The sequence below is a fragment of the Adlercreutzia agrestimuris genome, assembly GCF_943193125.1.
Classification (GTDB): Bacteria; Actinomycetota; Coriobacteriia; order Coriobacteriales; family Eggerthellaceae; genus Xiamenia; species Xiamenia agrestimuris.
In genome coordinates this window covers 634,385-816,679 of record NZ_CALPCX010000001.1, presented here as the reverse complement: position 1 = coordinate 816,679, position 182,295 = coordinate 634,385, and the positions used below count along the sequence as shown (strand labels likewise).

Here is a 182,295-nt window from a genome sequence, read left to right as displayed (position 1 = left end):
CTATGATCAGGCAAAAAACCCCAGTTAGTACCGTTAAGTTACCAACTGGGGTAGTAACAAAATGCCCTAATCGGGCACTTTTCCTGCCAAAGTTTGGTGTTTTATAGAAAGTTTTATCAGCCCGGGGCTCAGGAGCCCGAGGCAGCAGACAGCGCGCAAAGCTGCTTCGCAAAATCACGAACAAAAAATCCCGCGATGCAGTTTGGCATCACGGGATTTAAGAACTTGCTGGAATAACTAATACGTTTCAGCGAAAAAGGCTACGCATCTAGCGCGTATTGCTTACGTAGGGCACCTTGTCTTTCAGCAAGACATCGTGTGCGCCTCCCTCAACAATTGATGTTGCTGATACCAGTGTCAGTTTTGCCTTGTCCTGGAAGTCGGGAATGGTAAGCGCACCGCAGTTGCACATGGTTGAGCGCAACTTCAACAACGTTACATCCATATTGTCTTTCAAGCTGCCAGCGTAGGGTACGTATGAGTCAACACCCTCTTCAAATGAGAGAGCCTTCTTTGCACCGCCAAGGTCATAACGCCCCCAGTTACGCGCACGAGCAGAACCTTCGCCCCAATACTCTTTCATATAGGTGCCGTTTACCATGACTTTGTTGGAAGGAGACTCATCGAAGCGAGCGAAATAACGACCAAGCATAACAAAGTCCGCACCCATGGCAAGTGCAAGCGAAATATGATGATCATAAACAATGCCGCCATCAGAGCAGATCGGCACATAAATGCCTGTTTCGCGGAAATACTCATCGCGCGCTTTGGCAACTTCAATAGTGGCAGTTGCCTGACCGCGGCCAATGCCCTTGGTCTCACGCGTAATGCAAATAGAGCCACCGCCAATACCAATCTTGATAAAGTCAGCACCTGCTTCTGCCAAGAAACGGAAGCCTTCAGCATCAACAACGTTGCCTGCACCAATTTTGACCGAGTCACCATAATGCTCGCGAACCCACTCAATGGTCATCTTCTGCCAGTCAGAATAACCCTCCGAGCTGTCAATGCACAAAACATCAACGCCTGCTTCAACAAGAGCCGGCACACGCTCAGCATAGTCACGCGAATTAATACCTGCGCCAACCATATAGCGCTTGTGCTCATCAAGCATCTCGTTAGGATTTGATTTATGCGAATCATAGTCCTTGCGAAATACCAGGCTGACCAGGCAATCATTTTCATCAACAACCGGAAGCGAATTGAGCTTATGATCCCAAATGATATCGTTTGCAGCCTTCAGAGTTACACCATCTTGAGCCACAATCAACTTTTCACGCGGCGTCATGAAGTCTGAGACCAACTCATCCATGCTCATACGAGATAGACGATAATCGCGCTCAGTCACAACACCAAGAAGCTTTCCATGAGGCGCTCCGCCTTCAGTAACTGGCATCGTTGAATGGCCATGACGCTCTTTCAACTCAATCACATCTGCAAGCGTCATATCAGGAGAAAGATTAGCATCAGAGGTTACAAATCCTGCCTTGTAGTCTTTGACGCGTGCCACCATGGCGGCTTCATCTTCAATAGACTGATTGCCATAAATGAACGACAAACCGCCCTCGGTTGCTAATGCTACTGCCATACGATCGTCCGAAACAGCTGCCATGATTGCCGATACCATCGGCACATTCAAGCTCATAGGACACTCTTCTTGGCCTTTACGATATTTGACCAGCGGAGTTTTCAAGCTCACCTTTGCCGGAACGCAATCTGCGGGGGTATGCCCGGGAACCAAAAGATACTCATTAAAGGTACGAGATGGTTCTTCGAAATAAAATGCCATGGGGGTTCTCCTTGATTTCAAAAGACACCTTTTGGCTATTATAGCCAGCGAATCAAGATTTCAGTATACCGCTCATACAAAAACCTACCAATACAAAAATCGCGCCGTTCATAGGCGACGCGATTGGGAGGGAAGACACGAAACGAAAGATTATTTCTCGGCCAACATCTTGCCTACCATACGCCCGAATGTCGCGCAGCGGCCAGCATTGATGCCAGCAGCAAGGTTGGGATACGTGCCCGCATAGAAGCTGCCTTGATCGTTGCCGATTACATAAACGCCTTCAATTACATTGCCGTCTTTGTCGAAAGGCTGCAGGTTCTCATTAACCTGAATGCCATCAAGCGTGCACAAGGTCAGACCACAGTTTTTCACCGAACCATAGAACGGCGGCGTTTGAATAGCGCTCAGGCGGAAAGCATCCTTGCCAAAGTCAGGATCACTGCCGTTTTCGTAATTCTCGGTTTGACGAGCACATGTCTCTAAGAACACGTCTTTGTCTTCGCCTTCAAAACCGAGTTTGTCGGCCAGCTCTTCAAGCGTGTCCGCTTTCGCAATAAGCCCAGCCTCAACAAACTCCTCCATCTCAGGCCCAATCCAGAGGTCAAGCATATCGGGGAATGCATCGTGATCAGAGCCGCCCTCGGGCTGCATATAAATGGTTGAGCAGCCAACGGTGTGGAATACTGGCACATATTCTTTCCAGTCGCTGTCCCAAATCTGGTGCCAGTAGCGCTCGTTTACCGGACGCTTTGAAGTGGCGCCGAAAACATAGTCATAAGGCGCGCTTTCGTTGTGGAAACGCGCTCCGTGCGGATCGACGCGCAAGAAAGGCTGTGATGCAAAGAAGAAGTAGCCAAAATTACTGCCAGTCTCATAGGGGTTACCCATCTCTTGCTCGGCACTTAGCAAGCATCGATTAAACGTAAGCGAAGTGTGCACCGCATCCATCTGTGCTCCTGCCCACATCAAAGCCTTAATGCCGTCGCCAGTGCATGAAGGGAATGCATCAAACGTACCCAAGCACGAATAACGAGTAGGTTGAAGCGCTTCATACATTTCCTGGTTGTAAGCATACCCGCCAGTAGCCACGATGACGCCCGCAGCTGCATTAATACGGATCATGCCATCAGAGCCTTGTGCATAAGCGCCTACCACTTTACCGTTTTCGACAATGAGCTTTTGCATGGGCGTTTTATAGCGAATTTCGCATCCATCAAATGAAGTGAAATAGGCATCCAGACACTCTGACACTTGTGGCTCGCGCTCCTCATAGCCCGCGCCATCTCGACCATTGGTGCCATGCCCTGTTGGCCAGTCGGTATAGAAAGTGTCTTTAGGCATATTCCACTCAAGCTGAACCTCAAGACCATCTTTGGCGATAACGTCTGCATACCAATCAATTGCTTCGCCAGAATTGAGCGCCCATTTACGATACAGTGCTGAGTGGATTTGTCCGTCGGCATAGCGATCCATGTCGTTCATGATGGCCATAGGGTCAATCTTTGCAACTTCGCCCATCTCTTGCTGGAAGCGAGAATTCACCGCGCCCAATGCAGACGAACGCACGCCATTGCCGCGATCACCCTTTTCAATCAGCAGCGTCTTAGCGCCATTTTCAGCAGCAGAGCAAGCAGCGAAATAGCCCGACGTTCCTGCGCCAATTACGAGCACATCGCAATCGATGGTCTCTTTGCATTCGTCATCAGAAATGGTCGGCTCTTCGCCAAGCCATGCTGCTTCTGTCGTGGCAACCGCAACGCCTTGCGGGGTCTCGGCGTCCACATCAACGGATGCATCTTTGCCGCTTTGCGGTGCGCATGCAGAGAGCGCACCCACGGCTGCAAGCGAACTAACCGCAGCAGCCCCACCTAAAAATGCACGACGTGATAATGTTGAATCTGACATTTTTCCTCCTTTTGTCCCTCCCGAAGGTGCCCGTTGCGGCACCCAGAAGATGAGGGCAGTATGACGAAGCAGATGAGGAAAAACATCGCCTAAAAGTTGGGTTTCACGCATAATCACCGCTTTTAGGTGAGGGTGATTATTCTCCGTGTAAACTATGATAGATACCATCTTTTCGCACTACAGGGTCGCACAACAGGGAGGGTTATGTCGACGCCTCGCAAAACAGCTGAAAAAACCACCCAGCAGCACACGCGATCAGCCCAAAAACATGCGGGATTCATCTCCAAGTTGGAAGGCACGCTTAAGTTACGCTATCTTGGCATTGGTTTTATTTGGGCATGGGTTTATTGCTCGTACGAAACGCCAGCTGTCTATCCGCTGCGCAGCGGCATGGGCATTAATTCCGATGATTCCTGGATTGTTTCGGCCACCGTTGTTACCATTGCGCTTTTCGCTGGCGGCATTCTGCTTGGACGGCGACGCAGGCCAGCTTCAACAGCGCTGACACTCACGGCTGCCTTCTGCGCCACGATCGGCACACTTCTTTCAACCTCAACAGCGCTTCCAGCCGAGATCACTATTTATGTAAGCGGAATTCTTACCGGTTTTGGCACGGCATTGCTTTCAATCATTTGGGGGCAAACGCTGGCGAAGCTTGACACCGAAACCTCAGAGCTTGCCATCCCAGCAGCATCCATCATTATGGTTGCCGGCGCGCTCGTGTTTCCCTATCTGCCACCTGCCGTCGGAGCCGCTGCAGCTGCGTCGCTGCCGCTTATATCGGGGCTGATGCTTTTTGCCACCCAGCACGAATTGGGCGAAACACCGCCGGCCTCTTCGCTAACACCCGAGAAAGCGACCGCCGATTCATCAGCGTCCGCCTCTACTGATGCCGACACTACAGCTGCTGCTGCCACCACCACTGCTACCGACACCACCACCGCCGCTGCCGCCACTACTGCTACCGACACCACCGCCACCACTTCGCCCCGGCTGCGCATCTCGTCGAACATCATCAAGATGGCGATTCTTCTCTTTATCGCATATGTAACCAGCGGGTTCTTAGAGGCGGTATTCCCTATCAGCAATATCGCAATTTCAACCCTTGATATTGATTGGCCTATCATTATTGGCTCGAGCTTTGGCGTCATTATCATGGTGTCATTCTTATTGTTCGCGCAACGACCCACTTTCGACACCTACTTCAAGGGAGTAGCGCCTCTTATAGCAGCCACTATGGCGCTTATGATCTGGAATGATGCAGTAGCTTCGTTTTTGAAGTCAACGTTTTTGGCTATCACCAATACCATCTTAACGGTTGCAACATTTCTCTGCGTAGTCAATGCAGCGCAAAAAAGCCAAGACAACGCAGCACTGAGTATCGGCATCACGCAAGGTACTTTGCAACTTGGCGTATTAATTGGCAATATTGCAGCTCAGCAATTCATTGTGTGTTATGGCAAAGAAAGCGATGTGCTCCTTTTCGCCATAGCCGCGCTTTCTGTCTTATTCTCTCTCGCATGGTACATTTACCCCACTGAGCAGCGACACTACCACCCAAGGCCACCAGGAGTAAACGCCACAGTTTCGCACAAAACCACTTTGCTTGATACCACTATCACGCCTTCCGACAGCTCACTTGAGATCGTTTGCGATCAACTGGCAAGCGCCCATAACCTTTCGGGGCGTGAGCGCGAGATCTTGGGCTATCTCGCTCGCGGCAGAAGCCAACCCTACATTCGCGAGGAGCTCATTTTGTCGAAAAATACCGTAGCAACACACGTCAAGCATATTTACCAAAAACTTGATGTGCATTCTCGCCAAGAACTGCTTGATCTTATTGAGGCAGCAGAGGGCGAACTATGCCCCTAACCACGTTTGTACGATGGGCGCATATCCCATAACGATAACCAGCAGAATAAGCACCGGCAGCACAAAGCGAAGATACGGCAAAATCTTATGCGGGAACCGCATACCATTTCCTGTATCTGCTTCTTTGAGGAAATTCTGGAAGCCCCATCCTCGCTTTGATGTACAAAAGAGCAAAAAGACCAAAGCACCCAGTGGAAGCACGTTATTGGAAACAATGAAATCCTCAATAGCTTGAATATTACCAATGCCCGGCACATCAATCCCGGCCCAAACATTAAAGCCAAGCACGCACGGCATTGACAGCACAGCAAGCAGAACACCATTTACCAAGCAAGCACGGCTACGCGACCATCCCCACTGATCAATGGAGAAACTCATGATGTTTTCAAACACCGCAATAATGGTAGAAAGCGCGGCCGACGCCATAAAGATAAAGAACAGCGTGCACCATAGCTGCCCCATTGGCATCTGCGCAAAAACGCTTGGCAGCGTGATAAAGATAAGTCCTGGTCCACTTCCTGGTTCAACACCAAAGGCGAAGCATGCAGGGAAAATAATGAGACCAGCCATAAGCGCAACAAGTGTGTCAAGACCAGCAATACGCACAGCCTCGCCTGTCAGCGCATAGCGCTTATCCACGTAGCTTCCGAAGATAGACATAGAGCCAATACCAACCGACACCGTAAAAAATGCTTGCCCCATGGCAGCGAAAACAGCGTCAACAAAGGTAGACCAACCGCCTTCAAACAACTTCCCAAAATCAGGCATGAGATAAAACTCCAGGCCACGCTCAGCACCGGGCAGTGTGACCGCACGTATACAAAGAATTACTAGCACCACGAACAGCGCCATCATCATAACTTTCGTAATGCGCTCCACGCCGTTTTTGAGACCAGCACGCGTCACCAACACACCAATCAGCACAACCGCCAGCATGAACACCATCATCAAAACCGGATCGGCCAACAGCCCATCAAACACGCCTTCTACGGCAGATGCTTCCATACTGTCGAATCTGTTACCGGCACTAAAAAACGCATACGCCAGCATCCACCCAGCAACTGTCGTATAAAACATCATAAGCAGATAATTACCTGCCAGCGCAGCCCACTTAAAGCGATGCCATTTGCTGCCCGCCGGCTCTAGCTCATCAAAGCTTCGCGCAACACCTTTTTGACTCGCGCGTCCAACAGAGAATTCCATCACCAGAATAGGGAGTGCGAACACCGTCAAAAACAGCAGATACAGCAGTACAAACGCTGCGCCACCATACTGACCAGTAATATAAGGAAAGCGCCAAACATTTCCCAAACCAATTGCGCACCCTGCGCTAATAAGAATAAAACCGAGCCGAGAGCCGAATTGTTCACGCGACGCCACGCTAACCTCTTTCATGTCGAAATTGTGCCACCATAATAACCCGATAGTCTGTCATTACCCTACGCATTTCTCAAAAACGCGCAATATCCCTTGTAAGCTTCGTAGATGTCGGCTTTGCTGGTCACTTCCCATGGCGAATGCATAGACAAAACTGGCACACCAGAGTCAATTACATCCATCCCATACTCAGCTGGTATATAAGCAATCGTACCGCCACCACCTGCATCAACGCGGCCCAGCTCAGCAGTTTGAAATGCCACATGCGCGTCATCCATAATGTGGCGAATATGCGCAACATATTCTGCGCGCGCATCATTTGAACCGCTTTTACCACGTGCACCCGTATATTTATTAAACACCAAACCGTGACCAAGATATGCTGAGTTCTTTGGTTCAAAAACACCTGGATACGCTGGGTCAAAGCCAGCAGAAACATCAGAAGAAAGCATGCGCGAATTACGAAGCGCATGACGAAGCGCAAGCATGCCCTTTTCGTTTGCCAGTTCCATAATCTCAGCAAGCGTGTTTTCAAAGAAACGAGAGGTCATGCCAGACGCACCCACGCTGCCAATTTCTTCTTTATCAACCAATATGCACACACCAGTCGTGGTAAGTTGCTCATGAGCAACAGCCAACTGCGCCTGCAAAGAAGTATAGGCGCACACACGGTCATCTTGTCCATAACCGATCACCATGGACCGGTCAAAACCTAGATCACGCGCGCGACCAGCTGGTACTACCTCTAGCTCGGCGGAAAGAAAATCCTCTTCTTCAATGCCATATTTGTCGTTCAGCAACTTGAGCGCGAAGGCCTTCACTGGCTCTTTTTCGTTAGCAGAATCACCCTGCGCTGCATCATCCTCGGTTTCACCCTTTTGCCCATCCGCTTCAATGATGAGCGGGCGATTGCCTACCAAAAGATCAAGCGCTTCGCCTTCTACTACCTCAGAAGCGGTTTTGCTCATCTGCTTGTTTGCCAGATGAATCAACAAATCTGTCACACAGAAGACCGGATCATTCGGATCTTCACCCACGCACACCTCAATAACGCTTCCGTCTTTTTTGACAACAACACCGTGAATTGCAAGTGGCAAGGTCACCCATTGATAGTGCTTAATGCCGCCATAATAGTGCGTGTCGAGCAGTGCAAAATCATTGGCTTCATACAGAGGGTTTTGCTTGATATCTAAGCGAGGCGAATCAATATGTGCACCTAAGACATTCACACCGCGCTCCAAAGGCTCAGTGCCCAACTGCACCAACATGAGTGCCTTTCCTTGTGCAAGCGCCCAAACTTTATCGCCAGCTTTAAGGCGAACACCTTGCGAAACCGCCTCATCGAGCGAGATATATCCATGCTCTTTTGCTTGCTCAAGAGCAGTGTTTACGCATTCGCGCTCCGTCTTGTTGTCAGAGATAAAATCTTTATATGTACAAGCAAGCTTTTCCAGTTGCTCAAAATCTGTTGGAGTATAGCTTTTCCAAGCGCAGGGACGCTCCATTATTCGCCATCCTTTCTTTTTGCACAATTTCTTTATTGTGACGTATTTCATCCTTATATATTAACCTTTTATGAAGATAGGTTTAGCACCAGTTCGGCAAGGCTCCATGATCAAGTAATCTAACTTATCAAACTCATAAAACAAGCATGTACACATAAGCACATTGAAAGGTTGACGGCATGTTAGAGCTTGTCGATATTTGCAAATCCTACGTCACCCAAAGTTTCACACAAACGGCACTCAATCATGTGTCTGTTGCATTCCGTGATAACGAATTTGTTGCAATCCTTGGTCCTTCGGGCTCGGGTAAAACAACCATGCTCAATATTATCGGCGGTCTGGATCACTATGATTCAGGTGATCTTATTATTGATGGTGTCTCCACGAAGCAATACAAAGACCGAGACTGGGACACTTATCGCAACAACCGCATTGGTTTCGTTTTTCAAAGCTACAACCTTATCCCTCATCAGACGGTTCTCTCTAACGTTGAACTAGCGCTGACGCTTTCAGGCGTTTCACGCGATGAGCGTCGTGCCCGCGCCATTGATGCCCTCAAGCGCGTAGGATTAGGCGAACATATCAACAAAAAGCCCAGCCAGCTTTCTGGTGGTCAGATGCAACGTGTGGCCATTGCCCGTGCACTTATTAATGACCCTGAGATTCTTTTGGCTGACGAGCCAACCGGAGCTCTGGACTCCAAAACAAGCGTCCAGATTATGGATCTTTTGACCGAGATTGCCCATGACCGTCTGGTTATCATGGTTACGCATAATCCTGAACTGGCGGAACAATATGCAACACGCATCGTTAATCTCTCTGATGGCGTCATTCAATCCGACACCGATCCTTTTGATCCTGCCATTGAGATCCACGAGCGTTCTGCAAAGCCAGCTCGTCGCACAAAGATGTCTTTTTTGACAGCGCTTTCGCTCTCTTTTAAAAACCTTATGACCAAAAAAGGTCGCACGCTCATGACAGCATTCGCTGGATCTATAGGCATCATTGGCATTGCGGCCATCTTGTCTCTGGCAAACGGCGTAAACAATTACATTAAAACAGTGGAGGAAGAAACACTTTCAGAATATCCGCTTCAAATCCACTCACAAGGCTTTGACATGACCTCAATGCTCATGTCCACGAGCTTCGAGGACACCTCGGATGACAACGAAAATGCAGATACCGACAACTCAAATGCATCTCAAGATCCTTCGCTTAACTCGCTCGCCGAAAACGAAGAAGATGGCGAAGTTGGCATTTCCGAAATGATAACCACTATGTTTGGTTCAATTGGGTCAAATGACCTGGCAAGTCTCAAAGAGTTTTTAGATAGCGGAGAAAGCGGCATTGAGCCTTACGTTAATGCAATTGAATACACCTATAACGTAACCCCTCTCATCTATGGTGCCAATGCGCAAGACTTACACCAAGTTAATCCCGATGTTTCTCTGCGCATGCTTGGCATTGGATCAGGCAGTTCATCAAACTCGTTTGTATCATCCATGATGAGCACCGATACTTTTTATGAGATGCCCGCCGACGAGGATCTCTACAAGACGCAATATAACGTTCGTGCTGGTAGATGGCCTGAAAACTATAATGAAGTTGTGCTCGTGACCACGCAAAGTGGGCGCATCTCTGACTTCATGCTCTACTCGCTGGACTTGCGCGACACTACCGAACTGGACAACATGGTTCGCCAATTCTCAGCAGACGAAGAGGTGGATGTACCCGACGATATTGAGCCGATACCCTACGAGGACATGCTGAATATCACCTTTAAGCTGGTCAATCAGTGCGACCTCTACACATTCGACAGCACCTATGACGTCTGGGTTGATAAGTCAGACGATGAAGCATATATGCAAAATCTCGTAGAGCAAGGCGAAACTATTCGCATTGTTGGCATCGTGTCGCCCGACCCCGAGGCTACGGCCACCATGCTCAGCCCAGGCATCAATTATCCGGCTTCCCTTACCGACCACGTTATTGAGACAGCAGCACAAAGCCAGATCGTAAAAGACCAGCTAGCTGATCCCACAATTGATGTCTTTACCGGGGTGCCTTTTGCAGACGAAGCAGAGAATCAACGCGAATCATTTGACATGAGCTCGCTTTTCACCATTGACGAAGAAGCACTTCAAGCCGCATTTACCGTGGACGAGGCAACCCTCACTGAAGGACTCGGCTCACTTGAGATTGACACCTCGGCGCTCAACATTGACCCCGCATCGCTTCCTGCATTTGACCCCTCTACGCTCAATATCAATCCCCAGCTTGACCTTCAACAACTGGACCTTGACTTCAGCGATCTGTCGCTTGATCTGTCGGACATGTCTATGGCAGGCGCAGTAAACACCGAGCAACTTGGCTCTGAACTTACCGGAGCCCTCGGAAGCGCGCTTGCAGGCTTTCCTGCGTGGTATCAGCAGCATGCCACAGATTACAAAGGCGAAAATGCACTCCAAGATGCTATGACTGCCTACCTCTCAAGTAACGAGGTGCGCACGCAAATGTCACAAGCTATAGGCGAAGCGCTTGCCAACTCGCTTGATACCGAAAAGCTGCAAACTCAGATCAGCACAGCGGTAGCCAAACAGTTACAACCACAAATTGAGGCTAAGATCCAACAATCTCTTGCCCCTGCCATTGAAAGTGCGTTGAAAACTTCGCTTGAATCATCCCTCCAAACAGCTTTGTCAGGCTATATGCAAACAGCCATGGCTGCTGCCGGTCAACAGATGGCTCAAGCCCTTGAAGTCCAAATCAATGCCGCCATGCAAAATATGACTTCGCAACTGCAAACAAATATGCAAAATGCACTCAACGTGGATACCTCAGCTTTTGAAAACGCTTTTAGTATGAACATGGACGAACAAGAGCTGGCTGAACTCATGATGTCATTTATGACTGTTGAGGATGCTTCCTTTGATAATAATCTCAGCAAACTTGGCTACGCTGATAAAAACAACCCCGCAGGCATTGACATCTACCCCATTGATTTCGAATCAAAGTCAGAAGTCATCAAAATATTAGATGACTACAATGAGCGCATGAAAGCAGAAGGAGACGAAGACAAAGTCATCACCTACACCGACTTCGTAGGCACGCTGATGGCTTCCGTGACTGACATTGTCAATATGATTAGCTATGTACTGGTGGCTTTCGTGGCAATATCGCTCGTGGTGAGCTCCATCATGATTGGCGTAATCACCTATATCAGCGTTCTTGAGCGCAAAAAGGAAATTGGCATTTTGCGCTCCATTGGTGCAAGTAAAGGCGATATTAGTCGTGTCTTTAATGCGGAAACCATCATAGTAGGATTTACCGCAGGCGTTATTGGTATTGGGCTCACCGCGCTTGGATGCATTCCGGTAAATGCCATTGTTTATTCGCTTTTCGACGTACCCAACGTGGCGCTTCTCCCCTGGCAGGCAGCCATTATTCTCATCTTGATTAGCGTGGGTCTTACGTTCTTGGCTGGCCTTATTCCCTCAAGTGCAGCTGCGCGCGAAGATCCCGTTGAAGCACTAAGGAGCGAATAGCGCCTCAAACGCTTGTAGCGTCTTTAGTGTGGTGCACGTATCACGCTCAAACTCTTAAGCCGCACGCAAAAAAGTGGGTGTCAACCAAGATGGCTGACACCCACTTCGTACGTTTTCGTCAAACAAGCTTAAACAGCACGTTGAGCGTAGGAGCTTATTAGAACTCGCGGAAAGAAGCCTTCGGGCAGAAGCAGATCGGGCATTTCTCGAAGTCATCACCCTTGTGAATATAACCGCAAACAGGGCACAGATAGAACTTGTCATCATCGGGTGCATCAAGATCATTGTAAGCAGCAAGATAACGCTCTGCATGTACTGACTCAGCAAGTTTTGCACGCGTGAATACCTGAACAGCTTTTGCCTTACCTTCTTCTTGAGCCTTCTTAATGAAAGCCGGATACATCTCAGAGGTCTCAAAGATTTCGCCCTTTGCGCCAGAGATGAGGTTCAGGTCGCATTCATGCGTTTCCGGTGCGTCAGCTACAGGCTTTACGAAATCCGGATCTTCTTCGGCAACCAAGCCATATTCAAGATTGATGTGGATTTGCTCGGCAGCAGAAGTTGCTTCAAACAAACGAGCGATCTGGTCATAGCCTTGCTCTTTTGCAGCTTGGGCAAATGCTGCATATTTTGCTGAAGCACCTGTTTCGCCCATGATGGCTGCCTTAAGATTGTCAAGCGTTGAGCCAACAGACAGCATGGGGTCAGTATCGGGCATCGCATTAAAATTATGCGAGTTCTCAGCAGTTGGAATTTGATCACGTACTTTCATGGGATGAACTCCTTCTTGTCGCGAAAAACTTGTCAAAACTGTCACATATACCTTAACAAAACGTATCTGAGAGGGCTAAGTAAATACCTTTACGTCAAAAAATCTATATGTAACCAACCCTGAATACTATAGCCGACAAGACTCAAGTACAAGAGATGCAACCAAACGGTTGCTCGTTCTTAACACGACGCACATGCTGGACAAAAGCGCTTAAACATACAGAAGGTGACTCACGTTGAGTTTTACCTTATTGGGGTTCATGCGTTAAGCGCAAAATCTCTTCGCGCGAAGAAACACCAAGCTTTCGATAGATATTGTGAATATGAGTTCTTGCAGTATTTGGCGAGATAAAAAGCACGCTGGCAATATATGCACCATTATGCCCCTCTGCTAAATACATAAGTATTTCCTCTTCGCGTTTCGTGAGTTTATGACGAAGAGACAACTGCGCAACTGCATCCTCTGTTTTTGAGCCAATGCTTTGTAAGGTTATCGCCTCGTATGTCATATGCCCTCTGCCATCTGAAGTTTGCGCAAGCTCAATTTCGTCCCAAGAAGAATCCTTATGCAGGCGCACATACCTACTCAAAACCAGAATGAACGCATAGACCGTAGTTATAACCGTTACAGCCGTATTAATGTAGGCAGCATCAAAGCATGAAGCAACGTTTTGACCGAGATACGAAGCTGCACTAAACGCCAGAATTGTAGCCAGAAAAATGACCTCACTGGAAAATTCCCCCGCATGAGCAACAGCACAAAGCGCTGAAAGGGTAATGATTACCGCGCTTGTATAAAGCGCGTATGTCAAAATGGTTGTCAACTCTTCGCCAGCAGCAATGTTTTCCGTGATGGCAATGACTGCCAAAAGCAATAAAGCCATGACAGGCAAAAAAGTAAGCTGCATACCTCCTGTCAGCGAGAATCGACTCGTCTTGACAAGGCTAAAGACCACAATGCCTAAACCACACAATGCAAGCATTGCCAAATAAGGAACCTGACTCTCGCGAAATTCAGTACGCATAATTGCCATGACAAAGGCAAACGCTATCATTCCAAGGCTTGGAATGAGAATCACGTCCAACAAAGACCCTATTCTTGAGGAAAGGCGAGGTATTTGACTTTGACTTTCCGTATCCAAATCTGTCTCTGCTTCCACAGATTCTTGAGGTGCCCTGTCGTATAAAGGATGAGCAGCAAACTGTAAAAGCAGCGGAATAACGGCAGCCACAATGGAAACTAAGACAAAAAGGCCAATAAAACCTACAGTTGGCAACAGCGCATACAGACAACTGATTGCTGCAGTTAACACACTTGCCAAACCAATAATTAAAAGCGCCTGACGAATACCGAGACGCTCTGCACAAACCTTGCCCCAGAGCAAAAGCATGCCAACATCTGCCAAGGCGACAAAACAAGCAAGAACCCCATAGGCACTGTCCTGATCTATTTCAAATAGAACAAAATAGCCATATACCACCGAAGTCAAAATATACAGAATAGAAGCTAATGCACAACCAAGTTGCGGTATTGATCGCCTTGCAAGCATGCGTACCACTAAAAAGAACGCTGACATTAACGCTGTTGCCAGTAAAAGGGTTTCAGCAAGTATTTGCATTTTGCTTGCAGCAAGGGGCACTTTCAAAAACGCAATTGCTACCCCTGAATATATAAGCACGCTCGAAAACAAACAAGCAAGACCCAAAGCAAGAAGACCGCCATGCCTTGGCCAAAACTCTCTGAGTCGAGATTTCAAAATAATCCGCGTCAAAACACCCTCTTTACTCTTCCCCCTCTGGTGATGCATTATAGCAGCCTCTCTCAAGCGAATATTAGAGCAAAGGCGCATTTACCTGGCAAAACAAAGGCGTTTAGATCTAAATACGTAAAAACGTTGAGGGTTTTTATCCTCTCGTTCTCAATATCAACACTTTTTCGGATGTACGCACTCATAGGCAGTCTGGCATGCTTTCATCAATGCGCAGGGGAAGCTTCCACTTTGGAAGCAAACAGCTTAGGGAAAGCGCGCAGAGAGATCCTGATATTGAGGGAGGAAAAATGAAACTATCACGCAGAAACTTCTTGGGTATGGCCGCTGGTGCAGGCGTGCTGGGTGCACTCAGCATTACGGGTTGCGCACCGCAAAGTGCACCCGAGACCTCAGATGCTACCAATGGAGGCAAAACGCTGAGCGAGACTGGCAGCGCTACCCGTCCTGATTATTACATGTGCGATGAAGATTGGCTGGGAAGTGCTCCAGAGATTGCAGCTGATGAAATTACTTCTACCAACAGCTTTGACGTCGTTGTTGTTGGCGGCGGTCATGCAGGCACGCAGGCAGCTTTAGCAGCAGCGCAAGAAGGCGCAAAAGTTGCTGTCATTGAAAAGCATAATGATGGCGAGATTATCTACCGCGGTGACGATATCTGCTCTTATAACTCTGAGCTCTTGCAAAGCTGGGGCTTTGGTCCATATGATTTAGATGAGATCGTTAATGAATATGTTCGCCGTGCAAATGGTCGCTGCAATACTGATGTCATTCGCGCTTTCGTTTATAACTCAGGCGAAATGATGGACAACTTGGCTTCACTGGTTCCTGAAACCTCAAACGTCTTTGATTATGAAAACAACGAGTGCATTGTTCAAATTGCTTATGATAAGCCCAATGGCTCAGACTATCCTGTTGAAATCTCAGGTTACAAGATGTGGGCTTCAACCGTCCAAACCGTTGGCACCCAAAACGAACAACCGGTTGGCAAGCAAGGACTAACTGGCATTTCTCGTCTTACTGAGCTTGAAGTATACAGCCGTGAAGCAGCCGAAGATCTTGGTGCAGAGTGGTTCTGTGGGCACAGTGCAATTCGCTGCATCAATGATGAAAGTGGCGCCGTCACAGGCGTAATTGCACAAGACGCCGACGGCAACTATGTTCAGTTTGATGCAGCTAAAGGCGTCATTCTTGCAACAGGTGACTTTGGCGCAAACACCGACATGGTATGGGAGCTTTGCACAGAGTGCGCCGAAAACGCTATGCGCCATGGTGTTGAGCGTGAGTCACTTCTGAGCATGACCGACTGCGATGGTTCAGGTCACAAGATGGGTTGTTGGGCAGGTGGCGCTATTGAAAGCCATCCTCGTCCCGTTGCTGGTGATGCCCCCTCAATCTCCTTTGGCCCATGGGGTTCAACTCCTTGCTTGTGGATGAACTGCAATGGCGAACGCTTCATGAATGAATCTTTTGCTGGCTTGGTCTTAGCTCAATCCGTGCGTCAACCCATCAACCTCGAAGGTAAGATGCAAGGTAACTTCGCCATCATGGACAAGAAACACATGCAATACATCCAGGCAGGCGGACTTGATCACGGTGCTCCAAACTGGGGCTTCCCGGAGGGCATCGAAGAGTACGAAGCGCAGATGAACGCTGCCGACCCATCCGCTGGCACGGTTAACGTACGTGGTCTTGAGATTGCAAATCGCAACATGGTAATGACCAATGACGTCTTTGTCGGATCAACTATTGAAGAAGTACTCACCAACGCCGGTCTTGAAGGCGACGCACTTAAGACTGCTCTTGCTACAGTTGAGCGCTACAACGAGCTCTGCGCTGCCGGCAAAGACTCCGACTTCGGCAAGCCAGCCAACAACATGATTGCAATTGATGAAGCACCTTTCTTCATTGCCACCCAGAGCACGCCGCGCCTCTACGGACCTGGCTTAAACACACTTGCAGGTTTGTGCGTTAACGGCAATATGCAGGTCTTGACTCCTTCTAAAAATGCCGTCATTCCCGGACTGTATGCTGTTGGAAATACCATGGGTGAACGCTACGGCAATGCCTACAACTGCCCCTCAGCTGGCAACAACATGGGTAACGCGATGACCACGGGTCGTGTTGCAGGCAAACACGCTGCTCAAGCATAAGCAAAGCCGCTTGGCTGCAATGTTCTAGTTTGGCAGCCCCATCCGCTCTATGCTGGCGACACCTTCCCTCCAGTTTGTCGCCATTGCTCTTCATAGAACGAGCCTCATTCGCGAGGCTCGTTCTTGTATATAACTGTTTTGTATGTAGAAAGAAAAAATCAAGAAAAGCGTTAGCGATTATCCACCGCTTCAGGATGTAAGTCATGCTGAGAAAGCCGCTGCCATGCCACTTCTTCCCAGCGGGTGCCAGGGCGTCCGTAATTACAATACGGATCAATGGAAATACCGCCGCGCGGCAAAAACTTTCCCCACACCTCAATGTATTTGGGGTCCATAAGCTCAATGAGATCCTTCATGATCACATTTACGCAGTCCTCATGAAAGTCTCCATGATTGCGAAACGAAAAAAGATACAACTTCAAGCTCTTGCTTTCCACCATGCGCACATCAGGAACATAGGAGATATAGATGGTGGCAAAGTCAGGCTGCCCCGTAATTGGACAAAGTGAAGTAAATTCAGGACAGTTGAATTTGACGAAATAATCATTGCCCTGATGCTTATTCTCAAACGTCTCAAGCAAATCAGGATCATAGTCAAATGCATAAGCTACCTGCTGGTTTCCCAACAGCGTCAAGCCCTCATCCTCGCGCACGCCACACGCATTCTCGCTCATTTTACATCCTTTCGCATATACAGCGGATCAACGAGACCATGTGCTTCAAATGCACGCGCACGATCTATGCACGTTGCACACTGACCACATGGCTCATCACCGCCCTCGTAACATGACCACGTAAGTTCATAGGGCACACCAAGACGCATGCCCTCAGCAACAATATCAGCCTTAGACCAAGTCACAAAGGGCGCTTCAACGCGCAGTTGATCAGCAGTTCCGCGCCGTATAGCATCGTCCATTGCTTCAACAAATTCGCGCGAGCAATCAGGATACGCATTGCCAGCCCAATCGTCATGATGTGCGCCGTAATACAACACCGAGCAATCAAGCGACAGTGCCATTGAGGCCGCACATGACAAAAACAGTCCATTGCGAAATGGCACATACGTACTAACAACCGGAGCCGCTTTACTCTCTGCAAGCTGCTGGTCATAGCTTTCGTGAGGAATTGCCTCATCCGAATGGGACAGCAACGAGCAAGTGCTCTCAGCAAAAATTGCCGCTACGTCAATCATTTTGAGCTCAACACCATAATACTGAGCAACAGCCTGTGCAGACTGCAATTCACGCACATGCTTTTGACCATATTGCACCGAAAGCGCCACTACGTTGTCATTGCCATAGCGCTCTACTGCTTGAGCCAAAAGCGTTGTTGAATCAAGACCACCAGAGCACAAAACCAAAGCGCGGCTGTTGGTTGGCGCAGATGATATTTCTCGCAACTCTTGTACCTGCTTGTGTTCTGCGCCTGCGTCTTGTGGACACTGTTTGTCCTGCATTACACTCCCCTTTGAGACAAAGGCCATATGAACTTATGAAGTTGCAGCTGAAGCTTTACATCCACCAGATCAAATTCCTTCATAAACGCAACAATATCAGAGGGTTCAATCTGCCCAAACACCGGACTGAGAAGTACATTGGTCTGCTCAGCAAGATGGTATTGCTGTACCAGCGCGCGCATACACTCCAGATCTTCGCGAGATCCCACAACAAATTTCAGCGCGTCACTAGCTCCCAAATGAGTCAAATTGCCAACGAGCATTCGGTCTGTCATACCTGATGACGGACACTTCCAGTCCATCGTAAACACCAGCGATCCCGCCATCTCGTCTGCCTCGTTATCTCGGCGAAGCGCAGCTAATTCTGCAAGTGACACGGCCCCGTTAGTCTCAAGCTCAACCCGAAAACCTTGCCCCTCTGCCGTACGCGCGTGCACGAGCTTGTCTACAAGCTCCTCACATGATGGCTGCAAAAGTGGCTCTCCACCCGTAAGTGTCACGCAACGACATCCTGCGCTTACGACATAATTAACCACCTCATCAACACTCAGTATGCATCCCGCAAACGCCGGATCGCATGCCCACCGAGTGTCGCAATAGCTACACTGCAAATTGCACCCACAAAAACGCACAAAGGTAGCCAGGCGACCAGCTTCCAAGCCTTCGCCATTAATGCTTACAAAGCGCTCAGCAACCGCTAGGCTCATGAGTTATGTCTACCTTCACCATAATAGATTGCACAATTATTGGGTGTCTCATACACATCAACTTGACTGACCGGAAGACCCTGCGCTGCTAGCTGGTCATAGAAGTACTTCGCCAGATTCTCCGCCGTCGTGCGAAATGGCATGATAGAGAGTGTAAAGCCCTCTTCGCGCAAGCAATCCAGCGTCTTTTGCTGAAGGGATCCCTCTTCAACTACAAACGAATGATCAAGTGCTTCGGTCAGCTGGCGCAAAGCCTTTTTGAACTCAGCGAAATCAACCACCATATCTTTCATGGTGCCTTCGTGCTGCAATTCATCTTGTGCCAAATAAGCTACAACACGCCATCTATGTCCGTGGAGGTTTTCACATTTGCCGTGGTAATCAGTTAAAAAATGAGCGGCATCAAAGTCGCTCTCAGTTCTTAATCCGTACATGGTTTCGCCTTTCGTGTTTGTCGGCTCCATTATACAAAAAGAAGCTCCCGCAACACCGAAGCTTCACGGGAGCTCATACATGCAACGCAACAGCTACACGCTTTTATCGCAAGTGCACCGTGTGCCGCGCCTCTTCAAAGAAGGTACGTTCTCGCTCCATCAGTGCCATTAGCACCACCAACCAAAGCACCAGCCGCACCTTGACCATATTTCAGAAGAGTGACTTGATGCAAGGGTTCATTTAATGGCAGATGGAAAAGTGATCTATCCCACCAACTTTATTTATGCAGACGCTTCGCTTTCAAACGCCTGTAAAAGCTGATCATGGAGGGTATCAGGCTCATAGGTGCGCGCTTGAGCATGCCCATCAATCACCTGCCACGCGTTAATCATGTGCTCTGCAATGGTCTGGGGGTCAAAAGCATCATCAACATCATGTGGCAATGCATCCCATACATATGCCAAACGCCTATCATACTGATCGGTATATGAGGTATCTTGCTGAAGATACACCGTCTCTCCTTCAGAAACGAGTGTTTTCAGGTGTTCCGAGGATTGACGTCCTTCAGGAGTGTTGCGGCTTTCATCTTCATGCACACTCTCAGGCGCATTAATACCTACAAGCCGAACGCGAACACGCTCACCATCAATGCGGACAATGAGTGTGTCGCCGTCAACCACGCGCTCAACAACACCCTCTTCAAAACACTGCGGATCAGCATGCGCAAGCTGCTCTGCACTTGCCTGCGCGCGATCAGCTTCTGCTCCAGATTGCACACGCGTTGATATGTCAACTGCACCTGGTAAACTTCGCGTAGCTGGCACATCGTGAGATGAAGTATCAAGCACCTGCAAGCCCAACCACGCAAGCACCACAAAAACGACCACCACAACACTGACAATGCGTGTGGTGTATGACTTGTTTTGGGAATGAGAGGTTCGCGCAGACATGATCTTATCCTTATCTCATGAGGCGGCATCTCAAGACTCGGGCCACGTGCCGCATTCAAAAATCGGTAAGCCACTTAGCGTTTCCACGCGCGTTGCCACTATGCGACCATCCTTAAGAAGCATTTTTGCAAGCGATCTTGGAAACTCGCCACGCGGTCGCGCAACAGATCCTGGACAAAGCATAATATTTGCTGGTCGAGCTTCTTTGCCGAAAATGAGCTCAGGTATGTGAGTGTGCCCGTGGACGCACACCTGAGGAAGTGGATCTCCTGCTGCAAGACCCGCGCAACCATTAAAGCCAATGCGCACGTCACGCGGATAGTGCGACACTAAAAAACGAACATTCTCAATGACTGGATGAGCGAAACGTCCCACTGCGGCGCCGTATTCATCAAAATCATTGTTGCCTAATACTGCTGTTGTGGGTGCCAACCCTTCAAGAAGACGAAGAATCTCAGGATTACCAATATCACCTGCGTGAATGATATGATCAACATCTGCAAGCGAGGCGTATGCCGCATCGGGAAGAGAGCCATGAGTATCAGAAAGTATGCCAACCAGGGTGCTCATAATGCGTGCCTTTCACCAAGTGAATCTGGGATTTAGTATAGCGAAAGAGACTGGCAGCATCGTGGCTTGTTGCCGCCAAACCACGCATTTGCTAACGCTTTGATACCTGGCTCAATGTCTTGCTCTGCAATGGATGAAAACCCAACAAGCAACACGCGCGACGTCAATGGACGCTTACCCATCCAATACTTTTCAGTACCATAAACCAAGACATCCGCCGCACGTGCCACTTCAATAAGCTCCTCTTGCGTCCGATCGTCATAGACCTGAACCAGCACATGAAGCCCCGTGCCGTTTTCCAAAACGCGAACTTTATCTCCGAGGTATTCATGAAGCGAAGCAGTTAGTGTTTCATATTTGCGCTTGTTTTTCGCTTGCACGCGTCGCAACTGCCGATCCCAATGACCCTGACTCATAAAACGCGCCAAAACCGCTTGCGAAAGCCATGGAACCGAAGTGTAAGCATTAGCAAAAAGCGTGCGCCACTTCTCTAAGAGGGCTGGCGGCAATACGAGATAATTCATACGAAGTGCTGGAGAAAGCGACTTTGAGAAGGTGCCCATATAAATGACACGATTACAGTGATCCATGGATTGCAGAGGCGGCTGAGGGCGCTCTTTATAGCGAAAGTCTCTGCAATAATCGTCTTCCAAAATATAGGCATCGTTTGCATCAGCCCAGGCTATAAGCTTACTTCGCATCTTTATAGGCATTGTTTTACACGTAGGAAACTGGCTTGAAGGCGTAACATAAACCAGTTTTGCGCGTGAGCGTTCAAGGTCGGCGAAAAACTCCTCATAGCTCACGTCAACCCGACACGGCGCAACGCGAAAGCCACTGCGCTCAAATGCTTCACGTGCACCAATATAGCCAGGATTTTCCATGGCCACCACATCAGTACGAGCATCAAAAAGCGCCAACAGATTTTGAATGCTCACTTGTGTTCCGGGCTGAATGATGACCTGCCCTGGGGTGCAATCAACATCGCACTGTGTTGTGAGCCGCCACGCAATTTCGCCACGCAAGGCTTCTTCGCCCAAAGGGTCGGTATAGGTATTACATATCCCACTCTCTACACTCAACAAAATATCATCGGTGATAGTACGCCAAACAGTAGCGGGAAATGTTCCTTGCTCCAGATTGCCATACGTGAAGTTATAGCGCATTTGATGAGGCTCACCTAAAAGCACCGAACCTAAGTCTTGATCGCGTGTGTTTGCAAACGCCGCATCTTCTATCACAGAAAGCACTCGATAGCCTGATCCTGGCCTGCTTTCAATATATCCTTCTTCCATCAACTGACTATAGGCCGCATCTATCGTATTGCGCGAGCATTGTAGCTCACTCGCAAGACCGCTAATCGAAGGCAGCTTTGAACCAGATGGATAATGACCATCTTCAATTCCATGGCGAATTTTCTCATATATCTGCTGATAAAGCGGCAGTTCGCTCGTTTCGTCAAGCTGCATTATGACTCCCCCACCGTGCTTTCATATTCGCCCTTCTTTGCCTGCAAGCTCCCCGCAAGCTCCTCATTTGTGGCGGCGTTATGAAACTGTACCCTTTGCCATAGTATAACTGTCCCCTTCATTTTTTGAATATGTGACCCTGTATAAAAGGCGCACCCTCCCGATAAGCTACCTATAACGCAAAAGAAGCGTCTATCTTAAGGAGGGATTATGCTTAAGTCGAAAAAAGCCGTCATTATTACAAGCGCAGCATGCACCGTTTGTTTGGTAGCGGCACTTGCTGCTTGCTCTCCACAAGCAAGCACAACCACATCAGATACTGACACGCCTGCTTCGCCCAGCCAAACACCAACTGCAGAGCCAGTTGAAACACCAGAGGCTGATGAGTTTGGTGTAGTAGTTGCTGATGCATGGAAAGATGCGTACCCGCATCAGTACGAAACATATAAGCAAAACGAGGAAAACTCCCCTGAGTCTGGTAAAGCAAATTACTTAGAAACCTACCCAGCACTTAATACTATGTACAAAGGCTACGGCTTTGCCAAAGGTTATGAGGAAGCTGCCTCTCATAGCTATACACTTGAGTCAATCAAGGCTACTCCTCGCGTCAATGAAAAAACCTTGGCAAACTGCATCACTTGCAAGACGCCGCAATTTACCGCCAAGGTTAATGCCGAAGGCGACGACGTATATACCATCCCCTTCGCTGACATGATTGACTTATTCAATGAGCCTGTCAGCTGCTGGAATTGCCACGAGAACGAGCCTACACAGCTAGTTGTTCCTAGTAAGTTCTATCTCACTTCTTTAGGAAGCGCAACCGAAACGACGCCCCTTGAAGCGCAAGTCTGCGGACAGTGCCACAATGAGTATTACTTCAACTCCGAAAAAGTAACCTCAAACCCCTATGTGGGAACTGAAGAAATGACCGCCGAAAAAATGCTTGCCTTCTATGATGACCTGGAGTTCTCTGATTGGGAGCACCCCGATACTGGCGCTCCTCTCCTTAAGGCGCAGCACCCAGAATTTGAAACGATTTACGGTGGTAAACAATCTCATATGGCAAGCTTAGGCTATAGCTGCGCAGATTGTCACATGGGCACCGTTGTTGCTGACGATGGAACAACATTTAGCAATCACAACCTTGTGAGTCCCTTAGAAAACGATGCCGTTTTAGCAGAGTGCTCAAGCTGCCACAAAGATCTCCCGAGCCAAGTTGCCCAGTGGCAATCTGAAGTTACTGAGCGCGAACAGGAGATTTCGTTGGAAATTGAGCGCTACATCAATGAGCTTGCTGCCCAAAAAGACACGCTTTCTGCCGACGACCTTGCACGCGCCCAGCAGATCCACCGTCACGCACAATTCTATTGGGACTATGTCATGGTAGAGAATAGCGAAGGCGCACATAACCCCGACGTAGCACACGAGAACCTGGACAAGTGCGAAGAGTTGCTTGAAGAAGGCTTTGGAATCCTTGGAGCATAAAGTTTTCGTAGCAATACACTAAGAGCTTACCCAGCAAGAGCCTCCCTCACAGGGAGGCTCTTCTTTTGGACAACACACAACCAAAAGCACGTATTCCTTATTTGTCGTAAACTAGAGACTCACACACAACGAGAAACCTTGGATACCAGAGAGGCGCCAGGCAACCCTGCAGTGGGAAAGACCCTGATGTCTCCTTGCTTGTCCTGAAAGGAAGCACTATGGATACGTCAATCACGCCCACTACAGCCAGCTTGACCACCCCTCGCCTCGTTGACATTAAGCTTATTGCTGATGGCTGGATTAAAAAGTATGTGCTCACCTATGAGCTCCCCGATAAAACGCTTTACACCTACGATTGTGCATCTCGCAAAGCGCCTGATGCATTTCGTGCTGGACTTGAAGCAAATGCCGCAAGCCAAGCTGTGACAGCTGACGCAGTCTGCATTGTTGGGCTAACCGAAAACGACGAACTCTTGATGATTCGTGAATTTCGCTATCCTCTCAATAGTTGGTGCATTGCCTTTCCCGCAGGACTCATGGAGCCCGGCGAAGACCTGGCCACCTGTGTTGACCGGGAACTGCGTGAAGAAACGGGATATGCGCTGCGCGTTTCTGACGGAGCCGATCTTTCCAGCGCAATTACCCCTTTACCTCAAGCAGGATTTTCATCAACAGGACTTACGGACGAGACGGTACAAATTGTTTATGCGCAAGTAACGCGCGTTGCTGATGCAACCCCTGAACGCGGTGAGCTCATTGAGCAGTTTTTGCTTAATCGCGCTCACGTTGCAGATTTTATTGCCAGCAATACCACGCCCATCGGAACACGTGCACAACTGGTATTAGAGTCATTCCGCTCATAAACACGCTTGAAGAGTGTCCCTACTTAACTGAAACGCCTTGCTCTTTTTCCTCAACAAGCAGCAATAGCTCTGCCTGCGAATGCACGCCAAGTTTCGCATATAAATTGCGCATGTGTGTTTTGACCGTTGACTGACTTACCACCAAGCGCTCAGCTATATAAGGAGCGCGATAGTTTTGTGCAAGGAGAAGCAATATCTCTTGCTCACGCGGCGTCAGGTCAAACTGCGCTGACAGTTCTTCGCACTGATTTTCCAACCTTTTGCGAACCGCTTCAGCAGAAGCTTGCTTGCTTTTCTCGGTATCAACCAGTTGTTTTTGCAACACTTGAAAGGCAAGCCAGCAAGCAGCACCAAAGCTCACCAACACCACAACCGCTTCAATACCAGCACTTATTGCAGGATCAAATGCATCTTTCACCATGAAAAAGAGTGCGCGCGTTATGATCATAAAAGAGAAGGCTGCAAATATTGGCACGCCCGCATTCTCGCCTCGAGCCGCTCCGGGAAATAAAAACGCTGTCATTGCTATATAAAACAGCATCACTTTATACGTAGAGTCAACGATGAGCATATGCAAAACCCACAGATCATCGGGGCGCTGTCCGGTATATAAGAAGATAAATGATGCAGGGATAACAAAAGGTCAAATACCAATATAAAGCTTTGGTTCCATGCATGACGCACCACAAAAGCAATAATAATCCCACCGAGCAGGATACCCAACCCAATAGTGGCTTGGATAAGCGAGATCATGACACCATTTTGCTGCAACGCAATCCAAGAGCTTTGCGATACCGCCATAGCGCCTCTGCACAAAAGCGGCAAAAACACCAACCCAACCGCCATAATCCAGGTCTTTTTCGTGCTACAAGCAAAACGCGGCAGCGGCTTCTCAAGAGCAAGAATGGCTTCGTTGTCTTTATTTGCCTCACTTGCTTCGCCGTCTTCATGAACAACGTCATCATCGCGCAGTATCTGCGGTTTATAAAAGATAAAGCACGCAGCGCATATGAAAGGCAGCGCCATCAAAAAAAGCTGCGAGACAGAAAATGATAAAAGCGCAAGAAGTGCTGTAACTACGCCCGAAAGCATGCACGCACAGGCAAACGTCCATGCTGCACGACGAGATCCCAAACTAATAAGGCGCTCCGCCCATAAACACACCAGCAGTCCTGAGCTTGTTCTGTACAAGGCGCGCATGACAAACGCAAGCGACGCATCCGAAAAATTCGCCAACAAAACAACAAGCGTTGAAACAACAACAAGCAACGAAACCACCACACGCACGCCTTGCGAATTGCTCAAGCGGTGCGCAGGGAAGAACTTATACATAAGCGCAATTAGCGCGATGATGCATGCCTCAACGGTATACGGACCAGGCGCAAACGTCTCAAGGCTCACGATATGCGCAGCTGGCATTCGCTGTATTTCTAAGACCATAAGCGCACTAGCCAAACCAAAAATGGCGGCAATGACCTGTGGTGTTTGACGAAAGTACGCTTTAAGAAAACGCATGCACTATCCCTCCTTGCACTATTTAATCAGAAAAACAGCATGATGTCAGAGGTGGTAGGGCATTTCATACCGTTTGTGGTAGGAAGAATCTGGGGTCGCTTGTTAGCCTTGCAAGTGTTTCGGAGGGGAGAATCCGAAACAGACACGACCTTTAAGGAAAGGAGAGGGAGTCGTGGAACTAAATCGTCGAGATTTCTTAAAAGGTGCATTAACCGTTGGCGCTTTAGGCGCTGGAGCTGGCTTGGTAGGCTGCTCAACTCCTGCTGCAACCGACAATACCGAAATTGCCGAAACCGGTTCAACGGTATATCCGGCTGGCCTGCAAGAGAGCGACTTTGCAGAGTCCCCTGTTGAAATTGAGCCCATCACTGAGTTCAGCGAAGAAAAGACTTACGATGTTGTTGTCGTAGGTGCTGGTACGGGCGGAGTTCCGGCAGCACTCTCAGCACTTGAAGAAGGCGCAACTGTTGCGGTTTTACAAAAGGAATCTAAGCCCATTTCTCAGGGCGGTACCTGCTCAGGTGTTTTGCTTGACGAAAGCGACGAGCAAGGCGTTATGAACTACATCCAGGGCTTCATGGAGGATTGCGGCTGGCGTGCCGATCGCAAACTTGCTGAAACCTACGCAAAGTACTCTGGCGAAGCTATTCGCTGGACCCAAGTTCGCACCGCAGAAGCAGGCTTCCCGCCATACACAGTTCGCCCCACTGCTGTAGCAGAGTATGAAGACGGCTCAAAGTGCTCACGCCGCAGCATCGTCTTTGGACCGAAGCCCTACAACAACGGTACCATGATTGAGCATTTGGCTGATTTCGCCGCAGAAAAAGGTGCTGAATTCTTCTACTCTACACCAGGCGTTCAGCTGGTAACCGATGATTCGGGTGCGGTAACGGGCGTTATTGGCAAGAGCGGCAATGACTACATCAAGTTCAATGCCACCAAGGGCGTTATTCTTTCAACAGGCGACTATCAGAACAACCAAAGCCTCGTTGAGCGCTACTGCCCTGACGTAAAGGAATTCGACCGCAAGCAGGTCAACAAGACAGGCGACGGCATCTTGATGTCCATGGCTGTTGGCGCAGGTTTTGTACCGGTTGGCCATTCTCACATGCTGCATGACTTCGACTCTGGCCCCATGTTTGGCGAGCCCTTCATGACCGTCAATGAAAATGGCGAACGCTTCATGAACGAAGACTGCATCTTTGAGGAGATCAACTGCGTTCTTCGCAATCAGCCGAAACCCGGCTGGTACTCACAGATCTTCGACGACAACTATGTTGAGCAAGTTGAAGGCTGGGGCGGCAAGCCAACCGACAAAGAGAAGATCCAAGTATACATGCCTGACGTTGAGATGGATCGTTCCGCTGAAAGTGGCGCAAATGTTATCGAAGGTCTCATTGACACGTACTGCTGCGACACCCTTGATGAGCTAGCTGGAAAGCTTGGCATTCCTGCAGACACCCTTAAGAAATCTGTTGAGCGTTACAACGAAATGTGCGACGCCGGCTTTGACTCTGACTTTGGTAAAGCTGCTAAGTATCTGCAAAAGATCGAACAACCGCCGTACTGGGGCATCCACAAGCATGTTCGCGTATCTGCTCTGTGCGCTGGTGTTACTGTCAACGAGAACTATCAGGCAACCACTGCCGAAGGCGAAGTTATCCCGAACCTGTGGGTAACTGGCTTCTCTGCAGGTCAGCTCTGCGGCGCTCCAGACTGGTCAATGTATCAGGGCGGCATGTCAGCCGGTCACTGCATCATGACAGGTCGTATTTGTGGCATCCAGGCTGCAACTGGTGGCAAGCTTGAGGCTTCAACTCCGATTACCGAAGCTGACGTTGTAGCTATCTCTGCTTAGTCCGCATGAGCGCTTCGTGATGCGCACGACACACATCCCTTAACCAGTACGCTTACTTACGCTTCTGGTTCCCTCCCTAATCGCCCCGCCACGTGCGGGGCGATTGCATATACCAAAGCAGCTCCTGTACTACCACCCAAAAAGTCAAAGACGCAATCCATAGGATCACTGGAGCGCGATGGCACAAACAGCTGATGAATCTCGTCAGTGATGCCGTAAGCCAATGCAAGACCTGCAGCGCAAAGCGCTGCGCGCGCAAGCGACATATGACACGAAAGCGCATTGGTTAAAAGCGCTCCAAAAACGGTGTACTCCAAAAAGTGCGCTGCATTATAAATAAACTGCGAGCCTTCGCCAAACACGGAAAGCTGCCACGCTTTAAGCGCTTCGTAGATGCGAGAAATTAGTCCCATTTCGCCACTAAACTGACCTGATGTATGAGCTGACATATAAAAGATCACGGCCGCCCATAGGACCACTGCAACCCAACTTATCAGGACATATACACGTGATCGTGGGCGCGTATGCCCAGAAACTGCCGCACGTGAATCTGGTTGTGCATTCGTAGTGTTTCGCGTCTTAGAAGATCTACTCATTCTTCCCTTGTCACCTCGTTTGACTCACTCACGTTCAGCGCGTGCGGCTTGCTCAGCGCGCGTAAGCCGCCAGGTCGCCACCACCCGGCGACCTCCAGACCGCCGCGAGGTCGCCACCACCCGGCGACCTCCTCTTATGCAATGTAGCACAAACATCAGATTTCGCCACAGCTCCTGATTAAAGCAAGGTGCATATTTCTCTGCGGTTGTTACGTTGAAGCCGCAGAGACAACCCTTTCTCAAACACGAAACGACCGCCCCCAGGACGGTCGTTTCAAAACCACATTGCAGACCGGACGTACTTCGGCCGCATCATTTCTGTCGCGCAAGAGAACTACCCCCTCTCATGCGTGACGGAAAACGGTAAGAATCTCAAAAACTCTAGGCCTCTGCAGCCGCAGCCTCATAAGCCTCAACATCAATCTCGCTATCAGCTCCTTTAAAGCGCAAGCAGTGCGTAAAGCCTGCCCAAGCAAGATCGTCAGTATCGCGAACAAACGCACCAAACGTAGGTGCATGCACATATTTTGTGCCACCTTCATTCAATGCGATACCCACATGGCCATTAAACCCATCGCCATAACCAACCCAGAGCACATCGCCTGGCTGCGCTTCAGAAACAGGCAAGCGTGCATCTGCCGCATGATAGAGTGCCTCAGTCTGATGCGGAAGCGACATGCCAATTTGCAAATAGGCCCAGCGAACTAAACCTGAGCAGTCGAAAGCATCTGGACCTTCCGCGCCCCACACATACGGGCAACCAATGCGCGAAAGCGCATAGTCAACCACAGAACCATGCGACGGGATAGCACGCGTAGCCGTAGAAGAATATGCATACATTTCACGTGAACGCTCCGCATACTCAGCTGCACGTTCCACTTGTTCTTTCTCAAGCAGCTCAAGAGCCTCAGCATCTAATTGAGCACGCAGCTCTTCAAGTTGTTGAATGCTCTCTTCGGTATTGTCTTTAATGCGTTGTGCCTCTTCAATCTTATCGGCCGCAACTTGCTCTTGCTCCTCAAGCGTGACCTTAAGATCTTCAACATCTGTGCGCAGATCTTTTGTCTCTGCAATCATCTTGGAGTCTTCTTCGTTCAAGATGGAAAGCAAGCTCCAGTTAACAGCGAATTCTTCAAAAGAGGCGGACCCTAAAAGCAGGTCAAATGTTGAAGCTTGCCCATCGCGATACATCGCTCGAGCACGCTTTGCCAACGTATCCTGCAGCTCATCAATTTGCGTACTTGCTTCATCAATCTGAGTTTGAGCATCCTCTACAGCTTTTACTGCTGCATCGTGCTCATCAAGTGCTTTATAGTATTCCTCCACCGCAATAGACAATTCGTCTTGAAGCGCCAAAATGCGCTGATGCACTGCATCCGCTTCAGCAAACTTCTCTTCTGCAGTAGGGCCAGTTGGTTCTTCTTCAGCTTCTTCATCGGCGTCATCTGCCCACGCAAACGTCGGATGCATTAAAAGCGTTGCACCCATTGCAGTGGCGCCCATGAGAAACACTCGGCGATTAAGGGTGGTCTCTGTTTGAAGCATATCCCCCTCCTCGCTATTGTTGACTCGGTTAATAATACTTTAGTAATTAACCCATTGATCAGGTGGTACAGCAAAGCAACCCGCTAATCAACAGGTAGGTAACAGACTATAACACGATTGGTGACAAAGTACGACCCTTTGTTATGAAAGAGCATGCGCTCTTTCATAAAAATGAGACATCTTTTCTCACATATTATTGACAACTATTCATTCATTTTCGCACGTCAAACGCTATTTGTTATGGCTACGTTAAGCAAGAGTTGTATGCTGGGCATATATGTAGCACTTTGGTCAATTTATACACACTTCGTACATATTTTGCCAGACCACACGCCTATTTGCAGGCAAATCAGCACTAAAAGCGATCAGCCATGGGGCTACGCCGCCTCGAAAGAACAACTACTGAACAGGCGAATCATCTTCAGAGAGCACTTTAAGAGCTGCTTGGTAACCCCCTGCCCCATAACTCAAACACTTTGACACACGTGCAATTGTTGTAGCCGACGCACCTGTTATGTCTTCAATTGCGCTATATGATTTGCCCTCGGCTAGATGCTTTGCCACCGACAAACGCTGTGAGGTCTCTTTAATCTCGCGAATAGTAAACAAATCTTCCAAGAGCGCGAAGATTTCGTCCTCGTCATCAAGCGAGGCCAATACACGCAAAAGCGCATCAACTTCAGGGGTACGCAATTGTGCTGGTTGCGACATTTACCCCTCCGTCCTCATCAGGCCATACTCAATAGAATCAACCAATGCGTTCCAGGATGCTTCAATGATGTTTTCCGAAACGCCCACGGTGCCCCAGCTTCCTTGAGCATCGCGTGTTGTAATCATAACGCGCGTGATTGCATCCGTGCCGACATTTTCATCCAAAATGCGCACCTTAAAGTCAACCAGCTCCATTCCCATAACCGCAGGATATGACGGCGCAATAGCCATGCGAAGCGCATTATCCAACGCACCAACAGGGCCAACTCCCTCACCGGTGGCAACTGAGCGCTTATCACCCACGTGCACCTTAATGGTAGCCTCACTCATTGCGTCTTTCGCAAGCGCTCCCGTGTCTTCACGATCATCAACTATCACGCGAAAACTCTCCAAGGTAAAATGCGGTTCACCTTTGCCGAGGTGCCGCTCAATCAAAAGAGCAAGCGAGCCATCGGCAGTCTCATAGGAGTAGCCTTGCGCTTCTCTTTGTTTTATCTCATCAAGTATTGATTGCACCTGAATGGGATCTTCTCCCAGATCAATGCCTAAAGCGCGCGCCTTCGCCACAAGCGATGCCTTGCCGGCAAGCTCGCTCACCAACATGCGCGTTGCATTGCCCACGCGCTCAGGTGAAGTATGCTCATAGGCTTCTGGAAAGCGTGCAATTGCGCTGGCGTGCAGACCTCCCTTGTGGGCGAAAGCTGACGCGCCCGTGTACGGATGATGCGCCGAAACTGAAACATTGCAGCATTCTGCCACAAATTGCGAAACACTCGTCAGCTCGCGCAGGTTTTCCGAGCCAACACATTCGCCCCCCATCTTGAGCTCCAAGTCAGCAATCACCGTTAACAAATCAGTATTACCAACACGCTCGCCAATGCCATTGACGGTACCTTGCACCTGCGTTGCCCCTGCTCGCACGGCTGCAAGCGTATTCGCAACCGCACATCCTGAGTCATTATGACAATGGATGCCAACAGGTTGTCCGGGAAGTGCTTCTACAACAGCTGCAACCGCCTGATCAACCTCAAAGGGCAAAGCCCCGCCATTGGTCTCGCACAAGTCCAGCGAATCTGCGCCTGCTTCAGCCGCCGCTCGCAGACACGCTAAGGCGTACTCAGGGTTAGCTTTATAGCCGTCGAAAAAATGCTCCGCATCAAATACTACACGGCGACCATGGCTTTTGAGGTAAGCCACCGAATCCGCAATCATACGCAGGTTCTCTTCAAGCGTGGTACAAAGCGCGCGTGTTACCTGCTCATCCCAGGTTTTTCCCACAATGGTAGTAACCGGCGCCCCGCATGCGAGCAAGTCGGCTAGCCCTTGATCGTTCTGAGCGGCTGTACCTTTTTTGCATGTAGAACCAAATGCGGCAATTTGCGCATGCGTAAGCTGAAGTGTCTTCACGCGCTCAAAAAATGCAATATCTTTTGGGTTTGAAGCGGGAAAACCCCCTTCAATATAGTCAATGCCAAAAGCATCCAGGCGCTCAACAATGCGCAGCTTATCCTCAAGCGATAGCGTAATGCCTTCGCACTGTTCGCCGTCTCGCAATGTACAATCATAGGTATAAACTCGCATGGCATGCCCTCCAAGCGCTTCTTATAAAATAGACTCGCATGCCCAACAGGGACACACGAGCCTATCATACCCAATATGAATTACTCTCTTACTTACATGCTTGCGTGAGGGCTTTGCTTTGTCCTATTCGGCAGCACACAAATGAAAACAATGGTTGTAATTGTCTCAAGCAAAAAGGCGCATGCAAAAAAGAGACCGTAGCTATATCCGCGCTTCTTCGCCACATAAGCAATCGGCAGCGCCGCAATAAGCTTAATGAGAATAAGAATCAACAAAGGGTTTGTAAGCAAATCAGCCATTATTGCTCCCCCTTTGCCCGAGGCAGACAGGCCATCAAAATGAGTGAAGTAACCGCGCTTGCCAAAACAGCCGTAAGTACGAATACCCAAACCGTATAGCCCTTTTTCTTCGCTATAAAGGCTGTTGCAACAGCGCACGCAAGATGCACCACTACGATAAGAGCAGCAATTATGAAGAACTCTGCAGGTGACGCAATAAATGCCATACTACATCCTTAATCTGCAAGCGTATATTTGTAACGCAATATCACTATAGCACTTATGAATCTAGTGTCTCTTCCAAAAGGGATAGCAATTCTTGCTGGGTGTGAATACCAAGCTTCTTGTAGAGGTTTTTGCGATGTGTGTTGACGGTATTGCGCGAAATAAAGAGCTCTTTTTCGATATATCCCACATCGCGCCCGCGCGCCAAAAAGCCCAATATCTCCGCCTCGCGTGCGGTAAGCTTATGCTGAGTGGCAATATCTTTACAACGCTCATCAATTGATTCGTGACTGAGCTTGAAAAGTCGCGGTGAAAGCGTCATCAGCGTACGCTCGGGCAAAACAAACGCATATGCCAGCGCCAGAAGAACCGTTGCGAGCAAAGTTGCATAGGGCAGCATGGTATAGGAAACCGTGATACCCACTAACGACTGCATACCACGCGCAGCAGCAAAACCGAGCGGTAATCCCAGGTATTGCAAGCCGAATACCCATCCAATCACCGGGCGCGACTTCCCATTTCTCATAAACACAATAGACCACGCAAGCATCCACATGGTTGGCATGATGAGCGCATAAGCAATGTAGGCAAGCGCATACGAAAACAGAAGATGTGTGGCCGCCAAACCAAGGGCAGCCGAGCCCGCCATACTAAACACAAACGCTACGCGATAAAACAACTCAATCCGATAAGCGCGCCAGCGATTCATAAGTGCAAGCACAACGCCAACCGACAAAGCTGTCACCACAAAAATGAGTGCAAATACCACCCAAAACAAGCTTTGATCAAGCGGTTCTGTGGTCATTACCACATTGCAAGTCCATGTGAATTGCGCCACGAAAGAAAAGGCGAAGGAAGCAAGCGCTACACGACCAACTAGTCGCTTATCAGTTGACTGAGCAGCTTTTGACATCCGGGGCGTTTCTTCACCCGCTAAACGCTCTTCCGAAAAACCAAGCAAGCACCAGCACGAAAGCAACGGCAAAGCCCCCGCCAAAATCGCTTTAAAGATGCTTCCCATCAGCTCCACAGCAACAAAGGGAATCCACTGCAAGCAAAAAGCCACGCCTAAAGCCACAATTGCTTTGCGCATATCAAGCGCTAAAACAACCTCGCCCCACTCAAGGGTAAATGCAGCAATAAATACGCCGGCCACCACGCCCGCAAGGGCTGCTGCCACCTGCAATCCGGTCTGCCCCAAAGGTGCAACCGCACTCAAAAATACTCCAAAAACACCTGAAAGTGCACCCACGACGGCAAAAATCACCATAGCAATGCGCCAGCGATGCACGCGTGAAGTGAGCGCTTTCTGCTCGCTATGCTCTACGGAATTAAGCAACCCCGCACGCTTCTTAGTAACGAACAAAACCACCAAAAGCAAGACGGAGGCAGTTATGCATGCGCACAAAAAGACAGGATCATGCACGACGCCACCGCCATAAGCAACCACATCACGCAACAAGCCCTCAAAACAAAAGAGCAAATAAACCCATGAATAAAACGCGGCAATTCCCAGCGACAATTTCACGCTAAACCAATTAACTCTTAACGCCAGAAACGACGGCGTCGCTGCGCTTTCAGCCATCATTTCCCTCCCTACAGCACAGAAACTTTCCACTCCCTGGTTGGTTATTATACGCGCAAACGCCGATCCCCTTAAAAATTGCGCTCGTTTCTTCGCGTTGCTGACCTGCGCATATTACGAATTCACCACCTCAAGGTGAAGCAATTTGAAGCAAATTCACCATCTCGACGGCATTGGCAAGCACACTGGCAGTGGGCATAGTGACCTTACGCGAAAGCGAAATTGCTCGAAAGGGGAAATTATGAATCACACCGAGAAAGTCAAGCAAGAGCTTGCCGGAAAGCGCGGACGCATTGAGCTGAGCCGCCGCAACTTCTTCCAAGGAGCGGGCGTCATGGCACTTGGAGCTGCAAGCGCAGGGATGCTTGCCAGCTGTGCTCCGGCCGCCTCAGACGGTGAGTCCGCCATGGCTGAAACTGGCGCTCCTAATGGCGCAAGCGCTGCCGCATCGGGAGCTGCTGCTCCTACTGGCAACGAGGGCAAAACCATGGGTGAAGTGCTCGGCGCAGGCTGGTTGGGCGAAGAACCTGTCATTGAAGACGCAGATTTAGCTGGCACACAAGATGCCGACATCATCGTCTGTGGCGCTGGTCACGCAGGCACCGCATGCGCTCGCCGCGCTGCTGAGCTGGGCGCAAAGGTTATCGTGCTTGAAACCCAGCCTGAAGACACCTTTAGCGCACTGGGCAATGACATTGGACATCTCAACTCATCATGGCAGCTCGACCGCGTTGGTATTCCCGAGTATGACGTTGTTGACTTCATGAATGAGTACCAAATGTATGGTGCCGGCCGCGTGCAACCCACGCTGCTTTCACAATTCGCCAATCGCTCAGGCGAGGCGCTGGACTGGTTCATTGACGGATACACCGAGACCGAAAAAGACGAGCTCGTGCCGCTGAACTGGCCGGTTGTAGATGGCTATAACTACAAGAAGGGTCCTTTCACCTCATATGTTGGCACGTGCCAATTTGCAGGCAGCGTTGGCATGACCGACGCCGTGAAACGCAGCCAAGAAAAAGCCAAAGAAGCTGGCGCTGAGTTTGTATTCGGCACATCAGCTGTTCGTCTCGTCCACAACGAGGACGGCACCGAGGTCACCGGCGTTATTGCCCAAGACGTAAATACCGGCGAATATACCCAATACAATGGCGAAGCAGTTGTACTTGCATGCGGCGACATCGGAAGCAACTCAGCAATGTATAACGCTATCTGCCGCGAGAACTATGAGCTGGGCGAATACAAAGATTGCGCAGCAATGTCTGGTCGCGATGGCTCTGGTATTGCCATGGCAATGCGCATTGGCGCCAAAGTTGAAATTGCAACAGGCGGCGACATGGGCAGCCACGCGTTCATCCCGCTGTCTCCCATGGAAGGCGTGGAGTGCTTGTGGCTCAACAAATACGGCAAGCGCTACTGCAACGAAGCCTTTGGCGGTCCTCTGCTCTCCGGTTGCGCGGGAGCTCGTGAACCAGGCGATCGCGCTTATCTGATCTGGGGCAACGATTGGCAAGAAGTGTTCTTGAACCAGCTCGCTGGCCATCTGGCTCCCAAAGAGTGGGATGAAGAGACCATCGCTAATGTTGCTACCTACATGGAAAATGCCGTGGGCTCTGGTGCGGATGGTGACGACACCTCAGGCAAATTCCTCTACTGCGCAGATACGCTTGAAGAGCTGTGCGACTACATGGGTATGGAAGACGGCGTCAAAGCAAACGCATTAGCAGCCGTGAAGGCTTGGAATGACGCTCATGATGCTGGCAAAGACACCGAGTTTGGTCGTGATCCCGAAACCATGTGGCCGATCGTTGAAGGTCCCTTCTATGGCTACCCCTGCTCAAAGCGTATTGGTGGCGGTTCGTTGGTTGCTACTTCTGGTCTGTTGGTCACCGGGCAGCAGCAGGTACAAGGTCAGGGCTTTGAACCTATCAAGGGCCTCTTTGCTTGCGGCAACACCTCAGGCGGACGCTTCCCGATGGGCTACAACGGCATCATGAACGGCGTTTCAATTGGCATGTGCCTGTGCCTTGGTTACACGCTTGGCGAGTACTTGGCAACCGAAGATATCAATCAATATTGCACCTTAGGTGCTGGCAACGCTGACATTAAGCAATCCGACAAAGGTATGGCCGGTCCTCCTCCTTCAGCTGACGGCGAAGGTGAAGGCGAAGGTGGCGGTGCACCCGCATAAGCCACACTCTCCCTGTGTTGCTCACCGCATTACTTACTCCTCCCCTCCCTCCCTTTTGAATAAGTAGTGCGAAAGCTTGTAGCAGTCTTCTCCTTACAGCGCTGCTACACAAAAAAGCTCCCGTTTTCACGGGAGCTTTTTGGTTTTTGTCCTTTTAACCTGCTTCTACACGCTATGGCTTTTAATAAGACCCATCAGCTCTTCGACACTTTCGCAAAAATGAAACACCTCTAAATCTGCGGCATCCAAAAAGCGCTGCGCCACCATGGCTTTAAGGAGGTCTTTAAAGGGTTCATAGAACCCGCCAATGTTGAGCACATAGCAACGATCAGGACCAAGACCCAAACGCACGCGCGACATGATCTCGGAGATCTCCTCAAGGGTGCCAATGCCGCCCGGAAGTGCCACAAACACATCTCCAAGCTCAATCATGAGCGCCTTTCGTTCGCTCATTGTCTCCACGACAAACAGCGAACTCAAGTCATGTTGCGCCACACCTGCGTCAATAAAGAACTGCGGCTCAACTCCTTCGACAATGCCTCCTGCTTCAAGAGCTGCGCGCGACACGACGCCCATTAGCCCCACCGAGCTTCCTCCGTAGACCAGGGTGTAGCCAGCTTTGGCAATCTCGCGTCCTAAGGCTTGCGCCGCCTCTTCAAAGGCGGCGTTTATGCCAAACGTTGATCCGCAATAAACCGTTATTTTCATGCGCTATCGCTTGATGTTATAAAAAGCCTTCATACCAGCATATACTGCCTGGCTATCAAGCTCTTCTTCAATGCGCAGCAACTGATTGTACTTCGCCACACGGTCCGAACGGCACGGAGCGCCAGTTTTGATTTGACCGGTGTTGCAAGCAACTGACAGGTCAGCAATAGTGGTGTCTTCAGTCTCGCCAGAGCGATGGCTCATAACGCAAGCATATCCTGCCTGCTTTGCCATTTCAATAGCCTCAAGCGTCTCTGTCAAGCTACCAATTTGGTTTACCTTAATGAGGATGGCGTTTGCGCAACCCAGCTCAATACCCTTTGCAAGACGCTTGGAGTTGGTCACAAACAGGTCATCGCCCACGAGCTGCACACGATCTCCGATGCGCTCGGTAAGAGCCTTCCAGCCGTCCCAGTCCTCTTCTGCCATGCCATCTTCAATGGAGATAATCGGGTACTTGTTTACCAACGCCTCCCAGTAATCAACCATTTCATCACTGGTGAGCTCGCGACCTTCGCCAGCCAAAATGTATTTCTGCTTGTCAGCATCATAGAACTCCGTAGAGGCGGGGTCCATAGCAAACATAATGTCTGAACCAGGCTTATAACCTGCGGCTTCGCACGCCTTAACAATGTACTCAAGCGGCTCTTCGTTGGTCTTGAAGTTCGGAGCGAAACCACCTTCGTCACCAACACCTCCGCCTAAGCCGGCATCATGGAGAACCTTTTTCAGGGTGTGGTAAATCTCAGCACACCAACGTAGTGCTTCAGCGAAAGACTCAGCACCAACTGGCATGATCATGAATTCCTGGAAGTCAACGTTGTTGTCTGCATGCACGCCACCGTTGAGAATGTTCATCATGGGTGTCGGCAACAAGTGAGCATTAGCGCCACCTACATATTTATACAGCGAAAGCTCAGCTGACTCAGCAGCAGCTTTTGCCGTTGCAAGAGATGCGCCCAAAATAGCATTCGCGCCCAGTTTGCCTTTGTTCTCGGTGCCGTCGGTGGCAATCATCAGCTCGTCAATGGCGCGCTGATCCTCTGCTTCCATGCCTACGAGCACGTCTGCAATTTCCGTGTTGACGTGAGCAACCGCATCCAAAGTGCCTTTACCCAGGTAGCGAGACTTGTCGCCATCGCGAAGCTCAACCGCTTCAAACGCGCCTGTTGAAGCACCTGAAGGAACAGCAGCGCGGCCAAATGCGCCATCCTCCAAAACTACCTCAACCTCAACGGTTGGATTTCCGCGAGAGTCCAAAACTTCGCGACCATACACGTCAATAATGATGCTCATGAATGCCTCCTCATGAAGGAATGATGTTTACCATGTCGGTTATCATATCACGGCAAGACATATTCCAAGGCCGCCTCTCGGCGTTTACCATACACGCCCCATGTTTGTGGTGCGTAAGATATTTGCACAAGCACACCTTCATCAGACGCAAAAAGGGCGGCGCCCTCAGCACCGCCCGTTCGCTTGCGTTCTCTTATGCCACAATAAACCGATCCATTTTGAGGACAACGCCCTCACTCATTCAGCTTATGTGAACAAAAGCCGAGTTTTGGAACGCACAAAGCTTCAACTGGCCAATTGAAACTCGATTGATAAAACTAATCAGCTTGCCTAACAAGCAGATTACTTCTCCAAGCGAGCTTCTGACTCAGCCTCAATATCCATTGAAATGCCCTGAGCAGCCTCAAAAGTATAAGCAGCCTCTGCAGCATCGGCAGCCTTCTGCTCGTCTTTCATGGCGTCAAAATCGTCTACTGAAGCTTCTGCTTCTGCTACAACTTCTTGCTCAATACGACGAAGGTCGTCAGCAGCAATAGCGTTTAGCTCAGCCTCTTTAGCAGCATCATATTTCTCAGTCATCATGCGCTCCTTCCAGCGAGGTACTACAATTTCATACATATATCGCCCATATGCAGCTAGTTAACTGTGCCCGAGCTGCATCCGGGTGCACATTCATTGTAGTTTCGAGTGCTTTCAGACACGACCACCGCAACCTGACGGTATTTCAACACCTTATCAACCGACTCAAGGTTAACAAGATCCCTCAGCAATCAATATCAGATCATGTTTGCGTATATGACCTGATCAGAAGAAGATTCCAAGCGCGAAACAGAGCGCTAAACCCAATCCTAAAATGATGCCGTTCTGTAAGGTAAAAGCCTGTGACTCAAGCGAAGTTCGGGGTTGAGGCGAAAGCCCATAACAGCGAGCATCCATGGCAAGCGAAAGCCGATCAGCGTGACGAAACAGCCCAACAAATAAAGGAATCATAATGGTGAGCCACGCACGCATGCGAACAACAAGACCACCGCTTTCCAGTGCAGCACCACGAGATAATTGCGCTCGTTTCAATGTCTCTAATTCTTCGGAAAACACTGGAATAAAGCGCAAAGCTAAGGTAAGCGTCATTGCAATATCGTCAACAGGCACATGTAGCACACGAAGCGGTGCAAGCAATTGCGACAAGCCAAGGGTAAGTGCCGTATCAGTAGTGGTATAGGTCACTACTAAAGAAGCAACCACAAGCAGCATAATCCGAGACGCGTACAAACACCCGCGATTGAGTCCTTCCCCCGTAAAAACCATTGTGTCGCCAGCAAAGGAATACGCGTTAAAAAAGACCGTAAACAGCAAGAGCAGGTATAAAGGAACAAGACCAGAAAAGATCTTTCCAGGCGAAACCTTTGATCCCGCCACGCACACTCCTAAGATCACAGCGCACAAGCCAATTCCAAACCAGTTTGTCACTACAAACAGCGTAATGCTATACGAAAGGAGCAGCACAAGTTTTACGCGTGTATCAACGCGACCCACTCTTGTCTGGTTTACCCTGTTCACGTTCGCAAACATCCGATTGTAGTTACTCCTTAGTCAAGGCGCCGTGTACAAAGAAAGGCTCGCTGCATGCGAGCCTTTCATAATAAGTCACGATGTCAAGATAAGCTTATTCGGGCTTATCCTTTTCCTCGTTCTCAGCAGCAGCTGCCTCAGCCTCTTCAGCCTTTGCCTCTTCTGCCTTGAACTCCTCTTCGCGAACTTCTTCAGCATGCTCGGCAACAACGGCTTCGTTTTCCTTGGCCTCTTCTGCCTTCTGCTCGCCTTCAGCCTCTTTGGTCTCTTCAACCTTTTCGACCTTCTTCGGCGTGGTCTTCTTGGTAGCCTTCTTAGCAGCAGGCTTTGCAGCCTCTTTCTTAGCTACCGGCTCAGTAACAAGCTCCATGATAACCATGGAAGCGTTGTCACCTTTGCGGTTACCAAGCTTCATGATGCGGGTATAGCCACCCTGGCGTTCAGAGAACATACCCTGGCTTACCTTCTCAAAGATCTCGCGAACGAGCTCTTTGTCACCCGTTGCTGCAATAGCAAGGCGACGAGAGTGAAGGTCACCCTTCTTTGCCCAGGTGATAATCTTGTCAACGTCAGGACGAATCTCCTTGGCGCGAGACTCAACCGTCTTAATACGGTCGTTGAGGAACAGGGCGTTCACCAGGCTCTTTTTCATTGCCTTGGTGTGGGCGAAATCAGTTCCCAGCTTGCGGCCCTTGTAGTTGTGTCGCATAACGTACTCTCCTATAGTTTCAAATTGAGATCCATGGAAATGAGCTTATCCTTCACTTCCTCAATGGACTTCGCACCAAAGTTTCTGATGTTCAGCAAGTCGTTCTCAGAGAACTCAACCAGCTGGCGTACAGAATGAATGCCTGCACGCTTCAAGCAGTTGTAAGAGCGAACGGAAAGATCCAGATCCTCAATCTGCTTGTCCAGCTCTGCATTGGACTCAAGATCCTCTTCAGCAAAGATGGACTGTACTTCAACGTTCTCATCGCCAGCAGTATCTGACAGCGAAAGGAACGCACCCATGTACTGGTTGATGATATTTGCTGCACGACATACTGCTTCTTTCGGTGCAATGCTGCCGTCAGTTTCCACTTCAAGCACAAGCTTGTCGTAGTCAGTACGCTGTCCAACACGCGTGTCGGCAACGTTGAGCGTACAACGGCGAACCGGAGAGAACAGTGAGTCAACATGAATGACTCCGATAGGATCTTCGGTGCGCTTGTTGCGCTCAGCGGACACATAGCCGCGTCCTACACCAATACGAATGGTCATATCCAGTTGGCCGCCATCGGCAACCGTGGCAATCACATGCTCAGGATTGACCAGCGTAAACTCGGTAGGAATGTCAAGATCAGCGCCTGTTACGGTGCAAGGACCCTCGGCTGATACATGAGCCGTCTTCTCCTCAACCTCATCATTGAGCGCCGAGAAGACAAGTCCCTTCACGTTTAACACGATATCAGTAATGTCTTCGATAACGCCTTCAGCGGTAGTGAACTCATGTTGTACGCCTTCAATTTGGATAGCAGTTGCTTTTGCGCCATCCAAAGACGACAACAATACCCTACGCATGCAGTTACCGAGCGTAAAACCGTAGCCACGCTCAAGCGGCTCCACGATAAAACGCGCGACAGTATCGTTGACTTCTTCCGTTGTTACAGTAGGCCTCATGAACTCTGTCATGCGAGATTAGCCTCCTTACTAGGTCGCGATTACTACTTGGAGTAAAGCTCTACGATGAGCTGCTCGCGAATGTCCAGATCGATTTGATCACGCTGCGGAAGAGCAAGTACGCTGCCCTGAAGCTTTTCGATATCCACCTCAAGCCAAGCAGGAACCTGCACGCGCTCATTGCTGATAAGCGCGCTCTTGATAACCAGCATGTCCTTTGCCTTGGGAGCAACTGCTACCAAATCACCAGGACGAACACGGTAAGACGGAATGTCTACACGATGACCATTAACTGTGATGTGGCCATGGCGAACCTGCTGACGAGCCTCTGCGCGAGACTTCGCAAAGCCGAGACGATAAACCACATTGTCAAGACGGCTTTCCAGAATACGAAGCAAGTTCTCACCGGTAACGCCCTTTTGGCGGTTAGCCATGTCATAGTAATGACGGAACTGCTTCTCCAATACGCCATAGATACGCTTGGTCTTCTGCTTCTCACGTAACTGCTGGCGGTATTCACTTTCCTTAACGCGCTTCTTGCCGGCCTCACCGGGCGCGTAGCTGCGGCGCTCGAGTGCGCACTTCTCCGTGTAGCAGCGGTCGCCCTTCAAGAACAACTTCGCTCCCTCACGACGGCACAGACGGCAGTCCGCTCCTGTATAACGAGCCATAATTCATTGATCCTTTCAGTTACACGCGACGACGCTTGCGCGGACGGCAACCGTTGTGCGGAATAGGTGTGCAATCCTGAATGCTTGCAATTTCAAGACCGGTTGCTTGAAGCGAGCGAATAGCCGTCTCGCGACCGCTACCAGGTCCCTTTACGAACACAGCAACCTTGCGAAGGCCATGCTCCATTGCAGTTTTAGCAGCAGCTTCAGCAGCCATCTGAGCAGCGAACGGCGTGGACTTACGAGAGCCCTTAAAGCCAACGGTGCCAGCGGATTGCCACGAAATCACGTTACCCTGAGGATCGGTGATGCTTACGATAGTGTTGTTGAACGTAGACTTGATGTGAGCTGCGCCCACGGCGATGTTCTTACGCTCGGAGCGCTTAATGCGCGTACGTACGTTTTTCTTAGCCATGAAACTCCCTCACTACTTCTTCTTGCCGCCGATTTGCTTACGTGGACCTTTGCGGGTGCGAGCATTAGTATGCGTGCGCTGGCCGCGAACAGGTAAACCACGACGATGGCGCAGGCCACGATAGCAACCGATTTCCATGAGGCGTTTCACGTTTTGAGAAACCTCACGATGCAAGTCACCCTCAACCTTGAGGTTGTTCTGGATGTAATCGCGAAGCTTCGTCAAATCATCTTCTGAGAGGTCCTTTACGCGGATGTCCGGGTTTACACCGGTCTCAGCTAAAACCTGCTTAGAAGTAGTTAGGCCAATGCCGTAAATGTAGGTCAAGGCGATCTCAATGCGCTTGTCGCGAGGAAGATCGACACCAACAAGACGTGCCATAAATATCTAACCCTTTCCTAGCCCTGACGCTGCTTATGGCGCGGGTTCTCGCAAATAACGAGCACCTTGCCATGGCGTCGAATGATCTTGCACTTGTCGCACATTTTCTTGACCGAAGGACGTACCTTCATATCATTTTCCTTTCGGTTATGCGTTTACCTCTATCTTCACACCCAGCCGCAGGTGAGAATTTTTGCTGTTAGACGCTGATGTTCTTGGCGAATAATCTTGGTAAGTCTTACGCGACTCCACCACCCAAAAGATCACGCTTGCAAAGTAACCCGTACATAAAACCTGCACAGGTCGTTCACATTACATGCGCAATTTTTCGGTTATTTGAAGCGATATGTGATACGACCACGATTCAAGTCGTACACAGAAAGTTCAACCGTGACTTTGTCTCCTGGCAAGATTTTGATGTAGTGCATACGCATCTTTCCAGAAATATGAGCCAATATCTTGTGCCCATTTTCGAGTTCTACCCTAAACATTGCGTTCGGGAGAGCCTCAAGGACAGTTCCCTCAAGCTCAATAACGTCTTCTTTTGCCAACGGTTATCCTCCAAGCAAATCGAACATTTTGCAGCAATAGTAGATATTACCAAAGATTGGAGGAATGTTTCAAGGAGAATTTTGGGGACACGAAATCCTAACAAACCGAATGGTTTGGTTTTCGCACCTGCATGTCAGGCTTGCGGTCTTACAGCCGCGCAGTTTGCCACAACGAACACATGCTCTGGGTGTTCTAGCAACCGCCAGGTATTTGCGCGCTTGCGCTACCGCCTTGTCGGCATATCGAAACGAAGACACACCAGTAATTATCACTCGTGTTAAAGACTTCGATTACTGAATTAACTATTGTAATGGTTTCGCGTAACAGGTCAAGCAATTGAATAAGACTTATAAAGCGAATTGTTTTTCGCACGAGCACATACAAGAAAATGCAGCACCTCTGCGTGCGCTTCAAAGAATTCAATTGTTAAAAGGGAAAAGAGAATTGGCTGGGGTACCAGGATTCGAACCTAGATAGCTGGTACCAAAAACCAGAGTCCTGCCGTTGGACGATACCCCAGCAAAAGCGAATCCTGATGAAAAAGTGGTGGGCCGTGAGGGAATCGAACCCGCGACCTTGGGATTAAAAGTCCCCTGCTCTACCAACTGAGCTAACGGCCCACTTTACGCATCACCTGAACACGCGAACACTTATTGTAGCCGCGTTGTGCCTTGGGGTCAACGTAAATATTGCGTAAAACGTTGCAAATTGGCAGCAAGCGCACAAACGCTCAACAATTGGTGAGTGCAAGGATTACAATAACGGTCACAAAAGCAGGTAATAATGCGATGTTGCAACGCAGGCGATCTTACGCGCAGGCAATTATGTAGCACAGCAGCATTTCGCAAAGTGTATGGGTTTTTGTCTTTCACGAGGAAGGTTCGCTATGTGGTGTTCAAAGATTTTGGTAGCCTACGACGGTTCTTATGCCTCAAAAAAGGCGCTTAATCTTGCTTTTCAGATTGCAGAACAAGACCCAACTATCACGCTTGTACTCACGCATGTTCTCCGCATTGTCTCAGCACCGGCAGCAGGTATTGGCGCTAGCGCTATTGTCATTGAGGACGCCGAGCCGATTCGCCTTGAATTGGAAGCGTATGCTGCGCGTGCGAAGAATCTCTCTACCGTAAAGCTTCTCAAAGGAACTTTTGCCGCTGATCTCATTGTTGAATGCGCAAAAGAACAAGGATGCGACCTCATTGTTATGGGAAGCCGTGGTCGAGGCGGTGTGAAAGGCTATTTGGGTTCAGTAAGCTATGCCGTTACCAAAAACTCTCCTGTCACGGTTCTTATTGCCAAGGATGATGATTAAACCTCATGGACGACCCCCTACCAAGTGCGCCAAAACCGCTTAAGCCCCCGAAAGAAAAACTCTGGACACGCGACTTTGTTCTAGGCACACTTACCAATTTCGTCATATCAGCAAACTACTTTATGCTCATGGTGGTAATGACTGCTTACGCCATGACGGTCTACCAAGCCCCTGCATCACTTGCAGCATTTTGCGCAAGTGTCTTCATTATAGGCACCCTTGTTGCACGATTTACCAGCGCTCTTTTGCTTGAGCGCATTCCTCTTAAAACGCTTCTTGTGGTCGGAACGCTTCTGGAAACAACGCTGACTGCGCTTTATTTTCTTCACGGCGCACTCGGGCTGCTCATCGTTGTACGCTTCGCCCACGGCTTTGCCTTTGGTACCTGTTCTACGGTGGTCACTACACTTGTCACCAGCATGGTGCCTATCGAGCGCAAAGGCGAAGGCATTGGTTATTTCATGCTCTCAGTCACACTCGGTGCAGCCATAGGGCCGTTTACAGGCATCTTCATCTCAAACAACTTGGGATATCCCCTTTTGTTTGCAGCTGCAACTGTTGCGGCAGGTATCTCCTTGCCATTAGCCTTGGCCATACGCGCCCCTCGCGCTACCTCGAACACAACCCTGAAACGCGATTTCGTACAAACCGAGCAAGCTGTCGTCGACGATGTTGCAGCTGACCTTGTCCCTCACTCCGTAGAGGCCACGCGCGAACTGCGTGTAGGCGAAGCACCAGCTGTCACACGGAAGAGCCCAGGTCAACAAAGCTTAGCAAGCAAGTTCATTGAGGTTGGGGTGCTCCCTATTTCGTTTGTGGCCTGTCTTATCTTTTTTGGGTATTCAAGCCTGCTCACTTTTTTGACACCCTACGCAACCGAGCTTGGCCTTGCGCAGGCAGCAAGCGTCTTTTTTATCGTCTATGCCATCAGCATGTTCATAACGCGCCCCTTCACGGGCAAAGCATTCGACCGTAAAGGGGCTACTCCTGTTATGATGCCAGCATTCTTCGCCTTTTCTGGCGGCATACTTGTTCTTGCCTTCGCAAGCAATGACTGGATGATTCTGGGCTCCGCATTACTTCTCGGTTTTGGCGTAGGCACCATACAATCATGCGGCCTTGCCGTAGCTGTCCGCAAAACAGCAGATGAGAGGCTCAGCAAGGCAAATGCAACTTTTTATATTATGCTTGATCTTGGCGTCGGGATAGGACCGGTGCTACTCGGTGCACTGCAGCCAATCTCTGGCTATCAAGCAATGTATGTGGGCATGAGCGTCTTAGGTATGATTGCGCTGGCTTTATTCCTGGCTATCTGCGGGAACAAACGTATCGCGATCGGGCGCAAATGATTGCATCGCGCAAATAGTGCGCGCGAACAACTCATCAAGCTCCCACCCAAGCATATCGGCACCACTACGAATAACATCGCGGCTCACACCTGCTGCAAAGCGCTTATCCTTGAACTTCTTCTTGAGGGATTTCACCTCAAAGTCCATCACGCTCTTAGAGGGGCGCATCACGATGGCTGCCCCAATAAGTCCTGTCAGCTCTTCTGTGGCGAACAGAATCTTTTCCATCTGCAACTCAGGCTTCGGCAGATCGGTATTAAAGTCAGAAGTGTGCGACTGAATTGCGCGAATGAGCTCAGGAGTACCACCTGCCGCCTCAATAAGCGGCGTGGCATAAAGCGTATGCATCTCAGGTTCGTCGTCGTGTTCTTCCCAGTCGAGATCGTGCAACAGACCTACAATGCCCCAAAACTCTTCATTCTCCGGGTCATATTCGCGCGCGAAATAACGCATCGTCTGCTCAACTGTTTCGCCATGCTCAATGTGGAATGGATCCTGGTTGTGCGCTTGCAGAAGCGCGAAGGCCTCGTCGCGCGACATACCGGCTTCAAGTGCTGCCATGATTTCTCCTCTGTCTCGAACATAATGCGCGGTAAGCAGTGCATCCTTTTGACTTCGTTGCCCGTGTTACCAGGCAAAAGAGACGGCAAAGCTTTCGCGCCCAATAGTTGATTCGTATTGTACTGTATCAAGAGCGAAATTGTAGTCGGTCAAATGTTTGGAATAGATACGCTTGTAAAGCTAAAACGTTATGCCAAGAAGATTAACAAGCAGACCCCAGAACACGCCTGTTGCATAGAGAAGCACGATAACGATAACGTTTTGTACCGGGTGGCGGTTCGTGCGAATGAGCACCAACAAACCAACACCCGCAGACACCAGTAGACCTGAGAGCATAGCGCCCGCCCCAAGGACACCTTCCATATACAACTGCGCAATGACAATACTTGGAGCGCAATTCGGAATGAGGCCGATCAATGCAGCGCCAAATATCGCAAGCGTCTGATTTGAGCTGAGGAAACTGCCGAGCGCATCTTCGCCAACTACTTCTAAAACAGTATTCAAAATCACGGTAATGATGAAGATAAAAATGGTGATTTGAATCGTATGAATTAACGCGCTCTTCAGAATTGGCTTCCATCCAGCATCGTGGTCATGGTCGTGGTGATGATGCTCGTGAGTGCACGTTTGGCAGCAATCATCAGTATGTTCATAGACCAGCTCCGGATGCTCGTGGCACGTCGTGCATCCATCGGTACAGTGGCAGTTGTCCTGGGCACAAATTTCATGAATGCGAAGTTTTTGATTGTCTCGATGCGCCACTCGCAGCATTGCATCTGCCGCAAAACCCATGACCATACCAATCATGATTTTCACGCCGAGAATTTTGAGAATCGTTGCGATAGGCGCCTGTTCAGCAATGAGAATAGGCAGCATTTCGTCCGACGTTGACAGCAAAACCGCAAAAAAGGTACCAAACGTTATGACGCGTCCTGCCCATAACGTAGCTGCCACTGCCGAAAAGCCACACTGAGGAACAACGCCCACAAGAGCGCCAACGATAGGCCCAGCCGCTCCTGTGCGCTTGACGGCCTCTTGTGCTTTGTGCCCCGTTCTGTGCTCGAGCCATTCCATGACCACGTACGTGACAAAGAGAATGGGAATCAAATAAAGAGTATCGGCAACCGAGTGCTCTAATACGTGCTCTGCGATATGTAAGAATTCGTCCATGGTTTGGTATTGTAACCCTCGCCTCCTGTCAGGCTCAAAGCACACACAACTTCGTCGAGAAATGGTAATAAGGGGCGCACGGCTGCAGATCGGCGATGCGGCAGGGCGCCACCCAGCGGCAACCCAGCGGCGGGGCGGCCTGGCACGGTGCCACCCAGCGGCGGGGCGCCACCCAGCGGCGGGGCATCATCCAGCGGTGGGGCGCCCACCCAGCGGCGGGGCGGCCTGACAGTGCGGCGGGGCGACCTGACGGTGCGGCGGGGCGCCACCTCACCAACAGTGGACGAGGTAATGGGCTGGTTTTCATACATTTCCGGCACATCCCGCCAAATTTTCATAAGCTTATGACCTGGGATTATGCAGAGTTTTACCTGGTCAAAGGCTATGGCAGCTTGTGACGGAAATGTATGAAAACTATACATATCGGGCACAAGTGGCAGCACGCCGGACACACCGCGCACGCCGGGCACGCCGCGCACACCACGCACGCCGGGCACGCCGCGCACGCCGGGCACGCCGAGCAGGCCGACAGCAGCCCACACGCGAACGCCTACGCGAACGCAAGTAGCACGCCGGACAACCCGACAGCAGCAAAGAAAATGACCGGCGATTAAGCGCCGGTCATTTCTCCGAGTTTCAATTATGCGGCAATTCGATAGCCGCGTTCAGGGAGCGAGCGTGCCCTCAGGCTTACATCATACCCATTCCGCCGCCGGCACCTGCACCTGCCATTGCAGCAAGCGCTGCCGGATCGGGATCCTTGGGGATCTCGTTAATGGTTGCTTCAGTGATCAGGATCAAAGCAGCAACAGAAGCAGCAGATTGCAAAGCGGTGCGGGTAACCTTTACCGGGTCATTTACACCCATGTCAATCATGTTGCCGTATTCGCCATTAGCGCAGTTCAGACCTTCGCCAGCCTTCATGTTCTTCACATGCTCAACTACGACGCTGCCCTCAAAACCTGCGTTTTGTGCAATAGCGCGAATTGGAGCCTCAACAGCCTTGCGAATAATAGCAATGCCGACCTCTTCGTCAGAGTCAGAAGCTTTAACGCTGTCAAGCGCAGACTGTGCATCCAGAAGTGCAACGCCGCCACCAGCAACGATACCCTCTTCAACAGCAGCACGAGTTGCCTGCAATGCGTCCTCAATACGAGACTTAGTCTCTTTGAGCTCTGACTCAGTTGCAGCGCCAACCTTCAGAACAGCAACGCCGCCAGAGAGCTTAGCAAGACGCTCTTGGAGCTTCTCGCGATCAAAGTCAGAATCAGCACGCTCAAGCTCAGCCTTTACGATGTTGATGCGATCTTCGATAGCTTGCTTGTCGCCAGCGCCGTCAACGATCAAAGCAGAATCCTTGGTTACTTTAACCGTCTTTGCGTGACCGAGCATATCAACGCGAGCGTCAGCCATGGTCATGCCAAAGTCTTTGTCGATAACCTGTGCGCCAGTAACTGCAGCAATGTCTTCCAGGATGCGCTTACGACGATCGCCGAAGCCCGGGGCCTTAATAGCAACGCAGTTAAACGTGCCACGCAGCTTGTTCAGCAAGATGGTGGCAAGTGCTTCACCCTCTACGTCCTCTGCAACCATAAACAGCGGACGGCCAGACTTCATGATCTCCTCAAGCAGCGGAACCATGTCATTGATGTTGGTAACCTTTTGGTCGGTCAGCAAGATATACGGATCATTGAGCACTGCTTCCATGCGCTCCATGTCGGTAGCCATGTACGGTGAAATGTAGCCACGCTCATATTGCATACCCTCAACGATATCCATATCAATACCGAAGGTCTGGCTTTCCTCAACAGAGATTGCGCCGTCTTTACCAACAGCCTCCATTGCCTCAGCAATCTTCTCGCCGATAACAGCGTCACCTGCAGAAATGGTGCCAACGTTTGCAATTTGCTCCTTGGTGGAAACAGGGGTTGCGTCAGCCTTGATAGCCTCAACAACTGCATCCGTTGCCTTCTGGATACCACGGCGAATACCCAAAGCATCTGCACCAGCGGTTACGTTGCGAAGACCCTCAGATACGATAACGTCTGCAAGCAGGGTTGCGGTGGTCGTACCGTCACCAGCAACATCATTGGTCTTAACAGCAACTTCGCGAACAAGCTGAGCACCCATGTTCTCAACCGGATCCTCAAGCACGACTTCCTTTGCTACGGTAACACCGTCGTTGGTGATCAGCGGAGCGCCATATGACTTCTCGAGTGCAACATAGCGACCCTTCGGGCCAAGCGTCACCTTTACGGCGTCAGCCAGCTTGTTTACGCCAGCTGCAAGTGCGCTACGCGCATCTGCCTCAAATTTAATTTCCTTAGCCATGAATATGGCTCCTTTCTAAATAATGCTCACTAATGTGCTGAGCTAAGAGTTTGAGCTGATATATCTCTTAAAGGCTTATGCAAAAACGGCATACAAATCATCAGCGCGAAGAATCAAAACATCTTCGCCGTCCACTGAAATCTCAGTGCCACCAAATTTGCCATAGACAACTTTGTCGCCCACCTTGACGGGAACTGGAACCATGTTGCCATCTTTGTCCATCTTGCCGTCGCCTACTGCCAGAACAATACCGCTCTGGGGCTTTTCCTTCGCCTCACTGGCGATATACAGACCCGATGCCGTTGTCTCTTCGGCTTCGTCCTGCTTGACGATCACGCGGTCTCCCAGAGGTTTCAGGTTCATAGCGCTGCCTTCCTTTCATGTTGTGCCATACGATCAAGGCGATATGCCTTGCGTTAACCACTCAGTTGGTTTGATTGCTAGCACTCAAAGTCTAAGAGTGCTAAACAGCTTTGTTTACTATAACACCCTGCCACTCAAATGCAAGGAAATTCACGGAATCATACGCAAGAGTTTACGGGTGCACACGACATGGATACACATCTGCGCGAAAGCGGGTCGGGATGGGGTTGTGTTTGCGAAAGCGGGTCGGGGTAGGATTGTGTTTGCGAAAGCGGGTCAGGATGGGATTGTGTTTGCGAAAGCGGATCTACGCGAAAGCGGGTCCGGCAAAAGACAGCTTTCACAATTTTAGCGACCGCCGGTTTTAACCAAACCGCTTTCATAAGCGCGAATAACCAGCTGCGCCCTGTCATGCGCATCAACCTTCGCCATAATGCGGGCAAGATGCGTTTTGACTGTTGCTGGCGAGATAAATAACTCAGCACCGATCTCGTCATTTGAAAGACCTCGGGCAACCAGACGCAAGATTTCACGCTCACGATCCGTAAGAGTCTCAAGCCCCTCGCCACGTCGATAACTAAACGACGTATTAGGTCGCGTGGCCACAAAATTCTCGATTAGCCTGCGCGTAATAGACGGCTCAATGAGGGCATCGCCCGCTGCCACCACGCGCACCGCCGCTACAATTTCATCGGGGTCAGCATCCTTTAACAAAAACCCGCTTGCTCCCGCAGCAAGCGCCTCATATACATATTCATCGTGGTCAAACGTTGTCAAAATAAGCACATGCACCGCGTCCAACTCAGGATCTCGTCGAATCTCACGGGTGGCTTCAATCCCATTTTCGTGCGGCATGCGAATATCCATGAGCACCACATCAGGGCGAAGACGCTGTGCCAACGCAACCGCCTCTTTGCCATCGCGCGCTTCCCCTACAACATCAATTCCGTCATAACTCATCAGCACCAGACGAAAACCGCTGCGCACAATATCCTGGTCATCAGCAATAAGGACACGAATATCAGGGCTTGCTTCACTCATGAGTGATCTCCTTTACTGTGCGCGCTTGTTCAGGAATGGGAATAAAAACAGCAACAACAAACCCCGGTGACGCCAATCTCGTTTCGCCATGTGCAGAACCATCCTGCGCAAGTCGAAGCAGTTCATGCGAAGCATGCGCAAGCCCCTCTGGCGCACCCGCATAAAACGAGCCACCAAGCACGCCAACGCGCTCCGCCATACCCGAAATGCCGTGACCTTGACCATCGGCAGAGACCGGCAGCGCCAATCCGGCGCGATTATAGTGCGCCTGTCCTGCATATCCGCGCCCATTATCGCGAACCAAAAGGCCAGCTCCGTAAGTATCTTGCGCCAGCTTAATCAGCGCAAAATCAGCGTGCGAATGGCGAACAATATTAGTGGCGGCTTCGCGCAAAATACCAAACAGCGCCATATCCACATGCGCCGGCACGCTCGCGCGATCATAGTGCGTTGTATCAAGCTCAACGACAATTCCTGCGCTCTCCAAAAAAGACACCACATCTTGCAGACGCTCCGTTGAACCTGTTGGCATCATCTCAGGATTGTCCTCGCCCTGGCGAAGCACGCCAATCATAGATCGAATGTCTTCGAGGGCGGACTTAGAGGTAGAGCGCACCGTTGCAAGCGCCTGACGTGCGGCTTCGGGGTTTTTATCCAACAGACGCTCAGCTGCTGCGGCTTGAATACTCACTGCCGAAAGTGAGTGTGCAGTAATGTCGTGCACCTCACGCGCAATACGCACGCGCTCTTCCTCTACTCGACGTGCCGCTTCTTCCTCGCGCGTCCGCTCCGCTTCTCTTACGCGTTCTTCGGTCTCGTGAACATAGGCTTTGTGAGTTTTATAGGCATACCCCGCAATGGCAGCCGCAATCATGATTGTCGTGTTCTGGAATCGGGTAAAGAAAATAAGACTCGGAGAGCCAAACGGTGTATCAACAAACATAAGGCCCACTACCGCAACAAAAGCTGCCACGATCGTTTGAATGCGCCCCTGCTCAACAGCAATGGTAAACAGTGCTATAGCTGGTCCAATTATACTGAGCGAAAGTCCTGCGTTTTTCGTCTGAAGTACAAGGTAGGCTCCAAAGCACCACAAAAAGACAATCCAGGGTATTTTCCTGCGTACGATTAACGGAACACAGGTCAGCGCTAATGCTAAAAATGCCGCCGTCGTGGGAACGACATTAACCATGCCAAGGTACTGACGAAAAGCAAGATCGGGAACGACAATTGACGAGGCTGTCACCATAAGCTGAATGCAGCCAAACGAAAAAGCTACTGCTGCAATGGTTACATCAATTGCCCAGTCGCGAACAGTCATTTCACGTTTGTTGTAAAAAATGCTCGCGATATTCACGTCTCGCCATCTCTTTTCGTCGTCTCTTGCAGAGCTTAAGCCACGTAGGCTGAACCAAGTGCCCACACCATAGCTGCACTAGTTTCCTGAACTGCTGGCTTCAACTTGACTCTTGCGCTCATTGAGCTTATCCACCAACGCGCGCCCTGTCAGCATGCCAAATGCACCATTTGACGCCAAGCCCTGGCCTCCTTTAGCGGCCGCTGACCCACAGCAATACAATCCCACAATTGCTTGACCAGCAGCATTTTGAACTTGCCCCGTGTCATCGGTTACTACTCCACCGTGCGTCACACAGCGAACGGGAATTTGCTTAAAAGCATAATAAGGCGCCTCAAGCGAAACCCACTGCGATGTTCTGCCAAGTGAATCCTTCTTGTCATCAACCATCTTTTCGTATGCTTCAAACGTCTTCTCAAGCTGCTCAGAAGGAATATTGCACCCGCTTGCCAAAGCAGATAGATCATCATATGGCCCATAGGTTCGCGTTTTATAACTGCTGACAACCTGCGCAACACTTCGCGACTGGCTTCCCTCCGAAAGCGCGTTGGTAAAAATAGTCCACCAAAAGCCATCGTAGGCAACCACACAAGCACGTGCCGATGCCGTCATGGTGTCTTCTGGGGCAATGCGTTCTCCGAGCGGGCTTACATCAAGCGTCGGGCCAAAAAGGCCCCATGCTGCAACAGCGGGCACATCGGAAGTCAAAACGATAGCATTATCCATACCCGATAGCTGACCGCCAACTCCTTCGCACAGCAGTTGACCTTGACCGTCACTTGCCACGGTATAACATCCAACACGCACCCAATCTGGCGCGTAGGCATTCACCAAAGCCTGGCTGCTGACAAATCCGCCCGTTGCCATGACTACATAAGCTGCGCGGATATCCTTAATATCACCTTGATCTGCGGAAACAAACCGTGCTCCGCATATCTCTCCTTTATTGTTGCTAATGAGTGCACAGCAGGTATAACCCGTCTGAAACACCGCGCCAAGCGACGTTAACGTATCACGCAACGGACCAAGAACGCTTACCATATCTCCAATGCCATTTTTGGGAAGCAAGATTCCTTCATTGACGCCATCGTCGCTATAGGTTTTTGGATCGGCAAACACCGATGCACAATCATCCGCTAACACATCAGCCCATTCGCCACTGGCCTCAAAAAGCTTGCGGGCGAAATCAAGCTCGGAATAGTTCTCACGTTCAAGCTGGGCTTTGCGTTTATCCCACAGTTGAGAAGCTGTAGCTTTGATGCCGGCTTTTTCTTGCGTTTTGCTTCCAGCCACATACATGATGCCATCAGACTCATAGCTGTCTCCGCCAAGCTTATCTTGCTTCTCGCAGAGTGTCACCTGATACCCTGCCTGCAATAGCGGCAAGGCACACGACAAACCGGTGACACCTGTTCCTATGATAAGCACATCTGTTGTTGAGTTAAATGACACCTCTGGCTGATCAGCAACACCAAAAGTCTCTTGAGACGATACATCTGAATCCGTCTCTTCTTCAACAACCGTAGAAGGCGTACAGCCGCTCAAAAGCGTCGGCGTTGCGCATGCTGCCGCCGAAAGCCCAACTAACTTAAAAAATGCTCTGCGCTCCATAACGCCTCCCCTCTTATGAATAAAAACGCGCCGAAGGGTAAGGCGGTTCAAGCGCACGTTTGAATTCGCTTGCCTGCACACGACGCAATACACTGTTTACCTGCGACGCATCAAATCCAGCCTCCACCAACGCTTGCTCGTTAAACCCGCGTTCGATATGCGCTTTTAGAATCTGATCCAAAGCATCATAGTCAATACCCAAACTTGCCTCGTCGCATTGATCGGGCGCAAGCTCAGCACTTGGCGGCTTATCAATGGTATTTTGCGGAATGGGCGCACAAGCCAAACAACATGAGTAAGTTGGCACGTGTTCATTTCGCCACCGAGCCAATTGGTATACCTCTGTTTTATAGAGGCCACCCAAGACGGCGAAGGCTCCAGCTGTATCTCCGTACAGCGTTGAGTAGCCCATCATAGCCTCACTTTTATTGCCGGTATTTAAAAGCATCCAGCCATAGGTGTTTGAAAGCGCCATCAATACAATCATGCGACAGCGTGCTTGCGTATTCTGTGCAGCAAGCCCCGAAAGCTGACCACCACATGGCGTGGCAAGCGCACGGGCGAACGCCTCATACGGTTCACAGATTGATACCGTTTCAGTATGCATGCCAAGACGTTTTGCCAGTTCTTGCGCGTCATCAACCGAGTGCGTAGACGAATACGGGCCAGGCAGTAGCACACCGTGCACGCGCTGCGCGCCCACAGCATCAGCCGCCATCGTGGCCGCAAGCGCTGAATCAATACCACCTGACAAACCAACGACAACCTCAGTAAAGCCACATGAATCCATGAATGTCTTCAGTTCTGTCACACACAGTTCGTAACGCTGTTCAGCATCCATGTGGTAACTCCTTACTATTGCACCGCGCGAATCTTGTCAGCCAACCACTCTGCCCATTCGTGTACGCCTTGCTCTTTCGTGGCAGCAATGCGGAAGATGGGTGCCTGCGGGTTCAGTTGATTAACCGAGCTCGTGAAGGCTTCTTCGTCAAAGTTGAACACCGGCAACGTATCAACTTTGTTCAAAATGACCGCCTCAGCTGCTTGAAATACGCCAGGGTACTTCAGTGGCTTGTCGTCTCCTTCAGGAACCGACAAGATCATTACCTTCATATTTTCGCCCAAATCGAAGTCGGTTGGACATACCAAATTGCCAACGTTTTCAATAATGATAAGATCAAGGCGTTCCAGATCAAGCATGTCAATTGCGCGCTTGAGCATAGCGCTTTCCAAATGACACGCACCTCCTGTGTTGATCTGTACAGCAGGTGTCCCTTGCGCCTTGATGCGCTCTGCGTCTACGCTGCTGGCAATGTCGCCCTCAATAACGGCAATGTTAAACTCGTCGCGCAACGCATCAATAGTTGCCAAAATTGTTGAAGTTTTACCTGATCCGGGGCTTGCCAGAAGATCAACCACAAAGACGTGGTTATCAGCAAAACGCTGGCGAAGTTCAGCTGCTAATTGATCATTTTTATCTAAAATGGGTTGCTTTAAGTCAATATGTGCCACGATTTACTCCTTAGATACCTTGCAGAGTTTGCTTGATGTGATTATTACGCACGATCAGATGATGCGCCCAGAGAAGCACTCTCTTCGGTGTTCTCTGTACCTTTATCGGGAAGATCAACCTCAATGGAGTCAATTTGAAGCTCTCGTCCTTCTAAAAGTTGCGTAGCAAAACTGCCGCATTCTGGACAAAGCATATGAAACCGATCATGAGTATAGATTGCGCCACATTCTAAACATTTACTTTTTGGTGGAATCATATTGATGGTGAGCTTTGCACCTTTGCTCAGATCAGAGCCTTCGCTTAATACCTCAAATGCAAACTGCAAAGCATCCTCAATGGCTTCGGTCATCTCGCCTACCGAAAGTGTTACTTCAAGCACCTGAGTGGCACCGGCTTCTCGTGCTGATTTTTCGACCGCATCCATAACGCCGGTCATAATTCCTAATTCGTGCATGGCACTCCTCACGCCTCCGAGCACTTGTTATACGAAAGAGCCCGCGCAGACGCGGGCTCTCAAAAAACTTCCGAAAGCGTTCGCCTATTTCTTCTTGAGCGCTTTTTTCTTAGCCGCTGCTTTAGCCTCGGCAGCCTCATCAGCCTCTTCTTGTGCAATCTGAGCATTTTGCTTCTTAATGCGCTTCGCTAAAACCACACGCGCAATCAGCAAACTGCCCTCATACAGTGCAACCATAGCTGCAAACATGAGCAGCATGGTAACCGGCGAAGCATCAGGTGTTGCCATAGCCGAAACAACCATGAGCACAACATATACCGTACGCCAACTATTGCGTAACTTCTTATAAGGCACAACGTCAAAGATAACCAGATAAAAGATTACAAGCGGCAACTCAAAAGCAAAGCCGAAGCATATTTCAAACTTGATAATGATATCCACATACGACGACATACGTGGAGCCACATAGCCCAAACCTAGCGCCTGATCAGTAAGCCACTGGAATGCGGGGTTTAAGATGATGGCATAGCAGAATACGGTGCCGAAAATAAACAAAGCAACCGCAGCTGCAAACGTGGGGATAAACCACTTGCGCTCGTTGGGCTTTAAAGCTGGCAAGAAGAATGCAAGAATCTGCCACAAGATAACCGGTGCGCAAGCCACAATGGAGGCCCAAATGGAAATCTTGAAGCGCACTGCAAACGCCTCAAACGGATCAATAGCCTGCAAAGAGGCAAAACCGTTAGCGTCAGTAGGTAAAAATTCAGCAATAGGGAGCAGCAAAAACTGGCCAATCGTTGGCGTGGCCATATAGAAAATAACAACCGCAATGGCTAAACAAGCTACGATGCGCACCAAGCGCATGCGAAGCTCACCAAGGTGGTCAAAGAGGGGCATTCGCGCCGGTCCGATAGGCATAGCTTATTCCCCTTTCTTTTCTTGAGCGGCTTTTGCGGCAGCTTCTTCAGCTGCTTTCTTCTTGTTAGCCGCACGTGTTGCAGCAGCTTTTTTTGCTGCAGCTGAACGAGCAGCGGCTTTTTCAGCATCTGTCTTCGGGGCCGCTTTCTTTGCTGGCGCCTTAGAAGCAGACTTAGCTGCAGGCTTCGCGGTCGAAGTAGACTTAGTGGTTGATGCAGACTTAGCTGCAGGTTTTGTATCCGAAGCAGGTTTAGCAGTTGCAGACTTAGCGGCGGTGGCAGGCTTTACCGCAGTGGTTGCCGGTTTAGTGCCATAAAGCTTCGCCGGATCGGGCTTTGCGGCAGAGTCAGCTGCCGGTTTAGCAGAGCTGGTCGCAGGCTTGGCAGTTGTAGCTGCAGGCTTCGCGGCCGATGCAGGTTTGGCAGTGGTGGCTGCAGGTTTAGCAGCGGCAGCGGGCTTCGCGGCAGCACTTGCTGCTGGCTTCACAGCTGCACCCGCAGCGGCCTTTGCAGCGCGCTCTTGCTTAGCGGCCTCTTTTGCTGCCTCTTCTTCAGCAGCCTTTTTAGCAGCGCGTTCTTTTTCGTAACGAGCCTTGCGCTCACTAAAGCTTTCATTTTTGGCAGGAGAAGCTGATGAGGTGGATGTCGCTGACGACTTTTTGCTCTGGGCAGCGTCATCCTTTTTCTTATCTGACTCTTCCTTTTCGTCAGATTCGCCAATCTTTGAAAGCGCATCCAACGGATTTTTGAACGGTTCATCAGAGTTGGGGTCGTAAACCTCAGTCTTGATTACTTTATTCATCTCTTCCTGGGCGTCACGGAATTTTCCAATTGCTTTACCCAGGGTTTTTGCAAGAGCTGGCAGCTTATCGGGTCCAAAAATCAAAAACCCGAACAGCAGAATGAGAAAAAGCTCGAATCCACCGATACCAAACAAGGCAATCCCCTTTGCACGGATTTTGTCACAACAATTTCACCACGTTACAACGCGGCAACGATACATAATACCATAGGCAAAAACGCCATGATATCTAACAAGCTATTTTCATGATTTGCCAACACCGCAACTGGCAACACGTTTTATGCCGCACCGCCACCAAGAAACGCCAAAGCAACAGTTGGAATGCCTAACGCAAGCACCAATATCACGCATACAATAATGGTGAAGATTTTCTTCCCGCGCGCTTCTGCCTCACGACGCGCCTTTTCGCGCTTTTCGCGCTCCTCAGCAGCCTTGATGCGTTCAGCTCTTTGCTTTGCGGTTACTTTCTGGTTTGTACCCATGGTCTCTTTCCTCGATTAATCGCGCAATTTACCGCGAATCTCAATAACTCGAGCAATGCTGCGAGCAACTTCAACGCCCACATTCCACTTATTCGTTTCGTACAGCGGCACACCAGCAACCATAGTCATGAGCACGTCTGAACCAGTGCAGGTGTTAACCACTGCAGACACCGGATCGGTTGTGGGTGTTTGATGAGAGCCTGATAAATCAACCGCAATGATGTCAGCACATTTGCCCACTTCAAGCGAACCGATCTTGTCGTCAAGCCTGAGCGCACGCGCGCCACCCATCGTTGCCATTTCAAGCATGGTAGCAGATTCCAAAAAGGTGCTGGTGTTAACTGCACGCTGAACCAACATGCCCAGACGCATCTCCTCAAACATGTCTGTTGAATCCGTGGCGGCTGGAGAGTCAGTGCCTAATCCCAAACGCAGACCAGCGCGCAAGAATTCACTCATAGGAGCAACCCCCATGCCAAGTTGTGCATTAATGCGCGGACAAACACCAACGGCAACATCATATTTCTTGAGCTTTTGGATGTCTTTCTCATCCACATGCACACAATGGATTGCTAACACATTTTCAGCTTCAAACGCGCCCCAGTTAAGTGCATAGCGAACAGGAGTAGTTCCCGTTGGCAGCCAAGGTGGCACCTCAACATATCCGCGTTTGTCATCCATAACATGAACCGCAAATGGCGAAGAACCATACTTAATAAAGTTGAATTCTTCGCGATTTCCCGCCATATGCATTGCCACCGGAAGATGCTCTCGATTAGCCAGTTCAGTGACACGACCAAACACCGACGGATGGCAAGCATACATAGCAGCAGGTGCAATACCTATAGTCACGCGCTCAGGATCAACCTCTTCGCGCCAGTGCAAGATGTCATTTTCGGCCAGCCGCATTGCATAATCAACGCGGCGCTTATCCATAGCGCCTACCTCGCGATAAATCACGCTGCGCAAACCCAACTTTTGCGTTGCCGTTGAAGCTGCACCCGTTGCGGTAATATCAGCAACACAGGTGATACCACTTGAAAGCGCTTCAAGACCGCCAAGAATTGCCGAATCGTACCAATCGGCAACATCAAGTTTGTTGCTCGTTTCTACCAGCGACATAATCCATGTCGTATAAGGCACATCGTGCACAATGCCACGAATTACCGCATTCTCCAAATGAGTGTGCAGGTCGACCAAACCGGGCATAATTGCGGCACTGCCAAAATCTTTAACCTCTTCGTCAGGATAGCGAAGTTTAAGGCTCTCAACAGGGCCAATGTCGCGAATTAAACCATCGCGCACCAAAATTGCGCCATTCTGAAATGGTTCAGACGTGATGGGAAGAATATATTGCGCGGTGAGCAGCATATTTGTTCCGCCTATCTCATCGGGAATCGTTAAACGAACATACTAACATGCACGATACTGCTTTTTTATGAGCGCTAAGCGCTAATCGGTCATTGTCAACAATAAACGCGTTATACTAACCGCCATGGAATCACTAGATATGACATACATTCATGCGCCCGCAACTTATGATTTTCGCGAGCGCTCTATTATGTACGGCCCTGTTTCAGACATGGTGCCCTCAACGCCCATTTTTGAGATGTATCCGCTTGGACTCACTACGCTTTGCGAATATCTGGAACGTCACGGATTGCGCGCACGCATCTACAACCTTGCATCCATGATGCTGCATAAAAAGAATTTCGACGTAGAGGCTAATCTGGCAAAACTTGATTCACGCATGTTTGGAATTGACTTGCACTGGATGCCGCACTGCCATGGATCCATTGAAGTGACGAAGATTCTCAAGCGTCTTCACCCACACACCCCCATCTCGTTTGGCGGTTTATCTTCGTCAATCTTTCACGAAGACCTTATCAAATATGACTGCATTGATTATGTCTTTCGCGGAGACTCAACCGAAGAACCCATGCGCATGCTCATTGAGCGCGTTGCGCGCGCAGAGCGTACGCACACTGCCGTGGGCGACTTATCAGATATTCCAAATTTGACTTGGAAAGACGCCTCAGGTGCTATCCATATCAACCCTCTCTCATGGGTTCCCGATGACATGAATGCCATCTCTATGGACTACGCCTATCCCATGAAAGGCGTGCTTCGCCACCATGATATGACCAGCTACCTTCCTATGAAAGGTTGGCTGTCATACCCTGTTACTGCGGGGTTGTCATGTCGCGGGTGTGCGCGCAATTGCGCAACATGCGGTGGAAGTGCTTATGCGTTTCGCAATCACTTCGGACGCAGACGCGTGGCGTGGCGCGATCCGTCTCTTTTGATTCGCGATATTCAAAATGTGCAAAATCATGTCTGGGGTCCCATTTTTGTATTGAATGATTTCTTGCAAGCGGGAGAGGCATACACACACAAATTTATTACGGGACTTAAAGACAAGGTTCGCAATCCCATTGGATTTGAGTTTTTCGGACCACCCCCCGGCGGCGACGATTTTTATTCGCTTTTGGATGAAAACCTTGATAGCTGGTCAATTGAGATTTCTGCCGAAAGCCATGATGATGATGTTCGCGCGGCGTTTGGTAAAGGTCACTACACCATGGCCGAGCTGGAAGAAACTATTGTTGATGCGCTTTCGCACCCTAACTGTGAGCGGTTCGACCTCTACTTTATGACAGGCATCCCCAAGCAAACCGCTGCAAGCGTGCGTGAGACGGGCGCCTATGTGCAACATCTCTACGAACGCGTGAACTACGATCCGCGTCTTGTAGTAATGACCTCGCCCATGGCGCCATTTCTGGATGTTGGCTCCATTGCATTTGATAATCCAGAGCAATTTGGCTACAAATTGCGCGCGCGAACATTTGAAGAGCATCGCAAGCGCATGATTTTGCCGTCATGGAAACACATCATGAACTATGAGAGCGTGTACATGTCAGCAGATGAAATGGTGGATGCAACTTATGATGCGGCGCTGGACATCAACCGCATTAAAGGTGAACACGGCATTTTGGACGCGGGAATGGCCGCAGGAGTGGATGCACGCATTCGTCAAGCACGCGAGCAAATGAACCGTTTGGATGACGTGCTCTACAACGGCACAGGTCGCATTGATAAGCGGCTTGCCCAGCTCAAAGAAGAGTTTGAACGACTCTCAGAGAGCACAGTTGCTGAAAAGTCAGAATTGAACTGGGCTTTCGACGTTAAACCTACCCACGTTGCGCATTTAGCCAAACTCTGGATTACGAACGAACCCGCCAATTTTGCCTCACGCCTTGGTGGGAAATGGCGAAGCGCTGCAAGTGACTTTGACTATCCCGATCAAACTAATGGCGAACTTTCGCCCGCCTTTAACGCGGATGGCACGCCCAACACAAGTGCTCGTGGTACTAAGGCAGACGGCATGAGCGACGGTCGCGCAGTTGCCGATGAACAGGGTGTTCAAGTAGCAGCATTTGGCAGCGTGGTGGCGCCAGGTTTCTCGGCTACAAACACCAACAACGCCTTCGATGCCTCCATTGCTCACCTTGAAGCAGGTCGCGCTGGCACTGCTGTTGAGGCGGGAGTTGCAGCTATCCGTGAAGAACAGCTTCGCACCGTGGAACCTGATCCACTGCTTGCGCAAATGATTGCTGAGGAGCAAGAACGCGCCGAAGCTCAGGCAAGCGCAGAAAGTACGCACGCACACCCTCGCGTGCGTGATGCGGGCGGCCTCAAAGGTGCGGGTGGACGAGCAGGTGCACGCGACGCTCGCAAGCTGGATAAACTTCGCGATCGTAAGAATTAGCCAAAATGGCGAAAGCGCATGTTGCAGCATATCGTGATAGCATGATCTGTGCACCATGCAAGAACATGAAAGGATGACCATGACCGCGCTCTACGAGGAACTCATTGTAGACATCCCCGATTATCCAACTGAAGGCGTTGTCTTCAAAGACATTACTCCGGTTATTGCTAATCCTGAAGCATTTGCGCAGGTCATAGATGGCATTGCTACTCATTTTGCCGATCTTGGCATAACGAAAGTTATTGGCGCTGAGGCGCGCGGTTTCATCATTGGCGCCCCGGTGGCATATCAGTTGGGCGCAGGTTTTGTCCCTGCTCGCAAGCACGGCAAACTCCCGCGTGAGACGTTTCGTGCGGATTATGAGCTGGAATATGGTCATGATGCACTTGAGATTCACCAAGACGCGCTGTGTGCTGAAGATCGCGTTTTGATTGTTGACGACCTAATTGCTACGGGCGGCACGGTTCGCGCGCTGGTAAAGCTTGTAGAAGATACTGGCGCCGAACTGGCTGGACTTGGCTTCTTCCTTGAGCTTGGCTTTTTGTCACCTCGCGCAAAGCTTGCCGAGGTCACGAATGCCGAAGTGTTTTCGCTCGTTAACGTAGAGGCTTAAGCGATAAGCGTTTGAACTGCGGGTTACGAGTCTTCTCACGTCCACGCTTTCACCCAAACCCGCACTACCAAATCTTTCGCACCAACCTTCATGGAAATCTCCTGGATCACATTTGCTATTGCCTGTCCGCTCTGCTTTCTTGCTGGCATCCTGAATGCCTCCGCAGGAAGCGGCGGCTTGATCTCATTGCCTGCTTTTATGATTGCCGGACTTCCCCCTCATCTGGCCATTGGCACCAACAAGCTTCAGGCAGTCATGGGAATGGCAGCCGCCAATGTCCGTTTTATCAGAGGAGGCTACCTTAATTACAAACTAGCACTTCCTTCAATTCTTTCGGCAATTATTGGTTCGCTGATAGGCTCAAATCTTTCGCTTGTCTGCAATGAAAGCGTGCTTTCGTATCTCATATTCGCCATTTTGCCTTTCGCCGCATTTTTTGCCCTGAATAAAAAGACCTTCACCAATTCTCAGGGGCGCTCTTCACATGAAAGCGCCCAAGATGTCCAGCTCACGCACAAGACCTACCTTATTGTTTGCGTTTTTGCTGCCATTATTGGATGCTACGACGGCTTTTATGGTCCTGGTACAGGTACGTTTCTCATTATCGCGTTCACGGCTTTTGCACACTTGGAAGTACGCATGGCAAGTGCGCAGGCAAAAGCCATCAACTTCACTACCAATCTCACGGCACTTATCGTCTTTATCGCGAGCGGGAATGTACTCGTTTTAGTGGGACTTGCCGCAGGTGTCTGCAACATTGTGGGTTCTTGGATTGGTGCGGGGCTCGTTATTGATTTCGGTGCAAAAATTATGCGCCCAGCGCTGGTTATTGCGCTTGTCCTTATGCTGCTCAAAGTACTCGGGTTATATTAGCGGTCCTCTTAACAGTAGAATTTAAAGCGCCTCGGTGCGCGTGCGCTCGAAATCAGCAATGAGATCAATAACATCTTGCTTTTTATGTACATCAAGCTTTTTATAGAGCGCCTTTGAGTAACTCTGCACAGTATTCGGAGATAAATAGAGCGTACCCGCAATCTTTTTTAGGCTATGTCCCTGAGAAATCAGTGCAGCAATTTCGGTTTCGCGTTCAGTTAGACCATACTGTGGAGCCAATTCGCGCCACAGATCAAGCGGGGTTGTCTCGGAAGGTTTTGCTTCTGCAGGCATTTCGCCATTGAGGAACAAAAACGAGGCAACCATGAGCATAAAAGCTGTGATGAGCGAAAAGAGCGTCAGTTGGTTCGCCAAAGAAACATTGAGAAACTGAGCAAGCGCAGGGACCAATAAATAGCTAAATAGCGAAGAAATGGTTTCTCCAATCACATAAAACAGACTGAAAAGTACGATAGGGTCAAATCGCCGTTGAGCTGCGGTTTGCGATAGCACCACCCAAAGAAAGAGGCTAAAACACGTACGCCCTGCAATAACGAGAGTACGCGCAAAAGAATTCAGCGAAGCACTTTGCTGCCCCAAAAATGCAACAAGAAATAGACCACCGAACAAAAGAAGTGCAAGGAATCCCCAAATCTTTCGGTACATACCTAAAGTATGCGCACGTGAAAGAACCATGACCATAACGATTGTTGCCGTGATGGCCGTAACAATATGGGTCGGGATCATTGTTGGCACAGGGACAGCCCCAATGATGCCATTATTTAAAAATCCACGAATTACTCCCCCGGCAAGGAGAAACAGTGTGAGAAAACCAATTTGCCGCATTGGTATATCTTGAAACGACAAATCTGTAGGAAGCGATGTGCCTTCATGATAGCTAAGCTGCAGCAACATCCAGAAAAGTCCCGAAACTGCCGGCCCGGCAACAGGAACAATGTATGTAAGATATGGCAAAAGGCTGAGCGCTGAAAGTGGCAACGCAATCAAAAATCCTAGAAAGACTGGAAGCAATGCGCTCCCTCGTTGCGTCCGCGCGATGACGCACCCCCACGCAGGAACGACAAGCGCAAACCAAGCTGCATAAAGAACCAGCGAGACAGCAATAACCGCCTTATCCGCTGCCTCAAATAGCTCCGCTTTGGTCATAACATATGCCGCAAGCGATGCCACAATCGAGACGATAAATACCAAAGAGACGTGTGCTGCAAAAAGCTTTGCAATATGAAGCCGATTAACAATAATCATAAGACTGCAAACCAGCACCAGCATCAAAAACAGCAAATAGAAAAGTCGTGCACTATACAACGTTCCAAACGCGCTTTCGTGAAACAGCAGACCAATGCCGTCTTTGCGAAAAACTGGCCAGAAAAATGCCGTACCAAGCATAAGGTATGTAAACTGCGCTCTATTCATATCTTCATGATGCCCTAAACGCCTTTTTGTGAATACCCATGTTTTATGTGGTTGGAAACCTTGCCTTCATGGGCGGCAAAAAAGTTTGTTGTCAGAGATGATGAGTCCGTCATGAACCTTGAGGAAATGACTCACACACAAGGAGGACTATTATGAAACGACGCGACTTTCTCAAGACGGCAACTCTTGGAGCAGTTGGAGCTGCATCAGCCTTAGCACTTGGCGGCTGTTCACCCACTACTCCTGATGCCAAAAACGCTGAACTTGGCACAACTGGAGCTGAATTTCCGCCCGGTCTAACCGCAGAAGACTTTGAACAATCTCCGGTTGTAATTGAGCCTATTGACGACTTCATCGAAACGCATGACTACGACATCGTGGTCGTTGGCGCTGGCACTTCTGGCATGCCCGCTGCGCTGACTGCACTAGAAGAAGGTGCATCGGTTGCGCTCTTGCAAAAAGAAACTACCGCTATCGCCCAGGGCGCCATGTCTTCAGGCGTTGTGCTTTCTGAAAGCACAGAGCGCGGCAAACTTGGGTTTATGCAGGCTTACCGCAAAGAGTGCAGCTATCGCGTAAACACTGACCTCTTACAAACTTTCATGGATCATTCTGGCGAATGTGCCCTCTGGATGGCCAAGATGGGAGCCGAAGCGGGCTTTCCCGCAACGAGCATGCAGTTTTCTATTCGCACCTATCTAGACGATCAACCTATTGCACTTGCATCAAACATCTTTGGCAACAAACCCCAAAACAATCAAGATCTCTGCATTGCTCTTGCTAACTGGGGTGAAGCAAACGGGCTCGATATTTTTTACAGCACGCCAGCAGTTCAGTTGGTGGTGGACAACGGTGCCGTAACAGGAGTTATCGGTAAGACCTCCGACGGATACATTCGCTTCAATGCTGCCAAAGGCGTAATCTTGGCAACAGGCGATTACCAAAACAACGAAAGCCTGCTGGCGAAATGGTCTCCCGATTTGGTGCGTTTTGCCAAAAAGCAAGTAAACAAAACTGGTGACGGCATCCTTTTGGCCTCGCTCGCTGGTGGTCATATATGCCCCGTTGGGCACAGCAGGCAGATGCATGACAACGATTCCTGTCGTATGAATGGCGAACCTTTCTTGGCAGTCGACGTAAATGGCGAGCGTTTCATGAATGAAGAGATTCCTATGGCAAGCTGGGTTTGCACATTACTTGATCACAACAAAGAAGGCGATCCTGGCATGTTCTGTCAGATCTTCGACGACAACTACGAAGACCAGGTAAAAAGCTGGGGTGGCTCACCTATCACCCATGAGAAAATTTTAAATTGGGTTCCAGGTGCCGTAGACAAGCCGTTCAACGTTGATACAAGCCTTATCGATACTCATTTCTGCGATACACTGGATGAATTAGCTGAAGTTTTGGACATTCCAGCCGATGCTCTAAAGAAATCAGTAGAGCGCTATAACGAGTTGGTAGCAGCTGGCGCAGACGATGACTTCGGCAAAGACGTTAAATATCTCAAGCCCATTGACACTCCTCCGTACTGGGGTATTCGTCGCTGGGTACGCCTCACTGCTACCTGCAACGGTATTGCGGTTGACGGCAACTATCAGGTAATTGATGACGAAAACCAACCCATCGCAGATTTATATGCAGTAGGTTTTGGCGCCGGTAACCTTTGCGGTGGCGTTGATTGGAGCACCTATCTCAGCGGCATGTCGTGTGGTTCATGCATGACATCAGGACGAATTGCAGCTCTTCACGCACTAACCGGCCAACTTGAACCCAGCAATCCTGTTACCTGGGAAGACGTCAAGGATATGTACACTATTATGTAGATGCAATTTGCTCATCGTTTTCAGTTATTATCGCAGATCAGTGCAATTAGCTTGCCGGCATTTGCCCTTGAATAATCACTGATAATTCCATACAATATTGTCAATTTGGCAACGTTTTGGTTTTCGCCGGACGTTGCCATTTGTTTATGCAGCTTTAGAGTGCACGTTTGGGTTGTGCGCTCTAACGTTCAAACGAAACACATCACAAGCCACGGAGAAAGCCATGAAAACTCATCCAACGAAGCATAAAACACTCAGATGCGTCCTTGCAGTTGTGCTTGCATGTGGTCTGATGCTACCTAACGTAGCGCTGGCATCAGAAGATCGCACCGTCGAAAGCACACAATCCGACGCAACAAGCTTAAACCTAACTGTTACTGGTGGCACCGAAGGTGTTGATTATAAGTTTGAGGATGTTGCTTACGTGCGCACTTCGCGTAATGGCGCCAAAACCGTGACTAACAATCTCAAGAAGCTGGTCATCTTAAGCTCTACGCCGCTCACACTTTCAACCCCCGCAGACAAAACGTCGAATGCAACGATCTGGGTTAACCCGGGCGTACAAGCTAACCTTACGTTCAATAACATCAATATCAACTCTGATATCCCCTGCCACATTGAACGCAATCGCGACGAGAGCGGCGCAACCATCGAGCCCAAAACCAGCCTCCGCATCACCTTGGCGGCTGGCTCCAAAAATGTGCTTGATGCCACTGACGGACAGCGCTCTCCGGGCATCCATTGTGGTGAAGGCACCATCCTTATCATTGACGACGACATCCCTAACCAAGATACCGCTGGCAACGAAATTGTGATGGATCCAGAAAACTATCCTGGCACAATTCCTGCTGGAGTCTCCTTTGTTGCCAACGACGGCAAAACCTACACCGCAGGCACAACACCGGGTGATGATCGCTTGTCGCTCCTTGAAAGTACAAACCCAGGCTCACTGACGGTCACGGGCTCCAGAAATGTGTCCGGCATTGGCAGTGTTGAATTTGAGACCACCGGTGATATGTATTTCAATGGCGGTCAACTTGCCGTGACCGCCCGTGGTGCAGGAGACGGAACCAATGGCCGTGGCGCTGCTATTGGTGGCGGAAGCGCTGGTTGCGGCGGAAATATGTACTTCAACGGTGGCTCAATTGAAACATGGGCAAGCTACCACGGCGCATCCATTGGCGGTGGCGCTTGGGCGCATAACACGCAAAGTAATGAAAGCTACGCGTATCAATTCCAAGATACGTTTGATAACGGCTTAGTGAACTCAGCAAAAGGTAGCCCAGACGCCGTAGTTGCTGAAAGTAAAACATGGGCAGGTAACATCTATGTCAATGGTGGCTACATCGTTCCTCATGGCGACGCACATGGTAATGCCATCGGACAAGGCTGCTGTTCATGGAACAAAGATCACATCATTGTTATTGCAGGTGGCACTATACTTCCTGACACCTCAAAAGCTGAGGCAAAAGGTGGCAATCCACGATTTGATTGTGTTTCTATGGGCATCGGCGCTCAAGACGGTGCGGTATGCGTAATTGGCGGATCAGTCCGCATTGGCAAAGTTGAAGGTCGAAGCGATGAACTGTTCCAAGCGTTCATTAACGGTGCTGATAGCTATAACTCCGCTTTTGGCGTATATCCCGTTGACACCTCACTCACAAATAACCCTGCCGTATCAATGATTGCAATTGACCTTGGTGCCGAAGTAATCAAAAAAGACGAAAGTGGTAATCCTATCACCAAAGGTGACAACCCCATCATTGACTGGAAGCTCACCGTTGGCAATGTTGCCTACGAATACGGTGCTCCCGCGCAATTTACTGATGGCAAACTATATTTGTGGCTTCCCGCTGAAGCAACCGCACAGCAAATCTCTGTTACGCTTTCATACCTTGACGAAAACAATAAGGTGCAGCAGGTTAACCCCCTCTTCGCTAACCCTGGTCAAGGAACAACACTCAAGCGCTATATTGACTTCCCTCTTCCTGATGCCTATACCAACTCGCTCAAAAAATACTACGATGGAACCCCTCTTGCTTCCTATGATTTGAGCAAGAAGGAAAACTGGATCACCACAAAAGAAGAGATTCCCAAGGTAATCTCCGATCCGGATTCACTTACTTTTAAATATCAGCGATACACCAGCAAAGAAAACGGCGAGCCTATTGGTGCCGAAGTTGCATCAGGCGCAGATGGCAGCCCGCTCACCAGCATGCCCGCCGACGTTGGTATCATGCAATTCACGATGATCTCAACGCAATACTCCGCTTCAAAAGACCCTCTCTACGCTGACTTCGCAAACAGCTATTGGGGACACCGTGCAACTGGTTGGTGCGAGATCTTACCAATTGATTCAGCTATTGACTTAGTGGAAGCAAGCTGGGACGACGGCCAAGATGGTAGTATCCACGAGCCCGCACACGAGCAACTCACAGTTCACGCAACAATCAAAGCTGCAGAGCTTGATCCGGCTGGCAATAAAACCGCTGAAACCTGTCAGGCTCCACGTGGCTATATTCAACTTTATGTTGATAAAAAACCTGTTGGCGAACCGGTAAAGATGGTGTTTGAAGGCGACAAAGCTGAAGATGGCTCCATCATTGCCGCCAGCTCACCTCTGATTAATGCTCACGTTGTGCCAAACGGCAAAGGCTCTTACACCAGCTTTGATTATGTCTTTATTCCTGCCGAGAAAGACTTCTTGGTGCCAGATGCCACCACTGACGGCAAACACGAAGTGTCCGTGCAATTCCTGCCGCCAGCAGTAAATGACACCACCATGGTAGGCAACTATCTTGCAAGCGTAAACCCAGCTGAAGACCCTGATGCCAAAAACGCGGTAGTAGCCATTGAACCCATTGATCCTAAGGCTTCCGTTGATATGGAAAGCCCCAATGACACAGACAGCATTACGTCAAATCCGGCAACAAGCGACGGTGCTGATGGCAAGCTTATCAAAGGCATTATTACGGCAACCTACGCCAAGCATGATCCCGATGCTCCCAACCCCAATCGTCTTGAGCTCAAGTTGCACACGCCCTCATCAGGACCCATCACGGTGACCACTGCCGATGGTCGTATTATTGAAGCTACCATGGTAGTAGACGAAGACGGCAATCCTATTCGCGATGAAAATGGCGACATCACTATCTACGTTGACCCTGAGGCAGTTGGCAAGACAACTCTTACCATCAAGCAAGAACCCAACGGTGCATATGTTTCTACCACCTTTGAATACAAGGTGATCGTCAAGGCTGACCCTGGCATTGCTCCAAAGCCAAGCATCACCAAGCAGGCGAAAAACCTCACGCATCCTCAAGGTCCCACTCAGCCAGGAGATCGCATTAGCTATACCATTTCTGCTTCAAATGCAGCAGCTGGCTCCGCCCTTAACGGCGTAGTCATTACCGACGAGCTCCCCGCAGCACTTGTGCTTGATGAAACAAGCGTGAAGCTTTCAAATCCGGCCGATGACTTTACCGGTAAGCTTGAGAAGGCCGAAGCAGATCCCGTGGTTGGTCAATACACCTTAAGTGATGAAGCAGCAAATGGTAAGCGCACACTTGCAGCACCTGCTGGTGCAGTCTATGGCGAAGCAACTGCGGAACTTACCTTTGAGTGCACAGTCAAAGATGGTATTACGGGTCGTGATCTTGAGCTTGCAGACCTGGGTAATGTTGCTCAAGCCGAAGGCACGCGTGATAACCCCGAAGATCCTGACGGTCCACAAGTTCCCGTTGACCCGGTCACCACCGATCCCGTGTATCCCGAAGGCAGCCATCATGTTGTGCCAAAAGATCCAGCAGCTGAAGAACTTGTTGTTGAAATTACCGTAGAAAACACCACCAACCCCGATGCTCCACTCACACACGTGGGCGACATCTTGCACACCACAATCACCGCCAAAAATATCGGTGACCCGGAAAGCTGCGTTGGTGGCGTTACCGTGACCAACCCCCTCCCCACTGGCATTGAGCCGGTGCCCGGAACCATCAAGATCACTACACCTGATGGACGCGTAATCCCGGTGCCCGATAGCGCCTATGATCCCACAACGCGCACCATTTCTGTTGGCGGTGGAGACCTGTGGGGTGGCGAAGAGATTATTCTGGAATTCGATACCACAATTGGTCCTGATGCGGTTGGAACCACTCCAGAAAATGCTGGCGAAATCCACGGTACTATTCCGTCAACCGATCCGGACTTTGAACTGAAAGAGGTTGATCCAGGCAAACCTGTGACACCGCCCACTGATGAGCCCATCCTCATTACCGATCCCACCGACATTCCGCGTATCATTGGTGACGATCCTGCCGATGGTGACATTACGCTCACCAAGACTGCCGCTAATATCACACGTAATGATGGAACCACGCGCGTTGGCGACACTATTCGCTATACCATTGAGCTTGAAAACACCCATTTGGGAACCGCGTGGATGGATGCCGTTATTCGCGACAACATCCCTGTAGGATTGGAACCATTAAGCAACACCATCAAGCTCACGCTTCCTGATGGATCAACGGTGCCCGTCAAAGACGATGCCTATGATGTGGACACACGCATCCTTTCAGTAGTTGTAGGAGAAGTCATCGGCACGCAGAAGGTAGTGCTTGTCTTTGATGCTCTTGTTACCGAAGAAGCCCTTGATGCCAATATCGGCAACGTTGTCGTTGGTGTTGGCGTGCTGCCGTCAACATGGGATCCTGAAGCAGAGCATCCTACTGTTGGTGACCCGTTTACCCCTGAACAAGGTTGGACGGCATACGAGAAAGATGAAGCGCATCAAAGCGTTACAAGTGGAACTGCCTATGCGCCTGGTACCGACGAAAACGGTGGCGTTTTACCTGCCGATAATGCTGCTAACCATGATCCCGATGGCTCAGACAACAACACAGGTGGCGCCAATACGGGCACCTCAGGAGATGATGCTACGGGCGGCGCAAATCGCGGAGCAGACATTGATGATTCACGAACCATCAAAAAACTTCGCCTTGCCAAGACGGGAGATCCGCTCTTCTCGCTTGCAGGCGGTCTTGGACTTGCCGCCTTGGGTGCAGGAGCGCTCCTTCTCCGCGCACGCCGTCGTTTGAGCTAGCAAAAGGCTTTAAAGCAACTCTTTACAATAAAAGGTGCAGCTCTCAGGGCTGCACCTTTTTTGTGTTGCGTATTATCTACGCGTCAGGTTTATAAAGCGGATTGCAAACTACTCGTCCTCATCCAATCCCATATCATTGAGGTCTTCCAAGTTCAACTCATCTAGATTTCCCAGATCAAGCGCCTCTTCAACCTTGCATTCATAATCGCCATCAGCGTTGATGTCAATGAGTACGTGGCTGCGATCAAACAGCTTACCCTCAATAACGAGCTGTGCAATACGATCAACTACCTCACGCTGAATCAAACGCTTCAACGGACGAGCGCCATACACCGGGTCATAGCCATCAATGGCCAAATGCTCCATAGCTGCCGGCGACACATCAAGCGTCACGCGACGCGTAGCCAAGCGCTCGCGTACGTCGTTCAGTTGCAACTCAACGATAGGCTCCATATTTGCAATAGAGAGCTCGTTGAACGTCACAATATCATCAATACGGTTCAAAAACTCTGGCTTAAACGTTGCGCGCAATGCATCTTGAATTGCATTGGTGAATTCCGCCAGCTTCTTTGCTCCCTCTTCGGGAGTCATGTTCACAACGTCCTCAAGCATATCGCCCATGGTTTCGCGCTCGTGAGCTGCGCGCTCGCGAATAAACTGCGATCCAACGTTACTGGTCATGATAATAATGGCGTTCTTGAAGCTCACCACACGACCCTGACCATCAGTCAAACGGCCATCATCTAAAACCTGCAACAAGATATTGAAGACATCAGGATGCGCCTTCTCAATCTCATCAAGCAAGATCACACTATAAGGCTTGCGACGAACCGCCTCGGTCAGCTGACCGCCTTCGTCATAACCCACATATCCTGGAGGCGCACCAATAAGCCTCTGTACGCTGAACTTCTCCATGTACTCTGACATATCAATACGCACCATAGCACGCTCAGAGTCAAACAAGTACTCTGCCAGCGCTTTTGCAAGCTCGGTCTTGCCAACGCCTGTAGGTCCTAAGAATAAGAACGAACCAATTGGCTTATCTGGATCAGACAAACCAGCACGATTACGACGAATAGCGCCTGCCACCGAGCTAACTGCCTCATCTTGACCGATAACGCGCTCATGCAAAACCTTCTCCAGGTCAATGAGCTTTTCCATCTCGCCGCGCATCATCTTTTGAATCGGGATGCCCGTCCAAGTTGATACAACCTCGGCTATTTCGTCTTCTGAAACTTCCTCTTTCAGAATTGCGCCATCTTGCTGGCGAACATTCAAGTCATGCTCAGCCTGCTCCAGCTTTTGCTGCAACTCAGGAATTCGCGCATAACGAATCTCAGAAGCTTTTACCAGGTCTCCCTCACGGGTTGCGCGCTCCTCTTCAAGCTGCGCGCCTTCCAAATCAGCCTTGAGGTTTTGCACATACTCAATGGCATCTTTTTCATTGCGCCATTCAGCTTTACGCTTATCAAGCGACTCTTTAGCTGTTGCTATTTCCTTGCGAAGGCCTTCAAGACGTTCTTTGGAAACCTCATCATTTTCCTTCTTGAGTGCTTCCTCTTCAATTTGCATTTGTGTGAGTTTACGCTCAGCCGCATCCACCTCTTCAGGCATTGAATCAATCTCAATGCGCAAACGAGATGCTGCTTCGTCCATCAAGTCAATTGCCTTGTCGGGTAAGAAACGATCGGTGATGTAGCGGTTTGAGAGCTCAGCTGACGCCACAATAGCGGAGTCGGTAATACGAACGCCATGGTGGATCTCGTATTTCTCTTTCAAGCCACGCAAAATTGCAATAGTATCTTCAACGGTCGGCTCGGTCACCATAACCGGCTGGAAGCGTCGCTCAAGAGCAGCGTCTTTCTCAATGTACTTGCGGTACTCATCTAGCGTTGTTGCGCCAATAACATGCAACTCACCACGAGACAGTGCTGGTTTGAGCATGTTGCCTGCATCCATAGAACTGTCACCAGTTGAACCTGCACCAACGATGGTATGCAACTCATCAATAAACAAAATGACGCGTCCGTCAGAATCTTTTACTTCGCGAATAACAGCCTTAAGCCTGTCTTCAAATTCGCCGCGATACTTAGCGCCGGCAACCATAGAGGACAAATCAAGCGCGATAATCTCTTTATCACGCAGCGAAGATGGCACGTCACCTGCAACAATACGTTGTGCCAAGCCCTCAATAATTGCTGTTTTGCCAACGCCTGGCTCACCTATGAGCACCGGGTTGTTCTTCGTACGGCGAGACAGCACCTGAATAGTACGGCGAATCTCTTCCGAACGACCAATAACAGGATCTAGTTTGCCTTCACGCGCTTTAAGCGTCAGATTTTGACCGTACTGCTCAAGCGCTTCAAACTGCGTCTTGTTGTTCGGGTCTGTCACACGCGTCTCACCGCGCAGCTCCTCATAAGCAGCTTCGATATTTTTGCGATTCACATTTGCAGCACTCAAAATCTTTGCAGCCGAGTCTTTGCCCTCAGAAAGTGCAATGAGCAAGTGCTCGGTTGTGGCATAGCTATCTCCCAAGCGATCTGCAATTTTAACCGCTTTATCAATGACACCCATAAGTGCCTGCGACGGAATACCACTCATAGCACCCGCGCCACTAATTTTTGGCATACTTGCAATTTCAGCATCAACATTAGCGTTGAGCTGGAACAAATCTGCCCCGATGCGCTTAATAATGGCCGACAAATTATTTTCTTGCGAAGCCAAAAGCGCCTTAAGCATATGAATTGGCTCAGCCTGGGACGATTCATTCTCAGACGCAATAACAAGCGTCTGCTGCAATGCTTCTTGCGCCCCAAGCGCCAATTTGCTGAGGTTGCCCATATTCATGGCGTACCCTCCTTTTCATTTCCTATTTCAAGCGGCGAAGGGAGCTTGGCATGTCCGCCACGCGAACCAAGGCGTTAACGCTTTCACGCGTCTCAAGTTCATGCACCCTATCCGCAAGACGGCGAACGCGTTTATGCAGATCGTCGAGTTCTGCATCGCGCTCATCAAGCCTACCTTGCAAATCTAAGATGCGAATGACGCCAGCCAAGTTAATGCCTTCGCCGGTAAGTTCGTTAATCAATTCAAGCCGCTCAATATCAGCCTGCGAATACATCCTGGTATTTCCGCTGGTACGCTGCGGTGTAACAAGACCTTTTTGCTCGTAGGTACGAAGCGTCTGCGGATGCACACCAGTCAGCTCAGCGGCCACACTAATCATGTACAACGGTCGGTTGCGGTCGGTTCGGTTGCCGCTCATGCTTCCCAGCTCCTTACCGATTCAGTACTTGCAGCCAGGAAGTCTTCCATGGCTTTTGTTTGGTCTTCGTTCATATCCTTCGGGATAATAACTTTAATGGTGATCTTGAGATCTCCATTGCCGTCACCCTTCACTTTCGGGGCACCTTTGCCGCGTACGGTCAATACGGTGTCGTCTTGCGTTCCAGCTGGAACTTTGACGCGCGCCTTTTTTCCATCGGGCGTAGGTACCACCACGCTTGCACCAAGCGCTGCCTCCGCGATATTGAGCGGAACGGTCATGAGGACATCTGCACCTTTGCGCGAATACAGATCGTTGGCCTCAATCTTCGTTGTAATAAGCAAGTCACCATCTGCGCCGCCATTTTCACCCGGGGCACCTTTACCCTTAAAGCGAAGACGTCCACCATCCACTGCACCAGCAGGGATCTTGACCGTCAGCGTTTCAGATTCTGACCTGCCAGGAACACGTACGGTTACCTTTTTCTCGGCACCGTTGAATGCTTCATCAAACGACACGTTAAGCGTGACGTTCATATCTTGACCTTTACGGGGTCGTGGCTGATAACCACCACCGAAGTCCCAGTTTGATCCAAAGGCTCCTTCGCCATGGCGAATACTCTCAAGAATATCTGCCCAGCTACCGCCACCGAAACCGCCGCCAAAAATGTCTTCTACGTTGACGGCCGAACCGCCGCCCCACCCATGGGGAATTTGGTTTTCGTTAGCAGTGCCATACTGGTCATAGAGTTCGCGCTTTTTTTCGTCAGAAAGGACTTCGTAGGCTTCATTGATTTCCTTGAACTTAGCCTCATCGCCACCCGCATCAGGATGATGCGTGCGGGCTAATTTACGAAATGCCTTTTTGATCTCAGCTTGAGTTGCCGTGCGAGGGACTCCAAGTGTTTTGTAGTAATCAGGGGTAGCTGCCATAATCTCTGCTCTACCTCCTTCACAGTTGTTATGCGTTGTTTGAGCGTATGAAGGCGGGCTTTGAAAGCCCGCCTTCACCGCGTACACTATTCTGTACTTTCGCCGCCCTCATCAGGTGTTTTCTCCCGCTTTGGACCGCCGGTTGTCACGGTAACCATTGCAGGTCTGAGAACTTTCGTTCCCATCTTGTAACCCTTTTGATAGACCTCATGAACGGTCTCATCAAATTCATTTGAATCGGGCACCGTTGCTACGGCTTGTGCTTCAAGTGAGTCGAAAGGTTGACCTACCGGATCAATTACCTCAACTCCGTCTTTCTGCAGCACGCTTACAAACTTTGCGTGCACTGCCTTCACGCCGTCTAAAAGACCCGTTTCACCATTGTCTGTTGCATAGCCAATGGTTCGCTCAAAGTCATCAATCACCGGCAAAAGATCAGTTACAAGCTTTTCGGTGGCGCGCGCCTTTTCAATTTCGCGCTGCTCATTGGTGCGTCTGCGATAGGTATCCCATTCGGCATGCAGACGCATATACTTGCCTTGCCACTCTTCCACTTGCTTCTTTGCTTCGTTGTAGAGATCTTCTGCAACTGAAGCAGTTTCAACACCGGGCGTACCTTCAACAACTACTTCGTCAACCGAGATGTCATCAAGGTTTTGCGACGCATCAGTCAGGGTTTCAGCGGCTTCAGCGGCAACTGTCTCAACATCTGAAACGTCCGCTGCAGCAGCCTTCAAGTCATCGGCCTGGGTGCCGCGCGCCGCATTTGGCGTGCCTTGCTCAACCATGGCTTTTACTTCCCTTCGTTTTCGTCGTCTACTACTTCGTAGTCTGCCTCAATGGTGTCATCAGCAGGCGTGGTCTCAGCTGCAGCAGCTTCTGATGCAGCGTTGGGACCTTCGGTGCTGTAAACAACTTCAGCCAGTTTGTAACCTGCTTGTTGCATCTTCTCGGTTGCCTGCTTAATGGCCTCAAGATCGGTGCCAGCCAGCGCGGTCTTTGCCTCAGCAATGGCTTCCTCAGCTGCGCTCTTAACGTCTGACGGAGCTTTGTCGCCAACTTCAGACAGCGTCTGCTCGGTAGCGTTTACCAAAGCATCGGCCGTGTTGCGGATCTCTGCTTCTTCGCGACGACGCTGATCTTCCTCAGCATGCTGCTCAGCATCTTTTACCATGCGCTCAACTTCATCATCGTTCAGAGCAGTAGAACCAGAAATGGTGATCTGCTGCTGCTTGCCAGTGCCCAAATCCTTAGCAGAAACGTTTACGATGCCGTTAGCGTCAATGTCAAACGTAACCTCAATTTGCGGAACACCACGACGAGCAGCCGGGATGCCGGTCAACTGGAACTTGCCAAGTGTCTTATTGTCAGAAGCCATCTGGCGTTCGCCTTGCAGGACATGAACCTCTACTGAGGTCTGGTTGTCAGATGCGGTTGAGTAAATCTCAGTTTTGCGTGTCGGGATTGTCGTGTTGCGCTCAATCATCTTGGTCATAACGCCGCCCATGGTCTCAACACCCAAGGACAGAGGCGTTACGTCAAGCAACAAGATGCCTTCAACGTCACCAGCCAAAACGCCGCCCTGAACAGCTGCGCCCATAGCTACAACCTCGTCAGGATTTACTGACATGTTCGGATCTTTACCCGTGAGCTTCTTAACAAGCTCTTGTACGGCTGGCATACGCGTTGAACCACCAACAAGAATAACCTCGTCAATGTCGCCTGACTTCAGACCAGCGTCTGCGAGTGCTTGCTCAACAGGCTTCTTGCAGCGATCCAGCAGGTCCTTGGTGATGCGCTCAAACTCGGTGCGAGTAAGCGTGTAATCCAAGTGCTTAGGACCAGATGCATCAGCGGTAATGAAGGGCAGGTTGATGTTTGCCTGCGTCGTAGAGCTCAGTTCCATCTTTGCTTTTTCAGCTGCTTCCTTCAAGCGCTGTAGAGCCATTTTGTCTTGGCGCAGATCAATGCCATTGTCAGCCTTGAATTTGTCTGCAAGCCAATCAATGATGCGCTGATCCCAATCGTCACCACCGAGGTGGTTGTCACCAGCGGTTGAAGCTACCTCAAAGACACCGTCACCTAATTCAAGGATTGAAACGTCAAACGTGCCGCCGCCCAGGTCAAATACGAGAATCTTCTCATCTTTGTTAGTCTTATCAAGACCATATGCCAGTGCTGCAGCCGTAGGCTCGTTGATGATACGGAGCACTTCAAGACCTGCAATCTTGCCAGCGTCTTTGGTTGCCTGACGCTGAGCGTCATTGAAGTATGCAGGAACAGTAATAACTGCTTGAGTAACAGGAGAACCCAAGACCTTCTCTGCGTCACTCTTGAGCTTCTGAAGAACCATTGCAGAAATCTCTTCAGGCGTGTAGTCCTTGCCGTTAATGTCTACAACAGCACGACCATCCTTGCCCTTTTGTACTTTGTAGCTTACCGTCTTTTGCTCTTCTGGCGTCTCGTCAAAAGAACGGCCAATAAAACGCTTCACTGATGAAACGGTATTTTCAGGATTGGTAACAGCTTGGTTCTTTGCAGATTTACCAACAACACGTTCGCCGTCTTTACGGAAGCCCTCAACGGACGGGGTTGTACGATCTCCTTCTGCATTCACCAAGATTTCAGGCTCTGAACCCTCCATGACTGCCATGGCTGAGTTCGTAGTGCCCAGGTCAATACCGAGAATCTTGCTCATAGTTTTGCTTCCTTTCGTTGCATTCTTTCTCGTTAGTTTGTGCTTGGTAGTGCTGAGTGCTTCCGCTTGCGTCACCCTCGTGAGATTCACTCGGCTCTCAACGAGGTTTTTAGGCTACGCAGCTTCAACACTCGATATAGATACGTATGTTGCTTCGGCTCTGTTCGATGCATTTCGACTGCCCGCAGTGCAGAGAACAGACGAAACAAAACACGTAAGTATCATAGGTACAAGTATTTTATGATGTTTGACACTATATAATCTAAGTCTATCACTGTCAAGTTTCTTACAAAACTTATTTATATGTTTCTTTAACATCACTACTATAAACACCTTGAAACCCTACGTCTCACGAAACCGCCAACCGTTACGTGCTGGTCACAAGCCTGTTTCCAGGACGGCGATTCAAAACCAACCTCTGTCCTAACTGTCAGCTTTTTCCCTAAACCATGTGTAGGAATTGTGAGCTAACCTGACTTATGCAGTCTTGTAACGCGCAAGCTAGCGACGATAGAAGCCGTAGTTGACTTGTAGTGAGTGGCGCAGCATGCAGCGTGACAGGGACATAAGCAACTATTCGGCACTGACCTGGAATTATGGGTAATTTTGCCTAAGTGGCGAATGGTTTTTATTACAGAGCTGAACTAAAATATGGCAGTTTTTGGCAAAGTGTGGCAGGGAATGTGCCCGATTAGGCGGTTTTTGGAGGACGACCCACCTAATCGGCGACTTTTCCAGCCATTTTGAGGCCCAATCCGCCTAATCGGGCACTTTTCCTGCCAAAGTTTGGTGTTTTATAGAAAGTTTTATCAGGAGAGCCTCAAAGGAACAATACATCCACAAGGGCAAAAAGAAACCCCCGTGGTTAGAAACCACGGGGGTTAATTGCTTGCAATTAGCTCAGAGTTAGTCTTCAACTACCTCAGGAATAGCACCCATCGGGCACTCTTCTACGCAATCGCCACATGCAATGCAATTTTCTTCGTTAACAACGTCAGCAACGCCGCCAACTACTTCGAGCACCTCTTGGGGGCATGCATCAACGCAGATGCCACAACCAATGCACTCATCAGCCTCAATAACCGGATGGGACATGGTAATCTCCTTCTCATTTTAGAACCTTAAGAGCTTCAGCACTCATCGCTTCATGCAACTTTAGCGTTTAGTATGCTTCACTCCAAAGCTTCAAAACCACATGCCCGTAAGATACCCGACTTTTACTAGATTTCAAGGCAAAAATGAGATTTTTCAAGATGCGGTAATTTCCGGGTGAGACTGGTTACGAAATAATACACAACCCTAGCAAATGCGCGGAAGCTGCTCACCTACCAGCATATCTAAGATGCGAGCGGTGCCAAATGCAGTACGCAAAAACACTTTAGGACCTCGTTCGGGATTAAGCTGCGCCACTTCACCAATGATGGCAGCATCTTCGCCATATGTTTGCGAGCGCATTGCCTCAAGCGCAGCCTCGGCTTCATCGGCGGCAACAACGCACACCATCTTGCCTTCGTTGGCCACCTGCAACACATCATAACCAAGCATTTCACATGCACCACGCACCGCTGGTTTAACGGGAATAGCAGCCTCATCAACAAAAATGTCAGTCTGCGATTGCGCCGCCAACTCATTCAGGGTCGAAGCAAGACCACCACGCGTAGGATCACGAAAACAGCGCGTATGTGGCGCTACGGAAAGCACATGGGCAATGAGATGGTTGAGCGGTGCGGCGTCGCTTTGCAGGTCGGTGGAGAAAGACAGCGACTCTCTACAGCTCATTATTGTGATGCCATGGTCACCCAAACTACCTGTGACCAGCACTTTGTCGCCCGGCTTGCATTCTGCGCCGCCCAGAGTAATACCTGGCGCAAGCGTACCAACGCCTGAAGTATTGATATAGATGCCGTCACCATGACCACGATTGACAACTTTCGTGTCACCCGTAGCAATAATCACACCCGCCTCTTTTGCAGCTTCTGCCATAGATGCGCAAATTCGGCGAAGGTCTTCAACCGGAAAACCCTCTTCCAAGATCATGCCACAGCTTATGTATTTCGGTACAGCGCCGCTGGTGGCCACATCATTGACGGTTCCACACACTGCGAGGCGCCCGATGTCACCTCCAGGGAAAAAGTGAGGCGTGACAACAAAACTATCGGTGGAAAAGGCCAGGCGCTCTCCAGGATTGGGAGCAGCAAGCACAGCTGCATCGTCTCCTTGCAGTAAGATGTCGCTGCCATAGGCGTCGTAAAAGACCTCGTCAATGATGCGTTTCATCATAAGCCCGCCACTGCCGTGGCCAAGCATTACGGTTGTATCCATATCGTTCTCCTTGCAAGTGGGAAAGTAAGGTGCGCGTAGGTTGCGGGGTTCAAGCCGCGCTTGGAGTGTGGGGTGCGGGCTGCAGGGTGCGAAGTGCGCCTAATGCAGCGCGCCTTCGCCAGCGGTAGTCACCACAAGCCTGCCATTCTGCACGCCCTTGGTGCCCAAAATCAAGTTGGCAATATCATGCACAAGTCCTGCTTCACCGCGAAGCACAATCACCTCAAGGCACTGATGAGCATCAACATGCACATGCATGGACGATACAATGTTATCCACGTAATCGTGCTGGATTGTATGCAGCTTTTCCTGCAAGTCAGAGGCATGATGATCAAACACGATTGTAAGGGTTCCCATCACTTCAACGCCCGGAAGCGCGCACTCGTCCTCAATCAACGCATCACGCACCAAATCGCGCACAACCTCACTGCGATTTTTTGCCAACCCTCGACGCGCAACCAGCCGATCAAAACGCACAAGCAACTCTTCGGGCATGGCTACAGAAAAACGCATGAGATCATTGGTCATAGTGAACTTCTTTTCTTAACACCCTACAGCACAAATTCGCCAACGTCGACACGTTATACCAGGTTAACGCTGATTTGCGATGCCGCATTTGCGTCATCTTCCAGCGAATCTTTCGCCTCATCAAGTAGCGCGCGCACATCATCTAAAAGCGCCTGAGCTGCGTGCAATTTTGCACATGTTGTGGGATAACCCGCATCATCTGCCATATGTCCGAGCGTATGTGTCCAGCGGCGCTCCAGCTTAATGTGGTCATCAATTTGATCTATCATCTGCTCGAACTGTCCAGTGTTGATTCCGTTTGTGCACATCGTGCGCCTCCTTTGTTGCTATTATGATGGTTATACGGCGAAACAACTTCAATCGCAAGGGTGAGTGTGAATATTTCTGCAAATGGTAACATGTGCGAAGCAACGCTTGTTTCTACTTGGTCTCTTTTTGGGGAGCATCTCAGCGGCGAACGTTGCGGGATTTTCTTGGTTATAAGCTCAAGTTTGCTTGACCCTGCAGCACGTGACGCTTTGAACTCATCCGCAAAATCGTTTGGATACGGCTGTGCTGCTTGTACCTTTGCCCAGATAGAGGGTGCCCATGACACTCAACTTGACGCCGCCGCTCTCAAATTACTTGTTGAAGGACTTGACCCTTTTTGTATCGTTACCACTGATGCCACATCTGCACAGATGCTTGGCGATGCCTACCAAGTAGGACTTGCACCTAACTCAACATCGCGCATTATGGGTCGTAGCGTTGTGGTACTCAAGTCATTTGAGGAGCAACTCAAAAGTGCCCAAGACAAGCAAGTTGCCTGGGCACTTCTCAAATCACTGCCACGTCACACGGTATAGACACACGTTGCGCCGGGGCCGCCTGCATGCGACATGCGCTCACAAGCAACATTTTGCTTGGCGTGCATAGCTTAAGCCAACACCGCCGCCTCACCACAAGCAAGCAAAGCCTGAACCTCATCAGTGGTTTCTGCTTCAGCATAAATACGCACAAGCGGCTCAGTGCCAGAAGGACGCAGCATCAGCCATGCATCCCCCTCCAAGCACAGTTTCACGCCATCGCGCCTATCAATTGCAACAACTCGCTTGCCAGCAACCTCTTCGGGGGCATATTCAGTCAGCACATGAGCGCGGAAATTCTCCATCTGCTCATCGGTAATTGAAAGGCCACGGCGCTCAAACTCCATGCTTCCAACTTTGCTAAACATATCATCTACCAGCTGCCCAAGCGTCATATGACGCTCTGCCATAGTCTCGCACAAAAGCAGCGCCATAAGCAGACCGTCGCGCTCCATTACGTGATCAGGGATACCAATGCCGCCGGACTCTTCGCCACCTAACATGACGTCGCCTTTTTCCATTTCAGCATAAATCCACTTGAAGCCAACAGGCGTAGAAGTCAGCTCAAGACCCAATCTATCGCACATGCGCTGCAACATAGCCGAGGCAGTCACCGTTGAAACCACGCGACCGCTCAAACCCTTATCCTCAGCCAGATGCGAGGTCACCAGCGTAATAATGCGATGCGGGTTAACAAAGTTGCCGTGCTCGTCCACCGCACCAATGCGGTCAGCATCGCCGTCATTGATAAAGCCGGCGTCAAAACCAAGCTCCACCACTTTCTCCATGCAACGATTAACCCATGGCGCGATTGGCTCAGGATGCAGCCCGTCAAACGTTGGATCGGCCGCATTGTTGATTTCGCACACCTCAACGCCAAGATCACGCAAAAGTCCCGCCAGATAGCCGCGACCCGCACCATACAGCGGATCCACTACAACACGCAGGTGGGCATTAGCAATAGCATCTGCATCAACGCGCGCTTTAAGGGTATCCAAATACGGCGTCATGAGATCAACTTCTGCATATACGCCACGTGCATCAGTAGGAAGCGGCGTTTCAGCCAATACTGCTTCAACACGATCAGTAAGGTCTTTACCTGCAGCGCCACCGTCTGCCAACCTCAGCTTCACACCGAGATACTCTGCAGGATTGTGCGAGCTGGTGAGCATAATGCCCCCCACAGCCTCAGGGTCTTGCGCTACCGACCAGCACAAGGTGGGAGTTGGGCAGTAGTCTTGCGAAAGCTTTACATCAAAGCCATGCGTTGCCGCAACTTCAGCGGCCAACTGGGCATAGGCGTGCGCGTCTTGCCTGCAGTCATGTCCAATAATGAGCGTTCCAGGATTATCCAGCGAACGTCCTGCCGCCACAGCATCTTCTTTAAACACACGTGCCGAAGCATCAATTACACGCACTAAATTATCATCGGTGAATTCTTCGCCAATTATTGCGCGCCATCCATCGGTACCAAAATGAATGTCTGCCACCAGAAATCCTTTCGCTTGCATCTTATGTTGCGCACTCACTGCGTCTTACTTGCGTCTGATTATCATAGCATCACCAAGTTGCAAATCAGACGGCTGCATACCCCGTATCTGGAGAAATCATACGTCCAACAGCATCTCAGGCGAACCGTGCTATCCTTGACGCATACCGTTAGCGCACGAAAGGATACAACTATGGCGCATACAACGCTGGCGAAATCACCACAGCAAACCACCATTCTTGTTACAGGAGGAGCTGGCTTCATTGGCAGCCATACGGTGGTCGAGCTGCTCAAAGGTGGCTACAACGTCGTAATTGTGGATGATCTGAGCAACTCAAGTCCAGTGGCCGTTGATCGCATTCGCACAATCGCCGGCATTGATGCAGATGACCCACAGCTGGTTTTTTATGAGGCCTCCATTTTGGATCGCGATGCGCTGGACCAGATCTTTAGCGCGCATGATGTTGACGCGATGATCCACTTCGCTGGCTATAAGGCTGTTGGCGAAAGCGTGCAAAAGCCCCTCGAATACTACTGGAACAATATTGCCGGCACGCTTGTTTTGTGCGATGTTGCGCGTGATCATGGTGTCAAAAACATCGTTTTTTCTTCAAGCGCAACCGTCTATGGAGAGCCCGAGTTTATTCCCATCACGGAAAGCTGCCCCAAGCACGATGCCACCAATCCTTATGGATGGACCAAAAGTATGCTTGAGCAAATCTTGAGCGACCTTTACGTGGGCGACAACGAGTGGAACATCGTACTACTTCGCTACTTTAACCCGATCGGCGCGCATGAAAGCGGCCTTATTGGCGAAGATCCTAAAGGCATTCCCAATAACCTACTGCCCTATGTTGCACAAGTTGCCGTGGGCAAGCTTGAACAAGTTGGCGTGTTTGGCGACGACTACCCAACCCCTGATGGCACGGGCGTTCGCGACTACATTCACGTAGTTGATTTGGCGCGCGGTCATGCGGCTGCCCTTGACTGGATGGCTGGTCGTGTTGGAACGGGAGAAGCACTCGGCCTAGGATCAGTAGCTGGAGCGCCGGATGCTGATGGTCAGCGCCACGGCGTGGGCATTTTCAACTTGGGCACTGGAACGGGCTCAAGCGTGCTTGACGTTATTAAAGCGTTTGAGCGTGCATGTGGTCATCCGATCCCCTATCAAATCAAACCGCGTCGTGCTGGTGACGTAGCCGAAAACTACGCTGCCTGCGATAAAGCGCGCGAAGAGTTGGGCTGGGTTGCAGAATACGACCTGGAGAGAATGTGCGAAGATAGCTGGCGCTGGCAGTCGCAAAACCCTGATGGGTACGCCACGGCCTAAACGCCTCGAGCGGTTTACCCGACCGCGAATGCGGGACAGGGCGCGAGGCGGGGACGCAGGCCAGGAGGTACGCGAATTGCGAGCCGGATAGCCCAGCTAGGCGCAACCTTAGTCGGGATGCGAGGCGGGACGCAGGCCGGGAGGCACGCGAATTGCACGTTTTTTTAGTTTTCCCTGTTCAGAAGGTTTTATTTTTCAGCTGTGCAACTTTTATATTGCACAGCTGAACTTATTTTTGGCAGTTTTTGGCGAAGTGTGGCAGGAAATGTGCCCGATTAGGCGGTTTTTGGAGGATGACCCACCTAATCGGCGACTTTTCCAGCCATTTTGAGACCCAATCCGCCTAATCGGGCACTTTTCCTGCCAAAGTTTGGTGTTTTATTGCAAATTTTATCACGAGAGGGTCCGAGCTCTTCGCTGCCCACTCCGCCAGGCACCTGAGCAGGGAGAACCTCGGCGTGGGTAGCGCGGGTGCGGGCGCAGGCGGACGGCGCGGTCGCAGGCGGCGCGGGCGGCGGGTGCCGCGGCGAGCACGCCAACCAAACGCAATATAGGTTGCAGCTGGGTGGTCATATGGTCGCACAGACGAAAGCGTGCACCAGCAGAGATGTTATCTTGTTACGCTTTTACTGCAGATGAAGTTTCTATGCCTTGTGGCGATGAATTGGACTCAGCGTTTTCGTTCGGTGTCGCCGTAACCGTATTACCATCGGTATTGGGGGTATCTCCAGCACTGTTCGTTCCAGGTTCAGGAGTGGTGCCAGAAGTGCCTGCTTGACCTGAACTAGTACCGTCCTCCGGGTTAGGGTTAGGGTTAGGATTAGGATTGGGATTGGGATTAGTATCAGTAGGTTCTGTATATCCCGGAGATCCGGTGCCCGCTGGATTTTCACCTAATGGATTATCGCTCCCTTCATACGAAGGAGTTGGGTCTGACTGCGACTCATAATTGTTGGGAACTGGATCATACTGGGGCTCAGGCGGTGTCTGAGGAGTATACTGCTCGTTTCCTCCCCATGTATCAGTGCCTGCTGGAACAGGATCAATCTGTGTATCAGCAGGCGCACCATCGGAAACAATACCACTCGGGTCTTCACCCTTGAGCATAATATCCATTACTTCCTTGGTTTTTTCCTCATCGTTATACACGTATGAGACGCCATTTTCCATGCCCGTCCAAGAAGGAAGCATTGCTGAGTACACCGTAATGCCATCTTCGCCCTTCTTTTCGCGCTCTTCAGCAGTGGCCTTGAATTTCTCTGCAAGCTTCAAGATTTCTTCAGGCGTCATATTTGTGGTTACACATTCAGAAGCCGCTTCAATCACGCCGGGCATCTGCGTAACGGGTAGCTCAAGTACGCGTTGCACAATGGCCATAATGAGCTGGCGCTGATTCTGCGTTCTTGTAAAGTCGCCGTCAGCAAAAGCACGCGAGCGAGCGAAAGCCAGGGCATCGTCACCATACATATGGTATTCCTGGCCCTCTTCAAAAATACGGCGTGGCCAGTCCGGATTAGCAGAAGTGCCATCAGCGTCGGGGTCATCAATAGTCACCTCAGGCGTGATATACACACCGTCGACCGCGTTGACCAACGAAACAAGCTCCTGGAAATTCACTTCGGCATAGTAAGAAATATCAATGCCCAGCTCATCAAGATCAAGCAACTCGCGCGTGGCACTAATAGTTCCAGGCGCCTGCTCAAATGTATAAGCTGCGTTGAACTTATTGATGCCATATTCACGAGTTTCGCCCGTTTCTTTATCGGTATACGAGAAATCAATCTTGGTATCGCGCGGGATTGACACCATCGTTATGAGGTTTTGCGTAGCATCGACACGAACCAAAATGTTTGTGTCAGAGCGAAAACCTGTTGTCTCACCATCTTCAGCTCGACGGTCAGAGCCAATCAGAAGCATATAAAATGGTTCGTTAAAGTCGTCATTTACTACAGGCTTGAGCTCGTTATCAAGCGCGGTAAGCTCCTTTTGCGTTTTGTCGCCTTCGTTGAGCTGACGCACAACATTGTTATACCGGAAAGCAAAAGCTGAGCCTGCACAAATAAGTACGACAACCAGCGCAGATACAACTCCTATAGCAATTTTTTTACCGCGCGGCATTTTGCGAGCTGCATATGCTGGATTGTTGCGCGAATAGCGCGAAGCGCCGCCATTAGTTTGGCTACTGTAAGCATTATTTGCGGCTGAACCCTGTTGTCCGGGGGTATAGACCGGTTTGTAGCCGCCGATGGTTGACTGCTCATTAGTAGGCGTAACATGTGCGCCCTTATGTGAAGCCATATATTCTCCTCAAAGGCTTGCCGAACTCCCACTGTATCAAGCCCTTATAAACTCCCACCTTAAGGGCTGCAAGCCATAGTTTCAATACGTATCGGTGATGCCTTTTGCCGTCAACGCAACCTATTGTGTAATGCGCACAACAAAATGACAACATATGGAGGATATTGTACCACCGATGGCCCTTCACCATAAAATGGGCACGCTTGGACTACACTGCATACATATGCGCAGGTGAAACACGTTTTTTCGCCAAGCATTTGGCGTATTTTGAGCCAATTTTTTTACATATTTACGATCGGTCGTCAGCGTTATTTTGCCTTTAACGGTGCTAAATATGGCGAAGCACGTCCCAACCCGCCATTGTGATGCAGTTGGGCACAACCTTGCCAACAAGACGCAGCAAAAACGACTGCGGCGAAGCACAAACTACTGCCGCATGCATCTTGTTTCCAAAAAGTGCCGCACGGACCACGCTTTTGGCACTTTGTTCGCCAAGTAAATGGCCAACATCTTGCGCGCCACCAGATTGACGCGCCACCTGCTCGAAATTCGTCTTCACCCAGGTCGGACAAAGCGCCGTGAGCGCAATACCACGACCGTGCAACTCAAAACGGAGCGCACGTGAATAGTGCAGCACAAAAGCCTTGCTGGCTGCATACACGTTAAGGTGTGGCAAAGGGGCAAACGCAGCCGCAGAAGCCACTTGAATAAGGTGACCGCCCCGACTCATGTAGGGCAAACACATTCTTGTCATGCTGACAAGCGCTTTGCAATTAAGGTCAATCATGGCGTCAACATCTGCATCTGAGATAGTTTGCCAATCCCCAAACTTTCCAAATCCTGCAGCGTTGACAAGGTATTTCACATTCGGATTCTCGCTGGCAAGCAAATCGCGGATCGCGTCTAAGTCATCACGGTCGGTCAGATCAGCTCGCACAACACGAACCGGCGTGTCCAAGTCAGCCGCCAGCGCCTCAAGTGCCGCCGTGGTACGCGCGCATAACCACAACTCATCAACAACCTGCATCTGGTCAATTTGCAGAGCAAACTCTTTCCCAATACCTGAAGAAGCTCCCGTAATAAGGCCGATGCGCTTCGACGGGAGACACTGCTTGTCATAAGCAGGATCACCATTAATTGATGGCGAAGACGTCATGTCTGGCAATGTCGGCGAAGGAGCCGCTGATGAGGATTGCTCGGTGGTTTTCATGTTGCTCCCCTTTTACTACTTAACGTTAAGCTTTTTGAGATGGTATGCGTCTAATGCAGTATATATGCAGTTGAATGCAACAATATTGGCTGCCCCTAGCACACCCAACAGCCCCAACATAGCGGGCGTAAACGATGCAATATCAAAAAGATGACCCAAGAGACAAACGCATCCCATCAGGCCAACCAGGATAACAACCAGCAACGCCACCCTCAGCGCATTAAACGGAAGAGAAAGGCGAATCACGAGCAGCACGCCAATGCATGCAAGCAGAAGAACGCACACAGTGGACACTTCGCCATAATTCATATGGAAGATGTTGTAACCAACAGCGCAGGTCAGAAGCACGCTCACCACGGCACATAGAGCACCCGGGATGGAATGAACCACACAATTGGTAAGGAATTTGCCGCGCACGATGTCGTGATTGGGTTGCAGCGCAAGCACAAACGAAGGCAGCCCTATGGTGAAAGCCGAAATAAGCGTCATTTGAATGGGGACAAAAGGATACTGCCAAGGCAACAGGATAAAAATTACCGCTAAGGTAATAGACAATAGCGTTTTAACCAGGAACAACGACGCTGACCGCTGAAGATTGTTGATAGCGCGACGCCCCTCAGCAACCACGCGTGGCATGCTGGCGAAGTCGTTATCCACCAGCACCAGCTGCGCCACATTGCGCGCCGCATCTGATCCGCTGGCCATAGCAACACTACAATCGGAAGCCTTAAGCGCAAGAACATCATTGACGCCGTCACCCGTCATGGCAACCGTGTGACCTCTCTTCTGAAGCGCCAAGACGAACGCTTTTTTCTGTTCAGGACGCACACGCCCGAAGACCGCATACGTATCCATAGCCTGGTCAATAGCCTCGTCCGAAGTAAGCGTTGCTGCATCCACATATGCCTGCGCATGCGGAATTCCTACGCGCTCGGCAATACCAGAGACAGTGGCGGGATCATCGCCTGAGATGACTTTAAGCGTCACGCCTTGATCAATAAAGTAGCGAATTGTTTGTGCAGCTGTAGGGCGAATTTCGTCCTCAATGCAAATAAACGCCAGAGGTGTAATTTGAGAGGTTGCTTTGATGATAGCGCCGTTTTCATCAAAGCCCGGCACGCGGGCAAGCACCAATACGCGTGAGCGTTTCGCCAGCTCATCAAGTTGTAATTGCACTTGCGCTAATGCTTCAGGAGCACTTGCAAGCACAAATTGCGTGGCTCCCATCACATACGAATTGCCGTCGGCAAGTGTTGCACCTGAGTATTTGCGATCCGACGAGAAAGGGATCACGCGCGTGGCTTTTTGCTTCGGGGTGTTTGCGAAGTAGTGCTGTAATGCTTGCGCTGTTTCATTTGGGTCTTCGTCAGACGCAGCAAGAGAGGCAAAGATCTCGCCAGCCTGGGTGACGGATACAACGTCGGGAGTGACGCCGCCACCAGGAGCAGCGGCAACGTCGGCTCCGGCGGTAATGGGTTCCACCGAAACAACCTTCATAGCACCCGTAGTAATAGTGCCTGTCTTGTCCAAGCACAGCACGTCTACGCGCGCCAACGTCTCAATGCAGTAAAGCTGTTGCACGAGCACTTGGTGTTTTGCCAAACGAATAACGGCAACCGCAAGCACCGTTGAGGTAAGAAGAATAAGTCCCTCAGGAATCATGCCCACCAAAGCCGAGACTGTGGACAAAATGGCTGAATCCCATGCAACGCCGTGCGAAAAATACGTGATGCAAAATAGCAAAATACCAATAGGAAACATGCCAATACTCACAAATTTGATGATGGCATTAAGCGATGTCACGATCTCAGAGTTGATAGCTTTACGCTGCTTTGCCTCATTGGTGATTTTTGCCGCATAATTGTCAGCGCCAACATGCTCAACGCGTGCCCACACCGAACCCGCGTTAATAAAAGAGCCACTCATGAGCTCGTCGTTTACGGTTTTGCGAATCATTTTGCTTTCGCCCGTCAGCAACGATTCATTCGCTTGACATTCGCCATCTACAACAAGCGCATCCGCAGGCACCTGGTCTCCACGCCCGAGCTTGATGACATCGCCAAGCACCAGCTCATGAGCAGGCACTTCAACTTCTTTGCCATCGCGCATGGCAGTTATCACCGATTCGGTAAGAATCGCCAGCTTATCAGTTGTTATTTTCGAGCGAATTTCTTGAACGATGCCAATGATTGTATTGATGACAATCACCAACATGAACAGCATGTTTTTGTAGGAACCCGTCAGAAAAACCAGCACCGCCAAAATGAAATTGACCGCGTTAAATAAGGTGCAAATATTTTCGCGAGCAATTTGGCCATATGAACGAGACTTCACGCTTGTGTCAACGTTGATCTGACCAGCTTGGCGCGCGGCCTCCACTTGTTGTGCAGAAAGTCCTTGAATATCCATGAGCGCCCGATTTCGGTTGATTTGATACGCATCTGACTCACCATTATAGAAAGCATGGCGAAAAGCTCCTTGAGGTGGTTCACTTGTTTGCGAAACCGTTGCCGCGCAGACACCTTCAACTAACAAGCATTATTCACCTATAAGATGCTTGCGAGCAGCCTGATGCTGTGTTGGAATCTTCGACAAAGGAAGATCTTTAACGACTTCCTCGGTTCCCGCATCCAATGCCGTTTGGTAATACCAGCACTTAAAGTCCACAACGCTCAGCGTTTTTTGCAGCTGCTCAATCTCGGCAAGTATCGTTTTGCGCCTGTCTTTAAAAAGCGCCAGTCTATCCGACAGCGTGGCATCTCCTTGCTGAACCATATTCATAAAGTCACGGATTTCTTTAATTGAAAGCCCTGATTCCTTGAGGCATTCAATGACGCGACATGCCTCAAGATCTCGCTCTGAATAGCAGCGACGACCGCTTTTGGTGCGCGCTACTTCAGGAAGAAGCCCCTCGGATTCGTAATAGCGAAGCGTTGAAGGCGCCACTCCAATGCGTCGCGCTGCTTCGCCCACGGTATATGACATGCTGCCGTCCTTTAAATCAAGTGTACAGAGATCCATCAAGCGTGTGCGACCTATTAATCTCATATTTTCGCTTGGCTTAAAGTTAACTTTAACTTGTAGACTCGCTTTTGACAAGCACGCAGGAACTTCTCTCACACAAACTCATGCAGGCACACGTCGCAAGCGAAAGGATATAAGCATGCAAGAAGAACAACTACACCTCACACAAGAATGGGATAAGGTCTTTCCTCAAAGCGACAAGGTTGACCACGAAAAGATAACGTTTCACAACCGCTACGGCATTACGCTGGCCGCAGACGTATACAAGCCCAAAGGTGCATCCGCACCTCTCGCCGCAATTGCTGTGGCTGGTCCTTTCGGCGCGGTCAAGGAACAATCGAGCGGTCTTTATGCTCAGCAGCTTGCCGAACGAGGCTTTTTGACCATTGCCTTCGATCCCTCATATACTGGCGAAAGCGGCGGTACACCTCGATACGTTGCTTCGCCCGACATCAATACCGAAGACTTTTGCGCCGCAGTTGATTATCTTTCATGTCGCGAAGACGTTGATCCAGCGCGCATTGGCATTTGCGGTATTTGTGGCTGGGGCGGTCTGGCACTTTCTGCTGCCGAAAATGATCCGCGCATAAAGGCAACCGTGGCTTCAACCATGTATGACATGTCGCGCGTAAACGCTAAAGGGTATTTCGACACCGCTGATTCCAAAGAGGCTCGCAATGCAGCACGCGCACAAATGGCTGCTCAGCGAACTGAAGATTACCGAAGCGGCACCTACAAACGCGCGGGCGGCGTAGTGGATCCCCTTCCTGCAGATGCTCCACAGTTTGTTCGCGACTACCACGACTACTATAAGACTGCACGCGGATACCATCCTCGCTCACTCAATTCAAACGAAGGCTGGAATGTCACCTCTAACCTGCCCTTTTTCAATCTACCGCTCATGAATTATCTGGAAGAAATTGAAAGCGCTGTTCTTATCATTCATGGCGAAAAAGCGCATTCCAGCTACTTTGGGAAAGATACTTTTGCGCGCTTGCCGCAAAACAAGGGAGATTACGAGCATGCCAACAAGGGTCTCATACTTGTTCCGGGAGCGAGCCATTGCGATCTTTATGATCAGCTGGACAAGATCCCTTTTGACGCAGTGGAGACATTCTATCGCGAATACCTTGGCTAAGGAGATCCGTACGGCACGCCTCCTTCGCCATCTGGGCTCTACAAGCTTCCGAAGTATTCCTGCTTTACCCACAAAATACGAAAAACCGACTTATCAAGGCGCGCTTCGCTTAATTCGCCCGCGTATATGGCATCAAGCACGCCTTGATAAGCTTGAGCAAAATTCTCAGGCATAAGAAGCACATCGCATCCCGCATGCAATGCAGAAACTGCCGCCTGATCTGGTGTGTAGTAATTTGTTATGGCTCCCATGGAAAGCGAATCAGTCACCACAACGCCCTCAAACTTCAACTCTTCACGCAAGATATTCTGCACAAGAGCACCACTTAATGATGCCGGCGTCGTATCTCCTGCCACCTCGGGCACGCCAACATGTCCCACCATGATGAGCGGCACCCCGGCATCAATTGCAGATACGAATGGCACAAGGTCAAGCGCTTCAAGTTCTGCGCGCGTTTGGTGAATGACGATTGCCTCATCGTGCGAGTCGCCCACCGCCGCTCCGATACCAGGAAAGTGTTTTGCACAGCTGATCAGACCTTTTTCGCGAAATCCCGAAATCTCTGCACTCACCATATCGGCAACCTGCGCCGCGCTGGAAGAAAATGAGCGCGCGGTCATTATGTCGCTCACGTCTGGATGAGCAACATCGACCACGGGTGCGAATACCGCATTGAACCCCAGCGGTCGCACATAGCCGGCGATGTATTCTGCTGCATTTTTCGCGCGCGAAGCGTCCCCCGCCTCACCGAGATCTGAAGCAGCACCCACGTTTTCCACGCCAAACGCATCATTGTTGGCTATACGCGCCACCTGACCGCTCTCTTCGTCCACGCACATAAACGGCGCGACGTTTTCACTTTGCGCAAAGTAGTCAGTCATATTTGTGAGCAAATCGGTCGTCTGACCTGGTGTTATCAAATTGGAAGCGAAATATATAAAGCCGCCGACGGGGTAGTCGGCTAGAGCCGCCTGCCCTACCTAGGCAGCCTGCGTAACAGGAGAAACTCCCGCCGCAAGCGATTCAGGAGCCACCACAAACAGCTGTGCAACCTTTTGCTCAAGCGACATTTCTTGCATACGTGCACGAACCACAGCTCGCATTTCGTCAGCGGGATCAACGGGCGCTTCTGCTTTATCCGAATGAAGTTCTTGCTGATCAGAAGGTTGCTCTGTCTTTTGTTCACCCAAGGAAGCGTCACTGTCTGTCATCTGGCCGGATGACGCTGGCGCACTGTTTGTTTCGCGGGCGCACGCTCCCAACGCAAGCGTACCGGCCGTGATGGCTGCCAATTGCGTGAAGCGTCGACGAGTGAATGTGGTTGGAAGAGCGTTCATGGGCACCTCAATTTCAGATGACTAAGCTTGATTATAAGAACAATCGGGCGAAACTGCGCACCATTTTTGTTACAGAGCTGAACTAATTTTTGGCGGTTTTTGGCGAAGTGTGGCAGGAAATGTGCTTTCGCCAGGCAATTTAGGTGCGCTGCAAAATAATATCGCCCGCCAACAAACATTGCTGACGGGCGATTGGAGTTCTTGCCGGTGCGCTGGCTTGAACTCAACTTTAAGAGAGTTACTTTGGCGAAGATTCTCAACACATCTTAAAAGGAGGCTTATAGGATATAAAGCGCTAAGAGTGCCACGGGGTTGCAGCAAGGGCAACCTTATCTGCGGAGTTATGCAGAAGGCTCCTGCTGCGTGATGCAGTGGATGTTGCCGCCGCCATAAACGACCTGTTCAGACTGGACACCTACGCACTTGTAGGCATCTTTGCCCCATACCTCGTCGTAAATCTCTTGAAGCGTATCCACTGCCAATTGGTCGCTTTCGTCGCCGTACTGAGGAACGATAACGCCCTTGTTGGTAACCAGGTAGTTCATGTAAGACGCAATCAGCGGCTCGTCTGCAACGCGCGGCTCGGCATTCTCATCTGCGTCGATAGAATCACATGAAGCTTGATCCATATACAGCGGGTTAACCGGCATAGGAAGCTTATAGACTTTGATCTGGCGACCCTTTGCGTCCACAGCGTTGGAAAGCGTCTCATATGCAGCATGGCACTGATCATAGAACGGGTAGTCTGGATCATCGGTCCAGATGCAAGCCATCACACCAGGAGCAATAAAGGTTGCAACGTCGTCAATGTGACCGTTGGTCTCTTCAGGGTCAATGCCTTCCTTAACCCAGATGACCTTCTCGACACCGAGATATTGCTTGAGCTCTTCTTCCATGTAAGCACGCAGCTCTTCGCTCCACGGCTCAAACTTCTTAGCATATGCTGGCCAAATGGTGTCCTCATCCTCTTCGTCAGCAAGCACAGCTGAGGCCGTACGACCAGGTGAAAGCAGGCATTGATCGGTAACTACAAGCGTGCCTTCGCCATCAACGGTGATGGAACCACCCTCCAGAATCATATCGTCGGGACGATAGCGACGGCAGTGAGACAACTCGGCCATCTTCTCAGCAATCTGCTCGTCTTTGTCCCACGGGAAATACAAGCCGTCAATCAAGCCGCCATACGCATTGAAGTGCCAGTGACATGCACGCTTGTCGCCCTTGCCGTCAATAACGAAGGTAGCACCGGTATCACGGAACCATGCATCGTCGGTGGTCATCTCAATGACGGTCACGTTCTCATCGTCCTCAAACACTGCTTTGCAGTTGGCGAAGTCAGCCTGATTTGCACACATCACAACGGGCGTGAATTCAGCAATTGCGCGTGCAATCTCGGCATACTGAGCCTGCGCCGGCTTAGCACCGTGTGCCCAGGTATCGGTACGATGCGGCCATCCCATCCACACACGATCTTGCGGAGCAAACTCAGCAGGCATATAGAATCCATCAGCAGCAGGAGTTGACTGGCTTTCATAAATTGTTTTCATATCTCTCATCCTTTTCAGATAATCACTTCTGATTTTTACACGGATCGAAGAAAAGTGTCACTACAGAACTTTTTCTGGTTCGCCGCCACGAGCAGCTAGGATCTCGTCAATTTGCTCGGGATCAACAGGCTCAAGCTCATCATGCTCGCCAGCAGCCTCTTCCTCCAAACGCTGTGCAGCAAGCGCTGGTGTGAGACCCTTGAACTCGGTTTTGCGTCCACGTGCTGACCATATGCGGATGACCTCACCTAAGATCACAAACACTATCACGCCAATGAGCATCGGAAGCTTGTCGGCTACCTCATCAGCAGAAAGCGGAACGATGGTAGCAATGATGGCCAACACTAGCTCAACAGCGGGGATGATCAGCGCAATCATCATAGCAGTACCCTTGAAGGGGAAGCGGAATACGCGCGGACGGTTCGGATCAACCTTGCGAAGCTTCACAAACGCCGGGAACATGGGGATGTATGCCATGAGCAGGGGGTGCGTTGTATTCCGATTTGTTTGTATATAGCGGCGGCATGCCTCATTGTGTACACCATGGCAGAATCGGCGTTGCGCCAGTGGCTTTTTTACGAGTTGCGCCAGGTATTCTTGGCAGGAACTGGCGTTGTAATTGTATGGTGTTATCGCCACCAAACAGACGAAGTAGAGCGCATTCGTCTACGTCGCTTTAAATGGCTATTCTTTGTATCTGTCGTGTTATTGGTACTAATTGTCATTGAAGACACCATAGTCATCTTCATCTTAGATCCACTCAATGCTGTCACTCCCGCTCCGCTCTATCTTTCGGAGCGCAATTTTTCTGAAAACCTGCTTGCGAGCATATATGCCGTATTCGCCATCTACCAAACAGGAAAGATGCTGCAACTGCGCTTCAATGAGCCCATTGAAGCAAACACTCCTGTTCGTGAACGCCACATTGAAGATCTTCTTCCCTCATATTGTGCACGCCACGATCTCACCGCGCGCGAACGCGACATTTTGGTGCTGATCCTCAAGGGCAATGACAATCAAAATATTGCAAGCGAACTTCACGTAGCCCTTGGCACCGTTAAAGCGCATACGCACAACATCATGGTGAAGGCGAACTGTGCGTCACGTCAGGATCTTATTCGCGATTTTTGGAAGGACTAGCCCCAACTTCCGAACGCTCGGTTGAATTTGCAGTTGGTGAGGTTGCTACTTGCGCGCGAGAAGCGGCTTTGACCGCACGAACATAGAACAGCGAAATTACCAAGCCTATCACCAAAATACCCATTGCAATTATCAACGTATGGGAAAAACCAAACGCGTATGCGGCAGCTTTAGTGGCACCTGACGCCCGCGCGGTTGCAACGTCCGAAGACATGATACCCACAAAGAGCGCAGAACTAATTGACCCTGCTATCTGCACTAACGTTGAATGAATGGCTGATCCACTTGACGCTTCGGTGTGCGGAATGACTTCCAAGTCAACACTTTTAATGGAGGGATACATCATGCCATAAGCAGCACACGTCAAAGCAATGCACACCAAAAACATGCTCACCAATTGAGCTTCTGCGGCAAAGTAAGTAGCCACAAAACCGCAAATCATGACAACAAATCCGAGCGGAACCAATGGCCAAACGCCATGCTTCGCCAACACCTTGCCGCTCATGAAGCAAAAGACGCCATAGCACAGTATTGGTAGCGCCAGCATACAACCAGCAGCAAAAGGTGTAGCCGACACGCTCCCCTCAAGATAAAGCGGTGCTAACAAGCTCACATAAACTGAGCCCATGTACGATATCACCACGAGCGTTTCACCAAGCGCAAATGCACGCGTTTTAAAGGGACGCAGATCAAGCAGAGGGTCCTTTAGATGACGCTGACGGAGAATAAACAATGCCGTCATGATCAGCGCGAACACCATAAGAGCACTAGACGGTAGCGGGTCGCGCGTAACGTCGTTGAGGCCATACATGAATGTGGCAAGTGCAATAGAGCTCAAAACAACACTTAAAGCGTCAATTCTCTTAGCAAAGCGCGGCGTCAAATCACGCAAGGTGATGCAGCCGCATATCAACAATACAGCTGACGTGATAGTGGGCAACAAAAAGAGCGCATGGAGGCCAAAATAAGTAATGATAAGTCCAGTAATGAGCGGCGCTACCGCAAGGCCAATACCGATAATTCCGCTATTGATGGAAAGTAACACTCCCGCACGATTTTGCGGAGAAAGGCGCAAAAGTGCTACGTTTACCAGCGGAAATGTCAGACCTGTTGTAATTGCCTGAATGAGTCGCGCAACAATCATCACGGGAAAATTCCACGCCAAAAAGCCCAAAAGTGAACCTACAACGGCACTCACATATGAAGCGACCATGACACGACGAATCCCAAAGCGCGCAATGAGCGACGCTACGGTGGTAATTACCGCACCGGTGACGATTGCATAGCCCAACACCACCCAGTTCGCCTGCGAAAGGGAGACCGCATAATCAGTAGCAACTTGATCAAGTGCAACGTTCATAAGCGACTGCATAAACGATGCATTGAGTGTAGAAGCAAGCATGATAACGATCATCCAAATGCGCACACGACCCTGTGGCAGCTCAACCTGAGTTGACGGAGGATGAGCGTTTGATGTGGTGCAAGATGCGGAGGGGCAGGTATGTAGTGACGGTTGCTTCATGCTTAGGAATTGTGCGCTCCGCTTGTGTAGGCATTCCACGAGAGTTTCGCTCTGTCATGGGTTTGTCATCGCCCGTTCATACAACCGATGCGAGGGTATTCAGGCATTTTTTCGCTCCCCACGCATAATGCTTTCGACTTTATCTCAAACGGTTCTCACTTGTATTACAGCTACCGCTCTCTCAAATTCCTGCAAAACGTGCATCCTACAATGAGTAACACCGCGAAGAAAGGAAGCCTTATGCTTACCGAAAAACCCTCTCCTACAACTGCGGCAGATTCCACACTCTCCCCAGCTGAAAAAGCCATTCTTGCCAACGATAAACATGCACTTGAAGAATCCTTGGCCGCCATGTCTCCCTTCGAGGTCAAAAATCTCCTCGTGAAGCTTGCGCGCGAAGGAGATAAAGACACTACGCGCACACTCCTTAACGCAGGGCGCGGCAATCCCAATTGGATCAATACTCTGCCGCGTGAAGCCTTTTTCTTGCTTGGGCAATTCACGATGGAAGAGGCAAAACGCGTCTCATCGCTGCCCGAATTTGATCTTGCAGGGATGCCCGCTCAAGAGGGATGCGCAGATCGGCTCCTTGCTTACCTTGATACACACAAGGAAGAAAAAGCTGCTCAGTTTGTGCGTCATGCCTTCGACTACCTGGTTGCTGAAGGCTTCCCGGCTGACGAATTTGTTCACGAATGGACAAGTGGCATCTCGGGCGACCTCTATCCTTTCCCGGATCGCATTTTGCCCTACACGCAAGAAATCGTGAACCGCTATCTTGTGAAAGCGCTGGACGATGGGCAAAAACCCGATGCACCTTATGACCTTTTTGCAACTGAGGGTGGCACGGCGGCAATGTGCTATCTGTTCTATTGCCTGAAATGCAACTACCTTATTAATCCTGGCGACCATATTGCGCTCATGACTCCTATTTTCACGCCCTACCTCAACATTCCTACGCTTAATGATTACGACCTTGACGTTACCTACATTAATGCCACCACACGCGACGACGAAGGCCTCCATACGTGGCAGTATCCCGACGAAGAACTTGAGAAACTTGCCGAGCCATCCATCAAGCTTTTATGTTTGGTGAACCCCTCTAATCCACCGTCGGTAGCCATGGATGAAGCATCGCGCAAAAAGCTCATTGAGATAGTGCGTGATAAGAATCCGAATCTGCTTATCATCAGCGATGATGTGTATGGCACCTTCGTCCCCCACTATCGCTCTCTCCTTGCAGACCTGCCCTATAACACCGCGTGCGTGTACTCTTTCTCAAAGTATTTCGGTGCTACAGGCTGGCGTCTTGCCGTAATTGCTACTGCGCAGAAAAATGTTTTCGACGACCGCATAGCTGCACTGCCTGCAGACAAGAAAGAACTGATCAAAAAGCGCTACGCGTGTTTGACCGACCATATCGAACGCGTCAAGTTCACTGACCGCATGGTGGCAGATTCCCGTCTTGTTGCCCTCAACGGCACTGCCGGCTTGGGCACTCCGCAGCAAGTCATGATGTCGCTTTTCGCACTGTATTGCCTACTTGATGAGCAAGATGCCTACCGCGCTAAAATGCAGGAACTGGTAACGAATCGCTTGCAGCTCTTATGGAAAAACCTCGGCTGGACACTTGAACCGGATCCGCTCAGAGCAGGTTACTATTCAGTAATTGACCTGGAGATTTGGGCTACGCGTCTTTACGGCGCTGATTTCTTCGCCTGGCTAAAAGACAACTATGACTCTCTTGATATTGTCGTGCGGCTTGCTCAAGACACGGGCGTGGTACTCATGGATGGCGCAGGGTTTGACGCACCCGAATGGTCAGTGCGCGTTTCGTTAGCAAACTTGGATACCGACGATTACGCAACTATCGGCAAGCGCATAGCGTCGATGCTGGACGAATACGCGCAAGCCTGGAAGAGCGAAGTAAGCAAATAGGGCGAAGCGTTTGCGAGCCTGGCACCGATGCATACAAGGTGAAGCGGGCTCAAGATAATTACAGCTTAAACATTGCGACCCAAGTGGCATTAATCGCGCTTGGTGATTTCGTCAAACTTCTTGCGGATCTCTGCACGTTTGGCTTCAACTTCCTGCTTGCGATCTGCGCGTTTTTGCTCACGAAGCTTATCACGCCAGCTGAAAAGCTCTTATCGGAGTACAATGACAAGAGCTTTTGGCAAGAAGGGGGAATCACATGGTAATAATTGGATTGCTTTGCGTCATTGTTATGGTAGTCATCGGACTTTGGTGTTGGAGGTCTGCACTCTATTATGCAACTCCTTATGCCAAAGAAACTGGTTACAAGTTTTTGCAGGTGCTCCGAGACAAGGGCCTCTCAGGGGAGTTTGAATTAAGCAAAGCAATCTATTCATTTGACCCGAAAGCTCAAGTATTTTTCAACGTATACATTCCCAAAGAAGACGGGACAACAAGCGAAATTGATGCACTCTACCTGGCTCCCTGGGGCATCGTTGTTTTTGAGAACAAGAATTACTCTGGATGGATTTTTGGAAAAGAGAATGATTCAAAATGGGTTCAAACTTTTCACAGAAATGCAAAATACCCCTTTCCTAATCCTATCCGACAAAACCAATCTCATATAAAAGCTCTCTTGCACTTTCTGGATCTTTCAGAAGACTTGTTTGTCCCTCTCGTTGTATTTTCCAATAAAGCTGAATTCAAGAGTCTAGATGCGGGATCATCGACCGTTATTCACACTAATCAGGTACAAACTTCACTCAAGCGCATCTCATCTCACTGCGAGGAACGTATATCCACAAACGCACAAGAAGCAATCTGCGAAAAGCTTGCGCCTTGCATTCATGTAAGCGATGAAATTAAACAGCAGCATATTGAGAACATAAAATCCAGGAAATCGCGAAAACGTACTCAAGCGAACACTCTTGAAACGCCCGAAGAAACAGCATCAATCAACACTCAAGATTCTTCTTGCGATCCGATTGAGCAAGCAACACCGCAAGTCTTACCAACTGCACACCAGGAACCGCAACCAACGAGCACCAACGAAAGCGAAGATCAGCTTGAAAAATGCCCACGCTGCGGAGCAGATCTGGTATTACGCACGACGAAAAAGGGTGAAAGAGCCGGCGAACAATTCTTTGGTTGCAGCCGTTTCCCAAAGTGTCGCTACATCAAGAGTTTAGACTAAGGCAACAGAAACCAAGCACCTATAATGAACGATCAAAAAAGACCTGTTGGAATGAAGTACCACCTCGTAGCACTCTTCACCATATTCGTCTGGGGAACTACCTTTGTGTCCACGAAGGTGCTTCTCGTAAACCTATCACCACTTTGGATCCTTTTGCTGCGTTTCGTCATCGGGTTTATTGTGCTTTGCGCTCTGCGCCCCCATATCCTTCGTCTGTACGAGCGGAAACACGAATTGTTGTTTGTAGCAGCTGGCGCAACCGGCATAGCAGCATACTACCTGCTCGAGAACGTGGCTCTTGTTTTCACCACTGCTACCGCGGTGGGCGTCATAGTTGCTGCATCTCCGCTTTTTACAGCCATCGCCTCAGCGCTTCTTGGAGATCGCTCTTCTTTAAACGCCAAATTCTTTGCAGGGTTTCTGCTGGCAATGGGAGGGCTTGTCGTGGTTGGCATCGGTGCCGAATCGGACAGCATGATCACATCGCTTGGGCAAGCGTCTCTTTTAGGAGATCTGCTCGCCCTTCTTGCTGCGCTTGTTTGGGCTATCTATTCCGTTCTGGTTCAAAAGATTGCCTCGTTGGGTTATGAGACAATTTCGTCTACTAAAAGAACCTTCTTGTGGGGACTTGTTTTCATAGTTCCCATTTCTTTTCTCTTTGGTGGAAGCTTTGTCTCGCCAGAAGTTTTATTCCGGTGGGATACCATGCTTAATCTCCTGTTCCTGGGAGTTGTTGCCTCTGCTGCATGTTTTGTCACGTGGGGAATCTCGGTGAAACACCTTGGTCCAACTATATCCACCACCTATATCTATCTGGTTCCTGCCATTACCACTACAGCGTCAATCCTGCTTCTTGGTGAGCCGTTGAATATGTACATTGTGCTGGGTGTCTTCATGACCATTGCTGGGCTTCTTTTATCTCAAAAGCGTCAGCAGCCATAACGCATTCTGTTGGCTGCAATCGAGTTCAGCGAGAGCGGCAGGCTTGTCTTATGATTTTGCCGATTTGGATCATGTGAATTAACCAAGTGACAAGATTCAAGCTTCCCAAGCTGTTGCACTACCCGATGCAATTTCTCTTGAAAAGCCTCTCTGACCTCGTAAGACAGAATCTACGTCTTTCATTGTAACAAGCGCACGGGATAAAGACGGGGAAATCGACACGTTTTCATTTCAGCTCAAAATGCTCATAGGAATGCAAGAACGCCGTCTTCGAGACGGCGTTCGGTTTTGTCATATGGAGCGGGCGACGGGACTCGAACCCGCGAAATCCTGGCTTGGGAAGCCAGTGCCTTACCACTTGGCGACGCCCGCGTTCCGTCAAATTATACGCCACTTGGAAAAGCGCAAAAGCCTAAATCGGCAAAATCACACTACTAGAACGCCGCTTGCAGCACGCTCATATAGCGCTTCCCGATTCCAAGTCCTGTGTTAGGTACATACCCGGCATAGAGATCGAGCGTATATGACGGACTTGCATACCCCATAAGAACGGCGACCGTCTTGATGCTTTCGCCATGAGCAAGGTTGTACGGTTTGTCGCATGTGATTATCTGTATAGGCATCGCCCTTCTTCTCGCGGCGATCCTTGTAGAGATAGTTCAAGAGCCCGAGCTTCAGAATGAGCCATCGGATGCCGATGCGGCACCCCTGCATCTCGCGCTGTCCATTCGGGACGTACCAGAGCCTCTTCCCGTCAACGCCAATGCGTCGCGTGAGTTCGGTAACGCTAATGCCTCTTCTCCTTCGCTTTGACTCAATAAGGGCGGCAACCTCCTGACTTCCTGCAATAGGCATAAGTTGAAACTCTCAGGGTTTGGGGTCGCTACTCGGGCAAGTTTCTCTTCGACCATAACCGGAGATACGCGAAGCCGATGATGGCGGGCAGAACCGGCGCCGCTGCCTGCGCCGCATAGATTCCGATGAATCCGCAGCCTAGGGGAACGGACAGGAGCCACGCAAGTCCCGCCCTCATGACGAAGGCGTCAATGAGGGAGTTAGCGAGAGCCAGCTTCGGTGCGCCCGAGGCCAGGGCGAATGAATCGAGGGCGTACATCGACGCATAGAAGATCCCGTTTACGCTGCAGGTGATGCGAAGGTAGAGGACCGCCGCCTCAGTGAGGTCCTTGCCCGATTCCCCGAAAAGGGAGACGAGCCATTCCGCGCCGAACTGCACGGCGATCTGGATGCCTGCGGTGACAACGATGGACACAAGAAGGCCCGACCTGGCGAACGCAACCGCCCGATTCGACATCTCGGCTCCGATGCTCTGGGATACCGATGCGGAGATGGCCTGCCCGATTCCCCAGCAAGGAAGCCCGGCGATGGTGCTTATCTTGAGGCCTACGCCAGAGGCGGCTGCGATGGTCGGGCCGTAGGAGTTGAGCCATGCGGTCACGAAGACATAGGAGAGGTTGATGACGGCCTGCTGCACGGCCATGGGAACGCCGACGCGAAGCACATACCGCGCGGACGTAAGCACTTCTGCTCGCTCCTGCGCGTCTCGCACGAAGCGAAACAGGTCGCGGGCGGAGGGGTGTCTACGGCGCGCTAGCCACAAGGCGAAGACCGCCCCCGCACCTTGGGCGGACACGGTCGCGATGGCGGCGCCGACTACGCCGAGACCGAAACCGACTATGAGGATGAAGTCGAGGATCACGTTCGCTGCAGCGGAGAAGGCCATGATGGCGAGAGGGCCGACGGAATCTCCCTGCGCCCGCAGGAACGCGCACGCAGCGTTTAGGAGGAAGAGCCCGACCGAACCCAGGGAGACGACCTCAAGGTATGCGACCGTCTGGGCGAGCGAGGTTCCTGGAACGCCCATGAGCGAGAAGATGGGATGCGCGAGCGTCGTCCCTGCCAAGGTTATCGCTGCCGCCCCCAGGAGGGCGACTCCGAGGGACGCGGCGAAGGTGCGGCGCTGACCCTGCTCGTCACGAGCGCCCACGCGGTTGCCGACCGCGACGGTGCAACCCGACATGAGCCCTATGGCTATCGAGCTGATGATGAAGACGATGGTGGAGGCGTTACTGACCGCGACAAGGCCCGTCTCGCCGACGACGTTGCCCACGACGCCCATATCAACGAACTGGTAGGCGTACTGGAGGAGGTTCGCCGCAACGAGCGGCGCGGAGAATGCTGCCAGGCGCTTCGGAGCGCTCCCTTCCAAAAGGGATGGCGTGTGATCTGTAGATACTGACATGGAAAGCCTTTCGATGGGGTGAAAACAAAAAGAGAACGGACGCCTGCCCGCTCTCGTGCCCATCGTTCATCTGCGCAAGCCGAAACAACCCTGAGCGGGTTGTTTGGGTCGACGATTTATCAGGCTTTGCTCCGGTCAGCGTCTCGTCTATATGCTTCCGAAGCCATCCCAATGCAAAGTTTCATGGCTGTTCCTGTCGATGTACTAGAACAGAAGGATTATCCCATAGTGCGAACGTGCTGGCAAACAGCCGCCGCGAATCAGAATCCGCATCACACGGGAAAAGCCCGCCGACCTAGCGGCCGACGGGCTTGGCAACGCTGATGCCCTGCGTATGACGTGCGCCCTCTATGACAGACACAGGCGCGACTTGCCCCATACAGCGAAACCTCGACGCATGGTCGCCGCATGAGGCTTTATCCTTCAAGCGCAAGCAGAAGCCCCGTCAAAAGCAGCCCGACCGCAGCCCCGCCGAGCAACTTCGCCACCACGCCGAGGGCCGGGTGCTTGCGCGATAGACCCTCCTCGTCTGGATTGCCCATCAATTCTCCCTTGAGAAACTGGTCGATTTCCCGATAGGTGACGATGTCATGCCTCTTCTTCAGGCGGTCTATGGCGATGGCCATACCGAACCCAATGGCGTAGAGCACAATGAACGTGATCCCGCCTGCGATGTTGCCTTTGCTCATGCGAGCAAAGCCGGAAGGCTCCGACCAAGCGAGCGAGAAGGCAAGGAGAAAAAGGAAGGCAAGTACCCAAAAGCCGACCATTCCGTACGACAAAAGCCTCATTATGCGCGAATCCTGTTTGACTGCTTGTTGGATTCTTACGGCATCTCCCTTTACAAGCTCGTCTATGGATGTATCGAAAAGCTGGCTGAGCAGAAACAAACTTTGCACATCTGGGTAGGTCTTGTCGGTTTCCCAATTCGAAATGGTCTGACGCGATACGAATATCGCTTTTGAGACTTCCTCTTGGGAAAGCCCGCGCTCCTCCCGCTTGACCTTCAATTGCTGAGCCAGCTCCATTGGTCCTTTCCTTCCAATTAAGCGCCTGTGCACTTTGCCTATCTGCACAAGCAATAATAATAGTGTACGAGTCTGGCGGAGAGAGCCGAAATAATAGCATGCGCGTCTGGCGGAGAGAGCCGAAATAGCTGTCAAAAGTCTTTGACAGTGCCTCTGAACTGGATTTTTATTGAAAAGTATTGCTTGCTCTCAGATGGGTCGATCGTGAAAATAGTATCCGCCAGCGTCCTTTTGGCGAGATTTTTCGGCAACCTCAAGCGGCGCAGGCTTTCATAGGCTTTCCGTAGATATGATTCAGCGATGAGAGGAGCAGAACGGTCATGGCTCGAGAGGAAAAAGTTTGGGAATACGCAACCGAAGCGGGGTATGCGCCTCTGGAAGACAGATGCATCATCGTCAAAGGTGCGGCTGGGGAACTGAGTGAAAAGATCGTCCGCTTTTTCGAGCTATACGATGTGGCTGTCCTCCAGATGTGCGAAAACGAAATCATCCTGCTGCCGTTCGACCCCAATTGGGCAACGCTCGAAAGGGACATTTCCCTCGTGGTTCCGTACTCGGAGATTGAATCGGTGAAGCTGGTCGACGACTTGCTCAACGTGATCATCGACATCGAGACGAGCGGCGGGGGCGTCCGCCTCACCACCCAGCAGAAGGGATTGAGCGACGTCCGCCTCTCCGGCATGTACGCCTCGCAATACGCCGGAGGATACAAGAACTGGCATGCCGAGAACGTCGACGCCACCCTCAAGGCGCTCAGTGAGCTTGGCCGCAAAACGCTGTAGGCGCAAGGCATTCCCTCCTAGAAAAGTACCTCGAGGTCGTAATGCGCAACATATGGCAGGTCGGGATAGACAACCTTCTTCCTGCCACTCGGGGCATTTCCATTCCGGCGAGCGTCGGTGACTCTAGGGCATCGGGATCCTTCCAACCGAGCGGCTTTATGAGGTCGCCCTGCGGTTCGGCGTCCACGAGCAAGACGCGCTGGCCGTTCCTGACGAGCGCCATACCCAAGCTTGTATTCGCGGGTTCGAGTCCCGTCGCCCGCTCCATCTGACACAGCCAAACGCCGTCTTTAAGACGGCGTTTTTTTATTCGCTCTGTATCATATAAAAGAGCAAACCAAACGAAGGGGTTTTATGACCACTGAAAAACGCAAACAACTCAAAGATGCCTATCGCGATCGTCACCCCGAAATGGGCGTCTTATATTTTCGTTGCACTCCTACTGGCGAAACCTTCCTTATGTGCGCCACCGATATACCCGCAAAGTTTAACCGTCTTCGCTTTCAATTGGCTGATGGACTTTGCCCCAACAAACACCTTCAACAGCTCTGGAAAGAGCATGGCGAAGCTGCCTTTGAAACCGGCACCGCAAAAGCCCTCAAGTACGACGATCCCAGCGCAGACTACTCTGAAGATTTAGAGCTGCTGATGGAGCTTTGTCTCCTGGATGATCCTACTGCCCAGCGCCTCTGGAAATAAGGCACCTGCAGCACACTTTTAAGAGGAGTCTTTTATGAGTTCGCAGCAAAACCTTTCCCGACCACGGCGCCCTTCAGCGCTTCACGCCTCGCACCAAAAATAGTACATGGTCTGAACTGAACAAAGAACGCGTCAGAAGACTTGAGCGCTTGGGTCTTATGACCGATGCCGGCCGCCGTGTCCTTCCCCCGCTCGGTCCGCGCAGCTTTCGCGTTGACGAAGATATTGTTCGTGCACTCAAACAGGCACGACTCTGGACAGCCTTTAAGGCAACACCGCCGCTCTACCAACGCGTCAGAGTAGACAACATTCAACGTGTCAAAGCAAGTCCAGAGGAATATGAAAAGCGTCTTAACCAACTTATAGTTAAGACGCGTGAAGGTGTTTTATATGGAGCATGGGACGTTTATGGTCGTCTTGCATAAAAAGAAAGTACACAGTAAGTAGGGCTTATTCGTCCTCTTCATCTTCGCCGAGATCATGACCATGGTCGTGTTCGCCAATATCTGAAACCGGCTTTTCCAGGCCTTCAATATGAATGCCATTTTTCTCGGCATAGTCCCACAGCGCCGCGTGAATAGCCTCTTCAGCCAAAAGCGAGCAGTGCACTTTTACTGGCGGCAACCCATCAAGCGCTTCCATAACGGCCTTGTTGGTAATCTCAAGGGCTTGCTGGATGGTCTTGCCTTTGACCAGCATTGTTGCCATTGAGCTGGTAGCAATAGCTGCGCCGCAGCCGAAGGTTTTAAACTTTGCGTCTTGAATAACACCGTCATCATCAATGTCAAGATACACGCGCATAATATCGCCGCACACTGCATTGCCAACGGTGCCGCATCCGCTTGCGTTTTCAATTTCGCCCACATTGCGCGGGTTGGTAAAGTGATCCATCACTTTTTCGGAATAATTCATTGCCATTTTCAGGCTCGCTTTCTTCTTGAAGTATCAAATATATCTGCTGCATAAATGCATGTGCTGATTGGTTAATTGGTATAAGGAAAACCGTCTGCTGCAAATCGCTCAATGACTGATTCGACGCTGCCCTGTTTGAAGTCCTCATACAACGGGCTCATCATGCGCAAGTTGTTGAGCGTAGCTGCAAGCGAATCAATGGCGAAATCCACATCTTCTTTAGTGGTATTCCGACCAAGAGTGAGACGCAGCGATCCATGTGCAATTTCATGCGGCAAACCAATAGCAAGCAACACATGGCTGGGATCAAGCGATCCGGATGTGCACGCACTACCAGATGAAACGCAAATACCACGCGCAGCTAACTGCAAAAGCATGCCTTCGCCCTCAATGAACTCAAATGAGAAATTAACATTATTTGCCAGTCTGCTTTCCCAGCTGCCATTGAGTTTTGCGTGCGGAATCTCTGCCAAAATGCGTTTGATTGCATGATCGCGCAACGCCAGCTGACGATCATGTTCAGGGGTAAGCTCAGCCCAAGCCAGCTGAGCAGCCTTCGCAAAGCCCACAATGCCCGGCACGTTCTCAGTTGTTCCGCGTTTGCCGCGCTCTTGCTGACCACCATCCAGCAGATTAGCCACCTTAATGCCCTTGCGCACATACAACAGCCCTACACCTTTGGGGCCATAGATCTTGTGCGCTGAGGCTGAAAGCATGTCAATTCCGAACTCGTTGACATCTATGGGCTCATGGGCGAACGCTTGCACCGCATCAGTATGGAACACCGCGCCGTGCTCATGGGTAAGCGCAGCCAACTCAGCAATAGGTTCAATAGTTCCAATCTCGTTGTTCGCAAACATGACAGACACAAGAATGGTGTCCGGGCGCAACGCAGCTTTAAGCGTGTCCGGATGCACGATACCGTGTTCGTCAACGGGCAAATAAGTCACCTCGAAGCCTTCGCGCTCAAGCGCTTCGCAGGTATGCAACACCGCATGATGTTCGATGGCGCTCGTTATAATGTGCTTGCCCTTTGCGCAGTTTGCATGCGCAAAACCCTTGATAGCCCAATTATCTGCTTCGGTGCCACCGCTGGTAAAAAACACCTCACGCGGAGTTGCGCCAAGAATGCTTGCCAGCGTTGCGCGCGCCTCTGCTACCGCATCGGACGCTGTTTGTCCCAGCGGATAAATGGATGACGGATTGCCAAACTCCTCGGCAAAATACGGCATCATTGCGTCCAACACTTCTGGTCGAACTGGTGTTGTGGATGCGTGATCCAAATAAATCTGTTTCATAGCTGCCCTTGCGCTTTCGTCTTCGATAATGTTTCTTTGGTAATGTCGCTTCAGTGTCGATTCTTCTTCGTTTCCGCTTCAAGATTGCTTTTTCGCTCTTGTCGCTTCGCGATTACGTTTTGCTATTGTCTAGTAATATGCTAGACTATAGAATATAACGGTCAAGCAAATTGTCAAGAAGCTTCACTTGTTGATTCAGTGTTTTGTTGCTCTTTTGAAAGTGAGTACGTATGAAAATATCAACGAAAACCCGTTATGGGATGCGTCTCATGATTGATGTTGCCCGCAATCAACAAGACGGGCGCGTGGCATTAAAAGACGTTGCTGCACGTCAAGGGATTTCCAAGAAATACCTTGAGCAGGTTGCAGCACCCCTTGTCAACGCCCACCTGCTTCTTGTCACGCGTGGACCGCTTGGGGGATACCGTCTCAGTCGCGACGCACATGACATCACACTTGCAGACATTGTCAGCGCGTCCGAAGACGGCTTAGAGCTTTTGACCTGCACAATTGATGTAGGTGCATGCGAGCGCGCAAACGACTGCGCGTCGCGACGCATTTGGGGTGGTCTTCAGGATGCCATCTACCAATACCTTGCAGATCAATCATTGGCAGATGTTGCTTATGGCAGCGCGCCAACACATTAAAAGCGTGATGCTATGAACCAAAAAGACTACCCACTCATTGGCGTTGTTCCTTCGTATCAACTTGACGAAGATGCACTTATAATCCCTAATAGATACATGAATGCTCTCGCGCAGTCAGGTGCAATCCCACTCGTACTTCCGCTTGCTTCAAGCAGTGCAATTCAGGAGGCGCTTCTTCCAAATTTTGATGGTTTTCTCCTCTCCGGTGGCCAAGATATAGATCCTCGTCGTTATGGCGAAAGCGTCACCGGCGCGCACCTGAGTGAGTTTTGTTCGCAACGCGAAGAGACAGAGCACCTCATCCTTGATTTCGCCAAGCACTATGACATACCGGTACTTGGTATCTGTCGTGGAATGCAGGCCATGAACGTTTCATGCGGAGGCACGCTTTATCAAGATATCGATGCCGAACTCTCAAAGATGCCATCCACGAGTGTCTTTACCTGTGACGCTTGCCCTCACTACGCGGAGCATCACTCAACAAATGCGGCGCTACATATCTCAATGGGCACAACTTCGCACGCCTCGGTGCGCGATTCGCAAGAATCCGTTCCTGTTTTTTCGTCCTCACATTGCCAGATCAACTGCTATCACATTCCCACTCATGAGGTCTCCACTACACCAGATTCGCAGCTACAACGAATCCTTGGATGCGACCCTATTGCCGTTAATTCCATGCACCATCAGGCAATTAAGAAACTTGGCGAAGGATTGCTCGTATGCGCCCATGATCCCGAAGGGCTTGTTGAAGCTATTGAGTCTCCTGCCTTAAGCTTCTTTTTGGGCGTTCAGTGGCATCCAGAATTTTTCGCCAATAGCACAATGCAGCCACTTTTCAGCGCATTCGTTGAAGCAGCAACCAGCTATCGCCAGCGAAAGCCTATTATGCCAAGCCATATGCCGCGTACCAAAATGTAGCCCACAGTCTCTGCAGCGAGTGAAACAATGAGAGAGTACTTAAAATCTTGGAGGTCACTATGAATACGATGGATACCACGCTTGCTCAGAATTTTGCTATTGACGACCTGCTCTCCGATGGCATTAAGTCAACTCCGCCGTCATTTGTTCGCGCAATCTTGAAGGCAGCCTCCGATCCCAACGTGACCTCTTTTGCAGGCGGTCTTCCAAACCCCATTTCCTTCCCCCAAGAAAAACTCATGGAATCCATGCAGCGCGTTGTCGCCCAGCACGGCGCAACCGCTTTTCAGTATTCTGCAACTGCCGGTGTAGACGAATTGCGCGAGTGGGTAGCCAATCGTTATAACCAGCGTTTCGGAACTGACTACGTAACCGAAGATGTCCTGATCACAACAGGATCTCAGCAAATCCTGGACTTGCTGGGTAAAGTGCTTCTTGATAAAGGTGATGGTGTTATCGTTGAAAAACCAACCTATCTTGCAGCCATCCAGGCATTCGCACTCCATCAACCAGTCTTTCGCGAGGTAGAGCTTACTAACGAAGGGCTCAACATCGCCGAGTTAAAAAACGCCCTGTCAGCAGGCGCTAAGATGATCTATCTCATCCCGAACTTCCAGAACCCCACCGGTCTGACCTATTCTGCGGAAGGACGTGAAGCGGTTCGCGAAGTGCTGGCCGACCAAAACATTGTGGTTGTTGAAGACGATCCTTATGGTGAATTGCGTTTTGAAGGCGCGTCGCTTCCTTACATTGGAGGCACGAATCACCCGCATGGTCTTATCATGGGCTCATTCTCAAAGACCGTCACCCCAGGCATGCGTATGGGTTACATTCTCACCAAAGATCACGAGCTCCTGCGCAATCTTTCCATTGCGAAGGAAGCGGCTGACCTGCACACAAACGTTTTTTCGCAGTTCGTCATCTTGGACTACCTCAAGCACAATGATCTTGACGAGCACCTTGTCAAGATTCGCGATCTTTATCGTTCACAAGCTCAAGCTATGACTGATGCAATGGCAGAATTCTTCCCTGCAGAAGTCTCTTTTACCAAGCCAGAAGGTGGCATGTTTTTGTGGGCAACCTTACCTGAAGGTATCAGTACCATGGAATTATTCCCGAAAGCCCTTGAGCGTGGTGTAGCATTTGTACCAGGTGACCCTTTCTATGCAGAGCCAGCCGTACACAGCACGATGCGCCTCAACTTCACCAATGCCGATGAGCAAACCATTCGCGACGGCATCAAAAAACTGGGCGAAGTGATTGCCGAAGCACTCTAAGCAAACGGGGTTCACCAACACACTTACCTATCTTGTTTTATGCACGTTTGCTCATACTTGCGTGAGCGCCAAGAAGGGACGCCGCCATGACCAGCAGAAACCATACTTCGCATTGCTCTGCACAAGAAATCCCCAGCGCATTTGCGCACGTGATAGGCGTAGCTGTTGTCCTCAGCATACTGATAGTTGCTTTGTGTTTATCGGCTTGTAGCACAAACCAGCCGCAAGCCGATCCCGCAGCTCAAAGCGCTGACAAGTCAGCATCCACTCCAACTGATGACAGTGAAGTAAGCGAAGCTTTGGTCATTTATCTCCAAAACGACGAGGCACTTTTTGTTGATCAAGAAACCAATACGCCTTACGTTCCCACCCTCCCACTTGGTCAGATTTACGACGCTGAGGGCAAGCACATAAACGCAAATGACCTGGCAGTAGGCAACATCGTGCAAGTAAGCGGCAACGGTATCATGCTCGAAAGCTATCCAGGACAGTACCCCGGCATTGCGCGCGTGCAGGTACTTGAGCAAGGCAACCCAGCCGATGCGGATGCTTATGCCGACGTTGTTGAGATGTGGGCTGGTGGTGCTGACGCAAACGCCGCCCCGTATGCATCGCTCGAATACAGCTCTGACCTGGGCCAAATCACACTGTCTCTTGATGCCAATACAACTGATGACTCAGAGGTGGTTTCTGATAGCGTATTGGATGCAACAATCACCGCACCTACTGAGGCAACACTCAGTTTTTCGCACGTCCCCACCACCGTCACCATTGAATGCGTGTCGGTGGCCTTTGATGGGCAGGGCAAAATTGTTGAAAGTACAGGGGCAGGTACAACACCCGTAGCTTTCACACAAGTTGAAAGCGACCGGTTCACATTCGACATTGAACCAGGCTTTCTCTATGAGATAGAAGCACAGTTTGACAATGGCGAAGCGGATTTTGCCTTCCACACGCTCAGCAAGTAACACGCGTGTTGAGGCATTTGCTATGCACGTTGCGCTATCAACGGAATAGCACTTCTATCAGCAAGGCTCAGATATTCAGGTCCAAACCAACAGGGTAATTCTGCCGGACGAAGCACCAGAGGCATGCGGTGATGAATGCGCGCCATATCCGCATTCGCCTGCGTTGTCACCATGGAAAAGCGATCCTCTTTCCAAATGCCTCCGATAAAAAGTATGCTCTGATCAGGCACGCTAAACTCATATTGCGCCTTAATCATACGACCCGTTTTTGACGAAGGCACAGTTTCAGTTGCATGCGTCTCAAAGAATCCGCGCGCACATATCACGCATCTCCGCTGCTTGAGAGATTCTCGCCACATGGGCTTATCGGCACTTTCAATGCGCGTGTTGAATACTACGCCGCTTTTCCAGGACTCTTCAAAGCCCCACGTTTTTTCTTCCGCAAAAAGCTGCAGCTGCTGACCTGTGTGAGATGCAGCTTCGTTCAAAATGAGAGGTACGCGAGATTTCGGATACGCCTGGGGATACTGTGCCGGCCAATCCGGTTCAACCTGAACAGGAACGCCTACCTCAATTTGGTGAATTACATCCATCACTTCATCATAGGTGAGCGTAATACATCTCCCGCACATCTGCACTCCTTCTTGTACGCTTTGCGCAACGCACTATAGCCACTTACCCTGAATTTGCTCAGTTGCTGTCAATACATGCAAGTACCTCTGCAACCGCATCAGAGAGTATTTTCGCAACGTTTTCAACATCATCCTCCGCAAGGGTTGTCACATTCATCATAAACTGAGGATTGTTTGAGAGTGGTGAACTTTGCTTGTGCGAACAAGCCAACCAAAACTCGCTCAACGGCGCAAGCTTTAACCCACGTTTAAGCACTGCATCCGCCACCTTCTGCTCCAGCGAAACACATCCGCGGTTTTGCACCTCAGCAGACACCATGTCATTATGAAATACATCCAGTTCAAGCATGAAATGCAGACCCGATCCCACATGGTGCGTCTTCAAAAAAGGCGCCATCTTTGTTGCATTCAGCGCTCGAACAAACGCATTTTGCACCCGACGAAAATGCGTACGTTGCCTATTTATATGTCGCTCGTATTCGCCCGACATCATAAAACGCGCGAGGGTTAACTGCTCAAGTGCTCCTACGGTGCAACTGTAAAACCCTAGTTCAGAGTCGAATACATGCGAAAGCTCTTGCGGCAAAACCGTATAGCCAATGCGAAACGTAGCGCCAAGCGTCTTGGTGAATGTGTTGGTATAAATAACCGTATTGTTGGTGTCCATGCTCATAAGCGACGGCACCGGTCGACCAGTCATGCGAAACTCGCAATCAAAGTCATCTTCAATAATATAACGCTTCACATGGCTTGCAGAAGGTCTCTCTGCAGCCCACGCCAGCAACTCCTGCCTGCGCCCTACTGGCGTCGTAATGCCTGTTGGAAATTGGTGCGACGGCATGCAATGCAACACACTTGCTTCGCTGTGCATCAATTCATCAGGCCGCGGACCTGCACTATCCAGCAACACGGGCACACATTGCACATCGTTCGCACGATAGATTTGCAACAAACGGCGATAACCCGGGTTCTCTATGGCAAAAACGCGTTCGCGACCAAGCAATTGCACAATCAACGCATAGAGCAACTGCGCTCCGGCTCCTACCACTATCTGATCTGGAGAAACGTCCATTCCGCGCAAACCTCTCAGGTGCGCAGCAATGGCGCTGCGAAGCGCATATGCGCCCCGCGGATGTGCTGCTTGCTGCAGCGTCATCTCGGTCTCTTCGCTCAAAACCGCACGCATCGTTCGCGCCCATGCGGCATATGGAAAGAGTCCCAAAGGTGATTGCGCGCCGCTCAAATCCATCATAGTTTCTGCTTGCGGTTGGGCGATGCCTTGTTCGCCAGCACCTTCGCCATATGCTTTGCCACGAGGCTCAGCTGCGCGTTTTTTGACAGGTGCAACTTGTTCAAACGGGCAGGCAAAGTATCCACGCCGCGGCTCAGCGCGCACATAACCCTCTGCAACAAGCTGATCATAAGCTCCTTCTACCGTGATCACACTCACGCTGAGATGCCGAGCCAGCAGGCGCTTTGAAGGGAGTTGCTCATCTGCGGCAATACGCCCGCATTCAATATCGCCACGGATGGCTAAATAGAGCTGCTCATAAAGCGGTCGGTTGCCCTTTTGCAAGTTGTAAGTGAGCACTTTTTTGGAAATCCTTACCATCTGACCTTATCAAATCTTTACGTTTTGAATATATCACTCATACCAGTTATTGCTTATCCTTTCGCTCAACTTAATTCTCACTTGAGCCGCTCAAACCGCGAAAGGATCTCATATGACTATGCAAACCGCACCCACCGTTCCCAGCGCGCCCAGCGCACCAAGCACTCCCAGCACTCCCAGCGCCCCGGTCGCTCACACGTTCGCCGAGCGTCATGCGCTAAATTGCCAACTTGCCCAAATGCTCAAAGGCGGCGTCATCATGGACGTCACCACTCCTGAGCAGGCACGCATTGCCGAAGATGCTGGCGCATGTGCAGTCATGGCCCTAGAGCGTATCCCCGCCGACATCCGTGCAGCAGGCGGCGTATCGCGCATGAGTGACCCCGCCATGATCAAGGGAATTCAGGACGCCGTCACTATTCCCGTTATGGCGAAATGCCGTATTGGACACTTCGCCGAAGCGCAAATCCTGCAAGCCATAGAGATTGACTACATCGACGAATCCGAAGTGCTCTCTCCTGCCGACGACACCTATCACATTGACAAGACTGCCTTTGCCGTTCCATTTGTCTGCGGCGCACGCAACTTGGGAGAAGCATTGCGTCGCATTCAAGAAGGCGCCACGATGATTCGTACAAAAGGCGAGCCCGGCACAGGTGACGTTGTGCAGGCGGTGCGCCATATGCGCATGATGAATGCCGAGATTGCGCGCGTTACCACGATGCGCCCTGACGAGCTTTTCGAGGAAGCGAAACGCTTGCAGGTGCCGTATGACCTACTAAAACTCGTGCACGACACCGGACGACTTCCCGTCGTGAATTTCGCTGCAGGTGGCATTGCTACGCCAGCTGACGCCGCGCTTATGATGCAACTTGGCGCTGAAGGCGTGTTTGTGGGAAGCGGCATTTTCAAGTCCGGCAATCCCGCGCAACGCGCTGCCGCCATTGTGAAAGCGGTAAGCAACTTTACCGACGCTGAAATGCTTGCATCGCTTTCTGAGAATCTTGGCGAAGCAATGGTTGGCATTAACGCTGACGAGATTGAGCTCATTATGGAAGCACGTGGTCAATGATGCTCTCCGCAAACTCATCCACAACCGCCGCCGTTCCAGAATCCCCAACTGTTGCGGTGCTGGCGCTCCAAGGAGCTTTTGTTGAACACGAAAGGAAGCTTACTCAGCTGGGCTGCAAAACTACTCAGCTTCGCCAAAAGGCTGACCTGCAACAACACTTTGACGCTCTCGTGCTTCCCGGTGGCGAATCAACCGTACAAGCAAAGCTTCTCCACGAGCTGGAAATGTTCGATCCGCTGCAGGCGCGCATTGCTAGCGGCTTGCCTGTTTTGGGCACCTGTGCAGGCTTGATCTTGCTTGCACAACAGGTGCAATCTGCAAGCGATGGGCGCGCTGTTTTGGATTCAGCTTCTGCTCTGTCCGCATTCGACGAGTCCACCCACCCTGCATCGCCCGTAAATGGCTTTCGCACGCTCCCCATCACCGTGCTGCGCAACGGCTATGGGCGCCAGCTTGGAAGCTTTGTTGCTGAAGCAGTCCTTGCAACTCGCACGCCATCTCCATCGCTTTCGCCTGCTGCTGAAAATTCACTGCCGGCACACACGCAAAAAATCCCGCTGGTATGCATCCGTGCACCCCGCATAACTGCGCTTTCGTCCGAAGTTCAACCCCTCATCATGCTTAACGACGAGCCCGTTGCAGTGCAATACAACAACCAAATTGGCTGCACGTTCCACCCCGAACTGACTGACGACGACACCATATACCGCCTCTTCCTCAAATGCTTCAACGAACAAAAGCAATGACCCGCGCCGCCACCCCCCGCGCCACCCGCCGCCCGCGCTGACACCGGCGCCGCCCCCCGCGCCACCCGGTGTCGGTGCTACCCGCATCGCCACCCGCCACCCGCACTGGCGTTCTCCCTGCTCAGGCGGCCACCAGAATGGGCGGCGTGATAAAACTTTCTATAAAACACCAAACTTTGGCAGGAAACGTGCCCGATTAGGCGGATTGGGCCTCAAAATGGCTGGAAAAGTGGCCGATTAGGTGGGTCATCCTTCAAAAACCGCCTAATCGGACACATTCCCTGCCACACTTCGCCAAAAACCGTTATATTTTAGTTCATCGCTGTAACAAAATCGTTGCGCAGGTTCGCACAATTATGCCCGGGTGCGCCCGGCTTCGCCACAACATCAGGTCAGACCGAAATCGTCCCAGCTGTGATTATTTGCAAATGTTTTGCAAATTGTGACCCAAAAACAAAAAAGCCAGCGACCCAAACGAGCCGCTGACCTGCGAATTCATGGTGCCCCCGGCGCGATTCGAACGCGCGGCACCCGCTTTAGGAGAGCGGTGCTCTGTCCCCTGAGCTACGGAGGCGCACCCGCTATTGTACCATGCTTTTATTCGCGCACATCTGGTGCCCAGGACACCAATTCGCGCGCGTCCATAATCACCGCGTCAGCATCAGCTTCGCGAAGTTCATCGGCTGTGTGATAACCCCAGCCCACACCAATTGCGTACGTTCCAGCATTACGCGCCGTGCGAATATCTCCTGGTGAATCGCCAATATAGACCGTACGCTGCGGATCAGATCCCAACTCGCCAATGCTGCGCAGCAAACCTGCAGGATTTGGCTTTCGCGGAATCTCGTCGCTTTCGCCGTGACTCACGTCGAAAAGTCCTGGCAGATACTCATCCACTGCAGCCTGAACTCCCGCATCAAACTTATTGGACAACACGCCCACTTTCACACCGCGACGCTTAAGATCGCGAATTGTCTCAACGATATGCGGATATGGCTTAGTGAGCTGATTACCAACCGTTGAGTACAGATCCTTCCAGCGCTGCATAACCTGCTCGGTAATCTGCGCGTCAGTATCCTCAGGAACAGCCTGATAGATGAGCGCTTTTGCACCATTGCCTACGAAGGAATGAATCTCGTCAGTTGTTCGCGGAGGCAGTCCAAACGCTTCAAGCGAGGTATTGGTAAGCACCACCAAATCGGGCAACGTATCCAAAAGCGTGCCATCCAAGTCAAAAATAAAAGTGTCGAAAAGAGGCCGCGCCGCGGCATCGGTATGTGACATAAATAAAGCTTCCTTAGTCTTTGCGCCTTATACGCATTTAATACTCGCGCAAAGCGCCACGTTTCAAAATGAGCTGAACGCGCGTGCCTTGCCCCAGCTCACTTTCAACATGGAGCCGCGTGCCTTCGCCAAAGTAACTACAAATACGGTCGCTCACGTTTTTAACGGCAATACCCATGCCTGTTGATGATTCTGGATGCAAAATATTTTGGCACGCCTCTTCAGTCATGCCAACACCATCGTCCTCAACTGTCACGATAACGTCGTCTCCGTCAATTTCGCCAGAAATGGTCACGGTGAGCTTGCCTTCTGCCGGCATGGCATGATGCACCGCATTTTCCACCAAAGGTTGAATCAAAAACGGCGGCACCATCATCTCTTCAACGCGCGGGTCAACATTTGTTTCCATTCCAACGCGATCAGCACCAAATCGCGCTACCTCAAACGTGAAATAGCGCTGCGTCTGCTCAAGTTCGCGCGCAAAAGCAATCAAATCTGCCGAGTCTTCAAGCGTACGACGATAGAAGACGGCGAATTCGCGCAAGAGTGTTCGTGCTTTTTCGGGATCAGTGCGTACAAGCGATGCAATAGTGTTGATAGTATTGAACAAAAAATGCGGGTTGATTTGGCTTTGAAGCATCTTGAGTTCCATGCGCGTAGCCAACTGCGTTTGCTCTTCAAGCGCAGTTGCCGCCATCTGCGTGGAAAGCAGCTGACCGAAACCTTCGGCAATTGACTTTTGCGTCTCTGAAATGTGACGCGCGCGTCGATAATAAAACTTCAGCGTACCCTGCACCTGGTGTCCTACCACAAGCGGCACAATAATTGCAGCCATAATGCCAGAAGGTTTTTGCGCAAATCCAATATCGGCAGGCGTGTACAATACGCGCATTTCGCCATCAGCAAGCGTAGCATACGTTGCATGCGTGCGAATATTACTTCCCACTGGGTTTTGCTGTGCATCATAGCCCGCATATCCAAGAATCTGAGTTTTGTCCGTAATAGAAACTGCCACCGCCGCTGTCGCAGGCAACAACAGACTGCAGATTCGCTGCGCCGCAGGTGCATCAATTCCCTCACCCATACACTCAAGCGTTTGCGAAGCAAGTTTAAGCATAGCGTCAGACTGACGTGCACGAATGGAGTCGGGATCCATCATCAATCGGAGCACAACCGCCAGTGAAAGCGTGAAAATGATGCCCGCACAGAACATAGCAATAATGCTGCTACCAGGTGTAATAAGGTTCCAAATGAGAACTGCACCCGAAAGCACTGCTATAGTGAACATGAACATTTCCAGCGTGAAAAACCGCGGCGTTGGCGAATGCGGATCTATGCTTTTAGAGCGTTCGTCCTCCACAATTTTCACTTCGTTGACCTTGTCAGGCATGCTTTCCCCCTCTGCCTTTGGCATTGCGGCTAAACGCGCGTATCGCGCATTAATGGTTTAGCCTAGTATACCGAATTCGTTACATACCAGAATAACTGCAGCAACTAACAAAAAGCCGCCAAAGATAAAGCGAAGTGTTCGTTCAGGAACGCGCGTAATGAGCTTTGCTCCAAGAAGCGCACCAGGAATAGAGCCAAGCGCAATAGCGATACCCGCCACATAGTTTATGTTTCCAAGGAATGCCTGCTGAATAACGCCAGGAATAGCCAGAATCATTACTGCAATAAGCGACGTGCCGGAAGCTTTACGCATATCCACACCGATAACTGACAAGAACAGTGGCACCATCAAAAAGCCGCCGCCAACACCAACATATCCCGAGGCCAAACCCGCCGCAAGGCCAATGCAAGCGCCCAGTAGCAGCTGCTTGCGGCTCAAGGCGGTCGAGGCGCCGGCTGCGTCAGCTGCGACAGCCGCGCCAGCTGCGTCAGCCACGCCGGTAGCCGCGCCAGCCGCGCCAGCCACGCCGGTAGCCGCGTTGGCATCTGCAGACTCAACCGCGTCAGCTTGCGCAGGCGCTGCACCGGATGCGGCAACAGGCTTCGCCTTGATGGCTTTGCTCAAAATATTAATGGCAGACCAGATGATTACGAGCGCCGCTACCACCATGATGAGCCACGCCGGCGAAATACTAGCAAGCTGCACCCCAAGCGGCGACGTCAGCGCGCCACCTAAGCCGGCAGCCACCCCCAAAGCGGGCAAACACGTCTTATTGCGCACATGAGAGACGGCACCCGAAATGGAGGTTGGCACAATGGTAAACAGCGACGTTGCTGTGGACATTATGGGGCTCATATCGAATACCAGCCTAAATACTGGCACCATAATCGTGCCGCCACCAACGCCCAAAAGACCAGACAAAACGCCTATTCCCACACCTACTAGCGCGGGAACCACCCATTGCACAAACAGCTCCATGGCAGCTCGTCTACTCTCCTAAATCCAGGCGAATTTGCGTAGTAGCGCCAGGATCAATAGAGGCGCTCGTCGCACGATAGGGATGATTTGCTGCTTGCGCAACCGCCTGATCAGGCGCAAACCCTCTCGGTTGCTCTTGCACTTCATTCCCCCGAGCATCCCCACTGCGAAGTGAAGGATGCAACGGCGCACGCACCCCTAACCCATCAGGAGCAACGTCAAGCATGTTTTGTGTAACCGACTGCACCAACGCAGTACACAATACCTGATCATCTTCCATGCGTGACATAATGGCGGGCCACACAAACTGGAATTCAAAATACTTAGAGCAATTGCGCTCAGCATATGTCATAGCCTCGCCCGTAGCAGCCTTCGCCGCTTTGCGATAGGCGGACTTATCAGGTCGCGTCAAAGAACGCAACAAAGCTGTAATGCGTATGCGCCTCCTAATACCTGGCTCCAAAAAAGGACCAGGGTAGGGCTCAAGCGAAGAAGGTTTTACTTGCAAAAGGTCAATTTGTGTGCGGCTATACTCAATCTTGCGATACTCATAGAGCCACCTAAAGATATCTTGGCGAAAACGCGTACCTTCGCTTGGTGACTCAGGTGGTAAATGCCTCATACTCCACTGGTTGTCAAACCAGATATCTGAACCATACATGCGCAGGTCAAGCATATAATCAAGGTCTTCCCCGCGGGGGATCCAAGGGTCAAACGAAAGGCGTTTAAACGCTTCTTTGTGTAAGGCAAGGCAGCCGCCACACACGTGATTCGAGCGCGAAAGGCGTGGACCTTGCATAGCCTTAGTAATCCATTTGTTGAAGGCTTTTCCCTGCTGCCAAAAATGGTTGTACCACTTATCTTGACTCTTCGACAAATACGAACCATCAGCGTTATAGTAAAAGCCTGTCTTCGCCAAAATAGGTATTCCCTTTTTTGTGAGTTTTCCCAGACCATACATGGCTTTATGGAGGAAGTCGGGGTCATCAATAACCTCGTCGTCGTCTAAAAAGACCACCGAATCAAACCCGAACGCATCTGCCAACACAAGCCCTAAATTACGCACGGCGCCATAACCGGTAAGGCTCACTTCCTTTTGCAAGCGTCCCAATCCAAGTTGCTCCATGCGCTGCTGGACGAGCAATAACTCAGGAGCGCCTATCACCATGATAGAAAGATTCGGGTAGCGCGCCGCTTCAGTCTGCACTTTTTTGAGGGCTTGCATCTCAATTGAGCGCTCGCTACCAACAAGCACCATAATCTGGCCGAGTCCATCAACTTGTTCAAGAGAGGCGAAAAGTCGTCCGAGTTCCCCAGGAGCTGAAAGGGGCGTGGCGTGATCATAAGTGGAGATTACACCGCCAGCTTCAACTCGGCGACGTGCGGATATGAACGTGGGTATGATTATAACTGGATTCATGCACATCCTTCATTAACATGCGCGTAGCGCCTGATTAATGAGTTTATTGTAGCGCGAAATGATTAGCCAAAAACTTTACTACACGCAATCTTTAAGACGCTGTTACCAAGGTACCGAATAAGTAAGATCTACTTCCGTTTACCGCTGCGTTTCTTGGGTTTTGTGTGATGCGCCTGCCCTCGAGCACCTTGCGTGGTGCGCGCTTCTTTTGCTGCACGAATATCGCTTGCCTTTTCACCACGTAGTCTGCGAGCCTCTTCGCGACGCTCGCTTACCTGTTCGCTTTCTTGCATAAGCGCTTGATAAGAAGCAAAGCGTTCCTGTGAGATCTCCCCTGCTTCCACGGCGGCGCGCACCGCACAGCCCGGCTCGTTGGCATGCTTGCAATCTCTAAACTTGCACTGTGCTGCCACCGCCTCAATATCGGCAAAGGCAGCTTCAATCCCCTTGCCTGCATCCCAAAGCCCCAGACCGCGCACGCCAGGCATATCAACAATAAGACCCCCGCCGGGAAGCGCAATCATTTCCCGGCTCACCGTAGTGTGGCGCCCTTTTCCATCTTCTCGCACAGGAGTGGTTTGCTGGATGGCTTCGCCAACCAACATATTAACCAAGCTTGATTTGCCCACACCACTTTTACCCAAAAGAACCGCTGTGCAACCCTCAGGCACTTTTGCACGCACGGCCTCAATACTTGCTGGATCTTGCAAACTGACAACATCAACTTCTACATCAGGTCCGGCCAACGCGCGCACCTGTTCACGCACCTCTGCTATGTGTTGATCATCTTCAGCCAGATCGGCCTTGGTAAGCACCACCGACACTTCGGCCCCTGTTTCACATGCAAGCACCAATTCGCGCTCTAAACGTCGCGTGTTCACATCAGAAAGTGGTTGCGCAACAAATACATGGTCGAAATTTGCTGCAAGAATTTGCGGCAATGCACGCTCTGTGGGATCTTTGCGCACAAAAGCGCGTGTGCGCGGCAAAATGTTCACGATAATGCCTTTGTCATGACCATCAGGCGCATCTACGATCACCTTATCGCCTATAACTGCGCGCCAATCTGCCCCTTTGACCAGCGAAGTTGCATGTTCGCAACGAACCTCTCGCCCATTTTCAAGACGCACCAATGGATACCCTCGATCAAGTTTGATCACCTGTCCATCTAGCAGCTGTTCACCACCACTTTGCTTACCGGGTATCTTCGTTGGCTCATCTGCAACCATTTAGCGCTGCCTCTCTCGGATCAAATAGAACAACACGGTCACAAGCAAACCCACTACAACGGTAATAATACCCGGCACGAATTTCGTGAGATTGAACGCCTCTTCGGTATATTCTCCCGGGTCAACAACGCTCACCACCTCAGCATGAAGATCACTTGTACCCTCATGTTCAGGACAAGCAAGATGAAAGGTTCCACGAACCTGCAATATCGTGCCCCGTTGCTGATAGCGGCCAAAGGTATCAATGCGCGCCGCCGCATCACGCGTCATAAAGACTGCAATTGTGGCGGTGTTGTCTTCATTCGACAAGGTAATCCAGCTGAATTTTTGATCGAATGTTGCATGAATAGCATCGCCAATTGCTTCACCCGTTACTTGCACCGTTTGATTGTCGTAGTACGCATCAGCAGATGAGAGGTCTGCAATGGATGTGTCATAAATAAACGAACTGTCGGGCAGCTGCTGCGGATTGATGAGGTTGCCCTCAGATTCCAGCTCAATTTCTTCAGCAAACGCACGATCTGAACTCACGCCAGCACAAACAACAAGCGCCATCAAAAGCGCAGCCAAAAAAGCTGTCGCACACGCCCTTGCAAGCATTAACGACTGCGTAGTAGCCGCATTCGCAATATGTTTCACAGGATGCCTCATCCGTTGAACCACCGCCTCGGGTCAAGCGAGACGACAATCTCCACGAGCAGCGCAAGCAGCGTTACAAACTCAAGACGGCCTGCCCACATTTGGAAAATGTAGAACACCTCCAAGGTAACGGGCATACCTGGCGCTGCAAGGCCTGAGGACAAACCACCATTACTTGTCATTGCAACTGACTCAAAAATGGATTGCGTAGCATCGTAGCCATGCGCAATGCCAACCAGAGCACCAATCAAATAGGTGGCGGTATAAAGCACAAATACCGTCGTAGCACTCTTGACGGCTTCAGGCGAAAGCACGCGCTTGCCAACGTGGTTGTACGACACAACTACACGAGCACTTGCCGGCGACAATGCTTCTTTAATTGTGGCCACCAAAGATTTCGCAATAAGACCAATGCGATTGAATTTGATGCCACCTGACGTTGAACCCGCGCTTCCACCAACTGCCATCAGCATGGCTACCACCAAAAACGCTCCCGACGATAATGCGGTTGTCAATTGATTAGGTGTAATGTTGAGAAAACCAGTGGTGGAAGAAGCCGAAATGACCGTAAAAAGACCGCGTCGCAACATGGCAGGAAGATTAGAAAACTCTGCACTCATGGTAAGTGATGCGGCAAAAACGCAGGTCATTACTGCAAGCCACAAAACCATGGTGCGAATTTCTAGATCACGAAAGAACGTCTCAATGTGTCCTTTCCATACCTCAGCATGCAAGACAAAATTGATGGATCCTGCCAACATCAACACCATGATGACCAGCTCTAAAGGTGACGAATGGTAATACAACACCGATTGGCTCATCGGGGCGAACCCTCCGGTTACAAATGCAGAAATAGAAAGCCACAATGCCTGCAGAATAGCGCGCAAAGGCTCCATACCCAATAACAAGCAGATCACCGACAAGATGCCCGTTGCAACCACAATGATGCCAACGGTGATTTTCGCAATGAATTGCGTGGTTTGAATGATGTTGGGAAGCACATGTTCGCTTCGTCCTTCTGAAGAATACAAACTTGCTCCGCCACGCTTGCCGAACAAACCAAACGATAGCGCCACAACAATCAAACCCAAACCACCAATAAAATGCAGGACGAATCGCCACATGTTGTCTGCATTAGAAAGGTGATCCAGATCCATAATGACGCTTGCGCCTGTAGTGGTAACGCCTGACACGCCGTCAAAAAGCGCATCTAAGAAAGTGGCATAGTGTCCCGACAAATATAGAGGAATTGTGGCAACGAACCCCAGAACAATCCATGCCAAACCAGTAACTACCATAGCTTGTTGCTGGTTAAGTCTGCCCGGTTCAATGCGCAAAAAACGCAGACCAGAACCAAGGATCAGTGTGATGCCAATAGTGAGAAGATAGCGCGAAGCAGGTCCCCACTCTTCACATGCAACTGCCAGAATAAATGGAACCAGCAAGCCTAGAGTAGAAAACAGGACTAATACGCCGAGATAATGACCAATGACCCGCAGGTCATACAAGGTAAAGCGCTGCCACATGTCAGCATCTTTCCTTTCTGGCCATCTTGCAGTGTGTTATAAGTGTCATCAGCCAAGCACCAACCTCACCGCAATAATAAGCACCCAGAGCAACACCAAAAAACACAGCAGCGACAACAAAACAATCCCCATTCCAATGGCGGGAGTCTCAAGTCGCTGGAGTATGTTGGTATTCTTCTTGCGCATATCTTTCGTATTCTAGTACATCTTTGTCTGCTGCACACCGTACACCCCGTCACCCGTTGCGTCTTTGACACACCCGGGCACACGCAAGCGTGCTTGCTTCCTAAACAAGCAATGTCGTTTGCGCCGGCTGAGTGCTCGCTACGACATTCCCTTTGTGAATGCTATAGGTCACAGGAGCATGCGTGCGCAATGTCTCATAGAAATTAGGAGCATCAATCAAAATACAATTCGCCGTATTTCCCACACGGATGCCATAGTCTTCGCCCACGGAAAGCGCACGAGCGCCGTTATAAGTCACAAACTTATATGCGTCCTGCAATTCATCGTATCCCATTAATTGCGCTGCATATACCCCCATCCACACTGGATCAAGCATGTCGCCATTGCCAAGCGGATGCCATGGATCCTGCAGATCGTCTTCGCCAAATGCTACAGGCACACCGGCGTTGTTGAGCTCTTTTACCCGCGTCAAACCTCGACGCTTAGGATAGGTGTCAAATCTTCCGCCCAAGTGCATGTTGACCATAGGATTTGAGATAATGCTTACCTCTGAACGCGCCAACAGGTTGATAAGCTTGTATGCATAAGCATCTGGATATGCGCCCATAGCGGTGGTGTGTGAAGCAGCCACACGTTTGCCCATTTTGCGTTCAAGGGCAAGCGCTGCCAGCACTTCCAAATTGCGCGAATCAGGGTCGTCAATCTCGTCGCAATGCACATCAACAAGCAGGCCATATTCCTCAGCAACATCCATCAAAATGCGCACCGACTCAGCCCCATAACCACGCGTAAACTCAAGATGAGGACAGCCACCAATTACATCTACGCCGCATGCGGCAGCTTTTCGCAGCAACGCTTCTCCCTGAGGAAACGACAGTATCCCTTCCTGCGGAAATGCCACCAATTGCACATCTATAAAATGGCGAACTTCTTCACGCACCTCCAAAAGTGGCTCAAGCGCTGTTAACGTTGGCTCGGTGACATCCACATGACCACGCACATATTGCACGCCATGAGCTGCAAGAAGCTGAAGCGCCTTTGTTGCTCTGCGCTTAACATCATCAGGTGACAACAAGTTAAGCTGCTTATATTCCGAGAAGATCTGCACACCTTCAAACAAAGTTCCCGATTCGTTCCAACGTGGCGTTCCGGCCGTCAAACACGCATCAAGGTGCACATGAGGCTCCACATAAGGCGGAAGCATAAGATTGTTGTTTCCCTCAATAATCTGTTCACCTTCTGCTGCTTCAAGATGTGGAGCAATTTCAGCAAACACGCCTTTGGATATGCGAACATCCATTGGAGTTGTTGCGTTTTCAATATAAACACTGCGAATAAGCATTTCATTTCCTAACCGCTTTGCATGCAACCGAGAGGCTCTTCTCGTGTCATTTCTGCATGAATTCAACGTGACCCTAGGACATATTCCATCCCATTTCACCGCTCTTAGAATCACATCATTCTACTACGAACACAACCGTCAGCCCGTCCAAACACCCCGTTTAACCCCTCCATATGTTTCAAGCTGTTTTCGTTGGGTTTCAAACGATAGTTCACGCTTGGTATATCGATATAATGCAAGAATTCACCACTGGGGGTGAAGGATTGAGAGACTGCAAAATTTCGCCTTCTCAAACCGTTTGTACGAAGTGATGTATCCACTGAGCTTGATGCGCCTTTCTCACGACGCCTATCTTGCGAAGTGCACTGATCCATCGTGGAACATAGGGAGAAGACGAAGATTTTGCACCGAGAAAGGGAAAGGAAGGGAAGTCATGGCTACAGAAAAAGTTGAGCTTGCTGAGAACACTGACACGCAAGACATTGACATCGACTACTCGCTTTCACGCGTTCCTGACGATGCAAAACAGCCATTCTGGCGTATTCTCTTCATCAGAATCGGCGCTATCTGCTGCGTATCTCAGCTCATGTTGGGTGCAGCACTTGGTTTCGGAATGACGTTCTTTGACGCATTCTTAGCAACGCTGTTCGGCTCCGTTTTGTTGCAGGTAGTCAGCTGGGCACTGGGTACCGCTGCTGCTCATGAAGGTCTGTCAACCAGCTTGCTTTCACGCTGGGCTGGTCTGGGTAAAGGCGGTTCAGCCGTATTCGGCGGCGTTGTGGCTATCTCAATGGTTGGCTGGTTTGGCGTTCAGAACTGTGTGTTTGGTCAAGGCATGGCTGACATCATTCCGTTTACTGACTTTTTGGGAACCGAAGAGCTTATAGCAGGCACCGGCATTACCGGCGAATATGTGCTGTGGGCCATTATCACCGGCATTGGCATTACCCTTTTGGTAGTGTTTGGTATTAAGGCCATCGCCAATTTCGCCACGATTTTCGTTCCGCTGTTTGTCATTGCGGTTATCTGGTCTGCTGCTATCGTGCTGCAAGGTCACTCTTTAGGCGAGCTTGTTGTTGCCGCACCTCCTGGACCGGAAATGGGCATGGGCGCAGCAATCACCATGGTTGCTGGCGGCTTTATTGCGGGCGCTATTTGCACGCCTGACTACGCTCGTTACCTCAAAAATGGCACCCAGGTGTTCTGGATGACCCTCATCGGTACGTTCTTGGGCGAGCTGGGCATGAATCTTATTGCAGTTCTTTTGGCAAACGCTATGGGTACCGAAAATGTTGTAGACATCATGATGGGCACTTCAGGCGTTATTGGCGTTATCATCGTTGTTGCCTCTACCGTTAAGCTCAATGACATCAATTTGTACTCTTCAAGCCTTGGTTTCGCCACGATGCTCAACGCTTTGTTCAACAAGGCACTGAGCCGCAACACGTTGGTCTGGATCCTCGGTATTGCTGGTACGGTTCTGTCCGTTGTTGGCATCATTAACTACTTCACCGGCTTCCTTTCACTGTTGGGTGTTGCTATCCCGCCGGTTGCAGGCATTATGGTTGTTGACTACTTCATCCTTCGCCGTAGCCGCAAAATCCTTGACGAATCTCGTGCGGAGGGCGGTCTGCCTAAGCGCGTTGAGAACTGGAACCCTGTTGCATTGATCATCTGGGTTGTTGGCTTTGCCATTGGCGAGGTTTCAAGCATCTTTAACATTGGCATTCCTGGATTAAACTCGCTCGTCCTGGCTGGCATTCTGTACTGGATTGTTATGAAGCTCATGGCAAGCGCTAAGCATGTTGACGTGCTTATGTTTAAGGAAACCGACGAGGTTCTCTAATTCGCAAACGCATAAACGCGCAAATGCTACATCAAAAGGGTCGGCAAGCTGCCGACCCTTTTTGTATCTGTGGGCGCTCTCGCTCCTTCACCTTCGCTTACTACGCACGTGTTCTTGCGATATGCTATCCTTTATTCCCGAGAGAGAATAACAACGTTCACACATACTTGCGCTGATGAAAGGCAAGAGAAAACCATGACAGAAAACGATATTGCTGCAAATCCGATTACTCCACCCGCCGCATGCAACACAGTCACTTTCACCGCTTCAGACGGTATGGAGGTTGCCTTTCCGCTGGACTTTTTGCTCGAACGCGGCGCCATAATTGCAGACAAAATCAATGGCGAAAGCATATCAGACGTTATGGGATGCGCTAATCAACTCTGGATCCCCGGTTTCCCGGCGAAGTATTTCATCCGCGATATCGTCGGCATCAAATTCACTCAAGAAGATGAGCCACCAGCTCTCCCCGACTTCACTGACGACGGCCATGATTACACCAACCGTCCTAACGTCTCTTGCAAGGCCGAATATGTCGGACACATTGGCCAGCCGATGCTTTTTGAGGGCTGGGCAGACGACTACGACAAACGCATTGTTGCTGTGGAGTTCTCTCTTGACGAAGGCGCCTCATGGACCCGTCACGAAACCGCAGGAGCTGATGCGGTACGTTGGGTCTGGTGGACTTTTGAATGGACGCCAACTGAGGAGGGAGTTTTCCGCATGCTCGTTCGTTCAGTTAACGAGGACGGAAAAGTCTCCCCCACTCCTGCTGCCCACCAGTTTCAAGTGCTGGCATAAGCCTTGCCAGCTTATAGCCTTACGGCAATAAAACGTTTTCGTAGAGGTCGGGGCGCCTATCGCGAAGATAGGGCGGATAAATGCCGCTTTGACGACCGCGTGCTACATCTTCAAGATCGATATCCACGTAGAGCACGCCTTCGGCCTCTTCTTCCAACTCTTTAATAATATGACCGCGCGGGTTGCTGACATATGAGTGACCAGGCATAACAAGATCTTCCTCAATGCCATAACGGTTGACTGCCGCCACATACACCGTGTTCTCAAGTGCACGCGACGGGCCATTGAGGTGCCAGCCATCCATATCTTGTTCGCACCATGCCGACAAGCAAAGCAGCAAATCGCACCCTTGCAGCGCCAGTATACGTGCGGTCTCCGGGAATCCCATGTCGTAACAGATCATGACACCAACGCGCCCGAAATCAGTATCGAACACTCCTCCACCGTTTCCAGAACGGAAGTAGAAGCGCTCAAGCGCCCAGAGGTGCTGTTTGTCGTAAGTACCCATAAGGTTGCCTTCGCGATCAATAAACACCGAGCTGTTATATGGCACCGCTGTCAAATCGTGTTCCAACGAGAGTCCCGCAGCAACATAACAATGAGCTTTGCGAGCAGCTTCGCGAAGAGCGCTCACCGTAGGACCTTCAACGGTCTCAGTCAACTCTCCTAAACGAGGGCCCACCACGTTAAGCTGGTAGCCTGTCGAAAAAAGTTCCGGCAACAAGACCAGGTCAGCACCTTGTTTACCTGCTTCTTCGATAAAATCACACGCACGTTTGGTGTTGCCCTCAACGTCACATATCGTGCCTTCAAATTGCACCAATGCAAGTTTTACTGGCCGCGTTTTTTCCATCACGTCCTCTTTCTTACGCACGCATTTTTTGCGTTCTATAGCATCAAATCTCCCACAGCTTTCACGCGAATGCAAAGCGCATCGCCCAAATACGCCATCGGGATATCCTCAACCTCAATAACCTCAACCGTCTCAGGATCCGCACCGGCAGCAATTGCCTCAGCGCATGCGCGCTCCTTTGACTCAGCAATTGCCTGATCACGCGGCGTCTCAGCCAATGAGAACACCTTCGTAATCTGTCCAGAAACCTGCGCAATTGCCGAACCGATTGCGTTTGCCACACCAAAATTCTCGGGGCGAAGAACTTCTCCTGCGCCCTCCAAATGGCTTGGCGACAAGATGGAGCCACCGCCCACCAAGATCACCGTGACATCGCCAGCAGAGGTCTTCATTGCATCAACTGCGTCCTCAATAATGCGAGTGATATCGGCATATGCCGCCTCAATGAGGTTCGGCTCAAGGTTTGCTACCAATGCCGAATTGCCAACACCTTCAACCAGGCCTTTTGCCACAACAATGTCAGTGGCAGTCAAAACATTGCCCCCGAAGCACAGAGCATCTTGCGTCACGCGATACCCCACCGAATCAGGGCCAACCGTCACAGAACCGTCCTCATGCTGGCGAACAATTGAGCCACCGCCCAGTCCAACACTCACCAAGTCAGGCATGCGGAAATTAGTGCGCACATCACCAATTTCAACCGCAACCATGCTCTCACGCGGGAATCCATGCGATAAAACACCCACATCGGTCGTGGTACCACCAATGTCTACCACAACTGCATCTTTTACCTTTGTCAAAAACGATGCGCCGCGAATAGAGTTGGTCGGACCGCATGCAATGGTAAATATCGGATAGCGTTTTGCATATTCAACAGACATGAGCGTGCCGTCATTCTGTCCCAAATATACCGCTACGTCGCTTAAGCCTTCAGCAGCAAGCGCAGCCTCAAAACTGTCGGCGGTGGTGATGGCAACATCGTGCAATGCTGCGTTCAAAATAGAAGCGTTTTCGCGCTCTAAGAATCCCAGCGATCCAATCTCGCTCGAGACCGAAATGGGGAAATCTTCGCCCAAGGCGTCGCGCATAATGGTAGCGGCGCGTTGCTCGTGAGCATCAGAAACAGGCGAAAATACGCTGGTGATGGCTACTGATTCATAACCTTCATCTGCAACAATGCGAGCAACCTCGCGCAGTTCTTCTTCTGAAAGCTCACTGATTTCACGGCCATCAAACTCATGTCCGCCATGCACCAAGAAATCCTGTACGCGCATGGCATTCTTAAGCTCATCAGGCCAATCAGCCATACAGCTTACAGCCGTAGTTGCCGGTGCACCAATACGCACTGCCGCCACTTTATTGAGGCGTTTACGCTCGACAATGGCGTTAGTGCAATGCGTGGTACCCAGCATGGCAAAACCAATATTTTTTGCCGCATCGGGACCAATTTGGCGAATGACCTCATGCATTGCCGCCTCAATGCCACCCATAACATCTTCAGTGGTCGGGCTCTTTGTGGCAGCAACAAGCTGAAGGTCCCCGTTAATTACTACTGCATCAGTATTCGTGCCGCCTACGTCAATGCCTAAACGCCACGTACGCTTTTCGTTCGTCATATCCGGCCTCCCCTTACTCTTTGTCGCCAGCCGCACCAGCAGCACCTGATGCACCCAGTTGCGCAGCCAACTCTTCAACCGGAACGTAATCCAAGTCGTATCCAAAGGCACGCGGACCGACTACCGCAAGACCATTTTCCGTACGCCACTGCGGATCACACGGCATACCTACCACGACAATACGCGCACCATACTTCAGGCCTTCGGTCGTTACCGGAGTACCCGATTCCATATCAAGCGACATGATCAAATCAGGAGATGTGCAAACTGCTTCGCCATCTTTAAGCGCAATAATGTTTTCGTTTTGGAAGTTAATAATAAGCTGGCTTCCCTTATCGGTATCAAGGCCGTCCACGACCGCGCGCCCGCGCACAAACATGCCATCGGTATTGCGCTCCACATCAACCACCTTGCCCTTGAAGAGGCGATATCCGTTCGTTACATCCAACACCGCATCAATAGGGTCTTCGTGTTGCTCGCGCGCCTCACGCAACGTGCGTCCAATTTTTTCGCACAGCGTTGGAGTATCGCGAATGGCGAAATCTTTGAGCTGCTTGCCCGTGCACATGTACGACGCCAAGATGGTATAACCACCCATAACTGATGTTGCTTGGCGAGCAATGCGCTCAAGCCAGCGGTCATCAATAGCGCGAACAGTGACTGTATTGCCTTTTTCATCGGCAAGAACTGCCGGCATGCCTTTCACGCCATTAATGCCAAGTGTGGTCATTTGCAATTCCGGGAACGCACGCCCCATAAGATCGCAGTCCACAACAGGAATTTGGCGGGTAGCACCTAAGATGAACGGAATAGTTGAGTTTACGCCGCCTGCCTCAACAGCATAAATTGCAAACGGCTCACGGCCAAGCTCTTTGACCATCTCATCGTAAGTTGCCATAGGCTCAAGACCGCTGCAGATTTTTTCGACCATAATTGTTGGTGCACCCATCATCTGAGAAACCACCACAATCTCGTCATCAGGAACTTCATCTACGCTGATCAGCTCTACATCGCCATATTTGCGAATGGCCTCAATTGCCATCAGTTTGCCAACGTAGGGATCCCCGCCTCCGCCGGCACCAAGGACGGTAGCGCCTAACGCCATATCCTCAATCTCTTTGACGCCCACTTTTCTTCTCATGTGGCATCTCCCTTTCTCCGTGTATGTCGCAAGACGAGGCATAGTGACGCATGCATCTCACCTAAAACAGCCGTGCCGACACCATGCGGCTCGCTTCTCATTGCCTCTCATATGCATTGATTCTCTTATTGTAAATGGTTAGCACATCCGCCTTGTCCACCTGCAGAGGTATTCCGGTAAAACGGCCGCTTCATAAGGACGAATGCTGATGTGACAACAGGCCGTGCTCTTACTAATGCGCTATAGAAAGAATCATTGCCAGACAACAAGAATTATGCAAAAAAAGACCTTGCGTCCGGAGGGGCCACGCAAGGTCTTTTAAGAAAGGAATATTGTCTCAATTAAAAACTGTTTCTTCTAAAAGAGACGTGTCTATATAGGCTTATGCGGAAACATACTTTGCGGCTGCCTGACCAGCAAGTCTTCCGCTAACAGAACCCCACAAAAGAGATGCACCGCCAGACGGATACAAGCGATACATGTATTCACCGTTACACGTTTCGCCACCAGCATAGAGACCATCAATTTTGGTACCATCTTCACGCAAAACTTCAGAATCCATGCTAATTTTCAAACCGCCAATAGTACCGTTAATACCCGGAGAATAGCGCACCAGATAATAAGGTCCTTCTTCGTATGCTCCATAAGCAGCAATGTCAGCCGTTCCAAAGTCATCATCTTTGCCTGCTGCAACCATTTCATTGAAGTGAGCAACGGTCTTCTCAAGACCATCCGCATCAACACCCGCAGCTTCAGCAACTTCGGCAAGGGTCTTTCCTTCAAAGACCACACCTTTTTCCTTCGCGCTTTCAAGCGCTTTGAGCGCAGCTTCATTTTGAGTGTTTGCGCCATAGAGCGTCCAGGCATATTCAGTACCCGAATCATAGAACGCCTTAAACTGCGAACCTTGATCCTCGTTGACCTCGGAGTGCATTTCGTCAGAATAGCGCACGCCATCCATGGTGACCTTAATTGCGGGTATCGGTGAATACATGCCGGTGGTTTGGCCATAACCACTTCCCGTGAGATAGCCACCCGCAGCAAGGCCAAGCTCAATTCCGTCACCCGTGTCATGAACATTGCACAAACCTGTCGATCCGCCAACCATACCCTCATTGGTGTGCGGGAACCACTTTGCCAACGCTTCAGCGCTTCCTTCACATCCGCCAGCAGCAAGCACGACAGCTTTCGCATCAATAGTAATAGTCTCACCGCCACGCATGGCCACCACACCTGTTACTGTACCCGAGTCGTCCTGAAGCAATTCAGTGACTTTTGTATTGAGGAGACAAATTCCGCCAGCCGCCAAAAAAGCGGGATATGTGCGATCAAAAATGTTTGATCCGCTTGATGGGTGCGGGATAGCAGGACCTGCGGGATGGGGAATTTCCTCGCCGTCGGGATTCCAGGCACGATGGGCATAATGGATGGGCGTGCCGTAGCATTCGCCAACCTGAAACTTCACACCAAGGCTGGTGTACCAATCGATGATTTCGCCCGAATGCTCAACGGTATTCTTAATCACATCATAAGTAGCTTTTTCTTCAGAGTAACGATACAGATGGTCAATAAGTCCCTGAGGATCCATGTTGCCATCAGCCTCACTTTGCAACGAAGAACCCGCAGCAAGGATGGCTCCGCCTGAACCCGTTGCAGCTCCACCAGGAATGCCAAGCTTTTCTACCATGATGACTTTAGCGCCTGCTTCAGCAGCACTCAGCGCAGCAGCCTGGCCACTAATACCGCTGCCCATGACCACAATATCGCATGAAAGGTGTTCATCGTGAGACTCGGTCATCGGCGCTTGCGAAAATGCGCTTTCGTCACCTGCTTGTTTCAGACAATCGCGAACGCCTTGGATCAAGGCAAGCGAAGTCACCGTCGCGCCCGTACAAGTGTCCACATCAACAAATTGCTTGCGAACCATCTCGTCAGCCATAGTGTTAATTGCAAGAACACCAAACTGCTTGCTCTCAATACCACCAGCGTCCACTTTCACAAGACGATCTTCACTCACCACGGTGGTAACCACCATAGGTCCAACTTTGCCTTCAACCGTACTTTGATATACACCAGGTGTCAGGCTATAAGCAGTAGTTTGCTGGCTCTCTGCACCAGTAGCCGCTGTTTCGGTATGCTGTCCAGACGAGCAGCCTGCAAGCATACCCGCACCAAATCTCCCGCGCCCGCAATTGCTGCGCCTTTAAGGAAATTACGACGACTCACACCATCAACTGTTTTCATACGAACCCTCCAACTCCTCTTATACGACCTTGCAACTTTGCAAGGAGTTTGACAAAATGCCCGAGTAACAACGCCTTTTTGAATACTCGGGCACTAACGGAAGGGTAAGAAAAAATAAGCGGTTTCGTCATCGCAAACAAGCGGTGATATTTTATTGTGCCTGATAAATAGCTTACTTATCACCCATTACGTGCGATTTCAGCAAATCGGGTATGATACCAATGAAGAGCGAACAAGGCGGAGTTTTATGCAAACAAACCAAACCTCTCAAACAAGCAATACGATTGGAATTCATCTTTTTCTGTCGCAAATTGCAAGTCTGAAAAGCAATGCACGCCTTTTTGTTGCCTTAATGCTTTGGCTTGCGTGGATCTTGAGCATCATTACGAGCAACCTTTTGTTTGTTGCCCCACAAGCTAACACTATACAAAGCGACATCTTCACCTTCTGTAGTGGCATAGGGTTTAGCGCGTTAAGTGGCGTCTATTGCTTGCAGCAATCAAAGAAGAGGGTAAATTCACGGCAAGAGCTATCACGCAAACAGCTTGTTATGGGTTTTATCATTGCAGTTGTTGTAACACTCGGAATGCCCGCCCTCTCCCTTTTGCCTCCTGAACAATTCGCCTTTTATGGAAATGGAGCATTTGCTCTCTTTGGTATAGCAAGCGGCATTGCAATAAGCATCCATACGAAATTTGTCCTGAGCGAACTTAAAACGCAACAACCATTGACTGTTGTTATCTTTTTAACGAGCGTTTTTGTCTTGGCAGGCATTCTCTGTTTTATTGTTTCTTGGTTTTGCGAACTTGATAAACAGCCCTTCGCATGGACACTCTTGTTGATAGGTTCATTTGCGACAAGCTTCAATATAGCGCGTACCAAACAACCTCACGCAAAGCTAACGCTGTCTTCACCCCAGTCAAATGCAAAAAAACACTCGCATGATCTAGACAAACATAACAAAGGCCTCATTGTGGGCACAAAACCTCTTATAGCGCTTATGTGTCTTGCAAGTTTTACTTGCGGTTTCTTGCTTGGTCTCTTTCCTCGCAGTCTTCATTTTGCACAAACAAGTGCATTGGGCAGCTTAGGCTCCATCGGGATTGTCTCTCTTTTAGCCTTCGCCACCACAAGTATCATTATGATCTTGCTGTGCTACCTGCTCTCGCAACCAAAAATACCTATTGCACTCATGATGCTGCTTGCATTGTTGCTCGTCGCTTTTGGATGCCTTGCAATGCCTTCACTCTCTATTGACAACTCACTCCCGTTTGCCATTCTTATTCCCGTGCCTTTCATTGTTTTGACCTGGGGAATTCCGCTTATTTCTCTCGCCCTTTCAAACGAGGAAGACCTTCTTTTGAAACCAGAAGATCAATCGCAGCAAAACCTCTCTTTCTCTTCTCGGTTTTCCCAACCTCAAGCGCTCATATGTGGTTGTGGAATATGTTTCTCTTTCGCTGCACTGATATCTCTTGTCCATATTGTTTTCATTTCGCAAACAGGCAATAGCTATCTAGCCTCCCCATCCATTACCGTTATTCTGCTTGTGTTGATTGTGGCCATTCTCTTCTTTGCCACCGTTATTCGTAATGAAATCTTTTCTTGTTTCTACCCTGAAGCATTAATCTACAGCCAACAAACTGCACACCAGCCAACACAGCCGCCTGCAGCCACATCTGACGCATCAATTTTGAAAAAGTGCCGAATGCTAGAAAAAGAATATGGCCTCACTGAACGCGAAACCGAAATTCTTGTTCTTCTTGCCGAGGGACGAAACGGGCCTTATATTCAGAAAAAGCTGCACATTTCGCAAAACACGTACAAAACGCATGCTAGTCACATCTATCACAAGATAGGTGTAGCTTCAAAACAAGAAGTAATTGAGTTACTGCGTTCAAATAACAAGCGATAGCAACACATATCTTTGATTATTCAATACAACTTAAAAAAACCGTCGCCCGACGATCTATAACATGACCTCTATCCTCATGCCTTTCGCCTCATAAGAGCCGTGGTCAATGCTACAATTGCGCTGCTACTTATAGTGGATTTAAGTAAGTTTACATATACCCTACTCATACATTCTTGCCTAGAGAAACACGAGGTAGACATGATCCTAAAACAACTGATTGAACTCTACGATTTGCTCGATTCGCCTTCTGCCAGCGGCCAAACTGCCGTTGATTATCTACGCGCTCTTGATCCTGATTGCGACGTTGAAACCTACACGCTTACCGGTGTTAAAGGCTCAACCGACATGGTGCGCGTTCGCATCCCCGGTTCACAGGGTCGCTCATCAGGCGGCAACGCTCCCACCATTGGTCTTCTTGGCAGACTGGGCGGCTTGGGTGCACGTCCTGAGCGCATCGGCTTTGTCTCCGACGGCGATGGCGCCCTCACCGCACTTGCATGTGCAGCAAAGCTTGTCTCCATGCATGCACGCGGCGACGTTTTACCTGGTGACGTCTTTATCTCAACGCATATCTGCCCGCATGCGCCAACTTTTCCCCATGAACCCGTCGCATTCATGGGATCACCTGTTTCCATGGCGGAAGTCAACCGCGAAGAGGTTGGAGCGGGAGCTCAACAAGCTGGCGCATGGCCACTTGATGCAGTGCTTTCCATTGACACCACAAAAGGCAATCGCATCATGAATGAACGCGGATTCATGATTTCGCCTACCGTTGTACAAGGCGTCATTATGCGCGTAAGCGAAGATCTTGTAACACTTGCTGAAATTGCAAGCGGTCGTCGTGCGCGCACCTATCCGCTCTCTATGGCTGACATCACGCCTTATGGCAACGGCCTGTACCATCTCAACTCCATTTTGCAACCGGCTACAGCAACCGATGCCCCGGTTGTCGGCGTTGCTGTCACAACCGAAACCGCAGTTCCCGGCTGCGCTACGGGTGCCACACACTTAACTGACCTGGATGAAGCTGGCGCATTCATGATTGAGGTGGCAAAAGCCTTTGGCGAAGGCAAGTGCTCGTTCTTCGATCCGGCCGAACTTGAATTGTTCCACGCACGCTACGGCTCCATGGCAAAGCTGCAAACCATGGGAGACTTGCCAGCTGACAACCCCAATGCATAGAGGAACCAATGAACACTGAACCAATACTTGAAACAGACCTCTTCGCCCGTGCGCTCTCCATTGTTGAGACCAATCTTTCATTGCAACCAGGCGAAACACTGCTCATTGTCACTGACGAACCCACACGTCCTATTGGTCGGCTTTTCTATGAAGCCGCTGAGGCTGTTGCCGCCCAACGCAATTGGACCGTGCTGCTTGTCGTCATGCCAGAAGGAAAGATTAATGGCGAAGAGCCACCGCAACCGGTTGCAGCCGCCATGGCTGCGGCGGATGTCGCCCTCTGTGCCACCCAAAAATCACTCACGCACACCAGCGCACGCATCAATGCAGCCGCTCAAGGCACGCGCGTAGTAACCATGCCGGGGATCACCTTGGATATGCTGCGCGACGGTGCAGCCTGCGCAAACTATGCTGAAGTAGAGCAACGCACGCTCAATCTCACGCAACGGCTTGATGCCGCACAAACCGCCCGCATCGAAAAAGACGGACATGTGCTTACGTTAGATCTTTCGGGTCGCCCTGGCGTACCTAGTCCAGGCGTATATCGCACGCCAGGAGCCTGCGGCAACTTCCCGTCAGGTGAAGCCTATATTGCTCCTCTTGAAACAGCTGCAAACGGCACCATGATCATAGATGGTTCCATGGTTGGAATTGGAAAACTTACCGCACCGATGACGGTGACACTTGAATCAGGGCAGCTGGTCAACGTAGAAGGCGAAGACGAAAACGGCCTTTACGCCGACCAGCTTGAAGTCCTTTTTAGACGCCCCGAAAATGCAACTATTGCCGAGCTGGGCATTGGCACCAACGAGCGCGCCCTTTTGTGCGGCATTATCTTGGAAGACGAAAAACTCTATGGCACAGTTCATATTGCCTTTGGGACTAATACCTCATTTGGAGGCGTTACCAAAGCAGATTGCCATTACGACGGAATCATCCTCAAGCCCACGCTCTATTTAGATGATGAGCTCATTATTGATCAGGGAGAATTCGTCATCTAGTTCGCCGTATTACTCACTATACTGTTCAATAGCATAGTGAGTAATATTTGATCTATTAACAATACCTACCATGCAACCCTGGTCTAAAACGGGAACCTTCCGAAGATGATGTTCAACCAAAACACGTGCAATCATGCCAATATCATCGGAAATATTTACGGCCACTACTTTTTTAGTGGCCACTTCGCCCACAGTAGTACCCATAGTTTCTCGCAGTGTTTTATCAAAATCTTCATTGCCTTGCTCAACTATCATTGACCAAGCTGTTTTAAACGCCGGTACTTGATCTGCTAAGAGTCGCATGATATCACCATCAGAGATGAAGCCGACAACGCGCGTGGCATTATCTACCACAGGTACGCCTGAAATCCCCTTCTGGCTAAACAAACGCAACGCGTCAAGAACAGTTGCATGCTCGTTGATGGTATACACATCGGTTTTCATGAACTGCGCAAGCGTTCCGCTTGCTTTCAGTGCACTCTCTGCTCCAACCGTAGCGTCGTTAGCATTGACAGCACCCGTTTCAATGGGAGTGCGCTTCGATACGCTGCCCAACCAAAGCGCCAAACAAAATCCGATCAGCCCAAACACGCCAACCAAAATGCCTGACCAGAGCATGCCGCTGGCTGCTGCTTGTGCAGCAGGAGCACCGGCAGCGCATGCGCTTGCTCCTACTGCCGCATATACTGCGGTAAATACCGACGAGCCAAAACAACCCGCAATCTGAAAACCGGTAGACATGACCGTAACGCCATGAGGATTCATTTCTGGCGCCAAACGCGAAAGCGCAAAGCTTTGCACCGGACCGATAATAAGCGCAGAACCGCAGATCACCGGGATATAAATCACAGCCAACAATACAGGAGATGCGGTGGCAATGAAAAACGCTGTGAGCACAGAAAAGATTGCAATACATGCAAAACCCACGGGTAAAAGCAGTGCAACTCCGTGTCTGTCATATATGCGACCAGCCAAGGGCGAAGCAATGCAAGAACAAAGAATTGCCGGAAAGAGCGTCAGTGAGGCCACCAAAGGTGGGGTGCCAAGTACTGATTGCATAAATGTTGGCACAATGATATTCATTGCAAATATGGTCACAAGCGACAGCATGTTAACCGTCACACCAACTGCAAATACGGGAATGCGCAAAGGGCGCAAATCGATTAATGGTTCAGCAAGTGTGTTTTGCCTTCGTACGAAAACAATGAGCGCAACTACGCCCACCACCAAAGCAATAAGTGCTCCAACAATACTTCCGCTCAATATCGTAGAGATGCCATAAAGAATACCGATAAGCGCAATACTAATAAGGCCTACCGATACCGCATCCAAGCGTGGGTGGGTAAGTTTTGCGATATCACGCAGAATAACCGCCCCCGCCAAAAGGCACAACATCGACAATCCCGCAAATACCCAGAGCAACATATGCCAGTCTGCGACAGCCAAAATGGCGCCCGCTAAGATTACGCTTGACGATGGTCCAAGCGTTGTCATGGCACCCATTATTCCCATATAGGTGCCCAATTTCTCGCGCGGTGCAATCTCGAGCGTAATATTCATACCAATCGGAATTAACATGCCCGTACCAAGCGCTTGGATAATTCGCCCTACTAACAAAACAATGAAGTTTGTAGCAACGCCGCCGATGATTGAACCAATCACCAACAATGCTGCCGTTGCACAAAACAAACGCCTGGTAGAAAACGATCTGTACGCAAATGCCGAAACAGGCACCATCACTGCAGCGCCGAGCATATAAGCAGTGGCAAGCCACTGAACCGTAGATACATCCACCGAGAGGCTTTCCATAATCGGTGCAAATCCAACGTTAAGAAATGTTTCATTAAACGTTGCAAGAAATGCCGCAAACGCAGCAACAAACAATATTGCTGCAGGCTTTTTGGTAGCCACAACTTCCTCCTTCTCGTAGTCACGCAGGTAGCGATATTGCAGCTCATCAAGCACAGCACGCAAAAGCGCCCGATAGAGCGAAAACCATATCAGGACAGAATTTGTGTTCTGTACCGTGATCAGATTTACGCGCTACCAGGCGCCACATGTGTCGTTTGCAGTTCTTTATAAAGTTGTTTATAGCAAGGCTAGTATATCAATTAGTTGCAGATACCTGATGCTATCAAATCTGCCGAACGGCATCTTGATAGTTCTATGCCATCAGCTGAGTAACCGCGTTCGCGTATGCAACGGGATCTTCAATGGGCATGCCTTCCATCAGCAATGCTTGGTTGTACAAAATGTCGGCATACAAACGAACCTTTGCCGCATCACCCTCAGCCTGCGCTTGGCGCAGCACCTCAAATACTGGATGCTTTGCGTTGAGCTCCAAGACGCGCTCGCTCTTAATGCCTTCGCCATCAGGCATTTGCGACAATATGCGCTCCATCTCAAGCGAAACAGGGCCTGCTGCCGTGACAAATGCTGGCGCATCAGTGGCTCGCGATGTAACCGTTACTTTTGATACAGCATCTCCGAGCGCATCCTTCATCACCTCGAAGAGTGCTTCATTGTCTTTTGCAAGAGCTTCTGCTTCCTGTTTTTCTTCGTCAGTGGACAGATCCAAATTTCCACTCGCAACATTTTGGAGCTCATGAGCTGCATCATCTTCGCCATAGCTCATCATAGATTGGAAGCAGAATTCATCTACGTCTTTTGTGCACAGAAGCACGTCGTAGCCCTTGTTAAGCACCGCTTGCACCACCGGAAGCTTCTCAAGGCGTGCAACACTTTCACCCGTTGCATAATAAATTGGCTTCTGATCTGCGCTCATGGCTTCAACATACTCAGACAACGTAATGAGCTTCTCCTGTCTAGCAGAATAGAAGAGCAAAAGATCCGCCAGCTCATTCTTCAAGATGCCATAGCTGTTATAGATTCCAAATTCTAAGCCGCGTCCAAAGTTTTCAAAAAACTGTTCGTAAGCTTCTCTGTCGTTCTCCAGAAGCTTTTTAAGCTCAGCAGTAATCTTTTTCTCAATGCGCTTTGCAATGGCTCGAAGCTGTGCATTGTGCTGTAGTGTTTCGCGCGAAATATTGAGCGATAAGTCCTGGCTGTCCACCACGCCACGTACGAAATTGTAGTAATCCGGCAGGAGCTCTTCGCACTTTTCCATGATGAGAACGTTTGAGCTGTAGAGCGCCAGACCCTTTTTGTAATCTTTGCTATACAGGTCATAGGGAGTTCTGCTTGGGACAAACAACAGCGCATCATAGTTGAGCGCGCCTTCTGCGTGAATACTAAACGTGCACGTTGGATCAGCAAAATCATGGAAATCGGTCTTGTAAAACTCATTGTATTCCTCTTGGCTTACATCTGAGCCGCGACGCTTCCAAATCGGAATCATCGAGTTTATGGTCTCCAGCTCCTGATAGGTTTCGTATTGAGGCTCCTGCTGCGCGCCTTCACCATCTGCGTCTTCACCGTCTGCGGCTTCGCCATCTGCATGCGGCTGACTCTCCACTTCGCGCGTCTTGGTGACCTCCATCATGATGGGATAGCGAACGTAATTGCTGTAGCGCTTGATCAGGCTGCGCAGTCCAAACTCCGTTGCAAACTCATCGTAGTTTTCTTCATCGGTGTTGTCCTTCAACGTCAAGATGACATCAGTGCCATGCTCAGAGCGCTCGGCTGGGCTTACCGTATACCCATCAACACCATCACTCTCCCACGCCCACGCTTCATCGCTGCCATACGCGCGCGACACAACACGTACACGCTTCGCCACCATAAACGCAGAGTAAAAGCCCACGCCAAACTGACCGATGATATCCACATCCTCGCCCTGCTGATCAGCGTTCTCTGTCTTGAATGCCAAGCTATCCGAGTGCGCTATAGTACCCAAATTTGTGTCGAGCTGCTCTTTCGTCATGCCAATACCATTGTCTGATACCGTCACAGTTCGCTCGTCTTCATCAGCTGAAACAACAATACGCAAATCTGCACGATTCAGTTGAATGTCGGAATCGGTCAAACTTGCAAAATAGAGTTTGTCCACTGCATCTGAGGCATTAGAAATAAGTTCGCGCAAGAAAATCTCACGATTGGTATAAATGGAGTTGATCATCAAATCGAGCAACTTTTTGCTCTCGGTCTTGAACTTCTTCATAAGGCGTCCTTCCGAAATTTCGTCACATGATTTCGTCCTTGACTGCAACGCGCGCTCGCCATCTTGCGGGCTCTTATACGCGCATTAGCAGTCTCAATGCTTGAGTGCTAATACCTGATTGTAGTACCAGCAATTATGATGTCAACGACACTCACGGTTTATCCCGACAAGAGTTACGTTGCGGATACATGCACAGCTGTGTTGACACGGATACGTACATCCCTTGTCCGCTATTGCCACATGCGACATAAAAAAGAGGCGTTGACTATAGTCAACGCCTCACACACCCAACACGCCACAAAAAGCGCCAAGCTCAGTTGCTAATCGCCTTGCTTACATGCGCGACCAGCAACTATACAGCCTGGGCAAACTCCTTAGCCACCAATGAGTGTCTGGAGCGAGCTCAAGAAGCTCGACATGTTGCGGTAACACATAAAGAGCGTGATCACGATAATCACAACGCCCGCAACATTTGCGAATACATGATTGCGCCACTTGCCCAAATCCTTGCCATTTGCGCAGTACAGCACGAAAAATGCCATGATAGGAAGCAGAATTGCGTTTGCTGCTTGAGCAACCAAGATTAGCTCGGTCGGACTCTTGCCCAGCAGGATTGCCATGGTGCAACCAGCTACCAAAACGATAATCCAGATGACCTTGAACTGCACATCCTTGAGCGACTTCTGCCAACCCATAACACCATTAACCGCATAAGCCGCCGAGAATGATGCCGTGATTGCACTTGAAAAACCAGCAGCCAGCAAGCCCAAGCCAATCAGCCACGTTGCCCATGAGCCCAGAACCGGGGTTAACGCTACTGCCATATCTTTGCCGTTGGTCACCTCAATGCCAGTTCCATAAATATTTGCCGCAGCGCAGATCAGAATGGCCATTGAGATAATGCCACCAAGACCAATACTCAAAATGGTGTCGAAGCGTGCGTCAGAAACCTGATCGGGATCTTTAAAGCGCTCTGCCGAACCTGATGCATGCAAAAACAGGTTGTAAGGAACAATAGTCGTACCAATCAAACCAACAGCAGTCAAAATACCCTGACCGCCCTCTTGCGGAAGCGTCGGTGTAAACATGCCAACAGCAACTGCACCCCAATCTGGAGCAGAGGCAAATGCTGTCACCAAAAATACCAAGCCCATGAATACCACAATGCCAGTCAGCACCTTTTCGACAACTTTATAGGATCCAACCCACATTGCCGCAAATGCCAAAATACCAATTACCACAACAATCGGAATAAGCGGAGCTTCAGCAGAAATAGCCTGAATACCTAAAATACCGCCCGTAATATTGCCTGTTTCATAGGCGATATTACCGACAAAAATGGCCACGATAACAATAACGATAGCAATCCACTTCAGTGCTGGATTAGAAATACGATCGCGAATGTTCTCGCCTAAGCCCTTCTGTGTCACAATGCCCACACGAGAAGCCATCTCCTGAAAAATGATGGTGGCCACGGTGGCAAACAGCAAGCACCACAAAAGCGTATAGCCATAGCTTGCACCAGAAACCGTGCAGGTCGTTACCGTGCCCGGTCCGATAAAGCCTGCGGCAACCAATGCGCCCGGGCCGATATTCTTGAATTTCTCGCCCAAAGAACTGCTCATTTCATCTCCTTCAAATCCCACTTATCCCCCACATATCTTGACCCCGTCAAAACAAGCAGGCTATCCAATACACAAACAACTTGAATGCACAGCATGCACATCTTGCCTATTCAGTTGTTACAAGGAAATCTCTCTGAGAAAATCTATCATAGAAAGGGGCTAAATTCTGCGTGCGAACAGCGAATTTGCCCGCCACAAACCAGATACCAGGGGTTTGCGGTTGCCACTGCTTGGTCGCAGTTTACACACACACCGCCATTACAAGGACGGCGCGCCTCCCACGCATCGGTTGGCGAAAGCGGCAAAGACCACTCACCAGGGTCATCATGAGCCTCGGCGCCTGTCATTGCGGCAACAACCATAGATGCAATTTGCCGCATCCCTAACGCTGTTGGGTGTGTTCCATCCGACGCTTCATACTCAAGCCCAAACGACGCAATGTCGGCAATCTTGCAACCCGTTTGGCGTGCAGCCTGGCGAATTGCCTCGTTGTATGCATCAATATCAACGCCGCGCAAATTATACGTAAACGTAGAAGTTGCCTCGCCGCGCACCCGTCCTGGCACAAGTGTCACGCACCACACCTCAGCTGACGGAAACTCATGGCGAATTTTATCAAGCATGCTTTGATAGGCCTCTGCAAAACGCACCAGCGTCTGGTCATCAATTGCCCCAGGAAACCCAGCGCTCTCTTTACAGCGCACTTGTTCAATTGCCGGCAAGGCATTTCCGTGCGCCTTCGCCTGCTCATGCGCACCGCCCCAACCATAATCGTTGACACCAATAAAGACCATCACAACATCGGGGTTCTGCAGCGTCGAGACACTGCCTCGACCACCTCGCCTAAGCCCGCCTAATGCACTTACGCGCTGCGTGCTTGATGCCGCAGGAAACCCTGCACCCTCAACAAGACTTCCCGAGTACGCAGCGTTCGCCAAAAGCTCACCATCAAAATGCTCAATCACGCGCATCCACCAGGTGTCTTCCACATCACGAACGCCCGTTTTTTCTCTTTGTTCGCCAGCGTAATATACACGCCAACCACGCGGAGTTATATCCTCAAACGTGCTTATGGAGTCCCCTAAGATGGAAAACCGCTTTGTCACGATGTTCTCCAGAAATCTTGGATTACTTCCTGACGATTGGCCTTTCCCGTTTTTTGCAAGATATTATGCACATGCACCTTTACCGTACTTAAAGCAAGCTGCTTTTGCGAAGCAATATTTTGATTGTCTTTCCCAAGCAAAATCTCATGAAGCACTTCACACTCTCGTGAAGAGAGTTGATAGAGTTTTGCATAACGAGGCATAACCTCAACAATCTCTTGTTCCTGTAAAACGCTCGTTCCACTTGGCGGCATCTCAAAACGCAGCGACAATGTTTTATAAGAATCCCGAATGGCAATAAATCCAATGCAGAGCATTAAGTAATTCTCAACATAATTGCGCTCTGAAGAGAGCACCAGCGGCCCGAGACGGATAGTGTCGGTCTTTAGAACCAAGAAGAAGATTGCATCTTCAAACACGATGCCAAACACCATAATTGCTATACCAATGACAATCCATTTTCTTCGCCACAGTCTGTTTCTGAGAACTTCAGATGACTCATTAAAATAGGCGAATGCCCCAAAGCCAATAATCCACAGCGCGAAGAGTGCTCGCGTGGTGTAGAAGCAAAACCATTTGTCACTGGTATCAGGAAATCCAAACAGCAGAAGAAGACTTGCAGCTACAAAAACTACGCCGGGTATAACCAGCAGCTTTTTATTGGTAATGCGCAAATAATCACAAACCATGAGCCAGAAAGACTCAAGAACGCCTAACCCAGTAATAATCAATATAAGAGATCGAATAACAGCATACGCACCATTGAATTCAATATAGAGAATGTGTAATGCGTATTCATCCTGAAAGACGAAGGACACGTCAAGAAAGTACATGAGGAACGCGACAAAAAGATACAGGTACGTTTTTTTGTGCGAAACTAAATAAGAGGAAAGACATGTTGCTGAAGCAACCATGGAAAAAAGCATCACCAATAACGTCCAGTAGAAGAGCACTAAACCCACTGCGTGATACCTCCCTGGTAACTCGTTTGGCAACCAAATAATAGCAAGCTTTGTTGCAGTCTTTTGACGAAATGCATATCAGACATCAAGACACATATCGTTGCGGTTCCATAATAACGCAATGAAACATATCTTCTTACGTTAACTCACGCTAAACAATACCTAATTCACAACCTTTGCAGTAACAATTTTTCAGCATTTAGCAACTTTGCAAAGCATAGTGAGAGCTTCAATGTAAAGCTTTTTAGTTAGTTTTACATTTCATAAACAATCACATTTCAGGTCTTGAACAAGGCTCTTACCTGGCGTTTATTGCGGGTTTATTGGGTAACAATATGGTACTAGATACACATTGCACCTACTAATACACCCGCCTTACATCTTTGTTTTTGCAGTGTGAAGGTTCATGGTGTACCTATCAGCTTTGCAGAACTCAGTATCTGCAACATGTATTACATTGTTGCTTCGAATGAAGCAATCCTAAGGGATTAGGATCACTACAGAAGGAGGGTTGCTTATGGCTGGCGTGAACGTCAAGAGCGAGATCAAGCCTCTTAAGAGGGTCTTGCTCCACCGCCCCGGCGACGAGCTTTTAAACCTCACTCCCGACACGCTTGAAGAATTGCTCTTCGATGACATTCCATTTTTGCGTGTCGCTCAGGCAGAGCATGATCGCTTCGCCGAGATTCTTCGCTCTGAGGGCGTGGAAGTGGTTTATCTTGAGGACCTCGTAGCGGAAGTCGTAGCTTCATCTAAAGATCTGCGTGAACAGTTTGTTTATCAGTGGATCGAAGAAGCTGGTATTCGTACCGAGCGTTACAAGAAGATCATCCATGACTACTTGGAAGAGAACTATCCCGATCCTAAAGAGTTGGTCTTAAAGACCATGGCTGGCATCAATCTTCAAGAGCTGCATGTCAACAAATCTGACTCTTTGGTTGATTTGGTATCTGATACGTGCAAATTGGTGTGCGCACCGATGCCGAACCTCTACTTTACTCGTGACCCGTTTGCAATGATTGGTAACGGCGTTTCTTTGAACCATATGTATTCAGAGACACGTAACCGCGAGACCATCTATGGCGAGTACGTGTTTAAGTATCATCCTGATTACAAAGATGTGCCGCTGTACTACAGCCGCTACAACACCTTCCACATTGAGGGTGGCGACATCTTAAACATCAATGATAAGGTCTTAGCTGTCGGCATTTCTCAGCGCACCGAGCCCGATGCAATTGACCAACTCGCACACAACGTGTTCAACGATCCGACCTCAACTATTGAGACGATCCTTGCATTCAACATCCCGAACTCTCGTGCATTCATGCACCTGGACACGGTATTTACCCAAATTGATACCGATAAGTTCACCGTGCATCCTGGCATCATGGGCCCGCTGACGGTCTTTGAAGTTACCTCTGATGGTAACCAAGGCTTGAAGGTTCGCGAGCGCAATGAGCCGCTTGAGCACATCTTGGAAGAGTATGTGGGTTGCCCCGTTGAGCTCATTCCTTGCGGTGGCGGCGATCGTATTGCTGCTGCTCGTGAGCAGTGGAACGACGGTTCTAACACCCTGTGCTTGCGTCCTGGCACCATCGTTGTGTATGAGCGCAACGACGTTACCAACGAAGTACTTCGTGAGAAGGGTCTCAACGTACTTGAGATGCCTTCAGCTGAACTCTCACGCGGTCGTGGTGGCCCACGCTGCATGAGCATGCCGATCTGGCGTGAGGACTAATCTTAGTTCTGAAATTTGTTCTTAACTCCAAATTCGCAGGTATGCACTACTCCAACGGTCATTGTAGTTACATACCTGCGATGGAGTTTTGAAATACATTTCTGATCATTGACAATCTTGATCAACCGAAGTGTTTGAGTCTAAGTTTACTAAGCCCCATTTTGGCGAACGAGAGTTTAGTGAACTTAGAAATGCTTGAAAAGGTGTTTTGGCGAACAGCTTTTCTTCTCACTCTGAGAGCTTCTCTATTTTGGCGAGTACAGAAGATTCCTTTAGGGTGAACAAAAAGTGTGTCTGAAATCGGGTGTTGGCGCAGGTCAACACCCGATTTTCTTATAAAAAGTCAAAATAATCGAGATTTTCACTCGGACAAAAAGTGTGTCCGATAATTACGGTTACACCTGATCAGACCCTGATAAATTGGAAAAAAGTTCCCAATTTTGAAGGGTTTCGATATGAAGAGCAAAACCTGTCCTGTATGTGGCGGCTCCATGAAAAGAAATGGCAAGACCAAATCAGGTAGACAAAGGTGGCGCTGTCTTGTTTGTGGATCTTCGACAACCCACTCCATAAACACCGATGAGCGGGATCTATCCGCCTTCTTGTCATGGCTTATGTCAAAAGACACCCAAATGGATATGCCTGGCTGCGGGCGTACCTTCAGACGTCGCACCTCTAAGTTTTGGGATATATGGCCTATGCCCTCCTGCACAGGGGAGGTACATCGCGTTGTCTATGTGGATGGGATATATCTGGCTAAAAACGTTTGTGTGCTTATTGCCTGCAGCGATGAACATGTCTTGTCTTGGTATCTGTGTCGGGCAGAGACATCGCATGCCTGGGAAGCTTTGATGTCTTATATCGCTCCACCTGAGGTTGTTGTCACTGATGGAGGGAGCGGTTTTGCAAAGGCGTGCCGACACATTTGGCCTAACACGCGCATCCAGAGATGTCTGTTCCATGCGTTTTCTCAAGTGAAGCGCTATACAACATCACGTCCCAATCTGCTTGCAGGAGCGGAGCTTTACGGTCTTGCCAAAGAGCTCATGCATCTAGACACCTTGGCTCAGGTCGACTGGTGGGTTGAACGTTTTGGGCAGTGGTGTTCGTTTTGGAGTGACTTTCTAGAAGAGAAAAGCTATATCGAAGGAAGGTTCGTATATACCCATGAGCGTCTCAGAAAAGCGAGGTCTTCCCTTGTGACCTTAAGCAACCAAGGAACCCTCTTTACCTATCTTGATCCCAAACTTTGTCTAGAAGGATCACTGCCAAAAACCAATAACCGTATTGAAGGCGGTGTAAACGCACCCCTTAGATCTCTTCTTAGAAATCATCGCGGAATGTCTTTGACAAGAAGGATCAAAGCTGTGTTTTGGTGGTGCTATATGAAGACAGAGAACCGTCTGTCGGCATCAGAAATACTAAAAGAGATGCCGACAGACGATGACATAGATCTGCTTTACGAAATATATGGCACTCCACAAAAACCGGATAGCGGAGCACCTCGGTGGGGAGAGGGATTGGTCTGGGAAGAGCTTCATCACAAGACTGTCTATCCCTATTCGACAGAGTAGCCTCCAGACACACTTTTTGTCCTATAACCCAAAAAACGTGCGCGACATAATTGCCGCGCACGTTTTTTGATTATTACTATTTTTAGAAAGCGTACCTTATGCGTCCTCTGCTTCTGCAGCCTGCTGATATACACAAAGCGCCTCTTGTAAAAGCTGTGTCGCAAACTCTATGACATCATATCCTTCAGAAATTGCCGCCACAGCAGCGCCGTCAACAATAGTGCCCACCATACGCGGAGGCATATTAGTAATTCCTGCACAATGCAGAATACGATCTATAGCAGCATCTAAGGAGACTCTCCCCTTTTGATAGGCCTCTGTTACAACGCTTGATTCTGCTGCAGCGATAAGCTGTGCATAGTGAGCTGAAGGAGTCACTGTTGCATCTGGGAGACATGCTTTAATCAAAAGTTCTACCACACGCTCTCTGCAAGCCTCAGGAGGAAGCGCTTCAGCGGTGGCTGCAACTTTCTCGGCGCGTTCTGCCCATAGTTGAATGTTGTAGCGACCAGCTTCATGGAGCAGCTGTGTCACCGAATCAAAATAGTACCCAACTGAAGACGACGCCGCCCCTGCCCATTGGGCAACCTTTCGATAGGTAACTGCTTTTGGACCCTGCTCGCGCAAGAGTGCCGCCGCAGCTAATACAAGCGACGTTCTGGTAATTTGCGCTTTGAGTGATTTGGGAGTCTGTGATGTTTCTGTCATACGGACACTCCCTTCTTTCAGCAATAATCTGAGCCTTAGTCGAATAATAAAAAGCGCCGTTCGAATTTTCGAACGGCGCTTGCAGCACGAAAATCATAATGTCAACTTATAACTCACGTACCCAGCTTATAAAAGCCGACACCCATATTATACACACAGCGAGAACCTATTCAGTCATCTTTCAACACAAAAGTAGACAGTTTCGTTGTGCACATTAACAAGGCTACCTTGGAGTTATTCGACGTCAGACAATTCCTTGCCTGTATGCTCGTGCGAAGCAATCATTGCAATCAGAGCAATAACCGAAATGCCTACCATGTACCATGCCGGAGCAAGGTTGTTTTGCGTAACGTCAATCAACCACGTTGAGATAAACGAAGCTGAACCGCCAAACAATGCATTTGCCAAGTTAAACGAAAGGGCAAAACCGGTATAGCGAACTGCTGTTGGGAACGTTTCAGTCAGATAACTAGAAAGCGTACCGTCGTTGATGGTCAACAGCAGACACATTACCAACTCTACCAGCAATACCGTAACAAACTGCATCGTATTGAGCAGCATAAAGGCAGGTACAGTCACCACAATAAAGCCGACACATGCAATGATGAGCATCTTCTTGCGGCCAAAGGTATCCGAAAGATGACCGGAAATAAAGATGAACCCGATGTATGCAATCAAGCAAATTGTTGTGATGAGCGAAGACTCACCAGGATCCATGCCAACTGTTGTTTCCAAATAAACCGGAAGGTAAGTAAGAACAACATAGAAGCCAACCGCATTCAGCATGCAAGCACCAAACGAGATGATGAGCACCTTCAGGTGATGCTTAAAGAGGTCGCGAATGGGATGATTCGAGTCGTCTTGCTTGCCCATATCGGCTTGCATCTGCTGATATGTTGGCGAGTCTTCCAATTTGGTACGGATATAATGCGCAACTAAACCAAGCGGACCTGCAAGCAAGAACGGGATACGCCAACCCCAATCATTTACTGCAGCATCTGGAAGCACCATATACATAACCGTTGCAAAAGTAGAACCTACCAAAAGACCCGTTGCCGTTGAAGCCGGCACGAGCGAGCAATACAAACCACGCTTGTCAGCTGGCGCATATTCAGCCAAAAATGTTGCTGCACCTGCATACTCTCCAGCAGCTGAGAAGCCCTGAATCATACGAAGAACAAGCAATAAAGCGGGAGCTGCCAAGCCGATAGCAAGATATCCTGGCAAAAGACCGATACAGAAAGTGGCGCCTGTCATCAAGAAAATAGAGGTAGAAAGTGCCCATTTGCGGCCCTTCTTGTCACCCATGCTGCCCCAGAAAATGGCGCCAATAGGACGCAGCAAAAACGAAAGAGCAAAGATTGCGAACGTCTGCATCAAAGCAAGCGTTTCGTTTTCACCGGGAAAGAAAACCGCGGCGATAACAATTGCGAAGTACGAATACGTGGCATAGTCAAACCACTCAATAAAGTTGCCTAAGAACGAAGATACGGCAACACGGCGAATTGTTGCATTCGCCTCACTGTCATGATTAGCTTTCATGATAATCCCCTAAGAAATGAACTGCTTCGTCTGCTTCATAAGTTGATGGCTCTGCGAGCATCACTCTCATACCTCAACCCTCCTTACCTGAAGTCCCGAAATATTCATTTGGTATACACCAGTGCGGCGCAATGTTTTTTCATTATACGCAAATACATAGCGCGACTAGTGCAGGGACATGAAACAATTTCTTCACGTCTCTGTGGTAGCAAGAAAAACCCGCACCGGCATAACACCGATGCGGGTTCAAAGCTCCTAGAAGTCACCCATATATTCTACTTGGGCCTTACTTGCTTTATCAATAAACTCTTTTTCAGCCTTCTTGCCACCTTGTACAAGCTTTTCAAGCAAGATTCGCTTCAAACGCGGATACTCGTTGATGCCATACCATGCAAAGGCGGTACCTCCATAATATGCCTCTACAATACTATGTACGGGCAACGATACATCACGCTCAGCGTCAAGACGAACATACTCGTTAATCTCGCTTGCACATACCTCTTTGATAACTTCAGGGCTGATCTCCAGATCACGAGCAAGCTGACGAATTTGATAGTCAACTTCGGCTTGATCTGCATGCGGGAAGTACGTTACGTCATACGTTACCGCATTAAGACCTGTTGCCTTTACGAACCCAAGGAACGAATCAAGTTCCATCATTTGTACGTGGTTCTCTGTTCGCTCCATAATGTCCAGCTCTGCTGCAAATCCTTGCACTCCAGCAGCCTTAAAAGTTGCTGCAAGTTGCTCTTCGCTTTGCGCTGGTTCAAAATTCAGCTCTTCGCGAACATGGGTCAGGCGTTTGGTAATCTTCATAAGGATCAACTTCCTCTTCTGTGTCTATTGCCAGGTAGGTTTTACAGATTCTCAAGCTCTTCTTGCTCTTGAATCTTGGCAGCAAGATTTGCAGAAATTTCATCCTCTTGCTTTTGTTTCCTGCCTTGAACCATGTTTTTGATTGAAGGCACTGCACCACCTGCAACTACGAGCACGATACCCAAGAAGGTGTTAACAGTGATCGCCTCACCGAATACAGCAAGACCAATAACGATTGCCACAGGAACTTCCCAATAGGCAATAGTTGAGTAGTCAGCAGCATTGAGGTTACGTCCAGCAACCAACAAAAAGCCCAACGCAAGCGGACCGCAAACGATCCACAGAAGAATAGCGCCAGCCCAGTTAAATGCAGTAAAGTTAACCTGAGTAATCCAGTTCTCCATGCCAGGCTGCATTCCGACAATGTTCATGATGACGGTGATAGTTGCCGCACCAAGAACAGCAAAGAGAAAATTCCAAACACCACGAGCAGTGGTATCAGCATCTTTGCGATATCCATTAAAGAACATGGATGCACCATAGAAAACGCCAGAGAGTAAGCCAAATGCGTCACCAACGAGCTTTTGTGGGAATTCGGGAGTTGATGGAGCCAAGTTAAAGTCAAGACCAAATGCCTGTCCGCCAACACCAAATCCGAGCAGGCCTTCGCCGAACAACATACCAATGAACACAACCGCTAAGCAAATCCATTGCAAAGCACTCATAGGCTCCTTGCGGAAGATGCGTGCAAGCAATGTGCAGATTACCGGACCGGTATAAATGAACAATACTGCATTTGCAACAGTGGTCATCAATGTGGAAGTTACATAGCAGGCAAGTGACATACCAATCATTAAGCCACCCAAAGCAATTGCGGGGGTCAGCTTAAGCTTTTTAAACGTATCTACTTTATGAGTTGCTACCATCAACACCAAAAAGAAGACAAAGCCCATACCCATACGACCGCACGCCATAAGCGCACCGATCGAGTCTGAACCATTCAAGCCAAGCGTGCCGTCAAACATATCAGTACGGGTTGCCCAACGACTAAACAACGGTACCAGACCCATGCCTGTTGCCGAGATGAGCATTGCAATAACGCCCAGATTTGTTTTCATCTGATATCCGTCAGATCCTGACGAAGACGAGGTGTTGAGATTCTTATTCTCTGCCATTGGTCCTCCTTAAAACCAGTAGCAATGTATACGTACCCCGATGCAAATATCCAAGCCTCGTCTCGTAATCTTTTCCTTAAAAGATTACGACGCGACGCTTCGCTCGGTCATCCCCAAGTTCAGCAGCTTTCAACCTCAGCTTTGAAAACTAGCAACGGGAATACGGATTAAGTTAGACAAAAGGGGAACCTGGCTGCTGTGAAACCAGATCCCCCTTTCATAAGACTTGATATCAAAATCTAATATCAAGCAAAGTTAGCGTTAAGCGGCTAGACTAGTCGTTCCACATCTCCGGACGTACCAGGGTTGAGTCAGGTACGCGGTTCGGGAAGTAGTCGAGGCACTCGCCCTCACGATAAACGTCAGCGGTTGAGCAGTGCAGGCCGCCACCGAATGCATAAGCACCACGGAGATCAACCGGGATAGCGTTCATGCCGAGCTTATCCATCTGCTCAAGCTCGTTAACCTCAGAAGCCTCAACGATAACGGTCTTCGGGTCGAGTACGAGGCAGTTCATTGACAGCCATACTGATGAGTAGCAGAACTCAGGAGGCGTGTCATGAGCAGGCTGTGCAGCCTCTACGATTTGCCAATCGTTTGCCTCAAAGATCGGACGCTGATCCTCAGGAAGCGGACGAACCGGGTTGTTGATGATCAGGCCCGGACGCAGCGGAACGAAGGTTGCGTCGATGTGGATCGGATAGGGGTCACCCGGGAAGTTAACCGCATGGATGCGATAGTCCGGATAGTAGCGCTGGAACCAGTCCATAGCGGTGCGGTTGGTGGTCAGGCCATGCTGAATGAAGATGTCCTTGCCCATACGCATAAGGTCAGCAGCGTCCCACATCGGCTCTACTTCGGTGGTAACGAAGTCTTTGTTAGCCGTACGAACGAGGCGGTCTTCCAGAGAGATCTTCTCGTCATAGTAGTTGTGCTTGTAAGAACGGTCGGTCAGGCGCGGACGAGGAGCCTGGGTCCAGATGAAGTCGGGGTCTTCCTCGAAGTACTTCATCATGAGCGGCCAGTAGGCCAAATACTCGAAGTAACGGCAACGGAATGAGTTAGCTGAAGCCATGATCTCCGGGCCAACGGTGAGCAGGATGTCGCGAGGCGGCATGCAGGTCATCATTGAGTCATTACGGAAGTCAGGCGTGCCGATTGCCTGGTTCCACTGAAGAGGAGTCGGGCGGTCTACAACAACGCCGCGCTCTTCAACAGCCTTAACGAGGTTCTCGAGGCAAGCATTACCAACCTCAACGGTGCGCAGCGGGCGCAAGCCCCACATACCACGCATCTCAGAGTCTACCGGAACCTTCTCAGAGGTTGCGGGCTCCTCCGGAGGAATAACTGAGTTGTCGCACAGGCCAACGATGACGTGCTTTAGCGGATCCCAGTCGTTCCAAGAGTTGACTATCTTCGCCATGACAGTCTCCTTTCTCTGGCAGCTCTCTCGGTGCTGCCTATAGGCTTACACACAATTCTGTGTATCAGCTAGCATCAGCAACATGAAGATCATCATATGCTCAACTATTATCGGCACGAACAAGTTGAGATTAAGAAGCAATACATCATGTGCTGCTTTAGCCGGTGACTAGAGTTATACCATCTTTTTTGATCACCCGCAACAGAAAATGACCTTATAATTTGTTTGTTTTTCTATCTATTATTGTGCATGTGCACAATTTTTGAGAGACCTCTGTTCATCACCACGTGGCTTAAATCGAGGCTATATCGCATATTTACCAAATCTGATACAAATGACACTAATAACATTAGTATGTTTTTATAGCTTCATGCATTTATTCATTATTTTTTGCATAATTAAAACGATGTGAGGTTGCACAAATTCTTACTATCTAGATAATCTATAGAGTTTTTTGAGCACAGCAGGACACAGCAAATTCCTTCACAGGCTCACCACTTTGTGCATGTGCTCAAAAATGCACGTCTCGCACGCGAATACGCATGGTATGTCACCTATTACAGCCCTTGCAACCTACCCTGAATTAATAGTAGCGATAATATGCCGCACAGCTTCCTTCGCTACTCACCATGCACGGACCTACAGGATTCTCCGGAGTGCAGACCTTCCTAAATAAAGGGCACTCATGAGGAGACATTGCGCCTCGTAATACGTCGCCACACTTGCATCCTTTCGGCTCACAGGTCGGCTCAACCTCAGGAGCAAAACGAGCAACTGCATCAAATTGCTTAAACTCTGGACGAATTTTATAGCCCGAATCAGCAATTTCGCCAAGACCACGCCATGTAGTGGTGCACGTCTCGAACACCTCATCAATTGCTGCTCGAGCAATTGGGTTTCCATCAGGCAAAACAGCGCGCGCATACGCAATCTCAATATCGGCGCGGCCTTCATGCAACTGTCGCGCAAGCATAGCAACACCCTGCAGAATGTCATTGGGCTCAAATCCCGTAATAACACCAGGTATGCCATATTTTTTTGCCAAAAACTCATATGGTTTTGCACCGATAATCGTACTCACATGCCCGGGTAAAATAAGTGCATCAATTTTTACGCGCGGATCATTCACAATTGCTTCTAAGGCACCCGGCATATTCTTATGCACAGCATATACGCTAAAGTTTTCAAGCCCCAATGCAGCAGCGCGCTTTATGGCCATGGCCACCAAAGGTGTGGTAGTTTCAAAGCCAACACCTACAAATACAATCTGCTGATCAGGGTTTTCTTGTGCAAGCTTCAATGCGTCAAGTGGAGAATAAACAATCTGGACCGATCGGCCTTTTGCCTGTTCTTCCAAAAGCGACGAGGTTGATCCCGGGACACGCGTCATATCGCCAAATGTTGCAATTGTTACCCCTTCAACACGTGAAAGTGCAATGATGGTATCAATATCTTTATTTGATGTAACGCAAACCGGACACCCCGGGCCACTTGCAAGTCGGGTATTTTGCGGCATAAGATCACGAATGCCGTTGCGTGCAATGGACACGGTATGAGTGCCGCACACTTCCATGAGCGTCATGCCCTCAGCGGGTGCAAGCTTGTTGATGGACTCAACAAGACCAAGCGCCAGCGCAGGATCTTTGAAAGCGTCTAAGTCAAGCGAAGAAGAAGATACAGACGTCATGAATTATTCCTGTTCAGCAAGCTCAGGGAATTGCTTAATGAGATCAAGCGTTTCTTGTGCATATTGTTGATCCACCACTTCAATGGCGAAACCAGCATGCACCAATACGTAATCACCCTTTTCTGCTTGCGGTGTTAAATCAAGTGCAATATCGCGCTTGACGCCCAAAATATCAACTTCTGCTAAGCCGTTATCCTTTTTCTCAACAATAACGGCAGGTATAGCTAAACACATAGGGTTTCTCTTTTCACACTCTTGGTTATTTCATATTTACTGCTTATGTGTGTGCTCGCGAAATAACGCATGCTCATTCAGGATTTGATGCCCATGCTACCACAGCTTCGCCAAAAGAAATGCAGCCATCGTTAGGTGGTAGCTCTCGATTGATTGCTACGGTAAATCCTGCCTGTTCAAGCGCCTCAAGCGAGTGCTCAATGAGATATCGGTTCATAAAGACACCACCCGAAAGCGCAACAAGCGAAATGTCATATACACTTCTTGCCAACTCTGCTGCCGTCACAATGGCCTGGACAAAAGCGTTATGGAAGCGTCGCGCTATCACAGGGAGCTCCACTCCTTGAGCCATATCATCAAGCAGCGCCTCAAAGCATGTTGCGGCATCAAAAAGCACCACCGAAGTATCTTGAGCAGTTGAATGTGCCGAAGCGGTGTTTTTAACCACTTGAATCTCGTAGATGCGTTCATCTGCTGCTTTAGTAAGTTTTGCGTCCTGGGCGGCATCTAGCGTCTCCATGCACGCTTCAAGCAAAATGGCGGGCTCACCCTCATAAGTTGGTTCAACACACACCCCCAAAAGCGCACTTGCCGCATCAAAAAGGCGTCCTACTGACGATGTCATGGGTGTATTGATGCCTCGCTCTATCATCTGATCGCAGATGGTGGCTTGCTCTCCAAGCAGCGCCAAGCTTGCTGCTGCTCCTTGATGTTCCAGCAGGTCAAACGCCCATAAGACGCCATATGCCATACGCAGCGGATGCTTGATGCACGCCGCACCACCCGGCATAGGAACATAAGCGAAATTGATGAAACGCTCATAAGCGCAACTGTTAGTAAGCAGCACTTCCCCGCCCCACAAAGCGCCATCAGGACCATAGCCTGTACCATCAAAAGCAATACCGCAAACCGGTCCGAACAAACCATGCTCACCTAATACTGCAGCAATGTGAGCTTGATGATGCTGCACAAAAACCACAGGTACATCTTGTTCACCCACCCACTTGCTGGTGAGATATTCAGGATGCAGGTCACACGCAATCACCTGCGGCGTTATGTCAAAGAGTTCCTCAAAGCGCGCCTTAGTAGCAAGCCACGCATCAAATGTTTCAGCGTTTTCAACATCTCCGATATGCTGCGAGACAAACGCTTCATTTTCGCGCGTGAGCGTCAAAGTATTTTTCTGTTCGGGTCCTGCTGCAAAAATAGAGGGAGGCGTTAACATCTCTTGCGTTTGCGTTTCTCGAAGAGACGAAGAGAGCGTAAGCGGCATAGGCGCATAACCGCGAGCTCGGCGCACAAACTGCACCGCATCTCCTGCACTTGCTGCACTAATGACGCGTACAACCGAATCGTCAAATCGGACGAGAATAGCGCGATCATTGCCAATAAACCCATCTGCTACCGCAAAGAGGTGTTCATAAGCTTGCTCATCATCGGTAACAATGGGCTCGTTGGAAATATTACCTGAAGTCATAACCAGAAGAGAACCGCCGCGCTCTTTGAAATCATGCAGGAGCAACTGTTGCAGCGGCGTATAGGGCAGCATCACACCAAGCTCTGGAAGCTTGTCTGCAAGCTGGGGAACAAAAGAAGCGTCAGGTCGTTTGCGAATCAAGACAATAGGCCGCTGCGCCGACTGCAGTATTTCGGCCTCTGCAGAATTGACCTGGCAATATTTGCGAACTTCATCAAGCGAAGGAGCCATAACAGCAAATGGCTTGCCCTCACGATGTTTGCGCTGGCGCAGCAATGCTACCGCCTCTGGGTTTTGAGCATCACACACTAAATGAAAGCCGCCAAGTCCCTTAACAGCCAAAATTTTGCCTGCAAAAAGCAAATCAAGTGCACAAGATATAATCTCATCGCTTTGCGCTCTATCAAGCCCCCACATAAGCGGCGTCAATGGAGCGGTTATATCGCCGTCTTCATGTGTACACCATGAAAGATGCGGTCCACATTCAAAACACGCATCAGGTTGTGCATGAAAACGTCTATCCAGCGGATCAGCATATTCGTGGGCGCAACGTTCGCATAATGCAAAGTCTTTCATGGACGTATGCTTGCGATCATAAGGGAGCCTATCAGTAATAGTAAAACGCGGCCCGCAATTAGTGCAGTTGATAAAGGGATACCGATAACGGCGATTATTTGGGTTGAAAAGCTCTTCTTCGCACTCTGAACACATTGCCAGATCAGGCGAAACAAGCGTGGTTTTGTCGGTAGCAGCCTCATCAGAAAAGCGAATCTCGAAGGTATCAAAGTCCTCAAGAGGAACTTCTTTGAGATCTATCTCTTCTACGCGCGAAGCAGCGGGAGCATTTTCAGAAAGCTCGATAACAAATTCATCCAGTAATTTGCTTTCACCTTCAGCATGAATGGATACGCCATCTACGCCATTCAATACCCAGCCCGTAATTAAAAAGCGCTTGCCAAGCCGGTAAACAAAAGGACGAAATCCAACACCTTGAACCACCCCTTTGACCTGGATGTCAAGCGCTTCTTTCATAACAGACTCCTATTCGCACAGCTCCTCGGCAGGAACAAAATCTTCAAGTTCTTCCAAAAGGTTGTTGATGATGACCGCAAGTGCACGCAGTGTCACACCCGAATTGTCGGGCAAATGGAGGTGAATGCAGCGGCGTCCGCGCGTAGCAAGCGTCTCAAAATCTCCAATTGCCTGCGCTTTAGCCAAATTACCCAAACTCTCCGCTTCGTTGCTCAGCGGAATATCTTTCAGTTCATCGGCCGACAAAATCAAAAAGACACCAATGTTTGGGCCACCCTTTTGCAGCTGACCCGTTGAATGCAAATAGCGCGGACCAACTTCCAAGCACGAAACCACACCGCGCTTCTCAGCAACACCGTGGCGAATTGATTCAAGCGCTTCACGCCTTCCTTCGCCCGTAAAGGGCAAAAACGCATTCAGAGCGAAATAGTCCCCGTGCTGTATGCTGCCTAACAGCGCCTTAAGAGCACCTGCGATAGTGGTTTGATCCGCAAAGTCAGCTGAGAGGCGCACCTCGGCATCGCCCATATTGATATGCCCAATGAAGTTTTCCGTAAAACTCGGATCAGGCTGCCCATTGCGCAAAATGTCAAGCACAACAGCTTTTGCAGAAGCCACGTCAGGTTGATCAAAGGGGCACACCTTCATGAGATAGCCGCACATGGCAATAGCGTATTCCCACAAAACAAAATGCTCTGCCAGCTCTTCTACCGAGTTGATCTTATAGTTTTGACGAGGAATTGCCGGATCAATATAGGACAAGCTCATCTCAAAATTGCGGCGCTCATCCCACAGGTCTGTCTTAGTCAGATACGTAATAACACTGCGATCACCGGGGTCTTCAGTAAGAAGCAATGTATCAACTTCAATGTTAGGAAGAATGCCTTGACCCTCTTTGCCCAGGCTCTCAGCAACCAGCTGTTCAATCCACAAACCCAGCACGCGGCCGCGCTTTTGAGTTAAGAACGAGAACTTATTGCGACCTTGGATGTAGTTGTCATACAAAAATGCCGCCAACACAATAGCGGGATTATCAATGGCGTCTTCAGAGCATTGGCGCTCAGCGTCAAGTGCGTGTTGCATAAACTCTTTCAAGTCAATGCCAACCAATGCTGCTGGAAGAAGTCCAAACACCGAAAGCGCCGAGAAGCGTCCACCTACGGTTGTTTCTCCAGAAAAAACTGCTGCCCAACCCTCTTCGCGTGCAATACGCTCTAAGTCTGAACCGGGGTCAGTAATGGCAACAAGGTGTTTTGTCAGTTCTTCAGGTGCCATCTTATTAGCCATAATATCGCGCACAGCTTGAAGCGCCATACGCGGTTCAATGGTGCCTCCGCTTTTAGAAGAGATGATGAAAAGCGTAGTATGCGGATCTATGCCCGCCAGCAAAGCGCGCATGCGTACGGGCGAATCTGAATCAAGCGTGCGAAACGCAATGCGCGACGAATCGGGCTTGTTGTATTTGGTGATAGTCATGGGCGCTTGAGTTGACCCACCCTGGCCAATCAACAAAACCGTCTTCAGCCCCTGAGCAATGATAGAGTCGGCAAACGCCTGAATTTGCTCAAGAGGAAAAGGCGGATTGCTGGCCAAGTCAGTCCAGCCCATGTATTCTTCTGCGCAAGCCATAGCTTGCTCGGAAAAGTCATAAAGCGATGCATCTTTTGCATGAATTCTACTTGCAACGCAGTCTTTTACCAGGGTCTTTGCAGACGGATAGAGTTTTTCCATGTCGCCTGAGAGCATGGCATCCTTCTTTCGTTACCGTGGGACTCCTCGCACCTTACGGTGCATGCAATAGTGCTATTCTAGCAAACCACACCAAAAGCAACTGTTGACACAGTGCTTTGTATGGTTAAGTTGTGAATGGAAGCTTATTCGTGCAGCTGAGACGTTGCATAGCCCTCGTCAATAATCGCATTGCACGTTTCGTCAAGCGTCTGCGCCGCCTCCTCGGCAGTGATCTTACCTGCAAGCAAGTCCGCAATGACTACGTGGAAATGTTCGCGAATGCCACGTATATCGGGGTTATCGCCAAAGATATTAATCACATTGACATAGTTATCCTCAAACATGTCAAATCCCTGAATTTCGTAACGATATTCTTGTGCGATTGATTGCGACGCAGGCAACGCCCCCGCTGCATAGGACATCAACTCCGGGCTGCTATAAACATACGACAAGAAATCCTTCGCAGCAGCCACACGCTCAGGATCTCCGTTGTCAAAAACCTCAAACCCTGAGGTAAATGTGGTGGCAATACCGCCATCTTCGCCCGGGAAATTAACCAACCCAACAGATGACCCATAGCGCTCATACGAAACATTATTGAGAAAATAGATTGCAAGCTGACCTTGTTTAAACAAACTTGAGCAATCATTGATATCAAGGTTTTGCGCATGGGGCGGGAACCATCCACGACCAACTCCCTGACGAATTTCTTCCAGCCCTGCCACACCTTCAGGTTCCGTCAAAATCATGTGCCCTGTTTCGTCATAGATCGAAGATCCTCGACTCCCCAACAGTGCCATGATATGGGTGTCTCCCTGGTCAGAATTTGCATACATCATCATGGGATAGACTTCTTCAGGAAGGTTCTCTGCAAGCGTGTCTAATACATAATCCCATTCATCGTGAGACCATGACTGAATTTCGTTTATAGAAACATACTCTTCCAACCCTGCTTGATTAAACAAATCCTTGTTGTAAGTCAAAACGTTTTGCCTTGTCAGATAAGGCATAGCATACACCCGACCATCAAAGGTTGACTCTTCCCATAAGTAGTCATAAATGTCTTCGCGAATGTCATCGGTGACAATGTCATCTAACGGCACAACCCGACCATCATGAATGAACGTGGTCATATTAAAGTAGTCGGCGTAGAGAATATCAACAGCGTCCTCACTGTCATAGCACTCAACGATATTGGACTCATAGCCGTCTTGCTCAAATGTCTTGACTTCAATGGTAACGTTTTTCTCAGGATGCTCCGCCATATAAGCATCAGCCATACGTTGTATAACCTGGTCAATAGTAGTAATAGTGCCATCACAAATTGCCGAATGTTTCGTGTCGGGAACTTTAATAATAAGAGTCATTCCTTCGTCTTGCGAAGATGATGTCTGCGCACATCCTACGCAAGCCGCAAGCGCAGCCACAAGCGCAACAACCAGAAAAGCACTCATTATGCGCAAACGCGTACCGAAACCATTTTTAGTATATGCAAGAGACATTCCTTCGCGTTTATTGCGCCGTGCTCTCTCCATGGCCTTCGCCCCCTTGTTTTTCATTTCGAACAGCCTGAAGTTTTTTCAGGGCAATGTCAACTTCAAGCGGTTTGGCTAAAAAGTCATCCATCCCGCATTGCAAAGCACGTTCTTTGTCCTCAGCAAATGTTGACGCCGTGCAGGCAAAAATACGAACGGTCTGAGCATCTTGTCGCGGTAATCCGCGAATTGCTTGCGCGCTCTCAAAGCCATCCATGACAGGCATTTGCGCGTCCATCAAGATAATATCAATTGAGTTTTCAGGTGACGCGGCAAATAATTCAAGTGCTTCTTTGCCGTTTGAAGCTACTAGTGTCTGGTATCCTTCTTCGCCCAAAATACTTGTGATAATTTCAGCATTGAGCTCATTGTCTTCTGCAACCAGTACCGTACAAGGGCAGCAAGCTTGAGTATCTTTTTCTTGGTTTGGCGCTTGCATATTTGCACAAGCACTTTCACCTTGTACCTCTGCGGTGTTATCAGTGTCTTCTTTTTCAGAAGGCGACTGGTCAATGTCGAGATTGAACATAATAGTAAAGCAACTTCCGCTTCCAAGATCGCTCTCTACGCTAATGCTGCCGCCCATTGACTCCATGAGCAGATGACTGATAGACATGCCCAATCCTGTACCCTTTTGACTCTCACTATTTTTGTTTCGCTCTTGCGTAAACGAATCAAAAATATGCTTCTGGAACTCAGGAGACATGCCGCACCCCGTGTCGGCAATACTAACCGTCACAATTGAGCGTGTCCCATCAGCCGATATTGCCTGCGATGCTCGCAAAGTGATATACCCTTCTTCGGGCGTGAATTTAATAGCATTTGAAAGCACATTCATGAGCACTTGAGCAATCCGAACTTCATCTCCAATAAGATGCGGATTTTTGATCCCCTCAATATCTCGTTTAAAGTTAATCCGCTTCTCGTTAAGTGGTTCGCGCTCCATAAGACAGAGATTCTCAATGAGCAGATTAAAGTTAAATGGCTCGTCGACCAGGTCAATCTTACCCGCCTGCAACTTCGACACATCCAAGATGTCATTTACTAACGAAAGTAAGTAATGCGCGGTCTTATCGAGTTTTTTAACATAACCAGCCATAGCTTCCGTATCGTCAATATGGCGCTCCATGAGATGGTTGAGCCCCACAATGCCATTAAGCGGAGTACGAATCTCATGGCTCATATTGGAGAGAAATTCCGCACGCGCAACTGCCTGCGCGTTTGCCAAGACTGATTGTTTCATTGAGCGATACAAAAGCACGAGCATTACAGCAACCATCACCAAAACCGCTGCAAGCATGCCCACCGTCATAGCAATAAACGGCGCGAAGCGCTCTTGGAAAACAGCTGCTGGCACGGTCATAATAAACGACCAATTCGTACCTTCAACAGGCGCAAAACTCATAACCAGCTCTTCGCCCGCCGCATTGACGCAATTGATCGTAAAGCTTTTTCCTTCGGAAATGTTCTGGCGGACGTCTTGAATGGTCACGCCTTCTTCTAATATGCCTTCTTCAAGCATGGCATAAAGATTATCTCGCCCTGCCAGGTCCGTGGCTGGCGAAGCACTCACAATATAGTAGCCCTTTTCGTTAACCACACTCGAGACGCCCCGACCGTCAAAACTCTCAATGAGTAGCTGATTTCTGATCGTTGATAAATCGGTTCTGCCAAGAATAGCCACAAACTCATACCCGTCAACAACAACGCTCTCATCAAGGCGAACGCCATATATCAGCGACTCTTTTGTAGTCTCTAGTTCGCCATTGACGTCATCATAGAGAATAGCGAACTGTTTGCCGTGATCCCGCACGATCTGGTCGTAGTTTTGCTCTTCCGGCCCAAATTGCACATATGTTGAGCTTATGAGCGTTCCGCCTCTCTCAAGCAAGTAGATCGCGTTGAACGTAGGAGAAGAGGCGGTTTCAAGGTTGAGCTGTTCTTGGAGCTGCGAAATGCTTTCGACATCATATACATCCAAACGCTCCACCACAGCATCAAGACGATCGTAGGTATCTTCAAGTGAACCTTCAATAGTTTGCACATCATGACGAGATATCTCATCAACCGAAGTCATAAGGTTGTCGTTAACCACCGAAGAAAGCTGTCCAATATAAACAGCAACAGCTAGTGCCACAAATGCAAGTGGTAGGGCAAAGACAATGGTGTATTTCTTAAAGGTCAAGCTCTATCCCCTTCTCGAGCTCGCAGGATCTTGTTTCATCACTTAATTAGAAGGGCACCCCATCGCTTGAGGCGCCCTTCTAATTAAGTGATGAAACAAGATATTCTACAAGCCCAAAGCTTTTTTCAGAGCTGACACACGGCGACGTGATACCGGAATCTTCTCTTCAACACCATTGAGCGTCAATAGCAGCGTGCCACCAGACACAGATTCAATCTCTTCCACCATGGAAAGATTGACCAAGTAGCCACGATGAACACGGAAGAATCCATGTCCGTCAAGACGCTTTTCTAGCTGAGCAAGACTTACTGTTGAGAAATACCTGTCTGTATCAGTCTGCAGGTAAGCATAATCATCACGCGCCATGACAAAGCGAATCTTGTCAATGCCGATCAAAATTTTCTTGCCGCCTTTTTCAACCGGAATACGCTCAGACTTTTGTGCCTGAACATGAAGCGCTACATGTTCACGAACGCGTGCGATGGCTTGCGCCAAACGCTCAGTCTCAACTGGTTTCACCAGATAGTCAATTGCATTAACCTTAAAAGCGTCCAAGGCATGTTCGCTATAAGCGGTTACAAACACAACAGCTGGCGGAAACTTAAGGTGCTGCATAGCATCTGCAAGTTGTAGGCCCGTAGCCTCAGGCATATTGACGTCCAAAAACATTACGTCGCAAGGATATTCCTTGAGCTTTTCAATAGCCTCGCGCACGCTTGCCGCCTCAGCAACCACCTCAGTTTGACCTACTTCATCAAGAAGAAATCGAAGTTCGGAACGTGCAGGAGCCTCGTCGTCGACGATAATTGCTTTCAACATGAAAACCTCCTCACGCATGACGTGTTTTAAATGTCTGTCTCTCAAATCCTACAGAAAGATTATACGATATGCCTGACCATGTCGCAGAAAAAGCAGATCTGGCGTCTCTGCAGATGACGGCGTAGGCATGCGGCGAAATACAATCTTTGCTCGTAAGGCACTATTTAACCCTATAACGCGGTTTTCTTCAACGGGATACGGGTAAACATTTCGCGATTTTATGCTTCATCTGTCACATTTGGGGCATTGATAATTCCCTCACAAAAAAGTACGCCCCGATGGCATAGGGCATCGGGGCGTCGTGCGTTATGCAAGCGTGCGGGGGTAGCACGCCACACCGCGAATAGACAGCTTACAGATCAAGCTTCATGAGTTTATCAAGCGTGAGAACATAAATGCGGAATGCTTCCTTGAGGAGATCCTCGCTTATGCCCTCATCAGGACCATGCATACCACCAACCCATTCAGGCATTTCAATCCAAGGCATTTCAGGTCCAAAACTTGCTCCAGAAGTGAATTCACGTGCATACGTGCCACCGCCAATAGTAAACGGCTTTGCATTTTGACCCGTTGCTTCGTTATAAGCACTCAATAACGCCTGAATAACCGGGCTATCAGGAGAAACTAAAAACGGTGGCAGCAGCATAGTGTTTTCCACACTGGCGCCCACCTTGTCCGCCTGCTCGCTTAAAATAGCCTGGATTTCTTCACCCGTGATTGAAGTAGGATAACGACTATCTACCGTTTGAACAAAGCAATCATTTTCGGTTGCCACCGTACCACCAATAATGGTCAGCGGACCAAAATCCTTGTCTGCGGTCTTAAGACCTACCCCGCTACCATCAGTGTTATCAAGCAAAGCCTTCTCAAACTTAAACCAGTCTTGCTCTTTTTTCGTACCAATGTTGTTTTCTAATAGGTAGTCAATAATGAGCGCTATAGCATTTACACCCGTTTCAGGCATAGACGCATGCGCGCTTTTTCCTGTTGCGAAAAGTCGAACGCGATCTTCATCAATACGTTCTACTGCGACTTTATCGGTGCTCTTCAGGTCATCAGTATTGATCAGAATAGTTGCTTCAGCCTCACCGGGAACTGCATTGGTGGCGGCTCCGCCAATCATTTCAATGACCACGCGATCGGGCATTGGCTCTGAAGTGATGGTGCCGTTGTAACCACCTTTTTCGCCATAACAAACGGGGAATTCTGCATCAGGCGTAAACAAAAAAGCTGGATCAGCATATCGTTCGCGATAATATTCAACGTCGCGAAGATCGGTCTCTTCGTTTGCGCCAAACAAGAATCGGATGGTATAAGGTAGCTCTTCGCCCTGGTCTTTCCAGAATTTCATGGCGTGCATTGCAATGACAACTGGGCCTTTGTCATCGAGCGTGCCACGACCAATGAGATATCCATCTTTTTCAGTTACCTCAAATGGTGGAAATGTCCAACCTGGTCCTGCGGGGACTACGTCCATGTGGCCAATTATGCCAATTTGAGTCTCACTCTTACCAGGAAAATCAGCATATCCTATAAAGCCATCAACGTTTGTTGCTTCAAAACCCATATCTGAAGCAATACTCAAAGCCTTATCAAGAGCTGCTGCCGGTCCTGGTCCAAAAGGCTGACCGGGAGATGCCAGTTCGGGTTCTTCAAAACTGGGAATTTCAACCAACGTGCGAATATCATCAACAATTGAATCCCAGTTCTTGTTGAGGTATTCGTCAATTTTGGCAGTTAGTTCTGTTTGCTGCATAGGGATCACCTACAATTTTTAGCTGCGATGTGTAATGGATGTTGGAGCGGTTTTTCAAAAACGAGCTTAATAGCTCCCTTACGATAGACGCTCCCTAATAAACCATTATGAAACCTCTTAGTAATGAATGCTAATTCGGTCATCATTTTGTTTTATTCCTGATGACTCTATCTTATTGCATGCTCTATCTATCTATTTATTAGTTCTTCTATCATATATTACTAGTTTACTGCTATTTATCGTCTTTTTATAGTGTTTCACGTCACAATTTAGTTTCTTGTAACTTTCTTCTCGACGTAGCCCCTTCTATCCGCTATACTTCTCATTTGCGCCCGGGTGGTGGAACGGCAGACACGTCGGTCTCAAAAACCGATGCCGCAAGGTGTGCGGGTTCAAATCCCGCCCCGGGCACCATTTATAAGCTCTTTGGCTCATATGCCGCTCACAATAAACCTGAAAGCAGCCCGAAGGCTGCTTTTTTATTGCAGGTTTTCTTCCTTATCCCCCGCGGCTATTCCTACCACGACACCGACCAGTCGCCAGAAGATTCAACAAGCAGCATTGCATATGATTTGTTCGGCACGCTGCCCGAATACGACCCAATTTCATTTACCAGCAAATCAATTCTACCTGTTGAAAGCGAAACTCCTCGCACAACAAAATTGTGTTCGCCAGAATAGGTGATATTGAGCTTCTTTGCGTCTTGTGGCGGCAAAAACACCACGTCATCTCCGCTTAACGTTGCACCATTTTCGATAAAAGATGCCGATTCAATTGGCTGAAAATCAATATCCCAGTTTCCGCTTGAATTAATTTCAAGGTAATACGGGTTCTTGTTGTTCTTTGTCAGCATAAGCTGCGTGCCGTGATAGTCGCCGATAGTGTTCACTATAAGGTCAATTGAATCCAGAGACTCGGTCAAAGACTTAACGACAAAGTTTGAAGGGCCAGTGTAGGTTATGGTTAGCAAAGACAAGGTTGACGAAGGAATCTCAATCATGTCGTCGCCACTTCCAGAAATGCGCACCGGCTGCTCTTTCATAACAAGCTCATCAATTGCATTTTGAAGCCAGGTTGTTTTCTGTTCTACTTCTGTAACGGTTGGGCTTTCAGAATCAAGCGTTTCTTGCGCCGACTCAATTCTTTCTTCGAGTTTATCAACACCCTCTTTATAAAGCGACGTATCAATTGCCTTCGCTTCATCAAGCAAGGCAGACAATTCTGTCATATCGGGTTCTGCCAAAACGATACCTTCAAGGGCCTTTTGCAAGTTTGCTGCTGCCTCATCTACTTGCTCTTGCGTTACCTCTTTGCTCACACTTACTTCTTTTGCCTCATTAAGGGCACTCGTCAGTTCCTGGATTGATTCGGGTGTATAGTTTTCTGTCTTTACTTTTTTTGCCTCTTCAATCAGACTGGCCAGTTCTGTCTTGCTGATGCTCGTTTTCGGCGATTCCTGGCTTGCTCCGGTTTGAGCAAGATGTGCTGTTTCAGAACTTGAGCTGCACCCGGGCAACCCAACGAGTGCACCCGAAATGAGCACCGACACAAATAGTGCCCCCCATGCTTTTCTTTTCATTACCTTCCCCTTTATCCTCAAGGTTGTCCGCTCTGCAGTGCATTGTTGCAAAAAGAAACTTCTTGGTTTGTCCCAACTATGAGACAGACCAAAGGGATTCTTCTGCGCGAATGCTTGCGAATGAGTTCGGTAATGCTTGACGATATGTGTTACCAAACGAAAGGACCCAGCAAAATATGCTGGGTCCTTATCGTATTTGTAACAGTATGCGCTCTCTGAGAAATTGCATCAGAGAGGCACACCGCCCTCGTTGGATTCATGCAAGATCCGAAGAAATGCGGTGCGCACAAGCGCTAAAACGGTTTAGAGAGCGAAGTCCTTCTTGCCCTCGAAAACCTCAAGCGCATCAGCAATCGAGTAATCAGCAAGGGTAATTGCGCTAATTGCCTTGGTCAGACGAACAGCTTCATCAAGTGAGCGCTGATGGATGTTACGACCGGTAGCATTACCACAAGCACCACCGACATGGATCTGATCATAAAGCTGCGTCAGGAAGGTCTCAGCGTCAACCGTTGAGCCACCAGCGCATACCAAGCCAGTGCGACCCGCAGCCATAGCAGCAATCTTGAGTGCCTCAGCAGGGCTGCGATGATCTTCACCCTCAGGCTTCGGCGGATTTACCTTTACGAAGTCTGCACCCAAGCACAGTGCAACACCAGCGGCACCAGCAATCAAATCAGGATCTTTCTCTGCCGTAACTGCTTTGCCGCGCGGATAGATCCACAAAACTACCAACAGACCATTTGCGTGAGCCTGTGCAATCAGCTCGCCCGCTTCTGCCATCATGGTTGACTCATACTCGCTACCCAGATAAATGGTGTAGCCCAAACCAACGATGTTCACGCCAGCTTCACGCATAGCCAAAACGGCATCCAAATCATAGAGTTGCGGAGAATATGGATCATCCTGCTTGGTACCAACCAGGTTGGTCTTTGAATTCATTTTAACCAAGTAGTTGATCTCGGGATAATCCTTTGCATACTGGGCAATCAGACCACGCTGACCAGCAAGTACGCCAATAACGCCCTGCTTGCCAATCTCAAAAAGATGCTGAGGCTCAGCGTCGGCGATATCAATGCCTTCGCCGTAGAAGTCTTTGTTCATGTGCTCAACTTTTTGATCACATGCAAACAACATGAGGCGACCCGTACCACGCGTGGCCTTCATATAGTTGTCAACGTACAGATCTTCTGTCTCCGGCATCACGTCAGCCGGAACACGCACCTGATCACGAGTGATTTTGGGCATTATTCCTCCTTAAGGAAAGCTCTACACAAGACCATACCATCCTTGGTCTTTATGCCGCGGTCTTTATGCCGCATTGATCTTTAGGTATTCTATCGAAAAACTCAGAGACGGCACCACTATTCATGGAAAAACCCGAGGAGCGCATGCTAACTGGCGCCTTAAAACCATTCTTTCTTGTGCACGACATACGTTTGCTCAAAGTCATACTGGCTTTTGCTGAGATAGATAATGCCCTCAATCACGCCAACGAGCATCATGACCCCACTAGCGAACGTCAACGTCAAAAGCCCTCCAACAACAGAGACGCACAGCATAATGACGCCCGCTGTGTTATATCCCAAATAAAACTTATGAACACCAAAGCACCCGAGAAAAATTGCAAGCAGACCAGCAACAATGTGATCTTTGGTAACTGGCGCTGATTGCGGCGGCATGCCTCCGTATGTTGACGAAGAAGGCTGATAATATGGCTGTCCGCTCTGAGGAATTGATTGCGACGATTGACCTGGCTGTGCCTGCTGATAAGGCTGATACCCCACAGGCGCAACATAATAAGACTGCTGCGTTGCCGAATAGTAGGTGGGAGCAGACGGCCGCGTAGGAACAGGTGGCGTAGCATCCGGAGCGGCTGTTTGAGCAGGTGGCGCAGCGGCTGAGACAGGCGGCTGCACGGAGGCTGCTGGCGTGGTCTGAGCGGCTGTCTGCTTAGCCGCATTGAGGCGTTGCTGAGCTTGTTCTAGTTGTACTTGCGCATCACGTACCGCCTGCTCAAGCGAAGCTATATCCGGCATATGTTGTTCAGCCATACGCTACCTCCTCCCCAACAAACTTAATGATTCTTGCGTTTGATATGCTGATCCAAAAAACTCATGATCTTATCGCGGAAGATAATGCCCAAAAGAGCAATAACTGCCGCTACTGAAAAGATCACAATGCTCTCAATGATTCGCCCCCCTACCAGGCCATCTGCCGCATAGGTGGATACGATAATACCCGGAATACGCGCAACGTTCGACAGTACAACAAACGTTTTCATCCGCATGTCAGTTAGGGGAACCAAATAGGTAAAGACGTCTTTAGGCAAACCCGGAATCAAGAAAAGCACAAAGACGATGATATTGAGCTTGCCCGAAGCTTCAAACTTACGAAACTTCTCCAGCTGATTAGTTGGCACCATATTCTGCACAAAAGGCGCCCCGAGTTTATGCACAAGCACAAAAATAAATGCACTTGAGATAACGCAACCTAGCAAGATGATAGCGCCACCCAGCCACGGACCATACAGCATACCCGCGGCAAGCTGCACCACTTCGCCAGGAATAAAAGCAACAACGATCTGCAAAAACTGCAGCCCAAGCAAAATAAGAGCACCAACCGGGCCTGCACCGCGCACCTCGGCAATAACTCGGTCAATTCCGCCGGGCTCAAACAGCTCCTGCATATAAGGCCACAACAAAAAACAAACAAGAGCCATCAGTGCGAAAAAGACTATCAGCCCTACGAATTTAAAGATGTCCCCGCGCTCCATGGGGTGTCCATGTACGCTAACCTCTTCGTTCGCTTTTTGTTTGAACTCCTGCTTATAAGCATGGTTCTTTTTGCGAAGAGATGACTGATGAGACTCATCATAAGAGTCTTTTTGTTGGTGGTTTTCGGTCTTGTTGCTCACGTGCTCAAGCGGAAAATCCGCATTCCTCTCTGCATTGGTACTCTTTAAGTGAACGAGCAAATAACAGGTACGGTGTTCCAGCTGGTTTATTCCCCGCGATTTGCTTTGTCGAACTCTTCTTTAAATGCTGCAAACATATTGTCGGGCTCTTTTTTCTTTGGAGCCTTTTTTGCAGATGAAGCTCTCGTGGTAGTCTTTTTTGCAGACGAAGAGCTTGTCGTAGATTTTTTGGTCGTGCTTTTGGAAGACGTTTTTGCAGGCGTCTTTGATGAAGACGATTTTGCAGGTGCTTTAGTAGTTGAAGGTTTCGCACCACGCGCTTTGTCGTATTCCTCTTTGAACTCCGAAAACATGCCTTTTGATCGAGCAATTTGCTTGCCCGTTGCATAGGCGCCCTTATTGACAGCTTCTCCGGTCTTCTTAGCGGCATTTTTCACAACCGGCTTGGCAGCATCTACCGTAGTCTGCACTTTATCAACGGCAACCGCGGTAGCCTTACCGGCTGCCTCAGCAACGCCACCCTCAGCTGTGAGGTTTTTCACCTCATCAGAAACGAGAATGGCACCAAGCTCAGCCTCTTCAACTTCTTGTCCAGCCTGGTTAGTCTGCGCAATTGCCACGCCCATACCACGACGGAAACCCCTGATATACTCAGCAGGAATCACGCGCTTGCCCAAAAGCGCATTTGCTGTTGCACCACCGTCGGTTTCAAACGAAACAACTTCACCGCTAAAACGATTAAAAGTTACATCACCAACAACACCAAATTTCGTTCCATCCTCACACATGACTGGCAAACCCAGCCACAAGACGCATTCATCCCAATCAACACCAAGCGCTTTGCAAGCCCCACGATCTGTAGCACTTGGTTCATTGCGCACCACCACACGACCATCTTCCAGGTCATATCCTTCAATTGAAACGAACATGTCTTTGCGATGAAACATCAACAAAAAGTCAGGACGCTTAACAACAAACCCTACACACCTACGCTGACCTGGCGCAAAAACAAAGTTGCGAATCTTGCCAATACGCTTCGTAGAATTTTTCCCACCCAGAACTCGAACACCGGTCAGCTCCTTGGTGCTGATGAGTTTGCTGGTTGCCATAACGTCCCTCTTTTCTTGCTGCAGCACAATCATGTCTTGGATGCGAAAAAGATCCTAGTCATTTCCCATCCACTGACATAATATCTGTATTCTTATCCTAAAAGAAGCAACGCAGCCAGCACCTTGCGGTTACCTGACTGCGTCACTATTCCACAGATCTTAACGATTTATGACGAATTACTTATCAGCCTTGTCAGCTGCATCAGAGAAATCTTTTGCAGCGTTCTCAACAGCGTCAGTTACTTTTTCAGCTGCTTCAGAAACTGCCTCGCTTGCAACCGGAATGGCATCCTCGGCAGCATCTTTTGCCTCTTCAGCGTTCTTTACCGCTTGTGAAGCAATGCGCTGACGAGCTGCGTTGATCTTGTCACGAAGTTCGTCGTTCTTCTGAGCGAAAGCCGGCTTTACGTTGTCAGCAACTTCTTGCACGCGGTCTGCTGCCTGGCTGTAGATTTCCTGGCCACGCGCCTGTGCGTCCTGTGCGAACTGCTGCGCGTGAGTTGCAACCTCTGAGGCTGCCTGCTGCACATTTGCTGAAGCCTGAGCGCCAAACTGCTGAGCTTCACCCCATGCATCGTTCATCTTCTCTGTAACCAGTGCACGCGTTTCCTGACCTGAGCGAGGAGCATACAGCAATGCAATAACTGCACCAGCTAAACCACCCGCAAGAAAGACTCCAAGTTTGTTGCTCATGGCAACCTCCTTAAAAGCATTGTTGGCTCGATTACCGATTCGCCTATTATACGTCGTTAAAGATGAGTGAATCTCAAAACAACTTAAAACAACAAATCAGTTGCTATTTCGTCATTCTTACGAAAGCGCTTCTGCAACTACTTCGCCAACATTCTTGCCAAATACCTCAATGTCGCACACTGCATTACCACCAATACGGTTGTTGCCATGAATGCCACCGGTTACTTCGCCAGCTGCATAAAGACCCGGAATGGGGTTACCGTTTTCATCAAGCGCCTCGTTTTTCACGTTAATGCGAATGCCGCCCATTGCATGATGAATGCCCGGTGCAACCTTGATGGCGTACATGTTGCCATCGGCAAAGGCAATGCAGCCTTCCGTGCGTCCGAACTCGTCTGTAGCGCCGTCGGTTGTGATTGCGTTATATGCCGCAACCGTTGATTGAAGCGCCGCCGGGTCAACCTCAATAGCTTCAGCAAGCGAAGCAATGTCGGAAGCTTGCTTTACGATGCCAGCAGAATCGTACTTCGCAATTGCCTTATTGTTGTCGTAAACCTGCTGGTCAAACACACACCAAGCAAAGCTGCCAGGTTGCTCAAGCTCTGCGGCCGACACCTTGTCGCGCGTGGACATCTCGTCGAAGAAACGATTGCCATCTGCGTTCACCAAGATTGCACCGCCGCCACGCACGCCTTCTGCTACCAGCGTGGACGTTTCCTGTTCGACGGTCGGATGAATCTGAATTTGGTCCATCTGGATGAGCTCAGCGCCCACATTTTCGGCCATGGTATAGCCATCGCCCGTTGCGCCAGGTTGATTGGTAGTTACATATCCTGCAAGGTCAGGACGATACTTCGTTACCATTTCCTGATTTGCTCCCATGCCGCCTGTTGCCAAAATAACAGCACGTGCGTTCAGGGTTTTGGTCTTGTTGTTCTCTTTAACAACTATGCCAGTAACTGCATCGCCATCTTTGACAAGCTCTGTTGCTTCGCAGTCCATACGAATGGGGATATTGCGATTGTTGATTGCGGCAACCAGACCAGGAACAAGCGTCAAGCCAACCGCGCTACCGTCGGTGGGACGATGGCAACGATGCACCGACATGCCGCCTGTCAGCGTAATGTTGTCAAGCGTGATGCCCAAATCATCAAGCCACTCAATTGCACCTGCTGAGTTGTCGCACATAAAAGCAACCAGCTCCGGATCACCTGTGTTGTGGCCGCCATCAAGAGTTTCTTGCGCGAAAAGGTCGTTGCTGTCTTCGATATTCTGATCTGCCTGGAACATAGTCTCAGAGGCATTCATGCCACTAGAAGAGAAGTTCGTGTTTCCGCCATATGCTGACATTTTCTCAAGCACCACAATATTGGTAAGGCCTTTATCATAAGCAGCAATTGCAGCAGACAAGCCTGCGCCACCCGTACCAACAATAACGGCATCGTAAGATTCAGCTGCATCGTCAGCTTCTTCTTGAGTATTCTGTGGCGCACATCCACTCAAGCCGCCCAAAACGCCAAGTGCTCCCAAAGCGCCGACTCCTGCCAAGAACGAACGACGCGATACCCCCGCAGAGCTTTTCTTGCTAATAGACTCATTCATCTTGGTGGTCATAACCATCCTCCTTGTTTGTATCTTTTGCGAGGAGCCCTCCTCTGAGCGTTCCTCATTTGCAGCCCTCCTGCTGCTGTGCGAAAGAATAGGTTTTGACTAAGATATTCCCTACGCCCACCAGGGGTGTATTTGCTCTACTCCACCCCACATAAACCCAGACACCCATAATGGATGTGACGACATCCCAATGCGGTATAATGATTGCTGAATCCCCAAATGATCAGGAAATACATCATGATTTCTCAAGCGCATATTACAAAGTCTTCGCCCGCGGGCAGCTTTATCTGCGGTGCGTGCTTGGTCTTCATGTTCTTAGGAGCTTGGACATGCGATGGCGCCATTCTTCTGTTAACCCAGGTTCCAAAGGACTATCTTGCGCTGCGATTGCTCAGTGTGCTTGCATATGTAATTGCGTTTGTTTTGCTTTTTTCGATGCGCAAACGGTTTATTGATGCGACGCAATACAGCTCTTGCGAAGCTGTATCACCTAATTTAAGTACGTCTAGATCAAACGCGCTCGGACTGAATTCATACGGTCAGCGCTTTTTCGCACGCTTTTTGGCGGTGGGTGCGGTTCTTCTGTTGTTGGGATGTGCGCTTCTTCTTGGCTTGCAGCCCAACGCACACAATGCGCTACCACTTACGTTTTTGTGTATCTTCCTCATAAAAGCCGTCGGTCCGGCTCTTTCAATCACCTTGTTGCTTCTTTTTGCCCACGCGCCTCAACGCAATGCCATCAAAGCAACGGCTTTGGCCTACACGGTTGCCTTTTTAGGCGAATGTTTGCTTGGCATCGTCTTTGAAACGCTCAATATCAACCTCGGATTAGTGCTTGTTCTTGGCGCGTTTTTACAATGCGGCGGTTGTATTTTGGCTGCACGTAGTTTGCACTGTATAGCACCACATGCGGCAGCCAAGGCACCAGACGCTGCGTCCTCCTCATTTGCTTCAGCGCTTTCACCTCTTGCTCAAAATGTGTTTAGCTTCGACAATTCACGTGGATCAATTATTAAAGCGCTGGTGTTTGTCGGAACTACCGCGTTAATGCTTGGGTTCATGAAATCTGGTGCATCATCAGGCAACGCCGTCAGCCTTACAGCTGCAATTATTGTGCTCATTGTTGTGAGCGCCATGGTCTTTTGTTTAGAGCATCTTGACATCCGCGCGCTATTTGCTTCGGCAATTATTTGCTTGTCAGCTGCGGTTTTGCTTGAACCCGTCATTGGTCTTATTGGTCCGCATATCGCAACCACACTTGCCGATACCGCAACCATTCTATTTGAGATTTTCATCTGGGTTATAGCTATCGCGCTTGTTCATGCGGCACAAAACGGTGCTTTTCGCGCCGCTTCGGTTCGTCTTGCAACTGTTATTGGTCACACGACTGGTGCGCTGCTTGCTGTTGGTGCAGGCGCGCTAAGTCTTATGTATGCTGATGCTACGCAGACAGCCTCTTTCTTACTTTTGTTCATCTACATCATCTTGCTGATTGTGATATCGCGCAATCCTGCAAGCCCCAATGCAAGCAGCATAGCTTCGCCCACCGCTTCAACGGACGATGCTTCCACGAGTGCCGCTACCCCAGACGCCGCTCCTTCTGCCCCAGCTACATCCCCAAGCCACGATCTTTCGTACTGGACAACACCGTGCGAAACCCTCGCTCGCGCACATGCTCTAACTCCGCGCGAAACCGAAGTGCTTATTCAGCTCGCACAAGGCAGAGATCTGGCATTTATGGAAAGCAAGTTTGTGATTTCGCGCAACACGATCAAAATGCATGTTCGCAACGTTTACGCAAAGCTGGGTGTTCACAGTAAGCAAGAAGTTATTGACCTGGTTGATCAAACGCGCACACGCTCTTAGGGCATTACGCGAAAACGCTGGGTACCCGATTCATCATCAATAAAACCAATCACCACGCGATAATCTCAAGATTCTCGTTATTGTTAGCTTAAACAATATAAAGATGCTAGAATCAGCAACGCCAAACCGTAGGCTTGTTTGCTTGCGAATAAAACCGCATATCCACGCTTAAACCCTAGCAAGAGGGCATCTTCTTATGGGTTTTGCGTGGATGCGCATCCTACGGTTTGGCGACTAAGGGAGATGCCCTCTTTCTATAAGATATGGGCTCCCTTTACATATTCGCATTTAGAAAACAGTAAGGGTGATGCACTATGTACTATTCCGACATGATGATTCAAATCACAATAATTTGCATGATTATTGGGTTAGTTCTTTGCGTGCTTTTTGGATACTTTACAGCTAAAATTGCAAGCAAAAAGGGCTATAGTTTCGGGGCGTTCTTTGCGCTTGGTTTCTTCTTAGAGCTTATTGGATTAATAATTGCTCTCGTGATGCCCGATAAAACAATCGCACCGACACCCCAAATCCAAACCGAAAGTGCGGATGACCTCATTAAATACAAATCTCTTTTGGATCAAGGTGTCATATCTCAAGAAGAATTTGATGCGAAAAAGAATCTAATTATGGGAGCCAACACCCAAACGCTTAGCAATCAAAATTGCTCTCAAAATGAAGCTCGAAGCATCCCTGATACGAAGGATAGTGAAACTTCATCGCTTCCTTCCAGCAATACCAATCCCAAAAGAGATACGAAGTTGCAGATTGCGCTTATTTCTTTGCTGGTTCTCGCTGGAATATTCGCTATCTGGAATTATTCCCAGGGCTTCCAATCATTCATGAAGGCTGCTGAACGCGGGTACCAGTTTGGCTTTTCTCCGACGTTTTGGATATGCCTTATTACTCTCCTTTGCTCCTTCGTTTTTATTATTGTTGGGATGACTTCAAACAAAAAGAACTTTGCTATTGTTGGAATGGCCTGCGCTTTTATTGGTGTTATTGTTCACTTGTTCTCTTCAATACAACTAATGATCGTAATAGGAGAACCTTTAATTGGCAACTTGCTGATAGCCTGTTTACCTTCTTTATGCTTAATAATTGCAGGTATCCTTTTATTGTTTGCTGCAAAAAAATCTACTCATCAATAGCATTCACTGGTGCCTGATTTAATGGAGCATGCGTTTCCCAAAATCCTGTTTGATTGAGGTTTGATTGTTGAGACAATTGCCCCATAAGACTAGAGCTGTTGTTGCATTATCTTAATACATTCCTTTTGAACTGGTGTTTTGTCGAAATTTGCCGAAACTGCGAACCATTTTCGTTTCAGCGCTGAACTAAAATTTGGCGGTTTTTGGCAAAGTGTGGCAGGGAATGCGGCCGATTAGGCGGTTTTTGAAGGAGCACCCACCTAATCGGCCGCATTTCCAGCCATTTTGGGGTCCAATCCGCCTAATCGAACACTTTTCCTGCCAAAGCTTGGTGAATTATTGCAAATTTTATCAATGATGAGCATCAACCGCGCACCAACTATTAGGTTGAGAGTCGACCCGGGGCGGGCCTCAACCGCGCACCGGTCGCAAACAGCAAAACAGCCGGTCACACTAAGCGACCGGCTGAAAATGTCCTTCGCAAAAACGCAAGAGAAGCGAAGCTGAAGCTCTATTGATCAATTCCCATTTCAAGCTTCATCTTGGCAAGCTCGTCTTCAACTCCCTGCATCTTATCCACTGAAGAATACTTATCCTCAAGTTGTACAACTGGATCTTTGCCGTTTTTGTCCAACTCAGCAATAGCATTAGCCTGGTCGAGCATTTGGTCAGCTTTTGCCTCCATGCGCTCAAATGCCTCACGTGAGCTTTCTGCTTTGCTTGCAGAGCCTGTAATTTCGTTCACCTTCGCCTGTGTTTTTGCTACAGAGGTCTTAGCCTTGATGGCTTCGCGACGTGCTTGAAGCTCCTGCACGTCAGACACCAGTTTGTCATGCATTTCCTGCATCTTGCGAGAATTCTCACGCGCTGCATCATAGGCTTGCTGCAAGCTTACGCCCTTTGCAACATATTCTTGCTTCTTTGTCAGGAAGGTGCGGGCGTCGTCTTCTTCGCCCGCTTGAAGAGCTGTGCGTGCAAGCTTATCGTATTTGGCAACTTCTTCGTTGTTTTCGTTAACCATACGCTGTGCACGTGCTTCTTCAGCCATAACACCTGCGGTTTCTTGCTTAACCTGTGCCAAGTCATCCTGGATATCGCGAAGATA

151 protein-coding genes, 5 tRNA genes and 2 pseudogenes (1 of these 158 running past the window's edge) are annotated in these 182,295 nt (G+C 49.8%); 41 read left to right on the top strand and 117 right to left on the bottom strand.

The window, feature by feature from the left end:
- Nucleotides 1-268 precede the first annotated feature (268 nt).
- Together NFR28_RS03230 and NFR28_RS03225 are read right to left on the bottom strand one after the other, a co-directional pair.
- Nucleotides 269-1,789, bottom strand: coding sequence for an IMP dehydrogenase (locus NFR28_RS03230; protein WP_251178386.1), 1,521 nt, complete (start codon nucleotides 1,787-1,789; stop codon nucleotides 269-271).
- A gap of 150 nt (nucleotides 1,790-1,939) precedes the next feature.
- A complete protein-coding gene (locus NFR28_RS03225; protein WP_251178385.1) occupies nucleotides 1,940-3,697 on the bottom strand; it encodes an FAD-dependent oxidoreductase in 1,758 nt (585 codons plus the stop codon).
- 204 nt (nucleotides 3,698-3,901) lie between these two features.
- Between NFR28_RS03225 and NFR28_RS03220 the strand changes: the two genes are divergently transcribed.
- Complete coding sequence (locus tag NFR28_RS03220; protein WP_251178384.1) at nucleotides 3,902-5,569, top strand: LuxR C-terminal-related transcriptional regulator; 1,668 nt, start codon at nucleotides 3,902-3,904, stop codon at nucleotides 5,567-5,569.
- On the opposite strand, the gene NFR28_RS03215 is transcribed toward NFR28_RS03220, so the two are convergent.
- Nucleotides 5,558-6,964, bottom strand: a complete 1,407-nt coding sequence (locus NFR28_RS03215; RefSeq protein WP_251178383.1) for a sodium-dependent transporter — start codon at nucleotides 6,962-6,964, stop codon at nucleotides 5,558-5,560. The two genes, NFR28_RS03220 and NFR28_RS03215, sit on opposite strands and share 12 nt — an antisense overlap.
- 44 nt (nucleotides 6,965-7,008) lie before the next feature.
- Nucleotides 7,009-8,451, bottom strand: coding sequence for an aminopeptidase (locus NFR28_RS03210; RefSeq protein ID WP_251178382.1), 1,443 nt, complete (start codon nucleotides 8,449-8,451; stop codon nucleotides 7,009-7,011).
- Nucleotides 8,452-8,630: 179 nt separating this feature from the next.
- Here NFR28_RS03210 and NFR28_RS03205 point away from each other — a divergent pair, with 179 nt between their 5' ends.
- Complete coding sequence (locus tag NFR28_RS03205) at nucleotides 8,631-11,996, top strand: ABC transporter ATP-binding protein/permease (RefSeq protein ID WP_251178381.1); 3,366 nt, start codon at nucleotides 8,631-8,633, stop codon at nucleotides 11,994-11,996.
- A 157-nt stretch (nucleotides 11,997-12,153) separates the two neighbouring features.
- On the opposite strand, the gene ngr is transcribed toward NFR28_RS03205, so the two are convergent.
- Both ngr and NFR28_RS03195 read right to left on the bottom strand, forming a co-directional pair.
- Nucleotides 12,154-12,768, bottom strand: a complete 615-nt coding sequence (gene ngr / locus NFR28_RS03200; protein ID WP_251178380.1) for a nigerythrin — start codon at nucleotides 12,766-12,768, stop codon at nucleotides 12,154-12,156.
- A gap of 247 nt (nucleotides 12,769-13,015) precedes the next feature.
- The gene (locus tag NFR28_RS03195) at nucleotides 13,016-14,539 is read right to left on the bottom strand and encodes a LuxR C-terminal-related transcriptional regulator (protein WP_251178379.1); all 1,524 of its coding nucleotides are present in this window, start codon (nucleotides 14,537-14,539) and stop codon (nucleotides 13,016-13,018) included.
- 287 nt (nucleotides 14,540-14,826) lie between these two features.
- Here NFR28_RS03195 and NFR28_RS03190 point away from each other — a divergent pair, with 287 nt between their 5' ends.
- A complete protein-coding gene (locus tag NFR28_RS03190) occupies nucleotides 14,827-16,689 on the top strand; it encodes an FAD-binding protein (RefSeq protein WP_251178378.1) in 1,863 nt (620 codons plus the stop codon).
- 170 nt (nucleotides 16,690-16,859) lie between these two features.
- Here the strand turns inward: NFR28_RS03190 and queF are convergent, their stop codons facing one another.
- The 7 genes from queF to pdxR (NFR28_RS03155) all read right to left on the bottom strand — a co-directional run bounded on the left by queF (nucleotide 16,860) and on the right by pdxR (NFR28_RS03155) (nucleotide 22,276).
- Entirely contained in the window at nucleotides 16,860-17,363 is a 504-nt protein-coding gene (gene queF, locus NFR28_RS03185) for a preQ(1) synthase (RefSeq protein WP_251178377.1), read from the bottom strand.
- Nucleotides 17,360-18,145 (bottom strand): 7-cyano-7-deazaguanine synthase QueC, encoded by a 786-nt coding sequence (gene queC / locus NFR28_RS03180; RefSeq protein WP_251178376.1) that lies wholly within the window; start codon nucleotides 18,143-18,145, stop codon nucleotides 17,360-17,362. Before queC ends, queF begins: the two co-directional genes overlap by 4 nt.
- Entirely contained in the window at nucleotides 18,145-18,852 is a 708-nt protein-coding gene (gene queE, locus NFR28_RS03175) for a putative 7-carboxy-7-deazaguanine synthase QueE (protein ID WP_251178375.1), read from the bottom strand. Before queE ends, queC begins: the two co-directional genes overlap by 1 nt.
- Complete coding sequence (locus NFR28_RS03170; protein ID WP_251178374.1) at nucleotides 18,849-19,286, bottom strand: 6-pyruvoyl trahydropterin synthase family protein; 438 nt, start codon at nucleotides 19,284-19,286, stop codon at nucleotides 18,849-18,851. The genes queE and NFR28_RS03170 overlap by 4 nt, the downstream gene beginning before the upstream one ends.
- A 282-nt stretch (nucleotides 19,287-19,568) precedes the next feature.
- Nucleotides 19,569-20,237 carry a thermonuclease family protein gene (locus tag NFR28_RS03165; protein WP_251178373.1) on the bottom strand — a complete coding sequence of 223 codons (669 nt, stop codon included), beginning with the start codon at nucleotides 20,235-20,237 and terminating at the stop codon, nucleotides 19,569-19,571.
- A gap of 30 nt (nucleotides 20,238-20,267) precedes the next feature.
- Complete coding sequence (locus NFR28_RS03160; protein ID WP_251178372.1) at nucleotides 20,268-20,807, bottom strand: metallophosphoesterase family protein; 540 nt, start codon at nucleotides 20,805-20,807, stop codon at nucleotides 20,268-20,270.
- Nucleotides 20,808-20,839: 32 nt separating this feature from the next.
- The gene (gene pdxR, locus NFR28_RS03155; RefSeq protein WP_251178371.1) at nucleotides 20,840-22,276 is read right to left on the bottom strand and encodes a MocR-like pyridoxine biosynthesis transcription factor PdxR; all 1,437 of its coding nucleotides are present in this window, start codon (nucleotides 22,274-22,276) and stop codon (nucleotides 20,840-20,842) included.
- A gap of 210 nt (nucleotides 22,277-22,486) precedes the next feature.
- Here pdxR (NFR28_RS03155) and NFR28_RS03150 point away from each other — a divergent pair, with 210 nt between their 5' ends.
- Together NFR28_RS03150 and NFR28_RS03145 are read left to right on the top strand one after the other, a co-directional pair.
- Entirely contained in the window at nucleotides 22,487-23,761 is a 1,275-nt protein-coding gene (locus NFR28_RS03150) for an ammonia-forming cytochrome c nitrite reductase subunit c552 (RefSeq protein ID WP_251178370.1), read from the top strand.
- 218 nt (nucleotides 23,762-23,979) lie between these two features.
- Nucleotides 23,980-24,624 carry an NUDIX hydrolase gene (locus NFR28_RS03145; protein ID WP_251178369.1) on the top strand — a complete coding sequence of 215 codons (645 nt, stop codon included), beginning with the start codon at nucleotides 23,980-23,982 and terminating at the stop codon, nucleotides 24,622-24,624.
- Nucleotides 24,625-24,643: 19 nt separating this feature from the next.
- On the opposite strand, the gene NFR28_RS03140 is transcribed toward NFR28_RS03145, so the two are convergent.
- Together NFR28_RS03140 and NFR28_RS03135 are read right to left on the bottom strand one after the other, a co-directional pair.
- The gene (locus tag NFR28_RS03140; RefSeq protein WP_251178368.1) at nucleotides 24,644-25,195 is read right to left on the bottom strand and encodes a LuxR family transcriptional regulator; all 552 of its coding nucleotides are present in this window, start codon (nucleotides 25,193-25,195) and stop codon (nucleotides 24,644-24,646) included.
- A complete protein-coding gene (locus NFR28_RS03135) occupies nucleotides 25,165-26,139 on the bottom strand; it encodes a hypothetical protein (protein ID WP_251178367.1) in 975 nt (324 codons plus the stop codon). The genes NFR28_RS03140 and NFR28_RS03135 overlap by 31 nt, the downstream gene beginning before the upstream one ends.
- A 172-nt stretch (nucleotides 26,140-26,311) precedes the next feature.
- On the opposite strand from NFR28_RS03135, the gene NFR28_RS03130 reads away from it, so the two are divergent.
- Nucleotides 26,312-27,997, top strand: a complete 1,686-nt coding sequence (locus NFR28_RS03130) for an FAD-dependent oxidoreductase (RefSeq protein ID WP_251178366.1) — start codon at nucleotides 26,312-26,314, stop codon at nucleotides 27,995-27,997.
- Nucleotides 27,998-28,053: 56 nt separating this feature from the next.
- Here NFR28_RS03130 and NFR28_RS03125 read toward each other — a convergent pair whose 3' ends face one another.
- The 7 genes from NFR28_RS03125 to NFR28_RS03095 all read right to left on the bottom strand — a co-directional run bounded on the left by NFR28_RS03125 (nucleotide 28,054) and on the right by NFR28_RS03095 (nucleotide 34,521).
- On the bottom strand, nucleotides 28,054-28,593 hold the full coding sequence (locus tag NFR28_RS03125) for a VanZ family protein (protein ID WP_251178365.1): 540 nt from the start codon (nucleotides 28,591-28,593) through the stop codon (nucleotides 28,054-28,056).
- Nucleotides 28,594-28,974: 381 nt separating this feature from the next.
- Entirely contained in the window at nucleotides 28,975-30,138 is a 1,164-nt protein-coding gene (locus NFR28_RS03120) for a C40 family peptidase (RefSeq protein WP_251178364.1), read from the bottom strand.
- Nucleotides 30,139-30,537: 399 nt separating this feature from the next.
- The gene (locus tag NFR28_RS03115) at nucleotides 30,538-30,849 is read right to left on the bottom strand and encodes a YerC/YecD family TrpR-related protein (protein WP_251178363.1); all 312 of its coding nucleotides are present in this window, start codon (nucleotides 30,847-30,849) and stop codon (nucleotides 30,538-30,540) included.
- Entirely contained in the window at nucleotides 30,850-32,430 is a 1,581-nt protein-coding gene (gene cimA, locus NFR28_RS03110) for a citramalate synthase (protein WP_251178362.1), read from the bottom strand.
- A 92-nt stretch (nucleotides 32,431-32,522) separates the two neighbouring features.
- Nucleotides 32,523-32,729 carry a hypothetical protein gene (locus tag NFR28_RS03105; RefSeq protein WP_251178361.1) on the bottom strand — a complete coding sequence of 69 codons (207 nt, stop codon included), beginning with the start codon at nucleotides 32,727-32,729 and terminating at the stop codon, nucleotides 32,523-32,525.
- A complete protein-coding gene (locus tag NFR28_RS03100; RefSeq protein ID WP_251178360.1) occupies nucleotides 32,729-32,935 on the bottom strand; it encodes a hypothetical protein in 207 nt (68 codons plus the stop codon). The genes NFR28_RS03105 and NFR28_RS03100 overlap by 1 nt, the downstream gene beginning before the upstream one ends.
- A gap of 53 nt (nucleotides 32,936-32,988) precedes the next feature.
- Nucleotides 32,989-34,521 carry a helix-turn-helix domain-containing protein gene (locus NFR28_RS03095; RefSeq protein ID WP_251178359.1) on the bottom strand — a complete coding sequence of 511 codons (1,533 nt, stop codon included), beginning with the start codon at nucleotides 34,519-34,521 and terminating at the stop codon, nucleotides 32,989-32,991.
- Between the two features lie 238 nt (nucleotides 34,522-34,759).
- On the opposite strand from NFR28_RS03095, the gene NFR28_RS03090 reads away from it, so the two are divergent.
- Nucleotides 34,760-36,709, top strand: a complete 1,950-nt coding sequence (locus NFR28_RS03090; protein ID WP_251178358.1) for an FAD-binding protein — start codon at nucleotides 34,760-34,762, stop codon at nucleotides 36,707-36,709.
- 165 nt (nucleotides 36,710-36,874) lie between these two features.
- Here the strand turns inward: NFR28_RS03090 and NFR28_RS03085 are convergent, their stop codons facing one another.
- The 13 genes from NFR28_RS03085 to NFR28_RS03025 all read right to left on the bottom strand — a co-directional run bounded on the left by NFR28_RS03085 (nucleotide 36,875) and on the right by NFR28_RS03025 (nucleotide 44,580).
- The gene (locus tag NFR28_RS03085; protein WP_251178357.1) at nucleotides 36,875-37,417 is read right to left on the bottom strand and encodes an LOG family protein; all 543 of its coding nucleotides are present in this window, start codon (nucleotides 37,415-37,417) and stop codon (nucleotides 36,875-36,877) included.
- Between the two features lie 3 nt (nucleotides 37,418-37,420).
- Nucleotides 37,421-38,713, bottom strand: a complete 1,293-nt coding sequence (eno, locus tag NFR28_RS03080; RefSeq protein WP_251178356.1) for a phosphopyruvate hydratase — start codon at nucleotides 38,711-38,713, stop codon at nucleotides 37,421-37,423.
- A 342-nt stretch (nucleotides 38,714-39,055) separates the two neighbouring features.
- On the bottom strand, nucleotides 39,056-39,295 hold the full coding sequence (locus NFR28_RS03075) for a hypothetical protein (RefSeq protein ID WP_251178355.1): 240 nt from the start codon (nucleotides 39,293-39,295) through the stop codon (nucleotides 39,056-39,058).
- 222 nt (nucleotides 39,296-39,517) lie between these two features.
- A complete protein-coding gene (locus NFR28_RS03070; protein ID WP_251178354.1) occupies nucleotides 39,518-40,282 on the bottom strand; it encodes an energy-coupling factor transporter transmembrane component T family protein in 765 nt (254 codons plus the stop codon).
- A 94-nt stretch (nucleotides 40,283-40,376) separates the two neighbouring features.
- Nucleotides 40,377-40,991: a 50S ribosomal protein L17 gene (gene rplQ, locus NFR28_RS08905; RefSeq protein ID WP_338025897.1), complete on the bottom strand. Its 615-nt coding sequence runs from the start codon at nucleotides 40,989-40,991 to the stop codon at nucleotides 40,377-40,379.
- A gap of 11 nt (nucleotides 40,992-41,002) precedes the next feature.
- Nucleotides 41,003-41,953 (bottom strand): DNA-directed RNA polymerase subunit alpha, encoded by a 951-nt coding sequence (locus NFR28_RS03060; protein WP_251178353.1) that lies wholly within the window; start codon nucleotides 41,951-41,953, stop codon nucleotides 41,003-41,005.
- 32 nt (nucleotides 41,954-41,985) lie between these two features.
- Nucleotides 41,986-42,612 (bottom strand): 30S ribosomal protein S4, encoded by a 627-nt coding sequence (gene rpsD / locus NFR28_RS03055; protein ID WP_251178352.1) that lies wholly within the window; start codon nucleotides 42,610-42,612, stop codon nucleotides 41,986-41,988.
- Between the two features lie 19 nt (nucleotides 42,613-42,631).
- Nucleotides 42,632-43,027: a 30S ribosomal protein S11 gene (gene rpsK / locus NFR28_RS03050; RefSeq protein WP_251178351.1), complete on the bottom strand. Its 396-nt coding sequence runs from the start codon at nucleotides 43,025-43,027 to the stop codon at nucleotides 42,632-42,634.
- Nucleotides 43,028-43,039: 12 nt separating this feature from the next.
- Entirely contained in the window at nucleotides 43,040-43,408 is a 369-nt protein-coding gene (rpsM, locus tag NFR28_RS03045) for a 30S ribosomal protein S13 (protein ID WP_251178350.1), read from the bottom strand.
- A gap of 17 nt (nucleotides 43,409-43,425) precedes the next feature.
- Entirely contained in the window at nucleotides 43,426-43,539 is a 114-nt protein-coding gene (gene rpmJ, locus NFR28_RS03040; RefSeq protein WP_006363204.1) for a 50S ribosomal protein L36, read from the bottom strand.
- A gap of 201 nt (nucleotides 43,540-43,740) precedes the next feature.
- Complete coding sequence (gene infA / locus NFR28_RS03035) at nucleotides 43,741-43,959, bottom strand: translation initiation factor IF-1 (RefSeq protein ID WP_120361101.1); 219 nt, start codon at nucleotides 43,957-43,959, stop codon at nucleotides 43,741-43,743.
- Between the two features lie 446 nt (nucleotides 43,960-44,405).
- A tRNA-Gln gene (locus NFR28_RS03030) sits at nucleotides 44,406-44,479 on the bottom strand.
- 25 nt (nucleotides 44,480-44,504) lie between these two features.
- Nucleotides 44,505-44,580 (bottom strand) — tRNA-Lys (locus NFR28_RS03025).
- 266 nt (nucleotides 44,581-44,846) lie between these two features.
- On the opposite strand from NFR28_RS03025, the gene NFR28_RS03020 reads away from it, so the two are divergent.
- On the top strand, nucleotides 44,847-45,272 hold the full coding sequence (locus NFR28_RS03020) for a universal stress protein (RefSeq protein ID WP_251178349.1): 426 nt from the start codon (nucleotides 44,847-44,849) through the stop codon (nucleotides 45,270-45,272).
- Nucleotides 45,273-45,277: 5 nt separating this feature from the next.
- Complete coding sequence (locus tag NFR28_RS03015) at nucleotides 45,278-46,621, top strand: MFS transporter (protein ID WP_251178348.1); 1,344 nt, start codon at nucleotides 45,278-45,280, stop codon at nucleotides 46,619-46,621.
- Here the strand turns inward: NFR28_RS03015 and NFR28_RS03010 are convergent.
- Nucleotides 46,571-47,182: an HD family phosphohydrolase gene (locus tag NFR28_RS03010; protein ID WP_251178347.1), complete on the bottom strand. Its 612-nt coding sequence runs from the start codon at nucleotides 47,180-47,182 to the stop codon at nucleotides 46,571-46,573. The genes NFR28_RS03015 and NFR28_RS03010 overlap by 51 nt on opposite strands.
- A 180-nt stretch (nucleotides 47,183-47,362) precedes the next feature.
- Nucleotides 47,363-48,352: a putative manganese transporter gene (locus tag NFR28_RS03005; RefSeq protein ID WP_251178346.1), complete on the bottom strand. Its 990-nt coding sequence runs from the start codon at nucleotides 48,350-48,352 to the stop codon at nucleotides 47,363-47,365.
- 407 nt (nucleotides 48,353-48,759) lie between these two features.
- Here NFR28_RS03005 and NFR28_RS03000 point away from each other — a divergent pair, with 407 nt between their 5' ends.
- Nucleotides 48,760-48,966: a hypothetical protein gene (locus NFR28_RS03000; protein WP_251178345.1), complete on the top strand. Its 207-nt coding sequence runs from the start codon at nucleotides 48,760-48,762 to the stop codon at nucleotides 48,964-48,966.
- A 76-nt stretch (nucleotides 48,967-49,042) separates the two neighbouring features.
- Here the strand turns inward: NFR28_RS03000 and groL are convergent, their stop codons facing one another.
- The 12 genes from groL to NFR28_RS02940 form a co-directional block, all read right to left on the bottom strand.
- Nucleotides 49,043-50,683 (bottom strand): chaperonin GroEL, encoded by a 1,641-nt coding sequence (groL, locus tag NFR28_RS02995; protein ID WP_251178344.1) that lies wholly within the window; start codon nucleotides 50,681-50,683, stop codon nucleotides 49,043-49,045.
- Between the two features lie 75 nt (nucleotides 50,684-50,758).
- A complete protein-coding gene (locus tag NFR28_RS02990) occupies nucleotides 50,759-51,046 on the bottom strand; it encodes a co-chaperone GroES (protein ID WP_251178343.1) in 288 nt (95 codons plus the stop codon).
- Nucleotides 51,047-51,394: 348 nt separating this feature from the next.
- Nucleotides 51,395-52,087 carry a response regulator transcription factor gene (locus NFR28_RS02985; RefSeq protein WP_251178342.1) on the bottom strand — a complete coding sequence of 231 codons (693 nt, stop codon included), beginning with the start codon at nucleotides 52,085-52,087 and terminating at the stop codon, nucleotides 51,395-51,397.
- The gene (locus NFR28_RS02980) at nucleotides 52,080-53,444 is read right to left on the bottom strand and encodes a sensor histidine kinase (protein WP_251178341.1); all 1,365 of its coding nucleotides are present in this window, start codon (nucleotides 53,442-53,444) and stop codon (nucleotides 52,080-52,082) included. Before NFR28_RS02980 ends, NFR28_RS02985 begins: the two co-directional genes overlap by 8 nt.
- Before the next feature lie 78 nt (nucleotides 53,445-53,522).
- Nucleotides 53,523-55,055, bottom strand: coding sequence for an FAD-dependent oxidoreductase (locus tag NFR28_RS02975; RefSeq protein WP_251178340.1), 1,533 nt, complete (start codon nucleotides 55,053-55,055; stop codon nucleotides 53,523-53,525).
- Nucleotides 55,056-55,068: 13 nt separating this feature from the next.
- Nucleotides 55,069-55,896: an NAD(+) synthase gene (gene nadE / locus NFR28_RS02970; protein ID WP_251178339.1), complete on the bottom strand. Its 828-nt coding sequence runs from the start codon at nucleotides 55,894-55,896 to the stop codon at nucleotides 55,069-55,071.
- 14 nt (nucleotides 55,897-55,910) lie between these two features.
- Nucleotides 55,911-56,567 carry a hydrogenase nickel incorporation protein HypB gene (hypB, locus tag NFR28_RS02965; RefSeq protein ID WP_251178338.1) on the bottom strand — a complete coding sequence of 219 codons (657 nt, stop codon included), beginning with the start codon at nucleotides 56,565-56,567 and terminating at the stop codon, nucleotides 55,911-55,913.
- Between the two features lie 44 nt (nucleotides 56,568-56,611).
- Entirely contained in the window at nucleotides 56,612-57,022 is a 411-nt protein-coding gene (hypA, locus tag NFR28_RS02960; RefSeq protein ID WP_251178337.1) for a hydrogenase maturation nickel metallochaperone HypA, read from the bottom strand.
- 84 nt (nucleotides 57,023-57,106) lie between these two features.
- Entirely contained in the window at nucleotides 57,107-57,940 is an 834-nt protein-coding gene (gene tatC / locus NFR28_RS02955; protein WP_251178336.1) for a twin-arginine translocase subunit TatC, read from the bottom strand.
- A 3-nt stretch (nucleotides 57,941-57,943) separates the two neighbouring features.
- Nucleotides 57,944-58,876 carry a Sec-independent protein translocase subunit TatA/TatB gene (locus NFR28_RS02950; protein ID WP_251178335.1) on the bottom strand — a complete coding sequence of 311 codons (933 nt, stop codon included), beginning with the start codon at nucleotides 58,874-58,876 and terminating at the stop codon, nucleotides 57,944-57,946.
- 143 nt (nucleotides 58,877-59,019) lie between these two features.
- A complete protein-coding gene (locus tag NFR28_RS02945) occupies nucleotides 59,020-59,223 on the bottom strand; it encodes a CASC3 protein CASC3 (protein WP_251178334.1) in 204 nt (67 codons plus the stop codon).
- 15 nt (nucleotides 59,224-59,238) lie between these two features.
- A complete protein-coding gene (locus tag NFR28_RS02940) occupies nucleotides 59,239-60,594 on the bottom strand; it encodes an amidohydrolase family protein (protein ID WP_251178333.1) in 1,356 nt (451 codons plus the stop codon).
- 139 nt (nucleotides 60,595-60,733) lie between these two features.
- On the opposite strand from NFR28_RS02940, the gene NFR28_RS02935 reads away from it, so the two are divergent.
- From NFR28_RS02935 to NFR28_RS02925, 3 genes are all read left to right on the top strand, one after another.
- Complete coding sequence (locus NFR28_RS02935; RefSeq protein ID WP_251178332.1) at nucleotides 60,734-62,992, top strand: TIGR04190 family B12-binding domain/radical SAM domain protein; 2,259 nt, start codon at nucleotides 60,734-60,736, stop codon at nucleotides 62,990-62,992.
- A gap of 79 nt (nucleotides 62,993-63,071) precedes the next feature.
- Entirely contained in the window at nucleotides 63,072-63,605 is a 534-nt protein-coding gene (locus NFR28_RS02930; RefSeq protein WP_251178331.1) for an adenine phosphoribosyltransferase, read from the top strand.
- Between the two features lie 90 nt (nucleotides 63,606-63,695).
- A complete protein-coding gene (locus NFR28_RS02925) occupies nucleotides 63,696-64,478 on the top strand; it encodes a sulfite exporter TauE/SafE family protein (RefSeq protein ID WP_251178330.1) in 783 nt (260 codons plus the stop codon).
- Between the two features lie 21 nt (nucleotides 64,479-64,499).
- Here the strand turns inward: NFR28_RS02925 and NFR28_RS02920 are convergent, their stop codons facing one another.
- Nucleotides 64,500-65,912 carry a helix-turn-helix transcriptional regulator gene (locus tag NFR28_RS02920; protein WP_251178329.1) on the bottom strand — a complete coding sequence of 471 codons (1,413 nt, stop codon included), beginning with the start codon at nucleotides 65,910-65,912 and terminating at the stop codon, nucleotides 64,500-64,502.
- A gap of 152 nt (nucleotides 65,913-66,064) precedes the next feature.
- Here NFR28_RS02920 and NFR28_RS02915 point away from each other — a divergent pair, with 152 nt between their 5' ends.
- Both NFR28_RS02915 and NFR28_RS02910 read left to right on the top strand, forming a co-directional pair.
- Nucleotides 66,065-67,738 carry an FAD-dependent oxidoreductase gene (locus NFR28_RS02915; protein ID WP_251178328.1) on the top strand — a complete coding sequence of 558 codons (1,674 nt, stop codon included), beginning with the start codon at nucleotides 66,065-66,067 and terminating at the stop codon, nucleotides 67,736-67,738.
- Nucleotides 67,739-67,961: 223 nt separating this feature from the next.
- Nucleotides 67,962-72,839, top strand: coding sequence for a hypothetical protein (locus NFR28_RS02910; protein WP_251178327.1), 4,878 nt, complete (start codon nucleotides 67,962-67,964; stop codon nucleotides 72,837-72,839).
- 108 nt (nucleotides 72,840-72,947) lie between these two features.
- Here NFR28_RS02910 and clpB read toward each other — a convergent pair whose 3' ends face one another.
- The 9 genes from clpB to NFR28_RS02865 all read right to left on the bottom strand — a co-directional run bounded on the left by clpB (nucleotide 72,948) and on the right by NFR28_RS02865 (nucleotide 82,895).
- A complete protein-coding gene (gene clpB, locus NFR28_RS02905; protein WP_251178326.1) occupies nucleotides 72,948-75,689 on the bottom strand; it encodes an ATP-dependent chaperone ClpB in 2,742 nt (913 codons plus the stop codon).
- 22 nt (nucleotides 75,690-75,711) lie between these two features.
- A complete protein-coding gene (locus NFR28_RS02900) occupies nucleotides 75,712-76,107 on the bottom strand; it encodes a heat shock protein transcriptional repressor HspR (protein WP_251178325.1) in 396 nt (131 codons plus the stop codon).
- On the bottom strand, nucleotides 76,104-77,039 hold the full coding sequence (locus tag NFR28_RS02895; RefSeq protein WP_251178324.1) for a DnaJ C-terminal domain-containing protein: 936 nt from the start codon (nucleotides 77,037-77,039) through the stop codon (nucleotides 76,104-76,106). Before NFR28_RS02895 ends, NFR28_RS02900 begins: the two co-directional genes overlap by 4 nt.
- 86 nt (nucleotides 77,040-77,125) lie before the next feature.
- Nucleotides 77,126-77,827 (bottom strand): nucleotide exchange factor GrpE, encoded by a 702-nt coding sequence (locus NFR28_RS02890; protein WP_251178323.1) that lies wholly within the window; start codon nucleotides 77,825-77,827, stop codon nucleotides 77,126-77,128.
- A gap of 5 nt (nucleotides 77,828-77,832) precedes the next feature.
- The gene (gene dnaK, locus NFR28_RS02885) at nucleotides 77,833-79,737 is read right to left on the bottom strand and encodes a molecular chaperone DnaK (protein WP_251178322.1); all 1,905 of its coding nucleotides are present in this window, start codon (nucleotides 79,735-79,737) and stop codon (nucleotides 77,833-77,835) included.
- Nucleotides 79,738-80,643: 906 nt separating this feature from the next.
- On the bottom strand, nucleotides 80,644-80,832 hold the full coding sequence (locus NFR28_RS02880; protein ID WP_120361131.1) for a 4Fe-4S binding protein: 189 nt from the start codon (nucleotides 80,830-80,832) through the stop codon (nucleotides 80,644-80,646).
- A 204-nt stretch (nucleotides 80,833-81,036) separates the two neighbouring features.
- Nucleotides 81,037-82,059 (bottom strand): hydrogenase expression/formation protein HypE, encoded by a 1,023-nt coding sequence (gene hypE, locus NFR28_RS02875; protein WP_251178321.1) that lies wholly within the window; start codon nucleotides 82,057-82,059, stop codon nucleotides 81,037-81,039.
- A gap of 99 nt (nucleotides 82,060-82,158) precedes the next feature.
- Entirely contained in the window at nucleotides 82,159-82,587 is a 429-nt protein-coding gene (gene nikR / locus NFR28_RS02870; RefSeq protein ID WP_251178320.1) for a nickel-responsive transcriptional regulator NikR, read from the bottom strand.
- A gap of 53 nt (nucleotides 82,588-82,640) precedes the next feature.
- Nucleotides 82,641-82,895, bottom strand: a complete 255-nt coding sequence (locus NFR28_RS02865) for a dynein gamma chain protein (protein ID WP_120361172.1) — start codon at nucleotides 82,893-82,895, stop codon at nucleotides 82,641-82,643.
- A gap of 66 nt (nucleotides 82,896-82,961) precedes the next feature.
- Between NFR28_RS02865 and NFR28_RS02860 the strand changes: the two genes are divergently transcribed.
- The gene (locus tag NFR28_RS02860) at nucleotides 82,962-83,432 is read left to right on the top strand and encodes a hypothetical protein (RefSeq protein ID WP_251178319.1); all 471 of its coding nucleotides are present in this window, start codon (nucleotides 82,962-82,964) and stop codon (nucleotides 83,430-83,432) included.
- A 71-nt stretch (nucleotides 83,433-83,503) separates the two neighbouring features.
- On the opposite strand, the gene NFR28_RS02855 is transcribed toward NFR28_RS02860, so the two are convergent.
- Nucleotides 83,504-84,922: a phosphohexomutase domain-containing protein gene (locus NFR28_RS02855; RefSeq protein ID WP_251178318.1), complete on the bottom strand. Its 1,419-nt coding sequence runs from the start codon at nucleotides 84,920-84,922 to the stop codon at nucleotides 83,504-83,506.
- A gap of 192 nt (nucleotides 84,923-85,114) precedes the next feature.
- Here NFR28_RS02855 and galE point away from each other — a divergent pair, with 192 nt between their 5' ends.
- Nucleotides 85,115-86,251, top strand: a complete 1,137-nt coding sequence (gene galE, locus NFR28_RS02850) for a UDP-glucose 4-epimerase GalE (RefSeq protein ID WP_251178317.1) — start codon at nucleotides 85,115-85,117, stop codon at nucleotides 86,249-86,251.
- A 618-nt stretch (nucleotides 86,252-86,869) separates the two neighbouring features.
- On the opposite strand, the gene NFR28_RS02845 is transcribed toward galE, so the two are convergent.
- From NFR28_RS02845 to NFR28_RS02830, 4 genes are all read right to left on the bottom strand, one after another.
- A complete protein-coding gene (locus tag NFR28_RS02845; protein ID WP_251178316.1) occupies nucleotides 86,870-88,549 on the bottom strand; it encodes an LCP family protein in 1,680 nt (559 codons plus the stop codon).
- 328 nt (nucleotides 88,550-88,877) lie between these two features.
- Complete coding sequence (locus NFR28_RS02840; protein WP_251178315.1) at nucleotides 88,878-89,759, bottom strand: SDR family NAD(P)-dependent oxidoreductase; 882 nt, start codon at nucleotides 89,757-89,759, stop codon at nucleotides 88,878-88,880.
- A 15-nt stretch (nucleotides 89,760-89,774) separates the two neighbouring features.
- Complete coding sequence (locus NFR28_RS02835; protein ID WP_251178314.1) at nucleotides 89,775-92,294, bottom strand: HAD-IC family P-type ATPase; 2,520 nt, start codon at nucleotides 92,292-92,294, stop codon at nucleotides 89,775-89,777.
- A gap of 3 nt (nucleotides 92,295-92,297) precedes the next feature.
- Nucleotides 92,298-92,744, bottom strand: coding sequence for a MerR family transcriptional regulator (locus tag NFR28_RS02830; protein ID WP_251178313.1), 447 nt, complete (start codon nucleotides 92,742-92,744; stop codon nucleotides 92,298-92,300).
- Nucleotides 92,745-92,922: 178 nt separating this feature from the next.
- Here NFR28_RS02830 and NFR28_RS02825 point away from each other — a divergent pair, with 178 nt between their 5' ends.
- Complete coding sequence (locus NFR28_RS02825) at nucleotides 92,923-93,921, top strand: alpha/beta hydrolase (protein WP_251178312.1); 999 nt, start codon at nucleotides 92,923-92,925, stop codon at nucleotides 93,919-93,921.
- 38 nt (nucleotides 93,922-93,959) lie between these two features.
- Here the strand turns inward: NFR28_RS02825 and NFR28_RS02820 are convergent.
- The 4 genes and pseudogenes from NFR28_RS02820 to NFR28_RS02805 all read right to left on the bottom strand — a co-directional run.
- Nucleotides 93,960-94,883 (bottom strand): annotated as a pseudogene (locus NFR28_RS02820) (glycoside hydrolase family 3 N-terminal domain-containing protein); the annotation flags it as partial.
- Between the two features lie 18 nt (nucleotides 94,884-94,901).
- A complete protein-coding gene (locus tag NFR28_RS02815) occupies nucleotides 94,902-95,258 on the bottom strand; it encodes a hypothetical protein (protein ID WP_251178310.1) in 357 nt (118 codons plus the stop codon).
- A gap of 341 nt (nucleotides 95,259-95,599) precedes the next feature.
- Nucleotides 95,600-96,805, bottom strand: coding sequence for an agmatine deiminase family protein (locus NFR28_RS02810; protein ID WP_251178309.1), 1,206 nt, complete (start codon nucleotides 96,803-96,805; stop codon nucleotides 95,600-95,602).
- A gap of 60 nt (nucleotides 96,806-96,865) precedes the next feature.
- On the bottom strand, nucleotides 96,866-97,282 hold the full coding sequence (locus NFR28_RS02805; RefSeq protein WP_251178308.1) for a hypothetical protein: 417 nt from the start codon (nucleotides 97,280-97,282) through the stop codon (nucleotides 96,866-96,868).
- A 66-nt stretch (nucleotides 97,283-97,348) separates the two neighbouring features.
- Between NFR28_RS02805 and NFR28_RS02800 the strand changes: the two genes are divergently transcribed.
- Complete coding sequence (locus NFR28_RS02800; RefSeq protein ID WP_251178307.1) at nucleotides 97,349-97,945, top strand: helix-turn-helix transcriptional regulator; 597 nt, start codon at nucleotides 97,349-97,351, stop codon at nucleotides 97,943-97,945.
- Here the strand turns inward: NFR28_RS02800 and NFR28_RS02795 are convergent.
- Entirely contained in the window at nucleotides 97,920-99,467 is a 1,548-nt protein-coding gene (locus NFR28_RS02795) for an MFS transporter (protein ID WP_251178306.1), read from the bottom strand. The genes NFR28_RS02800 and NFR28_RS02795 overlap by 26 nt on opposite strands.
- Nucleotides 99,468-99,707: 240 nt before the next feature.
- Here NFR28_RS02795 and NFR28_RS02790 point away from each other — a divergent pair, with 240 nt between their 5' ends.
- The 3 genes from NFR28_RS02790 (at nucleotide 99,708) to NFR28_RS02780 (ending at nucleotide 103,578) form a co-directional block, all read left to right on the top strand.
- Nucleotides 99,708-101,405, top strand: coding sequence for a bifunctional aspartate transaminase/aspartate 4-decarboxylase (locus NFR28_RS02790; protein ID WP_251178305.1), 1,698 nt, complete (start codon nucleotides 99,708-99,710; stop codon nucleotides 101,403-101,405).
- Nucleotides 101,406-101,661: 256 nt separating this feature from the next.
- Nucleotides 101,662-102,636, top strand: a complete 975-nt coding sequence (locus NFR28_RS02785; protein WP_251178304.1) for an NERD domain-containing protein — start codon at nucleotides 101,662-101,664, stop codon at nucleotides 102,634-102,636.
- Nucleotides 102,637-102,660: 24 nt separating this feature from the next.
- Entirely contained in the window at nucleotides 102,661-103,578 is a 918-nt protein-coding gene (locus tag NFR28_RS02780) for a DMT family transporter (RefSeq protein ID WP_251178303.1), read from the top strand.
- Nucleotides 103,579-103,874: 296 nt separating this feature from the next.
- Here NFR28_RS02780 and NFR28_RS02775 read toward each other — a convergent pair.
- The 4 genes from NFR28_RS02775 to NFR28_RS02760 form a co-directional block, all read right to left on the bottom strand.
- Nucleotides 103,875-103,950: transfer RNA gene (locus NFR28_RS02775), tRNA-Gly, on the bottom strand.
- Between the two features lie 62 nt (nucleotides 103,951-104,012).
- Nucleotides 104,013-104,201 carry a hypothetical protein gene (locus NFR28_RS02770; protein WP_251178302.1) on the bottom strand — a complete coding sequence of 63 codons (189 nt, stop codon included), beginning with the start codon at nucleotides 104,199-104,201 and terminating at the stop codon, nucleotides 104,013-104,015.
- A gap of 260 nt (nucleotides 104,202-104,461) precedes the next feature.
- Nucleotides 104,462-105,838, bottom strand: a complete 1,377-nt coding sequence (locus NFR28_RS02765; protein WP_251178301.1) for an MATE family efflux transporter — start codon at nucleotides 105,836-105,838, stop codon at nucleotides 104,462-104,464.
- Between the two features lie 416 nt (nucleotides 105,839-106,254).
- The gene (locus NFR28_RS02760; protein WP_251178300.1) at nucleotides 106,255-106,866 is read right to left on the bottom strand and encodes a helix-turn-helix transcriptional regulator; all 612 of its coding nucleotides are present in this window, start codon (nucleotides 106,864-106,866) and stop codon (nucleotides 106,255-106,257) included.
- A gap of 320 nt (nucleotides 106,867-107,186) precedes the next feature.
- Here NFR28_RS02760 and NFR28_RS02755 point away from each other — a divergent pair, with 320 nt between their 5' ends.
- From NFR28_RS02755 to NFR28_RS02745, 3 genes are all read left to right on the top strand, one after another.
- A complete protein-coding gene (locus NFR28_RS02755; RefSeq protein WP_251178299.1) occupies nucleotides 107,187-107,648 on the top strand; it encodes a hypothetical protein in 462 nt (153 codons plus the stop codon).
- Between the two features lie 354 nt (nucleotides 107,649-108,002).
- On the top strand, nucleotides 108,003-108,347 hold the full coding sequence (locus NFR28_RS02750; protein WP_251178298.1) for a GIY-YIG nuclease family protein: 345 nt from the start codon (nucleotides 108,003-108,005) through the stop codon (nucleotides 108,345-108,347).
- A 158-nt stretch (nucleotides 108,348-108,505) separates the two neighbouring features.
- The gene (locus NFR28_RS02745) at nucleotides 108,506-108,772 is read left to right on the top strand and encodes a YdeI/OmpD-associated family protein (RefSeq protein WP_251178297.1); all 267 of its coding nucleotides are present in this window, start codon (nucleotides 108,506-108,508) and stop codon (nucleotides 108,770-108,772) included.
- A 25-nt stretch (nucleotides 108,773-108,797) separates the two neighbouring features.
- Here NFR28_RS02745 and nifU read toward each other — a convergent pair whose 3' ends face one another.
- Nucleotides 108,798-109,265 carry a Fe-S cluster assembly scaffold protein NifU gene (gene nifU / locus NFR28_RS02740; protein ID WP_338025896.1) on the bottom strand — a complete coding sequence of 156 codons (468 nt, stop codon included), beginning with the start codon at nucleotides 109,263-109,265 and terminating at the stop codon, nucleotides 108,798-108,800.
- A gap of 65 nt (nucleotides 109,266-109,330) precedes the next feature.
- Nucleotides 109,331-110,557: a cysteine desulfurase NifS gene (gene nifS / locus NFR28_RS02735; protein WP_251178296.1), complete on the bottom strand. Its 1,227-nt coding sequence runs from the start codon at nucleotides 110,555-110,557 to the stop codon at nucleotides 109,331-109,333.
- 230 nt (nucleotides 110,558-110,787) lie between these two features.
- Between nifS and NFR28_RS02730 the strand changes: the two genes are divergently transcribed.
- The 4 genes from NFR28_RS02730 (at nucleotide 110,788) to NFR28_RS02715 (ending at nucleotide 114,367) form a co-directional block, all read left to right on the top strand.
- Complete coding sequence (locus NFR28_RS02730) at nucleotides 110,788-111,204, top strand: RrF2 family transcriptional regulator (RefSeq protein ID WP_251178295.1); 417 nt, start codon at nucleotides 110,788-110,790, stop codon at nucleotides 111,202-111,204.
- A 12-nt stretch (nucleotides 111,205-111,216) separates the two neighbouring features.
- Complete coding sequence (locus NFR28_RS02725) at nucleotides 111,217-112,122, top strand: gamma-glutamyl-gamma-aminobutyrate hydrolase family protein (RefSeq protein WP_251178294.1); 906 nt, start codon at nucleotides 111,217-111,219, stop codon at nucleotides 112,120-112,122.
- Between the two features lie 59 nt (nucleotides 112,123-112,181).
- The gene (locus NFR28_RS02720; protein ID WP_251178293.1) at nucleotides 112,182-113,399 is read left to right on the top strand and encodes an aminotransferase-like domain-containing protein; all 1,218 of its coding nucleotides are present in this window, start codon (nucleotides 112,182-112,184) and stop codon (nucleotides 113,397-113,399) included.
- Nucleotides 113,400-113,485: 86 nt separating this feature from the next.
- Entirely contained in the window at nucleotides 113,486-114,367 is an 882-nt protein-coding gene (locus NFR28_RS02715; RefSeq protein WP_251178292.1) for a YobA family protein, read from the top strand.
- Nucleotides 114,368-114,387: 20 nt separating this feature from the next.
- Here NFR28_RS02715 and NFR28_RS02710 read toward each other — a convergent pair whose 3' ends face one another.
- Both NFR28_RS02710 and pdxR (NFR28_RS02705) read right to left on the bottom strand, forming a co-directional pair.
- Nucleotides 114,388-114,999: an SOS response-associated peptidase gene (locus NFR28_RS02710; RefSeq protein ID WP_251178291.1), complete on the bottom strand. Its 612-nt coding sequence runs from the start codon at nucleotides 114,997-114,999 to the stop codon at nucleotides 114,388-114,390.
- A 58-nt stretch (nucleotides 115,000-115,057) separates the two neighbouring features.
- On the bottom strand, nucleotides 115,058-116,590 hold the full coding sequence (gene pdxR, locus NFR28_RS02705; protein WP_251178290.1) for a MocR-like pyridoxine biosynthesis transcription factor PdxR: 1,533 nt from the start codon (nucleotides 116,588-116,590) through the stop codon (nucleotides 115,058-115,060).
- Nucleotides 116,591-116,723: 133 nt separating this feature from the next.
- On the opposite strand from pdxR (NFR28_RS02705), the gene pdxS reads away from it, so the two are divergent.
- Entirely contained in the window at nucleotides 116,724-117,683 is a 960-nt protein-coding gene (gene pdxS / locus NFR28_RS02700; RefSeq protein ID WP_275556958.1) for a pyridoxal 5'-phosphate synthase lyase subunit PdxS, read from the top strand.
- Nucleotides 117,680-118,429, top strand: a complete 750-nt coding sequence (locus NFR28_RS02695; RefSeq protein WP_251178289.1) for a pyridoxal 5'-phosphate synthase glutaminase subunit PdxT — start codon at nucleotides 117,680-117,682, stop codon at nucleotides 118,427-118,429. Before pdxS ends, NFR28_RS02695 begins: the two co-directional genes overlap by 4 nt.
- 498 nt (nucleotides 118,430-118,927) lie before the next feature.
- Here NFR28_RS02695 and NFR28_RS02690 read toward each other — a convergent pair.
- From NFR28_RS02690 to codA, 9 genes are all read right to left on the bottom strand, one after another.
- Nucleotides 118,928-119,003, bottom strand: a tRNA-Arg gene (locus tag NFR28_RS02690).
- Nucleotides 119,004-119,026: 23 nt separating this feature from the next.
- Nucleotides 119,027-119,713, bottom strand: a complete 687-nt coding sequence (locus NFR28_RS02685) for an HAD family hydrolase (protein WP_251178288.1) — start codon at nucleotides 119,711-119,713, stop codon at nucleotides 119,027-119,029.
- 37 nt (nucleotides 119,714-119,750) lie between these two features.
- A complete protein-coding gene (locus NFR28_RS02680; protein WP_338025899.1) occupies nucleotides 119,751-121,007 on the bottom strand; it encodes a histidine kinase in 1,257 nt (418 codons plus the stop codon).
- A gap of 153 nt (nucleotides 121,008-121,160) precedes the next feature.
- Nucleotides 121,161-122,081 carry a sulfite exporter TauE/SafE family protein gene (locus tag NFR28_RS02675; protein WP_251178286.1) on the bottom strand — a complete coding sequence of 307 codons (921 nt, stop codon included), beginning with the start codon at nucleotides 122,079-122,081 and terminating at the stop codon, nucleotides 121,161-121,163.
- 10 nt (nucleotides 122,082-122,091) lie between these two features.
- Nucleotides 122,092-123,501 (bottom strand): glycosyltransferase family 2 protein, encoded by a 1,410-nt coding sequence (locus NFR28_RS02670; protein WP_251178285.1) that lies wholly within the window; start codon nucleotides 123,499-123,501, stop codon nucleotides 122,092-122,094.
- A gap of 128 nt (nucleotides 123,502-123,629) precedes the next feature.
- Nucleotides 123,630-124,730 carry a ribosome small subunit-dependent GTPase A gene (gene rsgA, locus NFR28_RS02665; RefSeq protein ID WP_251178284.1) on the bottom strand — a complete coding sequence of 367 codons (1,101 nt, stop codon included), beginning with the start codon at nucleotides 124,728-124,730 and terminating at the stop codon, nucleotides 123,630-123,632.
- Complete coding sequence (locus tag NFR28_RS02660; RefSeq protein WP_251178283.1) at nucleotides 124,731-125,369, bottom strand: hydrolase; 639 nt, start codon at nucleotides 125,367-125,369, stop codon at nucleotides 124,731-124,733.
- Between the two features lie 8 nt (nucleotides 125,370-125,377).
- Nucleotides 125,378-126,895 (bottom strand): TrkH family potassium uptake protein, encoded by a 1,518-nt coding sequence (locus NFR28_RS02655; RefSeq protein ID WP_251178282.1) that lies wholly within the window; start codon nucleotides 126,893-126,895, stop codon nucleotides 125,378-125,380.
- Between the two features lie 286 nt (nucleotides 126,896-127,181).
- Complete coding sequence (codA, locus tag NFR28_RS02650) at nucleotides 127,182-128,423, bottom strand: cytosine deaminase (protein WP_251178281.1); 1,242 nt, start codon at nucleotides 128,421-128,423, stop codon at nucleotides 127,182-127,184.
- Nucleotides 128,424-128,856: 433 nt separating this feature from the next.
- On the opposite strand from codA, the gene NFR28_RS02645 reads away from it, so the two are divergent.
- Nucleotides 128,857-130,269: a purine-cytosine permease family protein gene (locus NFR28_RS02645; RefSeq protein WP_251178280.1), complete on the top strand. Its 1,413-nt coding sequence runs from the start codon at nucleotides 128,857-128,859 to the stop codon at nucleotides 130,267-130,269.
- Nucleotides 130,270-130,464: 195 nt separating this feature from the next.
- Nucleotides 130,465-131,070, top strand: coding sequence for a molybdopterin-binding protein (locus NFR28_RS02640; RefSeq protein ID WP_251178279.1), 606 nt, complete (start codon nucleotides 130,465-130,467; stop codon nucleotides 131,068-131,070).
- A 19-nt stretch (nucleotides 131,071-131,089) separates the two neighbouring features.
- Here the strand turns inward: NFR28_RS02640 and NFR28_RS02635 are convergent, their stop codons facing one another.
- The 5 genes and pseudogenes from NFR28_RS02635 to NFR28_RS08930 all read right to left on the bottom strand — a co-directional run.
- Nucleotides 131,090-131,923, bottom strand: a complete 834-nt coding sequence (locus NFR28_RS02635; protein WP_251178278.1) for a nitrilase-related carbon-nitrogen hydrolase — start codon at nucleotides 131,921-131,923, stop codon at nucleotides 131,090-131,092.
- A gap of 35 nt (nucleotides 131,924-131,958) precedes the next feature.
- Nucleotides 131,959-133,539 carry a hydantoinase/oxoprolinase family protein gene (locus NFR28_RS02630; RefSeq protein WP_251178277.1) on the bottom strand — a complete coding sequence of 527 codons (1,581 nt, stop codon included), beginning with the start codon at nucleotides 133,537-133,539 and terminating at the stop codon, nucleotides 131,959-131,961.
- A gap of 13 nt (nucleotides 133,540-133,552) precedes the next feature.
- Nucleotides 133,553-134,680 (bottom strand): DUF917 domain-containing protein, encoded by a 1,128-nt coding sequence (locus NFR28_RS02625; protein WP_251178276.1) that lies wholly within the window; start codon nucleotides 134,678-134,680, stop codon nucleotides 133,553-133,555.
- 382 nt (nucleotides 134,681-135,062) lie between these two features.
- Nucleotides 135,063-136,844 (bottom strand): FAD-dependent oxidoreductase, encoded by a 1,782-nt coding sequence (locus NFR28_RS02620; RefSeq protein ID WP_251178275.1) that lies wholly within the window; start codon nucleotides 136,842-136,844, stop codon nucleotides 135,063-135,065.
- Between the two features lie 14 nt (nucleotides 136,845-136,858).
- A pseudogene (locus NFR28_RS08930) lies at nucleotides 136,859-136,924 on the bottom strand (twin-arginine translocation signal domain-containing protein); the annotation flags it as partial.
- A 550-nt stretch (nucleotides 136,925-137,474) separates the two neighbouring features.
- Between NFR28_RS08930 and NFR28_RS02615 the strand changes: the two are divergent.
- The 3 genes from NFR28_RS02615 (at nucleotide 137,475) to NFR28_RS02605 (ending at nucleotide 141,022) form a co-directional block, all read left to right on the top strand.
- A complete protein-coding gene (locus NFR28_RS02615) occupies nucleotides 137,475-138,839 on the top strand; it encodes a response regulator transcription factor (RefSeq protein ID WP_251178274.1) in 1,365 nt (454 codons plus the stop codon).
- Nucleotides 138,840-139,037: 198 nt separating this feature from the next.
- Nucleotides 139,038-140,021 (top strand): DUF1177 domain-containing protein, encoded by a 984-nt coding sequence (locus NFR28_RS02610; protein WP_251178273.1) that lies wholly within the window; start codon nucleotides 139,038-139,040, stop codon nucleotides 140,019-140,021.
- An 8-nt stretch (nucleotides 140,022-140,029) separates the two neighbouring features.
- Nucleotides 140,030-141,022: an aminopeptidase gene (locus tag NFR28_RS02605; protein WP_251178272.1), complete on the top strand. Its 993-nt coding sequence runs from the start codon at nucleotides 140,030-140,032 to the stop codon at nucleotides 141,020-141,022.
- A gap of 9 nt (nucleotides 141,023-141,031) precedes the next feature.
- Here the strand turns inward: NFR28_RS02605 and NFR28_RS02600 are convergent, their stop codons facing one another.
- The 5 genes from NFR28_RS02600 to NFR28_RS02580 all read right to left on the bottom strand — a co-directional run bounded on the left by NFR28_RS02600 (nucleotide 141,032) and on the right by NFR28_RS02580 (nucleotide 148,835).
- A complete protein-coding gene (locus NFR28_RS02600; RefSeq protein WP_251178271.1) occupies nucleotides 141,032-142,933 on the bottom strand; it encodes an MFS transporter in 1,902 nt (633 codons plus the stop codon).
- Between the two features lie 253 nt (nucleotides 142,934-143,186).
- Nucleotides 143,187-145,142, bottom strand: a complete 1,956-nt coding sequence (htpG, locus tag NFR28_RS02595; protein ID WP_251178270.1) for a molecular chaperone HtpG — start codon at nucleotides 145,140-145,142, stop codon at nucleotides 143,187-143,189.
- A gap of 374 nt (nucleotides 145,143-145,516) precedes the next feature.
- Nucleotides 145,517-146,767: an Nramp family divalent metal transporter gene (locus tag NFR28_RS02590; RefSeq protein WP_251178269.1), complete on the bottom strand. Its 1,251-nt coding sequence runs from the start codon at nucleotides 146,765-146,767 to the stop codon at nucleotides 145,517-145,519.
- 146 nt (nucleotides 146,768-146,913) lie between these two features.
- Nucleotides 146,914-147,873: an SGNH/GDSL hydrolase family protein gene (locus NFR28_RS02585; protein ID WP_251178268.1), complete on the bottom strand. Its 960-nt coding sequence runs from the start codon at nucleotides 147,871-147,873 to the stop codon at nucleotides 146,914-146,916.
- On the bottom strand, nucleotides 147,870-148,835 hold the full coding sequence (locus NFR28_RS02580) for a LuxR C-terminal-related transcriptional regulator (RefSeq protein ID WP_251178267.1): 966 nt from the start codon (nucleotides 148,833-148,835) through the stop codon (nucleotides 147,870-147,872). Before NFR28_RS02580 ends, NFR28_RS02585 begins: the two co-directional genes overlap by 4 nt.
- Before the next feature lie 517 nt (nucleotides 148,836-149,352).
- Between NFR28_RS02580 and arcA the strand changes: the two genes are divergently transcribed.
- Both arcA and NFR28_RS02570 read left to right on the top strand, forming a co-directional pair.
- Nucleotides 149,353-150,573, top strand: coding sequence for an arginine deiminase (arcA, locus tag NFR28_RS02575; RefSeq protein ID WP_251178266.1), 1,221 nt, complete (start codon nucleotides 149,353-149,355; stop codon nucleotides 150,571-150,573).
- 455 nt (nucleotides 150,574-151,028) lie between these two features.
- Entirely contained in the window at nucleotides 151,029-152,147 is a 1,119-nt protein-coding gene (locus NFR28_RS02570; protein WP_251178265.1) for an IS1249 family transposase, read from the top strand.
- Nucleotides 152,148-152,243: 96 nt separating this feature from the next.
- Here the strand turns inward: NFR28_RS02570 and NFR28_RS02565 are convergent, their stop codons facing one another.
- The 13 genes from NFR28_RS02565 to NFR28_RS02505 form a co-directional block, all read right to left on the bottom strand.
- Nucleotides 152,244-152,855: a TetR/AcrR family transcriptional regulator gene (locus NFR28_RS02565; RefSeq protein WP_251178264.1), complete on the bottom strand. Its 612-nt coding sequence runs from the start codon at nucleotides 152,853-152,855 to the stop codon at nucleotides 152,244-152,246.
- Nucleotides 152,856-153,089: 234 nt separating this feature from the next.
- A complete protein-coding gene (locus NFR28_RS02560) occupies nucleotides 153,090-154,397 on the bottom strand; it encodes an MFS transporter (protein WP_251178263.1) in 1,308 nt (435 codons plus the stop codon).
- A gap of 255 nt (nucleotides 154,398-154,652) precedes the next feature.
- Nucleotides 154,653-155,213: a hypothetical protein gene (locus NFR28_RS02555; protein ID WP_251178262.1), complete on the bottom strand. Its 561-nt coding sequence runs from the start codon at nucleotides 155,211-155,213 to the stop codon at nucleotides 154,653-154,655.
- Between the two features lie 41 nt (nucleotides 155,214-155,254).
- Complete coding sequence (locus NFR28_RS02550; protein WP_251178261.1) at nucleotides 155,255-156,388, bottom strand: DMT family transporter; 1,134 nt, start codon at nucleotides 156,386-156,388, stop codon at nucleotides 155,255-155,257.
- A gap of 274 nt (nucleotides 156,389-156,662) precedes the next feature.
- Complete coding sequence (locus NFR28_RS02545) at nucleotides 156,663-157,811, bottom strand: serine/threonine protein kinase (RefSeq protein ID WP_251178260.1); 1,149 nt, start codon at nucleotides 157,809-157,811, stop codon at nucleotides 156,663-156,665.
- Between the two features lie 583 nt (nucleotides 157,812-158,394).
- Complete coding sequence (gene hypD / locus NFR28_RS02540) at nucleotides 158,395-159,498, bottom strand: hydrogenase formation protein HypD (RefSeq protein ID WP_251178259.1); 1,104 nt, start codon at nucleotides 159,496-159,498, stop codon at nucleotides 158,395-158,397.
- 3 nt (nucleotides 159,499-159,501) lie between these two features.
- Complete coding sequence (locus tag NFR28_RS02535; RefSeq protein WP_251178258.1) at nucleotides 159,502-159,732, bottom strand: HypC/HybG/HupF family hydrogenase formation chaperone; 231 nt, start codon at nucleotides 159,730-159,732, stop codon at nucleotides 159,502-159,504.
- A gap of 73 nt (nucleotides 159,733-159,805) precedes the next feature.
- Nucleotides 159,806-162,241, bottom strand: a complete 2,436-nt coding sequence (hypF, locus tag NFR28_RS02530; RefSeq protein ID WP_251178257.1) for a carbamoyltransferase HypF — start codon at nucleotides 162,239-162,241, stop codon at nucleotides 159,806-159,808.
- A 9-nt stretch (nucleotides 162,242-162,250) separates the two neighbouring features.
- A complete protein-coding gene (locus NFR28_RS02525) occupies nucleotides 162,251-163,987 on the bottom strand; it encodes a glucose-6-phosphate isomerase (RefSeq protein ID WP_251178256.1) in 1,737 nt (578 codons plus the stop codon).
- Nucleotides 163,988-164,115: 128 nt separating this feature from the next.
- A complete protein-coding gene (locus tag NFR28_RS02520; protein WP_251178255.1) occupies nucleotides 164,116-165,507 on the bottom strand; it encodes an ABC transporter substrate-binding protein in 1,392 nt (463 codons plus the stop codon).
- Nucleotides 165,485-167,692 carry a hybrid sensor histidine kinase/response regulator gene (locus NFR28_RS02515; protein WP_251178254.1) on the bottom strand — a complete coding sequence of 736 codons (2,208 nt, stop codon included), beginning with the start codon at nucleotides 167,690-167,692 and terminating at the stop codon, nucleotides 165,485-165,487. Before NFR28_RS02515 ends, NFR28_RS02520 begins: the two co-directional genes overlap by 23 nt.
- Nucleotides 167,693-167,797: 105 nt before the next feature.
- Entirely contained in the window at nucleotides 167,798-168,511 is a 714-nt protein-coding gene (locus NFR28_RS02510; RefSeq protein WP_251178253.1) for a LytR/AlgR family response regulator transcription factor, read from the bottom strand.
- Between the two features lie 352 nt (nucleotides 168,512-168,863).
- On the bottom strand, nucleotides 168,864-170,267 hold the full coding sequence (locus NFR28_RS02505; protein ID WP_251178252.1) for a Sapep family Mn(2+)-dependent dipeptidase: 1,404 nt from the start codon (nucleotides 170,265-170,267) through the stop codon (nucleotides 168,864-168,866).
- A 330-nt stretch (nucleotides 170,268-170,597) separates the two neighbouring features.
- Between NFR28_RS02505 and NFR28_RS02500 the strand changes: the two genes are divergently transcribed.
- Nucleotides 170,598-170,681 (top strand) — tRNA-Leu (locus NFR28_RS02500).
- Nucleotides 170,682-170,784: 103 nt separating this feature from the next.
- Here the strand turns inward: NFR28_RS02500 and NFR28_RS02495 are convergent.
- The 7 genes from NFR28_RS02495 to NFR28_RS02465 form a co-directional block, all read right to left on the bottom strand.
- A complete protein-coding gene (locus NFR28_RS02495; RefSeq protein ID WP_251178251.1) occupies nucleotides 170,785-171,846 on the bottom strand; it encodes an FIVAR domain-containing protein in 1,062 nt (353 codons plus the stop codon).
- A gap of 303 nt (nucleotides 171,847-172,149) precedes the next feature.
- Nucleotides 172,150-173,094: a beta/alpha barrel domain-containing protein gene (locus tag NFR28_RS02490; protein ID WP_251178250.1), complete on the bottom strand. Its 945-nt coding sequence runs from the start codon at nucleotides 173,092-173,094 to the stop codon at nucleotides 172,150-172,152.
- A 158-nt stretch (nucleotides 173,095-173,252) separates the two neighbouring features.
- Nucleotides 173,253-173,900 (bottom strand): TM2 domain-containing protein, encoded by a 648-nt coding sequence (locus NFR28_RS02485; RefSeq protein WP_251178249.1) that lies wholly within the window; start codon nucleotides 173,898-173,900, stop codon nucleotides 173,253-173,255.
- Nucleotides 173,901-173,923: 23 nt separating this feature from the next.
- Nucleotides 173,924-174,763 carry a TVP38/TMEM64 family protein gene (locus NFR28_RS02480; RefSeq protein ID WP_251178248.1) on the bottom strand — a complete coding sequence of 280 codons (840 nt, stop codon included), beginning with the start codon at nucleotides 174,761-174,763 and terminating at the stop codon, nucleotides 173,924-173,926.
- 86 nt (nucleotides 174,764-174,849) lie between these two features.
- On the bottom strand, nucleotides 174,850-175,872 hold the full coding sequence (locus tag NFR28_RS02475; protein ID WP_251178247.1) for a PRC-barrel domain-containing protein: 1,023 nt from the start codon (nucleotides 175,870-175,872) through the stop codon (nucleotides 174,850-174,852).
- Between the two features lie 177 nt (nucleotides 175,873-176,049).
- Entirely contained in the window at nucleotides 176,050-176,565 is a 516-nt protein-coding gene (locus NFR28_RS02470) for a YtxH domain-containing protein (RefSeq protein ID WP_251178246.1), read from the bottom strand.
- A gap of 117 nt (nucleotides 176,566-176,682) precedes the next feature.
- A complete protein-coding gene (locus tag NFR28_RS02465; RefSeq protein WP_251178245.1) occupies nucleotides 176,683-178,179 on the bottom strand; it encodes a flavocytochrome c in 1,497 nt (498 codons plus the stop codon).
- Nucleotides 178,180-178,413: 234 nt separating this feature from the next.
- Here NFR28_RS02465 and NFR28_RS02460 point away from each other — a divergent pair, with 234 nt between their 5' ends.
- On the top strand, nucleotides 178,414-180,042 hold the full coding sequence (locus tag NFR28_RS02460; RefSeq protein WP_251178244.1) for a helix-turn-helix transcriptional regulator: 1,629 nt from the start codon (nucleotides 178,414-178,416) through the stop codon (nucleotides 180,040-180,042).
- Nucleotides 180,043-180,356: 314 nt separating this feature from the next.
- Nucleotides 180,357-181,190, top strand: coding sequence for an SHOCT domain-containing protein (locus tag NFR28_RS02455; RefSeq protein ID WP_251178243.1), 834 nt, complete (start codon nucleotides 180,357-180,359; stop codon nucleotides 181,188-181,190).
- Between the two features lie 511 nt (nucleotides 181,191-181,701).
- Here the strand turns inward: NFR28_RS02455 and NFR28_RS02450 are convergent.
- A protein-coding gene (locus NFR28_RS02450; protein ID WP_251178242.1) for a PspA/IM30 family protein crosses the window boundary here: on the bottom strand, nucleotides 181,702-182,295 show its 3' portion. Its footprint extends 93 nt past the window's final position; only the last 594 of its 687 coding nucleotides appear in the window; its start codon lies beyond the right edge, outside the window; it ends in the stop codon at nucleotides 181,702-181,704.

Bases quoted from the DNA above. Each gene is read 5' to 3' on its own strand.
- NFR28_RS02830 (WP_251178313.1), bottom strand. From the start codon at position 92,744: ATGTCATATACCGTGGGCGAAGCAGCGCGACGCATTGGAGTGGCGCCT.
- NFR28_RS02525 (WP_251178256.1), bottom strand. From the start codon at position 163,987: ATGCTCTCAGGCGACATGGAAAAACTCTATCCGTCTGCAAAGACCCTG.
- NFR28_RS02730 (WP_251178295.1), top strand. From the start codon at position 110,788: ATGAAAATATCAACGAAAACCCGTTATGGGATGCGTCTCATGATTGAT.
- NFR28_RS02475 (WP_251178247.1), bottom strand. From the start codon at position 175,872: ATGGCAACCAGCAAACTCATCAGCACCAAGGAGCTGACCGGTGTTCGA.
- NFR28_RS02725 (WP_251178294.1), top strand. From the start codon at position 111,217: ATGAACCAAAAAGACTACCCACTCATTGGCGTTGTTCCTTCGTATCAA.
- NFR28_RS02785 (WP_251178304.1), top strand. From the start codon at position 101,662: ATGGTAATAATTGGATTGCTTTGCGTCATTGTTATGGTAGTCATCGGA.
- NFR28_RS02655 (WP_251178282.1), bottom strand. From the start codon at position 126,895: ATGTGGCAGCGCTTTACCTTGTATGACCTGCGGGTCATTGGTCATTAT.
- nifU (WP_338025896.1), bottom strand. From the start codon at position 109,265: ATGGCAATGAATTATTCCGAAAAAGTGATGGATCACTTTACCAACCCG.
- NFR28_RS03060 (WP_251178353.1), bottom strand. From the start codon at position 41,953: ATGACAGAGTTCATGAGGCCTACTGTAACAACGGAAGAAGTCAACGAT.
- NFR28_RS02535 (WP_251178258.1), bottom strand. From the start codon at position 159,732: ATGTGTTTAGCTATACCTGCCGTTATTGTTGAGAAAAAGGATAACGGC.
- NFR28_RS02550 (WP_251178261.1), bottom strand. From the start codon at position 156,388: ATGGCAGAGAATAAGAATCTCAACACCTCGTCTTCGTCAGGATCTGAC.
- NFR28_RS02900 (WP_251178325.1), bottom strand. From the start codon at position 76,107: ATGAGCGGCAACCGAACCGACCGCAACCGACCGTTGTACATGATTAGT.
- NFR28_RS02750 (WP_251178298.1), top strand. From the start codon at position 108,003: ATGACCACTGAAAAACGCAAACAACTCAAAGATGCCTATCGCGATCGT.
- pdxR (WP_251178371.1), bottom strand. From the start codon at position 22,276: ATGCAGCTTGACGAAACGAGCGAACTGCCGCTTTATCAGCAGATATAT.
- NFR28_RS02890 (WP_251178323.1), bottom strand. From the start codon at position 77,827: ATGGTTGAGCAAGGCACGCCAAATGCGGCGCGCGGCACCCAGGCCGAT.
- NFR28_RS02845 (WP_251178316.1), bottom strand. From the start codon at position 88,549: ATGGCTTCACATAAGGGCGCACATGTTACGCCTACTAATGAGCAGTCA.
- NFR28_RS03115 (WP_251178363.1), bottom strand. From the start codon at position 30,849: ATGTCGCAACCAGCACAATTGCGTACCCCTGAAGTTGATGCGCTTTTG.
- NFR28_RS03015 (WP_251178348.1), top strand. From the start codon at position 45,278: ATGGACGACCCCCTACCAAGTGCGCCAAAACCGCTTAAGCCCCCGAAA.
- NFR28_RS03210 (WP_251178382.1), bottom strand. From the start codon at position 8,451: ATGGAGCGTCCCTGCGCTTGGAAAAGCTATACTCCAACAGATTTTGAG.
- NFR28_RS02745 (WP_251178297.1), top strand. From the start codon at position 108,506: ATGACCGATGCCGGCCGCCGTGTCCTTCCCCCGCTCGGTCCGCGCAGC.
- NFR28_RS02975 (WP_251178340.1), bottom strand. From the start codon at position 55,055: ATGGAGCGCAGAGCATTTTTTAAGTTAGTTGGGCTTTCGGCGGCAGCA.
- NFR28_RS02675 (WP_251178286.1), bottom strand. From the start codon at position 122,081: ATGGAGCTGTTTGTGCAATGGGTGGTTCCCGCGCTAGTAGGTGTGGGA.
- NFR28_RS02720 (WP_251178293.1), top strand. From the start codon at position 112,182: ATGAATACGATGGATACCACGCTTGCTCAGAATTTTGCTATTGACGAC.
- NFR28_RS02455 (WP_251178243.1), top strand. From the start codon at position 180,357: ATGTACTATTCCGACATGATGATTCAAATCACAATAATTTGCATGATT.
- tatC (WP_251178336.1), bottom strand. From the start codon at position 57,940: ATGCCTATCGGACCGGCGCGAATGCCCCTCTTTGACCACCTTGGTGAG.
- NFR28_RS02770 (WP_251178302.1), bottom strand. From the start codon at position 104,201: ATGCCTATACAGATAATCACATGCGACAAACCGTACAACCTTGCTCAT.
- NFR28_RS03150 (WP_251178370.1), top strand. From the start codon at position 22,487: ATGCTTAAGTCGAAAAAAGCCGTCATTATTACAAGCGCAGCATGCACC.
- rpsD (WP_251178352.1), bottom strand. From the start codon at position 42,612: ATGGCTCGTTATACAGGAGCGGACTGCCGTCTGTGCCGTCGTGAGGGA.
- clpB (WP_251178326.1), bottom strand. From the start codon at position 75,689: ATGAATATGGGCAACCTCAGCAAATTGGCGCTTGGGGCGCAAGAAGCA.
- NFR28_RS02555 (WP_251178262.1), bottom strand. From the start codon at position 155,213: ATGAAGATTACCAAACGCCTGACCCATGTTCGCGAAGAGCTGAATTTT.
- NFR28_RS03220 (WP_251178384.1), top strand. From the start codon at position 3,902: ATGTCGACGCCTCGCAAAACAGCTGAAAAAACCACCCAGCAGCACACG.
- rpsM (WP_251178350.1), bottom strand. From the start codon at position 43,408: ATGGCACGTCTTGTTGGTGTCGATCTTCCTCGCGACAAGCGCATTGAG.
- NFR28_RS02640 (WP_251178279.1), top strand. From the start codon at position 130,465: ATGACAGAAAACGATATTGCTGCAAATCCGATTACTCCACCCGCCGCA.
- NFR28_RS02915 (WP_251178328.1), top strand. From the start codon at position 66,065: ATGAAACGACGCGACTTTCTCAAGACGGCAACTCTTGGAGCAGTTGGA.
- dnaK (WP_251178322.1), bottom strand. From the start codon at position 79,737: ATGAGCAAGATTCTCGGTATTGACCTGGGCACTACGAACTCAGCCATG.
- NFR28_RS02790 (WP_251178305.1), top strand. From the start codon at position 99,708: ATGCTTACCGAAAAACCCTCTCCTACAACTGCGGCAGATTCCACACTC.
- queF (WP_251178377.1), bottom strand. From the start codon at position 17,363: ATGAGCGAGAATGCGTGTGGCGTGCGCGAGGATGAGGGCTTGACGCTG.
- NFR28_RS02520 (WP_251178255.1), bottom strand. From the start codon at position 165,507: ATGGAGAGAGCACGGCGCAATAAACGCGAAGGAATGTCTCTTGCATAT.
- NFR28_RS03145 (WP_251178369.1), top strand. From the start codon at position 23,980: ATGGATACGTCAATCACGCCCACTACAGCCAGCTTGACCACCCCTCGC.
- NFR28_RS03160 (WP_251178372.1), bottom strand. From the start codon at position 20,807: ATGAGCACCCTGGTTGGCATACTTTCTGATACTCATGGCTCTCTTCCC.
- NFR28_RS02990 (WP_251178343.1), bottom strand. From the start codon at position 51,046: ATGAACCTGAAACCTCTGGGAGACCGCGTGATCGTCAAGCAGGACGAA.
- NFR28_RS02590 (WP_251178269.1), bottom strand. From the start codon at position 146,767: ATGAGCAGTTCTTTGGGCGAGAAATTCAAGAATATCGGCCCGGGCGCA.
- rsgA (WP_251178284.1), bottom strand. From the start codon at position 124,730: ATGGTTGCAGATGAGCCAACGAAGATACCCGGTAAGCAAAGTGGTGGT.
- NFR28_RS02615 (WP_251178274.1), top strand. From the start codon at position 137,475: ATGGGTTTTATCATTGCAGTTGTTGTAACACTCGGAATGCCCGCCCTC.
- NFR28_RS02920 (WP_251178329.1), bottom strand. From the start codon at position 65,912: ATGAATAGAGCGCAGTTTACATACCTTATGCTTGGTACGGCATTTTTC.
- htpG (WP_251178270.1), bottom strand. From the start codon at position 145,142: ATGAAGAAGTTCAAGACCGAGAGCAAAAAGTTGCTCGATTTGATGATC.
- NFR28_RS02945 (WP_251178334.1), bottom strand. From the start codon at position 59,223: ATGGGTACAAACCAGAAAGTAACCGCAAAGCAAAGAGCTGAACGCATC.
- NFR28_RS02565 (WP_251178264.1), bottom strand. From the start codon at position 152,855: ATGACAGAAACATCACAGACTCCCAAATCACTCAAAGCGCAAATTACC.
- rplQ (WP_338025897.1), bottom strand. From the start codon at position 40,991: ATGCGACACAACTACAAGGGCCGCAAGCTGGGAACTGATTTCGCCCAC.
- eno (WP_251178356.1), bottom strand. From the start codon at position 38,713: ATGAGCATCATTATTGACGTGTATGGTCGCGAAGTTTTGGACTCTCGC.
- NFR28_RS02505 (WP_251178252.1), bottom strand. From the start codon at position 170,267: ATGCAGCAAACAGAACTAACTGCCAAAATTGACGAATACCTCAACAAG.
- NFR28_RS02765 (WP_251178301.1), bottom strand. From the start codon at position 105,838: ATGTCAGTATCTACAGATCACACGCCATCCCTTTTGGAAGGGAGCGCT.
- NFR28_RS02470 (WP_251178246.1), bottom strand. From the start codon at position 176,565: ATGAGCAACAAACTTGGAGTCTTTCTTGCGGGTGGTTTAGCTGGTGCA.
- ngr (WP_251178380.1), bottom strand. From the start codon at position 12,768: ATGAAAGTACGTGATCAAATTCCAACTGCTGAGAACTCGCATAATTTT.
- NFR28_RS03190 (WP_251178378.1), top strand. From the start codon at position 14,827: ATGAAACTATCACGCAGAAACTTCTTGGGTATGGCCGCTGGTGCAGGC.
- NFR28_RS02935 (WP_251178332.1), top strand. From the start codon at position 60,734: ATGACATACATTCATGCGCCCGCAACTTATGATTTTCGCGAGCGCTCT.
- hypA (WP_251178337.1), bottom strand. From the start codon at position 57,022: ATGCACGAATTAGGAATTATGACCGGCGTTATGGATGCGGTCGAAAAA.
- NFR28_RS03120 (WP_251178364.1), bottom strand. From the start codon at position 30,138: ATGCTTCAAACAGAGACCACCCTTAATCGCCGAGTGTTTCTCATGGGC.
- NFR28_RS03010 (WP_251178347.1), bottom strand. From the start codon at position 47,182: ATGGCAGCACTTGAAGCCGGTATGTCGCGCGACGAGGCCTTCGCGCTT.
- NFR28_RS02805 (WP_251178308.1), bottom strand. From the start codon at position 97,282: ATGGCATACATCCCCATGTTCCCGGCGTTTGTGAAGCTTCGCAAGGTT.
- NFR28_RS02695 (WP_251178289.1), top strand. From the start codon at position 117,680: ATGATGCTCTCCGCAAACTCATCCACAACCGCCGCCGTTCCAGAATCC.
- hypE (WP_251178321.1), bottom strand. From the start codon at position 82,059: ATGGATACAACCGTAATGCTTGGCCACGGCAGTGGCGGGCTTATGATG.
- NFR28_RS02780 (WP_251178303.1), top strand. From the start codon at position 102,661: ATGAACGATCAAAAAAGACCTGTTGGAATGAAGTACCACCTCGTAGCA.
- NFR28_RS02880 (WP_120361131.1), bottom strand. From the start codon at position 80,832: ATGTCCCATCCGGTTATTGAGGCTGATGAGTGCATTGGTTGTGGCATC.
- groL (WP_251178344.1), bottom strand. From the start codon at position 50,683: ATGGCTAAGGAAATTAAATTTGAGGCAGATGCGCGTAGCGCACTTGCA.
- NFR28_RS02635 (WP_251178278.1), bottom strand. From the start codon at position 131,923: ATGGAAAAAACGCGGCCAGTAAAACTTGCATTGGTGCAATTTGAAGGC.
- NFR28_RS02490 (WP_251178250.1), bottom strand. From the start codon at position 173,094: ATGCCCAAAATCACTCGTGATCAGGTGCGTGTTCCGGCTGACGTGATG.
- galE (WP_251178317.1), top strand. From the start codon at position 85,115: ATGGCGCATACAACGCTGGCGAAATCACCACAGCAAACCACCATTCTT.
- NFR28_RS02460 (WP_251178244.1), top strand. From the start codon at position 178,414: ATGATTTCTCAAGCGCATATTACAAAGTCTTCGCCCGCGGGCAGCTTT.
- NFR28_RS02985 (WP_251178342.1), bottom strand. From the start codon at position 52,087: ATGAGTGAAGCAAGCCCTGATATTCGTGTCCTTATTGCTGATGACCAG.
- pdxS (WP_275556958.1), top strand. From the start codon at position 116,724: ATGACTATGCAAACCGCACCCACCGTTCCCAGCGCGCCCAGCGCACCA.
- NFR28_RS02685 (WP_251178288.1), bottom strand. From the start codon at position 119,713: ATGTCACATACCGATGCCGCGGCGCGGCCTCTTTTCGACACTTTTATT.
- NFR28_RS02795 (WP_251178306.1), bottom strand. From the start codon at position 99,467: ATGAAGCAACCGTCACTACATACCTGCCCCTCCGCATCTTGCACCACA.
- NFR28_RS02485 (WP_251178249.1), bottom strand. From the start codon at position 173,900: ATGGCTGAACAACATATGCCGGATATAGCTTCGCTTGAGCAGGCGGTA.
- NFR28_RS02810 (WP_251178309.1), bottom strand. From the start codon at position 96,805: ATGAAAACAATTTATGAAAGCCAGTCAACTCCTGCTGCTGATGGATTC.
- NFR28_RS02510 (WP_251178253.1), bottom strand. From the start codon at position 168,511: ATGTTGAAAGCAATTATCGTCGACGACGAGGCTCCTGCACGTTCCGAA.
- NFR28_RS02925 (WP_251178330.1), top strand. From the start codon at position 63,696: ATGGAAATCTCCTGGATCACATTTGCTATTGCCTGTCCGCTCTGCTTT.
- queE (WP_251178375.1), bottom strand. From the start codon at position 18,852: ATGAGCCTAGCGGTTGCTGAGCGCTTTGTAAGCATTAATGGCGAAGGC.
- NFR28_RS02755 (WP_251178299.1), top strand. From the start codon at position 107,187: ATGGCTCGAGAGGAAAAAGTTTGGGAATACGCAACCGAAGCGGGGTAT.
- NFR28_RS03230 (WP_251178386.1), bottom strand. From the start codon at position 1,789: ATGGCATTTTATTTCGAAGAACCATCTCGTACCTTTAATGAGTATCTT.
- NFR28_RS02645 (WP_251178280.1), top strand. From the start codon at position 128,857: ATGGCTACAGAAAAAGTTGAGCTTGCTGAGAACACTGACACGCAAGAC.
- NFR28_RS03085 (WP_251178357.1), bottom strand. From the start codon at position 37,417: ATGAAAATAACGGTTTATTGCGGATCAACGTTTGGCATAAACGCCGCC.
- NFR28_RS02465 (WP_251178245.1), bottom strand. From the start codon at position 178,179: ATGACCACCAAGATGAATGAGTCTATTAGCAAGAAAAGCTCTGCGGGG.
- NFR28_RS02670 (WP_251178285.1), bottom strand. From the start codon at position 123,501: ATGAATCCAGTTATAATCATACCCACGTTCATATCCGCACGTCGCCGA.
- NFR28_RS03215 (WP_251178383.1), bottom strand. From the start codon at position 6,964: ATGAAAGAGGTTAGCGTGGCGTCGCGTGAACAATTCGGCTCTCGGCTC.
- NFR28_RS03125 (WP_251178365.1), bottom strand. From the start codon at position 28,593: ATGAGTAGATCTTCTAAGACGCGAAACACTACGAATGCACAACCAGAT.
- NFR28_RS02815 (WP_251178310.1), bottom strand. From the start codon at position 95,258: ATGAACGCTCTTCCAACCACATTCACTCGTCGACGCTTCACGCAATTG.
- NFR28_RS03135 (WP_251178367.1), bottom strand. From the start codon at position 26,139: ATGCGTTTTCTTAAAGCGTACTTTCGTCAAACACCACAGGTCATTGCC.
- NFR28_RS02760 (WP_251178300.1), bottom strand. From the start codon at position 106,866: ATGGAGCTGGCTCAGCAATTGAAGGTCAAGCGGGAGGAGCGCGGGCTT.
- NFR28_RS03005 (WP_251178346.1), bottom strand. From the start codon at position 48,352: ATGGACGAATTCTTACATATCGCAGAGCACGTATTAGAGCACTCGGTT.
- NFR28_RS03105 (WP_251178361.1), bottom strand. From the start codon at position 32,729: ATGGCTGATTTGCTTACAAACCCTTTGTTGATTCTTATTCTCATTAAG.
- arcA (WP_251178266.1), top strand. From the start codon at position 149,353: ATGGCTGGCGTGAACGTCAAGAGCGAGATCAAGCCTCTTAAGAGGGTC.
- NFR28_RS02560 (WP_251178263.1), bottom strand. From the start codon at position 154,397: ATGAAAGCTAATCATGACAGTGAGGCGAATGCAACAATTCGCCGTGTT.
- hypF (WP_251178257.1), bottom strand. From the start codon at position 162,241: ATGAAAGAAGCGCTTGACATCCAGGTCAAAGGGGTGGTTCAAGGTGTT.
- nifS (WP_251178296.1), bottom strand. From the start codon at position 110,557: ATGAAACAGATTTATTTGGATCACGCATCCACAACACCAGTTCGACCA.
- NFR28_RS02840 (WP_251178315.1), bottom strand. From the start codon at position 89,759: ATGAAAACCACCGAGCAATCCTCATCAGCGGCTCCTTCGCCGACATTG.
- NFR28_RS02930 (WP_251178331.1), top strand. From the start codon at position 63,072: ATGACCGCGCTCTACGAGGAACTCATTGTAGACATCCCCGATTATCCA.
- NFR28_RS02895 (WP_251178324.1), bottom strand. From the start codon at position 77,039: ATGGCAGCTACCCCTGATTACTACAAAACACTTGGAGTCCCTCGCACG.
- NFR28_RS02800 (WP_251178307.1), top strand. From the start codon at position 97,349: ATGGCAGAATCGGCGTTGCGCCAGTGGCTTTTTTACGAGTTGCGCCAG.
- NFR28_RS03140 (WP_251178368.1), bottom strand. From the start codon at position 25,195: ATGCTCATCGTTGACTCTACGTATAAAGTGATGCTGTTTTATATAGCA.
- NFR28_RS02625 (WP_251178276.1), bottom strand. From the start codon at position 134,680: ATGAGAAGAAAAGTGGGCGTCAAAGAGATTGAGGATATGGCGTTAGGC.
- cimA (WP_251178362.1), bottom strand. From the start codon at position 32,430: ATGCGAGTTTATACCTATGATTGTACATTGCGAGACGGCGAACAGTGC.
- NFR28_RS03095 (WP_251178359.1), bottom strand. From the start codon at position 34,521: ATGATGGCTGAAAGCGCAGCGACGCCGTCGTTTCTGGCGTTAAGAGTT.
- codA (WP_251178281.1), bottom strand. From the start codon at position 128,423: ATGCTTATTCGCAGTGTTTATATTGAAAACGCAACAACTCCAATGGAT.
- nikR (WP_251178320.1), bottom strand. From the start codon at position 82,587: ATGACCAATGATCTCATGCGTTTTTCTGTAGCCATGCCCGAAGAGTTG.
- NFR28_RS02865 (WP_120361172.1), bottom strand. From the start codon at position 82,895: ATGTGCACAAACGGAATCAACACTGGACAGTTCGAGCAGATGATAGAT.
- hypD (WP_251178259.1), bottom strand. From the start codon at position 159,498: ATGACGTCTGTATCTTCTTCTTCGCTTGACTTAGACGCTTTCAAAGAT.
- NFR28_RS03165 (WP_251178373.1), bottom strand. From the start codon at position 20,237: ATGTCTGCGCGAACCTCTCATTCCCAAAACAAGTCATACACCACACGC.
- NFR28_RS03020 (WP_251178349.1), top strand. From the start codon at position 44,847: ATGTGGTGTTCAAAGATTTTGGTAGCCTACGACGGTTCTTATGCCTCA.
- NFR28_RS03225 (WP_251178385.1), bottom strand. From the start codon at position 3,697: ATGTCAGATTCAACATTATCACGTCGTGCATTTTTAGGTGGGGCTGCT.
- rpsK (WP_251178351.1), bottom strand. From the start codon at position 43,027: ATGGCTAAGAAAAACGTACGTACGCGCATTAAGCGCTCCGAGCGTAAG.
- NFR28_RS02680 (WP_338025899.1), bottom strand. From the start codon at position 121,007: ATGTTCATGTTCACTATAGCAGTGCTTTCGGGTGCAGTTCTCATTTGG.
- NFR28_RS03100 (WP_251178360.1), bottom strand. From the start codon at position 32,935: ATGGCATTTATTGCGTCACCTGCAGAGTTCTTCATAATTGCTGCTCTT.
- NFR28_RS02495 (WP_251178251.1), bottom strand. From the start codon at position 171,846: ATGAAAAGAAAAGCATGGGGGGCACTATTTGTGTCGGTGCTCATTTCG.
- NFR28_RS02825 (WP_251178312.1), top strand. From the start codon at position 92,923: ATGCAAGAAGAACAACTACACCTCACACAAGAATGGGATAAGGTCTTT.
- NFR28_RS02545 (WP_251178260.1), bottom strand. From the start codon at position 157,811: ATGGCGAAGATAGTCAACTCTTGGAACGACTGGGATCCGCTAAAGCAC.
- NFR28_RS02715 (WP_251178292.1), top strand. From the start codon at position 113,486: ATGACCAGCAGAAACCATACTTCGCATTGCTCTGCACAAGAAATCCCC.
- NFR28_RS02605 (WP_251178272.1), top strand. From the start codon at position 140,030: ATGAACACTGAACCAATACTTGAAACAGACCTCTTCGCCCGTGCGCTC.
- rpmJ (WP_006363204.1), bottom strand. From the start codon at position 43,539: ATGAAGGTACGTCCTTCGGTCAAGAAAATGTGCGACAAGTGCAAGATC.
- NFR28_RS03075 (WP_251178355.1), bottom strand. From the start codon at position 39,295: ATGATGACTGAGAAATATGATGCTGCTAAAGAGGCTGAGCTAAACGCT.
- NFR28_RS03090 (WP_251178358.1), top strand. From the start codon at position 34,760: ATGAATCACACCGAGAAAGTCAAGCAAGAGCTTGCCGGAAAGCGCGGA.
- nadE (WP_251178339.1), bottom strand. From the start codon at position 55,896: ATGGATGCTGAACAGCGTTACGAACTGTGTGTGACAGAACTGAAGACA.
- NFR28_RS02710 (WP_251178291.1), bottom strand. From the start codon at position 114,999: ATGTGCGGGAGATGTATTACGCTCACCTATGATGAAGTGATGGATGTA.
- NFR28_RS02620 (WP_251178275.1), bottom strand. From the start codon at position 136,844: ATGCTTGCAGGCTGCTCGTCTGGACAGCATACCGAAACAGCGGCTACT.
- NFR28_RS03000 (WP_251178345.1), top strand. From the start codon at position 48,760: ATGAAAACTATACATATCGGGCACAAGTGGCAGCACGCCGGACACACC.
- NFR28_RS02610 (WP_251178273.1), top strand. From the start codon at position 139,038: ATGATCCTAAAACAACTGATTGAACTCTACGATTTGCTCGATTCGCCT.
- NFR28_RS02910 (WP_251178327.1), top strand. From the start codon at position 67,962: ATGAAAACTCATCCAACGAAGCATAAAACACTCAGATGCGTCCTTGCA.
- NFR28_RS02940 (WP_251178333.1), bottom strand. From the start codon at position 60,594: ATGCTGCTCACCGCGCAATATATTCTTCCCATCACGTCTGAACCATTT.
- NFR28_RS03205 (WP_251178381.1), top strand. From the start codon at position 8,631: ATGTTAGAGCTTGTCGATATTTGCAAATCCTACGTCACCCAAAGTTTC.
- NFR28_RS02630 (WP_251178277.1), bottom strand. From the start codon at position 133,539: ATGACGAACGAAAAGCGTACGTGGCGTTTAGGCATTGACGTAGGCGGC.
- NFR28_RS03070 (WP_251178354.1), bottom strand. From the start codon at position 40,282: ATGTTTGCGAACGTGAACAGGGTAAACCAGACAAGAGTGGGTCGCGTT.
- NFR28_RS03170 (WP_251178374.1), bottom strand. From the start codon at position 19,286: ATGTACGGATTAAGAACTGAGAGCGACTTTGATGCCGCTCATTTTTTA.
- NFR28_RS02570 (WP_251178265.1), top strand. From the start codon at position 151,029: ATGAAGAGCAAAACCTGTCCTGTATGTGGCGGCTCCATGAAAAGAAAT.
- queC (WP_251178376.1), bottom strand. From the start codon at position 18,145: ATGCAGGACAAACAGTGTCCACAAGACGCAGGCGCAGAACACAAGCAG.